The 227083-nt window shown below is 69.8% G+C and carries 212 protein-coding genes and 8 pseudogenes (1 of these 220 running past the window's edge); 121 read left to right on the forward strand and 99 right to left on the reverse strand.

The window, feature by feature from the left end; all coding sequences use genetic code 11:
* The 4 genes from OG496_RS42950 to OG496_RS42965 form a co-directional block, all read right to left on the reverse strand.
* On the reverse strand, positions 1-909 hold the 5' portion of the coding sequence (locus OG496_RS42950) for a methylmalonyl-CoA mutase family protein (RefSeq protein WP_405974711.1). The gene continues 897 nt to the left of window position 1, outside the view; only the first 909 of its 1806 coding nucleotides appear in the window; the start codon lies at positions 907-909; its stop codon lies beyond the left edge, outside the window.
* 115 nt (positions 910-1024) lie between these two features.
* Complete coding sequence (gene lysA, locus OG496_RS42955; protein WP_405974712.1) at positions 1025-2362, reverse strand: diaminopimelate decarboxylase; 1338 nt, start codon at positions 2360-2362, stop codon at positions 1025-1027.
* Positions 2363-2374: 12 nt separating this feature from the next.
* Entirely contained in the window at positions 2375-2818 is a 444-nt protein-coding gene (locus OG496_RS42960) for an SAV_915 family protein (protein ID WP_405974713.1), read from the reverse strand.
* 165 nt (positions 2819-2983) lie between these two features.
* Positions 2984-3517 (reverse strand): universal stress protein, encoded by a 534-nt coding sequence (locus tag OG496_RS42965; RefSeq protein ID WP_405974714.1) that lies wholly within the window; start codon positions 3515-3517, stop codon positions 2984-2986.
* Between the two features lie 346 nt (positions 3518-3863).
* Here OG496_RS42965 and OG496_RS42970 point away from each other — a divergent pair, with 346 nt between their 5' ends.
* On the forward strand, positions 3864-5471 hold the full coding sequence (locus OG496_RS42970; protein WP_366498116.1) for a metallophosphoesterase family protein: 1608 nt from the start codon (positions 3864-3866) through the stop codon (positions 5469-5471).
* A 3-nt stretch (positions 5472-5474) separates the two neighbouring features.
* Here the strand turns inward: OG496_RS42970 and OG496_RS42975 are convergent, their stop codons facing one another.
* Positions 5475-7052 carry a PucR family transcriptional regulator gene (locus OG496_RS42975; protein ID WP_405974715.1) on the reverse strand — a complete coding sequence of 526 codons (1578 nt, stop codon included), beginning with the start codon at positions 7050-7052 and terminating at the stop codon, positions 5475-5477.
* A 159-nt stretch (positions 7053-7211) separates the two neighbouring features.
* Between OG496_RS42975 and OG496_RS42980 the strand changes: the two genes are divergently transcribed.
* Both OG496_RS42980 and OG496_RS42985 read left to right on the forward strand, forming a co-directional pair.
* The gene (locus tag OG496_RS42980; RefSeq protein WP_405974716.1) at positions 7212-8660 is read left to right on the forward strand and encodes a sodium:solute symporter; all 1449 of its coding nucleotides are present in this window, start codon (positions 7212-7214) and stop codon (positions 8658-8660) included.
* Positions 8661-8721: 61 nt separating this feature from the next.
* Positions 8722-9486 (forward strand): class II aldolase/adducin family protein, encoded by a 765-nt coding sequence (locus tag OG496_RS42985; protein WP_405974717.1) that lies wholly within the window; start codon positions 8722-8724, stop codon positions 9484-9486.
* Positions 9487-9489: 3 nt separating this feature from the next.
* Here OG496_RS42985 and OG496_RS42990 read toward each other — a convergent pair whose 3' ends face one another.
* Positions 9490-10020, reverse strand: coding sequence for a hypothetical protein (locus tag OG496_RS42990; protein ID WP_366498112.1), 531 nt, complete (start codon positions 10018-10020; stop codon positions 9490-9492).
* A 229-nt stretch (positions 10021-10249) separates the two neighbouring features.
* On the opposite strand from OG496_RS42990, the gene OG496_RS42995 reads away from it, so the two are divergent.
* From OG496_RS42995 to OG496_RS43010, 4 genes are all read left to right on the forward strand, one after another.
* A complete protein-coding gene (locus OG496_RS42995) occupies positions 10250-10756 on the forward strand; it encodes a SigE family RNA polymerase sigma factor (protein WP_366498111.1) in 507 nt (168 codons plus the stop codon).
* A 10-nt stretch (positions 10757-10766) separates the two neighbouring features.
* A complete protein-coding gene (locus OG496_RS43000; RefSeq protein WP_405974718.1) occupies positions 10767-11297 on the forward strand; it encodes a hypothetical protein in 531 nt (176 codons plus the stop codon).
* Positions 11298-11400: 103 nt separating this feature from the next.
* Complete coding sequence (locus OG496_RS43005) at positions 11401-12693, forward strand: glycosyltransferase (RefSeq protein ID WP_405974719.1); 1293 nt, start codon at positions 11401-11403, stop codon at positions 12691-12693.
* The gene (locus OG496_RS43010) at positions 12690-13958 is read left to right on the forward strand and encodes a hypothetical protein (RefSeq protein ID WP_405974720.1); all 1269 of its coding nucleotides are present in this window, start codon (positions 12690-12692) and stop codon (positions 13956-13958) included. Before OG496_RS43005 ends, OG496_RS43010 begins: the two co-directional genes overlap by 4 nt.
* 375 nt (positions 13959-14333) lie before the next feature.
* Here the strand turns inward: OG496_RS43010 and OG496_RS43015 are convergent, their stop codons facing one another.
* Complete coding sequence (locus OG496_RS43015) at positions 14334-15263, reverse strand: NADP-dependent oxidoreductase (RefSeq protein ID WP_405974721.1); 930 nt, start codon at positions 15261-15263, stop codon at positions 14334-14336.
* A 93-nt stretch (positions 15264-15356) separates the two neighbouring features.
* Between OG496_RS43015 and OG496_RS43020 the strand changes: the two genes are divergently transcribed.
* Positions 15357-15737 (forward strand): winged helix-turn-helix transcriptional regulator, encoded by a 381-nt coding sequence (locus OG496_RS43020; protein WP_405974722.1) that lies wholly within the window; start codon positions 15357-15359, stop codon positions 15735-15737.
* A 119-nt stretch (positions 15738-15856) separates the two neighbouring features.
* On the opposite strand, the pseudogene OG496_RS43025 reads toward OG496_RS43020, so the two are convergent.
* Together OG496_RS43025 and OG496_RS43030 are read right to left on the reverse strand one after the other, a co-directional pair.
* Positions 15857-16054: pseudogene (locus OG496_RS43025) on the reverse strand (CorA family divalent cation transporter); the annotation flags it as partial.
* Between the two features lie 328 nt (positions 16055-16382).
* Entirely contained in the window at positions 16383-16571 is a 189-nt protein-coding gene (locus tag OG496_RS43030) for a hypothetical protein (RefSeq protein WP_329552211.1), read from the reverse strand.
* A 723-nt stretch (positions 16572-17294) separates the two neighbouring features.
* On the opposite strand from OG496_RS43030, the gene OG496_RS43035 reads away from it, so the two are divergent.
* The 3 genes from OG496_RS43035 to OG496_RS43045 all read left to right on the forward strand — a co-directional run bounded on the left by OG496_RS43035 (position 17295) and on the right by OG496_RS43045 (position 20136).
* Positions 17295-18008 (forward strand): sulfotransferase, encoded by a 714-nt coding sequence (locus tag OG496_RS43035; RefSeq protein WP_329552210.1) that lies wholly within the window; start codon positions 17295-17297, stop codon positions 18006-18008.
* 913 nt (positions 18009-18921) lie between these two features.
* Complete coding sequence (locus tag OG496_RS43040) at positions 18922-19554, forward strand: hypothetical protein (RefSeq protein WP_405974723.1); 633 nt, start codon at positions 18922-18924, stop codon at positions 19552-19554.
* A 126-nt stretch (positions 19555-19680) separates the two neighbouring features.
* A complete protein-coding gene (locus OG496_RS43045) occupies positions 19681-20136 on the forward strand; it encodes a tellurite resistance TerB family protein (protein ID WP_365609924.1) in 456 nt (151 codons plus the stop codon).
* 130 nt (positions 20137-20266) lie between these two features.
* Here OG496_RS43045 and OG496_RS43050 read toward each other — a convergent pair whose 3' ends face one another.
* Both OG496_RS43050 and OG496_RS43055 read right to left on the reverse strand, forming a co-directional pair.
* Complete coding sequence (locus OG496_RS43050) at positions 20267-21199, reverse strand: M56 family metallopeptidase (RefSeq protein WP_329552207.1); 933 nt, start codon at positions 21197-21199, stop codon at positions 20267-20269.
* Positions 21200-21205: 6 nt separating this feature from the next.
* Complete coding sequence (locus tag OG496_RS43055) at positions 21206-21595, reverse strand: BlaI/MecI/CopY family transcriptional regulator (RefSeq protein WP_329552206.1); 390 nt, start codon at positions 21593-21595, stop codon at positions 21206-21208.
* A gap of 166 nt (positions 21596-21761) precedes the next feature.
* Between OG496_RS43055 and OG496_RS43060 the strand changes: the two genes are divergently transcribed.
* Both OG496_RS43060 and OG496_RS43065 read left to right on the forward strand, forming a co-directional pair.
* Positions 21762-22337, forward strand: coding sequence for a TerD family protein (locus OG496_RS43060; protein ID WP_329552205.1), 576 nt, complete (start codon positions 21762-21764; stop codon positions 22335-22337).
* Between the two features lie 25 nt (positions 22338-22362).
* On the forward strand, positions 22363-22947 hold the full coding sequence (locus tag OG496_RS43065) for a TerD family protein (protein ID WP_405974724.1): 585 nt from the start codon (positions 22363-22365) through the stop codon (positions 22945-22947).
* Between the two features lie 21 nt (positions 22948-22968).
* On the opposite strand, the gene OG496_RS43070 is transcribed toward OG496_RS43065, so the two are convergent.
* Positions 22969-23235, reverse strand: a complete 267-nt coding sequence (locus tag OG496_RS43070; RefSeq protein WP_329552203.1) for a GlsB/YeaQ/YmgE family stress response membrane protein — start codon at positions 23233-23235, stop codon at positions 22969-22971.
* Between the two features lie 147 nt (positions 23236-23382).
* Here OG496_RS43070 and OG496_RS43075 point away from each other — a divergent pair, with 147 nt between their 5' ends.
* The 4 genes from OG496_RS43075 to OG496_RS43090 all read left to right on the forward strand — a co-directional run bounded on the left by OG496_RS43075 (position 23383) and on the right by OG496_RS43090 (position 27653).
* On the forward strand, positions 23383-23826 hold the full coding sequence (locus OG496_RS43075; RefSeq protein WP_405974725.1) for a hypothetical protein: 444 nt from the start codon (positions 23383-23385) through the stop codon (positions 23824-23826).
* A 49-nt stretch (positions 23827-23875) separates the two neighbouring features.
* On the forward strand, positions 23876-24238 hold the full coding sequence (locus OG496_RS43080) for a metalloregulator ArsR/SmtB family transcription factor (protein WP_329552201.1): 363 nt from the start codon (positions 23876-23878) through the stop codon (positions 24236-24238).
* Entirely contained in the window at positions 24231-26861 is a 2631-nt protein-coding gene (mgtA, locus tag OG496_RS43085; RefSeq protein WP_329552200.1) for a magnesium-translocating P-type ATPase, read from the forward strand. Before OG496_RS43080 ends, mgtA begins: the two co-directional genes overlap by 8 nt.
* Before the next feature lie 129 nt (positions 26862-26990).
* Positions 26991-27653, forward strand: coding sequence for a lytic transglycosylase domain-containing protein (locus OG496_RS43090; protein WP_329552199.1), 663 nt, complete (start codon positions 26991-26993; stop codon positions 27651-27653).
* A 226-nt stretch (positions 27654-27879) separates the two neighbouring features.
* Here the strand turns inward: OG496_RS43090 and OG496_RS43095 are convergent, their stop codons facing one another.
* Entirely contained in the window at positions 27880-28413 is a 534-nt protein-coding gene (locus OG496_RS43095; protein WP_329552198.1) for a TerD family protein, read from the reverse strand.
* A gap of 259 nt (positions 28414-28672) precedes the next feature.
* Here OG496_RS43095 and tatA point away from each other — a divergent pair, with 259 nt between their 5' ends.
* On the forward strand, positions 28673-28963 hold the full coding sequence (gene tatA, locus OG496_RS43100) for a Sec-independent protein translocase subunit TatA (protein ID WP_329552197.1): 291 nt from the start codon (positions 28673-28675) through the stop codon (positions 28961-28963).
* 19 nt (positions 28964-28982) lie between these two features.
* Here the strand turns inward: tatA and OG496_RS43105 are convergent, their stop codons facing one another.
* The gene (locus tag OG496_RS43105; protein ID WP_329552196.1) at positions 28983-29213 is read right to left on the reverse strand and encodes a hypothetical protein; all 231 of its coding nucleotides are present in this window, start codon (positions 29211-29213) and stop codon (positions 28983-28985) included.
* 67 nt (positions 29214-29280) lie between these two features.
* Positions 29281-29721, reverse strand: coding sequence for a sec-independent translocase (locus tag OG496_RS43110; protein WP_329557521.1), 441 nt, complete (start codon positions 29719-29721; stop codon positions 29281-29283).
* A 159-nt stretch (positions 29722-29880) separates the two neighbouring features.
* On the opposite strand from OG496_RS43110, the gene OG496_RS43115 reads away from it, so the two are divergent.
* A complete protein-coding gene (locus OG496_RS43115; protein WP_329552195.1) occupies positions 29881-30456 on the forward strand; it encodes a TerD family protein in 576 nt (191 codons plus the stop codon).
* Positions 30457-30668: 212 nt separating this feature from the next.
* Here the strand turns inward: OG496_RS43115 and OG496_RS43120 are convergent, their stop codons facing one another.
* Complete coding sequence (locus OG496_RS43120) at positions 30669-31580, reverse strand: sulfite exporter TauE/SafE family protein (RefSeq protein ID WP_329552194.1); 912 nt, start codon at positions 31578-31580, stop codon at positions 30669-30671.
* A 252-nt stretch (positions 31581-31832) separates the two neighbouring features.
* Here OG496_RS43120 and OG496_RS43125 point away from each other — a divergent pair, with 252 nt between their 5' ends.
* Both OG496_RS43125 and OG496_RS43130 read left to right on the forward strand, forming a co-directional pair.
* Positions 31833-33170, forward strand: coding sequence for a hemolysin family protein (locus OG496_RS43125; protein WP_329552193.1), 1338 nt, complete (start codon positions 31833-31835; stop codon positions 33168-33170).
* Entirely contained in the window at positions 33167-34186 is a 1020-nt protein-coding gene (locus tag OG496_RS43130) for a hemolysin family protein (RefSeq protein ID WP_405974726.1), read from the forward strand. Before OG496_RS43125 ends, OG496_RS43130 begins: the two co-directional genes overlap by 4 nt.
* 402 nt (positions 34187-34588) lie before the next feature.
* On the opposite strand, the gene OG496_RS43135 is transcribed toward OG496_RS43130, so the two are convergent.
* From OG496_RS43135 to OG496_RS43145, 3 genes are all read right to left on the reverse strand, one after another.
* Positions 34589-34747 carry a twin-arginine translocase TatA/TatE family subunit gene (locus OG496_RS43135; protein WP_329552190.1) on the reverse strand — a complete coding sequence of 53 codons (159 nt, stop codon included), beginning with the start codon at positions 34745-34747 and terminating at the stop codon, positions 34589-34591.
* 164 nt (positions 34748-34911) lie between these two features.
* Positions 34912-35334 (reverse strand): hypothetical protein, encoded by a 423-nt coding sequence (locus OG496_RS43140; RefSeq protein WP_405974727.1) that lies wholly within the window; start codon positions 35332-35334, stop codon positions 34912-34914.
* A complete protein-coding gene (locus tag OG496_RS43145; RefSeq protein ID WP_405974728.1) occupies positions 35331-36161 on the reverse strand; it encodes an IS5 family transposase in 831 nt (276 codons plus the stop codon). The genes OG496_RS43140 and OG496_RS43145 overlap by 4 nt, the downstream gene beginning before the upstream one ends.
* A gap of 302 nt (positions 36162-36463) precedes the next feature.
* On the opposite strand from OG496_RS43145, the gene OG496_RS43150 reads away from it, so the two are divergent.
* From OG496_RS43150 to OG496_RS43170, 5 genes are all read left to right on the forward strand, one after another.
* Positions 36464-37624: an ROK family protein gene (locus tag OG496_RS43150; RefSeq protein ID WP_405974729.1), complete on the forward strand. Its 1161-nt coding sequence runs from the start codon at positions 36464-36466 to the stop codon at positions 37622-37624.
* 140 nt (positions 37625-37764) lie between these two features.
* Positions 37765-39066: an ABC transporter substrate-binding protein gene (locus tag OG496_RS43155; protein WP_405974730.1), complete on the forward strand. Its 1302-nt coding sequence runs from the start codon at positions 37765-37767 to the stop codon at positions 39064-39066.
* Between the two features lie 83 nt (positions 39067-39149).
* Positions 39150-40136, forward strand: coding sequence for a carbohydrate ABC transporter permease (locus tag OG496_RS43160; protein ID WP_405974731.1), 987 nt, complete (start codon positions 39150-39152; stop codon positions 40134-40136).
* Positions 40133-40987, forward strand: a complete 855-nt coding sequence (locus OG496_RS43165; protein WP_405974732.1) for a carbohydrate ABC transporter permease — start codon at positions 40133-40135, stop codon at positions 40985-40987. Before OG496_RS43160 ends, OG496_RS43165 begins: the two co-directional genes overlap by 4 nt.
* Positions 40984-42996: a beta-galactosidase gene (locus OG496_RS43170; RefSeq protein WP_405974733.1), complete on the forward strand. Its 2013-nt coding sequence runs from the start codon at positions 40984-40986 to the stop codon at positions 42994-42996. Before OG496_RS43165 ends, OG496_RS43170 begins: the two co-directional genes overlap by 4 nt.
* Positions 42997-43179: 183 nt before the next feature.
* Here the strand turns inward: OG496_RS43170 and OG496_RS43175 are convergent, their stop codons facing one another.
* Genes OG496_RS43175 through OG496_RS43185 form a run of 3 tightly spaced genes read right to left on the reverse strand, consistent with a single transcriptional unit; the run spans position 43180 to position 45027 of the window.
* Positions 43180-43548, reverse strand: a complete 369-nt coding sequence (locus OG496_RS43175; RefSeq protein ID WP_405974734.1) for an integrase core domain-containing protein — start codon at positions 43546-43548, stop codon at positions 43180-43182.
* Between the two features lie 31 nt (positions 43549-43579).
* Positions 43580-44710, reverse strand: coding sequence for a sugar ABC transporter permease (locus OG496_RS43180; protein ID WP_405974735.1), 1131 nt, complete (start codon positions 44708-44710; stop codon positions 43580-43582).
* Complete coding sequence (locus OG496_RS43185; protein WP_405974736.1) at positions 44707-45027, reverse strand: hypothetical protein; 321 nt, start codon at positions 45025-45027, stop codon at positions 44707-44709. Before OG496_RS43185 ends, OG496_RS43180 begins: the two co-directional genes overlap by 4 nt.
* A 154-nt stretch (positions 45028-45181) precedes the next feature.
* On the opposite strand from OG496_RS43185, the gene OG496_RS43190 reads away from it, so the two are divergent.
* The 4 genes and pseudogenes from OG496_RS43190 to OG496_RS43205 form a co-directional block, all read left to right on the forward strand.
* Positions 45182-46012 carry an IS5 family transposase gene (locus OG496_RS43190; RefSeq protein WP_405974728.1) on the forward strand — a complete coding sequence of 277 codons (831 nt, stop codon included), beginning with the start codon at positions 45182-45184 and terminating at the stop codon, positions 46010-46012.
* On the forward strand, positions 46009-46431 hold the full coding sequence (locus OG496_RS43195; protein WP_405974727.1) for a hypothetical protein: 423 nt from the start codon (positions 46009-46011) through the stop codon (positions 46429-46431). Before OG496_RS43190 ends, OG496_RS43195 begins: the two co-directional genes overlap by 4 nt.
* A 159-nt stretch (positions 46432-46590) precedes the next feature.
* On the forward strand, positions 46591-47562 hold the full coding sequence (locus OG496_RS43200) for an ion transporter (protein WP_405974737.1): 972 nt from the start codon (positions 46591-46593) through the stop codon (positions 47560-47562).
* A gap of 73 nt (positions 47563-47635) precedes the next feature.
* Positions 47636-48469: pseudogene (locus OG496_RS43205) on the forward strand (LCP family protein); the annotation flags it as partial.
* 111 nt (positions 48470-48580) lie between these two features.
* Here OG496_RS43205 and OG496_RS43210 read toward each other — a convergent pair.
* Positions 48581-49162 (reverse strand): hypothetical protein, encoded by a 582-nt coding sequence (locus OG496_RS43210; protein ID WP_405974738.1) that lies wholly within the window; start codon positions 49160-49162, stop codon positions 48581-48583.
* 230 nt (positions 49163-49392) lie between these two features.
* Here OG496_RS43210 and OG496_RS43215 point away from each other — a divergent pair.
* A pseudogene (locus OG496_RS43215) lies at positions 49393-49638 on the forward strand (galactose oxidase); the annotation flags it as partial.
* A gap of 83 nt (positions 49639-49721) precedes the next feature.
* Here the strand turns inward: OG496_RS43215 and OG496_RS43220 are convergent.
* Positions 49722-50780 (reverse strand): PucR family transcriptional regulator, encoded by a 1059-nt coding sequence (locus OG496_RS43220; RefSeq protein WP_405974739.1) that lies wholly within the window; start codon positions 50778-50780, stop codon positions 49722-49724.
* A 238-nt stretch (positions 50781-51018) separates the two neighbouring features.
* On the opposite strand from OG496_RS43220, the gene OG496_RS43225 reads away from it, so the two are divergent.
* The 3 genes from OG496_RS43225 (at position 51019) to OG496_RS43235 (ending at position 52235) form a co-directional block, all read left to right on the forward strand.
* Positions 51019-51423 carry a hypothetical protein gene (locus OG496_RS43225; RefSeq protein WP_405974740.1) on the forward strand — a complete coding sequence of 135 codons (405 nt, stop codon included), beginning with the start codon at positions 51019-51021 and terminating at the stop codon, positions 51421-51423.
* Between the two features lie 129 nt (positions 51424-51552).
* Positions 51553-51756 carry a hypothetical protein gene (locus OG496_RS43230; RefSeq protein ID WP_405951471.1) on the forward strand — a complete coding sequence of 68 codons (204 nt, stop codon included), beginning with the start codon at positions 51553-51555 and terminating at the stop codon, positions 51754-51756.
* Between the two features lie 14 nt (positions 51757-51770).
* The gene (locus tag OG496_RS43235) at positions 51771-52235 is read left to right on the forward strand and encodes a CBS domain-containing protein (protein WP_405951472.1); all 465 of its coding nucleotides are present in this window, start codon (positions 51771-51773) and stop codon (positions 52233-52235) included.
* A gap of 9 nt (positions 52236-52244) precedes the next feature.
* On the opposite strand, the gene OG496_RS43240 is transcribed toward OG496_RS43235, so the two are convergent.
* Complete coding sequence (locus OG496_RS43240) at positions 52245-52658, reverse strand: STAS domain-containing protein (RefSeq protein WP_405951473.1); 414 nt, start codon at positions 52656-52658, stop codon at positions 52245-52247.
* A 296-nt stretch (positions 52659-52954) separates the two neighbouring features.
* On the opposite strand from OG496_RS43240, the gene OG496_RS43245 reads away from it, so the two are divergent.
* From OG496_RS43245 to OG496_RS43270, 6 genes and pseudogenes are all read left to right on the forward strand, one after another.
* Positions 52955-54208, forward strand: a complete 1254-nt coding sequence (locus tag OG496_RS43245; RefSeq protein WP_405974741.1) for a cation:proton antiporter — start codon at positions 52955-52957, stop codon at positions 54206-54208.
* Positions 54205-55503 (forward strand): SLC13 family permease, encoded by a 1299-nt coding sequence (locus OG496_RS43250; protein WP_405974742.1) that lies wholly within the window; start codon positions 54205-54207, stop codon positions 55501-55503. Before OG496_RS43245 ends, OG496_RS43250 begins: the two co-directional genes overlap by 4 nt.
* A gap of 60 nt (positions 55504-55563) precedes the next feature.
* Positions 55564-56049 carry a cation:proton antiporter regulatory subunit gene (locus tag OG496_RS43255; RefSeq protein ID WP_405969972.1) on the forward strand — a complete coding sequence of 162 codons (486 nt, stop codon included), beginning with the start codon at positions 55564-55566 and terminating at the stop codon, positions 56047-56049.
* A 4-nt stretch (positions 56050-56053) separates the two neighbouring features.
* On the forward strand, positions 56054-57289 hold the full coding sequence (locus OG496_RS43260) for a cation:proton antiporter (RefSeq protein WP_405974743.1): 1236 nt from the start codon (positions 56054-56056) through the stop codon (positions 57287-57289).
* A gap of 252 nt (positions 57290-57541) precedes the next feature.
* Positions 57542-57805 carry a hypothetical protein gene (locus tag OG496_RS43265; RefSeq protein WP_405974744.1) on the forward strand — a complete coding sequence of 88 codons (264 nt, stop codon included), beginning with the start codon at positions 57542-57544 and terminating at the stop codon, positions 57803-57805.
* A gap of 164 nt (positions 57806-57969) precedes the next feature.
* Positions 57970-58170: pseudogene (locus tag OG496_RS43270) on the forward strand (transposase family protein); the annotation flags it as partial.
* A gap of 632 nt (positions 58171-58802) precedes the next feature.
* Here the strand turns inward: OG496_RS43270 and OG496_RS43275 are convergent.
* Positions 58803-59045, reverse strand: a pseudogene (locus tag OG496_RS43275) (nitroreductase family deazaflavin-dependent oxidoreductase); the annotation flags it as partial.
* Positions 59046-59169: 124 nt separating this feature from the next.
* Here OG496_RS43275 and OG496_RS43280 point away from each other — a divergent pair.
* A complete protein-coding gene (locus tag OG496_RS43280; protein WP_405974745.1) occupies positions 59170-59706 on the forward strand; it encodes a MarR family winged helix-turn-helix transcriptional regulator in 537 nt (178 codons plus the stop codon).
* Between the two features lie 599 nt (positions 59707-60305).
* Positions 60306-60650, forward strand: coding sequence for a hypothetical protein (locus tag OG496_RS43285; protein ID WP_405974746.1), 345 nt, complete (start codon positions 60306-60308; stop codon positions 60648-60650).
* Here OG496_RS43285 and OG496_RS43290 read toward each other — a convergent pair whose 3' ends face one another.
* From OG496_RS43290 to OG496_RS43300, 3 genes are all read right to left on the reverse strand, one after another.
* On the reverse strand, positions 60651-61391 hold the full coding sequence (locus OG496_RS43290; RefSeq protein WP_405974747.1) for a DUF4142 domain-containing protein: 741 nt from the start codon (positions 61389-61391) through the stop codon (positions 60651-60653). It lies immediately after the preceding gene.
* A 117-nt stretch (positions 61392-61508) separates the two neighbouring features.
* Positions 61509-62282: a DUF4142 domain-containing protein gene (locus OG496_RS43295; protein WP_405974748.1), complete on the reverse strand. Its 774-nt coding sequence runs from the start codon at positions 62280-62282 to the stop codon at positions 61509-61511.
* Between the two features lie 197 nt (positions 62283-62479).
* Positions 62480-64171 (reverse strand): chloride channel protein, encoded by a 1692-nt coding sequence (locus OG496_RS43300; protein WP_405976821.1) that lies wholly within the window; start codon positions 64169-64171, stop codon positions 62480-62482.
* Between the two features lie 574 nt (positions 64172-64745).
* On the opposite strand from OG496_RS43300, the gene OG496_RS43305 reads away from it, so the two are divergent.
* The 4 genes from OG496_RS43305 to OG496_RS43320 all read left to right on the forward strand — a co-directional run bounded on the left by OG496_RS43305 (position 64746) and on the right by OG496_RS43320 (position 67373).
* Positions 64746-65495, forward strand: coding sequence for a DUF4118 domain-containing protein (locus OG496_RS43305; protein WP_405974749.1), 750 nt, complete (start codon positions 64746-64748; stop codon positions 65493-65495).
* An 895-nt stretch (positions 65496-66390) separates the two neighbouring features.
* Positions 66391-66660 carry a hypothetical protein gene (locus OG496_RS43310; protein WP_329552174.1) on the forward strand — a complete coding sequence of 90 codons (270 nt, stop codon included), beginning with the start codon at positions 66391-66393 and terminating at the stop codon, positions 66658-66660.
* 186 nt (positions 66661-66846) lie between these two features.
* Entirely contained in the window at positions 66847-67143 is a 297-nt protein-coding gene (locus OG496_RS43315) for a hypothetical protein (RefSeq protein ID WP_329552173.1), read from the forward strand.
* On the forward strand, positions 67140-67373 hold the full coding sequence (locus OG496_RS43320; protein WP_019070523.1) for a hypothetical protein: 234 nt from the start codon (positions 67140-67142) through the stop codon (positions 67371-67373). Before OG496_RS43315 ends, OG496_RS43320 begins: the two co-directional genes overlap by 4 nt.
* A 173-nt stretch (positions 67374-67546) precedes the next feature.
* On the opposite strand, the gene OG496_RS43325 is transcribed toward OG496_RS43320, so the two are convergent.
* Positions 67547-68965 carry a hypothetical protein gene (locus OG496_RS43325; RefSeq protein ID WP_405974750.1) on the reverse strand — a complete coding sequence of 473 codons (1419 nt, stop codon included), beginning with the start codon at positions 68963-68965 and terminating at the stop codon, positions 67547-67549.
* A 113-nt stretch (positions 68966-69078) separates the two neighbouring features.
* On the opposite strand from OG496_RS43325, the gene OG496_RS43330 reads away from it, so the two are divergent.
* A complete protein-coding gene (locus OG496_RS43330; protein ID WP_405974751.1) occupies positions 69079-70326 on the forward strand; it encodes a molybdopterin-dependent oxidoreductase in 1248 nt (415 codons plus the stop codon).
* A 322-nt stretch (positions 70327-70648) separates the two neighbouring features.
* On the opposite strand, the gene OG496_RS43335 is transcribed toward OG496_RS43330, so the two are convergent.
* From OG496_RS43335 to OG496_RS43345, 3 genes are all read right to left on the reverse strand, one after another.
* Positions 70649-71485 (reverse strand): class I SAM-dependent methyltransferase, encoded by an 837-nt coding sequence (locus OG496_RS43335; protein WP_405974752.1) that lies wholly within the window; start codon positions 71483-71485, stop codon positions 70649-70651.
* 62 nt (positions 71486-71547) lie between these two features.
* Positions 71548-72165 (reverse strand): DUF2064 domain-containing protein, encoded by a 618-nt coding sequence (locus OG496_RS43340; RefSeq protein WP_405974753.1) that lies wholly within the window; start codon positions 72163-72165, stop codon positions 71548-71550.
* The gene (locus tag OG496_RS43345; RefSeq protein WP_405974754.1) at positions 72162-72920 is read right to left on the reverse strand and encodes a glycosyltransferase family 2 protein; all 759 of its coding nucleotides are present in this window, start codon (positions 72918-72920) and stop codon (positions 72162-72164) included. Before OG496_RS43345 ends, OG496_RS43340 begins: the two co-directional genes overlap by 4 nt.
* 104 nt (positions 72921-73024) lie before the next feature.
* On the opposite strand from OG496_RS43345, the gene OG496_RS43350 reads away from it, so the two are divergent.
* On the forward strand, positions 73025-73780 hold the full coding sequence (locus tag OG496_RS43350; protein WP_405974755.1) for a response regulator transcription factor: 756 nt from the start codon (positions 73025-73027) through the stop codon (positions 73778-73780).
* Positions 73781-73782: 2 nt separating this feature from the next.
* Entirely contained in the window at positions 73783-74895 is a 1113-nt protein-coding gene (locus OG496_RS43355) for a HAMP domain-containing sensor histidine kinase (RefSeq protein ID WP_329552168.1), read from the forward strand.
* Positions 74896-74918: 23 nt separating this feature from the next.
* On the opposite strand, the gene OG496_RS43360 is transcribed toward OG496_RS43355, so the two are convergent.
* The 3 genes from OG496_RS43360 to OG496_RS43370 form a co-directional block, all read right to left on the reverse strand.
* On the reverse strand, positions 74919-75917 hold the full coding sequence (locus OG496_RS43360) for an NAD-dependent epimerase/dehydratase family protein (RefSeq protein WP_329552167.1): 999 nt from the start codon (positions 75915-75917) through the stop codon (positions 74919-74921).
* 145 nt (positions 75918-76062) lie between these two features.
* Entirely contained in the window at positions 76063-76392 is a 330-nt protein-coding gene (locus OG496_RS43365; protein ID WP_329552166.1) for a TfoX/Sxy family protein, read from the reverse strand.
* Positions 76393-76401: 9 nt separating this feature from the next.
* The gene (locus OG496_RS43370; protein ID WP_329552165.1) at positions 76402-76842 is read right to left on the reverse strand and encodes an SRPBCC family protein; all 441 of its coding nucleotides are present in this window, start codon (positions 76840-76842) and stop codon (positions 76402-76404) included.
* Between the two features lie 229 nt (positions 76843-77071).
* Here OG496_RS43370 and OG496_RS43375 point away from each other — a divergent pair, with 229 nt between their 5' ends.
* A complete protein-coding gene (locus OG496_RS43375) occupies positions 77072-77815 on the forward strand; it encodes a flavodoxin family protein (RefSeq protein ID WP_329552164.1) in 744 nt (247 codons plus the stop codon).
* On the opposite strand, the gene OG496_RS43380 is transcribed toward OG496_RS43375, so the two are convergent.
* Positions 77806-78321 carry a MaoC family dehydratase gene (locus tag OG496_RS43380; protein ID WP_329552163.1) on the reverse strand — a complete coding sequence of 172 codons (516 nt, stop codon included), beginning with the start codon at positions 78319-78321 and terminating at the stop codon, positions 77806-77808. The genes OG496_RS43375 and OG496_RS43380 overlap by 10 nt on opposite strands.
* Positions 78322-78628: 307 nt before the next feature.
* Between OG496_RS43380 and OG496_RS43385 the strand changes: the two genes are divergently transcribed.
* Positions 78629-79849 carry a beta-propeller fold lactonase family protein gene (locus OG496_RS43385; RefSeq protein ID WP_329552162.1) on the forward strand — a complete coding sequence of 407 codons (1221 nt, stop codon included), beginning with the start codon at positions 78629-78631 and terminating at the stop codon, positions 79847-79849.
* 217 nt (positions 79850-80066) lie between these two features.
* The gene (locus tag OG496_RS43390; RefSeq protein ID WP_405974756.1) at positions 80067-80882 is read left to right on the forward strand and encodes a class I SAM-dependent methyltransferase; all 816 of its coding nucleotides are present in this window, start codon (positions 80067-80069) and stop codon (positions 80880-80882) included.
* Positions 80883-81262: 380 nt separating this feature from the next.
* Here OG496_RS43390 and OG496_RS43395 read toward each other — a convergent pair whose 3' ends face one another.
* The 10 genes from OG496_RS43395 to OG496_RS43440 all read right to left on the reverse strand — a co-directional run bounded on the left by OG496_RS43395 (position 81263) and on the right by OG496_RS43440 (position 87089).
* On the reverse strand, positions 81263-81625 hold the full coding sequence (locus tag OG496_RS43395) for a glutamate ligase domain-containing protein (RefSeq protein ID WP_329552160.1): 363 nt from the start codon (positions 81623-81625) through the stop codon (positions 81263-81265).
* A complete protein-coding gene (locus tag OG496_RS43400) occupies positions 81625-82149 on the reverse strand; it encodes a C39 family peptidase (protein WP_329552159.1) in 525 nt (174 codons plus the stop codon). The genes OG496_RS43395 and OG496_RS43400 overlap by 1 nt, the downstream gene beginning before the upstream one ends.
* A gap of 37 nt (positions 82150-82186) precedes the next feature.
* Complete coding sequence (locus OG496_RS43405) at positions 82187-83278, reverse strand: ATP-grasp domain-containing protein (RefSeq protein ID WP_329552158.1); 1092 nt, start codon at positions 83276-83278, stop codon at positions 82187-82189.
* Entirely contained in the window at positions 83275-84075 is an 801-nt protein-coding gene (gene dapF / locus OG496_RS43410; protein ID WP_329552157.1) for a diaminopimelate epimerase, read from the reverse strand. Before dapF ends, OG496_RS43405 begins: the two co-directional genes overlap by 4 nt.
* 60 nt (positions 84076-84135) lie before the next feature.
* Positions 84136-84279, reverse strand: a complete 144-nt coding sequence (locus tag OG496_RS43415; protein ID WP_329552156.1) for a hypothetical protein — start codon at positions 84277-84279, stop codon at positions 84136-84138.
* 182 nt (positions 84280-84461) lie between these two features.
* Positions 84462-85004: an NUDIX hydrolase gene (locus OG496_RS43420; RefSeq protein ID WP_329552155.1), complete on the reverse strand. Its 543-nt coding sequence runs from the start codon at positions 85002-85004 to the stop codon at positions 84462-84464.
* Complete coding sequence (locus OG496_RS43425) at positions 85001-85276, reverse strand: hypothetical protein (RefSeq protein ID WP_329552154.1); 276 nt, start codon at positions 85274-85276, stop codon at positions 85001-85003. Before OG496_RS43425 ends, OG496_RS43420 begins: the two co-directional genes overlap by 4 nt.
* Positions 85277-85486: 210 nt before the next feature.
* Complete coding sequence (locus tag OG496_RS43430; protein ID WP_329552153.1) at positions 85487-86332, reverse strand: helix-turn-helix transcriptional regulator; 846 nt, start codon at positions 86330-86332, stop codon at positions 85487-85489.
* Positions 86333-86359: 27 nt separating this feature from the next.
* A complete protein-coding gene (locus tag OG496_RS43435) occupies positions 86360-86881 on the reverse strand; it encodes a DUF6879 family protein (RefSeq protein WP_329552152.1) in 522 nt (173 codons plus the stop codon).
* On the reverse strand, positions 86859-87089 hold the full coding sequence (locus OG496_RS43440; protein WP_067022411.1) for a hypothetical protein: 231 nt from the start codon (positions 87087-87089) through the stop codon (positions 86859-86861). Before OG496_RS43440 ends, OG496_RS43435 begins: the two co-directional genes overlap by 23 nt.
* 543 nt (positions 87090-87632) lie before the next feature.
* Here OG496_RS43440 and OG496_RS43445 point away from each other — a divergent pair.
* The 3 genes from OG496_RS43445 (at position 87633) to OG496_RS43455 (ending at position 89671) form a co-directional block, all read left to right on the forward strand.
* Positions 87633-88319 carry a DUF317 domain-containing protein gene (locus OG496_RS43445; protein WP_405976822.1) on the forward strand — a complete coding sequence of 229 codons (687 nt, stop codon included), beginning with the start codon at positions 87633-87635 and terminating at the stop codon, positions 88317-88319.
* 273 nt (positions 88320-88592) lie between these two features.
* The gene (locus tag OG496_RS43450; RefSeq protein WP_405974757.1) at positions 88593-88892 is read left to right on the forward strand and encodes a hypothetical protein; all 300 of its coding nucleotides are present in this window, start codon (positions 88593-88595) and stop codon (positions 88890-88892) included.
* A gap of 107 nt (positions 88893-88999) precedes the next feature.
* Positions 89000-89671, forward strand: coding sequence for a hypothetical protein (locus OG496_RS43455; RefSeq protein ID WP_329552150.1), 672 nt, complete (start codon positions 89000-89002; stop codon positions 89669-89671).
* Between the two features lie 60 nt (positions 89672-89731).
* Here the strand turns inward: OG496_RS43455 and OG496_RS43460 are convergent, their stop codons facing one another.
* Both OG496_RS43460 and OG496_RS43465 read right to left on the reverse strand, forming a co-directional pair.
* Positions 89732-91441: a relaxase/mobilization nuclease domain-containing protein gene (locus tag OG496_RS43460; protein ID WP_329552149.1), complete on the reverse strand. Its 1710-nt coding sequence runs from the start codon at positions 91439-91441 to the stop codon at positions 89732-89734.
* Positions 91438-91929, reverse strand: a complete 492-nt coding sequence (locus OG496_RS43465; protein WP_329552148.1) for a mobilization protein — start codon at positions 91927-91929, stop codon at positions 91438-91440. Before OG496_RS43465 ends, OG496_RS43460 begins: the two co-directional genes overlap by 4 nt.
* 195 nt (positions 91930-92124) lie before the next feature.
* On the opposite strand from OG496_RS43465, the gene OG496_RS43470 reads away from it, so the two are divergent.
* The gene (locus OG496_RS43470; RefSeq protein ID WP_405969167.1) at positions 92125-92652 is read left to right on the forward strand and encodes a hypothetical protein; all 528 of its coding nucleotides are present in this window, start codon (positions 92125-92127) and stop codon (positions 92650-92652) included.
* A 73-nt stretch (positions 92653-92725) separates the two neighbouring features.
* Positions 92726-94264: an ISKra4 family transposase gene (locus OG496_RS43475; RefSeq protein WP_405969166.1), complete on the forward strand. Its 1539-nt coding sequence runs from the start codon at positions 92726-92728 to the stop codon at positions 94262-94264.
* 111 nt (positions 94265-94375) lie between these two features.
* On the opposite strand, the gene OG496_RS43480 is transcribed toward OG496_RS43475, so the two are convergent.
* From OG496_RS43480 to OG496_RS43490, 3 genes are all read right to left on the reverse strand, one after another.
* The gene (locus OG496_RS43480; RefSeq protein ID WP_405974758.1) at positions 94376-95644 is read right to left on the reverse strand and encodes a hypothetical protein; all 1269 of its coding nucleotides are present in this window, start codon (positions 95642-95644) and stop codon (positions 94376-94378) included.
* A 93-nt stretch (positions 95645-95737) separates the two neighbouring features.
* Positions 95738-96433 carry an ATP-binding protein gene (locus OG496_RS43485; protein ID WP_329557517.1) on the reverse strand — a complete coding sequence of 232 codons (696 nt, stop codon included), beginning with the start codon at positions 96431-96433 and terminating at the stop codon, positions 95738-95740.
* Positions 96430-97359 (reverse strand): hypothetical protein, encoded by a 930-nt coding sequence (locus OG496_RS43490; protein WP_405974759.1) that lies wholly within the window; start codon positions 97357-97359, stop codon positions 96430-96432. Before OG496_RS43490 ends, OG496_RS43485 begins: the two co-directional genes overlap by 4 nt.
* 512 nt (positions 97360-97871) lie before the next feature.
* Here OG496_RS43490 and OG496_RS43495 point away from each other — a divergent pair.
* The 3 genes from OG496_RS43495 to OG496_RS43505 all read left to right on the forward strand — a co-directional run bounded on the left by OG496_RS43495 (position 97872) and on the right by OG496_RS43505 (position 99961).
* On the forward strand, positions 97872-98129 hold the full coding sequence (locus OG496_RS43495) for a helix-turn-helix transcriptional regulator (RefSeq protein WP_329552146.1): 258 nt from the start codon (positions 97872-97874) through the stop codon (positions 98127-98129).
* Positions 98130-98362: 233 nt separating this feature from the next.
* Positions 98363-98686 carry an AlpA family transcriptional regulator gene (locus OG496_RS43500; RefSeq protein ID WP_266523560.1) on the forward strand — a complete coding sequence of 108 codons (324 nt, stop codon included), beginning with the start codon at positions 98363-98365 and terminating at the stop codon, positions 98684-98686.
* 48 nt (positions 98687-98734) lie between these two features.
* Positions 98735-99961, forward strand: coding sequence for a site-specific integrase (locus tag OG496_RS43505; RefSeq protein WP_329552144.1), 1227 nt, complete (start codon positions 98735-98737; stop codon positions 99959-99961).
* Between the two features lie 286 nt (positions 99962-100247).
* Here the strand turns inward: OG496_RS43505 and OG496_RS43510 are convergent, their stop codons facing one another.
* Complete coding sequence (locus OG496_RS43510) at positions 100248-101426, reverse strand: magnesium and cobalt transport protein CorA (protein WP_405974760.1); 1179 nt, start codon at positions 101424-101426, stop codon at positions 100248-100250.
* 268 nt (positions 101427-101694) lie between these two features.
* On the opposite strand from OG496_RS43510, the gene OG496_RS43515 reads away from it, so the two are divergent.
* On the forward strand, positions 101695-102795 hold the full coding sequence (locus tag OG496_RS43515; RefSeq protein WP_405976823.1) for a winged helix DNA-binding domain-containing protein: 1101 nt from the start codon (positions 101695-101697) through the stop codon (positions 102793-102795).
* A gap of 29 nt (positions 102796-102824) precedes the next feature.
* Here OG496_RS43515 and OG496_RS43520 read toward each other — a convergent pair whose 3' ends face one another.
* The 4 genes from OG496_RS43520 to OG496_RS43535 form a co-directional block, all read right to left on the reverse strand.
* Positions 102825-103472: a LysE family translocator gene (locus tag OG496_RS43520; protein ID WP_405974761.1), complete on the reverse strand. Its 648-nt coding sequence runs from the start codon at positions 103470-103472 to the stop codon at positions 102825-102827.
* Positions 103473-103633: 161 nt separating this feature from the next.
* Positions 103634-104425, reverse strand: coding sequence for a serine protease (locus OG496_RS43525; protein ID WP_366493857.1), 792 nt, complete (start codon positions 104423-104425; stop codon positions 103634-103636).
* A gap of 201 nt (positions 104426-104626) precedes the next feature.
* Positions 104627-107443 carry an ATP-binding protein gene (locus OG496_RS43530; RefSeq protein WP_405974762.1) on the reverse strand — a complete coding sequence of 939 codons (2817 nt, stop codon included), beginning with the start codon at positions 107441-107443 and terminating at the stop codon, positions 104627-104629.
* 183 nt (positions 107444-107626) lie between these two features.
* Positions 107627-108460, reverse strand: coding sequence for a LuxR C-terminal-related transcriptional regulator (locus OG496_RS43535; protein WP_366493855.1), 834 nt, complete (start codon positions 108458-108460; stop codon positions 107627-107629).
* Between the two features lie 124 nt (positions 108461-108584).
* Between OG496_RS43535 and OG496_RS43540 the strand changes: the two genes are divergently transcribed.
* A complete protein-coding gene (locus tag OG496_RS43540; protein WP_405974763.1) occupies positions 108585-110255 on the forward strand; it encodes an AMP-binding protein in 1671 nt (556 codons plus the stop codon).
* Positions 110252-111913, forward strand: a complete 1662-nt coding sequence (locus OG496_RS43545; RefSeq protein ID WP_405974764.1) for an AMP-binding protein — start codon at positions 110252-110254, stop codon at positions 111911-111913. Before OG496_RS43540 ends, OG496_RS43545 begins: the two co-directional genes overlap by 4 nt.
* Before the next feature lie 876 nt (positions 111914-112789).
* Here OG496_RS43545 and OG496_RS43550 read toward each other — a convergent pair.
* Entirely contained in the window at positions 112790-113500 is a 711-nt protein-coding gene (locus tag OG496_RS43550) for a hypothetical protein (protein ID WP_366493852.1), read from the reverse strand.
* A 187-nt stretch (positions 113501-113687) separates the two neighbouring features.
* On the opposite strand from OG496_RS43550, the gene gcl reads away from it, so the two are divergent.
* The gene (gcl, locus tag OG496_RS43555) at positions 113688-115472 is read left to right on the forward strand and encodes a glyoxylate carboligase (protein WP_405974765.1); all 1785 of its coding nucleotides are present in this window, start codon (positions 113688-113690) and stop codon (positions 115470-115472) included.
* Between the two features lie 176 nt (positions 115473-115648).
* Here the strand turns inward: gcl and OG496_RS43560 are convergent, their stop codons facing one another.
* The 5 genes from OG496_RS43560 to OG496_RS43580 form a co-directional block, all read right to left on the reverse strand.
* Positions 115649-116221, reverse strand: a complete 573-nt coding sequence (locus OG496_RS43560; protein ID WP_405974766.1) for a TIGR04222 domain-containing membrane protein — start codon at positions 116219-116221, stop codon at positions 115649-115651.
* A 117-nt stretch (positions 116222-116338) separates the two neighbouring features.
* Complete coding sequence (locus tag OG496_RS43565) at positions 116339-116575, reverse strand: hypothetical protein (RefSeq protein WP_366493849.1); 237 nt, start codon at positions 116573-116575, stop codon at positions 116339-116341.
* 421 nt (positions 116576-116996) lie between these two features.
* Positions 116997-118454, reverse strand: a complete 1458-nt coding sequence (locus tag OG496_RS43570; protein ID WP_405974767.1) for a catalase — start codon at positions 118452-118454, stop codon at positions 116997-116999.
* 116 nt (positions 118455-118570) lie between these two features.
* A complete protein-coding gene (locus OG496_RS43575; protein ID WP_405974768.1) occupies positions 118571-119461 on the reverse strand; it encodes a 2-hydroxy-3-oxopropionate reductase in 891 nt (296 codons plus the stop codon).
* Positions 119462-119500: 39 nt separating this feature from the next.
* Positions 119501-120331: a TIM barrel protein gene (locus tag OG496_RS43580; RefSeq protein WP_405974769.1), complete on the reverse strand. Its 831-nt coding sequence runs from the start codon at positions 120329-120331 to the stop codon at positions 119501-119503.
* A 147-nt stretch (positions 120332-120478) separates the two neighbouring features.
* On the opposite strand from OG496_RS43580, the gene OG496_RS43585 reads away from it, so the two are divergent.
* The 7 genes from OG496_RS43585 to OG496_RS43615 all read left to right on the forward strand — a co-directional run bounded on the left by OG496_RS43585 (position 120479) and on the right by OG496_RS43615 (position 126144).
* A complete protein-coding gene (locus tag OG496_RS43585; RefSeq protein WP_328677005.1) occupies positions 120479-120730 on the forward strand; it encodes a hypothetical protein in 252 nt (83 codons plus the stop codon).
* A complete protein-coding gene (locus tag OG496_RS43590) occupies positions 120727-121095 on the forward strand; it encodes a helix-turn-helix domain-containing protein (protein ID WP_405974770.1) in 369 nt (122 codons plus the stop codon). The genes OG496_RS43585 and OG496_RS43590 overlap by 4 nt, the downstream gene beginning before the upstream one ends.
* Before the next feature lie 123 nt (positions 121096-121218).
* On the forward strand, positions 121219-121737 hold the full coding sequence (uraD, locus tag OG496_RS43595) for a 2-oxo-4-hydroxy-4-carboxy-5-ureidoimidazoline decarboxylase (protein ID WP_405974771.1): 519 nt from the start codon (positions 121219-121221) through the stop codon (positions 121735-121737).
* Positions 121734-122135 (forward strand): hydroxyisourate hydrolase, encoded by a 402-nt coding sequence (gene uraH, locus OG496_RS43600; protein ID WP_405974772.1) that lies wholly within the window; start codon positions 121734-121736, stop codon positions 122133-122135. The genes uraD and uraH overlap by 4 nt, the downstream gene beginning before the upstream one ends.
* A 7-nt stretch (positions 122136-122142) precedes the next feature.
* Positions 122143-123066 (forward strand): factor-independent urate hydroxylase, encoded by a 924-nt coding sequence (pucL, locus tag OG496_RS43605; RefSeq protein ID WP_405974773.1) that lies wholly within the window; start codon positions 122143-122145, stop codon positions 123064-123066.
* Between the two features lie 104 nt (positions 123067-123170).
* Positions 123171-124550 carry an 8-oxoguanine deaminase gene (locus OG496_RS43610; protein ID WP_405974774.1) on the forward strand — a complete coding sequence of 460 codons (1380 nt, stop codon included), beginning with the start codon at positions 123171-123173 and terminating at the stop codon, positions 124548-124550.
* A gap of 229 nt (positions 124551-124779) precedes the next feature.
* Complete coding sequence (locus OG496_RS43615; RefSeq protein ID WP_405974775.1) at positions 124780-126144, forward strand: nucleobase:cation symporter-2 family protein; 1365 nt, start codon at positions 124780-124782, stop codon at positions 126142-126144.
* On the opposite strand, the gene OG496_RS43620 is transcribed toward OG496_RS43615, so the two are convergent.
* Positions 126129-126947, reverse strand: a complete 819-nt coding sequence (locus OG496_RS43620; RefSeq protein WP_405974776.1) for a chitosanase — start codon at positions 126945-126947, stop codon at positions 126129-126131. The two genes, OG496_RS43615 and OG496_RS43620, sit on opposite strands and share 16 nt — an antisense overlap.
* 181 nt (positions 126948-127128) lie before the next feature.
* Positions 127129-127932, reverse strand: a complete 804-nt coding sequence (locus tag OG496_RS43625; RefSeq protein ID WP_405974777.1) for a helix-turn-helix domain-containing protein — start codon at positions 127930-127932, stop codon at positions 127129-127131.
* Positions 127933-128028: 96 nt separating this feature from the next.
* Between OG496_RS43625 and OG496_RS43630 the strand changes: the two genes are divergently transcribed.
* Complete coding sequence (locus OG496_RS43630) at positions 128029-128883, forward strand: NAD(P)H-binding protein (RefSeq protein WP_405974778.1); 855 nt, start codon at positions 128029-128031, stop codon at positions 128881-128883.
* 362 nt (positions 128884-129245) lie between these two features.
* Here the strand turns inward: OG496_RS43630 and OG496_RS43635 are convergent, their stop codons facing one another.
* On the reverse strand, positions 129246-130706 hold the full coding sequence (locus OG496_RS43635) for an MFS transporter (RefSeq protein ID WP_405974779.1): 1461 nt from the start codon (positions 130704-130706) through the stop codon (positions 129246-129248).
* A 102-nt stretch (positions 130707-130808) separates the two neighbouring features.
* Between OG496_RS43635 and OG496_RS43640 the strand changes: the two genes are divergently transcribed.
* Entirely contained in the window at positions 130809-131198 is a 390-nt protein-coding gene (locus OG496_RS43640) for a winged helix-turn-helix transcriptional regulator (protein ID WP_405974780.1), read from the forward strand.
* A gap of 7 nt (positions 131199-131205) precedes the next feature.
* Here the strand turns inward: OG496_RS43640 and OG496_RS43645 are convergent, their stop codons facing one another.
* The 5 genes from OG496_RS43645 to OG496_RS43665 form a co-directional block, all read right to left on the reverse strand.
* On the reverse strand, positions 131206-131628 hold the full coding sequence (locus tag OG496_RS43645; protein ID WP_405974781.1) for an acyl-CoA thioesterase: 423 nt from the start codon (positions 131626-131628) through the stop codon (positions 131206-131208).
* 75 nt (positions 131629-131703) lie between these two features.
* Positions 131704-132357 (reverse strand): hypothetical protein, encoded by a 654-nt coding sequence (locus OG496_RS43650; RefSeq protein ID WP_405974782.1) that lies wholly within the window; start codon positions 132355-132357, stop codon positions 131704-131706.
* 60 nt (positions 132358-132417) lie between these two features.
* Positions 132418-133017, reverse strand: coding sequence for a histidine phosphatase family protein (locus tag OG496_RS43655; RefSeq protein ID WP_366493832.1), 600 nt, complete (start codon positions 133015-133017; stop codon positions 132418-132420).
* Positions 133018-133020: 3 nt separating this feature from the next.
* Positions 133021-133554, reverse strand: a complete 534-nt coding sequence (locus OG496_RS43660) for an HAD domain-containing protein (protein WP_399389616.1) — start codon at positions 133552-133554, stop codon at positions 133021-133023.
* 48 nt (positions 133555-133602) lie between these two features.
* Positions 133603-134811: a pyridoxal phosphate-dependent aminotransferase gene (locus tag OG496_RS43665; RefSeq protein WP_317887857.1), complete on the reverse strand. Its 1209-nt coding sequence runs from the start codon at positions 134809-134811 to the stop codon at positions 133603-133605.
* Positions 134812-134899: 88 nt separating this feature from the next.
* Here OG496_RS43665 and OG496_RS43670 point away from each other — a divergent pair, with 88 nt between their 5' ends.
* Positions 134900-135529, forward strand: coding sequence for a winged helix-turn-helix transcriptional regulator (locus tag OG496_RS43670; protein ID WP_405974783.1), 630 nt, complete (start codon positions 134900-134902; stop codon positions 135527-135529).
* Positions 135530-135603: 74 nt separating this feature from the next.
* Here the strand turns inward: OG496_RS43670 and OG496_RS43675 are convergent, their stop codons facing one another.
* Genes OG496_RS43675 through OG496_RS43685 form a run of 3 tightly spaced genes read right to left on the reverse strand, consistent with a single transcriptional unit; the run spans position 135604 to position 139202 of the window.
* Positions 135604-136413, reverse strand: coding sequence for a hypothetical protein (locus OG496_RS43675; protein WP_405974784.1), 810 nt, complete (start codon positions 136411-136413; stop codon positions 135604-135606).
* Positions 136413-137678 carry a VWA domain-containing protein gene (locus OG496_RS43680; RefSeq protein WP_405974785.1) on the reverse strand — a complete coding sequence of 422 codons (1266 nt, stop codon included), beginning with the start codon at positions 137676-137678 and terminating at the stop codon, positions 136413-136415. The genes OG496_RS43675 and OG496_RS43680 overlap by 1 nt, the downstream gene beginning before the upstream one ends.
* Before the next feature lie 9 nt (positions 137679-137687).
* The gene (locus tag OG496_RS43685; RefSeq protein ID WP_405974786.1) at positions 137688-139202 is read right to left on the reverse strand and encodes an IucA/IucC family protein; all 1515 of its coding nucleotides are present in this window, start codon (positions 139200-139202) and stop codon (positions 137688-137690) included.
* 151 nt (positions 139203-139353) lie between these two features.
* Between OG496_RS43685 and OG496_RS43690 the strand changes: the two genes are divergently transcribed.
* The 3 genes from OG496_RS43690 (at position 139354) to OG496_RS43700 (ending at position 145343) form a co-directional block, all read left to right on the forward strand.
* The gene (locus OG496_RS43690) at positions 139354-140868 is read left to right on the forward strand and encodes an IucA/IucC family protein (protein WP_405974787.1); all 1515 of its coding nucleotides are present in this window, start codon (positions 139354-139356) and stop codon (positions 140866-140868) included.
* Positions 140869-141010: 142 nt separating this feature from the next.
* Positions 141011-142354, forward strand: a complete 1344-nt coding sequence (locus tag OG496_RS43695; RefSeq protein ID WP_405971617.1) for an IS630 family transposase — start codon at positions 141011-141013, stop codon at positions 142352-142354.
* 148 nt (positions 142355-142502) lie between these two features.
* On the forward strand, positions 142503-145343 hold the full coding sequence (locus OG496_RS43700; RefSeq protein ID WP_405974788.1) for a protein kinase domain-containing protein: 2841 nt from the start codon (positions 142503-142505) through the stop codon (positions 145341-145343).
* Positions 145344-145588: 245 nt separating this feature from the next.
* Here the strand turns inward: OG496_RS43700 and OG496_RS43705 are convergent, their stop codons facing one another.
* From OG496_RS43705 to OG496_RS43715, 3 genes are all read right to left on the reverse strand, one after another.
* Positions 145589-147247: a pyruvate, phosphate dikinase gene (locus OG496_RS43705; RefSeq protein WP_405974789.1), complete on the reverse strand. Its 1659-nt coding sequence runs from the start codon at positions 147245-147247 to the stop codon at positions 145589-145591.
* A gap of 76 nt (positions 147248-147323) precedes the next feature.
* Positions 147324-147956, reverse strand: a complete 633-nt coding sequence (locus OG496_RS43710) for a transcriptional regulator (protein ID WP_405974790.1) — start codon at positions 147954-147956, stop codon at positions 147324-147326.
* Positions 147953-149113 (reverse strand): TetR/AcrR family transcriptional regulator, encoded by a 1161-nt coding sequence (locus tag OG496_RS43715; RefSeq protein ID WP_405974791.1) that lies wholly within the window; start codon positions 149111-149113, stop codon positions 147953-147955. The genes OG496_RS43710 and OG496_RS43715 overlap by 4 nt, the downstream gene beginning before the upstream one ends.
* Before the next feature lie 112 nt (positions 149114-149225).
* Here OG496_RS43715 and OG496_RS43720 point away from each other — a divergent pair.
* Positions 149226-149678: pseudogene (locus OG496_RS43720) on the forward strand (hydroxymethylbilane synthase); the annotation flags it as partial.
* Positions 149679-149711: 33 nt separating this feature from the next.
* Here the strand turns inward: OG496_RS43720 and OG496_RS43725 are convergent.
* A complete protein-coding gene (locus OG496_RS43725; RefSeq protein ID WP_405976824.1) occupies positions 149712-149972 on the reverse strand; it encodes a histidine phosphatase family protein in 261 nt (86 codons plus the stop codon).
* Positions 149863-150279: a histidine phosphatase family protein gene (locus OG496_RS43730; RefSeq protein ID WP_405974792.1), complete on the reverse strand. Its 417-nt coding sequence runs from the start codon at positions 150277-150279 to the stop codon at positions 149863-149865. The genes OG496_RS43725 and OG496_RS43730 overlap by 110 nt, the downstream gene beginning before the upstream one ends.
* Positions 150280-150587: 308 nt before the next feature.
* Between OG496_RS43730 and OG496_RS43735 the strand changes: the two genes are divergently transcribed.
* Together OG496_RS43735 and OG496_RS43740 are read left to right on the forward strand one after the other, a co-directional pair.
* The gene (locus OG496_RS43735) at positions 150588-151502 is read left to right on the forward strand and encodes a HipA family kinase (protein WP_405974793.1); all 915 of its coding nucleotides are present in this window, start codon (positions 150588-150590) and stop codon (positions 151500-151502) included.
* On the forward strand, positions 151499-151801 hold the full coding sequence (locus OG496_RS43740) for a SelT/SelW/SelH family protein (RefSeq protein WP_405974794.1): 303 nt from the start codon (positions 151499-151501) through the stop codon (positions 151799-151801). Before OG496_RS43735 ends, OG496_RS43740 begins: the two co-directional genes overlap by 4 nt.
* Before the next feature lie 24 nt (positions 151802-151825).
* Here OG496_RS43740 and aceB read toward each other — a convergent pair whose 3' ends face one another.
* Both aceB and OG496_RS43750 read right to left on the reverse strand, forming a co-directional pair.
* Positions 151826-153448, reverse strand: coding sequence for a malate synthase A (gene aceB / locus OG496_RS43745; protein WP_405974795.1), 1623 nt, complete (start codon positions 153446-153448; stop codon positions 151826-151828).
* A 183-nt stretch (positions 153449-153631) separates the two neighbouring features.
* Positions 153632-154231, reverse strand: a complete 600-nt coding sequence (locus tag OG496_RS43750; RefSeq protein ID WP_405974796.1) for an NTP transferase domain-containing protein — start codon at positions 154229-154231, stop codon at positions 153632-153634.
* 188 nt (positions 154232-154419) lie between these two features.
* Here OG496_RS43750 and OG496_RS43755 point away from each other — a divergent pair, with 188 nt between their 5' ends.
* Complete coding sequence (locus OG496_RS43755) at positions 154420-154740, forward strand: DUF5955 family protein (protein ID WP_327400281.1); 321 nt, start codon at positions 154420-154422, stop codon at positions 154738-154740.
* A gap of 1 nt (position 154741) precedes the next feature.
* Here the strand turns inward: OG496_RS43755 and OG496_RS43760 are convergent, their stop codons facing one another.
* Together OG496_RS43760 and OG496_RS43765 are read right to left on the reverse strand one after the other, a co-directional pair.
* Entirely contained in the window at positions 154742-155443 is a 702-nt protein-coding gene (locus OG496_RS43760) for a DUF6304 family protein (RefSeq protein WP_405974797.1), read from the reverse strand.
* Positions 155440-156234 (reverse strand): IclR family transcriptional regulator, encoded by a 795-nt coding sequence (locus OG496_RS43765; RefSeq protein ID WP_366493814.1) that lies wholly within the window; start codon positions 156232-156234, stop codon positions 155440-155442. The genes OG496_RS43760 and OG496_RS43765 overlap by 4 nt, the downstream gene beginning before the upstream one ends.
* 283 nt (positions 156235-156517) lie before the next feature.
* Between OG496_RS43765 and allB the strand changes: the two genes are divergently transcribed.
* Both allB and alc read left to right on the forward strand, forming a co-directional pair.
* The gene (gene allB, locus OG496_RS43770) at positions 156518-157855 is read left to right on the forward strand and encodes an allantoinase AllB (protein WP_405974798.1); all 1338 of its coding nucleotides are present in this window, start codon (positions 156518-156520) and stop codon (positions 157853-157855) included.
* 50 nt (positions 157856-157905) lie between these two features.
* Positions 157906-159021: an allantoicase gene (gene alc, locus OG496_RS43775; protein ID WP_405974799.1), complete on the forward strand. Its 1116-nt coding sequence runs from the start codon at positions 157906-157908 to the stop codon at positions 159019-159021.
* A 56-nt stretch (positions 159022-159077) separates the two neighbouring features.
* On the opposite strand, the gene OG496_RS43780 is transcribed toward alc, so the two are convergent.
* Positions 159078-159833, reverse strand: coding sequence for an SDR family oxidoreductase (locus OG496_RS43780; RefSeq protein ID WP_405974800.1), 756 nt, complete (start codon positions 159831-159833; stop codon positions 159078-159080).
* 92 nt (positions 159834-159925) lie between these two features.
* Between OG496_RS43780 and OG496_RS43785 the strand changes: the two genes are divergently transcribed.
* The 5 genes from OG496_RS43785 to OG496_RS43805 all read left to right on the forward strand — a co-directional run bounded on the left by OG496_RS43785 (position 159926) and on the right by OG496_RS43805 (position 164386).
* Positions 159926-160744, forward strand: a complete 819-nt coding sequence (locus OG496_RS43785) for an AIM24 family protein (RefSeq protein WP_366493810.1) — start codon at positions 159926-159928, stop codon at positions 160742-160744.
* 114 nt (positions 160745-160858) lie between these two features.
* Positions 160859-161491 carry a dihydrofolate reductase family protein gene (locus tag OG496_RS43790; protein WP_405974801.1) on the forward strand — a complete coding sequence of 211 codons (633 nt, stop codon included), beginning with the start codon at positions 160859-160861 and terminating at the stop codon, positions 161489-161491.
* A gap of 91 nt (positions 161492-161582) precedes the next feature.
* Positions 161583-162488: a DMT family transporter gene (locus OG496_RS43795; protein WP_405976825.1), complete on the forward strand. Its 906-nt coding sequence runs from the start codon at positions 161583-161585 to the stop codon at positions 162486-162488.
* An 85-nt stretch (positions 162489-162573) separates the two neighbouring features.
* Positions 162574-162969 carry a ribonuclease domain-containing protein gene (locus tag OG496_RS43800; protein ID WP_366493808.1) on the forward strand — a complete coding sequence of 132 codons (396 nt, stop codon included), beginning with the start codon at positions 162574-162576 and terminating at the stop codon, positions 162967-162969.
* 160 nt (positions 162970-163129) lie between these two features.
* Positions 163130-164386 carry a histidine kinase gene (locus tag OG496_RS43805; RefSeq protein WP_405974802.1) on the forward strand — a complete coding sequence of 419 codons (1257 nt, stop codon included), beginning with the start codon at positions 163130-163132 and terminating at the stop codon, positions 164384-164386.
* Between the two features lie 126 nt (positions 164387-164512).
* On the opposite strand, the gene OG496_RS43810 is transcribed toward OG496_RS43805, so the two are convergent.
* Positions 164513-164722: a hypothetical protein gene (locus OG496_RS43810; RefSeq protein ID WP_405974803.1), complete on the reverse strand. Its 210-nt coding sequence runs from the start codon at positions 164720-164722 to the stop codon at positions 164513-164515.
* A gap of 78 nt (positions 164723-164800) precedes the next feature.
* On the opposite strand from OG496_RS43810, the gene OG496_RS43815 reads away from it, so the two are divergent.
* The 3 genes from OG496_RS43815 to OG496_RS43825 all read left to right on the forward strand — a co-directional run bounded on the left by OG496_RS43815 (position 164801) and on the right by OG496_RS43825 (position 167319).
* Positions 164801-165481 (forward strand): response regulator, encoded by a 681-nt coding sequence (locus OG496_RS43815; protein WP_405974804.1) that lies wholly within the window; start codon positions 164801-164803, stop codon positions 165479-165481.
* A gap of 65 nt (positions 165482-165546) precedes the next feature.
* Positions 165547-166731 (forward strand): cytochrome P450, encoded by a 1185-nt coding sequence (locus tag OG496_RS43820; RefSeq protein ID WP_405974805.1) that lies wholly within the window; start codon positions 165547-165549, stop codon positions 166729-166731.
* Positions 166732-166923: 192 nt separating this feature from the next.
* Positions 166924-167319 (forward strand): PaaI family thioesterase, encoded by a 396-nt coding sequence (locus tag OG496_RS43825; protein ID WP_405976826.1) that lies wholly within the window; start codon positions 166924-166926, stop codon positions 167317-167319.
* A gap of 49 nt (positions 167320-167368) precedes the next feature.
* Here OG496_RS43825 and OG496_RS43830 read toward each other — a convergent pair whose 3' ends face one another.
* Positions 167369-168385, reverse strand: coding sequence for a Gfo/Idh/MocA family oxidoreductase (locus tag OG496_RS43830; protein ID WP_366493803.1), 1017 nt, complete (start codon positions 168383-168385; stop codon positions 167369-167371).
* 130 nt (positions 168386-168515) lie between these two features.
* Between OG496_RS43830 and OG496_RS43835 the strand changes: the two genes are divergently transcribed.
* The 8 genes from OG496_RS43835 to OG496_RS43870 all read left to right on the forward strand — a co-directional run bounded on the left by OG496_RS43835 (position 168516) and on the right by OG496_RS43870 (position 179967).
* Complete coding sequence (locus tag OG496_RS43835; protein ID WP_366493928.1) at positions 168516-169253, forward strand: GntR family transcriptional regulator; 738 nt, start codon at positions 168516-168518, stop codon at positions 169251-169253.
* A gap of 222 nt (positions 169254-169475) precedes the next feature.
* Positions 169476-170624 carry an ROK family glucokinase gene (locus OG496_RS43840; RefSeq protein WP_366493802.1) on the forward strand — a complete coding sequence of 383 codons (1149 nt, stop codon included), beginning with the start codon at positions 169476-169478 and terminating at the stop codon, positions 170622-170624.
* Positions 170621-171202, forward strand: coding sequence for a sugar kinase (locus OG496_RS43845; protein ID WP_405974806.1), 582 nt, complete (start codon positions 170621-170623; stop codon positions 171200-171202). The genes OG496_RS43840 and OG496_RS43845 overlap by 4 nt, the downstream gene beginning before the upstream one ends.
* Before the next feature lie 97 nt (positions 171203-171299).
* Positions 171300-174137, forward strand: a complete 2838-nt coding sequence (locus OG496_RS43850) for a DEAD/DEAH box helicase (protein WP_405974807.1) — start codon at positions 171300-171302, stop codon at positions 174135-174137.
* Between the two features lie 476 nt (positions 174138-174613).
* Positions 174614-176920 (forward strand): SWIM zinc finger family protein, encoded by a 2307-nt coding sequence (locus tag OG496_RS43855; protein ID WP_405976827.1) that lies wholly within the window; start codon positions 174614-174616, stop codon positions 176918-176920.
* A gap of 193 nt (positions 176921-177113) precedes the next feature.
* Complete coding sequence (gene pcaC, locus OG496_RS43860; protein ID WP_405974808.1) at positions 177114-178412, forward strand: 4-carboxymuconolactone decarboxylase; 1299 nt, start codon at positions 177114-177116, stop codon at positions 178410-178412.
* Between the two features lie 109 nt (positions 178413-178521).
* Complete coding sequence (locus OG496_RS43865) at positions 178522-179157, forward strand: MBL fold metallo-hydrolase (protein WP_405974809.1); 636 nt, start codon at positions 178522-178524, stop codon at positions 179155-179157.
* A 30-nt stretch (positions 179158-179187) separates the two neighbouring features.
* On the forward strand, positions 179188-179967 hold the full coding sequence (locus OG496_RS43870) for an exodeoxyribonuclease III (protein WP_405974810.1): 780 nt from the start codon (positions 179188-179190) through the stop codon (positions 179965-179967).
* A gap of 43 nt (positions 179968-180010) precedes the next feature.
* On the opposite strand, the gene OG496_RS43875 is transcribed toward OG496_RS43870, so the two are convergent.
* Positions 180011-181276, reverse strand: coding sequence for a lipase (locus OG496_RS43875; RefSeq protein ID WP_405974811.1), 1266 nt, complete (start codon positions 181274-181276; stop codon positions 180011-180013).
* Between the two features lie 147 nt (positions 181277-181423).
* Here OG496_RS43875 and OG496_RS43880 point away from each other — a divergent pair, with 147 nt between their 5' ends.
* The 5 genes from OG496_RS43880 to OG496_RS43900 all read left to right on the forward strand — a co-directional run bounded on the left by OG496_RS43880 (position 181424) and on the right by OG496_RS43900 (position 185126).
* Positions 181424-181831, forward strand: a complete 408-nt coding sequence (locus OG496_RS43880) for a DUF6278 family protein (RefSeq protein WP_366493795.1) — start codon at positions 181424-181426, stop codon at positions 181829-181831.
* 112 nt (positions 181832-181943) lie between these two features.
* Positions 181944-182687 carry an amino acid ABC transporter ATP-binding protein gene (locus OG496_RS43885; protein ID WP_366493794.1) on the forward strand — a complete coding sequence of 248 codons (744 nt, stop codon included), beginning with the start codon at positions 181944-181946 and terminating at the stop codon, positions 182685-182687.
* Between the two features lie 17 nt (positions 182688-182704).
* A complete protein-coding gene (locus OG496_RS43890; RefSeq protein WP_405974812.1) occupies positions 182705-183616 on the forward strand; it encodes a glutamate ABC transporter substrate-binding protein in 912 nt (303 codons plus the stop codon).
* 11 nt (positions 183617-183627) lie between these two features.
* The gene (locus OG496_RS43895) at positions 183628-184272 is read left to right on the forward strand and encodes an amino acid ABC transporter permease (protein ID WP_318019697.1); all 645 of its coding nucleotides are present in this window, start codon (positions 183628-183630) and stop codon (positions 184270-184272) included.
* The gene (locus OG496_RS43900; protein WP_366493791.1) at positions 184269-185126 is read left to right on the forward strand and encodes an amino acid ABC transporter permease; all 858 of its coding nucleotides are present in this window, start codon (positions 184269-184271) and stop codon (positions 185124-185126) included. The genes OG496_RS43895 and OG496_RS43900 overlap by 4 nt, the downstream gene beginning before the upstream one ends.
* A 37-nt stretch (positions 185127-185163) precedes the next feature.
* Here OG496_RS43900 and OG496_RS43905 read toward each other — a convergent pair whose 3' ends face one another.
* Positions 185164-186732 carry an alpha/beta fold hydrolase gene (locus OG496_RS43905; protein WP_405974813.1) on the reverse strand — a complete coding sequence of 523 codons (1569 nt, stop codon included), beginning with the start codon at positions 186730-186732 and terminating at the stop codon, positions 185164-185166.
* Positions 186733-186848: 116 nt separating this feature from the next.
* Positions 186849-187604: a hypothetical protein gene (locus OG496_RS43910; protein ID WP_366493788.1), complete on the reverse strand. Its 756-nt coding sequence runs from the start codon at positions 187602-187604 to the stop codon at positions 186849-186851.
* Positions 187605-187746: 142 nt separating this feature from the next.
* Here OG496_RS43910 and ggt point away from each other — a divergent pair, with 142 nt between their 5' ends.
* The gene (ggt, locus tag OG496_RS43915) at positions 187747-189546 is read left to right on the forward strand and encodes a gamma-glutamyltransferase (protein ID WP_405974814.1); all 1800 of its coding nucleotides are present in this window, start codon (positions 187747-187749) and stop codon (positions 189544-189546) included.
* Here ggt and OG496_RS43920 read toward each other — a convergent pair.
* Together OG496_RS43920 and map are read right to left on the reverse strand one after the other, a co-directional pair.
* A pseudogene (locus OG496_RS43920) lies at positions 189530-192084 on the reverse strand (ATP-dependent Clp protease ATP-binding subunit). The gene ggt and the pseudogene OG496_RS43920 sit on opposite strands and share 17 nt — an antisense overlap.
* A 151-nt stretch (positions 192085-192235) precedes the next feature.
* Positions 192236-193006, reverse strand: a complete 771-nt coding sequence (gene map, locus OG496_RS43925; RefSeq protein WP_366493784.1) for a type I methionyl aminopeptidase — start codon at positions 193004-193006, stop codon at positions 192236-192238.
* 32 nt (positions 193007-193038) lie between these two features.
* On the opposite strand from map, the gene OG496_RS43930 reads away from it, so the two are divergent.
* The 9 genes from OG496_RS43930 (at position 193039) to OG496_RS43970 (ending at position 204554) form a co-directional block, all read left to right on the forward strand.
* Positions 193039-193290, forward strand: a complete 252-nt coding sequence (locus OG496_RS43930) for a helix-turn-helix domain-containing protein (protein ID WP_019062010.1) — start codon at positions 193039-193041, stop codon at positions 193288-193290.
* 336 nt (positions 193291-193626) lie between these two features.
* Entirely contained in the window at positions 193627-195231 is a 1605-nt protein-coding gene (locus tag OG496_RS43935; RefSeq protein WP_405974815.1) for a hypothetical protein, read from the forward strand.
* 179 nt (positions 195232-195410) lie between these two features.
* Positions 195411-196253, forward strand: a complete 843-nt coding sequence (locus OG496_RS43940; RefSeq protein ID WP_033279424.1) for a nitrilase-related carbon-nitrogen hydrolase — start codon at positions 195411-195413, stop codon at positions 196251-196253.
* The gene (locus tag OG496_RS43945) at positions 196250-197536 is read left to right on the forward strand and encodes an aspartate aminotransferase family protein (RefSeq protein WP_405974816.1); all 1287 of its coding nucleotides are present in this window, start codon (positions 196250-196252) and stop codon (positions 197534-197536) included. Before OG496_RS43940 ends, OG496_RS43945 begins: the two co-directional genes overlap by 4 nt.
* A 28-nt stretch (positions 197537-197564) precedes the next feature.
* Positions 197565-199145, forward strand: a complete 1581-nt coding sequence (locus OG496_RS43950) for a PucR family transcriptional regulator (protein WP_405974817.1) — start codon at positions 197565-197567, stop codon at positions 199143-199145.
* A 155-nt stretch (positions 199146-199300) separates the two neighbouring features.
* Entirely contained in the window at positions 199301-200143 is an 843-nt protein-coding gene (locus OG496_RS43955) for a nitrilase-related carbon-nitrogen hydrolase (protein ID WP_019071248.1), read from the forward strand.
* Between the two features lie 134 nt (positions 200144-200277).
* Positions 200278-201681 (forward strand): dihydropyrimidinase, encoded by a 1404-nt coding sequence (gene hydA / locus OG496_RS43960; protein WP_317885525.1) that lies wholly within the window; start codon positions 200278-200280, stop codon positions 201679-201681.
* An 11-nt stretch (positions 201682-201692) separates the two neighbouring features.
* Positions 201693-202712, forward strand: coding sequence for a TIGR03842 family LLM class F420-dependent oxidoreductase (locus OG496_RS43965; RefSeq protein WP_399389553.1), 1020 nt, complete (start codon positions 201693-201695; stop codon positions 202710-202712).
* 285 nt (positions 202713-202997) lie between these two features.
* Positions 202998-204554, forward strand: coding sequence for an NCS1 family nucleobase:cation symporter-1 (locus OG496_RS43970; protein WP_366493777.1), 1557 nt, complete (start codon positions 202998-203000; stop codon positions 204552-204554).
* Between the two features lie 27 nt (positions 204555-204581).
* Here the strand turns inward: OG496_RS43970 and OG496_RS43975 are convergent, their stop codons facing one another.
* Both OG496_RS43975 and OG496_RS43980 read right to left on the reverse strand, forming a co-directional pair.
* A complete protein-coding gene (locus OG496_RS43975) occupies positions 204582-205253 on the reverse strand; it encodes a hypothetical protein (protein ID WP_366493776.1) in 672 nt (223 codons plus the stop codon).
* Between the two features lie 163 nt (positions 205254-205416).
* Positions 205417-206412, reverse strand: a complete 996-nt coding sequence (locus tag OG496_RS43980) for a carboxymuconolactone decarboxylase family protein (protein WP_405974818.1) — start codon at positions 206410-206412, stop codon at positions 205417-205419.
* A gap of 165 nt (positions 206413-206577) precedes the next feature.
* On the opposite strand from OG496_RS43980, the gene OG496_RS43985 reads away from it, so the two are divergent.
* The 4 genes from OG496_RS43985 to OG496_RS44000 all read left to right on the forward strand — a co-directional run bounded on the left by OG496_RS43985 (position 206578) and on the right by OG496_RS44000 (position 211341).
* Positions 206578-207693 (forward strand): sensor histidine kinase, encoded by a 1116-nt coding sequence (locus tag OG496_RS43985; protein WP_366493774.1) that lies wholly within the window; start codon positions 206578-206580, stop codon positions 207691-207693.
* On the forward strand, positions 207690-208397 hold the full coding sequence (locus OG496_RS43990) for a response regulator transcription factor (RefSeq protein WP_366493773.1): 708 nt from the start codon (positions 207690-207692) through the stop codon (positions 208395-208397). The genes OG496_RS43985 and OG496_RS43990 overlap by 4 nt, the downstream gene beginning before the upstream one ends.
* Positions 208394-209221, forward strand: a complete 828-nt coding sequence (locus OG496_RS43995) for a class I SAM-dependent methyltransferase (protein WP_405974819.1) — start codon at positions 208394-208396, stop codon at positions 209219-209221. The genes OG496_RS43990 and OG496_RS43995 overlap by 4 nt, the downstream gene beginning before the upstream one ends.
* Positions 209222-209334: 113 nt before the next feature.
* Positions 209335-211341, forward strand: a complete 2007-nt coding sequence (locus OG496_RS44000; protein WP_405974820.1) for a LamG-like jellyroll fold domain-containing protein — start codon at positions 209335-209337, stop codon at positions 211339-211341.
* A 328-nt stretch (positions 211342-211669) separates the two neighbouring features.
* Here the strand turns inward: OG496_RS44000 and OG496_RS44005 are convergent.
* Positions 211670-212411, reverse strand: a pseudogene (locus OG496_RS44005) (IS5 family transposase); the annotation flags it as partial.
* Positions 212412-212623: 212 nt separating this feature from the next.
* On the opposite strand from OG496_RS44005, the gene OG496_RS44010 reads away from it, so the two are divergent.
* Positions 212624-213238, forward strand: coding sequence for an SMI1/KNR4 family protein (locus OG496_RS44010; RefSeq protein ID WP_405974821.1), 615 nt, complete (start codon positions 212624-212626; stop codon positions 213236-213238).
* Here the strand turns inward: OG496_RS44010 and OG496_RS44015 are convergent.
* The 4 genes from OG496_RS44015 to OG496_RS44030 all read right to left on the reverse strand — a co-directional run bounded on the left by OG496_RS44015 (position 213231) and on the right by OG496_RS44030 (position 219375).
* Positions 213231-217448, reverse strand: a complete 4218-nt coding sequence (locus tag OG496_RS44015) for a Tat pathway signal protein (RefSeq protein ID WP_405974822.1) — start codon at positions 217446-217448, stop codon at positions 213231-213233. The genes OG496_RS44010 and OG496_RS44015 overlap by 8 nt on opposite strands.
* Before the next feature lie 382 nt (positions 217449-217830).
* Complete coding sequence (locus OG496_RS44020) at positions 217831-217977, reverse strand: hypothetical protein (protein WP_405974823.1); 147 nt, start codon at positions 217975-217977, stop codon at positions 217831-217833.
* Between the two features lie 224 nt (positions 217978-218201).
* On the reverse strand, positions 218202-218657 hold the full coding sequence (locus tag OG496_RS44025) for a hypothetical protein (protein WP_405974824.1): 456 nt from the start codon (positions 218655-218657) through the stop codon (positions 218202-218204).
* 148 nt (positions 218658-218805) lie between these two features.
* Entirely contained in the window at positions 218806-219375 is a 570-nt protein-coding gene (locus OG496_RS44030; RefSeq protein WP_405974825.1) for a hypothetical protein, read from the reverse strand.
* A 337-nt stretch (positions 219376-219712) separates the two neighbouring features.
* On the opposite strand from OG496_RS44030, the gene OG496_RS44035 reads away from it, so the two are divergent.
* Both OG496_RS44035 and OG496_RS44040 read left to right on the forward strand, forming a co-directional pair.
* Positions 219713-219907, forward strand: a complete 195-nt coding sequence (locus OG496_RS44035) for a hypothetical protein (protein WP_405974826.1) — start codon at positions 219713-219715, stop codon at positions 219905-219907.
* Positions 219908-220225: 318 nt separating this feature from the next.
* Entirely contained in the window at positions 220226-221608 is a 1383-nt protein-coding gene (locus OG496_RS44040) for a tyrosine-type recombinase/integrase (RefSeq protein ID WP_405974827.1), read from the forward strand.
* Positions 221609-221764: 156 nt separating this feature from the next.
* On the opposite strand, the gene OG496_RS44045 is transcribed toward OG496_RS44040, so the two are convergent.
* Positions 221765-226789, reverse strand: coding sequence for a hypothetical protein (locus OG496_RS44045; RefSeq protein ID WP_405974828.1), 5025 nt, complete (start codon positions 226787-226789; stop codon positions 221765-221767).
* Positions 226790-227083 lie beyond the last annotated feature (294 nt).

Here is a 227083-nt window from a genome sequence, read left to right on the forward strand (position 1 = left end):
CGCGTGCTGCACCTGCCCGCCCGGCGCCCCGCACACCTCGGCCACGCGTGCCCAGAGCCTGCGCGCGGCGCGCAACTTGGCGATGGTGAGGAACTGGTCGGCGGTCGCCGCGTACCTGAACTCCAGCTGTCCTACGGCCTGTTCGACGCTCAGGCCCGCGTCGGTCAGCTCGCGCAGATAAGCGACACCGGTCGCCAGCGAGGCGCCCAGCTCCTGCGCCGCCGAACCGCCGGCCCCGTGGTACGGCAGCGCGTCCACGGTCAGCGCGCGCAGCCCCGGGTACTCCTCGGCGCAGCGCCGGGCGAGCGCGGCGACGGGGGCGAAGGGGAAGCCCTCGTTCCCGGTGCGGGCCGCGAAGCCCAGCGGGTCGGCGCCGAGGGTGCCGCGGGCGGCTTCGGGTGCGACGCCCCGCTCCTCGTACAGCCGTAGCAACTCGGTTGCCGCGGGCTCGACTTCGCTTCCCGCGTCGAGGGCTACGGGCGCCAGGTCGAGATAGACGCCGTCGAGGGTGGCGCCGAGCGACGCGACCGGGATGCCGCGCTCGCCCGTGACCAGCCACAGCGAGGTGACGCCGTTCTCCAGGTCACCGAGGACCGCGGAGTTGTCGGCGGTCGTGTGCTGCTGGCGTACGTCCCAGCCGCCGAGCGTGTTGCCCTCGGCGCGGCCGCCCCGGACGAAGGGGGTGAAACCGGGGAGGCCGGGTTCGGGCGCGGAGTCGTCCGCTGTGTATAGGGGACGGGCACGGAGTCCGTCCTCCAGCGAGGTGGACAGGGCGTCTTCCGCTGCGGCGCCCGAGACTTCCTTGCCCGACTTGCGCAGTACGCCTTCGACCAGGCGTTGCCACTGCTCATGCGTCGCGTCAGGGAACTCGGCGGCCAGCGAGAGCCCGTCGTCGGGCAGGACCGTCATGCTCGGATGCTAGGGCAAATGTGCAGGTGAGCAGCAGAGGACGTGGCTGTGACCTTAACCTCTCCGCGCGGTCTAGACCAGTTCCCCGGCTCCGTCCCGCCCTCCCGGTCAGGGGCTACAGCCCGATGTCCCGGCGGTTCATGTCGTCCAGCGACTCGCGGCGGACGAGGACGCGTGCGATGCCGTCGGCCACCGCGACGACCGGCGGGCGGCCGACGAGGTTGTAACCGGATGCCATGGACAGGTGGTACGCGCCGGCCGCCGGTACGGCGAGGAGGTCGCCGGGGCGTACGTCGCCGGGGAGCGCGACCTCGTCCGCGAGGATGTCGCCCGCCTCGCAGTGCCGGCCCACGACGGTGACCAGGCGGGGCGGCGCGGTCGCGGGGCGGCCGATGAGCCGGGGTGCGTAGCGCACGCCGTAGAGCGCGGGCCTGGGGTTGTCGCTCATGCCGCCGTCGACCGCGACGAACGTGCGGTCGCCGGTGCGCTTCACGGCGAGGACGCGGTACACGGCCACCCCGGCGGGGCCGACGATCGCCCGGCCCGGTTCGAGGGTGAGCCGGGGTATCGGCAGGCCCGCGCGGGCGCAGCCGTCCTCCAGCTCCGCGCGGACCCGGCCGGCGAGGACCGGGATGTCGAGGCGTTCCTCGCCGGGGCGGTAGGCGATGGCATGCCCGCCGCCGATGTCCAACTGCGGGAGCGTGACGCCGTGTTGGTCGCGGATGCGGGCCAACAGCCCGACCATGCGCCGGACGGCGGCCACGTACGGCTTCGTGGTGGCGATCTGCGAGCCGATGTGGCAGTGCAGGCCCACGAGTTCGAGGTGCGGCTGGTCGAGGATGCGGGTCACCGCGTGCTGCGCGGAGCCGTCTGTGATCGACAGGCCGAACTTCTGGTCGTCGGTGCCGGTGCGCACCTTGACGTGGGCGCCGGCCGCCACGCCGGGCACCACCCGCACCATCACCTTCTGGCGGCTGTCGGCGGGCGTGATCGCGGCCAGCCGGGCGATCTCCGAGGTGCTGTCGACGACGATCCGGCCGACCCCGAGGCGGAGCGCGGTGCGCAGGTCCTCCGGGCTCTTGGCGTTGCCGTGCAGCACGATCCGCTCCGGCGGGAAACCGGTGGTGACGGCCAGCGCGAGCTCACCGGCCGAGCAGACGTCGAGGCCGAGCCCCTCCTCCTGTACCCAGTGGGCCATCGCCCGGCACAGGAACGCCTTCGCCGCGTAGACGACATCGGCGTCCGGGAACGCCGTGCGGTACGTACGGCAGCGGTCGCGGACCTCCTGTTCGTCGAGGACGTAGACAGGAGTGCCGAACCGGTCGGCGGCCTCGGCGAGCGAGACACCGCCGACGGTGAGGTCGCCGGTGGGGGAGGGACGGGTGGAGCCGGGCCAGACGGAGAGGTCGTGGCTGTCGGCGACCGGGACAACGGGGGCGTCCAGGATGGACATGGGTGGGTCTCCTCAGCCGATCAGCAGGTTCAGGCACGCGACCACGGCGGCGGCGCCGGTCACGCGCAGGGCACCGACGTGCTGGGGATGCCGGCGGCGCCAGGAGTTCGCCCGCTCCCGCTCGGCGGCCGCCGTACGGTCGGTGGCGGGGGCGGAGAACTGCGGGTCGACGGTGAGCGCGGTGACGCCCAGCGGTGCGGCGAGGGCGCGCAGCGCGGGTTCGGAGAGCCTGATGCTGGCCTGCCCGGCCCCCAGGGTCGCGGCGAGCCGCGCCGCCGAGGTGAAACCGACCGCCGTACGGCCGCCCAGCGGGGTGCGGAAGAACCGGGCCGTGCAGCCCGCGGGTCCCGGCCGGACGGGGACGAACAGCAGCCCGGCCGGGACGGGTTCGGCGGGCTCGGGGTCCTCGGCGGCGGGGTCCGCGGGGGTCTTCTCGGCGGGTTCGACTGGAGACATCGTGCGGCTCCTCGTAACAAGGCGACGTGCGTGGCCGGATCGGTCTGACCTGGCGCTTCCTCGAAGCTATGCCCGCCGGGAGGGGGTACGGGTGCCTCGCTGACGGATGCTTGACGGCTAGCGGCACAGCCATAACGCGGTGCTGACGGAGGCGCGGCCGGCCGGTCAGCCCCCGCCCTCCGTCAGCTCCCGCGCGTCCACCGCCCGCCCCAGTGAGATACGGCGGTGCAGGGCGGCCAGCTCGCTCTCCAGGGGCGACGGCGGCACCGTCAGGACCGGGCACGCGGCGTGGGTGACGCAGTAGCGGGCGACGGACGGGAACAAGCCGCGGAGCGGTCCGCGCGGGCCCGCGCCGATGACCAGGAGGTCGTCCGGGCGGTCGGCGGTCTCCACGAGGGCGCGGCCCGCCGTACCCCGGACGACCAGGCACTGGAAGGGGACCCCGGGGCCCGTCTCGCCGAAGGCCGCGTCGAGAACGGCGAGGAGCCGGTCGGCGGCGTCGCGTCGGAGGTGGGACAGCGGGGGCGCCAACATCGAGCGCCCATGGGCGAGTTCACCGCCGGGCGGCTCCCAGGCGAGGACGGCCAGCAGCTCGGCGCCGGTGCGGCGGGCCTCCCGCACCGCCCCGTGCAGCGCCGCCAGGCTGCCCGGCGAACCGCTCACTCCGACCACGGCACGTGCCCGTCCGTCACTGCTCATCGTCGCTCACTCCTCGGCGTACACAGGCGTCTGCGTGTCCCATCGAAGGGCCGAAGAGAGCGGACGTGTCGCCGTGTTGGCGCTCGTCTGACGCCGAGACGTCGATTCTTGACGCGCCCGTGACGCGCTGCCGACGGTGGCCGGAAATGGTGCCTCGATCCGCGCCCGGCCGCCCGCCCGTGTCAACGAAGGGGCGGTCCCTGGCAAAGCGCGGGGCAAGAATCGCTCCCGGCGCCCGCCCCTCGGTCCGCAATGACCGTCTGGCAACGCACTGTTCACTCGGGGGCCGCCGGGAAGCGCCAATGTGCGGACGTTGTCAGCTCAACTGCTCGCCAGGGAGGGCATCATGACCGCACAGACAGAGACACCGGACGAGTCGACGCAGTCGTCCGAGGGGGTCAGCCGGCGTCACGCGCTGGGTCTCCTCGGTACGGCCGGCGCCGGCGCGGCCGTCACCCCCTTGCTGGGAGCAGGCACGGCGCAGGCCGCCCCGCTCGCCGCCCCGGCCCTTCACCTCACCGCGGACTCCTCCGGTGCGACCCCGGTCCAGGGCCTGCACCTCACCTTCGGCGCGGACCCGCGCACCCAGATGAACGTCTCGTGGATCACCGACAAACCGGTGAACAGACCTGTCGTGCGCTACGGCACGCTGGAGCACGGCTTCGGCTCCAGCGCCAAGGCCCGCACCGTCACCTACGTCGACGGCACCTCCAGCCGCACCGTCTACGTCCACCACGCCGCGCTGAACCGGCTCACTCCGGACACCGACTACCTCTACCTCGCCACCCACGACGGGGCGACCCCCGACAGCGGTACCTTCCGTACCGCGCCGCGCGGACGCAAGCCGCTCACCTTCACCAGCTTCGGCGACCAGTCCGCCCCGCAGGTCACCTGGGCGGCCAACGGCACGGTCGGCCTCGACGCGAACTCCACCCCCGCGACGAAGGACATCGTCACCGGCATCGAGCAGGTCGCCCCGCTCTTCCACCTCCTCAACGGCGACCTCTGCTACGCAAACCTGGACGTCGACCGGGTGCGCACCTGGAACAACTTCTTCACCAACAACACCCGTTCGGCCCGCTTCCGCCCCTGGATGCCGGCGGCCGGCAACCACGAGATCGAGAAGGCCAACGGCCCGATCGGACTCGGCGCCTACCAGACCTACTTCGCCCTCCCGTCCACCGAGACCGACGCCGAACTCGCGGGCCTCTACTACGCGTTCACGGCCGGCTCGGTCCGGGTCATCGTGCTGCAGAACGACGACAACTGCCTCCAGGACGGCGGCGACGTCTACATCAGCGGCTACTCCGGCGGACGCCAACTCGCCTTCCTGGAGAAGGAGTTGAAGGCGGCCCGGGCCTCGCGCGACACCGACTGGATCGTCGTCGCCATGCACCAGGTCATGGTCAGCTCCACCGACGCGAACGGTGCCGACCTCGGCCTGCGCCAGAAGTACGGCCCCCTCTTCGACCGGTACGGCGTCGACCTGGTGCTGTGCGGCCACGAGCACAACTACGAGCGCTCGCTTGCCGTCCGCGGAGTCGTCAGCGGCACCGAGACGCTGACCCCCAACCCGGTCTCCACGGCCACCGACAACATCGACACCGGCCTCGGCACCGTGCACATGATCCTCGGCGGCGGCGGAGTCTCGGGCACCACCAACCAGAGCTTCTTCAAGGACGGCACCGGCAAGGTCATCACGTCCGTCTCGGCGACCCCCGGCTCCAACGGCAAGCGCACCTCCACCTACACCAAGGAGGAGGCGGTCTGGATCGGCGTCCGGGACACCGAACACCCCTACGGCTTCGCCGCGTTCACCGTCGACCCCGGCGCGCACCCCGGCGACACCACCCGTATGCACGTGACCTACTACAACGTGAACAAGCCGAACGGCGACCTGTCGGTGTTCGAGAACTTCACGCTCCACCGCAAGCGCTCCGACGGCCACCGCTGACTCCTAGTCGGAGCTGTCCTGGTCCTCGTCCGGCAACCAGTGCAGGGCGAACCAGAGTTCCATCCGCACGCCGGGGGCCTGCAGGTCCACATCGAGCAGTTCGGCGATCCGTGCCAGACGATGCCGCACGGTGTTCCGGTGGACGTGCAGGGCCGCCGCCGTACGGTCCCAACTGCCGTGCAGGGTAAGCCAGGTCCGCAGGGTGTCGAGGAGGACAAAGGCGCCCGGAGACGCGGCTCCGTCGAGCGGGGCGAAGCGGGTGCGGGCCAACTCCCGGGCTTCGGCGGACGGGACGATCCCGTGGACGGTGAGCGGGTCCCTGGTGTCGACGGCGGCGGGCACCTGCGCCGCGATCGCGCGTTGCAGGGCCCGCCCGGCCCGCACATCGGCGTGCGCCAGGTCCGCGGCGGGCGCGGGTGTGCTGAACCCGAGGACCCAGCCCAAGTCGGCTGCCTGCGCGGGCACGTCGGGACGGGCGTCCGGCGCACCGGCGACCAGGGCCTTCAGCTCGGAGCCGTCGATGTACAGGTAGGGCGTGCCCAACGCCGTGCCCAGGGTGGCGAGTTGGGCCGGATCGTCGCCCTGGGCGGAGCGCGGGGACGTGTGCCGGCCGTGGACCACGACCCAGTGTCCGGCGTCCTCCGTCGTGCCGGCGGGCGCGAGCGAGGCCGCCACGTCGGCCGGGGTGGCCCCCAGCATCAGCCGTACCAACGCGCCCGCGCTGTGCGTGTCGGTGCCCAGGGCGTGCCGGGGGCTGGTGAGCAGGGCCAGCAACACCGCCGCCGTACCGGTGACTTGGCGGTGGACCAGGGTCGGGGCGGTCGTGGCGGCCTGGCCGAGGGCGAGCGCCGTCGCGGTGCCGTCCGCACCGGGCAGGGTGTGCACGGTCAGATGGGTGCCGCCCTGGTGATCGGCGGCCGCGGCCGGAACGGACCGGCCGGCGGCGCCTGTTCGGACCCGGGCGATCGTGCGCACGGCGAGATCGCGAACCCGCCCGGGTGTCGGCGGCGCGGGCCGGGGACCGGCGCTGAACAGCTCGTGGCCCCGCGCGTCGTGCAGGACCGCCCAGGCGCCGGTGTGCCCGCTGAGCTGGGTGAGCACGGCCCGGAGCGCGTCCGGCCGGGCGGCGGCCGCGGTCAGCGCCGACTGGGCCCGGGAGATCTCGCGCAGCTCACGGTTGCGGACCTCGGCGATCGCCGCGTAGGTGGCCTGCCCGACCGCCACGAACGGGGTGGCCGGCGGCAGCCGTAGCAACGGCAGTCCGTGGCGGTCGCAGGCGGCGACCAGTTCGGGCGGCACCTCGTCGTGCACGGGGACGACACCGAAGCCGAGCGCGGTCACCCCGGCCGCGACGACCCGCCGTACATACGTGTCGACGCCCTCGGCGTCGAGCGGCAGCCGCACGCCCGCCGTGAGGAGCAGTTCGCCGCCCACCAGGTACGGCGACGGGTCCTCGATCTCCGTGGTGCCGACCGTGCTGACCCGGTGCTCCCCGACCGGCCCGGCGACCTGGCGCAGGGCGAGGGCGGGGTCGGCGAGCAGCACGCTCAGCGGCACGGACGGCTGGTCGGACTCGGTCATGAGGGGACATCCTCCCGGCCCGGCGGTGTCCTGCGGGACTGTCGGAATCATCCAATGGACGACTCCATAGTGGACAGAGCCGCCACTTCGACGCCAGCGCGAACGCCGATAACGTCATCCCACTCCCAGGGCACCACCCCTCGAATCCGGAGGTCTCCGATGACCGTCGACTACTTCGTCATGGCCGCTTACCTGCTGGGCATCATCGGCGTGGGCTGGTGGGGCAGGAAACGCGCCGCCTCCAAGAGCGACTTCCTGGTCGCCGGACGGCGCCTCGGCCCGCTCATGTACACCGGCACGATGGCCGCCGTCGTCCTCGGCGGCGCCTCCACCATCGGCGGCGTACGGCTGGGCTACACCTACGGCATCTCCGGCGCCGCCATGGTCTTCGCGATCGGCCTCGGACTGCTGGCCCTGTCGGTCTTCTTCTCGGCCCGCATCGCCCGCCTCAAGGTCTACACCGTCGCCGAGATGCTCTCCCTGCGCTACGGCGACACCGCTGCCGTGATCGCCGGCGTGGTGATGTGGATCTATACGCTGATGCTGGTGGTGACCTCGACGATCGCGTACGCCAGTGTCTTCGACGTCCTGTTCGACGTGCCGCGCTGGGTCGCGGTGGTCATCGGCGGCACGATCGTCGTCGGCTACTCGGCGCTCGGCGGCATGTGGTCCATCACCCTCACCGACATGGTGCAGTTCGTGGTCAAGAGCCTCGGTGTGCTCGCCCTGCTGCTGCCCATCGCTGTGGTCAGGGCGGGCGGCTTCGCCGAGATGGCGGACAGGCTCCCGGACGGCTACTTCTCCCCGACCTCCATCGGCGGCCAGACCATCGTCACCTTCGTCCTGATCTACACCTTCGGCATGCTCATCGGACAGGACATCTGGCAGCGGGTGTTCACCGCCCGCTCCGACAAAGTCGCCTCCTGGGGCGGCACGGTCGCCGGCGTCTACTGCCTGGTCTACGCCCTCGCAGGCGCCGTCATCGGCATGGCCACCAAGTCCCTCTACCCCCAACTCGCCAGCGCCGACGACGCGTTCGCGACGATCGTCCGGCACGCCCTGCCGACCGGTGTCCGGGGCCTGGTGCTGGCCGCCGCGCTCTCCGCGATGATGTCGACGGCGAGCGGCGCCCTGATCGCCTCGGCGACCGTCGCCAACAACGACATCTGGGCACGGCTGCGCCATCGCACCGACGCGCGGGACGGTGACGGGATCGGCTCCAACCGGCTCGCGATCGTCGTCCTCGGCGTCGCGGCCATGGGCGTAGCCTGCGCCCTCGGCGACGTCATCGAAGCCCTCACCGTCGCCTACAACCTGCTGGTGGGCGGCCTGTTGGTGCCCATCCTCGGCGGCCTCGTCTGGAAGCGCGGCAACCTCCCCGGCGCCATGGCCTCGATGATCGCGGGCGGCACCACGGTGATCGTCCTCATGGTGACCGACGGCCTGCTCGCCAACGAGCCGATCTACTACGGCCTGTTGGCGGGCCTGGTCGCCTACGTCGCCGTCAGCCTCCTCACCAAGCCGACCGAAGAGGCCGTGGTTCAGGCCTGGCACCGCCGCCTGGCAGGCGAACAGGCCGTCGCCGCGCCGGAGTTGAGCGTGGTCTGACCCGCTGGTCCGGTAGCGCCCACCCGCACCCGCACGTGCCGTATCTCATCGAAGGGTCCCCATGTACGCCACCACTGTCTCCTCGGAAGAACTCCGGCTGCGCCGCGAACTCGCCGCGGTCTACCGGCTTGTGGCGCACTTCCGGATGACCGACCTGATCTTCACGCACATCTCGGTCCGCCTTCCGGGCCCCGAACACCACTTCCTGATCAACCCGTACGGCCTTCTCTTCGAGGAGATCACCGCGTCGAACCTCGTCAGGATCGACCTGTCCGGCCGGGCCGTCGAGGACTCCCCGCACCCGGTCAACCCGGCCGGCTTCGTCATCCACAGCGCCGTCCACGCGGCCCGCCCCGACGCTCAGTGCGTCCTGCACACCCACACCAGGGCGGGCTGCGCGGTCGCCGCCCAGGAACACGGCCTGCTCCCGCTCAACCAGATCTCCATGGAGTTCTACGGCAGGCTCGGCTACCACGACTACGAAGGCGTCGCCCTCAACCTCGCCGAACAGCGGCGCCTGGTCGCCGACCTGGGCCGCCACCCCGCGATGATCCTCCGCAACCACGGCCTGCTCACCGTGGGAGAGACCCCCGCCCAGGCGTTCCTGCGCATGTACTACCTGGACAAGGCCTGCGAGATCCAGACCGCGGCGACCGCGGCGGGCACCCCGCTGGTCGTCCCCAGCCCCGACGTCTGCGAACTGACCGCCCGTCAACTCGCCGGCGAGGACGGCAGTTCGGACCTCCAGGACGACAAGGCGTACGAGTTCGCGTGGGCGGCGCTGCTCCGGCTCGTGGAGCGCGTCGCCCCCGACTACCAGGACTGAGGGTCAGCCCGTCGCGGCGGCCTTCTCTCCGGTCGGGGCCACGGCGTGCCAGGCGCCGTCCTTGCCCTGGCCGTTCGCCTGGCCGGCCGCCGTGTCGCCGATGTACCGGTACAACGGCCAGCCAGCGAGGGTGAGTTGCGGCTCGCCGTCGCGGTGGACCGTGCCGAGGAGGCTCCGCCCCACTCCCGACGTCTGTACGGACTCCGGCACGATCACCGGTATCCACGTCTTGACGCACGCGCCCTTGCACGTCCACTTGGAGGGGTTCGACTCGTCCTTGTCGTAGCGGTAGAGAGTCATCCCGTTGGTGTCGGTGACCACGGTGCCCACCCCCTCGACCGTCCTGGCCGACACGGTGAACGCCGTGGCCGTGGCACCCGGCGTCGAGGCGACCGGCGCGGGGCTCGTGGGAGCCGACGCGGCCACCGTGTCCGCGCCGCCGGAACCAGCGCTGTCCGAGGAATTGCACGCCCCCAGCAACAGCGTGGAGGCGAGGCCTGCGACGAGGCTCAGGACAATGCGTCGCGGGATCAAGGAGGTGCCCTTCGTCGGGAGTCGTACGTACTGCCTGTTCGCCCTCCCCATACGGCTGCCGACCCCGCCCCTCTCAGCCGGGCACCGCACATGACGCACTCTTGACCACCCACGCCCCGGAACGGGGTGTAACCCGGATCACAGCCCCGAAGTGCAGCGCAGTACGGGGTCCACGGCCTTTCTCTCTGTGTAAGGGGCTCGCCCGCGACGGGGACGGTGGACGGTACGGATGGAACAGAGTCGGGCCGACGGGTTCGACGGGTTCGTGGCAGCACGCTGGTCGGCGTTGTTCCATCTGGCCTGTCTGCTCGTGGGAGGCGATCGGCACCGCGCCGAGGACCTCCTCCAGGAGGCCATGGTCAAGCTCTGGTTCGCCTGGCCGAGAATCGCGGAGGAGGCACCGGAGCCGTACGTCCGCAGGATCCTGGCGCGGGCGGCGGCCCGTTCCGCGCGGCGGCGCTGGTGGGGTGAGCGCCCGGTCGAGCAGCTGCCCGACCGCGCCGAGGCCGGGGACGTGTCCGCCGTAGTGGCGGAGCGTTCGCGGCTGGAGGCGGCGCTGGCCCAACTGCCGCCCGCGCAACGGGCCGCCGTGGTCCTGCGCTACTACCAGGACCTGCCCGACCGGCAGGTCGCCGAAGTGCTGGGGTGTCCGGTCGGCACCGCCCGGTCCCATGCGTCACGGGGCGTGGCGCGGCTGCGCCGGATCCTCGGCGATGTCATCGAACCGGTGGGATGAGGGGGAGTTGATGGACCACTTCGAGCGGGAGCTCGCGCGGATGATGCGCGACGCCGAGGAAACGACCCCCCTCGAACCGAGGCACCAGACCCGACTCCGCTCCGGCGTACGGGCCAGGCGCCGCGTCCGCGTGGCACAGAAGGCGGTCGGCTCCGCGCTGGCCGTCGCCGGGATCGGCCTCGGCTTCTTCCTGCTGCCCCACGACCAGGTGGACGACAGACCGCAGGCCCCGCTGCCCGGCCCGGTCGTGACCCCGACGCTCCCGACCGCCACCCCGAGCCGCACACCGGACACGCCCCCGAGCGCCACCACGAGCCCGACACCCACCCGAACCACCCTGCCGCCCACCACACCGACCGCGACCCCGACCGGGAGTTCGACCGCCTCGTCCTCGGACCCGACCATGACGGACACGGCCCCGCCGCCCTCCAGTACGGGGACGGCCAACACGTCCACGGGGCACGGCACTTCGACGAGTACGACCACGACACCGCCGGCGACGGAGTCCTCCGCGACCGTGGGCCCGACCGGCTCCGGCTGACCCGTCCCGCCCGGGACCACCCCAACCCGTAAGCCCCAGCTGCGGCATGGCGCCCGCAGGTGATCCCGCACGCCCTGCGGCAGTCCACAGACCAGGACAGAACATGACGATACTGACGAGCCGGACGGGTTCGACGAGCCGGGCAGGTTCGGCGAGCCAGACGGGTTCGACGAGTCAACTACCGCTCCGCACACCGGTGTCGGCACACCACCGCGAGCCGGTCCTCGACGTGGTCGTCCCCGTGTTCAACGAGGAGAAGGACCTCGAACCGAGCGTACGGCGGCTGCACGCACACCTGTCGGAGACGTTCCCGTACCCGTTCCGCATCACGGTCGCGGACAACGCCAGCACGGACGAGACTCCGCGCATAGCGGCCCGACTGGCCGCCGAACTACCGGAGTTGGAGTGGCTACGGCTCGCCGAGAAGGGCCGGGGCCGGGCCCTGCACGCGGCCTGGTCCGGGTCACGGGCACCCGTGCTCGCCTACGTCGACGTGGACCTGTCGACCGACCTCGCGGCCCTCCTGCCGCTGGTCGCCCCGCTGATCTCCGGCCACTCCGACATCGCGATCGGCACCCGGCTGGCCCGCGGCTCCCGGGTGGTGCGCGGCCCCAAGCGGGAGGCCATCTCCCGTTGCTACAACGCCCTGTTGAGGTCCACCCTCGCGGTCGGCTTCTCCGACGCGCAGTGCGGTTTCAAGGCGGTACGGCGTGATGTCGCCGAGCGGCTGCTGCCCCTGGTGAAGGACTCGGGGTGGTTCTTCGACACCGAGTTGCTGGTGATCGCCGAACGAGCCGGACTGCGCATCCACGAAGTGCCGGTCGACTGGGTGGACGACCCCGACAGCCGGGTCGACATCCTGTCCACGGCACTGGCCGACCTGCGCGGAATCGCCCGCATAGGACGGGAGTTGGCCCGCGGCACGCTCCCGACGGCGGGCCTGCGCCGGGCCGCCGCCGACGGCTCACGCTCGGCCGGCCTGGCCGCCCAACTCCTCCGCTTCGCCGCTGTGGGAGCGGTCAGCTCCGTCGGATACGTCCTGCTGTACGTCGCGTTGCGCCCGGCGGCGGGCGGACAGGCCGCCAACGCGCTGGCGTTGCTGCTCTGCGCCCTCGCGAACACGGCCGCGAACCGCCGTCTGACCTTCGGACTACGCGGCCGAGCCGACGCCCTCCGCCACCAGGCCCAGGGCCTCCTGGTCTTCACGGTCGGCCTGGCCCTCACCAGCGGCTCCCTGGCCCTCCTGCACCACACCACCCCAACTCCCGCGCGCACCACGGAGGTCGGGGTCCTGGTAGCCGCCAACCTGGCGGCAACTCTCGTACGGTTCCTGCTCTTTCGGGCCTGGGTGTTCCCGGCCGGGCGCCGCGGCGAGACGGGGGCGACGACGACATGAGCGATACGACGACGCTGACCCCGCCCGTCTCCGAAACCTCCCTGGAAACCTCAACACCCGTCCCGTACCGGGATGTTGGCACGTATCTGCGCCGCACGGCCCGCCACTACGGCCCGGTGCTCGCGCTGTACGGCGTGCTGAAGCTCATCGGCTTCTCCGTGTTCATGTACCTGCTGGACTCCGACGGCGGCTTCCGGACGAGGAACCCGCGCTTCGGCGGCGGCGCACACGCCTGGGACGTACTCGCGACGTGGGACGGCTGGTGGTACCAGCAGATCGCCGCACACGGCTACCACCCCGCGCTCGTCCAAGTCCCCGGCGCCACCGGCCTGATCACCCTCGAAGGCAACTCGGCGGCCTTCTTCCCCCTTTACCCGGCGACGATGCGACTCGTCTCCGACGCCACGGGCCTGGGGCTGTACGGCTCCGGGATGCTGGTGTCGGTCGTGGCGTCGTTCGCGGCGGCGCTCGGCATCTACGCCGTCACCGCGAGGTTCGGAGGCAGACGAGCCGGGTTGGCTGCGGCCGGCCTATGGGCGGTCTGGCCCGGCTCCGGCATGGAGTGGTCGGCGTATTCGGAGTCGCTCTACATCGCCCTCGCGGTCTGGGCCTGCCACGCCGTCATGACCGACCGCTGGCTCACCGCGGGCGTCCTCACCTTCGCCGCCGGCCTCAACCGTCCGACGGCCGTGGCGCTCATCGCCGCGCTCACCGTCGCCGCGCTGCAGACGCTCCACCGCCGCCGGGAGAACCTCGCGGGCCCATGGATCGCGATGGCGATCGCACCGCTCGGCCTGATCGGCTACCTCCTCTGGGTCGGCAATGAAATGGGCGATCTGGCAGGCTACTTCAAGCTCCAGAGCGGCGCCTGGGCGCACAGCTTCGACTACGGCAAGCACACCGTCGACGTCTTCAGCTCCGTGGCGGTCGGCCACTTCGACTACCTGTCCGCGTTCCCCTTCGAGGACACCATCGGCGTGGCCGTCGTCCTCCTGGCCGCACTCCTGATCCCCCTCCTGATCCGCCTGCGCCCACCGGCCGTCCTGACCGTCTACACCCTGCTCACTCTCGCCCTGGTCCTGGGCAGCCAGCAGATCTTCGGCAACGTCTCCCGCTATCTCCTCCCGTGCTTCCCCCTCTTCATCCCGCTGGCCGTCAAGCTCCGCACCCTCCAACTGCCCATGCTGTGCCTGCTGTTGGGGATCGCGGCGGTCGCGTCGGGATCGTATGCCGGGTACGTGTTGTTCGAGGCGGGGGTGCCGTAGGCGCGCTCTGTCGTGACTGCTCGCCGTTCGCCGGCCGGGGCAGGAGCACCGGCGAGCGCCTGATCGGCCAGGACCGTGACGACGGAGTTGAGCGGGGGCGATCCCATCGACACGCTCCAGGCACTGCCGCGTCACTTCCACCGCGGAGACCTGGTGCGTCCGGATCAGCTCCGCCAACGCGGTCGCGTCCGGCCGGCCGATGCCGACGGAACCCATCCGGTCTCTCCCCCCCCGCCCCCGCCCACGCCACGACCATGCCGGCCGCCGAGCCGCCAGTGAGGGCGACCGCGGATATCCGTCGCTGCATGAAGAGCCGAGCCGCTGCGTCGCGGATCTCCAGTGGGGCCACGCTCGTGCGAGGCGCCCCCGACTGGATCAGACGGTGAGGACGAGCTTTCCCTGGAGGTGACCGGCGTCGAGCAGCCGGTGCGCGTCCGCGACGCGCTCGAACGGGAACGTCTCCTGCACGTGGACCCGGAGCCTGCCCTGTTCGACGAGTTCGACGAGACCTCGCAGGGCGATCGGATCGGGGTCGACCGCGATACCGCTGAAGCGCATGCCGGCCGCCTCGTACCTGGCGATGAGCTCCGGATCGTCCTCGGCGACTGCCGTCACCAGGTGACCGCCGGGGCGGAGCACGTCGAGCGACCGCTCGACGGTGTCGCCGCCGATCGTGTCGAGCACGACGTTGATGTCACGGACGGCGTCGGCGAAGTCGACCGCCGTGTAGTCGATCACCTCATCGGCGCCGAGCCCCTCGACGAACTCCCGCTTGCTCCCGCCCGCGGTCGCGACGACGTACGCGCCGAGCGCTTTCGCGATCTGGATCGCGACATGGCCGACCCCGCCACCACCGCCGTGGACCAGGACGCGGTCGCCCTCGCTCACACGGGCGAGGTCGACGAGACCCTGCCACGCCGTCAGCCCGACGACCGGCAGCGCCGACGCCTCGACGTGCGAGAGCGACGCCGGCTTGCGGGCCAGGTGCAACGCCGGCGCCGACACGACCTCGGCGTACGCGTTCGCCGCCCGCGGGAACAGCGGCATCCCGAACACCTCGTCGCCGGGCCTGAACCGCCAAGTCCCCGGCGCCTGTTCGACCACGCCGCTGATGTCCCAGCCGAGGACGAACGGCGGCCGGCCGATCAGCGGGAACTCGCCGGCGCGCAGCCGCGCCTCCAACGGGTTCAGCCCGATCGCCTTGACGCGGACGAGAACCTCGGTCGGGAGGGGCCGGGGCTCGGGCGCGTCCACGATGGTGAGCACCTCGGGACCGCCGAGCGACTGCTGGGTGATGACGCGCATGACTCTCCTGGCTTTGGATGGGAAACGGGGGAGAACACCCAGGCTAGGTTTCCGACAGGAACCGGCAGGTACCTCAGCGGGTACCTTGGCGCCATGAGCGGTTTCGGTCCCGGCGGTCCCTTTCTCGCCGACTGCCCGGCACGTCTGACGGTCGAGCTGATCGCCGACAAGTGGACGGCGGTCGTGCTCTACGGCCTCAGCGAGGGCCCGGTGCGCCATGGCGAGTTGATCGACCTGATCGGCGGCATCTCCCGCAAGATGCTCACCCAGACCCTCCGCCGCCTCCAGGCGCACGGCCTCGTCCGCCGCCACGCCTACGCCGAGGTGCCACCCCGCGTCGAGTACGAACTCACCCCGCTCGGCGCGACGTTGCTCGACCCGATCCACACGCTGACCGAGTGGGCGAGGGCGAACGGCGACGCGGTACTCGACGCGCTCGACGCCGATCCCGCGCCGGTCACCCCTGACGGCTGAGTCCCCCGCTGGCCGGTATCGACCCGGCCGCGCTCGGTCTGCAGGCTCTGGACGCGTTGGACGACCTGTCACAGGTGGTGGTCCCCGCGACGACCACGAGCGCCTCACGCACCGCCCACTCAGAGCCAGTCCTTCCGCTTGAAGATGACGTACAGACTGGTGCATACGACCGCCATCAGGATGATGGCGAAGGGATACCCGAGCACCCAGTGCAACTCCGGCATCCGATCGAAGTTCATCCCGTAGATCGTCCCGACCAGCGTTGGCGCGAACAGAATCGCCGCCCAAGAAGAAATCTTCTTGAAGTTGTCTACTTGGGGGCGCTGACCTGCGGTGATGTCACTGCATGGGGCTCTGGCCTGGGCCGATTCGGCTTTCTGGGCCTTTCAAGCTCGCATCCAGTTACGCGGTCGATTCTCCCCATGCGCTCCCCAGAGCCGCTCGTACTCCCCAGATTCTCCCCAGGGAACCGCTCCGCGAGTGGCCAGTGGGACGCACTGCGTGGACCCCTTCGATTGGCCTGTTGATCACAGACCGCTACTGCCGACGGCCGATCCAGAAACCGTCGGCAGTCTCTGCTGCATATTTTGCCCGTCCCTCCATGACCTCTGGATTACGGTGGCCCGCTTACCGGCGGACCACTGGTCAGGGCAGCAGGTGAATGGCCAGGACGGAGCCGTCGTGGTGTATCGAGACGGGACCGTCCCACTCCTCGTCCCAGGTGTCCGAAGGCCACGCGGAGCGCAGAGCGTGGACGTCGCTGCGGTATTGCTCCAGGCGGCCGTGGTTCAGGTGATCGAAGAGGTCCGCGTGGACCCCGGAGAATGCCTCCACACGTGTTCCGTTGAGTCGGAAGACATGGTCGGTGCCGACGAACGGGATGCCGAGGAGAGTGCATTTGGCATCCTGGACGCTTCCCGTAGCCGCGTGGGCGATGCCGGCGAAGAAGCGGCGGCTCCCCTGGCGGGTGGTGAGGTGCGGGGCTGTGGAGTTCCCGTCGTCGGCGAAGGCGGTGAGTCCCGCGGCGGATGCGCGTGCCCTCTCTGACAGCCTCAGCCGAGGCTGTCAGAGAGGGCACGCGCCGACCATGCGGATCGCCTGCGGACCTCTGTTGCGCGTCAACCAGGCCGTCTGGGTAGGGGAGTCCCCTCGCATGCGGTGCGCAGAGTGACCATCCCACGTCGTGCGGGATAGAGGTCCTCCAGGAAGCGTTCCTGTGCCCCTGCCGAAAACCGGCCTTAAGGGAGAAGGCGTCGACTGGCCTCGCCGCCGCAGCGCGCTCCGGGCTGGGGCCCACGTACTGACCGACCTGTCATGCCATTTCCGTCATCGCGTTTGTCCCATGGGATTCTCATCGGCTGTCCATGGCTAAACCAGGGGGGTGTATCGGTATGGTCAAGCATTCAACGGGAGGGTAAGGCTCCGCACACCGGGACAGGTCAGGGAGGCACCGCGATGGGCTTGAGCGGTCCGGGGGTGCGCCGTGTTGCAGGCGCGGTACGGCGGCGGATGCGGAAGCCGGCCGAACCTCCGGTGGGCCAGGCGCCAGATCGGCTCGTGTCGGCCCCGGTGTTCGTCCTCTCCTCCGTGCGCTCGGGCTCCACGTTGCTGCGGGTCCTGCTCAACAGTCACCCGCAGATCCGCGCCCCGCACGAGATGCACCTGCGCACCCTGGCGGTCAGCCTCACGAAGCCGTACACCTCGAAGGCCATGGCCCAACTCGGCCTCGATCAGCGGGAGCTGGAGTACCTGCTGTGGGATCGCATCCTGCATCGGGAGCTGGTGCGCAGCGGCAAGCAGGTCATCGTGGACAAGACACCCGGCAACGCGGGGTTCTGGGAGCGGCTGCATGAGGGCTGGCCCAACGCTCGGTACATCTTCCTGCTGCGTCACCCGGCGTCGATGGTGAGCTCGCTGATCAACAACCGTCCGGACCGCGATCTGGAGGCGACCGTACGTGAGGTGCGCATGTACGTCGACGCGGTCGAGGCGGCCCGAGGAGAGCTGGACGGAATCACGGTCCGCTACGAGGAGCTGACCGAGCGGCCGGAAGAGGTCACGCGGGAGATCTGCGCGTATCTCGGTGTGCGGTGGACGGCGGCGATGCTCGATTACAGCAGCGGTGATCACGGGCCGTTCGTACCCTTCATCGGTGACTGGAGCGACAACATCAAGTCGGGAAAGATTCAAACAGCGCGGCAACTGCCGGATGCAGCGAACGTGCCGTCCGGGCTGCGCGACATCACCCGTGCCTGGGGGTATCCGTGTTGAGCGACCTGAAATGCCGATGTACCTGTCCGGGAGTCACGGTGTGGGTGACTGGGCAGCAGGCGGCCGATCGGCTGGCCGCTGCCTACGCTCTGGCTGAGCGGTTGCTGGCCGAGCAGCGCCGGGTAGAGGTGCTTGACCGGTTCGGCGGCCTCGGAGCAGACCTCGAACGTACGGGCGTGATGGCCGAGGTGTTGGCTCGCAACGGCGTTGTGGCGATCGTTCCGTGCGCTGCGGAGGGTGCGGCCGCTGTGCGTACGCGCCACGAGGCGAGCGGTACGCGGTATATCGAGGTTTCCGCGGCGGGGCGGGAAGGTCCGGCGGATTCGGCAACTGCGGTGCACACGCTTCTCGTTGGGCGGGATCGACCAACGCGCAGGGATACGGCTGTTGCGCGGGTCTCGCACCGTCATCTCGCGACCAGCTGAGCGCCAGACCTGCCGACCTGATGGTCCCCGAGCTTCGTGGGTTCCGGCTGCTTGTTGACCGTCGGGCGTGGGAAATCTGAGAACTGCAGATGTTGCAACACCGCTGATCGGTTGGAGGGTTCTCTCACGAACTCAAGGCCAGGGGCGGAACGTCCCACGGCAGATACTCGGTTGCGCCGGTGGCCGGTTGAATATCGGCTGGAACGGCGGGGTTACGTCACTGGGTTGGTGCTGCACCGCAGGCGCACGCCGGCCGCTCTGGCAGTGGGCGAGGAGGCCCTCGCTGCGGCCTTACTCCGACTCGGTGACCAGCACCGCCAGGATGGAACTTCCCCGTTGAGGGTCGGGCCCGACGCCTGCGCCGCCCATCGGCCAGATCCTTTGTAGGTTGCGCAAGCCGAGAACCATTACACTCTCCAACCCCTTACCGCTCGTGCGGATGCGGTCGGTTCCAGCTGCCGCAGGTTTTCGTTCATCGGGGGAGATGCATGCCGGATCCTGCGCCTTCGGGAGCGGACGCCCGCGTCGCCTTCGAGCTGATCCTGGACCGGGCTCTCAACTCCGGACCGGTCGGGGAAGCCCTGGACCGTGCCGGGGAGGCGTTTGATCGCGAGCGCCTGCGTACGCAGGCGCTCCAGGCGCGTGCCGCCATCGGTGACGTTGTCGACGTCAGGTATCGCGATTACCTGGCAGCCGGAGGTGTGCAGGACGGCTGGCGCAGAACCGCTTCCCGGGATGCGGCTGGTATGCGCCGTAGCGGCTGGCTCGTGGCCGTACTCGCTCTGGTGGCTGTCGTCGCAGCGGTGTTGCTGGCGGTCGGCTTCAGTCTGCGTGCTTTTGGCGGGCGGCCCTATGTCGGCGACGGGTTGATCACGGCGGGAATGATCGCCGGGGCCGTTGCTGCCGGTGCGGCAGTGGGTGACTTCGTCTGGTCGCTCATGGCGGCGGCCCGCGACCGCTGCGACGCGGACCACGGGTCGTCCGCCGGTAGGGAACCCGAGGGCGGGTGGACGCGGGAGGAGTGGGAACTGGCCCTGCTGGAGTGGGGAATCGTGCCGTTCCTCCTGGAGCGCATCGAGGAGTCGAGCGTCGTGAAACGGCGCGGTCATCCGGCGCATTGACCCGTGCGGGGGTGGGCCGCGTATCCGTCCTGATATCTTCTACAACGCTGTAGATATAAGAAGTGGGACGGCCGTCCGGTCCTCCTCGTACGCGGCTTGGGCGGCCCCGGAACAATGGGAGACGGCATGGCACTGTGGGACCGCGTCAAGGAGTCCGCGTCGACGATGCAGACCCAGTTGGTGGCGAAGAAGAACGACCTGAAGAGCGGGGCGTTCCGCGACGCGAGCATGGCGATGTGCGCGCTCGTCGCCGCCGCCGACGGGAAGATCGACCCGTCCGAGCGCCAGCGCGTCGCCCAACTCATCTTCAGCAACGAGGTGTTGCAGAACTTCCCGGCCGCCGACCTGCAGCGCCGTTTCGACGACAACCTCAACAAGCTGACCGCCGACTTCGACTTCGGCAAAGTGGGCGTGTTGCAGGAGATCGCCAAGGCGAAGAAGAAGCCGGCCGAGGCGCGTGCCGTCATCCAGATCGGCATCGTCATCGGTGGCGCCGACGGTGACTTCGACGCCACCGAGCGGGCCGTCGTCCGCGACGCCTGCTTCGCGCTGGGGCTGCCGCCGCACGAGTTCGACCTGTGATCCGGTCTCTCTGAGCGGAACAACGCCGTGGTCGACGGGAGATGTCCCCTGTCGGCCACGACTGGGATGCGCCGGACTCCCGGTCCATGCCCCGCTTCCGTGCCGCTTGTCGGCCGTGCGGCCATTGTGCCTAGAGCGGGGTCGCCGCGTGCAGCAGCAGTAGCAGGGTCACGGCCGAGTTCGCGGAGAGCGTCGCGGACAGGGCGGCGCCCGCCGCCGCGCTCCAGAGCGCCAGGCTCACGGCGGTGAAGAGTGGTGGCCAGGTGCGTGCCGGGGGCGGCGGGGCCAGCAGGGCGGCGACCCTGCGGGGGAGCGGGCCCGGCGCCGCGAGGGCCGCGAGCGTCGGTGTCGGCGTGGCGCGGGAGACGAGGGCCGCCTTGCCGATCGCGCGGGCCACGGCCTTGCGGCTGCCGACCGCCCGGGCTGCCTCTTCGTCCGCCCAGCGCTCCGTGACGTAGGAGACCGCCGTACGCAGCGGCAGCAGGAACGGGTTGGCGCGGGCGGCCAGTTGGACGATCAGCAGGTGGCGGTGGTGCCGGGCGGTGAGGTGGGCCCGCTCGTGGGCGAACAGGGCTCGGCGTTCACGGGAGTTGAGGCAGGCGAGCAGGGCGGTGGTCACCACGATGCGGTCGCGTGGGCCGGCGGGGAGGGCGTAGGCGTACGGCTCGTCGTCGGGGAGGATCGCGACCGAGGTGGCCCGCAGGCCGGCGAGTGCCGCGTGGGCCCGGTGCCGAACTCGGCAGTGGCGCAAGAGAGTTCGGGCGCAGCCCATGACCACGGCCAGGAGGACGGGAATCGCGGCCTTCCCCACGATCTCGTCGTGGGGCACGCTCTCCCGCACCTCGGGGTCCGACCAGCCGTCCGGCAGCGGATTGCCCGGCAGTTGGGCGGTGCCGACCACCATCAACAGGCCCAGGCACAGCGTGCTGCACAGGGCCATGACGGCGGCCATGGCGCTCAACAGGCCCGTGGCGGTGCGGGGATGCAGGTGCTGGGTGGCGAGGTGGGCGATCGGCCAGGCCGTCAACGGCAGGACGAGCGGCAGGAAGACGAAGACGCCCACGGGACGTCAGCCCGCCGACTCGTCGGTGGCCTGGTCCAGCAGGTCGCGCAGCAACCGCTCGTCGTCCTCCGGAAGGGCGGTGATGAAACTGGCCAGCACCGCCCGGCGGTCCTGCTCGCGGTCGAGCACCTTGCGCATCTTCAGTGCGGCGAGCCCCGCCTCGTCCGCGGCCGGCGACCAGGCGAACGAGCGGCCCTCGCGTACCCGGGTCACGGCCTGTTTCTCCAGCAGCCGGCTCAGCACGGTCATCACGGTCGTGTACGCGAGCTCGGCGTCCAGGCGCTCCTGCACCCAGGCCGCGGTCACCGGTACGTCGGCCGCGTGCAGGACGGTGAGCACCTGTGTCTCCAACTCGCCCTGCGCCCGGCGCTGAGGGCGCGGATCCGGTCTCGCCACGCTCCGTCTCCCTCCTGTGTGCCACCGCAGGGTCGCGATCGTCCCATCGTATCGACGCGGTGCCATACGGCCGCGCCGTCCCCGTCGATTATTTCTACAGTGTTGTAGATTTTTGGTTGGGTCCGGCCGCGGATCCGGACCGTAGGTATGCGTGGAGGGACGAATCATGGGTGTTTCCCTGTCCAAGGGTGGCAACGTTTCGCTGAGCAAGGAGGCACCGGGGCTTACGGCCGTGCTGGTCGGCCTGGGCTGGGACGTGCGCACCACGACCGGCACCGACTTCGACCTGGACGCCTCGGCGCTGCTGCTCAACGCCTCGGGCAAGGTCATCTCCGACCAGCACTTCGTCTTCTACAACAACCTCAAGAGCCCCGAGGGCTCGGTGGAGCACACCGGCGACAACACCACCGGTGAGGGCGAGGGCGACGACGAGTCCATCAAGGTGGACCTCGCCGCCGTACCGGCCGATGTCGACAAGATCGTCTTCCCCGTCTCGATCCACGACGGCGAGTCCCGCAGCCAGAGCTTCGGCCAGGTCCGCAACGCCTTCATCCGCGTCGTCAACCAGGCCGGCGGCGCCGAACTCGCCCGCTACGACCTGTCCGAGGACGCGTCGACCGAGACCGCGATGGTCTTCGGCGAGCTGTACCGCAACGGGGCGGAGTGGAAGTTCCGTGCCGTCGGCCAGGGGTACGCGTCCGGGCTGGCCGGGATCGCCGCCGACTTCGGCGTCGGTGTCTGAGAACCAGTAGGAGGAGAGGCCACGTATGTCGGTCAACCTGGGCAAGGGCCAGCAGATCAGCCTGAGTAAGTCCGATGGCAGCACGTTGAGTTCCGTACGCATGGGGCTCGGCTGGCAGGCCGCACCACGCAAGGGTTTCCTGGCCAAGCTGGCCGGCCCGCGCGAGATCGATCTGGACGCCTCAGCACTGCTCTTCGCCGGCCGTGAGCCGGTCGAGGTCGTCTTCTTCCAGCATTTGACGAGCGACGACGGATCCGTCCGCCACACCGGGGACAACCTGGTCGGAGGCGCCGGTGCCGGTGGCGACGACGAGTCGATCCTGGTGGACCTCGGTCGCGTCCCCGCGCACATCGACCAGATCGTCTTCACGGTCAACTCGTTCACCGGGCAGACCTTCGCCGAGGTGCAGAACGCCTTCTGTCGTCTGATCGACGAGACCACCGGGCAGGAACTGGCCCGCTACACGCTCAGCGGCGGTGGCACGTACACGGCGCAGATCATGGCGAAGCTGTACCGCGACGGCGGCGGCTGGCAGTTGAAGGCGCTCGGCGAGCCCGCGGCCGGTCGTACGTTCCAGGATCTGTTGCCCGCCGTCGCCGCCCACCTGTGACGGTGACGCCGGACTGCGTGGTCAGTCCCGGGAGTTGCCGAACAGCAGGCGGAAGGCGATGAGCAGTACGAGGGAGCCACCGATCGCCGCACCCCAGGTGTAGAGGTCGAAGAACTGCTTCTCCACCGGGCGGTCGAGGAACCGGGCGGAGATCCAGCCGCCCACGAAGGCGCCCGCGACGCCGATGACGGTCGTACCGATCAGGCCGCCCGGGTCGCGGCCGGGAAGCAGGATCTTGGCGATACCTCCGGCGAGCAGACCGAGGATGATCCAGCCGATGATGCCCACGTCGTTGTCCTCCAGAAGATGTCAGTTGCTCGATTGCGCAACCCTATAGGCGTTGCGGAAGACGCGATTCCGTGTGGCTGCGGTTGCGGAACCGGGCAGACGCCTCTCGCTCCTGGGGTGTTGGGTCATGTGCTTAGGGTGGGCGGCATGCGATGGGGGATGCAGCCGCGCTGGGCGCGATGGGTGGCGGCGGTGTACGTCATCGGCTTCGTGGAGGGGAGTGGGTCGCACGCCTACGACGTGATCAGGGGAGGGCTGCACGCGTATCGCTACTGGCCCTTGCCGAGCCAACTGCTCTTTCACTCCCTGGTCGTGCTCGACCTGCTCGCCGCCGTGGGGGTCGCCTTGGCGCACCCGGTGGGCCCGCCCCTTGGCGCCACCATCATGGCGGCGGACCTGACCGCGAACTGGTGGGAGAACTGGGACGACGTCCTGCGTCACCCGCTCGGCTACCTCCAGCCGGTCGGACTGTCGGCGATCACACTCTTCGGACTCTTCGTCCTTGCGATGGCGGCTCCACTGCACCGGTCGTTTCGCCGGCCGCCCCATCCCGTGGGTGCCCGGACGGGCGCGGCCGGACACCTAGACTGAAGCCGCGCGGGTACGGCGCGTGACGATCAGGGCGGGACGGGAGAGGGCTGTGGCAGCGGACATCGGTGGCTTCGAGGATCCGTCCGCCGAGGTGCTGGCGGAGGCGGCGGCCTCCTTCGGCCTGCTGGCATCGGCCGCACGGCTGCACCTCATGTGGGCGCTGGCCCAGGGCGAGAGCGATGTCACCCACCTCGCGGACCGGGTGGGCGGTGCCCTGCCCGCGGTCAGCCAACACCTGGCGAAGCTGAAGCTCGCCGGCCTCGTACGTTCCCGCAGGGAGGGCCGGCGCCAGATCTACTTCGTCGACAACCCCGACGTGGTGACCGTGGTCCGGGTGATGGTCGGACAGCTGGCCGCGCGTGCCGAGGGTGCGTACGCACCCGTGCGCACCCTGCGCGGGACCGGTGGCTGACACCACCGCGGCCCCGGAACCGGACGCCGGACCACTCGCTCCCGAGCCTGTGCTCAGCGAAGCCGGTCCGGAACCAGGCGTGCCGACCGTGCTGCAGACGCTGCGGCGGCTGGACAGCGGGCCGCGCGGTCTGACGGAGACGGAGGCCGAGGAGCGGCAGGTCCGCTTCGGGGCGAACACGCTGCCGGACCACCGGGGCGCCTCTTGGGCGCGGGTGCTGCTGTGCAGTCTCCGCGATCCGTTCACTGCCGTGCTGCTGTGTCTTGGGCTGGTGTCGGCGGCCGTCGCCTCCTGGGGCACCGCCTGCGTGATCCTGCTGCTCGTAGCGGTGAGCTGCGTGCTGCGCGCCTCGGGGGAGTACCGGGCCGACCGGTCCATGGCCGCGCTGCGCGAGCTGGTCGCCGCCACGGCCACCGTCCTGCGCCGCACAGACGAGGCCGCGCCGCCGGACGTCCGGGAGATTCCCGTGGACGAGCTGGTGCCCGGCGACGTGATCCGTCTCGGCCCGGGCGATCTCGTTCCGGCCGACGTACGGCTGCTGCGTACGCAGGGCCTGACTGTGCAACAGGCCGTGCTCACGGGCGAGTCGGCGCCGGTCGCGAAGGACGCCGCCGATGCGGCGGCCGACGACGGAGGTTTCGACCGGCCCCAACTCTGCTTCCAGGGCAGCAGTGTTGCCTCTGGCAGCGCCACCGCAGTCATCGTGGCGACAGGTGCGCGGACACGGTTTGCCGCCGTCCACGGCCGTAGGGGCGACCGGCGTGAGGCGAGCGCCTTCGACCGCTCGGTGCACGGCATCTCCTGGATCCTCATCCGGTTCATGCTGCTGACCCCGCCGCTGGTCCTCATGGCCAACGCGGCCCTGCGCGACCGGGGCCTGGAGACGCTGCCGTTCGCCGTCGCGGTTGCCGTCGGGCTGACCCCGGAGATGCTGCCGGTCATCGTCACGACCTGCCTGGCGCGCGGCGCCTCACTGCTGGCCCGCACCCATGGCGTGATCGTCAAGCGGCTGCCCGCGCTGCACGACCTGGGCGCGGTCGACGTACTGTGCCTGGACAAGACGGGCACCCTCACCCAGGACCGGCCGGTCCTCCACCGCGCCCTCGGCCCCGACGGGCGCGACGACCCCGAGGTACTCCGCTGGGCCGCGGTGAACGCCTGGTGGACCCTCCAACTCGCCGACCTGCCCACGCCGGACGCCCTCGACGAAGCGGTCCTGGACGCCGTCGACGAGGACGACCCCATGGCGTACGACGGGCTGGCCGCCCTCCCCTTCGATCCGGTACGGCGCCTCGCCACCGCCGTCGTCCGCACACCGGGCCGGCTCGGCACGCACACGCTGGTCGCCAAGGGAGCCGCCGAGGCCGTACTGGAACGCTGTGCGCTGGCGCGGGCGGACCGCGAACGGCTGCTCGCCCTCGCCGCCGAGCTGGCGGACGACGGCCTGCGGGTGCTGACGGTCGCCGTCGCCGAAGCTCCTGCCCGCACCCGTGATTACACACCGGCCGACGAACGCGGCCTGTCCTTCCGGGGGTTCGTCACCTTCGAGGACGCCCTCACGCCCACCGCCGCCGACGCGTTGAAAGTCCTCGCCGACCGGGGCGTCACCGTCAAGATCCTCACCGGCGACCACCCCGGCACAGCCGCCCGGGTCTGCCGCGACCTGGGGATCGCCGCGCCCTCCGACAGCGTCCTGACCGCCGACCGTGTCGACCGTCTCGACGACACCGAACTCGCCGAAGTCGCCGTCCGCACCACCGTCTTCGCCCGCTGCGCCCCCGAACACAAGGCTCGTATCGCCGCCGCCCTGCGCGCGAGCGGCCACACCGTCGGCTACCTCGGCGACGGCGTCAACGACCTGCCCGCCCTGCGCACCGCCGACGTCGGCATCGCCCCGCGCGAGGCCGTTGCCGTCGCCCGGGAGAGCGCCGACGTGGTCCTCGCCGAGAAGGACCTCACCGCGATCGGCCACAGCATCGCGGCGGGACGGTACGCGGGCGGCAACATCACAACGTATCTGCGCATCACGCTCTCCTCGAACCTCGGCAACGTCATCGCGATGCTCGCCGCCGGCCTCCTCCTGCCCTTCCTACCGATGCTCCCGGCCCAGGTGCTCGCGCAGAACCTGTGCTTCGACGCCGCCCAGCTCGCCTTCGCCTACGACCGGCCGCATCCGTCGGTGCTGCACCGGCCGACCGTGCTGCGCCCCCGCGACCTGCTGCGCTTCATCACCGGCTTCGGTGTCCTCAACGCCTGCGCCGACCTGGCCACCTTCGGCGTGCTCGCCCTCGCTCTGCACGGACCCGACGGCCTGGATGACGCGGCGGTGTTCCACTCCGGCTGGTTCACCGAGAACCTGATCACCCAGGCCCTGGTGATGACGCTGCTGCGCTCTGGACGGCACGCGGCCGAGGGCCGTAAACCGGGGCCGATCGGCTGGGCGGCAGCCACGCTGACCGCTGTAGGACTGCTGCTGCCGGTTTCCCCGCTTGGCTCGCTGCTCGGCCTCACACCGTTGCCGGCTCTCTACTACCTGCTGCTGGCCGCGGTTCTCGTCCTCTATACCGCCGGGTTGATGGCGGTCAGGGCGCGGGACGAACGGCGCCTGACCGATCACCGGTGAGAGTCGTGAGCCCGGTCGCTGTGGCCGGGCGTTCGATGCTTCACACGGCCCTTAATCCACCTGCTGTAGAAGGGTTTGCCGGTACTTTCGGGTCCTGGACGTGCAAGCCGTCCTGAGAGAAGGCGGGAGATGGCTGAACTCCGGGCACGGCGGCGGTGGCTCACGCTGGCGGTCTTCGCGGTCGTCGTCTACGTCATCGTGCGTGCGGCCGACACCCCGCAGGCCGCCACGCCACCCTCGGCCGGGGCGTCCAGGTCGGCCTCGTCGACCGGCTCTGCCAGTCCATCGGCTTCAGCGACCGCCTCGTCGTACGATCCCGCCGCCTATGCGTCCCAGGTCCGCACTCGGGCCCAACAGGCCCACGTCAGCGCCCAGTTGGTGATAGCGATCCTCTACAACGAGGCGTATAAGCCGCATGACGCGGCCTTCGAGCGGGCCTGGCAGAAGTACAAGCCGGACGCGGCCTTCGGCATCGCGAACATGCATCGCGCGACCTTCGACGAGGTCAAGAAGGGCAGGGACTTCGCCGGTCGGCGTTGGGACGAACTGCCCGATGACCGTGACCTCGCCATCGAGGCCGAAGCCTGGTACCTGCACGACCTGGCGGAGCAGTTGCCCCCGACCTGGCACGGCTCCCTCAGCAAGGACGAACTGCTGGCACTCGGCTACAACACCGGCGCGAGCAACATGCTCGCCTTCGCGCGCGGTGCGACACCGGGCAGCCAGGCGCAGTCGTACCTGAGCCAGCTGCACACCAACTGGGCCAAGGCGGGGAAAGTAGTCGGCGGGTGAGTCCCTCATCCTTCTCGGACCGATGCCGGAATCATCCCCGCGGTCGGCTTGCAACCCCCGCGCCGAAGGCCGTAAGTCCCCACCAGAGCGCCCATGCAAGCGTCGGATTCCGAAGAATCCCGGAATCCTTGAGAAGGAGTACTGCAAGGCCGCCGCCGACAGAAAATGCCCCGATGGTGGCGATCGCACGAAGACCCACTCTGTGGCTCATCACGCTCCTTCTTGGTCAGAGCTGTCCTGCGCTGCCCATCTCCGCGGTGAACCCCACCGGGTCGCTGTCGGATCCCCGGATCATCGCGTGGAACTCCCACGCACCGGAGGAATCCCTGGTGAACTCCGCGACCGTCGTAGCGGTGGACCCGGCGACCTGAGCGAAGTCGTCCTCCAGCAGCTTCTGGTACCCCTCGACCACCAGCACCCCCGCGTTCACTATGTCGCCGAAGGTCTTGGGGCCGGTGCTCTGGTGGATCGCCACCCCTACGACCACCCGTACGAAGGAAGGCGCCAGGCGGTCGAGGTCCAGGACCATCACCTCCACGTAGCCGAAACCCATCCCGGTCTCGCTGTGCCGGGGCATGTTGATGGTCCCGTCCGGCGAGCGACTGTCGTAGCGGACGACGTACACCGGCTGCCCGTAGGGGGCGTCCGCAGAGTAGGTCGTGGCGATGATGTCGAGATGGTGAGGCGGCCGGCTCCAAGGACTCGGGTCCCACTTGAGCCTCACTTCGGCCTTCCCGAGTCCCTTGCTGACGCTGCTCACCGGCTGCTGCCTCTCCCGAATCGGCCCGCTGGGCGCGGACAAGGTTGTGCCTGATCCCGCAGGTCGATACTCATCTCCACATACACGGAAGGGAGATGTACCCCAGGAGTCAGGCGACGGAACTGTTCATTCTGCGGCGGATCAAGGGGACCGCTGATCCCATCCCATGGTTGTAAAGTTGCGCAAGACAGCAATCATGACTGACGGTGCTTCGTGTCCATGGACCACGCCGTCCGGACAAGAGAATGGGGTGGGCGGGATGCTCCGCAACGGACTGGAACCGTGGCACCTGCTGGTCGTGGCGATCGTCATCATCGTGCTGTTCGGCTCGAAGAAGCTCCCTGAGGCTGCCCGCGGACTGGGCAAGTCCATGCGCATCCTCAAGAGCGAGGCCAAGGCGATGAAGGACGAGGGCGCCTCCCAGCCTCCCGCCGAGCGGTCCGACACCGCTTCCGCGTCCGACACGTCGGCTGCGCGCCTCGTCCAGTCCGCCCCGGGCGATGCCACCTTGGCCCGGCCGGTCTCCGAGAGTGCCACTACTGCTGGCTGAATCGCGCGGCCCGAGTCCGTCAGGGGCTCGCCACATCGAAGCCGTAGCGGAGAGGCTCGCTCGTCACGCCGGGGTCGAGGCGGTAGAGATACAGAGCCTCCGCGCGCACATCGCCTTCCAGGCCGTCCGTGGGGCAGGGGTATGTCACCTGGACCACCCGAGGCCGGTCGATGACGCGTGTCCTCAGTCCGTCGGCGGGACCTCCGTCCAGCACCGCGATTTCCCAGTTCGTCGTGCCGCTGTTTTCCACAGCTAAAGTTTAAAGGTTGCGCAACTGCTTGATCTTCGTGAAGTGGATCACGTGACGGCGAGGTGTCTCAGGTGGCATCGGGGTCGAAGGCGGAGTGCGCGGACTCCTGCGGGCGGTCGGCCTTTTCGAGCGTCACTTGGGGTGCCGCCGCCTGCGGTTCCGTGTCGTGTGCGGCACCTCGTACGGCGTCGGCCACCTCCGTCAGGTCCTTCCTGGGATCCAGGGCGCTGCGGATCTCGTCCAGGCCCAGATCGCGGCCGATGTCGTGGCCGTCCAGGACGTGCTTGCGTACGAACGTCTTCGGGTGCAGGTCCTCGAACTCGAAGTCCTTGAAATCCGGGCCCAGTTCGGAGCGGATGTCCTCCTTGGCGCTGTCGGAGAACGCCCGTACCTTGCGGATGAACTCCGCCGCGTTCTGAATGATCTCCGGCAGTTTGTCCGGGCCGAAGAGCAGGACGACCAGGATCGCGAGTGTGACCAGTTCCGGCAGCCCTACGTCCGGGAACATCCGCCGCTCCTCGCTGTCCGCACCGCCCGGATCGCCTGCTGCCGGGGCCCGTCTGTATGACATTACTTCAACTATTGCGCAAGTGTCGGAACCGTCGTGGTCGGTTCCGCGTTGGAACCCAGTGACGTACGGACGGCCCACAGTCGGGAGGAAAGAGCCGTGGGAGTTTCCCTGGGCAAGGGTGGCAACGTGTCGCTGAGCAAGGAGGTGCCGGGGCTGAGCGCTGTGCTGATCGGGCTGGGCTGGGACGTTCGCACCACGACCGGTGCGGACTACGACCTGGACGCTTCCGCGCTGTTGCTGAACGCGTCGGGCAAGGTCGTCTCCGACCAGCACTTCGTCTTCTACAACAACCTCCGCAGCCCGGACGGCTCGGTGGAGCACACCGGCGACAACCTCACCGGTGAGGGCGAGGGCGACGACGAGAGCATCAAGGTGAACCTCGCCGGCGTACCCGTCGAGATCGACAAGATCGTGTTCCCGGTGTCCATCCACGACGCGGAAGCGCGCGGACAGAGTTTCGGGCAGGTCCGCAACGCCTTCATCCGGGTGGTGAACCAGGCGAACAACGGGGAGATCGCCCGCTACGACCTCTCCGAGGACGCCTCCTCGGAGACGGCGATGGTCTTCGGCGAGCTGTACCGGCACGGCGGCGAGTGGAAGTTCCGCGCGGTCGGCCAGGGTTACGCCTCCGGACTGGCGGGTATCGCGTCCGACTTCGGCGTCAACGTCTGACGCTGCTCCAAGCGCCGTTGTCGCACGGAGACGGAGACGGTGCACAGCGTCGCCCCGATGTCTTCCCCGCGAGGTGGACCGAACACACCCCTGGACCGGGCTCTCTCAGTCCACTCCGCTTCTGTGCCTGCGATGGAACCACGAACTCCTGAGCGTTCCGGCGGGATGCCGATGACCTGGCTCGCGCCGGGAGTCGTGGCGCGGCGTGCGGGTCAGCTGACGGCGTGTTCGCTCTCCGGCTCGTGGACTGTGCTCGGTGCGGTCGGCGTGGAGCGTCGGCCGCGTGCGGTGACGACGATGCCGATCGCCGCCATCCCCAGGCACGCGCACACGATGACGGGGGACGACGCCTTGAGCATGGACAGCCCGGAGCCGGTCAGCAGCACCACGAGGGCCCAGCGCACCGCGGGTCCGGTGACGCGGGTGGAGGCGACGGCGCCCAGGACCACTCCGGGGATCGCGCCGATGAGCAGCGTGGCGGCCAGGCCGAGGTCGGCGTCCCCGATCAGCAGGTGTCCCAGTGCGGCGGCGGCCACCAGGGGGATGGCCTGGACGAGGTCCGTGCCCACGAGGTGGTTGGCCTTCAGGCGGGGGTGGGCCAGCATCAGCATGACGATGATGAGGGAGCCCGAACCCACCGAGGTCATGCCGACGATGACCCCGCCGACCAGGCCGATCAGCAGCGTCGCGACCGGCCGGACGGGCACGTGGGCGTCCTCGTCGGCGGTGGTGCCGCGCCGACGGTCCAGCCACAGACATACGAGCATGCCCGCGACGGCGAGCAGCAGCGCCGTACCGATGACGTACTTGACCCGCTGCTGCAGCGCGTCCCCGTCCCCGAACAACTGGAGCAGGAAGACCCCGCCGAACGCGGCCGGAACGGCGGTGGGCAGCAGCCAGCGCACGATGTCCCAGCGCACGGTGCCGGCCCGCTGGTGCACGAGCGCGCCGAACGGCTTCATGAACACGGAGGCGGCCAGGTCACTGCCGATCGCCGCAGTGGGGTTCACACCGAAGACCATCACCATGATCGGGGTCATCAGCGCCCCGCCGCCCATGCCGGTGAGTCCTACGGCGAACCCGACCAGGGCTCCGGCGACGACGATCGGAGCGGAGACATCCATGTCCACGACCGTAGACACCTTTCCTATGGGAAAGGTGTGGAAAGCGTCGTCCGATCTTCGCTCTCGACGCGTGACCTGCGAAGGTCACCAGTGGCTCTGGGAACCCGGATGTGCCCAGAATCGTTTTACGGATCCCACCATCACCAGAGGAGCACTGATCTTGTCCGCCAGATCGACGGACCCTTCGGGGCACAGTCCCCGACCATCCCGCCAGGTCTTTCCTGAATCCGGCACGCGACGGGATGGTGTTCGATGAGTGCCGCGACTGCTCTCCTGGGTCTGCTGGCCGTGTTCGTGCTGACCGCCGGCACCGGCTACTTCGTCGCCCAGGAGTTCGCCTACGTCTCCGCCAGCCGGCTCGCCCTCGTGCGTGAAGCCGAGGCGGGGGACAAGAAGGCCGCCCGCGCGCTGAAGGTGCTGGAGCGGCTGTCGTTCATGCTGTCCGGCGCGCAGCTCGGTATCACCGTGACCGGTCTGGTCGTCGGGTTCATCGCCGAGCCGAGCGTGTCCGCCCTGCTCAAGCCGGCCCTGTCCGGACTCGGCCTGCCCGACGCGGCCGTCAGCGTCATCTCCGTCGTCCTCGCCTTCGTCGGGGCCACGGTGGTGCAGATGGTGCTGGGCGAGCTGGCCCCGAAGAACCTCGCCATCGCCGTCCCGGAACGGCTGGCCAAGGCGCTGGCGCCCTCCACGCTCGCCTACCTCAAGTTCGTCGGTCCGGTCGTCCGCATCTTCGACGGAGCGGCGAACCGGCTGCTGCGCAAGATCGGCATCGAACCCGTCGAGGAGCTGCACCACGGCGCCACCCTGGAAGAACTCGGTCACCTCATCGGCGAGTCCCACGAACAGGGAGAGCTGCCCAAGGACACAGCCGAACTCCTCGACCATGCCCTGGAGTTCTCCGAGCGCACCCTCGACGAGGTGATGGTGCCGCGCGCCGACGCCGTCTTCGTGCGCAAGGACGCGAGCGCCGCGGAGGCGGTCGACCTCATCGCCAAGCACGGCCACTCCAACTACCCCGTCCTCGGCGACCACCCCGACGACATCACCGGCGTCCTGGGCGTGCGCGAGCTGATGCGACTGCCCGCCGACCGCCTCACGGTCACCACCGCCGGCGCCCTCGCCCGGCAGCCCCTGCTGCTGCCCGACACCCTGCCCCTGCCGGACGCTGTCGAGCAGATGCGCCGGCAGGACGACGAGTACGCCGTCGTCCTGGACGAACACGGCGGGGTGGCGGGCATCGTCACCTACGAGGACATCGCCGAGGAACTGGTCGGCGACATCGCCGACGAGTCAGACACGGTCACCGAACTCGCCGCCGCCGACGAGGACGGCTGGCTGGTGGACGCCGGCCGCCGCCTCGACGAGGTCGCCGAGGCCACCGGTATCGAGCTGCCCGAGGAGGACGACTACGACACCGTGGCCGGCCTGATCGTGGACCGACTCGGCCGCTTCCCGGCCATCGGTGACCAACTCGCCGTCGAGCTGCCCGACGGCGGCCGTGTGGTCATCGACGTACGCACTCTGGACCGTCACGTACCCGAGCGCGTACGGATCGAGCGGTTGGTCAAGCAAGGGGAGGAGCAGGCATGAGTTTCCCGATGGCACTCTTCGTCACCGTCCTGCTGCTGATCGGCAGCGGCTTCTTCGTCGCGGCCGAGTTCGCGCTGGTCGCCGCCAAGCGGCACCGCATGGAGAAGGCGGCGGCCGATGGCCAGCGCGGCGCCAAGGCCGCGCTGGCAGGCATGCGCGAGCTGTCCCTCATGCTGGCCGGCGCCCAACTCGGCATCACCATCTGCACGTTGGGCCTTGGCTCGGTGTCCAAGCCCGCGATCTCGCACGAACTCGACCCGCTGCTGCACAAGCTGGGCCTACCGAGCGGGCTGAGCTACGGCATCTCCTTCGCCGTGGCGATGACCGTCGTGGTGTTCCTGCACATGGTGGTCGGCGAGATGGCCCCCAAGTCCTGGGCCATCGCCCACCCCGAACGCTCCGCGATGCTCCTCTCCCCGCCCTTCCGCGGGGTGGTCAAGGTGGTCCGCCCGTTGCTGGGGGTGCTGAACAGGTTGAGCAATGCGCTGGTACGGCTGTGCCGGGTCACCCCGCGCGACGAGTTGGCCGAGGTCCACAACCGCGAGCAACTCACCCACCTCGTCGAGGAGTCGAAGCGCCTCGGCCTGATCAGCGAGACCGACTCGGAGCTGCTCACCAGCTCGCTCACCGAGCCGCAGAACCCGGTCGGCGCCCTTCAGGTGCCCGCCGGTCAGATCAACTCCGTGCCCGCGGACGCCGGCGTGGACGAGATCCTCGCCCTCGCCGCCGAGTACGACCGCAGCCGCCTGCTGGTGCGCGATGGCACGGGCATCGTCGGTTCCGTGCATGCCCGCGACGCGCTCATCGCCCGTACCCGCGGGCGCACGGTCACCGCCCGGGACCTTGCCCGTCCGATACCGGAGCTGACCGAACAGGACACGATCAGCCACGCCATCGAGCAACTCCGCCAGCGCAGGGCCTCCCTCGCGGTGGTCCGTGACGACACCGGCAACCTCACCGGCATGGTCACTCTCGACGACCTGCTCGCGCGCCTCCTGCATCCCCAGGCGGTATAACGACGGTGGTCCCGTCGGGCGTCTCAACTCTGGGCGTCGGACGGGAAGTTGGGGACAGGTCCTGACGACCGGCGCTAACAGTCCCTCACTACACTCACTCGATGAACAACATACGGTGCACTCAATGCGGTGCGGTGGGACTGGAGCCGGGCTTCGTCGAGGACTCCGGACAGGGCGCCCGCGGGTTCGCGCGGTGGATCGCAGGCCCCCTTCAGCGAGGCCCGCTTGGCAATGCGAAGAGGATGGGTCGACCGCGTTGGCAGATCGACGCCTTTCGTTGTCCGATCTGCGCACACCTTGAACTGTTCGCCGCCCAGCCGGACTAGCTGCGCGGTAGGCGAGTGATCACCAGCAGTCAATTGCCGGGCCGGCATGTCCCGACCTCAGGCATGCACTACGCCGTCAGGGGCGCCGGGAGTCGTCCTCCTTGAGCACCCTGGCCTCGCTCTTGAAGATCCGGGTCGCCTTGCCCGCCGAACGCGTCAGTTCCGGCAGCTTCTTGATGCCGAGGACGACTACGACGACGAGGAGGATCACGGCCAGTTCGTTCAAGCCGAACATCAGGTCTGCTTTCTCCCGGGGAACCAGGCCGCTACGACGGACCGGCCACACGCTGCAATCTACAGTGCTGTAGAAGTCTCTCCTGAGAGTGCGGAACGTGAGCTCTTGTCCGTTTCGTAGTTGAGGTTGGACAAGGGCCGCTGGTCACGGGCGCGGGATGGTCCTCAGGCGTCGGGGCGGGCGAACAAGCCGGTTTCGGGCTCGGTGAGGATGCCGCGGCTGACCAGGCGCTTCAGCTTGGCGCGGATGCCTTCGGTGTTCTTCGGGAGGATCGGCAGGTCGAGGGCCTGGCAGAGGTCGCGGGCGCGCATCGGCCTGCCCGCGTCGGCCAGGGCGGTGAGGATCTGCTGGTAGGCGGGGTGGCCCGGGATGTCGGGCCGGTCCGGCTCGTCGGCAGGTGAGGGCAGCGGGAGCGTGAGGAGGGTCTTGCGGGTGATCCGCAGGTTCTCGCTCTCCACCTCGATCTCGCCGAGCTGTCGGGTGATTTCCTCGATCCGGTCCCTCAACTGCCCCTCCTGCTCGCCCAGTTCGCGCTCGCGCGTCTCGATGTGGTCCAAGATGGCCGCGACCTGCGGGTTCTCGCTCATGCGGTCCTCCAGGAAGTGAGGGTGGCTCCAGTGAGGCGGCGGCTCATGACGGAGGTCATCGCCCAGAAAACGCGGGAGCGGGAGGAGGCGGGCCGGTGTTCGTAGTCGCGTACGAGACGGCGGTAGAACATCAAGATCCCGTTCGTCTGCTCCACGATCCACCGCTTGGCCTGCGGAACGAACCCGCGCTGGTCCGGGTTGCGTTCGACGATCTCGACGTCGATGCCCAGGTTCTTGCCGTGCTCGACGACCTTGTTCTTGAAGCCCTGGTCGACCAGGGCCTTGGTCACCGTGTCGCACTGGGCGGCGACGCCGTCCAGCAGCGCGATGCCGGCGGTGTTCTCGTGCGCGGATGCGGGCAGGACGGCGCAGTCGATGACGAGGCCCGATACAAATACGGCCAGGCATCTCTTCCTGCCCGGCACCCGTTTCGAGGCATCCTTGCCGGTCGTTGCGGCGGGGACGCCGACGGCGGCGTGGATGCTCTGGGTATCCAGGATCACCAGGCTCGGGTCGGCTAACCGCCGGTTCTTCTCCCGAAGTTGCCATCGGAGCAGATCGTGGATGGTCTGGTCGGTGCCGTCATCGCGCCACTTGTAGAAGTAGTACTTCACCGCGCTGGCGGGCGGCAGGTCGTGGGGCAGCAGCCCCCACTGGCAGCCGCTGCGGTTCTGGTACAAGATCGCGTTCACGATTTCCCGCATCTCGTATCCGCCCTGGTGGCCGCTGACCGACGGATGCGCGGCCTTCCACGCTGTGATCACGGGCTCGACCAGGGCCCACTGCTCGTCGGAAACGTCGCTCGAATACGGCTTGCGCATGCTCATGCCACAACCTAAGCGAACCCCGAACGCTTGACCGGCCGCGATACCCCAACCTCACACCATCGAGCGATCACAGACCGGACAGAAGATCACGTTCCGCACTCTCAGCGTGTGAACAGCCCCCTGTTGTCTGGGTGTTGGGCGGGGATGGCAAGTTGCCAGCAGCTTCCGGACTTCTGCCACGGTGAGGGGCGCGAGGGTGCAGTGATCGTTTCTTCGGTCCCTGGAGGGAGAGGTCCGCCGAAACCCGAGTCCGGCCCGCAGGGGAGCATAAGGGGCACCGAGAGATCCTGTTGGATGTGCGTGTGACGAGCACACCTGACGACCTCACCACGCGTTCCGCTGCCGCCGGCGGATGGCCGGGACTGCACCCGACGACGCAGGCGGCGTACAACCGCATTCTGTGGAACGGCGGGCTGTCCAAGAGCGAGGTGGCGAAAGAGCTCGGCCTCTCCCGCGCCCGGATGACGACGATCGCACGTGATCTCGAGGCCGCGGGGCTCGTCGTCGCAGGCGGCAGGGAACAGAGGGCCAGCACGGGACGTCCCGCGGACATGCTGCTTGCCAGGACCGATCTCTTCCACTTCCTCGGCGTACACATCCGTAGCGGCGAGCTCGTCGCCGCAGGGATCGATCTGACGAACAAAGTGGTCTGGGAGCGCCGGCAGCACGTGGGCGAGCTCAGCGCATCAGTGATCGGCGCGCACTGCCGCAACTGGCTGGACGAGGCGAGGGCGGGCGGATTGCGTGTGGCCGCCCTCGCTGTATGCGGTTCCACGGAGCGGCTCGAGGGGGCCGCGGAGGGACTTGGTCTCCACACCGCGGTCCCCGAGACCGCCCGCTCAGCGTGGGAGCGGGAGTTCGGTGTCCCCGTGTGGATCGAGGACGACGTCGTGGCACTCACCGCGTTCGAGCAATGGCCGCGCCTGGCGGAGGGCGAGGACAGCATGGTGCTGATCTCGCTCGGGCGGGAGATCGGGTTCGGCCTGGTGACCGACCGCAAGATCATCCTCGGTGCGCATCGCAGGGCGGGCAGGTTCTCGCATGTCCAGGTCGCATCCGCCGGTGCACGGTGTCCTCGTGGTCACCTCGGTTGCCTCTGGGCGGAGAGCTCCACGACTTCGATCGTGAACGATGTCGATGGCACCCGGACGCTCGGTGAGGTCCTCGATCGCGCCCTCGCGGGCGATGGGCCCGCTCACGAGCGGCTGGCGCGCGCCGCGCGCGGAATCGGTACGGCGACCGGGCACATCCTGAATCTGCTCGACCCGGACAAGGTGATCCTTACGGGCGACGGCCCTTCGATCGTCGACTCGTTCATGGAGGACTTCGAGGAAGGTATGCGCACGGTGTACACCGCGCCGGAGCAGCCGGTCATCGAGGTCACGGTGTTCGGTCTGCCCGCTTGGGCGCGGGCGGCAGCGGGCCTTGCCCTCTACCGACGGCTGGCCGAGTCCGGCCGCTGATCACACGGGCGAGCAGGGTTTGTTATCTCTATTGACAAACTCTTGCGGGGCGGGCGATGCTCATCGCGCCCTCGTTCGGGACGAGAGCGCGATGCGCAGTCTCGCGACGGGCCGATCCCGTTCCGAAACAAGGGAAATTCATGCGCACCAGGAAACCCCGCAACATCCTGGCTGCGGCAACTGTCACAGCCGTTACCGCACTTCTCGTTCCTTCCTGTTCCTTCGGCAGCACCTCCGACGACGGCAGGGTCACCCTCCAGTTCTGGTCGTGGGCGCCCGGGAGCGACAAGGAAGTCGCGGAGTTCAACCGGACGCATCCAGGCATCAAGGTCGTCCACACCGACGCAGGCGGCGGCGACACGTCTGCCGCCAAACTCCTCGCCGCGGTCCGTGCGGGCAATGCGCCCGACCTCGCGACCGTGGAGAACACATCTCTGCCTCGCATGATCGTCAGTGGCGTGGCGAAGGACATCACCGCATACGTCTCGGACGTGAAGAACAAGTACGCGCCCGGCTCATGGGCGCAGACGACCTTCAGCGACAAGACCTACGCACTGCCGCAGGATGTCGGCCCCATGGCGCTGGTCTACCGGAAGGACGTCTTCGACAGGTACGGGGTCGCCGCGCCCCGCACGTGGGCGGACTTCCGTAAGGCGGCCGCCACGATCAAGGCGCAGAACCCCAAGCTCACCATCGCCTCGCTGGCCCCCGACGGATGGGGCTATTACGCCTCCATTGCGGCGCAGGCCGGCGACGACTGGTGGTCGATCGACGGGGACAAGTGGAACGTCGACATCGACGGCGACAACTCCCGCAAGGTGATGGAGTTCTTCGAGGGCATGTACAAGGACGGGCTTATCGCGGCCGATCCCCAACTGACGCCCGCCTACAACCAGAAGCTGAACGACGGCACAATGCTGTCCTGGCCCTCGGCCGTCTGGGCTCCCGGTGTCGTCTACGGTGTGGCACCGAAGACCGCGGGCAAGTGGGCTCTCGCCCCGCTTCCCCGGTGGAACGCGAATGACCCGACCGTCTCCTTCCAGGGCGGTTCCTCGGTCGCGATCACCGCCCACTCCGAACACCCCAAGGAAGCCGCCGAGTTCGCGAAGTGGCTCAACGCCTCGGACGCGGGCGCACGGATGGTGCTCAACGTACAGAACGCCTATCCCGCGGCCCTGTCGGGACAGAGAGCCGCCACGTCGCAGAAGCCCCCGGCACTCATGCCGCAGCAGGCCGACTACTACAAGGTCGCCGCCGGCATCGCCAAGCACACCCGCCCCGTGACCTGGGGGCCGAACACGAACGTCGCGGCCGCCGCATTCACGGACGCGATGAACTCCGCCATCCGCAACGGCACGTCATGGGCGCACGTCCTGACCGTCACGCAGAAGGCCGTTGTGGACGACCTGAAGAAGCAGGGCTTCGACCTCAAGAACGGCTAGGCCCCGTCCGGTCCTTCGATGAGCCCCTGAGTCCCTGAGCCGCGAGCCGGGGTCGAGCGCAAAGCGTCAGAGAGGTGTTCCGCATGACCGACACCGTCACGTCCGAAAGGGCAGCCGGTTCGAAGCTCGGAGGCGCGTCGCCGCCACCGCCCCACCACCGCGGCCGCCTTCGCCCCCGCCGCGGGAGCATCGCGCCGTACCTGTTCAGCGCACCCGCGATGGTGCTGTACGCCGTCTTCACAGTGATCCCCCTGGTGTACGCAATCGGTACCAGCCTCTTCGCCGAGCGACGGATCGGCGGCGGTGCCCTCGGTACTCCGTCCACGGTGTTCGTCTGGTTCGACAACTACACCTCGGTCTTCGACGACTCCCGGCTGCTCGACGGCCTCGGACGCCTCGCGATCTACGGAATGGTCGCCGTGCCGCTGACCCTGGGCCTGGCCCTGCTGCTCGCGCTGCTCCTCGACACCCCGGGCGTGAGACTGCGGAGTCTCGGACGTACGGCGATCTTCATCCCGTACGCCGTGCCCGGTGTGGTGGCCGCGCTGATGTGGGGGTTCATGTATCTGGCAGGCACGAGCCCGTTCTCGTACGCCACCCGGTCGTTCGGCTGGGGTGACATCCAGTTCCTCGGACAGAGCGGGATCTACGCCTCAATGGCCAACATCACCGTCTGGGGCGGCGTCGGGTTCAACATGCTCGTCATCTATACGGCGCTGCGCGGCATCCCCCACGAATTGCTCGAAGCGGCCCGCATGGACGGGGCGAACGAGATCCAGATCGCCCTGCGCATCAAGGTGCCGCTGGTCGGTCCCGCGCTGATACTGACGGCGATCTTCGCGCTCCTCGGATCGCTCCAGCTCTACGGCGAGCCCCTGATGCTCAAGCCGTTGACCAACACCATCTCCGACTCATGGGTTCCGCTGATGTCGATCTACCAGGACGCGTTCGTACTGGGCAATCTCCATGACGCGGCGGCGGCATCGATCGTCCTCGCCCTCGGCACCGCGGTCGTCTCTCTCATGGTCCTCGCCATGGTCCGTGTCTCGACGAAGCGGGGGATGCGATGAGCACCGTCGGTGAAGCGTCGCGCGAGCGGACGAAGATCGTCCCCACGCTCATCATGCTGGCGGGCGCGCTCTATTGCCTCCTCCCCGTGGCCTGGGTGTTCATCGCAGCCAGCAAGGCTCCGGGCGAACTGTTCAACTCCTTCACACTCGCTCCCGGCTCCGGTCTGCTGCACAACCTCGGCGACCTCTTCTCGTACGACGACGGCGCCTACGGCAGATGGGCGTTGAACTCGCTGCTCTACGCGGGCGTCGGCGGTCTCCTGTCGACGCTTGTGTCGGCCTCCGCGGGCTACGCCATGGCCAAGTTCCCGTTCCGCGGGGGGCGGATCTTCTTCGTCGCAATCCTCGCGGGACTGCTCATACCCGGCATCACCCTCGCCGTGCCGCAGTACCTGCTGATGTCCGACCTGAAACTCGCCGGCACGCAGTGGTCGGTGTTGCTTCCGAGCATCATCAGCCCATTCGGTATCTACCTGTGCCGGGTGTACGCCACGGGCACCATCGCGACCGAGATGCTCGAGGCGGCCCGGATCGACGGCGCGAGCGAGTGGCGGATCTTCCGCAGCGTTGTGCTCCCCGTCATGGTGCCCGGGATGGTGACGGTGTTCCTGCTGCAGTTCGTGGGCATCTGGAACAACTTCCTGCTGCCCTACCTCATGCTCTCCGACACCAAGTCCTTCCCCCTCACCGTCGGGCTCAACTCTCTGCTGCAGCGCGGCGCGGGTTCACCTTCCCTCTACACGCTGGCCATCGTCGGCGCCGCGCTCGCGATCATCCCTCTTATTGCCCTGGTGCTGTTCCTGCAACGGTTCTGGCGCCTCGACCTCATCGCTGGAGGAGTCAAAGGATGACCTGGTCCCACGCTGACAACGACTGGCCCACACGCGGGCTGAGCTTCGGAGCCGACTACAACCCCGAACAGTGGGACAAGGAGGTGTGGAAGGACGACGTACGCCTGATGACGCAGGCCGGCGTCAACCTCGTCTCGCTCGGCATCTTCTCCTGGGGGCTTGTCGAAGTGGCTGACGGCGAGTTCGACTGGGAGTGGATGGACGAGATCGTCGACCTCCTCGCGGACAACGGCATCGCGGTCGACCTCGCCACCCCGACAGCAGCACCCCCCGGCTGGCTTCTTGCGGCCCACCCCGAAGTCTCTCCCCTCGACCACGACATGCGGCCGCGCTGGCCCGGTTCCCGGCTCGGCTGGTGCCCGAGTAATCCGGTCTTCCGTACGTACGCGCTCCGTATCGCCCGTGCGTTGGCCGAACGCTACGGTCACCGCGATCATGTGGTGATGTGGCATGTCAGCAACGAGCTGGGAGGCGGCAACGGCCGCTGCTACTGCGACACGTCAGCGGCGGCTTTCCGTACCTGGCTGGAGAACAAGTACGGGACGCTCGATGCCCTCAACAAAGCCTGGGGCACCGCCTTTTGGGGCCATACGTACCGCGACTTCGCATACATCCTGCCGCCGCGCGGCAACGAGTCGAAGAACCCGGCCCTCGTGCTCGACTTCGACCGCTTCTCATCGGACGAACTACTGGCGCACTACCTCGCCGAGCGCGAGGTGCTCAAGTCCGTCACGCCCGACCTCCCCGTCACGACGAACTTCATGGTCGGCGCCGAGCCCGACTGCGTCGACTACCCGCGGTGGGCGCGGCACATGGACATCGTCGCGAACGATCACTACACCCGCTCGTCCGACCCGCTGCCCGAGCAGGACGTCGCTTTCTCCGGTGACCGTATGCGGGCTATGACGACAGAGCGCCGCCCGTGGATGCTCCTGGAACATTCGACCAGTGCCGTGAGTTGGCAACCACGGAACCGCGCCAAGACAGCGGGCGAGTTGATCCGCAACAGCCTCAGCCACGTGGGACACGGCTCCGACGGAATCCTGTTCTTCCAATGGCGTGCCTCCGCCTCCGGCGCGGAGCAGTTCCACTCGGCGATGGTCCCGCACGCCGGGGAGAACACCGATCTCTACCGCGACGTGTGCACGCTGGGCCGGCACCTGCAGACGCTTGCCCCGGTCATGGGGTCGCGTGCTCCCCAGGCGCGTGTCGGCATCCTCTTCGACGACGAGGCCGGATGGGCGATGACCGGGGGCGTCAAACCGAACAACCACCTCTCCTACGGCCGGATTGTCCGGGACTGGCATGCGGCGTTCTGGCGGCTGAACGAGAGCATCGAGGTGCTCCCGCCCTGGTCGGACTTCACCGGGTACGAAGTACTCGTGGTGCCGGGGCTCTTCCTGACCGACGACGAGACGGCGGCACGCGTGAAGGGCTTCGCCGAGGCGGGTGGCACAGTCGTGGTCAGCTACCTCTCGGGGATCGTGGACGAGCACGACCGGGTGCGGCTCGGCGGATACCCCGGCGCGTTCCGGGAGCTCCTGGGCGCGTGGTGCGAGGAGTTCCGGCCACTTCAGGAGGGGGAGACGTTCACCCTCGACAACGGGTGGACCGGAGCGGAGTGGACCGAACTCGTCCACGCGGAGGAAGCCGAGGTGATCGCCCGGTACGTGGGGGGCCACCTCGGTGGACGCCCTGCGATCACCTCGCGTGCACTGGAGGCAGGAGGCCGCGCGGTCTACGTATCGGCCGGCCTCGACAGCGACGCGGTGCTCGCACTGGCGCGCTCGCTGGTCCGGCCCACCAGCATGGCGAACCTGCCGAACGGGGTTGAAGTACTGGTGCGCCGCAACGACGACGAGACCTTCACCTTCTTCGTCAACCACTCCGGCAACGATGCGGTTGTCGAGGCGCACGGCCAGGAAATGCTCACCGACGAACCCGTCAGCGGAGATCTGCACATTCCGGCCGGCGGAGTACGGGTGGTGAGGTCGGGAGCCGTGGGCTGAGCGCGGATTCACCGAGGGGATTGCGGTGAGCGTTTCGAGGGAGGGATCGGGGCGCAGAGGCGGCTGCGGCGCAAGAGCTCCCTGCCGCGGCGACGGTTGCCGGCAGCTGGGGGTCCGTATACGCCTCTACGCCACCGTGCGTGCCGCGTATGCCTGTGAGGCTCGGAAAGTCATCGCTGCAGTTCAAGCGGCATGTCGGTACTCGTTGATTGCTCCGCGGAGGATCCGGGTGCGCAAGAGCTTGCGGGGCTCGAAACCATCCAGGACTACTGGCTGTTCCTGGGCCTCGGGCGGTCGTTGATCGCGGGATCGGTGCGGCCGATGTCTGCTGTAGTGGTCCTGGTACTCGGCGAGGACCTGCCGGGCGTGGGCCTCGTGCAGGAGCAGAACGTGGTCGAGTGCCTCGCGGCGGATCGTGCCGATCACTCGCTCGCAGTGGGCGTTCATGCGCGGTGCCTGGGGTGCGCTGAGCAGTACGTCCATGCCTTCGACTTCGAAGACGGCGTCGAAGGAGCCGGTGTACTTGCTGTCGCGGTCGTGGTCGCGGAGCACGATGCGCAGCGACTCGACGCGGCTGCCCAGGTCAGAGGACCGCGTCGACGACCCTGCCGCGCCCGCCGAACAGACTCGTCCCGCCGATCACCGCAGCGCCGACCGCCAGCAGAAGCACATTGCTGCCACCGGTGTTGGGGTCCACCGAGTTGCCGCGCGAGGCGGCGATGATGCCGCCGACCGCGGCCAGGGACGAGCAGATGACGAACGCGGAGATACGGATGGCCGCCACGTTGATGCCGGCCCGGCGGGCCGCCTCGGCGTTGCCGCCGACTGCATAGATGTGCAGACCGAAAGAGGTGCGCTGGAGCAGGAAGGTACCCGCGACGAGCAGGACGGCGATGACGGGCACGACGATCGGTACACCCTTGAGCGAGTCGACGATGACGTTGCGGCTGCGCTGCTGGTTGAGCAGGTGGACGGCGATTGCGCCGAGCACCGCCAGCCCGCCGATCCTTACGGCGAGCAGGGTGAACGGAGCGGTGACGAGCCCGCGCTGCCGCCGGTTGCGGTTCTGCCGCAACTGTGTCGCGGCGTACACCGCGACAGCGGCAGCGAGCAGCACCCAACCCAGCGCGGGGGAGAGGTTGTTGTTGGCGACGGCCAGGATCGTCCGATCCTGGATGGATATGTTCGTGCCTTCCTTGAGCAGCATCAGCACGGTTCCCTGGAACCCCAGAAAGGCGGCCAGGGTGACCACGAAGGAGGGGATGCCGACCTTCGCCACCAGCAGGCCGAGCAGCAAGCCGATCACCGTGCCGGTGAGAATCGCAGCGGCGGCCGCGCCGTACCAGGGCCATCCGTGATCGGTGAGCAAGATGGCCAGGACGGCGGCGCAGACTCCGCTGGCGTACCCGGCGGACAGGTCGATCTCGCCGAGGAGGAGCACGAAGACGAGCCCCATGGCGATGGCGATGCTGCCCGCGCCCTGGGTGAGCAGGTTGGCGAAGTTCAGCTCGGACAGGAAGACCGGGCGCAGGGCAGCGAAGAACACACACAGGACGATCAGGCCGAGGACAGCGGGAAGGGCGCCCAACTCGCCCCCACGTACGCGTTCGACGTATAGACGGGCGACGGAACGCAGACTCTTGACCCCGGCGGTTCCGTTCTTCTTCGATCCACCGCGGTCGCCCGGCTTTTCGTGCGCGGCGGCGGCGGTCATACGGTGTCTCCGTTGCTGTGTGCGAGGCCGAGGTTCCCGCTGCGGCCTGCGGTGATGAGCTCGACGACCTGGGAGTACGTGACGTTCGACGTGCTGACCTGGGCGGCCATGCGGCCCAGGTAGAGGGCGGCGATCCGGTCGGACACCGCGAAGACGTCGTTCATGTTGTGTGAGATCAGGACCACGGCGAGGCCGTTGTCTGCCAGTCGCCGGACCAGTTCGAGGACCTGCGCCGTCTGGGCGACACCGAGTGCAGCGGTCGGCTCGTCGAGGACGACCACCTTGCTGTTCCACAGAACGGCCTTGGCGATGGCCACGGTCTGCCGCTGGCCGCCGGAGAGACTGGAGACCTGCTGGCGGATGGACTTGAGAGTGCGGAACGTGATCTTCTGTCCGGTCTGTGATCGCTCGATGGTGTGAGGTTGGGGTATCGCGGCCGGTCAAGCGTTCGGGGTTCGCTTAGGTTGTGGCATGAGCATGCGCAAGCCGTATTCGAGCGACGTTTCCGACGAGCAGTGGGCCCTGGTCGAGCCCGTGATCACAGCGTGGAAGGCCGCGCATCCGTCGGTCAGCGGCCACCAGGGCGGATACGAGATGCGGGAAATCGTGAACGCGATCTTGTACCAGAACCGCAGCGGCTGCCAGTGGGGGCTGCTGCCCCACGACCTGCCGCCCGCCAGCGCGGTGAAGTACTACTTCTACAAGTGGCGCGATGACGGCACCGACCAGACCATCCACGATCTGCTCCGATGGCAACTTCGGGAGAAGAACCGGCGGTTAGCCGACCCGAGCCTGGTGATCCTGGATACCCAGAGCATCCACGCCGCCGTCGGCGTCCCCGCCGCAACGACCGGCAAGGATGCCTCGAAACGGGTGCCGGGCAGGAAGAGATGCCTGGCCGTATTTGTATCGGGCCTCGTCATCGACTGCGCCGTCCTGCCCGCATCCGCGCACGAGAACACCGCCGGCATCGCGCTGCTGGACGGCGTCGCCGCCCAGTGCGACACGGTGACCAAGGCCCTGGTCGACCAGGGCTTCAAGAACAAGGTCGTCGAGCACGGCAAGAACCTGGGCATCGACGTCGAGATCGTCGAACGCAACCCGGACCAGCGCGGGTTCGTTCCGCAGGCCAAGCGGTGGATCGTGGAGCAGACGAACGGGATCTTGATGTTCTACCGCCGTCTCGTACGCGACTACGAACACCGGCCCGCCTCCTCCCGCTCCCGCGTTTTCTGGGCGATGACCTCCGTCATGAGCCGCCGCCTCACTGGAGCCACCCTCACTTCCTGGAGGACCGCATGAGCGAGAACCCGCAGGTCGCGGCCATCTTGGACCACATCGAGACGCGCGAGCGCGAACTGGGCGAGCAGGAGGGGCAGTTGAGGGACCGGATCGAGGAAATCACCCGACAGCTCGGCGAGATCGAGGTGGAGAGCGAGAACCTGCGGATCACCCGCAAGACCCTCCTCACGCTCCCGCTGCCCTCACCTGCCGACGAGCCGGACCGGCCCGACATCCCGGGCCACCCCGCCTACCAGCAGATCCTCACCGCCCTGGCCGACGCGGGCAGGCCGATGCGCGCCCGCGACCTCTGCCAGGCCCTCGACCTGCCGATCCTCCCGAAGAACACCGAAGGCATCCGCGCCAAGCTGAAGCGCCTGGTCAGCCGCGGCATCCTCACCGAGCCCGAAACCGGCTTGTTCGCCCGCCCCGACGCCTGAGGACCATCCCGCGCCCGTGACCAGCGGCCCTTGTCCAACCTCAACTACGAAACGGACAAGAGCTCACGTTCCGCACTCTGAAGTGTGATCGCTCAACCACCCAGCCTTCCGGCCCAGTTGGTGGGGCGTGAGCCTGTGCGAGGGAGCGGAGACAGCAGGATGCAAGACCAGCGCAACGACGGAACCGAGGCGACACCCCGACCCGCCCGCGAGGAACTGGCGCGCCGCTGCCGCACCGTCACCGAGGCCCGCTGGTTCGCCCTTGGCGTCTTCGCCGTCATCCTTGCCAACGCCGCGCTGCTGGGCATCGAGACGTACCCGGGGCTGGCCGCCGACTGGCATCACTGGTTACGCCTGGCCGAGCACGCCTGCCTGGCCGCCTTCACCGTCGAGATCCTGCTCCGCCTGGCCGCCCACGCCGACCGCCCCCGGGACTTCGCCAAGGACCCCTGGAACCTCTTCGACCTGGCCGTAGTCCTGTGCGCCTTCCTGCCTGTCGTACGCGAGAACACCACCGTGCTACGACTGTTGCGCCTCGCCCGCGTCCTGCGCACCGCGCGCTTCCTGCCCCAGCTGCGGGTCGTGCTGGTCGCCGTCGCCCGCAGCCTGCCCGGCACGCTGAGCTTTCTGCTCGTCGGTGGGCTGGTGCTGTACGTCTACGCCATGGTCGGCTGGGTCTTCTTCGGCCGCCATGACCCCGAGCACTACGGCTCCATCGGGCGCGCGGTCCTCACCCTGTTCCTGCTGATGACCCTGGACGGCATCGGTGACGCCGTCCACGCCGGCCTGGAGATCTCCCGCTGGAGCCTGGTCTATTACGCCTCATACGTGCTGCTCGCCTCCTTCGTCCTGGTCAACGTCCTGATCGGCGTGGTTCTCACGTCCCTGGACGATGCCCGTGAGACGGAGCGGGACGAGCCGCAGCGACAGGATCCGCCGGCGTCGGAGGACGAGGGCCGCCGACTGCTGCTGGAACGCATTGCCACGGCCCGCCGGGCGCTGGACGACCTCGAACAGGACCTCGTTCAGTCGGCGGTGCGGAATGTGGATGCGGATGTGGGAGAGGTCACCGGCGGAAACGGCGACAGTTGCTATATTGCGCAATCATCCAGCCCGAGAGGTGCGCCCTGACGTACGGGTTGGCTCTCTGCCGTCTCAACGTCGCGCCGGCGGTTGGTGTCGGCGGCAGCGTAGGGCGTGGTGGATGAGCGACCCGTGGGGCGAGACATCCGGCCGTGCGGCCACGCGAGATCGCTCCACCGTGCCGCACCAACGCGGAGCGGACGGAGCGTCGGCCCACCGGCCGCCGGGCGGAAGGGCTGCCGCCCGCCAAGCCGCACGACCCAAGGGGCGCCAGTCGGGCCGCCGGGCGAAACCCGTGGCCCGGCGCAAACGGCTGGCCCGCATAGCCCTGATCACCGTGTCGGCGTTGATCCTGGTCACCGCAGGAGCCGGAGCCTGGCTGTGGCAGCACCTCAACGGCAACATCAAGAGCGTCGCGATCGACGACGGCGCCGGCGGCAAGGAGAAGGCCGACGCCTTCGGCCGCACCCCGATCAACATCCTGGTGATCGGTTCGGACGGGCGGAACAACGCCGCCGACTGCAAACTGGGCGGCGGCTGCGGCTCCGCGAGTTCGACGGTCGGGCACAACGCGGACGTGGAGATGGTGGTGCACGTCTCCGCCGACCGCTCGAACGCCACCGTGATGAGCGTCCCGCGCGACACCATGACCCAGGTCCCCGCCTGCAAGGACCCGGACAGCAGCCAGTCCACGTCCGGCTACTACGGCCAGATCAACAGCGCCCTGCAGTACGGCCCGGCCTGCCAGGTCAAGACCGTGCACGACCTCACCGGCATCACCGTCGACCACTTCGTGATGCTCGACTTCTCCGGCGTGGTCAAGATGTCCGACGCCGTGGGCGGGGTGTCGGTGTGCGTCAGCGACAACGTCTACGACACCTACTCGCACCTCAAGCTCGCCAAGGGCACCCACACCCTCAAGGGCGAGGCCGCGCTGGAGTTCGTGCGCTCCCGGCAACGGTCGGTCAGGCGCACCGAACCGCCCGGCTCCGACCGTGTGCCGCGACCAACGGGCTCCACCCAAGTGGCGTTGAAGAGCTGAGAAGTTGAGAGGTTCTGCGTCGCGTCATCCGGTCCTCCCGCCCCGGCGGGTGTCGACGCGCATCCACTCCTCCTCCCATTGCCTCACGCGTCGCCGCTCCAGCCCGGCGCGGGCGAGATGAGCGCCGCCGAACACGAATCCGGCCGCGCCCGCCGCGGCCAGCGCGCCCGTCCAGTCCGCCTGGAACTCCGCGTCCCCGGGCGTGAGCGGCTTCGACACGAGTTGCCCCTGCCGATCGGTCCAGATCATGACCGGGGTGCCCTTCGGTGTGTCGGGTCGTACCTCCGTGCGGCCGGTGTGTGATGAACCGTCTGGAGCGGTCCAGCGCACGCCGGCCCATACGTGGCTGTCGTCCAGGGCCTGTGCCGACGTGCTGCCGGCTGCCTTCTGGGTCAGGACCGCCGTGATCGGGCGGCGTTCCGTCCGCTGCTGGTCGAGCCCTCGGTTCACCGCGTCCGCTGTCGTCAACCCTGCGAGGAGGCTCCCGGCCAGAGCTATCAGCCATGCCGTGAGCACGATCCAGGCTTCGATGAGGTCGCTGCGGCGCCTGAGCGGACTCCGGCGCCAGCGCCAGGTCCAAAGCCTGCCGACTCGGGTACCTGTCATGGTCGACACCCCCTCGTGCGTACCGCCGCTCCCACCCCCGTTTCCCATCCCAGTGTCCTCCCACGGACGTCCTGGAGCATGCCACGTCTGGGGCGGCTGGTGCGCGAGTGGTCCGCTTATCGCACCTGTTACATGGGTTTGGACTCATCTTTGCATCATGCAAATTGTGATGACGGGGTCGTGCGACTGACGATCTGCCGTCTCTGCGGGCATTCCGGGGGATGCGGGAAATGAGTGATCTTGGTAGGCGTCGACGTGTCCGTCGTTTCACGGTCGGCGCGGTGGCGGTGCTCGCGCTGACCGGTATGAACGGGCCGTGGCTGTACCGCTTCGGGAGCGAGAAGTACCACCAACACGCGATCAACAGACCCGAGTACAAGGCGAAGAACGGGCACTGGGACTTGGTGAACGTCCCGAAGGAGTTCCGGCAGAACACGATCCACGGGGCCCTGCTGCAGACCGGCTGGTACATGCTCTTCGTGACCGACGCCCAGGGCGCCCCGTCCAAGGCACTGGGGTGCGACCGTGAGAACGCCGGTGCCGCCTGCCCGAATCGCCCTCAGAGCTCCTGAGCGGGCCAGTCCAGCAGACGGGCACCGATCACCGCGGTCTGGAGCATGTAGCGGTGGGCGGGGTCGGCCGGGTCGGCACCGGTGAGCTTGTGGATGCGTTCCAGACGGTATGTCAGAGCGCGCACGCTCAGCGTCAGGCGGCGGGCGGCCTCGGCGGCCACACAGCCGGAATCGAAATAGGTGGTGAGAGTGTCGAGGAGCGGTTCGGCGCCGCCGCGGGCCGTGGTGAGTGGTCCGAGGGTGTCGAGGACGAGGTCGGCCATCGCCTGCCGGTCGCGGGTCAGCACCGGGTAGACGAGAAGGTCGGCGGCGCGCAGCACCGGCCCTTCGAGGCCGAGACGCTCGGCCAGGTCGAGGGCGTTCAGTGCCTCCTCGTACGACTGCACGACCCCGCCGGCGCCCGGTTGCGGACGTCCGACGGCGACGCGACAGCCGTCGGTGGCGGCGTACACCTGCTTGGCGAAGTGGGCGAGGACCTCGTCCTGGTGGCCGGGGGCGACACACAGCAGGCGGCCGTCCTTGGTGGTGAGCAGGATGCTGCGGTCGCCGAAGCGGGCCATGAGCGCGCGCTCCACCTGCCGGGGCACCTGGTCGCCCTCGTCGTAGGCGGCCGGCCCCTGGGCGACGGCGACCGCATGGGCGTGGGACAGACGCAGACCGAAGCGCTCGGCGCGTTCAGCGAGGCGGCCCAGGTCGCTGCGGCCGTACAGGAGGTCGTCGATGAACTCCCGCCGGGCCGCCTCCTCCTGTCTTACGGCGAGTCGCTGGGCGCGTTCGTAGCCCTCGGCGAAGGCGTCTATCGCCTGCTCTACGGCGGCGAGTGCGATGTCGGTCGAGCCGGAGGCGCGGGGCCAGGCGAGGCGCGCGGCGGCCAGGTGTGCGCTGACGAGGTCGCGCAGCCCGTGGCCGGCGTCGGCGGCCTGTTCCCCCAGGGTGCGCCGGGACTCGATCTCCTCCCGGGTGAGGCGCCGGCCGGTGGCCGAGACCCCGGTGAGGATCTCGGCGTAGCCGTCCAGGTAGTGGTCGGGAATCCTTCGGTTCGTCATGTGGCCCCCGCGATCTTGATGCATCGGTGATGGTTTCTTAGCGGCTCACCGGCATGCAGACCTTAGTGAATGCTGCCGGGAACCGGCAATGCGAGGGCGGGGCTCGGCCGTGCAGCATGGTGTGCGGGGAGCACTGCGGATGGCTCCGGTGCCAGTCACCGGCAGACGGTGCCGGGCCGGAACCCGGAGGGGAGCGGTGCCCCGTCGGAGTACGAGGCGAGCGGGGGAGGGGCCGGCGATGCGGATCTTCGTGGAAGCCGCCACGGGCCTGCCCATGATCCTGTTCACCGCCGCCCTGCTGGTGGCCGTGTGCTTCTGGCTGCTTCTCGCCGTCGGACTCGTGGCCCTGGACAGCTTCGACGCGGACGCCGATCTGGACGCCTCGGGCATGGGCGGAGTGCCGGTGGCGGTCGTGATCACTCTGCTCACGGTGCTCGCTTGGGTCCTCGGCGTCGGTGCGACCGCTCTCCTGGCCGTCCTCGCGCCGCCGGGAGCGATCGGCTGGGGGCTGCGTCTGGTGGTGGCAGTCGGTGCGCCGCTCATCGCCTGGCGGCTGACCCGCCGGTGCGTGCGGCGGCTGAGCCGTCACTTCCCTGACGAACGCGGGCCGTCCCGGCCGACGGCGCACCACGACGCCGCCTGAGCCATAGCCCACCTGCACCGGGGCCACGTCCGCGTGCCTCGCACGTCAACTCTCCTCATGCCTAAGGACGTATGCCGTGAACGCCACTGACCTGGACGCCTGGGATGCAGCGGGATGGGAGGAGCGGTGATGGCCTACTACCTCGCGCCGCTTGCCGCCGCCCTGGTGATTGTGGCGTTCGGTACGGCCGTGCTGGTTCGCGGGGACCGACGGCGGATGCGGGCTAGTCCGCAGGACGTACGTCCTGAGCCGTCGGTTGTATCGTGCTCGTACGACCAGCCTGCCGTTGCGGTGGACGACCGGACAGGCCGGCTGTCGGTGCATCGAGCGTGAGACAGGAGCCGAGCGTGCGCGCGCGTGACCTGGCGGTGGAGTACGAAACGGTCGGCCTTGACAGCGACGCTCTGGACGCCGCGCGGCTGATGGCCGAACAGCGGCTCCCCGCGCTGCTGGTGGTCGACGAACGGGGAGCGCCGAAGGCGATCCTGCCCGCCTCCCAGATGGTCAAGATCCTGGTGCCGGCCTATGTCGTCGAGGACCCGACCCTCGCGGCGGTGGTCGATGAGCGCCATGCCGACCGGCTGTGCGAGGCACTGGCGGGCCGTAAGGTGCGCGACTGCCTGTCGAAGACCACGCCACCGCCCGCCGTCGCCGCGCCCGACGACACCGCCCTGGAAGTCGCCGCTCAGATGGCCCAGGTGCGCAGCCCGCTGGTGGCCGTCGTGGAGAAGAACGGAGCGGGCGTGCGTCTGCTCGGCGTGATCACCGCTTCCCATCTGCTGGAACGGCTGCTCGCCGCCGCTTCCTGCTGACTTCCGGGGTCAGAGCTCGTCCCGGTCCGAGTCGGTACGGATGTCGATGAGGCGAGCCAGGCCCAATTGGGTGAGCGTGGTCCGGGCGCGGGCATTCGCGTGCGTCACGGTCACCAGGGTGCCGTGTGGGCGTGGCGCCCGCAGTGCCCGGAAGAACGCCGCGCCCCCGTCGTTGCTGAGGTAGGTCACTTGGCCGAGATCGACTTCGAGGACACCGGGACGGGCGTCGAGGGACTCCCGCAGGCGTTCGCCGACTTTTTTCGCGTTGCGGGAGGTGATTTCCCCCGCGAGGCGTAGAACGACGTGGTCCCCGTCGGAGATCACGCTGACGGTCGGGTGCCGCAGGGCGTTCCGTAGGCGGTGTCCGACCTCCCGTAGGCGGTGGCGCTCGTGAGGTCCGTGACCTGCGGGGGAGTGCGGCATGCGGGGCTCCGAGGGCAGAGGAGGGCCGATCGCCGACCAGACTTCCCGGCACACCTGATCGTCAGCATAGGCGTACGTTCCGTGGGCAGCCACGCGGGTGGGGGTGTCCGACAAGAAGGGCGGCACCATCCGGCGCGCCTTGCTCCTTGCCGGAAACCGGCAAGACCGTGCATCCTGCGGTGCCTGGCAACGGCCTGTTAAAGACGCGTCAAGAACCGGTAAGGTTTCCAGCGGTGTGCCGGGAAGTCTGGTCGGCGAGCAGGGGATCGCTCTCTCTTCCGATCGGGGTACTCGGCATGGTACTGGTGGCGGTGTTCGGTGTCGCGTTGCTGGTGGCGGTGCTGTTGTCGGGCCTGGCGGCCCGCACGGTGCTGTCCACGTCCTTCCTCTTCCTGGCCGGAGGCGCGCTTGTCAGCGACGGTTTTCTCGGCCTGATCCACATCACCCCCGACAGCGAGATCGTCTCCGTGACGGCGGATCTCGCCCTGTTCGCGGTGCTGTTCACCGACGGCATGCACGTTTCGCTGCCGAAGCTGCGCGCCCACTGGAGGAACCCGGCGCGAGCTCTCGGGCTGGGCATGCCCCTCGCCTTCGTCTTCATGGCACTGGTCACCCACTTCCTGGTGGGCCTGGACTGGACGACATCGTTCCTGGTGGGCGCCGTGCTGGCGCCGACCGACCCGGTGTTCGCCTCGGCGATCGTCGGGCGCGCCGAAGTCCCTGCCAAGCTGCGGCAGTTGCTGAACGTGGAGAGCGGTGTCAACGACGGGCTCGCCCTCCCGGTCGTCCTCGTCCTGATCGCCGCCGCCGGTCCCACCGCGGGCAGCGCCGAGGCGTCGCCCGGGAAGATCGCGGTCGAGCTGCTGCTCGGCCTGACCTTCGGTGTCGTACTGCCCCTGCTGGTGGGCGGGCTGGTGCGGTTCCGGCTGCTGGGCGCGGAGGCGAAACTCCAGCCGCTGCTCCCGCTGGCGAGCGGCATCATCCTGTACGCGGCCTGCCACCTCACCCACGCCAACCCCTACCTGGCGGCGTTCTCCGCGGGCGCGGTCCTCGCCCACGTCTCACCGGAGGCGAAGGCGTCCTTCGAGCCGCTCGGCGAGGCCCTCGCGGAACTGGCGAAGTTCGCGGCGCTTCTCGTGTTCGGCGCGCTCCTGACTCCGAAGCTGTTCGGTGCCCTGTCGCTCGGCGGGTACGCGGCGGTGATCCTGGCGATCTTCCTGATCCGCCCGGCCTCGCTGCTGCTGTCCCTGCTCGGCACGGGCATCTCCCGGCGGGAGAAGCTGGTGGCGGCCTGGTTCGGCCCGAAGGGCTTCGCCTCGGTCGTCTACGGGCTGCTGGTCCTGCAGTCCGGAATCCCGCAGGCAGAACAGGCGTTCACGCTGGTCGCGGTGTGCATCGCCTTCTCGATCGTCGCCCACAGCTCGACGGACGTGTCCATCGCCCGAGCCTTCGACGTCGAGGACCTGGCAGGCATCCCGGACGGAAATAGCGACACGGACGCCCCCACGAACACCTCACCACAAGCACTCTCGGCAACCGGAGGACCGTGAACGACTGGCACAGCTGGGCGGCGATTGTCGTATTCGTCGGCGCGTACGCCCTGATCATCAGCGAGAAGATCCACCGCGTGGCCGTCGCCCTGGGCGGCGCGGGCCTGATGCTCGGGATCGGGGCCACCGACGACGTCTCGGCGTTCTACTCCGAGGATTCCGGCATCGACTGGAACGTCATCTTCCTGCTCATGGGCATGATGATGATCGTCGGCGTGCTGAAGAAGACCGGCATGTTCGAGTACTTGGCCATCTGGTCCGTGAAGAAGGCCCGCGCCCAACCGTTCCGGGTGATGGCCATGCTCGTCGTCATCACGGCGGTAGCCTCCGCTCTGCTCGACAACGTGACCACGGTGCTGCTGATCGCCCCGGTGACGCTGCTGGTCTGCGAACGCCTTGCCCTGCCCGCGGCCCCGTTCCTGATCGCCGAAGTGTTCGCCTCGAACATCGGCGGCACCGCGACCCTGGTCGGTGATCCGCCCAACATCATCATCGCCAGCCGGGCCGGGATCACCTTCAACGACTTCCTGGTCCACCTCGCCCCGCTGTCCGCGGTCCTGGTGGTGGTCCTCGTCCTGTTGTGCCGGGTGATGTTCCGCAAGACCTTCGTCTACGACGAGGACCGCGCCGCCGAGATCATGGCCCTGGAGGAGCGCGAGGCCATCAAGGACCCGCGGCTGCTGGTCCAGGGCCTGATCGTCTTGGCCCTGGTGGTCGCCGGCTTCGTGCTGCACCCGGTACTGCACTACGAGCCCAGCATCGTCGCGCTCCTCGGCGCCGGGCTGCTCGTCGCCGTCTCCACGGCCGAGACGAGCGAGGTCCTGTCCGAGGTCGAGTGGCCCACGCTCGCTTTCTTCGCGGGCCTGTTCATCATGATCGGCGGCCTGATCGACACCGGTGTGATCGACGAGGTCTCCAAGGCGCTCGCCGACGTGATCGGCACGAACGAACTCGGTGGCTCCCTGACCATGCTGGGTGCCTCCGCCGTGCTGTCCGGGGTTGTGGACAACATCCCGTACGTCGCCACCATGGCGCCCATCACCAGCGACCTGGTCCACAACATGGGCGGCGCCGGTGACCACGTCATGTGGTGGGCCCTCGCCCTCGGCGCGGACCTCGGCGGCAATGCCACCGCCATCGGCGCCTCCGCGAACGTCGTCGTCCTCGGTATCGCCGAACGCAACCGACAGCCCATCACCTTCTGGCAGTTCACCAAGTACGGGCTGATCGTTACCGCCGTCACCGTGGCCATCTCGCTCGGCTACGTGTGGCTGCGCTACTTCGCACTGGCCTGAACAGGGCCACCGCACCGACATCGGACAGAGATGACAGAGACAGAGGACAGGGAGACACACATGGGTACCCCACGCGTGAGCAGTACGCCGTTGCCAGGGATCGGTGTCCGGTACGACCTGACGACGCGTGAGCAGCGTCGTGTCTCGGTGGTCGCGCACCGGGACGGCGAGCGCACGCTGAACGCGTACCGCACGGACGACCCGGACGCCTGCGCCCTGTCGGTGCGGCTGACCGCGGGGGAGACGACGGCGCTCATCGACGCCCTGCTGCCCTCGCACCACAGCCCGAATCTGCTGTCCACGACCGAACTGGGGCTGGTCGCGGAGCGCGTCCAGCTGTCGGCGCTCTCGCACTGGAACGGCCGCGTGCTGGGGGAGACCCGGATGCGCACCGAGACCGGCGTCTCGATCGTGGCCGTACTGCGCCGGGCCGAGGCCGTGCCGTCTCCCACGCCGGACTTCCGGCTGGCCGGCGGGGACACCCTGATCGTGATCGGCACGCGCGAGGGCGTCGAGTCGGCCGCGGCGATACTCGGGCGGGAGTGAACCGGTGCATTCGTCCGCGAGGTTCCTGATCGAGTTCGGCGCGATCATCCTGGCCCTGGGACTGCTGGGCCGGTTCGCCGCGCGCTTCCAGTTCTCCCCGATACCGCTCTATCTGCTGGCCGGGCTGGCCTTCGGCGAGGGCGGGCTGCTGCCGCTGGGCACGAGCGAGGAGTTCGTCGCCATCGGCGCCGAGATCGGCGTCATCCTGCTGCTGTTGATGCTCGGCCTGGAGTACTCGGCCAGCGATCTCGTCTCCAACCTCAAGACCCAGTACACGGCCGGTCTCGTCGACGCCGCCCTCAACGCCCTGCCCGGTGCCGCCATGGCACTGCTGCTCGGCTGGGGACCGGTCGCCGCCGTGGTGCTGGCCGGGGTCACCTGGATCTCCTCCTCCGGGGTCATCGCCAAGGTCCTCGGAGACCTGGGCCGCCTCGGCAACCGCGAGACCCCCGTCATCCTCAGCGTCCTGGTCCTGGAAGACCTCTCCATGGCCGTCTACCTCCCGATCATCACCGCCCTGCTGGCCGGCACGGGCCTCGCGGCCGGCAGCCTCACCCTGGCCGTCGCCCTCGGCGCCGCGGCACTCGTCCTGCTCGTCGCGGTCCGCTACGGCCGCCACATCTCCCGTTTCGTCTCCAGTGACGACCCGGAGAAGCTGCTGCTGGTCGTCCTGGGCCTGACCCTGCTGGTCGCCGGTCTCGCCCAGCAGCTCCAGGTCTCCGCCGCCGTGGGCGCGTTCCTGGTCGGCATCGCCCTGTCCGGAGAGGCCGCGGAGGGCGCGCACAACCTCCTCTCCCCGCTGCGGGACCTGTTCGCCGCCGTGTTCTTCGTCTTCTTCGGCCTGCACACCGACCCGGCGAGCATCCCGCCGGTCCTGCTGCCCGCACTGGCCCTGGCGGTGGTCACCGCGGGCACGAAGATCGCCACGGGGTACTGGGCCGCTCGGCGCGCGGGGATCTCGGCGAAGGGCCGCTGGCGGGCGGGCGGCACGCTGGTCGCCCGGGGCGAGTTCTCCATCGTCATCGCCGGACTCGCCGTCACCTCCGGCATCGAACCCTCCCTGGGCCCCCTGGCCACGGCGTACGTGCTGATCCTGGTCATCGTCGGCCCGCTCACCGCCCGCTACACCGAGCCCCTGGCCACCCGCCTGACCGGGCGCAGGCGCGACAAGACCGCCGTTGCGGCGGACACGGGAGGCACCAGGGAGAGCACTGCCGAGGAGCCGTACGAGGTGGGCTAGGACGCAAGGAGGCCGGCGCCCTGGCCCCGTACGAGTGCGGTCCGGATCTCACTTGGGTCCGCGCGAGAGGGTGTGGCGGAGCCGCGTCTCGGACCGGGTCGGGGAGTCGCCCCGGGTGTCCCGTGCGAAGAAGCCCGCGTGCGGTCCACCAGCATGGACGTAGAAGGCCACAAGACGGAGACCGTCGAGGTCGAGCCATCCGTTCCGCCCGCGCACTGACCTGACGGAGACGCCGGAGAAGAAGGGCACCGTATGAGCAGGCTGCTGGAAGCGGTGTGTGCGCTGACCGTGGGTGTCCTCGTTGCGCTCCTTGTATGGGGTGCTGACCCTGGCGCCGTGCGGGTGGCGTGGCGGGACGGAGAGCTGAACGGTGTGACGGTCGTGTTCGTGGCGGCGTGTGCGCTGTGGCTGGTGCTGCGGCGCAGGCGTACCGGGCGTTGCTGGCCGGCATGGCCGCTTGTGGTGCTGCTGTGCGGTGCGGCTGTTGCGCTGGTCGTGGCGGCCATGGCCGGTTGACCGGCGCAGCAGGCAGGTGGGGCTTCCCGTTCTTGTGGGCGGGGAGCCCCGCTGGCGTTCTCGGGCTCGGGCTACTGTCAAGGATCTTGGTACGAGGGGCAAGGTGTCCCTGCGGCACGGCTGTTGGTCGCCGACCCGGTCCGATTCCGGGGCGCTGTGATGACAAGGCCGTCCGGAACCGGTCCCTGACGCGAGGTCAGAAGCTGTCCAACACGGTACTGGCGGCCGTCCGGGCACCCGTGGAGCACGGCTTCGCCCATCTCAAGAACTGGTGCGTCCTCGGCAAGGTACGCACCGACCCCGCCTGGTCGACTGCCCTGGTCCGGGCCCTGCTGGTCCTCACGAACCGCGAAGTCGCCCGATGACCGACGATCTTCACCAAAGTCACCGGCCGACGACCAGCGCGAGCATCCCGATTCCTACGTACACCAACCCTGTGACCAGCGACTTCAGGCTGCACGGCTCCCCATTGTCGCCCCCACCCTCTGTGATGCCGCATTTCGGTGCTTCATCGGCCGCTGCCCCTCGTCTCCTTCTGGAGGCGGCTCACTGGCTCACCGAGGGCCGGTCGAGGGTTCCGCGGAAGGCGATGTCCACGCCCTGCGCGGCTGCATGGCGGGGCGGCCGACGGCCGGTGTGCCACCCAAACCCCTGACAAATGCCGGTCACTCCTGGGCGCCGGGTGCTTGTCGGCCGTCGGCTCGGCCCCCGATATGAGTCTTGAACAGTGCAAAATCTGTTCGCCAGCGCTTCGGGAAGGTCTCGGCCCGGCCGCGCTGCCGCCACTCTCCTGAAGGTGCCTGCGTCTTACGAGACTCTGACGTGGCGGGCGCATGCTGCCGCCCCGGCCGTGTCATGCGCGACTCTGGTCTTGTTCGGCACCCGAGAGGGTGCCGCCGCGGTATGGGAAGCGGCTGCCGTGGAACAGCGCCCCGGGCCGATCCCGGGGCGCTTGGCCGTGTCCGGTCTCCCGGCACGGCGATGAGCGCACCGTGGGTCAGGCCAGTCGGGGATCGGTGTCGGCGTCCAGGCGCACGAAGGGGATGCTCCCGCCGGCCTCTCGGAAGCCAGCCTCGCTGCCGTCGCTGGGCAACCCCATGAACGTGCACAGGCGTTGGGCGGTTCGGGGGTGCCGTTGCGCGTCGCCAGCCATGATCTCGGCGCCGTCGTCCGGCGTGAGGAAGTGTGCCGTGACGGCGCTGTGGCGGTTGCCGACCTGGATGACGGTCTTCGGCTCAGCGCAGCCGCCGGGCCACTGCACGACGACGCCGCGATGCTCTTGCTGCGCTACCACGGTCATGGGGAAGGAAAATCTGTTCCCATCACGTGAGTGAGCAGCGACTTCGGCACGGTAGAAAGGACACATGCCGGAGCGAGAGACCCCAGCGGGGGCCATGGATGATGTCGACGAGGTCACCCGGGCGGTACTGACCGCATCCCGGCTGCTGGTGGCGGTCTCCGCCCGCTCGCTCGCCGCCGTCGAGGAAGGGGTGACCCTGCCCCAGTTCCGGATGCTGGTCGTGCTTTCCACCCGGGGTGCCACCAAACTGGTCGCGCTCGCCGAACTGCTCCAGGTGGCACCCTCGACCGCCATGCGCATGGTCGACCGGCTGATCGCCGCAGGTCTCGCCGACCGGCAGACCAACCCCGGCAACCGTCGCGAAACGATGTTGCAGCTCACCGAGGAGGGTCGGCGCACGGTCGAGGACGTCACCGCCCGGCGCCGTACCGAGATCGCCGCCGTCGTCGCACGGCTCCGGCCAACAGAGCGGCTGGCGCTCATCGAAGCCCTCAACGCCTTCAATGAGGCGGGCGGAGAGCCCCCTGCACCCGCCGCGGACGACCTGGAGCCGCACCCGCTCGGCTGGGTCGTGGACGGCGCGCTGGCGCACGAGGTGTGACGGTTTGCGGATGAGCCGCTCGTTTTCGAGCGGTCGGCCCTTCTCTGTGCCCGACATTTTTTGCATAACGCAAGGAAATGGCGAGCGAGGCGCTCGGCTGCCGGATTCCGGCAACGGGTGCCGGGCGGATGTGTCCGGTCAGAGGCAGGGCGGTTGCGCCACCGCGGCGGCACCATAGGCGGTCGCTGACGGACCGGGAACGACGCAGGTGGTGCACGGGTATGCGCGGATGGCGCTGGCTCAGGACTCCTGCCGAGTCGCACCTCACGGCGCACCTGCGTACGTCGGTGTGGGGCCCGCGGAGTTTTTCGGGGCGCCGCCCCGCCGGCTGGTCGGCGAAGGGCTCCTTGCGGGAGTCCTCGGTGCCGCTGCGATCACCGGTACGACGCTCTCCGGAGCCTGGACGGGGAGGTCCACCCTTGTCGGCGGTGAGGCGGGCCTCGTATGTGCCCTCGCCCTCGCCCTGTCCGTGGTGGGGGCCGGACGCGCACTGCTCGGCATCGTGGAGCTGCTCGGCATGTGCCTCGCCCTCCAGGCGCCCCAGGCTGCCGCGGGCGTAGTACTGGCGGAACGCGGACGGACGGGTGCAGCCCGCGGTGGTGACGTCGATCGAGAGCAGCCGGGCCGCGGTTGGTGGACGTGGCCGTTACCTCTGCGCGGTGGCTCGCCGGGACGGTTCGCCGCTCACGGTGCGCATCTGGCGCGGGTGCGGGCAGGCGACCCGTCCAGGAGACGCACTCACCGTCGTCTACGACCCCCAGGGGCACGTGGCCCCGCGCGGAATGGAAGCAGGCGCCGGGATGGCGGGAGCGCTGCGTGACCTGGCCCCGTGGGCCGTCTCCCTCGTGGCCGAGAGCGTGATCGCCGTCGTCCGCTCCTACCGGCTCTGCGTGCCTTCCATCGCCTTGGAGTCTCCCGGGCGGGGCGTTACCTCAGATCGTTGATCATCCGGCTGTGGGGCTGGGTATGGGCGAGGTGGTGTTGACGTTCAGGTCGGGGCGGGGGGTGAGGGCGACGAGGGGCGCGCCGGCCTGCGGCGGGGGCGGGGTGACCTGGTCCTTGGGGAGTTTGGGCGGGGTGCTCTGCTGGAAGTTGACCTGGTCGAAGTTGACCACGCCGGTCTTCTCCAGCACGGTGATGTGGTCCAGGACGGTGTCGTTGGCAAGGTCGGCTAGCGCGCGGACCATGGTGTTCGTGGTGGTGGCGCGGATCTTGGCGATGGCCGGGAAGATCTGGCCGTGGGTGACGCGCATGATGTTGGCGGCGGTGGAGTCGAACTGTGTGCCCGACTGGGCCGCCGAGGTTGCCACGAACTGCTGCTGCTGAGGGCTGGCCTGGTTGGGCAGGGTGATGTTCAGTTCGGGCGCGATCTTGCGGCACAGCTCGTCGAGGCCGGAGTGACCGACGATCAGGTGCCGGCCCGCTTCCCGCATCTCCTCCGTGGAACCCTTCTTCAGCGCCAGTTCGCCCAGGGGGTACTCCCACAGCCCGGCGGAGCGGACCTTGACGACGAAGTCGCGGTCGGCCTCGGTGAGCGGACCGTAGCGGGTGTTGGCGATGATGCGTGAGGGGTTGCCTGAGGTGTTCTGCACGCCGAGCATCGCGGGGTAGGCGAGGGCGCTGAGGGGCACGCCCAGGGCGCCGACGACGAAGACGGTTCCTGCCATGTTGCGGGAGAGGGGCATGCGGCCTCCAGGTGTGAGCGGCTCGTATGCCAGGGGGTACGGACAGGCCGGAGCATCCGATCATTGCTCTAGGTAAATTTTGCATGCTGCCGAGTGGTGTGCGTCACATGAGCGGGGTCATCCGGTGGTGGGGGAGGCGGACGGTGAGGGTGTCGCGGCAGGGTCCGCCGGGCCGGTCGGTACTCCGGCGGTCGGCAGTCCGGGAGGCACGGTGAGGGTGACCATGGGTGCCCCCGGTTGCGGCACCGGTGGTGTGACCTGGCTGGCGGGCAGCTTCGGCGGGGTCGTCTCCTGGAAGTTGACCTGGTCGAAGTTGACCAGCCCGGTCTTCTCCATCTGGGTGATGTGGTCCAGCACCACGTCGTTGGCCTGGTCGGCCAGTGCGCGCACGAGGGTGTTCTTGGTGGTGGAACGGATCTTGGCGATGGTGTTGAAGATCGAGCCGTGGGTGATGCGCAGGGTGTTGGCGAAGTCGGTGTCGAACTGCTTGCCCGTGTCCGACTGGAACGTCGCCAGGAAGCCCTGCTGTTGTGGGGTGGGCTGGTTGGGGATGGTGATGTTCAGCTCGGGGGCGATCTTCCGGCAGGAGGCGTCGAGTGCGGCGTGCCCGATGACCAGGTGTCGGCCTGCCTCGCGCACGGCCGCGGTCGTCCCCTTCTTCATGGCCAGGTCCCCGGAGGGGCCCTCCCACAGTCCGGCGGAGCGCACGAAGACCACGAAGTTGCGGTCGGCCTCGGTGAGCGGACCCCACTGGGTGTTGGCGATCACGCGCGCCGGGTTGGTCGACACGTTCTGGACGCCGAGCATGCTCGGGTAGGCCAGGGCGGCGAGCGTGACGCTCAGGGCGCCGCCCACGAAGACGGTTCCGAGCGTGCTGCGCGAGATGGGCATCGTGCCTCCTGGAGCGGACAGCGGGTACGTCGGCAGGTACGGGCCTGCAACGGAAAGAGAACCCTTGCTCCAGGTAAAGGTTGCACTATGCCAAGCTCTTGGTGGGTCCGGGAGCCATGGATGCCCGACGCCGTGACCGAAAGCAATCACCGGAGTGCTGGGGGCGGGCCGGGGAAACGGCAGCCGCGAGCGGTCGGCTACGCGGTGGCCGGGGCTGTCGAGTGCAGGGCGCGCAGCGCGCTCTGGTGGCTGAGCCAGCCGACAGGTTCGCCCTTCTCCCCCTCCAGGACCGGCACGCCCGTGCCGCTCGCGGACACCAGGTGGTGCAGGGCCGTGGCCAACGGCTCTTCGGCCGTGACGGAGGCCGGCGGTTCGGCGAGTTCGCCGACCTGTGTGGGCGCTCCGTCCGGCTGCTCGGCCAACGCCTCGGCGACCGCCTGGGCGGTGACCATGCCGAGGTAGCGTCCCGAGGCGTCCTGCACGGGCAGTGCGCCATGGCCGGAGAAACTCAACAGGTCGGCCGCGTCGCCGAGTTCGATGGTGGCGGGCAGGGCCGAGGGCAGCGGTTCCATGACGTCGGCGACCCGCTGCCCACCGAGCCGGGCGCCGGATGCGGGGCCCTCCAGATCGATGCCGCGACGGCGCAGCTTGAGCGTGTAGATCGTGTCGTGGGACAGCAGCCGGCTGGTGGCGGTGGCCAGCACGATCGCCAGCATCAGCGGCAGGATGATCGAATACTCGCCCGTCAGCTCGAAGAGGATCACCACGGCAGTGATCGGAGCCCGGGCCGCGCCGGCGAACACGGCACCCATGCCGACCAGTGCGTACGCGCCGACCGCGCCGGCGGAGTGGGGCAGCAGGTGGTGGACACCGATGCCGTACGCCGAGCCGAGCATCGCCCCGATGAACAGGCTGGGGGCGAAGACCCCGCCGGAGCCGCCGATCCCGATCGTGAGGCTGGTCGCGAGCATCTTGCCCGTCAGCAACAGGAGCAGGAAGCCGACTGGATAACCGCCCTCGGTCGCCTTCTGCAGCACGGGGTAGCCGACACCGTACATCTGCGGCAGGGCCAGCAGGAGCAGGCCGAGGGCCAGCCCGCCGGCGGCCGGGCGCAGCCATTCCGGGCCGCGCCAGACCCGGTCGCAGGCGTCCTCGATCAGATACAGGAACCGCGAGAAGCCCACCCCCACCACGGCGGCGCCGACGCCGAGCGCGGCGAACAGACCGTACTGGGCGAGGTGGTCGACGTGGAAGTCGGGGAGGCTCAGGAAGGCGGCGTTGCCGAACGCGGCCCGTCCGATGACGCTCGCGGTCACGCTGGCCAGCACGGTGGCACCGAACGCCTCCGCGGTGAAGGTGCCCAGGATCAGCTCCATGGCGAAGAACACGCCGGCCAGCGGTGCGTTGAAGGTGGCCGCGATGCCGGCCGCCGCGCCACATGCGACCAGCAGCTTCATCCGGCCCTCGGTCACGTTCGTCACCCGGCCCAGGGTGGAGCCGAGCGCCGAGCCGATCTGCACGATCGGCCCCTCCCGGCCCACCGAACCACCCGAGCCGATGCACAGAGCGGAGGCGAGAGTCTTGACGACGGCGACCTTGGGGCTGATCCGCCCGCCGCGCTGGGCGACGGCCAGCATCACCTCGGGCACCCCGTGCCCGCGTGCCTCCTTGGCGAACCGGTTCACCAGCGGCCCGTACAGCAGACCACCTACCGCCGGCGCCAGGAGTACGAAGTACGGGCCCAGCCACGGCACGTGCGGATTGCTCGCGCCGGGGGCTGCCGCGTAGTCGGCATGGCCGGAGAACAGGCGGGTGAACGTCTTGATGCACCAGCGGAAGACCACTGAGCCCGCTCCGGCTCCGGCGCCCACCACGACGGCCAGGGCCATCAGACCCCAAGGGGCGGTACGCAGTCCCGCGATCCTCGGTGTTGGCGGGAGACCCCTCGGTGCGGTGCTGGGCACGTGCTGCTCGTCCCTTGCTGCCGGAATGGCACTCATCGCTTCCCCTTCCATACCTTTGCATTATGCAAAACGAGTCAAGGGTGCACGTCACAGGGGTGAGCCGGGTGGTGCTCTGCCGGGGAACGCCGAGCGTGTAGCACCGTCCTCTCTGTGGGCGGTCAGCCCACGTCGGCGCGGGTGGGTCGGACCGTCGACCCGCACCGGAGCTGTCGGCGGCAGCCGTGTGAGGTCGCAGCGCATGGCGCGGCCTCTTCCTGGCACGCCACTCGCGTTGTCACCTCAAAATGCCCGTCGTTCAAGGGGTAGGGGCGCGTCAGGATTCCCGGTCGCCTGATGGCCTCGGGCGAGCGGCGTCAGAAGTCCGTCAAGATCGTGCGCGGCGCTGGCCGGGAGAGAGCGGCAGAGGGATTCTTGCCTCGTCGGCGCAGTGACGCGTCGCGCCCGTATGGGCGGCCTCTTCGGGCATGGGCCGCCCCTCGCTTCCGTGAGGTGGTGGATCATGCGGATCGCCCTGCGCGACCGGATCGCCCTGGCAGCCGCCCTGCTGGCTCCGTTCGTCGTCGCCCTCGCTCTGGCTCCGGTCCGCTCTCGTATGACGTCCGCGAACCTGGCGCTGATCCTCGTGGTGGTCGTCGTCGCGGTCGCCGCGCTGGGCAGCCGGACGGCCGGGGTGGTGACCGCGCTGTCGGCGGCCGCGTGGTTCGACTTCTTCCTCACCCGTCCCTACCAGCGGTTCACCATCTCCGACAGCGACGACATCATCACCACGCTCCTGCTGCTGGCGGTGGGCGTGGCCGTCTCCCAACTGGCCGCCCACGCCCGCACCTTGAAGCTGGTCACCATCACCGACGCGGGTCATCTGGCGCGGATCCACGAGACGGCGAACATGGTCCAGGCCGGAGCCTCGCCGTATGCCGTCGTGGACCAGGTACGACTGCAACTCGTCGAGATCCTGGGACTGCGTGGCTGCCGCTTCGAACACGGGACACTGCTGGGCAGGCACCCCCGTCTGGAACAGGACGGCATGCTGACCGTCGCCCGGGCCCACTGGGACCTGGACAAGGACGGCTGGCCCGGTGAGGAGATCGAACTGCGCGCCTCGGTCGGAGGCCGCTACATCGGCCGGTTCATGATGCAGCCGGAGCCAGGCACGCCGCCGCCACCTCTGCAGGCACGTCTCGTGGCCGTGAGCCTGGCCGACCATGTCGGCGCCGCGCTGGACACCGCAGGACCGGTGCTCGACCGCTGACCACCTGCACGCCCCGGCCGCCGGCAGGGTACGGCCGACGCGAGCCCGCTGTCTGTACATGGTGCTTCATCCTGGGTCTCTCGGGCAGCCTTCGAGCCGTGCTGCGGCGTGACGATCACGACCCGTCAGGCCGTCCGACCGGCGCGAGGCACCTGCCTCATGGTCCCCGTGGGCCCCAGCCCCAGGCTCCCTGTGCCGATACCGCAGAGCGGTCGGTGGCGGGCGCGGGCTGGGCACGAAGGGCTGCCGGCGATAGTGTGCAAAGAACGCGTCAAGTGATGCGAGGTGTGCCGGGAAGTCTGGTCGGCGTGAAGGGGCCGTGTGCCCGATGTCGCCGATGTCCCGGAGGCTTTGCTGCCATGGCCACTGCGCGTTCGTGCCCGCTGTTGCTGGGCGTTGTCGTCTCCCCGCGAGCGGCTGGCCGTCTCTCGCGCCTCGCGTACGGACAGAGCCGGCGGCCTGGTGCTGCCGGTCGCCGTAGCGACGGCTCGGGTACGGGGGGAACAGGTCCTTGCGCAGTGCGGATGAGCCGATACGCGACGTCCGCTTCGGTGTATCGGGCTTCCGGCTCGGCCTGGCTGCGGCCATCGGCTGGCAGGCGGATTGCTGACCGCGTTGTTTCCGGTCGCCGGAGTCGAGTTCAAACGAGAACTCGTCCTCGGGGAACCGGCCTGCCCCAGGCCGCGCGGGGTGAGCACGGCAAGGCCACTGTTCTCCTCGCCTCTCTGGCCTCCGCCCTCCTTTCGGCGCCGCTCCTGCGCGGACACGCCCGCCTCTACCCGTGCGGGCACGAGGAGGAATACACCCACGCGGAAGCTGACGGCATACCGGATGCATACGAGCAGGTACCTCCAACCTCCGCGCGGGCGGACCGGTATGACGGGAGGTCCGGCTGATGGCCGCCGACACCTCCCTCCTGGCACCCGCGATCTTGGCTGCCGCACTGGTGATCAGAGCAGCGCTCGGCGAGCTGCAGCGCCCGGGCAGCGCCCGCGAACAGTGGGCCTTTGTCGCCAACCGCCAGGCTGTGGTCGCCGGAACGACGGTGTTGGGTGCCGTCATCCTGCTCGGTTGGAACCAGGCCGGCCCCGCTTCTCTCGCCTGGGGCCTGCTCATCGGGGCGCTCACCGCTCATCTGGTCCACGGCGGCAGGCGTCGCCCATGACCATGACTAGGACCCTGGTCCTGCGCTGTCGGCACGTGGTGGCCTTGTGGCAGTCCCGACGCGTCGTTCGGACGAGGCGTCGGGTGGCCTGTCCCGGCCACGCCACGTCGGCTGCTGACGCCGTTGTGGCCTGCACCGTACGCCTTGCCTGACCCTGTCCCGCCCACCACAGGAGCCCTCGCACCCATGAATTTGCACTGGACCGGTCTCGTCTTCTTCTCGCTCACGTTGCTCCCGGCCGGGCTGGCCCTGGTCACTGGCCGGATACCCCGTCATCTGCGGTACTGGCTGGCTCCCATGCGCCCGCGTGGCTGGGCCCTTCTCGCTCTTTACTCCGTCGCCCCCCTCAACGCGATCCCGCGCCTGGCCGACGCTCCGTCGTTGATCATCCTGGTCGCTACGGCAGCCGCAGGTGTCGTGGCTGCGGTGGGCTGCACGTACGCAGCCCTTGCCCCACGCCGAACCAGGAACGCCACCACGTGACCGGCCGGCAAAGCCTGCGGCGCCTTGCCGTCTCGCTCGTCGTCTGGTGGATGCTGATCGCCGTAATCCTCTGGTCCCTGGGTGCGATGCTCGACCAACCCGCCTCACTCGCCCAGTGCACGGCCTCGTCCGCCTTTCTCGTCGCCATCGGGGAAGTCGGCGACTGGCTGCGGCGGCGTCGGCGGGCCGACTCAGCGGCATCGCCGCACGACACCAGCCGCCCGACGTGAAGACGCCGACCACGGATCCATGACGACGCCACCCACCAAAGGCGTTACTGCTCGACTCCCAGGGCCCGTACGCCTGCCAGGGGCGGTCGGCTGAGTCACCGGTGACGAGGGGCGGAGTGGTGAAGCGCGCGACGACCGCCCTGCACAGCCTGCCGAGCTTGCCCGGCTCACTGTCACCAGCCCGTCAGCAGCAGGTGATTGATGAGCAGGGCCAGCACGGCCTGTGCGGCGAGCCAGGCGCGGGGCCGGGGAAGGAACGCGCAGGCGGGGAGCAGCCACATCGCGAACGGCAGCCAGATGCGTTCCGTTTCCGCCTTGCTCATGCCGGAGAGGTCGGCGACGAGGAGGGCGAGGAGCACGGCGAACACGAGCAGGGCGAGCCTGGGTTGGGGTGCGGCGGTTCGGAAACCGCCCCGTAGGTCCCGGAGTTCGGGACGTACGGGAGCGGCGCCCGCCCGCCGCAGCCCCGCGACCGTCGCCGGTCCCACAATGAGCGCCGTGCAGGCCAGGTTCGCCCACACCCAGTAGCTGTACGGCCGGGTCCCGCCGACGCCTTCGTAGTAGCGGGTGATCAACAGGTGGTAAGCCTCCCACCAGTTGAAGCCCAGCAGCGTGAACACCAGTGGTACGACGGTGAGGCCGGCGACCACGTAGGGGAGAGGGGCGAGCCGTCGGTGGCCGAGCAGCAGTGCGGCGCCCGCGATGACCGCGAACAGCGTCAAGCCGTAGGAGAGATACGCGGTGAGGCCGAAGAGGAGCCCGGCGGCGAGGCCGGCCGTGCGTGGCCGGTGGCCGGTGACCGCGAGGGCGAGGAAGGCGACGGACCAGGCGGCGACCGCTGCGAAGTAGCCGTCGGCCGAGGTGCCCATCCAGACGGCGGCCGGGGCCAGGACCATGAACGGCGCGGCACGGCGGGCGAGTTGCTCACCGGCGAGCACGCGCACGGTGACGAGGACCGCGGTGGCGGCGGTCGCCCCGACGGTGATGCACCAGATGCCCGCCCAGGCTCCGCCGCCGAGGCCGATCCGGTCGAGGAGGACGAAGGTGACGGTGGCCGCCGGGGGATGCCCGGCGATGTGCGCGGGCCAGGGGGCGGGGGAGTGGCTGAGGATGTGGTGGGTGAAGTCGCGCAGGGTGGCGGGGATGTCGTGGAAGCGGTCGATGACCGTGAGGTATTCGTTCGTGGTCGTCAGCCGACTGGCGATGCCGCGCTGCCAGCCGTCGACCAGGGCCAGGGAGAACGTCCAGGCCATTGCGGTGCCCCAGGCGGTGAGCAGCAGCGCTCGCCAGGGCAGTCGGGCGGCGAGGCCGGGACCGTAGGCGACGACGGCGACCGCGACGGCGAGTGCCGCCGGGGTGCCGGGGCCGACGTGGGGTTCCCACTGGGCGAAGACGGGTGGCCAGGCGACGAAGAGCGAATGGTCACGGTGCTGGATGGCGGTGCCGACCAGGACGGCCACCAGGACGAGCAGGGCTGCGGCGAGGGCTGCGGCCAGGTCGCGGACGAGGTCGCGTCGGCGGTCGCCCGGAACGTCACGGGGACGGTCATCGGGACGGGTACGGGGACGGTCGCGGAGAAGATCGCGGTTCACACCGACACGCTAGGCCGAGGTGTGCCCGCCGGAGCCGCCGCTGGAGTGGACGTCAGGGTTTCGTCATGGTTTGCGAACCCGTTCGGGGGGTGTCCTCGGCCTACGGTCAGGTCATGCCACGCTCTCCCTCCTCACCCGCCTTCTGGCGCAGCCCGTTGCGCGGGCCCTGGTTCACCTCCGTACTGGGCGTCGTGCTGCTCGTCGGGATCACCGTGCTGTTCGTGACGGGTCTGGTGTCGTACGCCGCCTACAACCCGGACCTGTCGCCGGTGAACGACCAGACCCCGGACAAGGGCCTGCTCGGCTTCTACCTCTTCTCCTGGCCGACGCACCCGTCCTGGCTGTACCGCCTCACGCAGGGTGTGCACGTCACCCTCGGCATCGTGCTGATCCCGGTGCTGCTGGCGAAGCTGTGGTCGGTCGTGCCGAAGCTGTTCGCCCTGCCGCCGGCCCGCTCCCTCGCCCACGCGCTGGAACGGCTCTCGCTGCTGCTCCTCGTGGGCGGCGGCCTGTTCGAGTTCACCACCGGCGTCCTCAACGTCCAGCTCGACTACCTCTTCCCCGGCTCCTTCTACCCCCTGCACTTCTACGGCGCCTGGGTCTTCTTCGCCGCCTTCCTCGCGCACGCCGTCCTGAAGACACCCCTGGCCCTGCGCAACCTGCGCCACCTCCGAGACGAAACCCCTGCCGAGACCTCTGTCGAGGAAGGGGAGTTGGTGTCCCCGAACCCCGCCGACCCCACCGTCTCGCGCCGTGGCGCCCTCGGTGTGGTGGGCGGCGGATCGCTGCTCCTGCTCGCCACGACGGCGGGCCGCAGCTTCGACGGACCCTTGCGGGAGACGGCCGTCCTCGCACCGCACGGCGGGCCCGAACCGGGCGGCGGTCCAGGCGGGTTCCAGATCAACAAGACGGCCGCCTACGCGGGCATCAGCCCGACGGAGACCGGAGAGGAAGCGTGGCGGCTGGTCGTGACCGGGCGCGCCGGCCGTAGCGTACGGCTCGCCCGCCCCCAGCTCCTCCAACTCGCCCTCCACAGCTCGGCGTTGCCCATCGCCTGTGTGGAGGGCTGGTCGACCTCGGACCAGTGGTGGCGGGGTGTACGACTGCGGGATCTGGCCGCCCTGGTCGGACACGACGATCCCGTCGACGTGCTCGTGGAGTCGCTGCAACGCCACGGGGCGTTCCGGCGCGCGGCCCTGCGCGCCAACCAGGTCGCCGACCCGCGTTCCCTCCTCGCCCTGTTCGTCAACGGCGAGGACCTCACCCCCGACCACGGCTACCCGGCGCGCGTCATCGTCCCTGCGGCGCCCGGCGTGCTCAACACCAAGTGGGTGGCCCGGATGACGTTCGGAGACCTGTGATGCGCATTCCGTTCAGGCGGCCGGTCCTCGGCAGCCCGCTGCAGATCCTTCTGCTCGCCTGCTCGTTCGCGCTCGCCGGGTATGCGGGGGTGCGGTTGCTCGCGGACGACTGGTTCGGGGTGGCGCTGTGGTTCGTGGGCGCGGCGCTGGTGCACGACCTGGTGCTGGTGCCGTTGTACGCGGGGGCCGACCGGGCCCTGGCAGGAGCGCTGGGCGCGGCCGGCCGCCGGAAGTGGACGCTCTACGTCCGGGTCCCGGCGATGCTCTCCGGCCTCCTGCTGCTGGTGTGGTTCCCGTTGATCAGCGGGCAGGTCGCGGACCACTACAGGTCCGCCACCGGCCTGTCCGGCGACGGGTTCCTGGCCCGCTGGCTGCTGGTCACGGCGGTGCTGTTCGGGGCCTCGGCCGCGCTGCTCGTCCTGCGGTTGCGCAAGGCGAGGAAGGAGCGACTGCCCGCCATCCACTGACCGTCCGGGCGCCACCCCGCCCGGCGGGCGTGGCGCAGCAGGGCAGGGGTGCCCAGACGGGCCCACGGGAAGTCCGTGCCGGAGGCGCCACGCCCGTCGGCGACGTGCACCTGCACGCGCTCGTCGACATCGACCGGCGCGGTCTCGGCGATCAACAGCCCCTCCCAGGTGAGGAGTTGGGACATTCGGAGCAGCAGGGCGTGGGGGTTGCCACCGATGCCGACGTTGCCGTCGATGAGGAGGGCGGTGTCCCAGCGGCCCTCGCCCGGGACGGGCTCGAAGACGGACCGGCGCAGTGCCTGTCCGCCGAGGCGGACGGTGTGTGCGACGGCGGCCTCGCTGACGTCGATACCCAGCGCTCGCCGCCCCTGTGCGGCGAGCGCCGTCACCAGCCGCCCGGGTCCGCATCCCACGTCGAGTACGGCCCCCTCGCACCGCCCCAGCACCTCCCGGTCCGCCGCACCGGCCTCGGCGCACCAGCGCTCGACCTCCAGGGGCAGCAGCCAGCCGTCGCTGCGGCGGAGGTAGAGGGGGCCGCGGCCGGTGCGCAGCGCATCGGTGTACGGGTCGGCGGACCAGGGGCGTGCCGTGACGTCGAGCGACGCGGAGGACAGCCGCCCGGCGGCCGGCGCCGACCACTCGCCGAGGTCGCCCTTCGGGTGACTCGTGACGCTCGACGGATGGGGGTTCATGAGGGCGGTTGCCGGGCTCCCCTTCGCTGTTGGCGCGGGGCGCTCCGGCTCGTGCGCCGCGCTCACCGGGCGACTGCCGTTTTCAGCCGCGCGAGTTCCCCGGCGAATCGCCCCTCCGGAACCTCGGCGGCGACGAGTTCGGCGTCGTAGGCCGTGTCGACGTCGCGCAGACTCGGCAGGTCGTGGACGCGCAGTCCCGCGGTGGTCAGCCGGGCGCGTTGCACGGCGCCGGTGGTGGGCGTCGACATCGGTACGCCGCGCAGGAGTGCCGGGTCGGGGTCGGCGAGGCCCAGGGCCCAGAAGCCGCCGTCCTCGGCTGGCCCGAAGTACGCGTCGCAGTCGGCGAAGTCCACGGTGAGGAGCTCGGGCGTCACCTGCGGGGTGTCCATGCCGATGAGCAGTGCGGGCCCGTCGCAGCCGGCGAAGGCGGCGGCCAGCCGCTCGTCGAGTCCGCCGCCGCACTGCGGCACGACATCGAAGCCCGGCGGCAGCCAGGGACCGGGCGTTCCGTCGAGCACCAGCACCCGCCGCCGTGCGGGCGTCGCCAGCACCACGTGCAGGGTGTCGACGAGCGACGCCTCGGCGAGCGCGGCGGCCTCCTCGGGCGTGAACGGCGGAGTCAGCCGGGTCTTCACCCGTCCCGGCAGCGGTTCCTTGGCGATGACAAGAAGAGTGGTCACAGGGAGTTCGCTCCTTGCGGTGCGGAGAAGGAGCCGGTGGCCGACACGCCCCCGGGGGCCGGGGGTTCGGCAAGGACACGGCGCATGTCCCGCACCGCCTGCCAGGTGCCGCGCCAGGTCCCGGTGACCTTGGAGGCGCCGGTGCGCGGCAGATACGGCACGTCGTGCTCGGCGACGCGCAGACCGGCGTCCGCAGCGCGGACGACCATCTGGAGCGGGTAGCCGCTGCGACGGTCCGTCAGGCCGAGGGCGAGCAGATCCGCGCGGCGGGCGGCACGGAGCGGCCCGAGGTCATGCAGGCGCAGTCCGGTACGGCGGCGCAACATCCCCGCGAGCGCGAGGTTGCCCACCCGGGCGTGCGCGGGCCAGGCGCCTCGCCCCTGCGGCCGGCGCCGCCCGAGCACCAGGTCGGCCTCGCCGTCCCGTACTTGGCGTACGAAGGGCACCAGCAGGGACGGGTCGAGCGAGGCGTCGCAGTCGCAGAAGCACACGATGTCCGCGCTGGCGGCCATCAGCCCGGCGTGGCAGGCGGCACCGAAACCGCGCCGCTCCTCGTGCACGACGGTGGCGCCGAGGCTGCGGGCCAGTTCCGCCGAACCGTCCGTGGATCCGTTGTCCACGACGAGCGCGCGCCAGCCGGCCGGGATGCGGGCCAGGACCCAGGGCAGGGCCTTGGCCTCGTTCAGACAGGGGAGGATCACGTCGACGGGCGCCGTGTCCGGTTCCGTTGCGGGGGAGGTCGTCACGGCTTTCACCCTACGGGCGGGAATCGGTCATATCGGGCTTCGGGTCCTTACGAAACGCGGACGTCGAGGCAGGAAAACGGGTGGCGGGCGCGGCTGGTGGGACGCTGGACGACATGCAGCAGCCGAACGAATCGCCAGGAGTCGTACGCGTCCTGAGCAGGCCCCGGGACACGATGCGCGTCCTCGTCGTGGACGACGATCCGACCGTCGCCGAGGTCGTCTCCGGGTATCTCGACCGTGCCGGATACGTCGTGGACCGCGCCGAGGATGGGCCGGAGGCTCTCGCCCGGGCCGCCGCACACTGGCCCGACCTGGTGGTGCTCGACCTGATGCTGCCGGGTATCGACGGCCTTGAAGTGTGCCGCCGGTTGCGCGGGCACGGGCCCGTGCCGGTCATCATGCTCACCGCGCGCGGCGACGAGGACGACCGGATCCTGGGCCTGGAGGTCGGCGCCGACGACTACGTCACCAAGCCGTTCAGCCCCCGGGAACTGGTCCTGCGCGTCGAGTCGGTGCTACGGCGCACTCGGCCCGCGACCGCCGCACGCACCCTGCGATCGGCCGGACTCACCGCCGACCCGGCCGGCCGCCGCGCCACCAAGAACGGTTCTGAACTCTCCCTAACGGTAAGGGAGTTCGACCTTCTCACCTTCTTCCTGCGGCACCCTGGGCGGGTGTTCAGCCGGGAGGACTTGATGCGGGAGGTGTGGGGGTGGGACTTCGGTGATCTGTCGACTGTCACCGTGCATGTGCGGCGGCTACGCGCCAAGGTCGAGGACGATCCCGGGCGGCCACGGCTCATCCACACGGTGTGGGGCGTCGGATACCGCTTCGAGTCCACCGGCACAGTCGGCACCGGGGAGGGCTGATCATGCGCGACATAGTGCTCATCGCCCTGTTCGCCTTTCTCGGTGCTGCTGGGGCCGGGGTGCTGGGTGCGGGCGCGTTGTGGCTGTTGCGCCGGCGTTCGCTCACCGCGTCCGTGTCCGTGGTCGCCGCGGTCGCGGTGACGGCGATGCTCGCCGGCACACTGGCCGTGGCAGAGGCGATGTTCCTGTCCGCGCATGATCTGACGGTCGTCACCACCGTCGTCGCCATGGCGGCCGTGGTCTCCCTGGCCACGGCCCTGCTGCTGGGCCGCTGGGTCGTCGCCCGCAGCCGTGAACTCGCCCTCGCCGCCCGTGACTTCGGCGACGGCGGCGACTTCTTCGCCCCGGGCCGTCCGGCCACCGCCGAACTCGCCGACGTCAGCCGTGAGTTGGCCGCCACCAGCGCCAAGCTCGCCGAATCCCGCGACCGCGAGCGGGCGTTGGAGTCGTCACGGCGTGAACTCGTCGCCTGGATCTCGCACGACCTGCGCACCCCGCTGGCCGGCCTGCGCGCGATGTCCGAGGCCCTGGAGGACGGCGTCGCCGCCGACCCCGCCCGCTATCTGCGCCAGATCCGTACCGAGGTCGAGCGCCTCAACGGCATGGTCGGCGACCTCTTCGAACTCTCCCGCATCCACGCCGGGACGCTCACTCTCTCCCCTTCGCGGATGTCCCTGTACGACCTGATCGGCGATGCCCTCGCGGGAGCCGATCCGCTCGCGCGGGAGCACGGTGTATGGCTGGTCGGCGACTGGATCGAGCCGGTGCCGGTCGAGGTGGACGGCAAGGAGATGAGCCGGGTACTGGGGAACCTGCTGGTCAATGCCATCCGCCGGACACCGGCCGACGGCACGGTGGCCGTCGCCGCCGAACGGTGCGCCGAGGGTGTCGTGCTGTCCGTGACGGACGGCTGCGGCGGTATCCCGGAGGAGGATCTGCCGCGTGTCTTCGACACCGGGTGGCGCGGCACGCACGCGCGGACCCCGCCGGCCGGGGCCGGGCTGGGCCTCGCCATCGTGCGCGGCATCGTGGAGGCGCATCAAGGGCGGGCCGCCGTACGGAACGTGTCCGGCGGCTGCCGCTTCGAGGTGACCCTGCCCATGGCCGAGGCGTGAACGCCGGAGGCGTCCTCGGCCGGCTACTGCTCCCCGCGCAGCTTCGACGTCGCGAACTCGCGCATCCCCTCTGCGAATTCGACCTCGGCCTTCCATCCCAGCTCGGCCCGCAGCCGTGACGAGTCCGCCGTGATGTGGCGGACATCCCCCAGCCGGTACTCCCCGGTCACCACAGGGGCGGGCCCGCCGTACGCGGCGGCCAGCGCCCGCGCCATCTCGCCGACCGTGTGCGGGTCCCCGCTGCCGGTGTTGTACGCGGTCAGTGCCCCCTCCCGGGGCTCGGACTCCAGCGCCGCCACGTTGGCCGCGGCCACATCCCGTACGTGCACGAAGTCCCGCCGCTGTCCGCCGTCCTCGAAGACGCGCGGCGATTCACCACGCGCGAGCGCGGAACGGAAGAAGGAGGCGACCCCCGCGTACGGGGTGTCGCGCGGCATCCGCGGGCCGTACACGTTGTGGTAGCGCAGCGACACGGCCGAACCGCCGGTGGAGCGCGCCCAAGCCGCCGCCAGATGTTCCTGGGCCAGCTTGGTGGTCGCGTACACGTTCCGGGGGTCGACGGGCGCGTCCTCGCTCACCAGCCCTGGCGCCAACTCCGCACCGCAGCGCGGACACCGGGGCTCGAAACGCCCCGCGTCCAGATCGGCCACGGACCGGGGCCCGGGCCGCACCGGGCCGTGCTCCTCGCAGGCGTAGGCGCCCTCGCCGTAGACGACCATCGACCCGGCGAGCACGAGCCGCCGCACCCCCGCGTCGGCCATGGCGGTGAGCAGCACCGCCGTACCGAGGTCGTTGTGCGACACGTAGTCGGCCGCGTCGCCGAACCTCGTCCCCAGTCCCACCATCGCCGCCTGATGACACACCGCGTCCACATCCGGCAGCGCGGACGCGACCGCCTGGGGATTGCGCACGTCGTGGCCGTCGCGCAGGTCGAAGACGACCGCTTCGTGGCCGCGTGCGGTCAGTGCCTCGACGACATGGGACCCGATGAACCCGGCACCGCCGGTGACCAGTACTCGCATGCGCCCGACGCTAGGACCGTAGACCCGCCACGCGGCATCACCACGCCCGTCATGTCACCGGTCCGTAAGACCTGATCAGAACCTCGGTAGTGCCGCCCGAGACGCCATGGTCCCTCAGCCGGGCACAGGCGCGGCCCAGTTCTGCTCACTTGGGCGGCAGACCGGCGGCGAAGGCGTGTCCCTCGTCGACCCACCGGCCGAGCGCGTCGTCCTCGGCCAGGACCGAGGAGTCGACCAGGATCCAGCCGCGCATCGGGCGGCCCGTCATGTCGAAAACGCGGGTGCCGGGCCGGGCCAGAGCCGTGTCGGTGTGCTCGGGCCCGACGCGAACCATGAGGTCGTCACCGCTGATGCCCACCGCCATGTTCCCCCGGTACAGGAAGGCGATCCCGCCGAACATCCGCTTCTCGGTGACGCCCGGACGCACGCCCAGCCGTTCGCGTACGCGCTCGGCCAGCCCTTCGTCGTATGCCATGGGTCTCTCTCATTCCGTGCCGGTGAGCCTGAGTTCCAGGTCGCGCAGGTCCTTGCCGAGTGACGTGCGGACCTGGCGGGCCATGAGGGGAGCGGCCATCTGGTAGAAGCCGCCCTGGACGCGGATACGGGCCGTCGTCCCGGCGGGGTGCGGGTCGAAGGTGTAGGTGACGTGCATGGGCATCGGCCCGGCCACCGACACCATGTCCAGCAGCCGAGGCGGTTCCTGTGCGGCGACGCGCAGGACATAGTCGATGCATCGGCCCAGAAAGTACGCCGTACGGGTGATCTCGGCCCCCACACCGAAACCACCACTGTCGGCTTCCTTCGTCAGCTCCGCGCTACGGATGCCCTGCGTCCATTCGTCGTCGTGGCGCCAGTCCATGGCGTACGTCGCCATCTGCTCCGGCGGAACGGGAATCACCCGCTGCGCGGACACGTCGATGGCCATCGCACCGCCGCCTTGTCGTCCTGCCCGGTGCCCGTCGCGCCCTGGGCCGAGTTCAGGATGCTCGCGATGGACGGCGGGCGCACGGTGTACGACCGGGCGCCGTGCGCAGGCGTCGGGTGCCGGTGCGTCGCAGAGGGACGGGCTGGGATCCGTGCGAGACGCTGTCGCCGAGCTGCGGCTCGGACCGGATGGGGGACTCGCCCCGGCGGTCCCGCGTGAAGGAGCCTCCATGACCCAGTCACCGCCCGCCCCCGACCAGCTCGACGACCCGTACCGTTTCGACGACCTGCGCGCCCTGTTCGTCAACTGCACACTCAAGCCGTCGCCGCAGCAGAGCCACACCGAGGGACTGATCGACAAGAGCCGGGCGATCATGGACGCGCACGGCGTCACCACGGACGTCGTGCGCGCCGTCGACCACGACATCGCGCCGGGCGTCTACCCGGACATGACCGAGCACGGTTTCGCCACCGACGCGTGGCCGACGTTGTACGAGCAGGTGATGGCCGCCGACATCCTGGTGCTGGCCGGGCCGATCTGGCTGGGCGACAACAGCTCGGTCATGAAGAAGGTCATCGAGCGGCTCTACGGCGGCTCGGGACTGCTCAACTCGGCGGGCCAGTACGCCTATTACGGGCGGGTCGGCGGCTGCCTGATCACCGGCAACGAGGACGGCGTGAAGCACTGCGCGATGAACATCCTCTACAGCCTCCAGCACCTCGGCTACACCATCCCGCCGCAGGCCGACGCGGGCTGGATCGGCCCGGCGGGACCCGGACCCTCGTACCTCGACCCCGGCTCCGGCGGTCCGGAGAACGACTTCACCAACCGCAACACCACGTTCATGGCCTGGAACCTGATGCACCTGGCCGCCATGCTCAAACGCGCAGGGGGCATCCCGGCGCACGGCAACCAGCGCTCCGAATGGGACGCCGGCTGCCGCCTCGACGCGGCCAACCCCGACTATCGCTGAGGTGTGCGCCGCAGCAGGATGTTCATCGCCGTCAAGGTGAGCACGGGCTCGTCCCGCTGGTTGATCACCTCGATGGCGGTGTGCACGATGCCGCGGTCCGGCTTGGTCCGCGAGGCACGGGCCTCCTGGATCGTCGTACGGATCGAGAGGCTGTCGCCGGGCTTGACCGGGCGGACCCAGCGCAGTTCGTCGATGCCGGGAGAGGCGAGGCTCGCGACCTTGCTGACGTAGTGGTCGGCGTACAGGCGCATCATGACGGCGCAGGTGTGCCAGCCGCTGGCGATCAGCCCCCTGAAGGGACCCTGTTCGGCGGCCTCGGGGTCGGTGTGGATGCTCTGCGGATCGAACTCGCCGGCGAACCGCAGGATGTCCTGCTCGGTCATGGTGATGCTGCCGTAGACGTACACCGAGCCCGGGATGTAGTCCTCGAAAAAGCGGTCCTCGATCGGGGCGCCGAAGTCCGCGTCGCTCAGCGTCGTGGTGGCAGTGGTCGTTATGGGCGGCACGATAGCCGCGGGCGATGGCCGGCGGGTACGGCCGACTGCCGCTCGGAGGCCCGGACCCCGAACCGGGCCCCACGAAATGAAGTAGGCGAAGCGATCCTCCTGGAGTGATCGTGAGACATACCCGCCGGTAGCCGGCACGGTCGGTGCGTGCCGCAGGATCTCCCTGCAACTCCTGCCCACGCGCGCGGAGTTGTTACGGGAAACTGACGTGACGGCCGAATCCCTAAGGCTCACGCACCCCATCGGCAACTCTGGTCCCCGTTCTCCACCGACCCCGCGGTGGCGGCGAAGGCCCGAGGAGCGGCGTATGAGCAGGCACATCAGGCGAAGGTCACCGTTACAGATCAGGCTGACGATCGCCGGAGCGGGCATTCTCGCCGCCGCGGCGGCCGTGACGGCGGTGACCGTCGCCTCGGCGGGGGAGCCCTCGCGCGGGCACGACGTCGTGAAGAAGGCCGAGGCCGGGGCCGACCACGTGGTCTTCGTGCAGGGCAACGAACTCAAGGGCAACACGATCCACGTCTTCAAGCGCGCCCAGGACGGCACGTTGAGCGCCGCCGGGACCTACGCGACCGGCGGCAAGGGCGGCGACCAGGTCGACGCGCCCACCGACTCGCTCGCCTCCCAGGGCTCACTCGTCTACGACGACCGGTCCCGGCTGCTCCTCGCGGTCAACGCGGGCAGCAACACCGTGACGTCGTTCCGGGTCGAGGGTCAGAAACTGACGGGCCGTCAAGTGATGGGCTCCGGCGGTGACTTCCCCGCCTCGATCGCGGTCTCGGGGCGCATCGCCTACGTCATGAACGCGGGCGGCGCGGGCAGCGTCCAGGGGTTCCGCCTCACGGCCAAGGGACTGGCACCGCTGAGTGACACACACCGTTCGCTCGGGCTGGACAACAAGAAGGTGCCGCTGTTCAGCAGTTCACCCGGTCAGGTCGCGTTCACCCCCGGCGGCCGTGAGCTGGTCGTCACCACCAAGTCCGCCAACACCCTTGAGGTCTTCCCGATGTCCCGCGCCGGACGGCCCGCGCGGAAGGCGAAGGTCAACGACTCGGCCGGCGCCGTGCCGTTCGCGATCACCTTCGACAAGGCCGGCCGGATGCTGGTGGCCGAGGCCAAGGACTCGACGGTCAGCACGTACAAGGTGCGCGCCGACGGCACCCTCAAGGTCGTCCAGAAGAGTCTGCCCAATGGCCAGGACACGCTGTGCTGGCTGGAGGGCGCGGGCGACTTCTTCTTCGGCGGCAACACCGGCAACTCGACCGTCACCGGCTACCGCACGGACCGCCACGGCAAGTTGGCGCTCACCAACGACGTCGGCGTCGCCACCCCGCCGTCCGCCAAGTCCCAGGGCGTCATCGACCTGGCGGTGACCAAGGACCAGAAGTTCCTGTACGTGCAAAACGCGACGTCCGGCACCGTCGACGGCTTCCGCATCGGCCGCGACGGCTCCCTGACCAAGGTCGGCACGACCTCCGGACTGCCTCCCTTCGCCGAGTCCGGCATGGAGGGCATCGCCGCGGTGTAAAGAAGCGGCCACCGCGGCCAGGGCGCCCCGGACATCACATGTCCGGGGCCGCCGGGCTTTGGCGGTGGCAACTGGGCTCATACGAGACCTTCGTAGGCGTTGATACGGACCGCGGAGGTTGATGTCTGGAGCAAGCGGGCGGCTCCTGAAGAGGTGGCTTGCGGCCGGTCAGGTCGGTAGGGTTCCCGCCTGCCGATCAAGAAGCCGAGGGACGCTCATGACCTCAGAGGGACACGTCAACGCAGCCCGTAGCAAGGTCTTTGGTGAGGTGGCCGAGCTCTACGATGCGGCCCGCCCTGGCTACGCAGACACGATGGTCACCGAGGTGCTGGCGTACGCGGCTCTCGGGGACCGTGCGGCTGTGGAGATCGGCGCGGGTACCGGGAAGGCCACGGTGCCGTTCGCCGTGCTGGGGATTCCGTTGGTGTGCGTCGAGCCGGATACGCGCATGGCCGAGGTGCTGCGACGCAACACCGCCGGATATCCGAACGTCCGGGTCGAGGTCGGCGGCTTCGAGCAGTGGCAACCGGGCGGGCGGCAGTACGGGTTGCTGTTCGCCGCCTCCGCCTGGAATTTCCTGGACCATGGCCGGCGCTGGGACCTGGTCCGCGCCGCGCTCGCCCCCGGCGGTGCCATGGCGCTGGTCAGGAACCCGCACGGGATCCATGACGCTGGATTGCGCGCCGAACTCGCCGGCATCGCAGACCGCCACGGGGTCACCGGGTCTCCGCACCGCTTCCTGGCCTGCGACCTCTCCGGCGACGAGCCCGGGAACTGGGACCAGGTCTGGCCAGATATGGAGTGCCGCCGGGACGGCCGCTTCACTGATCTGCGTTCGGTCCGGTTCCCGCAGAATCTGCGATACGACACCGACCGCTACCTCGGCTATCTCACTTCGCTGTCCGCCTACCGCATCCTGTCCGACGACCGCCGTGAGCGGGCACTCGCCGAGGTCGGGCGCCTGCTCGACGCCCACGGAGGAGGAATCGACGTACTCCAGGTCACCGACGTCTTCCTCGCCCGCGCTCTCTGAGCGACCGATGCGGCACCTACGGGGAAAGAGTCCCCTGGGGTCGTCATCTGGCGACGGCCTGCTGTTCGGCGCCAACGCGACCGCGCGCCGACCTAGTGAATACTTCAGCGCCAGCGCGGGGCCGGTTCACTGGATCCGCTCGATGGCACTTGCCCACGATCCACCCGGCGAGTTCAACAGAGCCACGGCCAAGACCAACGGTTCCCTATTCCGGTTCCCTGTACCCCGGCTTACGGTCCGACTTCTCAGCCTTCTGGGGTTCTGGCCATGTCGAACGGCCACACTGGAAGACCCAGTCCTGCACACCTCGATAGACGTCCACCACGTCCGGCACCTCTAGCCGATGGAGGTAGCGGTCGACTCTCCGGGCGGATGGCTGTTCACAGGCCGGTGACGGGCTGCCCGATGAGGGCTTGGGCGATCTGCCAGAGCTGTCCGCCGCGGGACGCCTTCACGAGGACGACGTCGCCGGGGCGGAGGACGGACGCCAAGTAGGCGGCGGCAGTGCCGTTGTCGCCGACCATGGCGATGTCCGGCACGCCCGCCGCACCCGCCGCGAGGGCGAGTTGCTTGGCGAGTGCGTCGCCGACCGCCACGATGAGATCGACGCCGTTCTCCGCTGCCATGCGCCCGACCTCGCGGTGAGCTTCCACCGCTTCGTCGCCCAGCTCCAGCATCTCTCCGAGTACGGCGATCCTCCGGCCGCCTGGGGCCTCGGTCGTGTCGCCTTCTGCCTCGGTCATCAAGACTCTCCGTTGTGAATGAGGGGCGCGAAGGTGATCGCGCGGCCGGTATAGGAAGCGGATACGCGGCTGAGGGGGACTCGATCGTGTGTCTGACCCCAGGCCGACGGGTCTCGGAACTCGATCGTTGGGTCGGAGCCGTCCTCGTAGCCACGAAGGATGACGAGGTGCCCGCCTGCCCGGCCGTCGTCGGGGAACTGCTCGGTCACAGAGACGATAAGCGGGGCGTCGTCGAGCCGCCTCGTCAGGTCTTCGGCCGGGACCGGTTCGGCGGTCGAGGGGACCCCGAGGTCGGTGGCCAGGCTCGCGATCCCCGCGTGGAGCGCCCCATGCGGGGTCAGGACCTCGTGCTTGACCGCGAGTCTCAGCAGTTCCGTGACCGTGGGTGCCGCGCGCCCGTAGGCGAGCAGGATCATTCTCAGCGACGCCAGGCCGCACGCCCGGTTGGACCATTCCACCCTGTCCCCGAGTGCCCAGCCTCCATGTAGATCCCATTCCGCGGGGGCGATGAGCTGTCGGCACATGGGGACATCGTGGACGCGCGACACAGCGGGCGGGCTCCTACGGTGAGACGGCAGCCTCCCGAGTCAGCGTGGTGCTGGAGAACGCGGGAGTGGGCAGGGGAACATCGTATGGCGGGCGGGCCAACGCCTCGTGCAGCATGGCCACTACGACGTCCGTGTGCGTGAGTCCGACCATCGCGGCGCCCACCACGAAGTTGCTGTCGCGGGACATGCCCGGCGTGCTGTTGACCTCCAGCACGTACGGCTGGTCGTCCTCGGTGAGGATGAAGTCGACGCGCGCCGAACCGCGTAGCCCGAGTCCGTCCCACAGCGTCGTGGCGTGTTCGGTGACCTTGGCCAGTACCTCGGGCGGCAGGTCGGCGGCCCGAACGGCTACGGCGCTCTTGGAGTCCACGTCGAGCTTCGTGTCGGCGTCGTAGAACTCCGCCTCGGTGGCTTCGATGGCCAGCGGCGGGAGCACGACGACAGCGCCTCTGGGCAGTTCCAGGAGCCCCACGGTCAGCGGTATGCCGGTCAGGTAGTCCTCGACCAGTACGGCATCGCCTTCTTCGTCGGCAGCGTCCGCCAGCGCCTGGGGAAGCTCTGCCTGTTCGCGGACCAGGGTCATGCCCACGCTGGAGCCGCCGAACGGCGGTTTGACCATCGCCGCCCGTCCGTTCCAGTGCATCGGCCCGCCGGACCACACCCACCACCCGGGGGTGGGGACGCCGAGGCTCAGCATCACCCGCTTGCAGAGGATCTTGTCGGCGGCGACCGCGGACGCTGCGACTCCGCTGCCGCAGTACGGCACGCGCAGGTAGTCGAGCAGACCCTGCAGCCTCCCGTCCTCCCCGTACGGACCGTGAAGGTTGGAGAGGGCCACGTCGTACCCGGCCAACTCCGTGATGAAGTCCGGCTCGCACGGGTTCAGTACTTTCCAGCGGGCACCGATGTCGTCGAGAGCCTCGGACAGGGCGGTCACGGAACGCTGGTCCACGGGGCACTTCGAGTGGTAGAGCCGGTCCTCGGCTGATACCGGCCCGTAGACGAGGGCGACACCGAGCCCCTCTCGGTCGCGCTGCCAGTCGCGAAGGTTCTGGGTGGCCTCGCGCACCGCGAGGTCAGAGCTGGAGGTGAGGAACTGAGTCATGCGAGGACCCCTTCGAAGGTGTTGGTGACCGGTCCGCCGACCCAGTGCGTTCGCTTTGGTCGGTCGGGATGTGGTCGGACCGTGAGCGGTTCCCCGGCGCGGTTGTGGATGGTGACGGTTCGCGGCGACACGAGTCCGCGCAGGGTGGCGATGACGACGGCCGCGACGGCTCCGCTTCCGCACGAGAGGGTTTCCGCCTCGACGCCGCGCTCGTAGGTGCGGATCTTCAGCGCCTGGCGGCCCGCGGCCTGTACGAAGTTGACGTTCGTCCCCAGCGGGGCGAGGTCGGCGTGGTGGCGGATGAGGCGTCCGACGAGTACTGCGTCGATGGCATCCACGTCGTCTACGACGGCGACGACGTGTTCGGTGCCGGTGTGGGCGCTGTCGAACCAGGTCGGCTTGCCGTTGAGGACGGTCTGAACCCGTCGGGGATGGACCGCGCCGACCTCGGCCGTGACCCACACGGAGTCATCGCTCACGATCGCCTCGTGCATCACCCCCGCCATGCGCAGACTCATCTCGCGGAAGCCGTGGTCGTGGTGCGCGGCCCAGGCGGTACACCGCAGAGCGTTGCCGCACATCGTCGCGATCGAGCCGTCGGCGTTGAAGCAGCGGACTTCGAGGACGACCGGGCTGATGCTGATCAGGCTGCTGACGACAAGGCCGTCCGCGCCTATGCCGGTTCGCCTGGCGCAGAGGCGCTCGGCCTCCTTTGGCCAGTCCTTCTCGCTATTCGGTGAGGGGTCGGATAACAGGACGAAGTCGTTCCCCGCTCCGTGGATCTTGCGGAAGCGCATGGCGAAGCTCCTCGCTGGCGTGAGGTGACAGTTCTCGTGATGGCTGAATGAGGCTTCGGGTCAGAGGAGTTCGACGGGCCGATACGTCGTCGCCGACTCGTTCATGACCCATGGGCAGTGCCCGTCGAAGATCAGAACCCGGCGCCCCGCGGTGCCGGCGGACCTCATGTCGCGGACCCGCAGGTACAACCCGTCGAGGAACACGAAATCGCCTACGTGGACATCGCTTGGTTGCCTGTAACCGGGGATAGTGCCGAGGGGAGGAGGCACAGGGGTTGGTTCGGTGGTGCGGCGCTCGTACATTCAGCCTCTCCAGATGGCCAGGAGGATCGAACCGCCGAGTGCCAAGAGGCTTGCCACGTAAGCGAGTTGTTGGTTCCGGGGGCTCACGGGGCACCAACCAGGTGGCCGTGAAGGCGGTCGCGGACTGACGGGATACCGATCTCCCCAAGGGGCATCCAGGCCGCCGCGCCGGCTTCGATCACCATCGGAGCGATGGCGCCGGAGTGGGCCCGGAAGAGGTATCTGAAGCCGATCCGGAGGCGGGGACCGTACCTGTGTTGCCCCGCCCTGGTCACGTCGATCAGGAAGGGGCCATCGCTGTTGGGTTCCGTCCACACGTCCCGGATGCCGACCGCCTCGGCCAGCAGGCGCAGCGCCGCCCCTCTGAGCGAGTCGTCCTGCTCCTCCGGCTCCGCTTCCGCCAGGGCGAAGGCACGGTTGTGCCGCAGGGACAGGACGCGATTGTGTTCGTCGACGATGACCGCGCCCGTCGTCACGAGGGGGCAGCGCCGGCTGTGGGTGCAGGTCCCGCGCTGTGCGTGGTCGCGGGCGGCGTCGTACACCGGCATCAGCGCCATCTGCTCGTCAGGGTGCGCGTAGATGTAGTGGGACAGCTCCCGGACGATCTGGTCCTCCCGGACACTCACGGGGCACCGAGCCCGTGGCGCTGTGTGTAGATCCACAAGAGCCTTCGCGTGACGTCGGCGGCATCCCGGAGGTAGATGAAGGCGCCGAACGACGGGGTCTCCGCGGTCGGACGGTTCTGCAGGTCGAGGAGCCGATATCCCTTACGGAACAGCTCTCGTACGTCGTCGTCCTCGTCCGCCCCCAGGTCCTCACCGAGCAGGAGGTTGAGGTGCCCGACGATCTCCGGCAGGGAGGTGTCCATGTCCTTGCGGGTGGAGGTGGCCATCTGCATGGAGAGGGCTGCCTCGGTGCTTTCCGAAATCGTCTCGACGTCGACTGGGAGAACTTCGTTTCCCGCGCTGTCGGTTGCTCTCGATGCCTTGCCACTACTTGCCACAGTGATCACCGTCTCGCCCCTTCAGTACGCGTTTCCGGCCGTGCCAGTAACGCTAAGAAGGGCGACAGGAGGGGCTCTACGAGTGTGCCGGAACTTGCCCGGCATTCACCCCAGGGATTCGATGGCCGCCGTGATGATTTCGCGCGCCGCCGAGCCGTAGACAGCAAGCTCGGCCAGATCCGTGAACGTCTGGGCATACATGGCAAGTTCGTGCTTTTGCGTGACGGCGAGATGGGCCGAGACGAGTTCGACGTGGACCGTGTGGTCGTCGTACAGGAAGAAGCCTTCGACCGGCCAGAGGCCGGAACGGTCGGCGTCCTCAGGAATGATGCCGATGCTCACCGACGGCAGCGCCATAACGCTGAGCAGATAGCCGAGTTGGCCGGCCATCACCTCCGTCCCGCCGATGCGCTTTCGGAGTGCTCCTTCTTCCAGGAGGATCGCGAACGTGTGGTTGCCGTAGACGATCTGCTGCTTTTCCACGCGCACCTTGACGGCGGCTGGCACGTCATCAATGAGGCCGCGGCGGTTGCGAATTGAGGTGAGCAGTGCGGTGATGTACGAGGCCGTTTGCACGGGGCCGGGAATGAGCCACGGGGAGTAGAAGCGGAAGCGCTGGGTGCGTTCCCACAGGGGGAGAACGGACTCCTGGGCCTGCTTCAGGCCGGTGCGCTCCAACCTGCGCCACTCGACATACATCCCCTCGATGCCGCGGGCTGTCGAGACGAGATCCTCGGCCGCGCTCTCCGCACCGCAGGCAGCGGCCCAGGCACGAAGGTCGCGCTCCGAGGGCGGACGTGTGCCGCTCTCGAAGCGCGAGCACTTCGACTCGTGCCAGCCGAGGCTGCTGGCCAACGCTCGTTTGGTGAGCCCGGCTTCGAGCCGGATTTCGCTCAGGCGCTTACCAAGAGCCCTGCGGGCTTCCTGAACGCTCGAAGATGGCGATGTCATGTCGCTGCGACGGTGCTGTTCGAGCTATCAGGCCGACTCGGCCGGCTGGAACTCTGCGTGCGGTGTTGCCCGCGCCCACACGGCCTCGAAGGCCGACTCGCAGAGCTTCGCCACCTCCGGGTCGTCCGTGAGTTCCACTTCCATGTTCTCGCCTTCGCCGTCGAAGTGGTTGACGAGGACAAGGCTGGAGTCGAAGAGCCAGAAGTCGTTGCCCGGGAGCGCGAGGCCCGTTGCGTTTCGCCGGGAGAGCCAGCGCACGTCTTCGCCGGCGGCGATGTTGAGTCCGTCCGTCACGTCGTACTCGAAGCGGATGTACTCGCTGACAGGAGTCGAGACGACTCGGGCCCGGCGGATTTCGACGCCTCGCGAGGTGGCCTCTGTGACGATGCCGTGCCAGTCGCCCCAGCGCGCGGCCGGGTCGAGTGTGATGCCGGTTTTCCAGTCGATGAAGGCCGGGTCCGACTTCATGTAGGCGTCGCGCATCTCCAGATGGAGGGCCGTCCGCTGGCAGTCACGGAAAAGTTCCTCAAACGTCGGGGTCCTCGTCAACCTTCTTCACCTCCAGGAAGAACTGCACCATGCGCCGGGGGATCTCCACCACCGACTCATGGCCGGGGATGTCCATCTGCCCGAGGCGCTCGATGTCCTCCACCTTCAGCCCCTGCACGAGGTAGCTGTCCTTCTCCTCGTCGAGGTAGATGGTGGGGGAGCCGCCACTGGGACTCTCCGGGTCCTTACCGAGCTTACGCAGGGCCATGATGTCCTCCTCGGATGCCGGTAACGATCTCTGTGCCAGAGCTTGCCCGCGGCTGGGCCTTGAAGCGAGGAACTTGCCGAAACTTGCCAGGCGCGTATGGAAGTTGACCTTACGCGGCCGAGTCGGGGCAACGAAGAGCGGACGGGCCGCAGCACCCCCAGGGACGGCCGGATTCGATTGCTGTCCGCCCTTCCCTGGCAACGGACGTCGTTCCTTTAGGGAACGCACCGTCCGTTCCCTGGGGGAACGTTCGGTCTGTTCCGTCGGGGAACACCTTTGACGCACCTACGCCCCCAGCTCGGGTCCCTCACACGGCTAGGTTCGCTGTCAATCACCTCGATTGGATGGCGACGGACGCCAGTTCGCCGGAGGCAGACAGGGAAGATCCCGAAACCACTGGTGCTCTGCGGATTGGCATGTCAACGTGGACGACCGTCCGAAACGCCAGGTCAACGACGGTCAGTAACCCATCCCGAGGGCACGGAGGCGCCCCTGTATCCGCACCATCCCAGTGATTCCTCCCGTACCGACTTGCCGGACCCGGTGTACTGGGTGACCCCGCGTCACCTGGCGGGTGATGACGGCGTGCTCGCCGAGCGGATCGGCGACGCCTTGGTCAGTCTTGGCTGGAGCATGTGGCCCACCTCGCGCCACACCCTGCTGTATGTGAGCCCGGACAACCTGCGTGGCGCCGAGTGGATCCTCGCGGCCTACCCGTTCGAGCTGGGTGGACTGCCTGTTGCTTGGCAGTTGAGCGCCCGTCCGCACGCCACTTCTGCGATGACGGAGTGGAACGCGTACTTCACCACCGGCGTCCCGTACGAGGCGCTCGCCGATCTCCTCGTGGCGCTCGACGCCCGCGAGGCACCCGACACCGACTTCGGCGGGGCCGAGACGGTGCTGAACTCGCTCACTGCCCAAGGCTGGCTCCGCGACGTGGATCGCCCCCACACCACCGCCACGGACCCCGGGCTCTCCGGCTGCGTCTCCCTGGAGCTGATGCCACCGCTCATCCAGGACGCCGACCCGCGCCCTGACCTGTCGGGATGGCAGGCGTGGGCGGAGCCTGTTCTCGGCGCCCCGTACCTGTGGTGTGCCAGCTTCAGCGCCAGCGTTCCGAACGGCCTGGTCGCCGCGTTCACGTCATCGCTTACCTCACCGGTCCCGGTGCCCCGCCACAGCGTGCCCAAGAGCGCCGAGGGACGACTCACAGTCGTCCACCGCAGCTGACGACCCGCGCACTGACGGAACCGCAGGTGTGCTGCTCGTCGGAGATTTCCCGGCGCAGCAGCAGGTCAGACGTATGAGGCACGTTCCCTGCGCTCGCCCGATGACAGAGAGGAAGAGAGCTTGTTCTTTCGACGCGCTCGCGAGGACCGCGCATTCCGCGAGGCCCAGCGTGCCAGCCACGCGCTGCTCCTGCAGTTGCAGGCCACACAACCGTGGGGCGACTTCCCCGAGTCGACTCAACTGTTTCCAGCACCGGCAGCGGAGGGACCGGCGATGAGTGACCTCCCGCCGCCGGAGTTGCGGGTGCCGTCCCGCCAGGAGGTGGCTGGGCTGATGATGCGCTGGGAGCAGCCGCTCGTCATCGGCGGCGAGGTTCGTACGTGCCCCGAGTGCGGCGTGTATCGGGACTGGATCGTCTTCTGCATGCGCGACGACTCGATATGGCTGCGTTGCCGGGCCGGCCACGAGGCGAAGGAGCCCGGCCTGGATGCGGCCTGGTACAACCGCAACTCCGGTCCGGTCGACCGGTTCCACCCCACCCTCGAAGAGGGCCTGCGCCACCTCGGCCACTGAACCCCCGAATCCCTTGCGTCCCTTCTCGCTGCCGGTGCTCGGAGGCCCGGCTTGGTCAACCTGTCCGTTTCGCAGGCCACTTAGGGGTTCACTTGCGCCTTCACACCATGACCGTCCTCAGCCTGAGCGTCCTCGCCGTCCTGGCCCTGGAGGGCTGCTCGATCGGCAGCACCTCCTCCACCGACCCGGCGTCCGCCGCGACCGCCCCGTCCGAGAACGCCTCGGTGCCAGCCCCGCTGTCTTCGGCAGAGCTGGCCAAGCGGCTCCTGGAGGAAGGCGACTTGGGCGAGGGCTACGCCCGCACGCCGCAGCGCCCCGCTGCGCACGACGACGTGAGCGTGATCGGCTGCCCGGCGCTGGAGAAGCTCGGCGCTGACGCGGCGACCGGTGCCGGCCTCGACTTCTCCCGCAAGGCGAAGGCGTCCTTCGCCTACGCCGGCGGCAGCGACTCCGCGGTTTCCGAGGAGTTGTACAGCGACAGCGCCGCGAAGCTGTCGAAGGGCATCGGGCAGATCTTCGATGCGATGGTCTCCTGCCGGACGTACCAGGTGATGTCGGGCAGCACCGTCATTGACATGGGCACCCGGGTGACGGCCGCGCCTGATCTGGGTGACGAGCAGTGGAGCCAACTGCTCAGCTATTCGATCGGCGAGCAACGCACCGTCGTCAAGCAGACGGCGATACGTGTAAGCAACGTGTTGGTGATCGTCTCCGGCTTGCCGGGACTTGTGGACGCCAACCTGGAGAAGGCGGTTACCAAGGTCCAAGTCGCCTTCTGATTACTCGGCTTGCCGGTGCCTTTTGTCTTTTTGGCAGAGGGCACCGGCGTATGTGCTGAATCACCGTGTCTGGCTGGACCGGTTGTCCCGGCTTGGGGCGGGCGGGACAGCGCGCCTGCTGCGCTTGGCGGCATAGGGGGTGTGGTCGGGCATTGTGGTGGCGTCGGCGGGCAGGTCGGCCATGCGGCGCAGCCGCCACACCAGCACATCGCTGATCGAGTCTGCGGTGCCCAACTCCCGTCGTCCGGCAGCTTCCGTGAGCAGCGTGGCCGGGTCGTGGCCGGCGCTCTCGGTGTCGGCGAGGGTGGCTGCGAGGGCGTGCCAGCCAGGCTCGGCCAGGATCTGTTCGGCCAACTCGGGTACCGCCGCTCGGAGATGGGCGGCTTGCTTGTGTCGCAGGGGCTGAGACAGGCGCCGGCCTCGCTGGTACAGCACGCTCAACGGGACGTCGGCGGCGGCCCGGTAGGCGGTGCGCAGATGTTCTGCGGCCTGGCGGGCTGCGGCTGCCTGTTGGGCGTGCTCCTTCTTGGCGTGCCAGTGGGCGGCAGCGGTGACGAGGAAGAACAGCATGTCGATCGCCATTGCGGTGGTGGCTCCGTCTTCCCCGCGGCCAAGCGCGGGGCCGCTGTAGATGAGATCGCGGGCGGCCTGGCGCAGGGCACGGTCGTGCCCGTGTTCGGCCCTTACGTGGGAGCGGGTGGCCCGCTCGAATACGGCGGCGGCCTGACGCAGTTCGGTGCGGGTGTGGGCGGCGGAGGTCTTGGCGAGCGCGTCCAGGATCTCCCCGGCCGCCGAGATGCGCGCGGCCACCTGGCCGTCCTCACCATTGTCGATGACCAGCACCGCCTGCCACGCAGCCGTGGCTGTCCGACGCCGCGCGGTCGCGGGGCCATTCGGGGCTTCGGCGAAGGGTGCGTCCGTGCCCCGGTTCGGGGTGTCGACGGTGAACCGTTTGCGGATGCGGGGCAGGGACAGGTCGGGGGAGAGCGTGGAGCCCGCGTAGAACACTGGCTCCTTGTCACCGTTGCGGTTGTCCGGGAGGGCGACCTTGTAGCCGAGCAGGTCGCCGGAGGGCGCGGCGCGCTTCCGGATCAGCAGGCCGGCGGCAGCCAGCCGGTCGAAGAACTCCCCCTCGCTCGTGGCTCCTGCCACTGCCCGCCGTACGGTCTCGCGCAGTTCGTCGCGTGCCGGTTGCTGCCTGCCTTCGCGTTCGGCCTTGTGGCGTTCGGCGCTGGTGGTCCGCTTGGCGGCCGTGCCGTCACCGGGCGAGACCTGGTGCAGACCCAACTCCTTTTCGATGAGGCGGCATTCGGCCTGGGCGCGTTTGCCGGAGCGGTGGTGGTCGGGGCGGCGGCCGTCTTCGCGGACGAGGGTGGCGATGATGTGGATGTGGTCGTCGGCGTGGCGGACGGCGGCCCAGCGGCAGCCGGCGCCGTCGCCGGGGTCGATGCCGGTGGCGGCGACCACGCGGCGGGCGATGTCGCCCCACTGCTCGTCGCTGAGGATCGGGTCGTCGGGAGCGGCGCGCACGGAGCAGTGCCAGACGTGCTCGTCGGGACGTTGGTCTGGTTCGAGGAGTGCCAGGGGCTGGTCGAGGAGGTGCTGGAGGTCTTCCTTCGTCACTGAGGGGTCGCGGCCGGGGTCGGGGGCCATGCCGTCGAAGGAAGCGACCAGGTGTGGGTCGATGTGTTCCTCGTGGGTGCCCTTGCCGTAGAGGTAGTTGAGGAGTCCGAGGGTTTTGCTTCCCTGCTGGTGGATCCGGGGGATCAAGCTGCCTGCTCCTCCTGCCCGTTGGTGATCCTGTCGGCCGCCCGCTGGACGGCCTGTGCGGCGCGCTGTAGATCTGCGAGGGTCGCGGCGAAGTGAGGTGCGTCGGCACCGGAGTTGAGGGCCTTGGAGGCTTGGTTGACGTTGCTGCCGGCCCAGCCGAGCTGACGGCGTACACCGAACAGGGCGGTCAGGATGTCCCGTTCGGTGGCGATGGCTGCCGCGGTGCGGGACTGGTCGCGGGCGGAGGCCAGGGCGGAATGGGCGAGGAATCCGGCCACGCTCATGCCGACGTGGTCGGCGCCGGACTGGATGATGGCGAGTTCTTGTTCGTTGAGGCGGACGCTGTGGGCGGGGCGCTGCTTCTTGTCGCGCGGGCGGGATTTCCCCTTCCTGGCCCTGCCCTTGCGGCTGGCCCTGCCTGGCTGCGGTCCGCCCTCGGTCGCAGCCTTCCCGTCCGGCGCCCCTTGGTGCTGGACGGACCCCGTCACCCCTGGGGCGGGGTCGGGTTCGGGCGCTCCCCCTGCGGGGGAGTGTCCGAACCTCCAACTTGCTCCCGATGGCGCTGAGATGGTCATCTCCCTTGGGTGCGGATCCTTTCGAGGGACAGCTGAGCTGGGAAGACGCTGATTGACGTGTGAGCGGTGCCGTCGTACTCCTACCGTGGCGAGGTGGAGGTGGGCGCCATGGTGTCGTTGCCGGAAGAGCTCCAGGCGCGGGAGGCCGCGGCTCGACAGCGGGTGGAAGAACTCCAGGCCGAAGCTGCGGAGTTGGCCGTGCGGCTGGAGAGGGCCCGGGTGGATCTGTCGCGGTTGGAGATCACGCGGGAGACCGTCGCGCAGGTGCTGGCGGAGTTGTCGGCCGCCCAGGCAGCGCCGGAAGTAGAGGCGGCCGATGGGCCGGAGCCCAAGGAAGCGCCGGCGCCTCACGGCATCGGGGTGATGGCGGTGCCGCCGTGGCGGGAGGGCCTGGTCGTTCAAGTGCTGCCGGACGTGTACCGGGACATCGTGGAGATCGTCGCTGATGCTCCAGGTCCGTTGCAGGCCAAGCAGATCGTGCCGCGGATCGGGCTGGAGGCCACGACGGCGAAGATCGAGGGGACCCGGGGGAAGCTGAAGCGTCTGGTGGAGCGGGGCTGGCTGGACGAGGACGCGCCGGGACGGTTCACCCTCGCCCGCCATGACGGGGACGCCGGCCGGGTCAACTCCCGGTGACCAAGGGGCTCTTCTCCGTAGATTCGAAGGTGCCAACCAAACGAATCGCAGAAGAGCCGAAGAAGAGCCCCAGATGGAACCCTATGACGCCTTATCCGGGCCTGACGCGTATGCCGCCTCCCGTGGTGCCTTCGAACGCCTCGTCTCGACGCTGGCCGGCGCCCCGGCGCGGGGTATGGCCCATGACGAGCTGGAGGAACTGCTCGAACAGCAAGGACGCGAGTTGCTGCGGCAGTTGATGCAGGATCACCTCGACCTGCGGGCGAGGACGGAAGAAGCCGCGGCCCGCATCAACGCAGGGCAACCGGCGGTGCGCGGGCCGGAAGGACAGCCGCGGACCTGGCGGGAGAGCAACCACCCCCGCTGGCTGACCTGCGTGTTCGGGCCGGTCCGGGTGAACAGGATCGCCTATCGCGGCCGGGGCGTGTCCAACGTGCACCCGGCGGATGCGGACCTGTCGCTCCCCGCCGGCCGGCACTCCCGCGGGCTTGCCCGCCTCGCGGTTCTGGAGGCGGTTCGCGGCTCGTTCGACCAGGCCCAGGCCGCGATCGAGCGACGGTGCGGAAGAGTGCTCGGCAAGCGCCGTCTCAAAGAGCTGGTGGTCGCTGCCGCCGTCGACATCGCCGCCTACTACACGGTGAGGATCCCCACCCCGTGCACCCGCGAGATGCCGCTGGTCATCCAGGTCGACGGCAAGGGTGTGGTGATGCGGCCCGAAGCACTACGCGAAGCCACCCGCCGGGCCGCGGCCAAGACCGCGGCGGCCGGACGGCGCGGACGCCTGGCTCCGGGGGAGAAACCCAACCGCAAGCGCATGGCGACCGTGGCCTGCATCTTCGACATCGCGCCCGCCCCGCGTCGGCCGCACGACATCGTTCATCCGCCCGGCGGCCGCAGCCAGGCCCGGCCCGCACGGCCGGGCCCGACAGCACAGCACAAATGGTGCACCGCCTCAGTGATCCGTCCCCCAGAACGGGTCGTCGCCGACGCCTTCGACCAGGCCGAGGCCCGCGATCCGCAGCATCTGCGGGACTGGATCGTGCTCGTTGACGGCGCCCGCCACCAACTCGACCTGATCCAAGCCGAAGCCGCCCGCCGCGGCATCCGCCTCAACGTCCTGCTCGACTTCGTCCATGTCGCGGAGTACTGCTGGACAGCGGCGCATGCTTTCCATCCGCCCGGCAGCCGCGAGGCCGAGACCTGGGCCGCGGACAAACTCACCGCGATCCTCGCCGGACACGCCGAGCGCGCCGCCACCGAGATGACCGCCCAGGCTGCAGCCGAACGGCTTCCTGCCGCCCGCCGCGAGGCAGTTACCATCTGCCACCGTTACCTCGCCGGCCACCTCGATCAGCTTCACTACGACACCGCCCTCGCGGCCGGCTGGCCGATCGCCACCGGCGCCGTCGAAGGCGCATGCCGCCACCTGATCGGCGACCGCCTCGACATCACCGGCGCCCGCTGGGGCCTTGACGGTGCCGAAGCCGTCCTCCGACTCCGCGCACTGATCACGAACGGCGACTTCGAGAGCTACTGGGTCTTCCACACGGCCCGTGAACACCAACGCCTCTACCCCAGCCCCGACCAGCACAAGTACAGCCTCACGGCTTGATCCCGACCGTCACTTCAGAGGATCCGCACCCATCTCCCTTTGGACTGTGGGCAGTTCGTGGTTCGAGCCGTGCATTGAGTGTTCTTCCTTGGGTGTTGAGGTCGGAGCGGGTCAGTGGGGATGGTCGGCGTGAGCGGCCCTCAGCTCGGCCTTGACGGTGCGGACGACCTCCCCGGCGGTGTCGCTGGCGACGCTGTAACCGTCCTCGCGCACGGTGTCCTCCAGCAGATCGCGGGAGAGACGTCCGGTCTCGCCGTGGATTCGGTGGGCGTAGGAGGTGAGGACTTCCCGTGTCGCGCGCGGTCTGGGGCCCGGGCGGTTCGGCTTCGCCCGCGTGGCCTTGCCCGGATCGGCATCCGACGGTTCCTTGCCCGGATTTGGTTCTCGGCTCGTGGTGGTGCGGGCGGGCTGGTGCGGGCGAATTTCGGGCTCCCGGCGGGCGGTGTCATCGCCCGCGTCGCTCTCGGACGGGCGGCCCGGATTCTCGGCCCGCTTCGTCGCTACGGCGCGCGGGCGGGCAGTCGTAGAGCTGACCGTCCTGCCCGTGACGAGGGCGGGCCAACGCCGGGGCAGCGGAATGGAGGCCAGGGTGAGGGCCTGTTGGCGGGTGGCGAGCTTGCGCAGCAGCAACTCGTCCTGGCGCTCGTCGCGGTCGACATCGGCCTGTTCTAGGGCCTGGTGCAGGCGGCGGGTGAGGCGCCGGCCTCGCCAATTGGTGCGCTGATTGGGCGTCATTGTCTCTGCCCGGAGGATCAGGGTGACGGCTTGGTCGAGGGCGCGGTCGCGGATGATCCGGGCGGCGTCCGCATCCCGGTCGGCGATCCCGAGGCGTGCCAGAAGGCGTTCGCGTGCCTGTCGGGCGATGACGGCCGTCAGGCTGCGGGAGTCGGCGTCAGGGGTGCGGTGGCGCAGTTCGATGCCCATGGCCAGGTGCCACAGTAGGGCTGCCAGGACCGGGCCGACGAAGGCCCGCACGGTTCCGCCGACCAGCCCGGACTCGGCGTAGGCGGGCACGATCTGCACGCCGGTGATCACCCAGGTGAGGGTGCCGGGCATACCGGGTGCTTGCTTCGGGCCGTTGAGGTTCGCCCGGGCGAGCAGGGCGGTGGAGAACAGCGCGAGTTCGGCGGCGGCGAACCGCCAGCTGGTGTCCGCGCTGTAGGCGGTACAGCCGATCGCGGCGATGGCGGCGACCCGGACCGCGGCGGTGCTACGGCGCTGCTCGGGGTCCCGATTCTGTAGGCGCCGCCGTATGGACCATGCGACGGACAGGGCGACGGCGACCAGGACCGCGACGGGCACAGGCGCAGGGATCCAGTGCGGCCAGGCGGGTATGCCGGTGCCGTTGGCGCTGATGAGTGCGGTGGTGCCAGGGGTCATGCAGAGGCTCTCCAAGGGTCCACGCGAGCGAGTGCATGCCTCTTGCGTGGGCGGCGGGGTGAGGTGAGGGCGAGGGGGAGACGCGGGCTGCCGTCAGGCGGTGGGCGCGGTGCGGCGTCGGTCGGGTCCGGTGAGGATGACGCGTTCGGTCATCTCGGCGAGGCGGGAGGCGACGCGGTCGCCGAGTGCGGTGCGCAGCTCGGGGATCGGCAGGTTCGTGGTGATGAGGGTGGGGAGCATGTGCTCGTAGCGGTGGTTGATGAGCCGGTAGGTCAACTCCTCGGTCCACTCGCTGGTCTTGGCCGCGCCGAGGTCGTCCAGGAGCAGCAGGGGGCAGCGGGCCAGCGTCTGAAGCTCCCGCTCGCCGTCGTGCCCGGCGCGAGGGCGGAGGCGCGCGTGCAGGTCGGCGCTGGTGGTGGCTTCCCAGCGCAGGCGCACCCCTCGCGAGAGGAGGGCACGGACCGCGCCGTATCCCTGGTAGGTCTTGCCGGTGCCGGTGGGGCCGGCGATCAGCAGCGACGGTCCCTCGGCGATGCCCGGTCCGCCGGGTCCGGGGCGCCCGGCGCGGGCGATCCGGTCGGCCCAGGCGGTGATCTGCGGGTGGTCGGCCAGGGCACGACGGTAGCGGGCGGGGATGCGGGCGTCAGCAAGCTCCAGGGCGGTGACCGGTTCGGCGGGTGGTTCCTGGGCCGTGACCGCGGGGTCGATGCCGCGCGTGGCCAGGATGCCGTTGAGCCGGTCGGCGATCGGGCCGACCCGGTGGGGCTCGCGGGTGAGGATGGCGGTCAGAGGTCACCTCCGTAGGCGGCGTCGACATCGGCGGGATTCGTCCATGCCTTGTGGGTGGCTGGTACGGGCGCGGCGTTCATGACCTCGTGGACGAGACTCGGCAGGACGCTCGGGGACAGGCCCTTGAGCCGATGGAGTCTCAGAGCGGCCCGGAGGTAGTCGGTGGCGATGCCCTCGTCGAGCAGCTTGCGCACCTGTCCGCCGAGACGCTTCAGGACGTCGTCCGGTGGGCGGTGGTTGCACGCGCTGACGTACTCGGCAAGGAGCTCCCTGGCCGAGAGGGTGTCGGGCGTGTGGGCGCTTGCGCCCCCCGAAGGGGTATTTCCTAGATCCATGGTCCTAGGTCCTAGATCCGGACGGTGAGGCGTCACCGCCGATGCGGGGAGGGTTCCTGACTCCCTCACGGAGGGCTCCGTGAAATCGTTCTGACCTGCCGGTTTCCTATCAGATCCCGAATGCGGTGCAGGCTCGCGCGCTTCGCAGGAGGTCTCACGGAGGGTTCCGTGAGGCAACGGTGCGGACTCCGTGACGCTCGCCTCCGCCACCGGTGCGGCGGCAATCGGCCGGGTGCCGGACGGCCCGTTGTGGCGAGGGCAGCCGGGCAGACGGCTCACGCTCGGCCGGTTGATCTTCTGATGCCGGTGCCATGTGACGACGTGCAGGTACCGCTTGTCGTCCGGGCTTGTGTATCGGCAGATCAGTCCGGCGTCGGCGAGCTGGGCGAGGTCCGTCTCGACGTCGGAGGGTGTGTGGTCGGGGCGCAGGACCCACAGCTGCCCGGCGATGATGGCGGCGTGGTCGCGATGACGGCCCTGGTCGTCGGCCTGGGTGAGCAGGCCGAAGAAGGTGCGCTCGGCGGTCAGCGAGACAGCAGCCAGGGACTCGGAGACGAAAGCTTCGGGCTTGATGGTGCGGATTCGTGCCAAGAGGGGCGGGTCCTCACTCGGTTGCAGGTGGGCAGGTGCCCACGGCTCACCGTCGATCGGCGGTACGGGCGTACGGGGTGGGGGAGTTGGCCGGCCCGGCGGCGCGGGGCGCGCTGATGGCCGCTCGCGCTTTCCGGGGGTGTCGTCAACATAGCCACACCCAGGTCGCACAAGTCCAGCCCCATCCCGCGCAATCTCTTACGGCAGAAAGGCAGCCGTAAAAGCAGGCGGTAGGGGGCGGTGGCAAAACGGTAAGGCACGATCGCCGGTTGACCAAATAGTTGTGCCGGTTTCCAAGCCAGAAGCATCACATCGGGAAGCCGTTGACGTGCCGGCGACGGGCAAGCTACAACACAACACCCCATGTCGCAGCAGTCGCTGAGCGGCGATCAGCGCGGCGGCTCTCGGGTCATGTCAGCGCGGGGAACCGCTCCGCATGCGGACAACGCGGGGGAACATAGACCACGATCGCCGGTTAACCAAACCGGCGAATGGACGCTACAACTGGAGCCATGCCCGCACGCTCATTGGAAATCGGCCCCGCAGGAATACGGGTGGCCCGCACCATCGAAATCCTCCGCACCGAACGAGGCTTGTCGCAACGCCAACTCGCTCGCCGCGTCACCGCACTTGGCCACCCGATGTCCAACACCATGTTGTCTCGCATCGAACGCGTTCAGCGCCGGTGCGACATCGACGACCTCGTGGCTCTCGCCGAGGCACTGCGCGTCGCACCCCCAGTGCTCCTCGGAGACCCCACACTCGTCTGACCTGCCCCCGGAGCTGGATTCACAGTCCGGGTCCGTCGGCGAGTGCTTGCCCCGGGCCGTACGGCTCGTACTCGCTGGGGCGTATAGCACGAGATCCCCGGTTACCGAAACCGCGGATGCTCCGCACCATTGAGGGTGTTCGCCAACCGCGCTCGGCAGAGAGCGTCCCTTTCCAATGTCGCGCCGCCTGGCAGACCACACCCACCCCCGCGCCACGCCCACGGAGGCCACCCATGCCTGCACGTCCGCCTTCTGCTCCGAAGCCGAGTTCTATCCAAGTTCCGGATTCCACCCCCACAACGCGCCAGGCATTCCTGAGCGTGAAAGACGCTGCCGAATACCTCGGCCTGTCCCCGCACACCCTCTACGTCTGGCGGCATCGCCGAAACGGCCCGCCCAGTTTCCGGATGGGGTCGCGTGGTCGCGTCATGTACCGGATAGAAGCGCTCGACGCCTGGATCCGCGAACAGGAGCAAGCCGACTCACGTTCCAATACAACCCTGAGCCCATTGGGCGCCGCACCGCAGAAACGCTCGGACTACGCCACGGGCGCCTGACCAGCGGGCTGACTCCTACCGCACGCAACCTGCCATCGAGGGAAGTATTTGGCCGGCTACATAGAAGACCGTTGGATCAAGAAGAAGAAGGACCCCGACACCGGCAAGCGGGAACGCACCACCCGCTACGGCAAGGGCTCCCGGTACCGAGTTGCCGGTATCCCCGGTGTCCGGGACAAGTCGTTCGACGTGCTCGAAGACGCCAAAACGTGGCTGCGAACGGCTGGCACCGACAGTGAACGCGGCGAGTTCGTCGATCCCCGGGACGGCTCCATCACGCTGGACGACTACGTAACACGCTTCTGGCAGGCAGGAGTTCGTGGAGCGCCCGGCACGGTCAAACGCATCGACGAACGAGTCCGCCTCCACATCCAGCCTCAGCTGGGCACCGTCGCGCTGCGGGACATCAGCCCGGCGGTACTGCGCGGATACATCGCCGCGCTGGAGAAGGAACTCTCGCCGCGATACGCCCGGCAGATCCTCGGCACGCTCTCGAACATCTTCGAGACCGCCATCGACGACAAGCGCCTGGTGCGCAACCCGATGCGGGCCAAGTCCGTACGGTGGCCCAGGGCGCCGGAGGATCAGAGGGAAGCCTGGCCGCTGGAGACCGCGCAGCGCGTACGGGACGCGATCAACGCGCGCTACCGCATCGCCGTCGTGCTCGCGCTTGGCTGCGGGCTGCGCCAGGGTGAGGTCTTCGGGTTGTCGCCGGAGGACGTCGACTTCGCCCGTGGAGTCCTGCGTATCCGCCGTCAGGTCCAACTCCTCGGCGGACGGCTGTACTTCACCTTGCCGAAGGGCGGCAAGACCCGTGTCGTCGATATGCCTCCGTCGGTCGCTGCGGCCCTGGCCCAGTACTTCATGGAGTACCCGGCGGTCGAGGTGGAGCTGCCGTGGGGCGGCCCGGAGCCCGAACGGGAGACGAAGAAGTTCCCGCTCGTCATCACCACAACGTACGGCAACGCCCTGCGCGCGAACATCTTCAACGTCGAGGTGTGGAAGCCGGCCCTGGCCGCCGCCGGCGTCATCCCCCTGCGCAAGAAAGGTGAGCGGTGGAAGGCGTCGCGCAAGGACGGCTTCCACGTGCTCCGGCACACGTACGCCTCGGTCATCCTCGAAGCGGGCGAGTCCGTCGTCACCCTGGCCCGCTGGCTCGGCCATTCGAGCCCGACGATCACCCTGGACTACTACGCCCACTTCATGCCGGAGGCCGGCGGCAAGGGGCGCGGCGCCATCGACGCTCTGCTCGGCCAGCCTGCACTGGCCGCGTAGACATCCTCTCCACACAACCCACGAAACGGGTGGGCACAGCGATCTGCTGTGCCCACCCGTTTCGGCGTTCCACAAGGGAGGCTCGCTACTCTCCGTGCCCATCAGGTCTCCGAGCCTGCGCTTCAGCGGCGAGGCGTCCGCGGGTCAACGCCCGCGATCGCAGGAGACTGACCGCATCGGAGCGCGGCTCATTCTCCCCAGATTCTCCCCAGCGGCCTCGGAGGCGCCGTCGGAGCCCGCGATCCGGGCCGCAGTCACTCCCGGGAGCGCCTCCGAGGGCGATTACTCAGAGCCAGTCTTTCCGCTTGAAAATGACGTACAAACTGGTGCATACCACCGCCATCAGTAGGATTGCGAACGGGTATCCAAGTACCCAGTGCAACTCCGGCATCCGGTCGAAGTTCATCCCGTAGATCGTCCCCACCAGCGTCGGCGCGAACAGAATCGCCGCCCAGGAAGAAATCTTCTTGATCTCCTCGTTCTGTTCGAACCCCGCCTCCGCCAACGCCCGCATCTCCGCGTTCTGTTGCTGGGTGACCAGGGTCGCGTTCACTGTGAGGATGTCCGTGAGGGCCTGGCGGAAGCCGTCGACTTGTTCGCTGGTGTGGGTGACGTGGTCGGCCACATCGCGGAGGTAGCGCTGGAGTTCCTCGTCGGTGCCGTACTTCGCGAAGCCCGCCATCAGGCTGTGCAGCATGCCCACCAGGGGGCGGGTGGCGCGCTGGAACTCGACCATTTCGCGGGAGAGTTCGTAGATGCGGCGGGAGACCTGAGGTTCGCTGCGGAAGACCTCCGTCTCGATCTCGTCGATGTCGATCTGGACGCCGGCGACGACGGGCGCGTAGCCGTCGACGACCGCGTCGAGGATGGCGTACAGCACCGCCTCGGGGCCGAGTTTCAGCAACTCCGGGGATTCCTCCATGCGTTGGCGGACCGCGGACAGGTCGGGGGCCGCGCCGTGCCGGACCGTGATCACGAAGTCCGGGCCGACGAAGACGTGGAGTTCGCCGAAGTCGACCTCCTCTGTCGTGTCCAAGTAGCGGGCCGCGCTCAGGACCACGAACAGCGTCTCGCCGTAGCGCTCCAGTTTCGGGCGCTGGTGGGCCTCCATCGCGTCCTCGACCGCCAGCGGGTGGAGGTCGAACTCCGCTGCCAGGGACAGGAGTTCACCTTCGGTGGGGCGGGCCAGGCCGATCCAGGCCATGCCGGACGGCTGCTCGCGCAGCTCGCGGAACGTGTCGGCGAGGGTGTCCGGTGCCGAGACGCGCACGCCGTCCCGGTACAGGGCGGCCTGGACGACGCTGCCCGCGTCGGACGGTTCCGAGGGGGACGCGTCGGCGGTGGACACCCGGGGCTCGGGTGCGGGCGCCGGAGGCGGGGCCGGTGTGCGGCGCCAGCCGGACGTCCTGTCGGGCCTGCCGTTTCTGCCGTTGTTCGAGGTGGGGCGGGCGCGTCGCTGGGGCATCGCGGTGCCTCTCGATCGGGCCTACGTCTGCGTGATCACGGAGCACGAGCAGGATATACGGGGCAAAGGGTAAACGACCTGGGTGTGAGATCGAGGTCCGGGGTTCGGTGAGAGTTGCGGACAGAAGGTGTCCGCAATCACCGTTAGCGTGCGGAGCGTGACGACCAAGGCAACCAAGGCGACTGTGGCGACCAAAACGACTGTGACGACCAAGGCACCGAAGACGGCCACGGCAGCGAAGACGACCAAGGCGACGAAGGCGGCGACCATGACGAAGGCCCCCGTACTCGACCCTCGCTCCCTCAACCGCGCCACCCTCCACCGGCAACTCCTCCTCCGCCGCTCCCCGCTCTCCGCCGGCGCCGCCGTCGAGCATCTCCTCGGCCTCCAGGCGCAGAACGTCAAGCCGCCGTACTACGCCCTCGCCGCCCGCCTCGACGGATTCGCGCCCGAGGAACTGTCCGGGCTGATGGCGGAGCGCGAGGTCGTCCGGATCGTCACCATGCGTTCCACCATCCACACCCACACCGCCGCCGACTGCCTCAGCCTCCGCCCGCTCGTGCAGGCCGCCCGTGACCGTGAGCTCGGCAATTTCCGCAAGGGGCTCGTCGGCGTCGACCTGGACCGGCTCGCCGTACTCGCCCGTGAACTCGTCGAGGCCGAGCCGCGCACCATGAAGGAGTTGCGCGAGGCGCTCCTCGTCGAGTGGCCCGACGCCGACCCGCAGGCCCTCGGGATCGCCGCCCGCTGCAAGCTCCCGCTCGTCCAGGTCACCCCGCGCGGGCTGTGGGGCCGTAGCGGACAGGTGGCCCTGACCACCGCCGAGCACTGGCTGGGCCGCCCCGCCGAACCCGCACCCACCCCCGACGCGACCGTCCTGCGCTATCTCGCCGCCTTCGGCCCGGCCTCCGTCAAGGACATGCAGACCTGGGCGGGTCTGACGCGGCTGCGCGAGGCCTTCGAGCGACTGCGTCCGCAGCTCGTCACCTTCTACGATCCGAACGGCGTCGAACTCTTCGACCTCCCGGACGCGCCCCGGCCCGACGCGGACACCCCGGCCCCGCCGCGTTTCCTGCCCGAGTTCGACAACCTGCTCCTCTCCCACGCCGACCGCACCCGGGTCGTACCGCCCGAGTACTGGGGCCGCGCCTGGTGGGGCAACGTCGCCCACCGCACGTTCCTCGTCGACGGGTTCCTCGCCGGGGTCTGGAAAATCGACGACGGCGACGGCCACCTCGTCATCGAGCCCTTCGGCAAGCTGACCAAGGCCCAGCGGGACGAGGTGAGCGCCGAGGGGGCGCGGATGCTCGACACGCTGCACGAGGGGACGTCGTACGACATCCGGTTCGGGACGGTCGTACAGCCGTAGAACCCAAGAGCCCTTGAACCCTGGAAGGCTCAGTCCGCTCGGCCCGTCACCGCGACCGTCACGCCCAGGCCGATCATCGTGAAGCCGCCCGCTCCGCCGATCAGGGAGAGGCGGCGGTCGGAGCCGGCGAACCACGTGCGGGCCGCCGAGGCGGTCAGGCCCCAGAGGGTGTCCGTGACCAGGCCGATCGAGATCGGGATGAGGCCCAGCAGGAGCATCTGGAGCGGGACGTGGCCCGCGGAGTGGTTGACGAACTGGGGGAGTACGGCGGCGAAGAACACCACGCCCTTGGGGTTGGTGACGCCGACCAGGGCTCCGTCGAGGACCGTGCGGAGGTCGCCTCGGGGCTCCTGCCCAGGAGCTGCTTGCATCGCGGACGCCTTCAGGTCCTTGCGGTGGCGGAATGCCTGGACCCCGAGGTACACGAGGTAGGCCGCGCCTGCCAGTTTCACTGTCAGGTAGATCGTGACCGACCGCTCCACCAGCGCGCCTATGCCGAACGCCACCGCCGTCACCAGCAGGTACGAGCCGATGACGTTGCCGACCGCCGTCGCCACCGCCGTGCGGCGGCCGTGGGCGAGGGCGCGGCCGATGACGAACAGGACACTCGGGCCCGGGATCACGATCACCAGCAACGACATCGCGGCGAAGGCGAGGAAACGGTCTGTGGACACCATGCGATCACTCCCATCCGGCGCTCATTGAAACAGGCGGGAAGCGGTCCGCTCTAGGGGCCGGTTGGTGGCCCGCACATGGATAGGGTGCGTTGCGGGCTGCTCGTGGAAGCCCGCAACGCACCCTGGTATTTCCCTGAGGGGTGCTCAGGAGTTCTTCTGGGCTACGAGTTGACCTGTGTGGTCACCAGGCTGGAGAACGCGGTCAGCCGGGAGTAGACCCCCGGGTAACCCGCCTCGGCACAGCCCTCGCCCCAAGAAGTGATCCCTGCCAGGACGCCCCCGATGAGCAGGGGACCGCCGCTGTCGCCCTGGCAGGTGTCTACGCCGCCGGATGTGTATCCGGCGCAAACCATGTCGGACGCGATGAAGTCCGAACCGTAGGAGCTCTTGCAGCTGGAGTCGGACACGATCGGGACGGTCGCGGTCCGCAGCTGGTTGGAGGAGCTGCCGTTCTCCGAGGTGGTGCCCCAGCCGAGGATGCGGGCCGTGGTGCCGGCCGCGTACACCGAGGTGTCCGTGGAGGCGACGTACTTCGCCGTGGTGTACGGCATCGACGTCGACAGTGTCAGGACGGCCACGTCGTCACCGTTGGTGGCGTCCGTGTAGCTGGGGTTGATCCAGATCTTGCTGACCTTGCTGACGGTGCCGTTCGTACCGTTGAGGTACGTGCGGCCGCCGACCACGCGGACGCTGCTGGTGGTCTCGCCGACCATACAGTGGGCGGCGGTGACCACCTTGGTCGCGGAGACGAGCGTGCCGCCGCAGAACTGGTTCTGCGAGGCGTCCGTGATCTGCATGACGAACGGGTACGTCGTCGTCGTGGTCGTGGAACCGCCGACGATGGGCTGGGGGGCTGCCACAGCGGTGGGGGCGCTGAGCAGTGCGGTCGCTGCTGCCGCAGCGGCTGCTGCGACGACGGCGGTGGTTCTCTTGGCGCGGTTGAGCCCGAACATGAGTCTCCTCATTGGGTTGCCGGTGGGGGTCGCGCGGGTGTGGGGGGTGCAACGGGGGTCGCGGGACCGACCCCCGTATGCCCGGGCGAGCGGCACACCCATAAGCTAGAACCCGGAACACCCTGCTCCCAATGAGGGAACCCCCTAGGGGAGTTGGGCAGGGAAAACCCTCGGTCGCCGCACAGTAAACCCGTAGGGTCCTCAGTTCGGACGGCGCCCCGCCGCCAGTCGGACGATATCCACCCGCGAGCGGATCCCCAGCTTGCGGTAGACGCGGGTCAGGGTCGCCTCGACCGTCTTGACGCTGATGAACAGGCGGGCGGCGATCTCCCGGTTGGTGGCGCCCTCCATGACGAGCGCGGCGACCTGACGCTCCATCGAGGCCAGCCCGTCGAGCCCTTCGAGGGTGGGCGCGGGCGTGGGCACGGGCGCCGGCTCCGGCGCCCTGGTGACGGCCGCCTCGTCCACCTGCCGCAGCCAGGGCAGCGCCCGGCAGCGGCGGAACAGCCGGGTCGCCTCGTCGTACGACGTGGGTCCGGGCTGTCCGGTGCGCAGTGACGCCAGCGCGAAGGCGGCGCGGGCCTCCTCCAGGCCGTAGCCGAGTTTGGCGAGGCGGTCCTGGACGGACGTCAGTTGGGCGACGGCCTCGTCGTGTTCGCCGCGTGCCGCCCGGACGAGTGCCTCGGCGCGGTCGAGTACGGCGAGGACGCTCTCGCGGCCGAGGCGCAGCGCGCGTTCACGGGTCACGTCGATGACGTCCTGGGCCTCGGCGGTCTCGCCGATGCGGACGAGGGCCTCGGCGAGGTCGCCGTGCCAGCGGCCGCGGGCCGGGTCGGTCACCCCGAGGGCCTGCTCCAGTTCGCGGACCCGGCGCAGCGAGCGGACGGTCCCGTGCGCGTCCCCGGCGACCAACTGGGCGTATCCCAGGGCCCCGAGGGCACGGGAGAGATACATCTGGTCGCCGTCCTCCTCGGCGTGCTCGACCGCCTCCCGGGCCAGCGCCAGCCCCTCCTCGACGTCACCGCCGGAGGCCTCGGCGAGCGCGGTGAGCATCGCGGACGCCGTCTGGCCGATCCCGGAGTCGCGGGCCAGCCGGAGACCCTCCCGGGCCAGGTCGAGGGCGCGGCCGCAGTGCCCGGAGCGCAGTTCGGTCTCGGCGAAGCCGCGCAGGAAGTGCACCTCGCTCTCCACCGACCCGCGCCGCCGCACCTCGCGCAGGAGCGCGGTGATGGTGGCGCGTGCCTCGGGCAGCTGATCGCTCATCACCAGCCAGCGGAACCGGGCCGAGCCCGCGCCGTTGTGATGGCACGCCACCCTCGGGTCCTGGGGCTCCTTCAGCGCGCGCTTGATCGTGAGCGGGGCGTCCGGATGGCCCATCAGGGTCTCCGTCTGTGCCTGGAAGGAGAGCGCGAGGAGTTCGGTGCGCCGGTCACCGGCGCGCGCGGCCAGCTCGGCCGAGCGCGCGGTCTCCGCGCGGGCCTCGGCGAAGTCGCCCTCCACGAGCAGGGCGCGCCAGGCCAGTTGGTAGCGGACCAGGGCGAGCAGCCGGGCGTCGTCGCCCGCGTCGGCGAGTGCCTGCGGGAAGACGGCGTCGACGTCCGCCATCGAGTGTCCGGCCGTGTCGATCACGATGATCCAGGCCCGCACCCGCTCGGCGGGCACCGAGGTCCGGGTCAGCACCTCACGCGCGATGTCCCGGGCGAGGTCCAGCTCGCCGGCGGTGATCGCGTCCTCCGAGGCCTGCAACCGCCGCTCGTCCGGGCCCGGCACGCTGTCGCCCGGGGTGTGCCGGGCGGCGAGCAGTCCGAGCGACGCGGCGACCGAGGGTGCCCCGCGGTCGCGGGCCAGGGTCGCGGCCTCGGCGAGCCGGGCGGCGACCTCCGGGTCGGTGCCGGTGGTGGCCAGGGCGAGGTGCCGGGCGCGCTCGATGGGGTCGGAGGCGGCGGTCGACAGCGCCGCGTGCGCGGCCCGCCGTTCCTGCGCGGGGGCCTCCGCGTACAGCGCGGCCGAGATCAGCGGATGCGCGAACCGTACGGCGGGACCCTCGGGTTCCGTTGCCAGCAGGCCGAGTTCGGCCGCCTGGGCGGTCTCCGCCTCCGCGTTCTCCCGGCCCGCGGTCTGCAGCAGGGCCACCGTGGGCCGGGCGCCCGCGCTCGCGACCAGCAGCGTGCGGCGCGCCTCGGCGGGCAGCATGTCGAGCCGGCTCAGCACCAACGCGCGTAGTGAAGTGGGCACGGGCAGCGGCTCGCCCGGTCTCGGCGGCGTCGGGTTCTCGGCCAGCGCGCGCCCCAACTCCAGCGCGAACAACGGGTTTCCGCCACTCGTACGGTGGATCTCCCGGACCGTCGAACGCGGCAGCCCGGTGTACCCGCGGTGGTCGAGCAGCGCCGACACCTGCGTCCGGGACAGCGGACTGAGCCGGAACGCCAGCGTGTCCGGCGGCGACGCGCTCAGATACCGGTCGTACTCCTGACCCTCGGTCCGCACCGCGAACACCATCTGCACCTGGGTGTCCCCGAGCCGCCGCGCGGCGAACCCGAGCAGCTCCGCGCTGGCCGGGTCCAGCCACTGCAGATCGTCCGCTACGACGAGCACGGGACCGTCGGCCGCCAGGGCGCGCAGCGCGGACAGGACGGCGAGACGCAGGGCGAGGCCGTCGCGCTGGAGGGAGGACTCGCCGCGGCCGGTGAGCGCGGATTCCAGCGCGGTGCGCTGCGCGGCGGGCAGTCGCTCGGACACCTCGTCCAGGACCAGACCAAGGAGGTCGGCGAGGGCCAGGAAGGGGAGATGGGATTCGGACTCCGTGGCCGAGCAGCGCAACACGGTCCGCGCCGTCTCGCCGTATTCCGCGGCCAACGCCCGCAGGACGGTCGACTTTCCTATTCCGGCGGGGCCGTGGAGCAGCACACTGCCGCCCTCGGCGAGCTGGTCACGGGCGGCGTTGAACATCTCCTCCCGGCCGATGACCAGGTCGGGGTGCGTTCTGGCAGGCTCCTTGAAGTCCCGTCGCACGGTCACCGCTCCCCTCGTGTGTCGTGTCCGGGCCAATATTAGGCAATCAATCCTTGAAATTCGGATGGACGGGGTCGTGAGGGAAATAACAACCGTGCGGCATGAGGAAATTCAAAGCTCCGATGAATGAATAGCCAGTCATCGTGGGAGCCGCCTCAGGGGCCACCGACGCGGGTACCACCACCCCTCTCACGGCAGTACCCCCGCCCGTCGCGCCGCCACCACGGCCTCCCCGCGGGTGTGCGCCCCGAGCCTCCGCATCGCCGAGCGCAGATACCCCTTCACCGTCTCCGGCCGCAGCCCCAGCCGCTCCGCCGCCACCGCGTTCGTCGCCCCCGCCGCCACACACGCCAGCACGTCCAGCTCCCGGGGCGCGAGCTCCACCTCCCCGGTGGCCGCCTCGCCCGTCAACAGGCCGCAGGCGTCGAGCAGTTCGGCCCGCAGCGCCGGGTCGGGGATGCGCGGGGCCAGCGCCCGCAGCGCCGCGTGCGCCTCCCGCACCTGCTCCCACACCGCGCTCGCCGCCGGATCGGGGGCGGGTGCCGGGCGCGCCGCGCTCAGCAGCTCCCGCACCTCCTCGCGTACCACCAGCGCCTGTTCCACGTCCCGCGCGGCCTCCATCGCGGCGCTCAGCATGCGGTCGCCGAGCGGCTGGGCGGTGCGCAGCGCGCCGTAGAGGACACCGCGCACGCGGCGGCGTACGACGACCGGGACCGCGAGGATCGCGCGCAGGCCCTCGGCGGCCACCGGGGCGTCGTACTCGTGGCTGATCTGGCGCGAGGCGGAGTAGTCCAGGACGGCGCACGGGCGGGCGAGGGCGACTGCCTTGCCGCCCAGACCGTTGCCCGAGGACACCGCGAGGGCGCGCAGGGACAGGGTCAACGTGCCGCTCAGTTCGCTGATGCGCATCTGCTGCCGGCCGGTCTCCACGAGACCGCCGAAGGCGACGGGCAGCCCCGTACCCCGCCGGAGCCGTACCAGCGCCGACTGAATCTCCACCATCCCTGCCGCGTCCGTCGCCACCCGCTTGCCCCTTCATTGCGGCCACCCTGCTGCACACACCCCCGTAAGGGGGTAGTGAGACCCACATCACGGATTACACGATGTCAGAGAGCCGCCCGGAATGGTCCGGTACTTAGGAGGACAGATGACGACGGCGAGTGAGTCGTTCCGTAGTGCGCGGGACTTTCTGCTGGCGCACCGTACGGACTATGCCACGGCCTACGAGGGTTTCTCCTGGCCCAGGCCCGAGCACTTCAACTGGGCGCTCGACTGGTTCGACGTCATCGCGGCCGGCAACGACCGCACCGCGCTGCACATCGTCGAGGAGGACGGCACCGAGGCCGCCCTGTCCTTCGCGGAGATGTCCGAGCGCTCCAACCGGGTCGCCAACTGGCTGCGCGCCCAGGGCGTCCGCGCCGAGGACCGGATCCTCGTCATGCTCGGCAACCAGACCGAGCTGTGGGAGACGGCGCTGGCCGCGATGAAGCTGGGCGCCGTCGTCATCCCGGCCACCCCGCTGCTGGGCCCCGCCGACCTGCGCGACCGCGTCGAACGCGGCCGGGTCCGGCAGGCGATCGTGCGCTCCGGGGACGTCGCCAAGTTCGACGAGGTGCCCGGGACGTACACGCGGATCACGGTCGGCGGGGCGGTCGAGGGCTGGCGGACGTACGAGGACGCGTACGCCGCTTCCGCGGAGTTCACGGCGGACGGCCCGACCCTGGCCGACGACCCGCTGATGCTGTACTTCACCTCGGGCACGACCGCCCACCCCAAGCTGGTCGAGCACACCCACACGTCGTACCCGATCGGGCACTTGGCGACGATGTACTGGATCGGTCTGCGCCCCGGCGACGTGCACCTCAACATCTCCTCGCCCGGCTGGGCCAAGCACGCCTGGTCCAACCTCTTCGCGCCCTGGAACGCGGAGGCGACCGTGTTCATCCACAACTACACGCGCTTCGACGCGGCCCGGCTGATGGCCGAGATGGACCGGGCGGGCGTGACGACGTTCTGCGCCCCGCCGACCGTCTGGCGCATGCTCATCCAGGCCGACCTGACCCAGCTGCGCACCCCGCCCCGCGAGGCGCTGGCGGCGGGGGAGCCCTTGAACCCCGAGGTCATCGAGCAGGTCCGGCGCGCCTGGGGCGTCACCATCCGGGACGGCTTCGGACAGACGGAGACGGCCGTGCAGGTGTCCAACAGTCCCGGTCAGCCGTTGAAGACGGGCTCCATGGGGCGGCCGAGCCCCGGCTACCGCGTCGAACTCCTCGACCCGGTGTCGGGTGCGCCGGGTGCGGCCGAGGGCGAGATCGCGCTCGACCTGTCCGACCCGCCGGTCGGCCTGATGACCGGCTACCACGGCGACCCGGACCGTACGGCGGAGGCGATGGCCGGCGGCTACTACCGCACCGGCGACATCGGCTCCCGCGACGAGGACGGCTACATCACCTACGTCGGCCGGTCCGACGACGTTTTCAAGGCATCCGACTACAAGATCTCCCCGTTCGAGCTGGAGAGCGCCCTGCTGGAGCACGCGGCGGTGGCCGAGGCCGCCGTGGTGCCCGCGCCGGACGAGCTGCGGCTCGCCGTACCGAAGGCGTACGTCGTGCTCGCGGCGGGCTGGGAGCCGGGGCCTGACACCGCGAAGGTGCTGTTCGAGCACTCGCGTGACGTCCTCGCTCCGTACAAGCGCATCCGGCGGCTGGAGTTCGCCGAGCTGCCCAAGACCGTCTCCGGCAAGATCCGCCGGATCGAACTGCGGGAGGCGACGGCCGCGGGGTCGGACGCCGAGTACCGCGAGGAGGACTTCCGATGAACTCGCGGACGAAGCAGGTGAACTCGTCGATGAAGCCGGTGAACTCGCCGACGACCTCGTACAGCCATGGAACCAGCGGGACTTCACTCCTCGGCGACACCATTGGTGCCAACCTCGACCGGGCGGTCGCCGCGTGGCCCGACCGTGAGGCGCTCGTCGACGTGCCGTCCGGGCGGCGCTGGACGTACGGCCAATTCGCCGCGGACATCGAGCAGTTGGCGTACGCGCTGCTCGCGAGCGGGGTCGCCAAGGGTGACCGGGTGGGGATCTGGGCGATCAACTGCCCCGAGTGGGTGCTCGTCCAGTACGCCACCGCCCGCATCGGCGCGATCATGGTGAACATCAACCCGGCGTACCGGACCCACGAGGTCGAGTTCGTCCTCAACCAGGCGGGGATCTCGGTCCTGTTCGCGTCGGCCGGCCACAAGGGCAGCGACTACCGGGCGATGGTCGAGCAAGTCCGGCCCAGGTGCCCGCAGTTGCGGGAGACGGTGTACGTCGGCGACCCGAGCTGGGAGGCGATGGTCGCCCGGGGCGCGGCCGACCGTTCGGAGGAACTCCGGTCCCGTGAGGCCGAGTTGTCCTGCGACGACCCGATCAACATCCAGTACACCTCGGGCACGACGGGCTTCCCCAAGGGGGCGACCCTCTCCCACCACAACATCCTCAACAACGGTTATTTCGTGGGCGAGTTGATCGCGTACACCGAGCAGGACCGGGTCTGTATCCCGGTGCCCTTCTACCACTGCTTCGGCATGGTCATGGGCAACCTCGCGGCCACCTCGCACGGCGCGTGCATCGTGATCCCGGCCCCGTCCTTCGACCCGGCGGCGACCCTGAAGGCGGTCCAGCAGGAGCGCTGCACGTCCCTCTACGGCGTCCCCACCATGTTCATCGCGGAGTTGAACCTCACCGACTTCGCGTCCTACGACCTCTCTTCACTCCGCACCGGCATCATGGCGGGCTCGCCGTGCCCGGTCGAGGTGATGAAACGGGTGGTCGCCGAGATGCACATGGCGGAGGTGTCCATCTGCTATGGCATGACGGAGACGTCCCCGGTGTCGCTGCAGACGCGGATGGACGACGACCTCGAACACCGCACCGGCACGGTCGGCCGGGTCCTCCCGCACCTGGAGGTCAAGGTCGTCGACCCGGCGACGGGTGTGACCCAACCCCGGGGCGCGGCGGGCGAGTTGTGCACCCGCGGCTACAGCGTGATGCTCGGCTACTGGAACGAGCCCGAGAAGACCGCCGAGGCGATCGACGCGGGGCGCTGGATGCACACGGGTGACCTCGCGATGATGCGCGAGGACGGCTACGTCGAGATCGTCGGCCGCATCAAGGACATGATCATCCGGGGCGGCGAGAACATCTACCCGCGTGAGATCGAGGAGTTCCTCTACACCCACCCGAAGATCGCGGACGTCCAGGTGGTGGGGGTGCCGCATGAGCGCTACGGGGAGGAGGTCCTGGCCTGCGTGATCCCGCGCGACCCGGCGGATCCGCTGACGCTGGAGGAGCTGCGGGGCTTCTGCGAGGGCAGGTTGGCGCACTACAAGATTCCGAGTCTGCTCCAGATCATGGACGCCTTTCCGATGACGGTGTCGGGGAAGGTACGGAAGATCGAGCTGCGGGAGCGGGCTGTTCGGGGGCGGTGAGGTGGGGGAGTGTGGGTGGGGGGCGGTGAGTGCGGTGAGTGGCGTGAGCGCCGGTGTGTGTTGGTGGGCGTTCGCGGGTGTTGTGGTGGGCGGGGGTGCCGGGGTGATGGGTTGCTGGGGTGTGGGGTGACTTGGGTGCCCGGTCAGCCGGTGGGGTGTACGGGGCGCTCGGCAGCGGGGCGTTGGAGCTCGGCCGAGCTGCTGTGACTCGGCGCGTACGGCGGTGGTTTGGGATGCGTCTGATGTGACGGTCCGCGGCGAGTCCGGGGAATCTGGCGACTTGCGGCGCGGCCTTGTGGCGACGTCCCGCAGCCGCATGACGTCGTCGGTGGACGGCCTTCGTGGGCCCACGTCTTCGTCGCACGGTCCGGTTGTCGCCCGCTGCCCGCTGCCCGTCGTCCGGCGTCTGCCGTCACGAACAGGCCGCGACCGCCCAACTAAATCCTCGCCGCGTCGAGTTGGTCGGCCAAGTCGCCCATTGCCCGCTGCCCGGCGTCTGTCGTCACGAACACGCCCTGATCGCCATGAACCAACCGCGACCACTCAACTAACCTCCCGCCGCGCCGAGTTGGCCGGGGAGGCCGTTCGTCGGCCGGGGCGTGCCCGTGAGGCCGAGTGGGGTGGTCTGCGGCGAGGTCGGCGACTTGTGGTGCGTCCTTGCCGTACCGCCAGGCAGTCGCCGGCCGCAGCCACCCGGCGCCCGTACCTCGGCGTCCGCCGTCACGAACCGGCTGTGGTCGCCGTGCACCGGCCGCGAGCGCTCGACTAACTCCCCGCTGCGTCGAGTTGGTCGGCCAAGTCGCCCGCTGCCCGCCGCCCGGCGACCGCCGTCACGAACCGGCCGGTGGTCGCCGCGAATCAACCCCGACCGCCCAACTAACTCCCCGCCGCGTCGAGTTGATCGGCCAGCTCGTTCACCGGCTGCGGTGTGCCCGTGAGGTCGAGGACGAACAGGGGGATGCGGAGGGCGTCCGCGCGGGCGCGGGCGTCGTCGGCGTAGCCGGCGAGGGAGAAGTAGACGCACTCGGTGGACTCCGTCATGGCTGTCAGCCACAGGCACTCCACGTCGCGCAGTGAGGCCGGCCGTACGGTCGGGTCGACCTGCGCGAGGATGCCGCGGGCGGCGAGGCCGATGCCGGACGGGGGCCGCTGGTCGGCGCGGCGGATGTCCCGGTAGCCGAGCCAGCGCAGATACAGCGCGGCGGCGGTGACCGCGTCGCGCGCGGTGCGGATCGTGACGGGCTGGAACGCGGGGCGGCCCTCGACCTCGGCGCCGCCGACCTTGGGGGTCCTCGCGGCGGGTTCCGACGTGGGTTCCGCGCCCGCGACCGGTATCCGCAGCAGGGTCCCGCACGGGCAGCCCAGCTCCGGGTACGGCCACTCGTCGAGTCGGCCGCAGGCCGCGCAGCGGACCGCGATCCAGTCCTCGTCCCACACGCGGTGGTTCACGACCGTGGCCACGCCACGTTGGTCCAGCGGCGGAGCGACGGGGGCCCCGCACACACAGGGATACGACGGCGCGGCGTAGACGTGTTCTCGTCGGCACGCCGGACAGCGCACCGGCACGCTCTCGGACATGAGCCCCATAGTCCTCCTGAAAACCCCTGCTTGTCCGTCTCTTGACGGCCTTGGTCACCCCACTTACATTACTTCCAGATAGTAGAAGTTAGATTCCGCAATACGGAAACTGATGCGGAAGTCAGAAGCTCGCAAGGAGTTTTCACCGCGGGGCGCGCCGGTGATGTGATTCCGACAGCCGAAGCAGGAGTACTCCATGGCCCGTATGACCGCTGCCCGCGCGGCAGTCGAGATCCTCAAGCGCGAGGGCGTCAGCGACGCGTTCGGTGTCCCGGGCGCGGCGATCAACCCCTTCTACGCCGCGCTCAAGGCCTCCGGCGGCATCCACCACACCCTCGCCCGCCATGTCGAGGGCGCCTCGCACATGGCCGAGGGCTACACCCGTACCAGCCCGGGCAACATCGGTGTCTGCATCGGCACCTCGGGCCCGGCCGGCACCGACATGATCACCGGTCTCTACTCCGCGATCGGCGACTCGATCCCGATCCTGTGCATCACGGGCCAGGCCCCGACCGCCGTGATCCACAAAGAGGACTTCCAAGCCGTGGACATCGCGTCGATCGCGGCCCCGGTGACGAAGATGGCGATCACGGTCCTGGAGGCGGCCCAGGTCCCGGGCGTCTTCCAGCTGGCCTTCCACCTGATGCGCTCCGGCCGCCCCGGCCCGGTCCTGATCGACCTCCCGATCGACGTGCAGCTCACGGAGATCGAGTTCGACCCCGAGACGTACGAGCCGCTCCAGGCCTACAAGCCCGCCGCGACCCGCCCCCAGATCGAGAAGGCGATCGCGCTCCTCAACGCCTCCGAACGGCCGCTGATCGTCGCCGGCGGTGGTGTCATCAACGCCGACGCGGCCGAACTCCTCGTCGAGTTCGCCGAGTTGACCGGCACCCCCGTCGTCCCGACCCTGATGGGCTGGGGCGTCCTGCCCGACGACCACGAGCTGAACGCCGGCATGGTCGGCCTCCAGACCTCGCACCGCTACGGCAACGCGACCTTCCTGGAGTCCGACTTCGTCCTCGGCATCGGCAACCGCTGGGCCAACCGCCACACCGGCAAGCTGGACGTCTACACGGCGGGCCGGAAGTTCGTCCACGTCGACATCGAGCCGACCCAGATCGGCAAGATCTTCGCCCCCGACTACGGCATCGCGTCCGACGCGAAGGCGGCGCTGGAGCTGTTCGTGGAGGTGGCAAGGGAGTTGAAGGCGGCGGGCACCCTCCCCGACCGTTCGGCCTGGGCGGCATCGGCCCAGGAGCGGAAGTCAACTCTCCAGCGCCGCACGCACTTCGACGACATCCCGATCAAACCGCAGCGCGTCTACGAGGAGATGAACAAGGCCTTCGGCCCGGAGACCCGGTACGTCTCCACCATCGGCCTCTCCCAGATCGCCGGCGCCCAGATGCTCCACGTCTACCGCCCCCGCCACTGGATCAACTGCGGCCAGGCCGGCCCCCTCGGCTGGACGATCCCGGCCGCACTGGGCGTCGCCAAGGCCGACCCCGACGCGTCCGTGGTCGCCCTCTCCGGCGACTACGACTTCCAGTTCATGATCGAGGAACTGGCGGTCGGAGCACAGCACCGCATCCCGTACGTCCATGTCCTCGTGAACAACGCCTACTTGGGCCTGATCCGGCAGGCGCAGATCGGCCTGGACATCAACTTCCAGGTCAACCTGGAATTTGAGAACATCAACTCGCCCGAGCTGGGCGTCTACGGCGTCGACCACATCAAGGTCGTCGAAGGCCTCGGCTGCAAGGCCATCCGCGTCACCGACCCCACCGAACTGGGCACGGCCTTCGAGCAGGCCAAGAAGCTCGCGGCGGAGTTCAGGGTCCCGGTCGTCGTGGAAGCAATCCTCGAACGAGTCACCAACATCGCGATGAGCAAGACGAACGACATCAGCAACGTGGTGGAGTTCGAGGAGATCGCGACGGAACCGGGTCATGCACCGACATCGATCAGGACGCTGAAGGTCTAAGCGGCGAGGAGAGGGTAGGGGGCGGCTCATCCGGGAGATGGGCCGCCCCTACTTGTTGGGAGGCGCGAAGCGCCGACCAAAAGGGGCGCGGGGCTGTGTCAATGTGCGGCTCCGCCGCGTGGGCGCGACCAGCCACATTCGACCCGCACTCCGCAATGAACAGTCCCACGCAGTACCTACACGGCCCCGCACGTGAACCCGCCCCCAGACCCTCCACCCCAGGATTGCGGCAACCCTTGGTCAGCGGTCCCACCCCGCCCAACCAACCCCGCCGCGTCAGCGAAACGCGGCACGAGCGAGCCCAACGCCTTGTCGCCGTACAGGGCGACCGCAAGCAGAACGTCATCCCACGACAGCCCCTCCCGCCCCGCGGGGAAAGGGTGTTGGGCACGGAGGGATTTCAACAGCACGCGCGCAGCGCGAGTACGCCGAGGCGGAACCCTGCGCAGCAACCCCGCCGCCACAAGATCCCCGCGCAACTCCCCGAGTGCCTCATCCACGCTCCGCCGACCAAGCAACTCCCGCATACCCGCCGGACGGTACAGCGCAGAGTGCACAGCCTTCGTAAGACGAGGAAGCGCCCCCGCCCCCGCGGCCACCCCCGACGCCCGCATCGTCCCGGCCCGCCCGGCCCGCACCTCACCCCGCAGATGCAAGGCAACCACCGCCACAGTCACGGCCGCACGGGAACCACCCCGCAGCAACGCGACCTCGTGAGGCTGGAGTCGGATCGTCGGAGCACCGCTCATGACACCCCCTGACACGAGGCCCGCCGCCCCCGTGCCGGCGGGCCTCGTGCGACGAATGTGCCCGTGTGCAGGGGTGGTTGAAGCCTCGCGAGGGGGGTTCAGAGGTTTATTTGAGGTTCACTGATCGTGGTGCTCCGACAGGCCGGGCCAGTCCTCGGGCCCGCCGCCCTGCCAGTCGATCAGGTCGCTCTCCTCGACCTCGATCCGGTCCAGATCGGCGAGGCGCAGGATCTCGACGACGTCGTCGAGGTGGGACGCGACACCGAGGGTCTCGTCACCGGTGGTGACCCGGCGGGAGCCGTCCAGCGCCGGGGGATGGACCACGATGTGCGGGTGTTCCGATGGGTGTGCCATGCCTTCAGGCTGCTGTGCCTACGGCGGATCCGCACCCGGAAACGCCGAAGAGCGCCGGATACGGAACTGTCCGTATCCGGCGCTCGTCGTGGTGGCCGTCCGACGGCGCGAGGCTGGGCGCGACAGGACGTTCGCGCCGCCGGACGGAGTCTGGGGAGTGGGGAGGGGAGCCCCTCTGTGAAAAGGGGGAGCCCCAGGGAGCCCTGTGTAGAAGCCTTCGGCTGGGACCGCGGCGGTCGCGACGGGACCGGGTGCTTCTTCCCTCAGGTCGAGAAGCAGCCCCTGGAACCTTCACCACCGCACTGGCTCGCATTCCGCCGCGGTCCTGGCCCTGCCCGCGTGGTGCCGGTGACCACCCCTCATCCGGGTCGTCCGGCACACACGGGCCGTCTGTTGAGTCTTCCGGTTCTTCGGCCCCGGTTCAGTCCTCGCGCAGGGCGTGGACCGCCTCCTCCACGCGTCGGCCGTACTCCGGGTCGGCGGCGTGGAAGTGGGCGAGGTTCTTCTCGATCACGTCGTCGCGGGAGACCTGGGCGAGGCCGCCGGCGATGTTCGCGACGAGGCGGGACCGCTCCTCGGGCGACATCAGGCGGTACAACTCGCCCGCCTGGTAGAAGTCGTCGTCCTTGGTGTGCTGCGGAGCCTCGTGCGTGCCCGTGTAGCCGGTGACCGACAGGGGGGCGGACAGCGCACGGCCGGTCTCGGTCGGGCCGTCGTAGGAGTTCGGCTCGTAGTTCTTCGCTGCCCGGCCCTGGGAGTTGGACGCCATGAAGCCGTCCCGGCCGTAGTTCTGCGCCGTCGTCGCCTTCGGGGCGTTCACCGCGAGCAGGGTGTGGTTGACGCCCAGGCGGTAGCGGTGCGCGTCCGCGTAGGCGAACAGGCGGCCCTGGAGCATCTTGTCGGGCGAAGGGCCGATGCCCGGCACGAAGTTGTTCGGGGAGAACGCGGCCTGCTCGACCTCGGCGAACACGTTGTCCGGGTTGCGGTCCAGGACCAGGCGGCCCACGCGCTGGAGCGGGTAGTCCCGGTGCGGCCACACCTTGGTGACGTCGAACGGGTTGAAGCGGTACTCCGCCGCGTCGGCCGCCGGCATGAGCTGGACGTGCAGGGTCCAGGACGGGTTCACGCCCCGCTCGATGGCCTGAAGCAGGTCCGTCTGGTGGGAGTTGGGGTTCTTGCCCGCGAGCTCCGCCGCCTGGTCGGAAGACAGGCTGCGCACGCCCTGGTTCGTCTTGAAGTGGTACTTGACGAAGAAGGCCTCGCCCGCCGCGTTCGTCCACTGATAGGTGTGCGAGCCGTAGCCGTTCATGTGGCGGTACGACGCCGGGATGCCGCGGTCGCCCATCAGCCAGGTCACCTGGTGCGTGGCCTCGGGGCTGTGCGCCCAGAAGTCCCATACGTTGTCCGGCTCTTGACGGCCCGTGAAGGGGTCGCGCTTCTGCGAGTGGATGAAGTCCGGGAACTTTATGGGGTCCTTGACGAAGAACACCGGGGTGTTGTTCCCGACGAGGTCGTAATTCCCCTGCTCCGTATAGAACTTGACCGCGAAGCCGCGCGGGTCGCGCACCGCGTCCGCGCCACCGAGCGAGTCGGCGACCGTGGAGAAGCGCAGGAACACCTCGGTGCGCTTGCCCACCGTGTTCAGGAAGTCGGCGTGGGTGAAGCCGGTGACGTCGTCGGTGACCTCGAAGTAGCCGTACGCGCCGGAGCCCCGGGCGTGCACCACGCGCTCCGGGATGCGCTCGCGGTTGAACCGGGCGAGCTTCTCCAGCAGGTGCTGGTCCTGGAGGAGGAGCGGGCCGCCGATGCCGGCGGAGGCGGAGTTCTGGTTGTCGGCGACCGGGGCGCCGGACTCGGTCGTGAGCACGCGCTTCGACATGGAGAGCATTCCTCGACAATTTGTTGAACTGGTGGGCATGGTTCCGGGCGGCGCCAACGCCTGGGCGCGACAGGACAGTTGTCAGCGACGGCGCCGCCCGGGGTCTGGGGGGGGTGCTAGAGCTGCGCGCCCGACAGGCGTTCTACGGCGCGCAGCAGCGCCGAGTGGTCGAGGCCGCCGTCGCCCTGGGCGCGCAGCGACGCGACCAGCTGGGCCACCACGGCGCCCACGGGCAGCGCCGCGCCGACGTTGCGCGCCGCGTCCGTGACGATGCCCATGTCCTTGTGGTGCAGGTCGATCCGGAAGCCCGGCTTGAAGTCGCGGTTGAGGAAGTTGTCCTTCTTCCGCGTCAGCACGGTGGAGCCCGCGAGCCCGCCGTTGAGGACGTCGAGGGCGGCCGCCAGGTCCACGCCCGACTTCTCCAGGAAGACCACGGCCTCCGCGCACGCCTGGATGTTGACGGCGACGATCAGCTGGTTGGCGGCCTTCACGGTCTGGCCCGAACCGTGCGGACCGCACAGCACGATGGTCCGGCCGAGCGCGTCGAAGATCGGCTCGGCCTCCTCGAAGTCGGACTGTCCGCCGCCGACCATGATGGACAGGACGGCCTCGATCGCACCGGCCTCACCGCCGGAGACGGGGGCGTCCAGGACCCGAACTCCCTTGTCCACGGCGGCCTTTGCCAGGTCCACCGAAGTCTGCGGGGTGATCGACGACATGTCGATCAGGAGGGTGCCGGCGCGGGCGTTCTCCAGGATGCCGTCCGGGCCGTAGGCGATGGCCTCGACCTGCGGGGACGCGGGGACCATGGTGATCACCACGTCGGCGTCCCGCACGGCCTCGGCGATAGAGCCGGCCGCGGTGCCGCCGGCGGCGGTCAGGCGGTCCAACTTGTCCTGTTCCAGAGTGAATCCGGTGACGTCGTAGCCCGCCTTGATCAGGTTCTCGGACATGGGGGAGCCCATGATGCCGAGGCCTATCCACGCGATCCTGGGGAGACTGCTCATGAAGGGACCTCTCTAACTGCTCAGCAAAGTCGGGGGAGTTCAGCGCGCCGCGCGCGGGAGCCAGTCGAAGGCCTCGGCGCTCGGGCGGTCGCCGGGCTTGTACTCCAGGCCCACCCAGCCGTCGTAACCGGCCTTCCTCAACTGGTCGAGGAGGTCTTCCAGTTGGAGCGTGCCGGTGCCGGGGGCGCCGCGGCCCGGGTTGTCCGCGATCTGCACATGGCCGGTCTTCGCCGTGAACTGCTCGATCACGGACGGGAGTTCCTCGCCGTTCATGGACAGGTGGTAGAGATCCATGAGGAAGCGCGCGTTGCCGAGGCCGGACGCGGCGTTGACCTTGTCGACGACTCCCACGGCGGCGGGTGCGCTGACGAGCGGGTACAGCGGCGACTCGGGCTTGTTCAGGGCCTCGACCAGCAGGACCGCGCCGATCCGGTCGGCGGCGCGGGCCGCGAGCACCAGGTTCTCCAGTGCGAGCGCGTCCTGCTCGGCCGGGTCCACGCCGGCGACGCGGTTGCCGTAGAGCGCGTTGAGGGCCGTGGCGCCGAGCGAGTGGGCGAAGCCGGCGGCCACGTCGATGTTCGCGCGGAACCTCTCCGACTCCTCGCCGGGGATCGACAGGGCGCCTCGGTCGGGGCCGGGGAGCTGTCCTGCGTAGAAGTTCAGGCCGGTGAGCTGGACGCCCGCGTCCTCCAACGCCCGCCTGAGCGCGTCCAGTTGGGACTGCTCGGGGGTGGGGGAGTCGACCCAGGGCCACCACAGCTCGACCGCGGTGAAGCCGGCCGCGGCGGCGGCCGCGGGGCGCTCCAGGAGCGGGAGTTCGGTGAAGAGGATCGACAGGTTGACGTTGAAGCGCTGGTCTGCGAATCCCATCGGGGTCGCGCTCCCTTCCGTGTCGGATGCCGTCTCCATATTCCGTATCGCGGAATATGGTTTCTGCTTAATGGAAGATTGCCGTCGGGTGTCGGAGCTTGTCAAGGGGGCTCGGCGGAAAACGGCACCGCGCGTTAGGTTGTGCGCGTGCGATTGCGAGTGGAGTTCACGACAGAGCCCTTCGATCTCGACGAGGCGCCCGCGCATGCGCTGGTGGCCCGGGAGGTCATCGAGGCTGCGGAGCTGGACGCCGTGGACGTCGGGCCGTTCGGCAACACGGCCGAGGGCGGCGCCGACGCGGTGCTCACCGCCGTCGACGCGCTGCTGCGCAGGACCCTGGAGGCCGGTGCCACCCGGGTCTCGCTCCAGCTCAACGTGATCGGCGAGGGCGACCGGTGACCGGTATCGCGGACGGGCCGTTCATCGCGGCCGTGAAGCCGCTGATCGACGCCATGGGCGGCGAGATGCTCCCGCCCGACGAGGCCGGCCCCGACGACGTCGTGCTCGCCTGGGAGGGCGCCGACGTGGTCGCCGTACGCCTGCCGCAGCTCGCGGACTCGCTGGACCACATCCTGGCCGCCATGGAACGCAAGAAGGGCAAGCCCCTCGCGGACCTCGACCGCAAGGCCAAGCAGGAGGTCGTACGGATACTGGAGGCGCGCGGCGCCTTCTCCGTGCGGCACGGGGTGGAGACCGTGGCGAGCGCCCTCGGGGTCAGCCGGTTCACCGTGTACAACTACCTCAATCGGGAGAAAGAGGCCTGAGCGGGCCCTTCGGGAGACTCCGGGGGGTTTGTTACCCGGAATTTTCAACAAAGTGTTGACGTGGTGTTCCGCGGGGCGTTAGCTACTGGGCAGCCCGTTCAGCACAAGGCCACGGAGGCCCCCGTGACTTCGACATCCATGCCGCCGGGGCTCGTCCGGTTCAACGTCCTGGAGGAGCACGCGGCGTTCGCCGCGCTCCTCGACGCGTGCGCCTCCACGGCGTGGGCGCGGCGGCTGCTCGCCGCCCGTCCGTATGCCGGCCCCGAGGACCTGTACGCCGCGAGCGACTCCGCGATGGCGGAGCTGACCGCCGACGACCTGGCCGAGGCGATGGCCGGTCACCCGCCGATCGGCCGGCCCAAGCCCGGCGACCCCACCTCCGCCCGCGAGCAGCGCGGCATGGCGGGCGCCTCCGAGGACCTCAGGGCGGAGATGCTCGACCTCAACCTGGCGTACCAGGAGAAGTTCGGCCATGTCTTCCTGATCTGCGCCACCGGCCGCACCGGCGAGCAGATGCGCGACGCGGTCAGGGAACGGATCGGCAACGCGCCGGAGCGGGAACGCGAGATCGTCCGCACCGAGTTGGGCAAGATCAACCGCATCCGGCTCGCCCGCATCGTCGAAGAGGAAGCCCGCGCATGAGCACCAGCACCACCGCCTCGGTGTCCACGCACATCCTGGACACCAGCGTCGGCCGCCCCGCCGAGGGCGTCGCCGTCCAACTCGCCGCCCGGAGCGGCCCGTTGGAGGAGTGGCAGCCGCTCGGAGGCTCGGCCACCGACGCGGACGGCCGGTGCAAGGACCTTCCCGCGCTGCCGGAGGGCACCACACACGTACGGCTTGAGTTCGCCGTAGAGCCGTATTTCGAAAAGAAGCAAGCCGATGCGCAGCAGGACGCCCCCGCGAATCGGGACAGCGGTGCGACGACCGGAGTGTTCTTCCCGGAAGTGGCGATCACCTTCGCCGTGAAGCCCGGCGAGCACTACCACGTACCGCTGCTGCTCAACCCGTTCGGCTACTCCGTATACCGAGGGAGCTAGCAGACACATGCCTACGATCCTGGGCCAGAACCAGTACGGCAAGGCCGAGAACCGAGTCGTCAAGATCACGCGGGACGGCGCCACCCACCACATCAAGGACCTCAACGTGTCCGTGTCGCTGAGCGGCGACATGGACGAGGTCCACTATTCCGGCTCGAACGCCAACGTGCTGCCGACCGACACCACCAAGAACACGGTGTACGCGTTTGCCAAGGAGCACGGCATCGAGTCCGCCGAGCAGTTCGGCATCCACCTCGCCCGGCACTTCGTGACCAGCCAGGAGCCGATCAAGACCGCGCGCATCCGCATCGAGGAGTACTCCTGGGAGCGGATCGACACCTCCGACGCCAACTCCCAGTTCATCGGCGCCGACGAGGTCAAGCACTCCTTCGTCCGCAAGGGCCAGGAGACCCGGGTCACGCAGATCACCTACGACGGCGAGAGCTGGGAGGTCATATCCGGCCTCAAGGACCTCGTCGTGATGAACTCGACCAACTCCGAGTTCTGGGGCTACGTCAAGGACAAGTACACGACCCTCCCCGAGGCCTACGACCGCATCCTGGCTACCCAGGTCTCCGCCCGCTGGCGCTTCAACTGGTCCGACGACGAGCAGAAGATGCCGAGTTGGGAGAAGTCCTACGAGCAGGTGCGCAAGCACATGCTCCAGGCCTTCGCGGAGACGTACTCGCTGTCGCTCCAGCAGACCCTGTACCAAATGGGTTCGCGGATCATCAACAACCGCAGCGAGATAGACGAGGTGCGCTTCTCCCTCCCCAACAAGCACCATTTCCTTGTGGACTTGGAGCCGTTCGGGCTGAAGAACGAGAACGAGGTGTACTTCGCCGCGGACCGGCCGTACGGCCTGATCGAGGCGACGATCCTGCGGGACGGCTGCGAGCCGAAGATCCCGGTGGATCTCACCAACCTCTGAGCAACTCCCTTTGCGGCACCCGTGGTCCGCCCTCCAGCGCGGGCCGCGGTACTCAAATCCCAGGGTCCTGCCGTGCCCATTCCACACAGTGAATAGGACGAACCATGGCAGCAACTCAGCGCATCGTCATCGAGAACTGTTCGATCGCGACCGTCGACGCCGCCGACACCGAGTACGCGAACGGGTATGTGGTCGTCGCCGGCAACCGCATCGAGTCCCTCGGCGCGGGCCGGGCCCCCGAGGGCCTGGAGAACGTCGTACGACGGATCGACGCGTCCGGTCACCTGGTGACCCCCGGCCTGGTCAACACCCACCACCACTTCTACCAGTGGATCACCCGGGGCCTGGCCACCGACCACAACCTCTTCGACTGGCTCGTCGCGCTGTACCCGACCTGGGCGCGCATCGACGAGCCGATGGTCCGCGCCGCCGCGCAGGGTTCCCTCGCGATGATGGCCCGCGGCGGTGTCACCACCGCGATGGACCACCACTACGTCTTCCCGAAGGGCTCCGGCGACCTCTCCGGCGCGATCATCGGCGCCGCCCGCGAGATGGGCGTCCGCTTCACGTTGGCCCGCGGCTCCATGGACCGCAGCGAGAAGGACGGCGGCCTGCCCCCGGACTTCGCCGTCGAGACCCTGGAGGGCGCCCTCGCCGCGACCGAGGCGACGGTACGGGAGCACCACGACGCCTCCTTCGACGCGATGACCCAGGTGGCCGTGGCCCCCTGCTCGCCGTTCTCCGTCTCGACCGAACTCCTCAAGCAGGGCGCCGAGTTGGCCCGCCGGCTCGGCGTACGGCTGCACACGCACGGCTCGGAGACGGTCGAGGAGGAGCAGTTCTGCAAGGAGCTGTTCGGCATGGGCCCGACCGACTACTTCGAGTCCACCGGCTGGCTCGGTGAGGACGTGTGGATGGCGCACTGCGTCCACATGAACGACTCCGACATCGCCGCCTTCGCCCGCACGAAGACCGGTGTCGCCCACTGTCCTTCCTCCAACGCCCGCCTCGCGGCCGGTATCGCCCGCGTCCCCGACATGCTCGCCGCCGGCGTCCCGGTCGGCCTCGGCGTCGACGGCACCGCGTCCAACGAGTCCGGCGAACTCCACACCGAGCTGCGCAACGCCCTCCTCATCAACCGCCTCGGCGCCCACCGCGAAGCAGCCCTCAACGCCCGCCAGGCACTGCGCCTCGGAACGTACGGCGGCGCCCAAGTCCTGGGCCGCGCAAGCGAGATCGGTTCCCTGGAGCCGGGCAAGCTCGCCGACCTCGTGCTGTGGAACCTGGACACCCTCGCCCACGCCTCGATCGCCGACCCGGTGACCGCGCTGGTCTTCGGCGCGGCGGCCCCGGTCACCGCGTCGTTCGTGAACGGCCGTCAGATCGTCGAGGACAACCGGCTGTTGCACGTCGACGAGGACACGATCGCCCGCTCCACGCGGGAAGAGGCTCAGCGCCTGGCGCGGATCGCCGCGCAGGGCTGACCACGCTCAGCATGAATCGCCGTACGGCATCGCTGAGTTGAAGATCTCCGGTTGAGGGGGACGGCCCTCGACCGGTGGCCGTGGCCGGGGCGTGCATGGATGTGTGCGCCCCGGAACGGCCTTATGTGCCCCTTTTGTTGGGTTCCGTCCCTCGGTCCCGCACGACCGCGCACCACCTCCATGAAACCCACGTCAGAGCCGACGTGTTAGCTGACCCGGAGGAACCGCCGTGAACGCCCACCCCGTCGACGAAAAACTCCCCGCACTCAAGATGGCCACCACGGGACTGCAGCACGTGGCCGCCATGTACGCGGGAGTCGTCGCCCCGCCGCTGATCGTCGGGGCGGCCGTCGGCCTCTCCGGCACCGAACTCACCTTCCTCACCGGCGCCTGCCTCTTCACCGCGGGCCTCGCCACCTTCCTGCAGACCATCGGTATCTGGAAGATCGGCGCCCGGCTGCCCTTCGTCAACGGCGTCACCTTCGCCGGAGTCGCCCCGATGACCGCGATCGTCGCCTCCACCAAGGACAAGTCCGACGCGCTGCCCGTCATCTTCGGCGCGGTGATCGTCGCCGGCCTCCTCGGCTTCCTCGCCGCCCCCTTCTTCAGCAAGGCGGTGCGCTTCTTCCCGCCGGTCGTCACCGGCACCGTCATCACGCTGATAGGCGTGTCCCTGCTGCCCGTTGCCTTCGGCTGGGCACAGGGACCGAACCCCTCGGCACACGACTACGGTTCGCGGACGTACCTGGGCCTCGCCGCCGCGACGCTCGTCATCGTCCTGGTCCTCCGCCGCTTCACCCGCGGCTTCGTCAAGCAAATAGCCGTCCTGCTAGGCCTGTTGATCGGCACGCTCCTCGCGATCCCCTTCGGGGCAACGGACTTCAGCCCGGTCGCGGACGCCGACGTCATCGGGTTCCCGAGCCCGTTCCACTTCGGCGCACCGCAGTTCCAGGTCGCCGCGATCATCTCGATGTGCGTCGTGATGGTGGTCTCGATGACCGAATCCACCGCGGACATGCTGGCGTTGGGCGAGATCGTCGACCGCCCCGCCGACGAACGGACCATCGCAGCGGGCCTGCGCGCCGACACCCTCGGCTCGGCCCTCAGCCCCCTCTTCAACGGCTTCATGTGCAGCGCCTTCGCCCAGAACATCGGCCTGGTCGCCATGACCCGCATCCGCAGCCGATACGTCGTCGCCACCGGCGGCGGCTTCCTGGTGCTGATGGGCCTGTGCCCGATGGCAGCCTCGCTCATCGCCGTCGTACCGCGCCCGGTCCTGGGCGGAGCGGGCGTCGTCCTGTTCGGCTCGGTCGCCGCCAGCGGCATCCAGACCCTCGTCAAGGCGGGTCTGGACCGGGACGACAACATCCTGATCGTGGCGGTCTCGCTGGCCGTCGGCATCATCCCGATCACGGCGCCGGACTTCTACCACGCCTTCCCGCAGACCGTACGGATCGTCCTCGACTCGGGCATCTCCACGGGCTGCGTCGCCGCGGTGGCCCTGAACCTGGTCTTCCACCACCTCGGCCGGGCCCGCGCACAAGCTGGGGGTACGACCGGAGCCGTACCCCTCGCCCGTCAGCCGATCTCGTAACTGTCCCCGTACACCTTCCACTTGAGCGGTGTGTCCAGGTCGAGGTTGCCCTTCTTCAGGAACACCCGTTGGGCCGTCTCGACCCGGGTCACGTCGCTGTGCGCCTCCTCCTGCCTCATCGCCCAGACCCGGGCGTCGAGGAAGGCGTTGAGATACGTCGTCTCGCCGCCGCCGTCGGTGGGAGTGGCCGCGTGCTTGCGGGCCCGGGCGCGGATGCCGCCGAAGCAGAGGGGGTCCGTGCCCGGGCCGTGCATCACCATCGCGTCGTAGTAGACGAACTGCCCGAGCGTGCCCACCCCGTCCTTCTTGGCGCGCGCCACGGCCGGGTCGAAGTAGCCGCGGTCCCGCTCGTCGCGCTGCGCCCTGCGGAACGCGGCGGACGTGTGCGCGGCCTTCCGCCAGGCGGAGGGGAAGTCGGAGGCCAACCCGCTGTGCGAGGCAGTGCCGTTGATGGCGCGCAGCGCGGGCAGATAGCCGGCGAGGACATTGCCCGGGGCCCGCTTCGTGTACAGCTCGACGAGCGCCAGCATGTCGCTGGTACCGGAGCAGAAACCGATGATCCCGCCGGTGTAACCGCGCCCGTCGCTGATGTCCTCGATGTACGCGTACTGCGCCTCCCAGTCCAGGGAGGAGTTCTCCGCGCTCGACACCAGCCGCATCGCGATGTCCTTCTTCGCCGGGGCGTCGAGCCCCGCCCCACCCGAAGTCGAGGCGTCCGCGGACGGCCACTGGCTCGCGATCGCCGCCGTTCCGAAGGCTGCGAGCAGGGTGCGGCGGGCGGCTTTTCTTCGGAAGAACGGCACGTCATCTCCAAGGCGGGCGCGGTACACGGCAACGGTGAAAGGCAGCTGAGACTCGCGCGTGAACTTGGGAGAGTTGTGGGGTGGTGTTAGCAAGTCACTGTGAATTCCCCTGCCGAGCCAGGAGGTTGGCGTACCGCGTCCTCATGTCGGGACACCCGGGGTGCCCGAACCGCATCCGCGTTCAGCCGCGCCGGACGGACTGGCAGGGCATGGCCGCCGGCAGCCGTCCCGTGAAGTACGACCGGGGCGGGACGCCCATCAGAGCGCGGAAGTCGGACGTCATGTGGGACTGGTCGTAGTAGCCGGTGACGGCGGCGAGCTGGGCCCAGGAGAGCTCGGCCGCGTGGGCCAGTACGGCGCGGACGCGGTTGATGCGGGCGTAGTGCTTGGGGGAGAGACCGACCCCCTCGGCGAACAGGTTCCGCAACTGCCGCTCGCTGACGGCGAGTTCACGGGCCACGTCGGGCACCGGGCCGGGCAGGTGACCGGTGCGGATCGACATCGCGTCGACGCCGGCCCGGACGAGTTCGGTGCGTGAGGAGTCCGCGACGGCGGTGAGCCGCGCGGGGAGCACCTCCGCGAGCCGTTCCACCGTGCGCTCGGGATCGGCGTCCAACCAGCGCAGCTCGTCGGAGAGTTGGCGGGCCTTCTGGCCGGGCAGGTCACCCAGGAACACGGCATGGCCGACGAGGTCGACCGCCGGAACACCCAGCAGCGGCAGCGTGGTGCCCGGCGCCAGCCGCACCTCCACGCAGGACACCAGCGGCTTGCCCGCGTGGTAGGTGGCCCGGACGCGCGGTCCGACGACCAGGACGCTGCGCCGGCCGTTCCCCTCGACCCGTACGACCACCTTCGTGTCCGCGTCCGGGAGATGCACGAACGGCTCCTTCGGCACGGCGTCGAGCCGCAGGGCACCGACCCGCGCGATCCAGGGGCGCAGTTCGTCGGGCAGGGGCACGGCCCACTGCGACAGGGCGTTCGTCACCCCTCCACGGTAAGCGCGCCACCGGTCCGAACACGGCCCCCGAACGTGCCGGAATCTCCTAGAACCAAGGCCGCCTCCCCGCCCACTGTGGTGGTCATGATCCTCGTTACGGGTGCCACGGGCACCATCGGCAGTGAAGTCGTACGACAGCTCGCGGCGCGCGGTGAGAAGGTGCGCGCCCTGACCCGGGACCTCGCAAAGGCCCAGTTCCCGGAGGGAGTTGAGACGGCGCGGGGCCACCACGCCGACCGGGCCTCGGTGGAGGCGGCGATGACCGGCGCCGAAGTCGCCTTCCTGGTAGGGGTGTTCGGGCCGGACGACGCCGAGCACGACCGGGGTCTCGTTGAGGCGGCACGGGCGGCGGGCGTACGCCGCATCGTGAAACTCTCCGGAATCGGCGCAGGCGACCCCGCCGTCGGACCGGTCGGCACCTGGCACGTACCCGGTGAACAGGCCGTGCGGGACAGCGAGTTGGAGTGGACGATCCTGCGCCCCTCGGCCTTCGCCTCGAACACGCTCGGCTGGGCGGCGTCCGTGCGCTCGGGCAGCCCGATCCCGAACACGAGCGGCACCGGTGGCCAGGGGGTGGTCGACCCGCGTGACGTGTCCGAGGTGGCGGTGGCCGCCCTGCTCGACCCGGCCCACTCGGGGCGGACGTACACGCTGACCGGCCCCGAGGTGCTCAGCGTCCCGGACCAGGCCGCCGTCCTCGCCGGGGTCCTCGGGCGCCCGGTCGAGGTGCGGGACCTGTCCTCGGCCGAGGCGCGCGAGTATCTGCTCGGGTTGGGCTTCAGCGACACGTTCATCGATGCCTCCGAGATCAGCAGGGGGTTCGTCCGGGAGGGCGGCAACGAGGTCGTGACCGGTGACGTACGGGAGGTGCTGGGGCGGTCGGCGCGGACTTATCGGGAGTGGGTCCAGGACCACCGGGCGGCGTTCGGGGAGGGGTGATCCGGGTGGGGTGGGGGTGAAGGGCGGAGCGTGTGGTCGGCCCGAGCGAGCGAGGGTGAGGGCCGGTGGCGTGCGGCGCGTCGGGTGAGCGGAGGCGCGGGTGCGGGGCGGGGTGACGGGCGGAGCGTGCGGTCGGCCCGAGCGAGAGTGAAGGCCCGCGGCCCGCGGCCCGCGGTGTGCGGTGTGCGGCGTGAGCGGAGGCGCGGGCGCAGGGCGGGCGGGGCAGGGGCGCGAGGCGGACGCTCGGGGCCGGCCGGGGCGTGACTCGGGCGGAGGCGTGAGGCGCGCTGGCGTGGGGCGGTCAGAGGCACTGGCGGAGGCGCTGGCCGAGGTTGAAGCGCGGGCGCACGGCCGTGGGGATGTCAGCCCCGCTCCCGCCCCCGGTCCCTCCCCGCTCGCAGCACCGCCGCCGCCAGCACCAGAGCTGCCACCGCGATCAACGCGCCCGTCCGAAAAGCCAGTTGGTACCCCTCCGCAGTCGCCGGAATCAACTCCGCACCCCTGGCGAGCAGTCCGTCGGTCCGTCCCGCCGCCAGCGTCGACAGCACCGCCAGCCCGAGCGAACCACCCACCACCTGCGTGGTGTTGAAGAGCCCGGAGGCCAGTCCCGCGTCCTCCTCCCGCACCCCCGACATCGCGAGCCCGGTGAGCGCGGGCATCGCGGCGGCGAACCCGGCGGCCAGCAGGAGCAGCGCCGGCAGGACGTCCGTGACGTAGGAGCCGTCGGCGGGGGCGCGGCCCAGCAGGGCCATTCCGGCGACGATGAGGACGAGTCCGGCCAGCAGTACCCGGTACGCGCCGAAGCGGCCGATGGTCCGTGCCGACAGGCCGAGCATCAGCACGCCGATCGCGACCGGCGCCGGCAGGAAGGCCGTCCCGGTGAGCAACTCGCTGTAGCCGAGCACCCGTTGGACGTACAACGCGCCGATGAACTGGAAGCCGAACATCGTGCCGATCATCAGGATCTGCACGGCGTTCGCCCCGGTCAGGAGCCGGGAGCGGAACAGACGGAGGCGGAGCAGCGGGCGGGCGGTCCGGGCCTGGCGGACGGTGAACGCCACGAAGAGGGCCAGGGCGAGGGCGGCCAGGAGGAGGGTCGCGGTGAGGGAGCGGTCGCCGGTGCCGATGATGACGTACACCGTGAGCATCAGCGCGCCGGTGACCAGCGCGGCTCCCGGATAGTCCGCGCCTTTGCCGAGTCCGGCGCCCTGTTCCGGGGCGAGGACGCGGACGGCCGCGAGCCATGCCACGATGCCGATCGGCAGGTTGATGAGGAAGATCCAGTGCCAGTTCAGGGCCTGGGTCAGCGCCCCGCCGAGGAACGTGCCGAGCGCCCCGCCGCCGGCGCCGACCGCGCTGAACACCGCGATGGCGCGGGCCTGTTCACGCGGTTCGGGGAAGAGCGCGACCAGCATCCCGAGGACCACGGCCGAGGCCATCGCCCCGCCGACGCCCTGCACGGCCCGGGCCGCGATCAGCATGCCCTGGCTGGTCGCGACCCCGCACAGCACGGACGCCGCGGTGAACACGGCGAGCCCCGCCGTGAACATCCGCTTGCGGCCCACCAGATCGCCCAACCGCCCGACGAGCAGGAGCAGTCCGCCGAACGGGATCAGATACGCGTTGACGACCCAGGCGAGCCCCGGCCCCGAGAAACCGAGGTCGTTCTGGATCGCGGGCATGGCGACCGTGACGATGTTGCCGTCGAGGATCGTCATCAACGTCCCGGCGCACAGGACGACGAGGGACACCCAGCGGGAGTACGTTCGGGGCGACGGGCGCGTCCGTGATGTCTTCGACTCGGACCCGGTGAGTGCCGTCATGACGGTCTGACCTCCGTGGCTATCCATAGGAACCATAGGTGCACGACTTGTAACGGGGTACATCGTGAGGAACCATGGAGGTCGTCGTAAGGAGGCACTTCAATGTCCCAAGGGAACACCGGTGTTACCGTCCAGGTCGTGAACGCGCACGCCTGTCCGGTGCGTGAAGTTCTTGACAGGGTCTCCGGCAAATGGAGCGTGCAGATCCTGGTGGCGGCGGCTCATGGACCCATCCGCTTCACCGAGTTGGAGCGCAGCATCGAGGGCATCAGCCGCCGCATGCTGACCCTCACCCTGCGCAACCTGGAGCGCGACGGACTCGTCACCCGCACCGTGCACCCGACGGTGCCACCAAAGGTCGAGTACGAACTCACCCCGGTGGCCCGTGAGTTGCACGAGACCCTGCTACGGCTGACGGACTGGGCGGAGCGCAACCGCGTCTACATCGCGGAGTCCCGTGCGGCCTACGACACCGAGCGCGAGTCGGAGTAGTACCGGCTCAGAGCCCGAACAGGCCCGGATTCGTGGTCAACTTCCGGAAGAACTCCTGCGGTTGGGCGACCAGCCTGCGCTTCTGGAGGTCCAGCAGTCCGACGGTCGACACGATCTCCGCGGAGACCGTACCGTCCGCCTTGGTGATCGTCTGCAGCACGCGGAACGTCTTGCCCTCGCCCCACTCGAAGCCGCAGCTCACCGTCACCTCCTCGTCCACGCGCAGCTCGCGCAGATAGCGGATGGTGGTCTCCAGGACGACCGGCCCGATCCTCTGGGCGATCAACTCGGGCTGGCCCGCCCCCGCGGCGGTCAGCGCCGACCAGCGGGCGTGCTCCGCGTACTGCAGGTACACGCTCTGATTGAGGTGGCCCAGGCTGTCGGTCTCGTATCCGCGGACGGTCACCGGGACGGAAAACGGCTCGCTCACTGCGTTCCCTTCTCGCACTGACGGACGATCTGCCCAACCGATCTTGGCATGCCCCTCAGGCCCGGTCGGGTCCGTTCACGTCCGCCGCGGTGAGGCAAGTAGATAACTCGCCCCGGAACGCGGCTCCTTGTGCTCGCTCACCTGCCAGCCCGCCCGCTCCAGCGTCCCCGCGCAGGCGCGCAGCGCCTCCCCGTCCGGGTCGCGCACGGCGACGGCCTCGGGCTGCGGGGTCACACGCACCCGGTAGCCCTCCGTGTCCCGTCCGGCGGGCCGGTGCCCGGCGGCCTCCAGGGCGAGCGCGGCGGCCTGCACCAGATGGGTCCGCTCCCAGCCACAGGGCCGCTCCACGGAACCGTCCGGATTGGTCATCCGGCGCAGCTCCAGCAGCCCCTGCCAGGCGCTGTGCACTTCACGGGTGCGGGCGGCAGGGGCGACGCCCGTCTCCTCCTCGCCACCGATGCGCGCGGCGAACACCCCGGCGGTAGTGGTGGAGTTGGGGGTCGCGGAGGCTTCGGCGGCGGCGCCGGGCTCGGCGACCTCCGGTTCGGACTCCCGTATGCGATGCCCCGCCGGCGTCAGAAAGTGGTCGTGCGGCGGACGCGGGTGCCGGAACGCCAGCTCCCGCCTCACCAGCGCGGCGAGCTGCGCCTCCGTACCCCGCAGCCGCCCGGTGACGGGATCGGCGGCGTCGATGACACGCCGTTGCGCGGCGGTCGGCGGTCGTGTCACGGCGTGCTCCTTCCCGTCCGGCGGCCTGCCTTGGGGACGCCCCCGCGTCCCATTTGAAGATTACGACGGGGGTCTGACATTCCAGGCGGCGATGACCGGCCGCCCATGTTCCGTGCTCAGCCGGCACAGCGTCCCGGTCGCGAGCTGGAACAACGCGCCTTTCGACGGCGGCAGCCCGAGCCACCGCGCGGTGAGCACCCGTAGGAAGTGGCCGTGTGCCACCAGGACGACCACGCCCTCGGTGTTGGCGAGGGCCGCGTCCACCTTGGCCAGGGCGCGGTCGGCGCGCTGGCCCACCTGTTCGGGGCTCTCCCCGGGATGGTCCGGCGGCCCGGGCGTGACCCCGTCCGTGAACAGGAACCAGTCCGGCCGGGTGCGCTGGATCTCGACGGTCGTGATGCCCTCGTAGCCGCCGTAGTCCCACTCCCGCAGATCCACGTCGATGCGGACGTCCGTCAGCCCGATCAGCTCGGCGGTCTCCCGGGCGCGCTGCATGGGGCTGACGAACGCGGCGCCGACCCGGTGCGAACGGATCAGCGGCACCAGCCCGCGCGCCTCCTCCCGCCCCTTCGCGGTGAGCGGGACATCGGTCGAGCTGGTGTGCCGCCCCGACCGGGACCATTCGGTCTCTCCGTGCCGTACGAGGAAAAGATCGCCCATAGCTCACAGGCTATGGGCCCACCGCTCCAACGTCGCGAAATCGCCCTCCCGTAGACCCCTGCGCGGGTCCACCTTGAGGAGGAGCGCCGGCCCGTCGTGGTGGGCCTCGACATGCCGTACGTCCAGGTCGGTGACCAGGTCGTCGACCCAGACGAAGGGGCGGCCTGCGGCCCAGGCCACGATCTGGCGGGTCTTCCAGTAGAGGCCGTCCGGGTCCTCGGCGAACAGGTCGGTGAACTCGATCACCGGGAGGTCGCCGGGGAGCCCGACAGCCGGCGCGATCATCTCGTTGGCCTGGTGCATCCAGGTGGTGGCCCAGGCGGGTTCGTACGGCAGCGCGAGTATTCGCTCACCGTGCCCGGGGTGCAGGCGCACCCGCAGCCCGCGCCGCAGCCGCCGGGAGCCCGGCGGCTGCCGGGCCGACCAGTTCGTCGGCCACAGCCGGTGGGTGACATAGCCGCGGTGGCGCAGGATCCGGGCGCCGTACGGGTTGAGGGGGCCGTCGACGTCGAGGAGCAGCAGGGGGCGGTCGGTCATGGGGAGGGGTTACCCAGGGCGGCGCGCCCGTAGCTGTCCGCCTGGCCGTTACTGCCGATACCCGCCCAGGAACCGCCCGATCCGGCCGATCGCCGCCTCCAGGTCGTCGGCGTACGGCAGGGTGAGGATGCGGAAGTGGTCGGGGGTGGGCCAGTTGAAGCCGGTGCCCTGGACGACCTGGATCTTCTCGCGGAGCAGGAGGTCCAGGACGAACTTCTCGTCGTCGTGGATCTTGTGGACCTTGGGGTCGAGGCGGGGGAACGCGTACAGGGCGCCCTTGGGCTTCACGCAGGAGACCCCCGGGATCTCGTTCAGCTTTTCCCACACCACGTTGCGCTGTTCGTGCAGCCGGCCGCCCGGCACGGTCAGGTCGCGGATGGACTGGCGGCCGCCGAGCGCGGCCTGGATGGCGTACTGCGCGGGCGCGTTGGGGCACAGCCGCATGGAGGCCAGCATCGTCAGGCCCTCCAGGTAGTTCTTGGCGTGCTGCTTCGGGCCCGTGACCACCAGCCAGCCCGAGCGGAAGCCGGCCACGCGGTACGTCTTCGACAGGCCGCAGAAGGTGAGGACGACGAGGTCGGGGGCGAGCGCCGCGGCCGAGTGGTGGACGGCGTCGTCATAGAGGATCTGGTCGTAGATCTCGTCGGCGAAGACCATCAGGCCGTGGCGGCGGGCGAGGTCGAGGATGCCCTCGACGATCTCCTTGGGGTAGACGGCGCCGGTGGGGTTGTTCGGGTTGATGATGACGACGGCCTTGGTGCGGTCCGTGATCTTCGCAGCCATGTCGTCCAGGTCCGGGTACCAGTCGGCCTGTTCGTCGCAGAGGTAGTGCACCGCCTTGCCGCCGGAGAGGGTCGTCACCGCCGTCCAGAGCGGGAAGTCCGGGGCGGGGATGAGGATTTCGTCGCCGTCCTCCAGCAGTGCCTGTACGGCCATGGAGACCAGCTCGGAGACGCCGTTGCCCAAGAACACGTCGTCCACGTCGACTTCGAGACCCAGGGTCTGGTAGCGCTGGGCGACCGCGCGGCGGGCGGAGAGGATGCCGCGGGAGTCCGTATAGCCGTGCGCCTGGGGGAGCATCCGGATCATGTCCTGGATGATCTCCTCGGGCGCCTCGAAGCCGAAGAGCGCGGGGTTGCCGGTGTTCAGGCGCAGAACGCTGTGGCCTGCCTCCTCCAGTGCGTTGGCGTGCTCGATCACCGGACCGCGGATCTCGTAACAGACCTCACTGAGCTTGCTCGACTGCCGGAACTCCATTGCGCCCTCGCCCCATCGGCTTCGTGTGTTGCTTGGTTTTACCAAGTGTGAGCTTGGAAAGTCCAACAACATGTCTAGACTGCGTCGCATGTCACCTCGCCGAAGCTACGACCAGTACTGTTCCGCGGCCCGGGCCCTCGACCTCGTCGGCGACCGCTGGACCCTGCTGATCGTCCGCGAACTCCTCGCCGGCCCGCGCCGCTACACGGACCTGCACGCCGATCTGCCGGGTGTCAGCACGGACGTACTCGCCTCACGGCTGAAGGACATGGAGCGGGACGGGCTGGCGACCCGTAGGCGACTGCCGCCTCCCGGTGCCGCCTTCGTCTACGAACTCACCGGTCGCGGGCGGGAGTTGCTGCCCGTGCTGCAAGCCCTCGGCGCCTGGGGTGCGCCCGAGCTGGGGGAGCGGCGGCCCACCGACGCGGTGCGTGCGCACTGGTTCGCGCTGCCGTTGCTGCGGGCTCTGGAGGGGGAGGGGCTGATCGAAGTCCGGCTGGAGGAGGGGGAGTTCCACGTCTACGCGGGGGTGGAGGAGGACGGGCCCGTCTATGGCGAAGGGGCCGCTCCCCGGGAGCCCGATGCCCGTCTCGCGCTGGACGTCGACACGTGTACGGCCCTCGCGCAGGGGGAGTTGAGCCTTCCCGACGCGGTGCGCGCCGGACGTGTCGAGGTGAGCGGCGACGGCATGCTCGCGAAGGCGCTGCGGGAGGCCTGAGAACAGGCCTGAGAACGGGCCTGACATGACAGAAGGCCCGCTGCGGGCGGGCCTTCTGACGGGGCGTCACGGAGTTACATGCCGGGCGGCGGAACCCGTCTCGGTCGCCCCGAACCCCGGGTCAGCGCATATCCGCCGATCCCCGCGAGCGCGGCCAGCACGCCGCCCACGCCGGTCCACACCCAGCGGTCGGACCACCAGCCGGAGGACCAGCCGCCGTCGGGCTCGATACTCGACAGCGCCGCCGACGTCGACGACGAACTGTCCTCATCGGACGCCGACTTGGCCGCGATCCCCGGCGTCAGCGGCTGCGCCAGCGAACCGTCCACCGCCGCCGAACCGCCGATGTCCTTGGAGTCCACGCGGATCTCGGTGCTCACCGGGAGACCCAGGTCCGAGGACTTCAGATCCACGACCGTGAGCCGGACGTAGTACGTGCCCGGCAGCGGGTCGTTGGCCCAAGTCTCCGACCAGGCACGGACGGTACGCAGCGTGCACGCCAGGTCCAGGGAGGTCGCGTCCTGCGCGGCGGTGCGCGTCGCGGCCCCGTACTGGCAGGCCTGGCGGCGCCGCAGCCCGTCGTAGACGTCGAGCTGCCAGGTCTCGCCCGCGTGGGTGTCGGGCAGCTTCACCGTCGCCTTGACGGTGGGGCGTTGGCCGGCGTCCGCGGCGAACGACCAGTACAGGTAGTCGCCGGTGGAGCCGCTCGCGGTGGCCTGCTGGCCCTGGTCGAGCTCCGTCGCCGTACGGAAGGAGGTGCCCGCCTGCGTGGGCGCCGAGCTGTCGTCGGAGGGGCTCGCGGAGGGCGAGGAGTCGGCCGCAGCCGGTGCCGCCGCCAGTCCCGCCAGCAGCAGGGCCGTGCTCAACACACGTGTGATCCGCATCAGTTGGTCCTCCAGACCGCGAGCCGCCAGCGTGACAGCCAGCCCCACAGCAGACCCGCGACGAAGCCGGTCAGCACGAGGGCGCCGAGGAGCCACCAGCCGCGGCCGAGGCCGAAGGAGGCCACGTCGCTCGCCTTGCTGGGCCCGTCCACGACGTCCACGGTGAGTTCGAGGGGCAGACCGGGGGTGGTCTTCACCCCGGTGGCCGCCGAGAAGGAGTTGGTGACCTGCAGACAGACGGTCTCGGCCGGGGCGTTGTCGTCGTCGCTCTCCGCCTTCGGGTAGCGCAGGCCGGTGGAGATGACGTCCGTACGGCCGTTGCCGGTGCCCTCGCCGCGTACGATCTCGCGGCCGTGCACGGTGATGGCCCGCAGCAACACCCCGTAGTCCGGGTTGACTTCACGGTCGGCACCCACGCTCACCGAAGCACGCAGCTCCTGGCCCGGGTTGACGTCCACGCGGTAGAAGCGCTGCTTGCCGAACTCCTCGCGGTCCGTGTAGAGACCGGACTTGAGGGTCGGGGCGCTGGAGCACTGGGCGGTGCCCTCGGTGGCGACCGGGGTCACCACCGGGTCGGCGGCGCGGTCCACCAACTGGCCCACGCGGTCGGAGAGTTCCTCCTTGTGCTGCACGGAGGTATAGGTGCCGCCGGTCGCGTCCGCGATGCAGCTGAGCTGGTCGCGGGTCTTGGCGTCCGGCACCAGACCCAGCGTGTCGATGGTCAGGCCGATGCCCTTGGCCGCGATCTCACGGGCCACCTCGCACGGGTCCAGCGGCTGGCAGGTGTCCTCGCCGTCGCTGATCAGGACGATACGGCGGGTGCCGTCACCGCCGTTCAGGTCGTCCGCCGCCTTCAGCAGGGCGGGACCGATCGGGGTCCAGCCGGTGGGCTGGAGCGTCGCCACCGCGGCCTTGGCCTCGGTGCGGTTCAGGGAGCCCACCGGGTACAGCTGCGCGGTGTCCTTGCAGCCCGTCTTGCGGTCGTTGCCGTGGTAGTTGGCGCCCAACGTGCGGATGCCGAGCTGCACTTCCTCGGGTGTCGCGTCGAGCACCTCGTTGAACGCCTGCTTCGCCGCTGCCATGCGCGAGCCGCCGTCCATGTCCTTGGCGCTCATGGAACCGCTGACGTCCAGCACGAGTTCGACCTTGGGGGAGGCCGCGGAGTCCGTCTCGTCGGCGACCGCTCCGGCAGGGAAGGCGACCCCGGCCGTGAGGGTGGCGAGCAGGGCACAGATCCCCGCCGCCAGCCGTTGTCTTGTGATCATCGCCGGATCCTATTGATCAGATGGACCGGGCTCCAAAACGAGCGGGTTCGGCAGCCCCGTCCACTGGTCCCCGGGCAGCTCCGGCGACAGCCGCATCAGCGTCAACGCCTTGGACGGCAGCGGCTGTTCGAGCAGTGTCCGGAGGTCCGGTGTGCGCGGCAGATCCGGTACGACGGCCGCCAGCGCCGTCCTGAGCGCGGTACCGGAACCCGCCGTACCCGCGAGCGCTCCCGCGACGAGAGATCCGAACAGCTTGCGGCGCAGGGTGAGTTCGTCGTCGGTGACGATGCGTCCGCTCAGTTCGGGGATCGGAATCCCTTGCTCGGCAAGGCGCTTGGGGCTGACGCGGATGTCGGCGAGATCGCGGTAGACCAGGCGCAGCGGGGCACCCGTGCGGGACAGCACCACCAGCAGGTTCTGACCGTGCGCCTCAAGGGCCACGCCGGACTCCAGCAGCCGCAGACAGACGACGAGGGCGAGACGCGTGAACTCGGCCAGCCAGGCGGGCGATCGGGGCAGGTCGGTGACCGCGAGGGCGGCCACCGGCAGAACCCGCTCGCCCGCTTCCGTGTCCGCGTACGTCTGCGGCGACTCGCGCAACACGGCAGCGAGATCGGGGGAGTTGGCCGTGGCCGCGCCCAGTGTGCGGGTGACGTGCAACAGGCCGTCCGAGCGCGCCGCCAGCGTCTCCCCGAACGCGGACAACGTCGCCGACAGCCCGATCGAGTAGACCGAGATGTCCCGCACCGAGGAGGTCAGCCGGGCGCTCAGCGCGGTCTTGACGTGCGGTCCGTCCGACAGGGCGAGGGTGCGCAGGGACATCAGCGGATGCGCGTCGAGCGGAGCGTCGCCTGTCCGCTTCAGCACATGTGCCGCCTGCCACGGGTGCACCGGGATCAACAGCCGCCCCGCAGACCGCAGTTCGTCCGGCCACACCCCCGTCACCAGACACTCCTCCGCCCTCACCGGCACCGACCCCAGGGCCACCACCGGCCGGTGCTCGGGGCCGTAGGCGAGCTGCTCGGCCACCGAGAAGCCGGGCCGGGAGCGGCAGCTGGGGTGGAAGGGGTGCCCGTCGACGATCCGCTGCTCCCACCCCCAGTCGTGCACCGGCCAATCCTCGGAGCGGGCGGGCTGGTTGGCCCGGGACAGCGCCAACGAGGCGACGCTGTGCCCGAGTTCGGCCGCGAAGGCGGTCCCGTGCGGCACGGCGAGGTCCGTCATCAGGCGTGCCGGATCGTCGTAGGCGATGTCGTCGAGGTGGACGACGGTGACGTCGGCGTCGGTCGCGTACGGGTCCGCGTGCGGGCCGCGCAGCCGCCGGCCGTCGGAGAGCCGTAGGACGAGGCCAGGCGTCCGGCCGACGATCCACGGCAGGGGTTCATAGGCCAGCGCTCGCCACAGCCGGGTGAGTACCGCCGCACGGGCGCCGGGGAGTTCGGCCGCGTACCGTTGGACGAGGTCGGGCCGTACGTCGGCGAGTTCCTCGGCGACCTCGGCCTCGGGAAGCGGGGGACGGTCCACGGTCGACTCCTCGGGTGCGGACGGGGCGTCATGATCGGTGACGACGGGAGACAGGGCGGGGAGAGGCGGAGCGGGCAGAGACGGGGCGGCGGGACACTGTGCGACGAGAGACATACTGATCGCGATCGCAGGACACGGACTTAGGGAACGAATGGATCGCGTCGACTTCACACCCCCGGGCGACGACGTGGCGGAGCGCGCCGACGCGTACGCGGCCGCGCCCCTGCTCAACTGTCTGCTGCGGGAGGTGGCCCGGCCGCTCCCGGACCCGGGGGAGCGACACGTGTACCGGCTGCCGGGGAGCGGCCGGCTGCTGCGGGTGCGCGGCGAGCGGCGGCCCGCCGAGCCCGAGGTGTACGCGGACGGCGACTGGCGGCGCGTCGACCACACCGAACTCGTGAAACTCGTCGCCGAGGAACTGACCCGGCACACCGGCGTCTCCAACCACGAACTGCCCGCCGAGATGACGGACAGCCGTGACGCGGTCGCCACGCTGCTCACCGCGCGCGACCGGGCGACGGCGCCGGACGACCCGTATCTCCGCTCCGAACAGTCCTTGATCACCGGCCATCCCTACCATCCCGCGCCCAAGGCCCGCGGCGGCGGCCCCGTCGCGGGCTGGCTGCCCTACGCCCCGGAGGCGTACGCCCGTTTCCCGCTGGTGCTGCTAGGGCTGCGCGAGGACGCGGTCGTGGAGGAGGGGGATGTCTCGGCGCTGGACGCGCTCGGGGAGGCCCCGCCCGGTTATCGGCTGCTGCCCGCACACCCGTGGCAGCTGGACCTTGTGGGCACCGGACTCGCGGACGCCTTCGCGGACGGCCGGCTGATCCGGCTCGGTACGACCGCGACCGAGGCGTGGCCGACGGCGGCGATCCGCACGGTGTACAGCCCCGGGTCTGCGGAACGCGGCGAGGATCTGTTCCTGAAGTTCAGCCTCGATGTGCGCATCACCAATGACGTACGCCGGTTGTGGCGCCACGACCTCCAGAAACTCCAGCGCACGGATACGGCCGTCCGGGACGCCTTCGCCGCGATGGACGGCCCGGCGGCCTGGCTCAGCGACCGCGGTTACCGCACCGCCGACTTCGCCTTCGAGGAACTCGCCGTCCTGGTCCGCGACGGCCTGCGCGAGCATCTTCTGCCCGGCACGACTCCGTTGCTCGCCGCGGGGTTGGTGGAGGGCTTCGAGGGCAGCCCGCTCGACGGTACGGCCGACCCGGGGGCCTGGTGGGAGGCGTATCTGCGGCAGGTCGTACCGCCCGCGATCACGGCGTTCGCCGACTACGGCGTCGTACTCGAAGCGCATCTGCAGAACACGCTGGTCGCCGTCGACGCGGACGGGGTGCCCGCGCAGGCGTTGTACCGGGACGCGGAGGGTGTGAAGCTGCTGACGGACGTGGACCGGGCGGCTGGGTGGGAGCGGTTGGTGTACTGCCTGGTCGTCAACAACCTCGTCGAGATCGCCGGGGTCCTCGCCGAGCGCCACCCGAAGCTGGATCCCTGGCCGGCGGTTCGTGCGGAACTGGTCCGCCACGACGTCCCAGAGGTCGCCGCGCTCCTCGCCTCGCCCACGCTGCCCGGGAAGACGAACCTGCTGTTGCGCTGGACCGGGGCCGATGGTGCGGACGCGCGGTATCTGCCGTTGCGGAATCCGCTGGCGGGGTGAGGGGGAGCGGGCGGGGCGGAGGGGAACCGTTTCGAGTGAAGGGCGGGGCGGAAGGGAACCGTTCCGAACCCGATGACGTCATGAGCGGAGCACCTAGTGTGCTGCGCCAGAAATCCTGATGGTTAGTTACTACCCTGTTGGCATGTCGCATCCCGGGCCTTCTGCTGTGGAGATCACGCTGTCCGAGGCCGAGCGTGCCGAGTTGGTGCGCCGGACGGAATTGCCGCACCGGCGCTCGGCCGAGAAGGCCCGCATCATCCTGGCGTGCGCTGACGGCATGTCAAACGCGGGGGTGGCGCGGGTCGTCGGTGTCCAGGCCAAGACGGTGGGCAAGTGGCGGCGGGCTTTCGCCGCGGAGCGGATGGCCGGGCTTGAGGACGCCGGCTGGATCGGCCGGCCGAAGGCCGACCTGGTCCTGGACGAGGCTGAGCGCAGGCAGCTGACGCAGTGGGCGCGGCAGGCGAAGACCGCCCAGTTCCTCGCGCTGCGGGCCAAGATCGTGCTGCGCTGCGCGGAGGGCGGGACGAACCAGCAGGCCGCGGCCGACCTCGGCATCGACAGGTCGACCGTGGACCGCTGGCGGGCCCGGTTCGTTGCCGAACGCCTCGACGGTCTGCACGACGAGCCCCGCTCGGGCCGGCCGCCCTCGGTCCTCCTCGACCGGGTCGAGGAAGTCATCGTGGCCACCCTGGAGTCCACTCCGGGCAGGGACACGCACTGGTCACGGGCCTCGATGGCGCAGCGCACCGGCCTGTCGAAGTCGACCATCGGCCGGATCTGGAAGCGGTTCGACCTCAAGCCCCACCTGCAGGACTCCTTCAAGCTGTCCACCGATCCGCGGTTCGTCGCCAAGGTCGTCGACGTCGTGGGCCTGTACCACCACCCGCCAGAGAAGGCGGTGGTGCTCTGTGTGGACGAGAAGTCCCAGATCCAGGCACTGGACCGCTCGCAGCCGGTCCTGCCGATGATGCCGGGCATGCCCGAACGCCGGACCCACGACTATCTGCGGCACGGCATCACCAGCCTGTTCGCCGCCTTCAACATCACTGACGGCACCGTCATATCCCAACTCCACCGCCGTCATCGTGCGATTGAGTTCAAGAAGTTCCTGGTCCGGATCGACAAGGCGGTGCCCACCGGACTCGACGTCCACATCGTCTGCGACAACTACGCCACCCACAACACTGCCGAGATCAAGACGTGGCTGAGCAGACACCCGCGCTTCCACATCCACTTCACCCCCACCGGCTCCTCCTGGATGAACCAGGTCGAGCGGTGGTTCGGCCTGCTGACCGACAAGCTCATCCGCCGCGGCGTCCACACCTCCGTGAAGGCCCTGGAGAACGACATCACCGCATGGATCGACACCTGGAACGAGAACCCACGGCCCTTCACCTGGACCAAGACCGCCGACGAGATCCTCAACTCCCTCGCCGACTACCTCACCAAGGTCGGAACCGTCAGCCAGAAAACCGAGCAGAACTAACCATCAGGATTTCTGGCGCAGCACACTAGAATGGTGGCCGGTATGGGGGAGCCTCGTGTGGCTGATTACCGCCGCTGGACGGGGATGGGGACGGGGGTCCGGGAGATGAGTTCCAACAGCCTTGCCGGACAGGCGAGATGGGGGAGTCATGAAACCGCTCCAAGCGGGTGATCCCGCCTCTGTCGGGGAGGGCAGATACCGGCTGGTCGGACGGCTCGGCCAGGGCGGGATGGGCGTCGTGTACTTCGGCCGGTCGCGGTCGGGCCGGGCGGTGGCCGTCAAGGTCGTACGGCCCGAACTGAGCACGGAACCGGGTTTCCGGCGCAGGTTCGCCGACGAGGTGGCCGCCGCCCGCCGCGTCGGCGGCTTCCATACGGCGTCGGTCGTCGACGCCGACCCGCACGGCGACCCGGCCTGGCTGGTGACGGCGTACGTCCCCGGCCCGACCTTGCAAGCCGTCCTCGACCGGGTCGGCCCCTTGCCCGCGGACACGCTCACCGTGCTGGCCGCCGGCCTCGCCGAGGCGCTGGCGGCGATCCACCAGGCCGGGGTCATCCACCGCGACCTGAAACCAGCCAACATCATCGTCGCGGAGGACGGCCCCCGGGTCATCGACTTCGGCATCGCACGGGCCCTCGACGGTACGGCCCTCACGCAGACCGGCTTCCAGATCGGCACGCTCGGGTTTCTCGCGCCGGAGCAGCTGACCGGGGGCACGCTCACGCCCGCCGTGGACATGTTCGCCCTGGGTGTGGTGCTCGGGCAGGCGGCTGGGCGCGCGCCTTTCGGGGACGGGGTGGCGGCCGCGTGGCCCTACCGGGTCGTCCACGAACAGCCCGAACTCACGGACGTCCCCGGCCAGTTGCGCCACCTGGTCGCGGCCTGCCTCGCCAAGGACCCACGGGACCGGCCCAGTCCATCGGAGTTCCTCGACCGGCTGACGATCCAGCATCCGCCGGACGTGTGGCTGCCTGCGGAGGCGACCGCGTTGGTGCGGAGTCAGGATCCGGCGGGGTATTTCGCGGGGGTGGACGGGCCGGGGGGCGGGCCTGCGGGTCGTGCGTCGGGTGGGCCCGCGGATCGGTGGTCGGGCGCGCCCACCGACCGTCCGTCGGGTGCGCCAACGGGTCGTGCGTCGGGTGCGCCCGATGATCGCCGGGTGGGCGCGGGCGCTGATCCGCGTACGGCGATGTCATCTTCGCCGGGGGGCGGTGAGGGGGTGGGTGGCCCGGCGGGGGTTGGTGAAGGCTCGGGTTTTCCGCCGGGGGGTGATGGAAGTTCGGGGTTCCCGCCGGGGGTTGATGAGGGGCGGCAGAGCCCCGCGTCGGGGGTTGATGGGGGCTCAGGATTTCGTCAGGTCGTCGACGAGGGGCCGGGTGTCTCGCCGGTGGGTGCCGAAGGGGGTGTCGGCTCGTCGGCGTTTGGCGAGGGGGTGCCCGTCGCGCCGGAGATCGCCGGGAGGCCGACTGGTCCGTCGTCGGGAGGTGAGGGGGCGCGCGGTTCATCGCCGGTTGGCGAGAGGGCGCCTGGTTCGTGGCCGGCCGGTGAGAGGCCGTCTGGTTCGTCGTCGGTTGGTGAGGGGTGGCCGGGTCCGTCGCCGGTTGCCGAGATGCCGGCTGGCCCGGCTCCGGCAAGTGAGGGGCCGTCCGGTTCGTCGTCGGTCGCCGAAATGCCGACCGGCTCGGGTCCGGTTGGTGAGAGGGCGCCCGGTTCGTGGCCGGTTGCGGATAGGCCGACTGGTCCGTCGTCGGTTCGTGAGGGGGCGCCTGGTTCGTGGCCGGTTGCCGGGAGGCCGACTGGTCCGGCTCCGGTTGGTGAGAGGCCGTCCGGTTCGTCGTCGGTCGGCGAGATGCCGACCAGCCCGGCTCAGTCCGAGGAGAGGTCGTCCGGGGCCTCTCACCCCCTGACCGTCCAGTCGTCGCCCGGCCCCGGCCCCGGTTTCGGGCCCGCGCCGGTTTTCGCGCCCGCGCCCGTCCCGCCCGGCGGTGCCGGACCGGTGGGCGGTGCCGGGGTGCCGTCAGGCCGCCGTAGGACAGTCGTCGTAGCGGCGATGCTGGTCGCTGTGGTCACCGCGGGGCTGCTCGTGTGGCATCCATGGGGCGGTTCCGATCAGAAGGGCGACGCCGGTGCTGGGGGAGCCTCGACGTCGCCCCTGCGCTCGACCCCCGCCGTCTTCCCCGATGCCCCGTTGTTGGTTCGGATGGACACGGATCCCGGGTCGTCGACGTGTCACAGCGTGATCGGGCGGCGTGACTCCACCAAGGACGATCCGAAGCAGCTGATCGACGGGACGTGTGACGCGCTGCCGCAGTGGGCCCCCGGTCACAAGTCGTTCGCGTTCACCCGCAACACCGGGCAGGAGTCGGCCGTTTGGACGGCGAACGCGGACGGTACCGACGTCCGCCGGGTCGCCGCGATCTCGGGTGGGCGGGTGTCGTGGTCGCCGGACGGGAAGCGGCTGGCCGTGCTGCGGCGGCAGGACGGGGTGCAGCAGCTGTTCGTCGTGACCGTCGCGGACGGCTCCGCGCGGCAACTGACCACCGGTACCGCGAAGGTGGAGGACCCGGCGTGGTCCCCCGACGGCAAGCACATCGCCATCTGCCTTCAGAAGACGTCGGGTTGGCAGATCCACGTCGTCGATCCGGCGCGGCCGGGCGCCGAACCCCGGCAGGTCACCCATCAAGCTCGGCGCGCGCTCGACCCCGTCTGGTCCCCGGACGGCCGGTACTTCGCCTACACCGCCGGGGCGCCGAACGTGGGGACCGGGGGAGACATCCACGTCGTCAAGGCGGACGGCACGGACGACCGGACGCTGGTGCAGACAGCCGCTCAGGAGATGGACCCGGTCTGGTCGCCCGACGGCAAGTGGGTGGCCTTCGTCCGGGGTCCCTTCGACCAGCCGGCGATCTGGGCCGTCCGCGCGGACGGCACGGGCGAACGCAGGCTCACCACCGGCAGCACGCCGGAGGGCCACCCTTCGTGGCGCTGACCTGCCACTCTGCTCGTTTCGTCGCCGGACACGCCGAGAGAGCCGGTCCGACTCTCCAACGGCAACACTGAGCAGGTGCCCCGCGGTGCCCACGGCCTCGAACGCCACATGGCCGGACTCCAGGAGCCCCGTCATCCTCCGAGCAGGTCACTCACCGTGCCTGGGGCCGCGTGTGGTTGGGCGGTGCGGCGTGTTCGAGGCCGAGCCACGACCGGAGTTCGGCGGACACGTCGTCGGCGTCGTGATCAGCCGGGCGCCCCCTGTCCGACACCACGCAGGACGGCCTGCGCCGAGGACAGGCGTTCCATCTCGTCACGGTCACGGTCACGGTCGCCGTCGGCGTTGCTCGCGACGTCGTCCGCCCAGCCGAGCAACTGGTGCAGATGAGGGTCGGTCGTGGCCGCGACGATGCGAGGCTCACCCACGACGACCTCGCCGCTCGTTCCGTCGACAGCGATGAGCGTGCCCTCGGGCAGGGTGCGCCCGCCCGCCCGGACACAGCCGTCGGCGGCATCGACGGTGAGGCCCGCGGCCCCCACGACGGCGGGCTTTCCCATCGACCGCGCCACCACGGCCGCGTGGCTGGTCGGCCCGCCGCGTGCGGTGACGACCCCGGTCGCGGCGGCCAGGCCGTGCATGTCGAGCGGTGAGGTCTCCGGGCGCAGCAGGACGACCGGTCCGCCCGCCGCCAGCCGCGCCGCGCTGTCGGCGGTGGTAGCAACCCGGCCGACGGCGACTCCCGGAGATGCTCCGAGCCCCCGGGTGAAGAAGTCCCGGGGGTCGATCGCCGTGATCCGTGGCGTCCGCACCTGGGCGAGATGCTGCGGTGAGACGCGCAACAGCGCCTCGTCGCGCCCGATCGTCCCCGCCTCGGCGAGGTCGACGGCGACCCGTACCGCGGCCCGCCCGACGAATCGCCCGGGACGCACCTGGAGGATCCACAACTCGCCTGCCTCGAAGGTGAATTCGACATAGCACGCGTCGTGGTAGTGCTCCTCCAGCTGGTCCAGGGCGGTCAACAGGCGCGTCCACACGGCGGGTTCCCGGTCGGCCAGCTCGCGCAGTGGGCCGGTCAGCGAGGTGCCGGAGACCACGTCCTCGCCCTGGCGGCCGAACAGGACCTCGCCGAACGGGACGTGCTCACCGGTGTTGGGATCGCGGCTGAAGGCGACACCCGTACCGCTGTGCTCGTCGCGGTTGCCGAACACCATCGCCTGGATGGTCACGGCCGTGCCGAGGTCGCCAGGGATGTCGTGCAGGGCGCGGTAGGTCTTGGCGCGTGGGGTGTCCCAGGACGAGAACACCGCCTCGACGGCGAGCTCCAACTGCCGGGCCGCGTCCTCGGGAACGGGCTCGCCGCTCCGTTCGCGGATGAGCCGCTCGACCTCGCGGATCGCCGTCTCGAAGGCGCTCGGGTCGTCCTCGCGCCCGGCGGTCGCCCGGTCCACGCTCGCCAGGCTCTCCTGGCCCACGCCGACGACCTGGGAGGCGAAGCTGGTCAGGAACCGCAGCCGCGAGTCCACCGCGAAACGCGGGTCACCCGTCTCCTCGGCCAGCGCGGCCGTCGCCCCGGAGGTGAGCCCGAGGTTGAGGACGGTGCTCATCATGCCGGGCATCGACACCTTGCCGCCGGAGCGGACCGACACCGCCAGCGGACGCTCCGAGCCGCCGAGTTCGCGGTGCGTGGCGGCCTCCAACTCGGTTACGGCGGCCGTGAGTTCGGCGGCGAGGCCGGGGGGCAGCCGCCCGGTACGGAGGTAGGCACGGCATGCCTCCGTACCGATGACGAACCCCGGTGGCACGGGCAGCCCCAGACGCCGGAGCACGATGAGCCCGTGCGCTTTGCCGCCGAGGACATCCACTGTCTCCTCGACCTCTGCCGAGAGCGGGCGAATCCAGGTCATCGCGTTGCCATCTCTGCGTCGCCTCTGCTGCTTCGGCTGTGGGGGAGAACGGGTGCCACGGCCGGCGGCCGGTGGGTCAGTGGCGTGGGATGCCGAGCGTGGCCAGCAAGTCCTCGTGCAGCTGGAACCACACGGTGTGGTACGAGGTGGTGCTGTCCGTCACGTACTCCAGGGCGCCGGACCTCGCGCGGGCGAGCGCGTCGGCGAGCCGGACGGGATAGCGCCGAAACCGGAGCAGGGCCGCGGACAGCTCCGCGCACAGGGGCTCGGCACGCTGGTGGAACTCCGTGAACCGGTCGAGGACACGGGCGTCGTAGGCGGAGTCGCTGTGGTCGTTCATCCTCATCGCGCCGTTGAGGGTGCGGGTCTGCCATGCCGTGCAGAGGTCGAGGAGTTCGGGGTTGAGGACGAGGAACCGGTCGAAGACCGCGGTCAGAGCGGGTCGCACACCGGCCGTCGCCACCTCGTCGGCGATCCGCTCGGCGTCCGCGGCGCGGCCGGCGTCGGTGAGACCCCAGCCGCCGAAGTCGCCCGCGGCGCGCGTGACGAGTCCGGCGACGGCGAGGTCGATCAGTTCCGACTCGACGTCGGACTCGGGCAGTCCGGTCGCCCCGGCCACTGCGGACAGGCCCGAGAAGCCGATGCAGCGAAGGGAGTGGAGCACCAGCAGATCGGTGCTGGTGGCGTGGGACGAAACGGGCTGGGTCATGGCGCGGCCCCATCGGGTGTGGTGTGGGAAACGTCTGTGGTGGCGAGGTCGTGGGTGGCCGCGGCATACGCGGCACCCGGTCCCTGGGCTCTGGTGACGATCGTGTCGTGTCGTATGCGGACCGCGTACTCGGTGGTGTCGTCGGCGTCCGGTACGCCGACGGCCGATGCCAGCAGGCCGTGCTCGTCGAGGACGAGGCGCAGACGCGGACGGGTGTCGGGGCCGAACGCGCGCCACAGGCAGCGGGCGAAGTCGCCGATTCTCAGCTGGACGAGGCGTCCGATCTCGGCGGGGTCGGCCGTGGTGACGACCACGGTGATCAGATCACCGGCCCGCGCGCTGCGGACGGCCTCCTCCGCGGCTCCGAGACGGTGGGTGCCGAGGACCGTGATCACACCGTCCCCGGTGAATCCGACCATGCGCCCACTGAGCAGATCCCGCAGCTCACGCGGTGGGTCCCATCGATCCTGGCAGGCTCGCGCGGGCGGGACGTAGGGCAGATGCGGGGGGTTCCAGGTGTCGGCGAGGGCGAGCCCGCCCAGGTGTGCGCAGGCCTGCGCGATGTCGAAGGGGTCGCCGAATCCCAGGGCCGGATCCACCGAGGTGCCCGAACCGTCCAGCAGTCGCAGGACCAGCTGAGCCCGCCGTACCTGTCGCGCGGGCGCTGCGTCGGTCAAGGCGCGTGAGTCCGGTGACTCCAGCGCGAGCGCCAGCAACAACGCCTCCAGGCAGGTCACTTGGCCGAACGCGGCACGGATCGGTTCGTCGTCGAGCACCTCGGTCAGTGAGCCCAGGTGCGCCCGGCCGGCGGAGGGGCTGTGCCCGGTCAGCGGCAGCCGTTCGAGCCAGATGCGGGCGAAGGCGCCCAGTGCCTCGGCGAGGGAGGTCCGGGCGGGCGCTGCCGAGGGAGGGATCGCGTCGGCGGTGCCGTGCTCCGCGGCGGCGGCGCGCGCGACCATGTCGATCAGCACGGCCAGATAGAGGGCGCGTTTGCTCGGGAAGTTCGAGTACACCGCGCCACGCGTCAGTTCGGCCCGCTCGGCGATCCGGTCCACCTTCGCCGTGGCGTATCCACGCTCGGCGAACTCGGCCTTCGCCGCGGTCAGCACGGCGGCGCGGGTGCGCTCCTGCTGTTGAGCCCGGGTCAACCGGACCATCCGCGCCCCCTTCCGTTCGTACGGCGCCGTCGCGGGCGCCGTTCGGTCCAGTTGTGCAAACGTCTCCGCTCACGGCACAAGATACACAGAACATCCCGATGGTGAGACCATCGGAGAAGCGGATGCCCTGCTGCTCGCGGTGGCCGGCCTGGAGCGGATCGGCCGCCGGGACGCCATCAGTGAAGTCATCGACCCCGAGGTGATGGTGCCGGCCCTGGGTGCGGGAGCGCTGGCTCTGCAGTGCCGCGAGGGCGACACCGAGCTGATCGCGGCGGTCGGCGCACTCGACGACGAGAACACGCACCGGGAGGTGACCGCCGAGCGCAAGCTGCTGCACGTGCTCCAGGGCCACTGCGACAGCCCGATCGCCGGGTTCGCCAGGGCGTTCCGGGACGGCGAACTCTCCCTGCGGGCCCGCGTCTTCAGCGCCGACGGCAAGAAGAGCCTCCACGCTCACGAGTGGGCTGGGCCCCTCGACCCCGAGACCCTGGGTACGTCGGTCGGGGTGGCGCTGCTCCGCCAGGGGGCCCGCGACCTGATCGACGGCACCGGAGCCGGTGGTTGAGCGGGGCGCCCTGAGGGCGCCCCGCTTGCCCGCTCAGGGCCGGGCGCCGGGCCCGAAGCCCGTCCAGCGCAGGTCCGCGGGGAGATGGCTCATGTCGTTGTAGACCACCAGTGACGGAGCCGCGCCGGTGTAGTACTCGATCGCCGTCACCGCCGTGTTCCCGCAGTTCAGCCCCAGCCACCGGTCACGTGGCGCGCCAAGGGCGTGCCGCAGGAGCCAGGCCACCTGGTAGGCGTGGGTGACCAGGACCTCGTGCGTCTCGGTGTCGGCGGGACGGGCGAACCGGTCGGTCAGCGCGTTCGCGAGGCGTTCCCCCTTTGGTCGCTTCGGCGGGGTCGTAGCCGTCGAAGACCCCGGCCCATGCCGCCGTCGGCGTGTCCGGTACGTGCGGGATGTGGTCGGTCAGCTCGGCCGCCTCCCGCACGGGGACCCCGTTCAGACGCTCGCCGATGAGCTGCGCCGAGCGCACCGCCCGTGGCAGCGGCGAGTGCCACACCGTGTCGATCGGCAGGCGGGCCAGGCGCTCCGCGAGCAACTCCGTCTGGCGCCGTCCGACTTCGGTGAGCGTCCCGAAGGCGTCCGCCGCGCCGTGCCTGACCATGAACAGACGCCGAGTCGCCCTGTCAGCCCTTCCGGGGGAGCTGGGTATGAAGATGTTCGGAAAATCCGGATGGTATGAACATTTCGATGCGGGGCTGGCTGACCGTGCGGAACGGAGGGCTGGTACGTGGGTGGTTCCGGCATACCGGCGTGCTTGGCCTGGCAGCGGGAGGCGTCGCCGATCACCCTCGGTTACTATGCTCACTTCTGCCGGAGGCCGGAAGCAAGGGGCGGACGGCCGTTGGCGCCCCGGGGTCGGCCGTGGATCGCAAGGCTGAAGAGGGCTGAAGAGGATGGTGGCCTGAGTAGATGCTGAGAGAGGTCGTCGCAACCCGCTACGTCGAACCCCTGCGGTCCGGCGGTTCCGTCCCCGGACTCGTCGAGGCCGACGACCTCGGTACGTACGTCGTGAAGTTCACCGGCTCCGCGCAGGGCCGCAAGGCGCTGGTCGCCGAGGTGATCGTCGGGGAGCTGGCCCGCGCCCTCGGCCTGCGCTTCCCCGAGCTGGTGCTCGTGCACTTCGACCCGGCGATCGCCGACGAGGAACCCCACCAGGAGGTACGGGACCTGCACGGCGCGAGCGCCGGCCTGAACCTCGGCATGGACTTCCTGCCGGGTGCCCAGGACTTCACCCCGGAGGTCGCCGCGCGCTGCACGGTCGACCCGCTGGAGGCCGGGAAGATCGTCTGGCTCGACGCGTTGACGGTCAACGTCGACCGTACGGTGCACAGTTCGAACCTGATGATCTGGCCCACGCTCGGCATCGCACCCCCGCGCCTGTGGCTCATCGACCACGGCGCAGCCCTCGTCTTCCACCACCGCTGGGACGGCGCCGACCCCGCCAAGTCCTACGACTTCCGCCATCACGCCCTCGGCCACTACGGCCCCGACACCCGTGCCGCCGACGCCGAGTTGGCCCCCAAGGTGACCGAGGAACTGCTGCGCCGCATCGCGGCCGAGGTGCCGGACGCCTGGCTGGCCGGTGAACCGGGCTTCGCGACACCCGACGCCGTACGGGAGGCGTACGTCGCCTACCTCCACGCGAGCGTGGAGGCCTCCGCGGCCTGGCTTCCCACCGACTTCCCCAGCCGGGAGGAACGCGCCGCAGAGGAGGCCCTCCGTGCGGCGAAGACACAGCAGGGCCGCCCGAGTTGGCTCAAGCGGGTCCCCGACCTGCACGGCAAACCGGCGGCGGAAAAGGATTGGTCGGTACACCTCGGATGACAGACACCCCGATCGACAACCCCGTACGGCCCAAGTACCGCGTCCAGATCGAGTACTGCACCCAGTGCCGCTGGCTGCCCCGCGCGGCCTGGCTGGCGCAGGAGCTGTTGACCACCTTCGAGGCCGAGTTGACGGAACTGTCCCTGAAGCCCGGCACCGGCGGCGTCTTCGTCGTCCGCGTCAACGACGAGGTGGTGTGGGACCGCCGTACGCAGGGCTTCCCGGAGCCCACGGCCGTGAAGAAGCTCGTACGCGACCGAGTGGCCCCGGGAAAGTCCCTGGGCCACTCGGACAAGTGAGCTTCTCCTGACGCCTGTTGGAGGTCAGCCCTTGAGCTGCTCGTACGCGGGCAGCGTCAGGAAGTCCGCGTAGTCGTCGTCGAGCGCGACCTCCAGGAGGAGGTCGTGGGCCTGCTGCCAGTGGCCCGCGGTGAAGGCGTCCGCGCCGATCTCGGCGCGGATGTTCTCCAGCTCCTCGGCGGCAATCCTGCGCGCCAGCTCGGGAGTTGCCTTCTCGCCGTTCTCGAACTCGACGCCCGCGTTGATCCACTGCCAGATCTGCGAGCGGGAGATCTCGGCGGTGGCCGCGTCCTCCATCAGGTTGAAGATGGCGACGGCACCGAGTCCGCGCAGCCACGCCTCGATGTAACGGATGCCCACCTGAACGGCGTTGACGAGTCCGGGGTACGTCGGCTTCGCGTGCAGCGAGTCGACGGCGATCAGGTCGGCGGCCTTGACGTCGACGTCCTCGCGCAGCCGGTCCTTCTGGTTCGGCTTCTCGCCGAGCACCGCGTCGAAGGAGGCCATGGCGATCGGCACCAGGTCCGGGTGGGCCACCCAGGACCCGTCGAAACCGTCCCCGGCCTCACGGTCCTTGTCCGCCTTGACCTTCTCGAACGCGACCTTGTTGACCGCCTCGTCACGACGGGACGGGATGAACGCCGCCATGCCGCCGATCGCGTGCGCCCCGCGCTTGTGGCAGGTGCGGACGAGGAGTTCGGTGTACGCCCGCATGAACGGGGCCGTCATCGTCACCGCGTTGCGGTCCGGGAGGACGAACTTGGGCCCGCCGTCACGGAAGTTCTTCACGATGGAGAACAGGTAGTCCCAGCGGCCCGCGTTCAACCCCGAGGCGTGGTCGCGGAGTTCGTAGAGGATCTCCTCCATCTCGTACGCCGCGGTGATCGTCTCGATCAGCACGGTCGCGCGGACGGTGCCCTGCGGGATGCCGACGTAGTCCTGCGCGAAGACGAACACGTCGTTCCACAGGCGGGCTTCGAGGTGCGACTCGGTCTTCGGGAGGTAGAAGTACGGGCCCTTGCCGAGGTCCAGCAGGCGCTGCGCGTTGTGGAAGAAGTACAGCCCGAAGTCCACGAAGGCGCCCGGGACTTGCTCACCATCCACCAGGAGGTGACGCTCGTTGAGGTGCCAGCCGCGCGGGCGCATGACCACGGTCGCCAGCTCGTCCTCGGCCTTCAGGGAGTACGACTTACCGGAGTTGGGGTCGGTGAAGTCGATCGCGCGGGTGTAGGCGTCGATCAGGTTGAGCTGGCCCGTGACGACGTTCTCCCACGTCGGCGCGGAGGCGTCCTCGAAGTCCGCGAGCCAGATCTTCGCGCCCGAGTTGAGGGCGTTGATCGTCATCTTGCGGTCGGTGGGGCCGGTGATCTCGACGCGCCGGTCGTTCAGGGCGGCGGGGGAGGGGGCCACCTTCCAGGAGTCGTCCGCGCGGATCGCGGCGGTCTCCGGGAGGAAGTCGAGGGTGGAGGTGCGGGCGATCTCCGCGCGGCGCTCGGCCCGGCGGGCGAGGAGTCCGGCCCGGCGGGGCGTGAACCGGCGGTGCAGCTCGGCGATGAAGGCGAGGGCCTCGACCGTGAGGACCTCGTCCTGCCGGGGCAGGGGTTCGGCGTCGACGACGACCGGCGAGGACGGCGCTGGTGCGGACATGAACTGTCACTTCCTTCAGCGTGGCACCGGGTGCCAGGTGACCCGGGTAGGGCTGGGAGCACCCGAGGGGCCGTCGGGCGCTTCTGAACAGTGGATACTAGTTTCCTCATCGTGGAAGTTCAATGGTTTGTTGACGTCGAGATTCTCCGGATCGAGCCAAAGTGGCGCTCAGTGCCACTCCGCTCACTCAAGGTGGACGAGATCCGCCTCAGTGTCGATGTCGTACGGCTCGGCCGCATCCCCGCACTCGACGAGCGTGACCGCGTCCGCGTGCGCCTTGAGGTACGCCCGCGCCCCCCGGTCCCCGGTCGCGCTCTCGGCGATCCCGGCCCAGTGCGCGGCCCCGAACAGCACCGGATGGCCGCGTACCCCGTCGTAGGCGGCCGAGACGAGCGAGTCCGCGTCCGTGAACCCGGCCAGCACCCGCGCCACCGCCTCCGCGCCGATCCCGGGCTGGTCGACGAGCGACACGAGCGCGGCCCGCGCCCCCGTACCCGCGAGCGAGTCGAGCCCCGCCCGCAGCGAGGACCCCATCCCCTGCTCCCACTCCGGGTTCTCCACGACCACGCACCCGGTCAGCTCCGCCTGCTCCCGTACGGCGTCGGCGCGCGCCCCCAGGACCACGTGCACGCGGGTGAGGCCGGCCGCGCGCAGGACCCCGACCGCGTGCTCCACCAGGGGCCGCCCCCGGTGCCGTAGGAGCGCCTTGGGCCGCCCGCCGAGCCGTCGGCCGCCGCCCGCGGCGAGCAGCAGCCCGGCGACCTGGTCTTCGTTTCGCGTCATGCCTCCTGCATACCTGACGCGGCGGCGACCGGACGGAATCCTCCTACTTAATTTCGGTCCATGGAGTGGCGCGCCCCGCACCGGGTGGCGTTTACTTGCCCGCGTCCCTCGGCGCCCGACCAGTGTTGCGGGGTGCGCGGCGGGACCACAAAGTTCTTGCGCACGAAGACGTGCGAGGGGGGAGAGCTGTGTTGCGGAGCTTGGGGCAGAGGTCAGTGACCGGCAGCGACGAGGATCCGAGGGTGGCGGAACTGCGGACCGCGGTGTCCCGGTTGCGCCGCGAACTGGCCGCGCACCCGGCCGAGTTCCCCGACCGTGTCATCGCCGAGGACGAACTCGCGGCGCTGGCCGCGATGACCATCGACGGCACCCCCGAAATCCCGCGCCTGCGCCGCTCGTTGCTCCTCATCGCCGGTGCGATCGGCTCGGTGAGCGCGCTCGCGAGGGGCCTGACGGACGTACGCAACGCGGTGGACCTGTTCGGTCAACCCCGGCGCGGGCAGGGCTAGTTCACCACCAGCGGCGTGACGGGAATGGTCCCCGGTACCCCGTGTGTGTGGTGGTCCGGTGCTCGAACTCGCCGCAGAGCCAGGTCTCCTGGACGAATTCGGTGCGCGAGTCCCAGGCGTCGAAGATGTTGTCAGGGCCGCGCTTGCCCTCGACGAGCCGGTAGATGTCCTTGGCTGTACGGAAGCAGGCAAGCCCACTCATCAACCCGTGACCCAATGGGTGGTAGTCGGACCAGACGCACGCGACGCAGGCCCGCAGCCGCGCCCCGTCCGGCAGTTGGCGCTGGATCTCGTTCAGCGCGTCCTCGAAGTCGTCATCGCCCTCCGAGTTGCGGTACTCGCGCCCGTCCAGGCGAAGGGTCGTGGTCAGCGTCTCCGCGTCAAGCCCGCGCCCGGGACCGGCCGGACCTCCGAGCCGCAACGCGCAGTCCAGCACCGCCGTACGCACGCCCTGCCCCTCGACCGCGACGGACATCGGCACCTCCCACTCCAGGAGGCAGGAGCACAGCGCCCCGTCGAAGAAGGCGAACGGGGCCTCCGGCGGCTCGCCGCCGAGCGCGCCGAGGTCGTCCATGGTGTCGCCCTCGAAGCGGACGCCCCGGATCGTCGTGCGGATCGACTCCCGGCCGTCCGACTCGAAGACGACGACCTCGGTGCCGTGCCGGTCGGTGTACCGGCCCGGCCAGAACCGCCCGGCGCTCACGCGGGGTTCTGGCTGGCCAGTGCCTCCGAGAGTTCGCCGGCCACCTGCTGGAGCACCGGCACGATCTTGTCGGTCGCCGACTCGGTGACCCGGCCCGCCGGGCCCGAGATCGAAATCGCGGCGGCGGTGGGGGAGTTGGGCACGGAGACGGCGAGGCAGCGCACGCCGATCTCCTGCTCGTTGTCGTCGATCGCGTAGCCGAGGCGGCGCACGTCCTCCAGCGCCGCGAGGAAACCGTCGGGCGTGGTGATCGTCTTCTCGGTGGCCGCGGGCATGCCGGTACGGGCGAGCAGCGCGCGCACCTCGTTGTCCGGGGTGTTGGCGAGCAGGGCCTTGCCGACGCCGGTGGAGTGCGGCAGGACGCGCCGGCCGACCTCGGTGAACATGCGCATCGAGTGCTTGGACGGCACCTGCGCGACGTACACGATCTCGTCGCCGTCGAGCAGCGCCATGTTCGCCGTCTCGCCGGTCTCCTCGACCAGCCGGGCCAGATAGGGGCGGGCCCAGGTGCCGAGCAGCCGGGACGCGGACTCGCCGAGGCGGATCAGGCGCGGGCCGAGCGCGTACCGGCGGTTCGTCTGCTGACGGACGTAACCGCAGACCACGAGCGTGCGCATCAGACGGTGGATGGTGGGGAGCGGCAGGCCGCTGCTCGCGGAGAGCTCGCTCAGGCCGACCTCACCACCCGCGTCGGCCATCCGCTCCAGCAGGTCGAAGGCGCGCTCCAGGGACTGGACACCGCCCGTGGTGGACTTGGTGGAGTCGGTGCTGCTGACGCTGGACGGCGGCACGGCGCGTTCCTTTCGGCACGGGCGGGAAGGGCTGAAGCCTACCCGGGGGTCGGTTGACTCCCCGCCTGTGCGTAGCTACGTTCTGCTTGCCGGAAGTTTAATTCCGCTTTGTGGAAACGTCCAGAGTGTGCGCATGAGGCGCATCGTGGAGAAGTGTGCCCTTGACGGTACGGGAGCGGGAGTGAAGACTCCTTCAACAGAACGTTGAATTCCGTTACGTGGAAGTAAATCCCGTTTCCCGGAAGTAACGGAAGTGACGACGGCGGCAGAGAGAGGGGTCCGGGTGTCCGACGCTGAACTGGTGGTGCGCTCCACACGTGTCATCACTCCCGAGGGGACACGCGCGGCGGCGGTCGCGGTCGCCGGGGGAAAGATCACGGCCGTCCTCCCGTACGACGCCCAAGTCCCGCCCGGGGCACGGTTCGAGGACTTCGGCGACGACGTCCTGCTGCCCGGTCTGGTCGACACCCATGTGCATGTGAACGACCCCGGCCGCACCCACTGGGAGGGCTTCTGGACCGCCACGCGCGCGGCGGCGGCCGGCGGCATCACCACCCTGATCGACATGCCGCTCAACTCCCTCCCGCCGACGACGACGGTCGACAACCTCCGTACGAAGCAGCAAGTCGCCGCGGAGAAGGCCCACATGGACGTCGGTTTCTGGGGCGGCGCCCTGCCCGACAACGTCAAGGACCTGCGCCCGCTGCACGACGCCGGCGTCTTCGGCTTCAAGGCGTTCCTGTCCCCGTCCGGCGTGGACGAGTTCCCGCACCTGGACCAGGACCAACTCGCCCTGTCCCTGGCCGAGATCGCCGGTTTCGACGGCCTGCTCATCGTGCACGCGGAGGACCCGCATCACCTCGAAGCGGCCCCGCAGCAGGGCGGCCCCAAGTACGCCGATTTCCTCGCGAGCCGCCCGCGCGACGCCGAGGACACGGCCATCGCGGGGCTGATCGCGCAGGCGAAGCGCCTCAACGCGCGCGTACACGTCCTGCACCTGTCCTCGTCCGACGCGCTCCCACTCATCGCCGCCGCCAAGGCCGAGGGCGTCCGCATCACGGTGGAGACGTGCCCCCACTACTTGACCCTCACGGCGGAGGAAGTCCCGGACGGCGCAAGCGAGTTCAAGTGCTGCCCGCCGATCCGTGAGTCCGCCAACCAGGACCTGCTGTGGCAGGCGCTGGCCGACGGCACGATCGACTGCGTCGTCACGGACCACTCCCCATCGACGGCCGACCTGAAGACCGACGACTTCGCCACCGCGTGGGGCGGCATCTCCGGCCTCCAGTTGAGCCTCGCGGCAGTGTGGACGGAGGCACGCAAGCGGGGCCACGACCTGGCGGACGTGGTCCGCTGGATGTCCTCAAGTACAGCCGAGCTGGCGGGACTTGACCAGAAGGGCGCCATCGAGGCGGGCCGCGACGCCGACTTCGCGGTCCTCGCCCCCGACGAGACGTTCACCGTGGACCCGGCGGCCCTCCAGCACCGCAACCGCGTCACGGCGTACGCCGGAAAGACCCTCAGCGGCGTCGTGAAGTCGACCTGGCTGCGTGGCGAACGCATCGTGCTGGACGGCGAGTTCACCGACCCGAAGGGACAACTCCTGGTCCGTACCCCCTGATTCACCCCCCCGCACCCGCAGCGGCCCACTCCTGAAAGGCAGACACAGCAGTGACGGCGATTCCGAGTTTCACCGGCGACGCGAACCCCTACGGAGGCGGTGACCCGTACGCGGACTACCGCACGGCCGACTTCCCCTTCACCCAGTACGCCAACCTCGCCGACCGGCAGCTCGGCGCCGGTGTCATCGCCGCCAACGACGAGTTCTTCGCCGAGCGCGAGAACCTCCTCGTGCCCGGGCCCGCCGAGTTCGACCCCGAGCACTTCGGCCACAAGGGCAAGATCATGGACGGCTGGGAGACCCGCCGCCGTCGCGGCGCCTCGGCGGACCACCCCTGGCCGACGGCGGAGGACCACGACTGGGCCCTTGTCCGCCTGGGCGCACCGGGAGTCATCAGGGGCATCGTGGTCGACACGGCCCACTTCCGTGGCAACTACCCGCAGGCGGTGTCGGTGGAGGGCACCTCGCTCCCGGGCTCCCCGTCCCCCGAGGACCTGCTCGCCGACGACGTGAAGTGGACGCCCTTGGTCCCGCGCACGCCGGTGGGCGGCCACGCGGCGAACGGCTTCGCCATATCCACCGAACAACGCTTCACCCACCTCCGCGTCAACCAGCACCCCGACGGGGGCATCGCGCGCCTCCGGGTCTACGGCGAGGTCGTCCCCGACCCCAACTGGCTCGCGGCGCTGGGCACGTTCGACGTGGTCGCCCTGGAGAACGGCGGCTCCGCCGAGGACGCCTCCAACCTCTTCTACTCACCCGCGAGCAACACCATCCAGCCCGGCCGCTCCCGCAAGATGGACGACGGCTGGGAAACCCGCCGCCGCCGCGACCAGGGCAACGACTGGATCAGCTACCGCCTGGCCGCCCAGTCCCAGATCCGCGCCGTGGAGATCGACACGGCGTACCTGAAGGGCAACAGCGCGGGCTGGGCATCGGTATCGGTACGGGACGGCGAGACCGGCGACTGGACGGAGATCCTCCCGCGCACCCGCCTCCAGCCCGACACGAACCACCGCTTCGTCCTCCCGACCCCGGCGATCGCCGCGCACGCACGCGTGGACATCTATCCCGATGGTGGGATCTCGCGCTTGCGGCTGTTCGGCTCGCTCACGGAGCAGGGGGCGGCGACGCTGGCGGCGAGGCACCAGGAGCTGGGCGGCTGACGCACACGCGCGTGAGGCGCACCGGCTCGACGACACCGGTGCGCCTCACGCGTTCCTCAGGCCGAATGTCCGCCGTCCACCGCGAACTCCGCCCCCGTGACGTAGTCCGCCCCCACCAGATACGCGACCATCGACGCCACCTCGTCCGCCGTCCCGAACCGTCCCAACGCCGTCATGGCCGCCTGGCCCGCCGCGTACGGCCCGTCCGCCGGGTTCATGTCGGTGTCCGTCGGACCCGGGTGCACGATGTTCGCCGTGATCCCGCGTTCGCCCAGCTCACGGGCGAGCGCCTTCGTCAGCCCGATCAGCGCTGACTTGCTCGTCGCGTAGAGGGTTCCGCCAGGACCCGGCACCCGCTGTGTCATACAGGTGCCGACCGTGATGATCCGGCCGCCGGACGCCATCCGCGCGGCAGCCGCCTGCGAGGTCAGAAACACCCCGCGGACGTTCACCGCCAGGACCCGGTCCACGTCGGCGAGGGACAGCCCGTCCAGCGGGCCGAGCAGCCCCACCCCCACGTTGTTCACCAGCACGTCGAGCCCGCCCAGCGCCTCCGCTGTACGGTCCACCGCCCCTGCCGCCTCGGCGGCGTCCGCGGAGTCGGCCCGCAGGGCCACGGCCCGCCGTCCCAGCGCCTCGATCCGCCCCACGACGTCCTCGGCCGCCTCCTTGCCGTCCACGTAGGTGACGGCCACGTCCGCGCCGTCCCGCGCCAGCCGCAGCGCCGTCGCCGCACCGATGCCGCGGCTGCCGCCGGTGACCAGGGCGACCTTGCCGTTCAGGGTTCCGTATGTCGTTGTCATGGGTCCCATCCCAGCGGTCGCCGCACAGGCGTGCTGGCGGCGAACGGACGCCGACCTCGCGCGGCCGGAACTGATTCCGCCACCTCCGGCGTTCTCCCCTCGTGACCCTTCAGCAAGAGATCGTCGGCAACGCCATGCAGATGGCGGTCGTCAACCTGAACCCCGGCCAGACCGTGTACTGCGAGGCCGGCAAGTTCCTCTTCAAGACGACGAACGTGACCATGGAGACCCGCCTCGGCGGACCGTCGAGCGGCGGCCAGCAACAGGGCGGCGGCTCGGGCGGTGGCGGTATGGGCGGCATGCTCCGGCAGGCCATGGGGACGGCCATGCAGGTCGGCCAGCGCGCGCTCGCGGGTGAGTCGCTGGCGTTCCAGTACTTCACCTCCCAGGGCGGCGAGGGCACCGTCGGCTTCGCGGGCGTGCTCCCCGGGGAGATGCGCGCCCTGGAGCTCGACGGCACGCGCGCGTGGTTCGCGGAGAAGGACGCCTTCGTGGCCGCCGAGTCCACCGTCCAGTTCGGCATCGCCTTCCAGGGCGGCCGCACCGGCATGAGCGGCGGCGAGGGCTTCGTCCTGGAGAAGTTCACCGGCCAGGGCACGGTGATCATCGCCGGCGCGGGCAACTTCATCGACCTGAACCCGGCCGACTTCGGCGGCCGCATCGAGGTCGACACCGGCTGCCTCGTCGCCTTCGAGGAGGGCGTCCAGTACGGCGTCCAGCGCATCGGCGGCCTCAACCGCCAGGGCCTGATGAACGCCGTGTTCGGCGGCGAGGGCCTGTCCCTGGCCACCCTGGAGGGCAACGGCAGGGTCATCCTGCAGTCCCTCACCATCGAGAGCCTCGCCAACGCCCTGAAGAAGGCCCAGGGCGGCGACAAGCAGGGCCCGACGGGCGGCATGTTCTCGACCCACGCCGGGTGAGAAGCCGTAGCGGAAACCGGGAGATGCCGTAGCGAGGACCGATGAGTTGCGGGGGCCCGCGGGGTCTGAGCTGATGACACCATCCGCTCCCGCAGCAGGAAGCAGGCACCCGACATGGGCAAGCTCGTCTCCACTCTCTTCGTCACCCTCGACGGCGTCTACCAGGGCCCGGGCGGCCCCGAGGAGGACACCCGCGGCGGCTTCGAGCACGGCGGCTGGAGTTTCGTCTACGGCGACGACGACTTCGGCCGGTTCGTGGTCGAGGTCTTCGACCGCTCCGGCGCCTATCTGCTCGGCCGTCGTACGTACGACATCTTCGCCGGGTACTGGCCGGACAAGACCGACCCCGCCGACCCGATCGCCTCCAAGCTGAACGCGCTGCCGAAGTACGTCGCCTCGTCGACCGTCACCGACCCCTCCTGGGCCGGCACGACTGTCCTCAGTGGCGATCTCGCCAAGGAGGTCACCGACCTCAAGGAGCGCACCGAGGGCGAACTCCAGGTGCACGGCAGCGGCGCCCTCGTCCGGTCCCTCCTCGCGCTCGGCCTCGTCGACACGCTCCACCTGGTGACCTTCCCGGTCGTGCTCGGCAGCGGCCTGCGCCTGTTCCCCGAGGGCACCGAGCCCATGGCCTTCCGGCACACGGGCGGGCGCATCACCAGCACCGGCGTCTCCATCCAGTCGTACGACCTGGCGGGCCGCCCGGCCTACGGCTCGTACGCGGACGCCGATGCGGAAAGCGCCTAGTCAGCCGGGGGCCGCGCCGGTACGGTGATCGTTCCGTGTGGCAGCCGCCGATGTCTCCACCCCTTCGCTGGAGACCGGGAGAGCCGCCCCCATGTCCTCGATCGCCGTACCGCGCACCGCCCTGTCCCGCCGGGCCTGGCTCACCGACCTGCCCGTCCTGCTGGTCGCGGTGGTCTGGGGCGCCAGCTATCTCGCGTCCAAGGACATCACCACGGCCCGCACGGTCCTCGCCGTCCTGGTCCTGCGCTTCGCCCTGGTGCTGCCCGTCCTGGCGGTCGTGGGCCACCGCTCGCTGGGCGCTCTCACGGCCGCCCAGTGGCGCGGCGCGGGGCTGCTCGGGCTGATCCTCGCCGGGATCTTCCTCCTGGAGACCTACGGCGTCGTCCACACCTCGGCGACCAACGCGGGCCTGATCATCAGCCTCACCATGATCTTCACCCCGCTCGCCGAGGCCGCCGTGACCCGCGTCCGGCCCTCCCGCGCCTTCCTCGGCGCGGCAGCCCTCTCCGTGCTCGGCGTGCTGCTGCTGACCCAGGGCGCCGGCCTCTCCCGCCCCTCCCTCGGTGACCTCCTCATGCTGCTCGCGGCGCTGGCCCGCACCCTGCACGTCCTCGCCATGTCCCGCACCAGGTCGGTCCAGGGCGCCGACGCGCTGCCCCTGACCACCGTCCAACTCGCCACCGCCGTCGCGGTGTTCGCGATCCTGTCGACCGGCGCCGACACCACACCGTGGGAAACGGCCGCCGACTTCGGGCCACGCGAGTGGGCCGGGCTGCTGTTCCTGTCCGTGTTCTGCACCCTGTTCGCCTTCTTCGTACAGATGTGGGCCGTACGCCGGACCTCCCCCTCCCGTGTCAGCCTGCTGCTCGGCACCGAGCCGCTGTGGGCCGCCGCGGCCGGCATTGTTCTCGGCGGCGAACGGCTCGGCGCGTTCGGGCTGGCAGGCGGCGTGCTCGTACTTGTGGGGACCGCGTGGGGGCGCGGGGCCGCACGTTAACTCCCGGAAAACTCATCGGACTTGACGGGAAAATCTGCAGAGTTGTCATTGACATGCCACTGTCTACGCGCGTCATCATGGAGCCATGAGATTCCCCCCACGCGTCACTCGCATCGGAGCCGCAGCCGCTCTCCTGTCCGCCCTCGTCGTGGGCGGCACCGTCTCCGCCACCACGGCGGACGCCGCTGCCAGCTCGGTCGGCAGCATCTGCTACAGCGACCTGCCCTCGCAGGCCTACGACACGCTCGACCTGATCGCGTCGAACGGCCCCTTCCCCTACTCGCAGGACGGCACCGTCTTCCGCAACCAGGAAGGCATCCTGCCGAGCCAGTCGACCGGCTACTACCACGAGTACACGGTCAAGACGCCGGGTTCGTCTACGCGCGGAGCGCGTCGGATCATCACCGGTGAGGAGACCCAGGAGGACTACTACACCGCGGACCACTACGTCACGTTCGACCTGATCGACTTCGACTGCTGAGTCGACGACCAGCTGCACCACTGCTCGCCCCTCGCCCCGCGGCTCCCCCCACGAACATGGGCCGCGGGGCGAGGCATGTCCGCCGAAAGTCTGTGATGGCGCGACTTTGGTCGCCGTTCCCCCGCACGGGGTGGGTGACCGGGCCCGGTGCCGCATAGATTTGTCGACCGTGACCGGAGACAGGACCGCGCAGGTACCGCAGGCGTTCGCGGGGCGCCGATGGCTGCTGCCGTCCGCCCTTGCCCACGAACTCGATCCCGACGCCGCACGGCGCGGACGGCCCCGCCGTACCGCACGCGACTGGGTCGTCGACACCTGCTGCTTCCTGCTGGCCGTGGGCATCGGACTCGCCGCCGCGCAGACCCTCGACAGCGACACCGCGACCCCGCACTCCCTCGCCGTCGTGGACCAGTTCTTCGGGGTCCTCGCCTGCGGCGCGGTGTGGCTGCGCCGCCGTTGGCCGCTCGGTCTCGCGGTCGCGATGATCCCCGTCGGCTTCGTGTCGAACACGGCGGGCGGCGCCGCCATGGTCGCCGTGTTCACACTCGCCGTGCACCGCCCCTTCCGCTACGTCGCCTGGATCGGCGGCGTCCAACTCGCCCTGGCCCCGCTGTTCTTCTGGCTGCGCCCGGACCCCGACCTGCCGTACGCCGGCGCGGTCGTGTTCACCGAACTGCTCACCCTCACCGTCATCGGCTGGGGCATGTTCGTCCGCTCCAAGCGGCAGCTCATGCTGAGCCTGCGCGACCGTGCCCGGCGCGCCGAGACGGAGGCGGAGCTGCGGGCCGAGCAGGCCCAGCGGCTCGCCCGCGAGGCCATCGCGCGCGAGATGCACGACGTGCTCGCGCACCGGCTGACCCTGCTGAGCGTGCACGCGGGCGCGCTGGAGTTCCGCCCGGACGCGCCCCGCGAGGAGGTCGCGCGGGCGGCCGGTGTCATCCGGGAGAGCGCCCACGAGGCCCTCCAGGACCTGCGGGAGATCATCGGCGTCCTGCGCGCGGGCGAGCCCGACGACACGGGCCGCCCGCAGCCCACGCTCGGCGCCCTGGACGCGCTGGTCACGGAGTCCCGCGAGGCCGGCATGAAGGTCACCCTCGCCAACCGGGTCACCGACCCCGCCGCGGTCCCCGCCTCGGTCGGCCGCACCGCCTACCGCATCGCCCAGGAAGCCCTCACCAACGCCCGCAAACACGCCCCGGGCACGGAGGTCACGGTGACGGTCACCGGCACCCCGGGCGACGGCCTGGTGATCGCCGTGCACAACCCGCCCCCGGAGGGTGAGGTGCCCCATGTCCCCGGCTCCGGCCAGGGGTTGATCGGCCTGACCGAGCGGGCGACGCTGGCGGGCGGACGACTGGAACACGGGCCGGAGGAGAGCGGCGGATTCCGGGTGCGGGCGTGGCTGCCCTGGGGGTGAGTCCCGTTCGGTGCCACGGGTAACTCCCGTACTGGGCAAGGAGGATGGGGGTCGCTCAGGGAGCGCGGTGGGGGAGTGCGCGCCGCGCGGCCCGGTCCGCTCCGGCACCGCTCACCCGGACCCTGGTCAACTCGTAGGCTCCGCCGACGTGTTGGCGCGGGACAGCAGCCGGACCAGGGTGTCCGGGGCGTTGCCGTGGAGCACCGGTCGCACGGCCGTCCCGCCGCCCCGGAGCCGTTCCCCGAGGATCATCCCGCTCGCGCCGCCGCGGTGGCCGCTCGCGGTGTCGACGGCATGGCCGCCCGCCTCGGCGTAGGCGCCCAAGAACGCGCGCACGTCTCCTTGGGCGCCCCACCCGGACCGGCACCGCAGACCGCGCGACCGCCCGCCGCGGAGCCGTGGTTACGTAGCCCCATGACTGCGATCAGACTGCTCCTTGTCGACGACGACCCGCTGGTGCGGGCCGGGCTGTCCTTCATGATGGGCGGCGCCGCCGACATCGAGATCGTCGGCGAGGCCGCCGACGGCAGTGAGGTCGAGGAACTCGTCGACCGTGTCCACCCGGACGTCGTCCTCATGGACATCCGTATGCCGTCGGTCGACGGGCTGACGGCGACGGAGCGGTTGCGTGCCCGCGGCGACGCGCCCCAGATCGTCGTCCTCACCACCTTCCATGCCGACGAACAGGTGCTACGGGCCCTCCGCGCGGGCGCCGCCGGCTTCGTCCTCAAGGACACCCCGCCCGCCGAGATCCTCGACGCCGTACGCCGGGTCGCGGCCGGCGATCCCGTGCTGTCGCCCGCGGTCACCCGCCAGTTGATGGACCACGCGGCCGGCACCGCCACCGACACCCGTCGGGCACGCGCGCGTGCACGCATCGCCGCCCTGGGGGACCGCGAACGCGAGGTCGCCGTGGCCGTCGGCCAGGGCCTCGCCAACGCCGAGATCGCCACCGGCCTCTTCATGAGCGTCGCCACCGTCAAGACCCACGTCTCCCGCATCCTGGCCAAGCTGGACCTCAACAACCGTGTGCAGATCGCCCTGTTGGCGTATGACGCGGGTCTGCTCGAAGAGGACGGGGAGAGCGGGCACTAGCGGCTGCCGTCGTCCGTTCCCACTGCACTGGGAGATCTCGGGGGATCGACCCGGAGGGGACAGGCATGACCGAAGTGATCGATCTGGGGGAGTTCGGCGAGGCGTTCCGGCGGGACCCGCATCGGGTGTACGCCATGCTGCGGAAGTCGGGTCCGGTGCACCGCGTACGGCTGCCGGCGCCGGACGCGCACCACGTGACCTGGCTGGTCGTGGGGTACGAGGAGGCGCGCTCGGCGCTCACGGACCCGCGGCTGGCCAAGGACGGCGGCAAGATCGGGGTGACGTTCCTCGACGAGGAGCTGATCGGCAAGTACCTCCTGGCCGCCGACCCGCCGCAGCACACCCGCCTGCGCGGGCTGATCAGCCGCACGTTCACCATGCGCCGGGTCGAGGAACTGCGCCCGCGCGTCCAGCGGATCACCGACGACCTGCTCGACGCGATGCTGCCGTCCGGCCGCGCGGACCTCGTCGAGTCGCTCTCCTACCCGCTGCCGATCACCGTGATCGGCGAGCTTCTGGGCGTGCCCGAGATGGACCGCGCGGAGTTCCGCAAGCTGTCCACGGAGGCGGTCGCGCCCACCAGTTCGGGCACCGAGTACGACGCGTTCGTACGGCTCGCCGAGTATCTCGCCGACCTGATCGAGGACAAGCGGTGCGCGGGCCCGAGCGACGACCTGCTCAGCGACCTGATCCGCACCACGGCCGAGGACGGCGACCGGCTCTCCCCGCAGGAACTGCGGGGCATGGCCTTCATCCTGCTCGTCGCCGGCCACGAGACGACCGTCAACCTCCTCACCAGCGGCATCCACGCCCTGCTCACCCACCCGGACCAACTCGCCGCCCTGCGCGCCGACCTGACCCTGCTCGACGGCGCGATCGAGGAGATGCTGCGCTACGAGGGCCCGGTGGAGAACGGCACGTTCCGGTTCGCCGCGGAGCACCTGGAGATCGCCGGCACCTCGGTGGAGCGGGGCGATCCGGTCATGGTCGGCCTGACCGCCGCCGACCGCGACGGGCACCGTTTCCCCGCCCCGGACCGTTTCGACATCCGCCGCGACACCCGCGGCCACCTCGCCTTCGGCCACGGCATCCACTACTGCCTCGGCGCCCCCTTGGCCCGCCTCGAAGCCCGCACGGCGATACGCACCCTGCTGGAGCGCGCCCCCGCCCTCACCCTGGACGGCCCGCCCGGCGACTGGCTCCCGGGCATGCTGATGCGCGGGATGCGCGCCCTGCCGATGCGCTGGTAGAACGGCTGCACGGGGCGGCCGTGGCAACGGCGGAGCCCTGAAGGCCGTAGCAGCAGCAACCTCGGCAGCAACTGCCGTAGCCGCAGCGGTCGTTGAAGTCGCGGCAGTCGTAACTGCCGTGAAAGTCATGGATCCCGTAGGAGGACCGCCCTCGTGACCGCAAGCGCCGAGTTCGCCGAATTCGATCTGACCATGGCTCGGAAGGCGCTGGAGAGTCAGCCGTTCAGCAGGCTGATCGGCGCGCGGCTGAGTGCCTTCGGGGACGGTGTCGCGACGCTGGAGATCGACATCAGGGAGGACCTCCGCCAGCAGAACGGCTTCGTGCACGGCGGAGTCCTCGCCTACGCCGCCGACAACGCGCTCACCTTCGCCGGCGGCACGGCACTCGGCCCCGCGGTCCTCACCGGCGGCCTGTCCATCCAGTACGTCCGCCCGGCCACCGGCCGCACCCTGCGCGCCCACGCGGAGGTCGTCCAGGCCGGCCGCCGCCAGGCCGTGGTCCGCTGCGACGTCCTCGCGGTCGCCGACGACGGCACGGAGTCCCTCTGCGCGGTGGCCCAGGGGACGGTGCTGGCGGTCCGTACGTGAGCGTCCTCTGAAGGGGCTGAGGAGGTATCACCGACTACGACACGACGGCTCAGCTGTAGGGGAAGCTGCCCGCGATCTCCGCGAGGCGGACCGGTCTGTGTTCGCGTCTGGACACTTCGCAGGCCTCGGCGATCCGCAGCGCCTGCAGGGCCTCGCGGCCGTCGCACGGGTTGGTGCGCTGGCCGACGACGACCTCCACGAAGGCGATCAACTCGGCCTCGTAGGCGGGCCCGAAGCGCTCCAGGAAGCCGGTCCACGGCTTGGTCGCGGCCGGCGGGCCGGTCGGCTCGGTGGACGCGATCGGCGTGCGGTCGTCCAGGCCGACGACGACCTGGTCGAGTTCTCCGGCCAACTCCATCCGGACGTCGTAGCCCGCCCCGTTCAGGCGCGCCGCCGTCGTCGTGGCCAGCGTGCCGTCGTCCAGGGTGAGGACCGCCGCGGCCGTGTCGATGTCACCGGCCTCGCGGAACATCGCGGGACCGGCGTCCGAACCGGTCGCGTACACGTCGACGACCTCGTGCCCGGTCACCCAGCGCAGCATGTCGAAGTCGTGGATCAGGGTGTCCCGGTACAGCCCGCCGGAGATCGGCAGATAGGCGGCCGGGGGAGGCGTCTGGTCGGAGGTCGTCGCGCGGACCGTGTGCAGCCGTCCCAGCCGCCCCGAGCGCACCGCCTCCCGGGCGCCCGTGTAGCCCGCGTCGAACCGGCGCTGGAACCCCATCTGAAGGATCGTTCCCGCCGTCTCGACCTCGGCGATCGCCTGCAGCGAACCCGGCAGATCGAGCGCGATGGGCTTCTCGCAGAACACCGGGAGCCCGGATCGCGCCGCCCTGCCGATCAACTCGGCGTGCGCCGATGTCGCCGTAGTGATCACCACGGCGTCCACGCCCCACTTGAAGATCTCCTCCGTGCTCGGTGCCGCCGTTTCCCCCAGCCGGTTCGCCAGCTCCTGGGCCCGTGCCGGGTCCACGTCCGTGAGGATCAGCGAACCGACCTCACGATGACGGCTGAGGGTCCTGGCATGGATGGTCCCGATGCGGCCCGTACCGATGACTCCGATGCGCATGGGAACAAACTGGGGGCCGACCAGCCACGCTGTCAATGCGTATGTCCGGACAATCGAACTACATCACTTCCCGTCAACCATTCACACAGCTACGCTCGGCCCCGTGCCGAAACCAGATGTGGACCCGACAGTGCCGCTCGAACTCAGCGTGGACCGGAGCAGCCCGGTGCCGTTGTACTTCCAGCTGTCCCAGCAGCTGGAGGCCGCGATCGAACACGGCTCGCTCACCCCCGGCAGTCTGCTGGGCAACGAGATCGAACTGGCGGCCCGGCTCGGCCTGTCCCGGCCCACGGTCCGCCAGGCCATCCAGTCACTGGTCGACAAGGGCCTCCTGGTGCGCCGCCGGGGCGTCGGCACGCAGGTCGTGCACAGCCAGGTGAAACGCCCGCTGGAACTCAGCAGCCTCTTCGACGACCTGGAGGCGGCCGGGCAGCGCCCCGCCACGAAGGTCCTCGTCAACACCGTCGTGACGGCCTCCGCCGAGGTCGCGGCGGCACTTGGTGTCGCCGAGGACAGCGACGTGCACCGCATCGACCGGCTGCGCCTGGCGCACGGCGAGCCGATGGCCTACCTGTCCAACCACCTCCCGCTCGGCCTCCTCGACCTGGACACCGCGCAGCTGGAGGCCACCGGCCTGTACCGGATGATGCGCACCGCCGGCATCACCCTGCACAGCGCCCGCCAGTCCATCGGCGCCCGCGGCGCCACGGCGGAGGAGGCCGAGCGGCTCGCCGAGCCCGAGGGCGCCCCACTGCTCACCATGCAACGCACGACGTTCGACGACACGGGGCGCGCGGTGGAGTTCGGCAGCCACACGTATCGCCCGACCCGCTATTCGTTCGAGTTCCAGCTCCTGGTGCGTCCCTGAGTGCACCCGTTTCACCCGCGATGTTCGTCATAATGTCCGGACAATTAGAATGGGCTGGCACTCACCATCACGCTCCTTCTTAAGAGGTGCGGGGCTGTGTCGATTTGCCGCTCCGCCGCAGGGCGCGACCAGCCACGACGCACCCGCACTGAACAACGATCCGAACCCCCTTCACGCCCCCGCACAGCACCCCCGGTCACGGTGAGGCAGAATCGGGCCTTGATGAGCACCTACGGCAACTTCAGCGCCCCCATAGGCTCCCGGCGTGCCCCCGCACTCAGGACGGTCGGCACAAGGGAGCGCCGCTCGCACCTGACGGCCCCCCGCGTGCCCACGGTCGGCATCGACATCGGTGGCACCAAGGTCATGGCGGGCGTCGTGGACGCCGACGGCAACATCCTGGAGAAGCTCCGCACGGAGACCCCGGACAAGTCCAAGAGCCCCAAGGTCGTCGAGGACACCATCGTCGAACTGGTCCTGGACCTGTCCGACCGGCACGACGTGCACGCGGTCGGCATCGGCGCGGCCGGCTGGGTCGACGCCGAGCGCAACCGGGTCCTGTTCGCGCCCCACCTGTCGTGGCGGAACGAGCCCCTCAGGGACCGCATCACGAGCAGGCTCTCCGTGCCGGTCCTGGTGGACAACGACGCGAACACCGCCGCCTGGGCCGAGTGGCGCTTCGGCGCGGGACGCGGCGAGGACCACCTCGTCATGATCACGCTCGGCACCGGCATCGGCGGCGCGATCCTGGAGGACGGCCAGGTCAAGCGCGGCAAGTACGGCGTCGCCGGCGAGTTCGGCCATATGCAGGTCGTGCCCGGCGGCCACCGCTGCGCGTGCGGCAACCGCGGCTGCTGGGAGCAGTACAGCTCGGGCAACGCGCTGGTCAGGGAGGCCAAGGAGCTGGCCCTCGCCGACTCGCCGGTGGCCTACGGGATCATCGAGCACGTCAAGGGACAGATCGGTGACATCACCGGCCCGATGATCACCGAGCTGGCCCGCGAGGGCGACGCGATGTGCATCGAGCTGCTCCAGGACATCGGCCAGTGGCTCGGCGTCGGCATCGCCAACCTCGCCGCCGCCCTCGACCCGTCCTGCTTCGTGATCGGCGGCGGTGTCTCGGCCGCCGACGACCTGCTGATCGGCCCCGCGCGGGACGCGTTCAAGCGCCAGCTCACCGGCCGCGGCTACCGCCCCGAGGCCCGCATAGTGCGCGCCCAGCTCGGCCCCGAGGCCGGCATGGTCGGCGCCGCCGACCTCGCCCGGCTGGTCGCCCGCCGCTTCCGCCGCGCCAAGCGCCGCCGGGTCGAGCGGTACGAACGCTACGAGCGGTTCGCGGAGTTCCGCCGAGGCAGCCAGGACACGGCATGACCGCATCGCTGCCCCGCCAGGCTGTACCCCGGGACGAGCCGCCCCGACCACCCGAGGACCCCCGCCACAAGGCCCGCCGCCGGGCGATCACCCTGCTCATCATCGTGCTGCTCATCGGCGTCCCGGCCGTCTATCTGGCGATCTCCGCCAACCAGAGCCGCAACAGCGGCAAGGACAAGGAGTACAAGTACTCGGCGACCGGGCTCACCGTGGGCTGGCCCTCGAAGGTCCAGCGGCGCCTCTACCAGGTACCGGTCCCGCACCCGGCGGAGAAGGTCGCCTTCTACGAGACCAACAACTGGAAGACCAGCCGCCTCTACGTCCAGTTCGAGACCACCGACGCGGGCCTGGACACCTTCCTCGCCGGGATAAACGTCGACCGGGGCACGCTGAAGAAGAAGGACATCACCATCAGCGCCCGCGACCAGAAGATCACCGGCTGGAAGTTCACCCGCCCCGGCCCCTGGTGGGGCGTCGTCAACAAACAGAAGGACCCGGCCCCCACCCAGGACATCGTGGTGAACCTGTCCGACCCCAAGCTCCCCATGGTCTACGTCGTCTCCCGCACGGTTCCCTAGCAGGTGGCCCCGGCCGGTCGCCGGGGCCGATTGTCAGACCCCGCCCGTAGAGTCGAAGACAGCTGACACGACTGACGGGCGGGAGGTGACAGGACGTATGACGGACACGGAGCCGACGGAGCAGATCTCCGTACGACTGGCCGCGGTCTTCCTGCCGTCCCCCGTCGTCCCGCGCGAGGGCCGCATCGCCTTCTGGGACCCCGACGGCGAGCGCGCACTCCCTGAAGCGGAAGTGGGCGTGGAACAGACCGAGTTGACCGTCGTACGACGACAGGGCACCGTAGTCCGCCGCAGGTCCGCCCCCGCACTGACCCTGCCGATCGAAGCGGCCCTGCCGCTGCTCGTGCGCGCCCGCCGCGACCCCGCCGCCCATCCCGCGACGGCCTGCTGGGGCGCCGCCGCCCTGCACGCGCTACGGCTCGCGGCCAGGGGTCGGCTGCTCCCCGGCCTCACGGCGACGGGCCACGACGCGTGGCGTGCGGGCCCGCTGGAGCCGGAGGACATCGCGCACGTCCGCGCGGTGGCGGCGGCCCTTCCGTACGAGGGCCACGCGGTCCCGCTGCCCGGCCCGGGCCCGCTGCGGCTGCCCGAGCCGGAAGCGCTGATGCGGTCCTTCCTGGACGCGGTCGCGGACACCCTGCCCCGCACCCCGGCGGCGCCGTACACCTCCGGGATGCCCTTCGCGGCGCGCCCGCCGCAGCGCCTGCGCGACGCCCAGGACTGGGCCGCTGAGGTCGCCGCCGGCATGGACGCGGGCGTGCGGATCTCGCTCCGCCTGGACCTGGCGGCGTACGACCTGTTCGACGACGACGGCGGTCGGGTGCGCAGCGCGGGCGCGGCGATCGTCCAGGTCCACAGCCTCGCCGACCCGACCCTCGTGGTCGACGCGGCGGCCCTGTGGGCGGGCACGGCGGACACCGCCTTCGGCCCTCGCGCACGCGTGGACGCCGCGCTGGCGGTACGCCGGGCCGCGCGTGTCTGGCCCCCGCTGGACCGTCTCTCCGAGCTGGACGTGCCCGACGTACTGGCCCTGTCCGAGGAGGAGTTGGGCGACCTGCTCGGCATGGCGGCCACGCGGCTCGCGGCGGCCGGGGTCGCCGTCCACTGGCCCCGGGACCTGGCCCAGGACCTGACGGCGGCGGCTGTGGTGCGGTCGGCGCCGGGCTCCGCGACCGACGGCACCGGCTTCTTCGAGAGCGAGGAACTGCTCCAGTTCCGCTGGCAGTTGGCGCTCGGCGGCGACCCGCTCACCGAGGCCGAGATGGACCTGCTGGCCGAGGCCCACCGCCCGGTCGTACGGCTGCGGGACCAGTGGGTCCTGGTCGACCCGGCCCTCGTCCGCAAGGCCCGCAAACGCGAACTGGGCCTGCTCGACCCGGTGGACGCGCTGTCCGTCGCGCTCACCGGCACCGCGGAGGTCGACGGTGAGACGGTGGAGGCCGTCCCGGTCGGCGCGTTGGCCACCCTGCGCGACCGCTTGACGGCAGGCATCCACCCCGCCGAGCCACCCCAGGGTCTGGACGCCACCCTCCGGGACTACCAACTCCGGGGCCTGGCCTGGCTCGACCTCATGACCTCCCTCGGCCTGGGCGGCTGCCTGGCCGACGACATGGGCCTCGGCAAGACGATCACCCTCATCGCCCTCCACCTGCGCCGGGCACACCACGCCCCCACCCTCGTGGTCTGCCCCGCCTCACTCCTGGGCAACTGGCAGCGGGAGATCATCCGCTTCGCCCCCGGAGTCCCCGTCCGCCGTTTCCACGGCACGGACCGCACCCTGGAGGACCTGACCGGCGGCTTCGTCCTCACGACGTACGGCACGATGCGCTCGGCGGCACCCACCCTCGCCCAACAGCCGTGGGGCATGGTTGTCGCGGACGAGGCACAGCACGTCAAGAACCCGTACTCGGCGACCGCGAAGGCCCTGCGCACGATCCCGACCCCCGCGCGCGTGGCCCTGACCGGCACCCCGGTCGAGAACAACCTCTCCGAACTCTGGGCCCTGCTGGACTGGACGACCCCCGGACTCCTCGGCCCCCTGAAGTCCTTCCGCGCCCGGCACGCGCGCGCGGTGGAGAACGGCGAGGACGAGGAGGCCGTGACCCGGCTCGCCCGCCTGGTCCGGCCGTTCCTGCTACGCCGCAAGAAGTCCGACCCGGGCATCGTCCCCGAACTGCCGCCGAAGACGGAGACGGACCACCCGGTCCCGCTCACCCGCGAACAGGCCTCGCTGTACGAGGCGGTGGTACGGGAGTCGATGCTGGCCATCGAGACGACGGAGGGCATCGCCCGCCGCGGCCTCGTCCTGAAGCTCCTCACCTCCCTCAAACAGATCTGCGACCACCCGGCGCTGTACCTGAAGGAGGACCACGCGGCAGCCCAGGCCACCGGAGACCGCCTCACCGCCCGCTCCGGCAAACTCGCCCTGCTGGACGAGCTGTTGGACACGCTGCTGTCCGAGGACGGCTCCGCGATCGTCTTCACCCAGTACGTCGGCATGGCCCGCCTCATCACCGCCCACCTGTCGGCCCGCGCGATCCCGGTCGAACTGCTCCACGGCGGCACACCGGTCCCGGAGCGGGAGCGCATGGTGGACCGCTTCCAGGCGGGCACGACCCCGGTCCTGATCCTCTCCCTGAAGGCGGCGGGCACCGGCCTCAACCTCACCCGGGCGGGCCACGTCGTCCACTTCGACCGCTGGTGGAACCCGGCCGTCGAGGAACAGGCCACCGACCGCGCCTACCGCATCGGCCAGACCCAGCCCGTCCAGGTCCACCGCCTCATCACCGAGGGCACGGTCGAGGACCGCATCGCCGAAATGCTCGAAGCCAAGCGGGCGCTGGCGGACGCGATCCTCGGCTCCGGAGAGTCGTCGTTGACCGAGCTGTCGGACCGGGACCTGTCCGACCTGGTGTCGTTGCGGAGGCCGGGGTGACGGGGGGTGTGGGGCGGGGCGAGGGGGCGGTTCACGGTGCCGAGGAGCGTCGTCGGGGGGCTGAGGCCGCGGAGGGGGCCGAGGTGACGCCGGAGTTGGAGGACGAGCGGGGGTCGGACGTGGCGTCGGCGGGAGGAGCGCCGGAGGTGCTGCGGGGCTCGGCGGATGAAACGCCGGAGGCGGAGCCGCACTTGGCGGTGGAGGGGCCGCGGGGCCTTGCGGAAGACATGGCCGAGGTGCTGCGGGGCCTGGCGATGAAGGGGGCACGGGGCCAGGCGTCCGAAGCGTCGGCGGCAGAAGTGGCGGACGTGGAGCGGCACTTGGCGGCGGAGAGGCTGCGGGGCCTGCCGGGCGAATCAGCTGAGTCGCAGCGGCACCCGGCAGCGGAGGCGTCACAGGGCCCGGCGGATGAAATGCCGGACGCGCAGCCGCACTTGGCGGTGGAGGAGCGCCCCGCGGACGTAGTACGGCGGGCGATGCAGGCGGCCCGTGAACGCGGGGGCCAAGCGGTGGACGCGGAAGTCGCCGGGCCCCCGGAGTCTTCTCGCACACCGGGGTCTCCGCACGCACCGGGCGCGGACCGTACGGCAGTTGACAAGGCGTCCGAGCCCCAGGCCCGGCCGGGGGACGCGGCACGCGCGGCGCTGCGACGGGCCGTCGCCGAGCGGCGCGCTGCTGGCACCTCGGGGGAAGACGCCCACGCGTCGGGTGACGGTCCGGCCCAGGACGCGGGAGCGAGCGGCCCGGGAGGCAGCGCCGGAGAAGGAACAGCGGACCGGCTGCGAGACCCGGTGCGGTCCGGGGCGGCCGTTCCGGACGCGGGAGTTGGTGAAACCGGTGGAGCAGGGCGGTCCGGGGACGCAACGGGGGACGAGTCGGCCGGCCTTCCGAACTCGACCACCCTTCAGGACTCAGAGACCGTTCAGGAACCGGCGACCGTCGCGGACCGCGGTTCGACGCGGCCCGCGGATGCCGCGCGTGAGGCGTTGCGGGCGGCACGTGGTGCGGCGCGGAAGGCTCGTGAGGACGTAGGAGCCGGGGGAGTGGAGCCGGTACCTCGGCCGGTGTCTCGGGCGAGCGGCGGTTCCAGGGCCGAGGGGCGAAGCGGTGTGCGTGGGCGTGCCGGTGAGGTCGGGGCCCGTGACCTACGGGACTTCCTCGCGGGAGCCTTTCGGTTGCCGGCCGATGTGGATCTGCCGGCCGGCGAGACACCGCCCGCCGACGAGACCGCACTGGACAACGACCGCTCGACACCGGAAAGTTCGCACCCCGAGACAGTCACCTCGACGTCCGCCCGCGCATCCGGAACGTCAGCACGCACACCCGACCGGACCGAACACCCGTCACCCTCGTCGGCCGCCGCACCCGAGCCGGCCCCCATCGACCCGACCTCTGTCCCAGACTCCACCCCCCTTCCCGCCCCTGACCCCGACCCCACCCCCGCACTTCCCCGAACCCCCACCACCATGGCCTCCCCCTCCCGCGACAGCGACCTCCGCCGTACCTTCCCCGCCTTCTCACCCCGCCCCTCGGACAGAGACAGAGACAGAGACAGAGACGGAGACGGCGGCGGAGCCGCCAACACCCGCTTCGCCGACACCTGGTGGGGCAACGCATGGGTCACCGCGTTGGAGGAAGGCGCCCTGGATCCCAAGCGGCTGCTGCGGGGGCGGAACTACGCGGAGAAGGGGCACGTCGACGCGATCACCGTGACGCCGGGGCTCGTGCTCGGGTACGTGCAGGGCAGCCGCGCGCGGCCGTACCGCGTGCAGGTGCGGTTGCGGACGCTGGACGACGCCGACTGGGAGCGGTTCCTCGACGCCGCCGCGGACCGGCCCGGGCACATCGCCGCGCTGCTCGACAAGGAGATGCCCAAGTCCCTTGCGGAGTGCGGGGTTTCGTTGCTGCCGGGGCCCGGCGACCTCGCCCCGCAGTGCAGTTGCCCCGACTCCGGTCACCCCTGCAAGCACGCCGCCGCGCTCTGCTACCAGACCGCTCGCCTCCTCGACGCCGACCCCTTCGTCCTGCTCCTCCTCCGCGGCCGGGGCGAACGCCCGCTGCTCGACGCCCTGTCCCGCCGTAACGCGGCCCGTGCGGCCCGCGCCGCCCAGGAGCAGGAACCGGCGCCCCTCCCCGGCGTAAGAGCCACGGACGTCCTCGCGGAGCAGGGGCAGCGCCGACTTCCTCCGCTCCCACCCCCGTTGCCCACGCCCCCGCACCCCGAGCAGCCTCCCGTGTACCCGGCTGCGCCCGGCGGCCCGGACCCCTTCGCGCTCGACCAGTTGGCGACCGACGCCGCCGCCCGCGCGCACGCGCTGCTCAGCACCGGCCGGGACCCGGTGGGGGGCCTGACGCTGTGGCAGGACGCGGTGCGCCTCGCCGCGGCGCGCCCCGGATCGGGGCTGACCGTCACCACCCGCTCCCTCTACGCCTCCCTCGCCAAGGCCACCGGACGCACCACGGCCGAGCTGGCGCGCGCGGTCGCCGCCTGGCGGCAGGGCGGCATCGAAGGGCTCGCGGTGCTCGAAGAACCCTGGGACCCGCCGGCCGGCCGCTTCGACCGGGCCCGCCCCCTCCTCCTCGCCGCCGACCTCCCGGCCTTCCGCCCCTGGCACAACCACCTCACCCACCCCCACGGTCACGTCCAACTCCGCCTGGGCCGCGACGGCCTGTGGTACGCCTACGAATCGGAACCGGGCGACGAGGACTGGTGGCCCAGAGGCACCCCCGACCTCGACCCGGTCGGCGCACTCACGGGCCTGGGCGCACCGAGCGAACTCTGAGCCGTCGAACACCCCGGAGTGGCCTTCGACACAGCCCCACCGGGGTCACCGTTCGCACCGGTCCACAACTCTCCCGCTCCCACCCCTGTCCGGTGAAGGCGATGTGAGGGTTCCCCACTGATGTGTGGGAGCCGAGTGGGGAGACCGGGGGCCCCACAGTCGGACCGTAAGAAACGGCGGTTACGTTGGAGCGGTGAGCGACTTGAAGACCCCTGCCCTCCAGTACCGCTTCGACGGCCCCGAAGACGCGCCCGTTCTCATCCTGGGCCCGTCCCTCGGGACGACGTGGCACATGTGGGATCGCCAGGTGCCCGAGCTGATGAAGCAGTGGCGGGTCTTCCGGTTCGACCTGCCGGGCCACGGCGGCTCGCCCGCGCACCCGACCGGTTCGGTCGCCGACCTGGCCGACCGGCTGCTGGCCACGCTCGACTCCCTCGGCGTCCAGCGCTTCGGCTACGCGGGCTGCGCGCTCGGCGGCGCTGTCGGCCTCGAACTGGTCCTGCGCCACCCGGAGCGCGTGGCCTCGCTGGCGCTTATCGCCGCCTCGCCCCGCTTCGGCACGGCGGACGAGTTCCGCCAGCGCGGTGTGATCGTACGTACGAACGGGCTCGACCCCATCGCCCGCACCTCGCCCGACCGCTGGTTCACCAGCGGGTTCGCCGCGTCGCAGCCCGCGATCACCGAGTGGGCCGTCCAGATGGTGCGCACCACCGACCCCGGCTGCTACATCGCCGCGTGCGAGGCGCTGGCCGCGTTCGAGGTGCGGTCCGAACTCGCCCGCATCGGCGTGCCGACCCTCGTCCTCGTCGGCTCCGACGACCAGGTCACCGGCCCCGCCGAGGCCCGCACGCTGGTCGCCGGCATCCCGGACGCCCGCCTCGCCGTCGTACCCGGCGCCTCGCACCTGGTCCCGGTCGAGCAGCCCGCCGCCGTCACGGACCTCCTCGTCCGGCACTTCTCCACCGCCTGGCAGCCCGCCTACGAGCACTCGACCGGGCAGTTCGCCATCGCGGCGACCCCGGTCAAACCGGTCCTCGCCCCGCCGCCGCAGCTCGTGCCCATCGCCGAGATCGCGCCGCCGCCCCCCGCACCGCCGCAGGTCATGGGCCGTCCGGATCCCTACGACGCGGGGATCAAGGTCCGCCGTGAGGTGCTCGGCGACGCGCATGTCGACCGGGCGCTGGCGCAGGCGGACGAGTTCTCCGGGGACTTCCAGGACTTCATCACCCGCTATGCCTGGGGCGAGATCTGGGACCGGCCCGGCCTCGACCGGCGCTCGCGCAGCTGTGTCACCCTCACCGCGCTGGTCGCGGGCGGCCACCTGGACGAGCTGGCCTTCCACACCCGGGCGGCGCTGCGCAACGGCCTCACCCCGGCCGAGATCAAGGAAGTGCTGATGCAGGCGGCCGTGTACTGCGGGGTACCGGCGGCGAACAGCGCCTTCAAGGTCGCCCAGCAGGTCATCCGCGAGGAGACGACCCCAACCGAGTGACCCCACCGAGTGACCCCGCCGAGTGACCCCACGGAGTGATCTTCAGACGGGCACCGAAAGCACCAGCCTCACCCGCCCGTCCGCCGTTCCGGCGCGGCAGGATGGACCTATGAAGCTGACGAAGAATTCGCACGCCTGCATCCGTCTGGAGAAGGACGGCCGGTCGCTCGTCATCGACCCGGGCATCTTCAACGAGGAGGACGCCGCGGTCGGCGCGGACGCCATCCTGGTCACCCACGAGCACCTCGACCACTTCAACGAGGACCGGCTGCGGGCCGGCCTGGAGGCCAACCCGGCGGCCGAGATCTGGACGCTGAAATCGGTCGCGGACCAGCTCTCCGCCGCGTTCCCGGGCCGCGTGCACACGGTCGGCCACGGCGACACCTTCACGGCGGCGGGCTTCGATGTCCAGGTGCACGGCGAACTGCACGCCGTGATCCACCCGGACATCCCGCGCATCACCAACATCGGCTTCCTCGTCGACGGCGGCCGCGTCTTCCACCCCGGCGACGCCCTCACCGTCCCCGACCACACCGTCGAGACGCTGATGCTCCCGGTCATGGCCCCCTGGAGCAAGATCTCCGAGGTCATCGACTACGTCCGCGAGGTCAAGCCGCAGCGCGCCTACGACATCCACGACGCCCTGCTCACCGACCTCGCCCGCCCGATCTACGACATGCAGATCGGCGCGCTCGGCGGCGCGGAGCACCTGCGGCTGGCGCCCGGTGAGGCGGCGGACCTGTGAGTGTCAGACCCGCCCGGTAGGTTGTGGGGCATGCGCATCGCGACCTGGAACGTGAACTCGATCACCGCCCGTCTGCCGAGGCTCCTGGCCTGGCTGGAGAGCAGCGGCACCGACGTGCTGTGCCTCCAGGAGGCCAAGCTGGCCGAGGCGCAGTTCCCGTTCGACGCGCTGCGCGAGGCGGGCTACGAGGCGGCGGTCAACGCGACCGGGCGGTGGAACGGCGTGGCGGTGCTCTCCCGGGTCGGGCTCGACGACGTGGTCAAGGGCCTTCCCGGGGACCCCGGTTACGACGGCGTCCAGGAGCCCCGCGCCGTCGCGGCGACCTGCGGCCCGGTCCGCGTCTGGTCGGTGTACGTGCCGAACGGCCGCGAGGTGGACCACCCCCACTACGCGTACAAGCTCCAGTGGTTCGAGGCCCTCAGGGCGGCCGTCGCCGACGACGCGCAGGGCAGCCGCCCGTTCGCGGTGCTCGGCGACTACAACGTGGCGCCCACGGACGACGACGTCTTCGACGTGGCCGCCTTCGAGGGCCTCACCCACGTCACCCCCGCCGAGCGCGCCGCCCTCACCGCCCTGCGCGACGCGGGCCTGTCCGACGTGGTCCCGCGCCCCCTCAAGTACGACCACCCGTACACCTATTGGGACTACCGCCAGCTCGCCTTCCCGAAGAACCGCGGCATGCGCATCGACCTGGTCTACGGCAACGAACCGTTCGCGAAGGCCGTCACCGACTCCTACGTCGACCGCGAGGAGCGCAAGGGCAAGGGCGCCTCGGACCACGCGCCCGTGGTCGTCGACCTGGACGTCTGACCCGAAGCACCTCCGAGACACCCTCAAGGCACCGGCCCACCGCTCAGCTCAGGGACGCGAACCATCGCACGACGGCCGCCGTCGCCGCCCGCTGGGAGCCCAGGTGGCGGGAGCCGCCGTAGTCCGGAGTGCCGAGGTCGACCAGCGGCGCCTCGACACCTCTGGCGCGGAACGACGCCTGGCAGTGCTCGCTGTTCCCGTTCACGGCCTGCTCGTCGCCCTCGGCGTAGTACAGCCGCACCGGAGCCTGGGGCGTCCAGCCCGTGCACACCCCGTCGGTGACGCGCAGCGCGGCGGCCAGCCCGCCCGTCGGGTACGCGAGCAGCGCCCGCCCGTGCGCCGTGAGCAACTCGTCCACGGCGTCCGGTGTCCGCGCCACGACCTCCTGCCCTGTGTGCGTGCCGTCCAACAGGCCCTCGATCGTGCGGGAGTACGGCGCCCGGAAGACCTCGCCGGGGCTGTCGTAGACGTGATGGAGCCGGTTGAAGGAGACGAGGGCCAGCGCGGTGTAGATGACGCCGTCCTTGGGGTCCGCGCGCCCGTCCAGCAGGGCGGGCAACGCTACGTCCCGGAAGGCGTACGCGCCGCTGACCGGTGCCAGCGCCGCCGCCCGGAAGCGGGGATCGGCCCCCTCCTGCAGGGCCCGGGCCAGTCCGAGCGCCGCCGAAGCCCCTTGCGAGAAGCCGGTGATGAGCACGTTCCGCCCCAACTGCCGCCCGGTCGTGGGCGCGTAGGAGTCCGCGGCCCGCAGCAGGTCCAGTGCGGTGGTCGTCTCGGAGGGCACGTCCATCCACTGCTGCCGTCCGGGGCCGAGGCCCAGGCCCAGGTAGTCCGGGAGGACGACGGCGAAGCCCGCCGACGCGTAGGTCAGGGCGGGTGCCTGGCTCCACACTTCGGACGACACCGAGGCGACGTCACCCTTGAAGAGTTCGGTGCCGTGCGTGAACGAGACGGTGCGCAGCCGCCGTTCACCATTGCGCGGGAACGCCAGCAGCCCGCTGGCGGTGGTGGGCCGGCCCTTCGGATCCACCGTGCGGTACACCACCCGGTAGGTGTCGACGCCGTAGCGCACGGCCCCGGTGTCCCAGGCCCCGTCCTCGTCGCTCCTCAACTCGGTGGCCACCTGCGGCGCGGACAGCGTCCGCAGACGCACCACCGACACCAGCCGCCCCCGCGCCGTATCGGGCGTTCCATGCACGGACGCGGCCGGAACGGCCCCCGCCACCACGGCACCCGCGGACACCGAACCGCTCACCACCAGGGCGACGGTCACCGACGACAGCAGCATCAACTTGCCTGTCCGATTCATACTGCGACCGTACGAAGCGGGCATCGCGCCCACCATCCGGCCAACCCGCCCTCGGCAGAGGGGGGTTCCCCCTCTGGGGCCGGGGGCTGACACGCCACCCGCGACGCCCTGTGGTGCGTAAGGCGGTGCGAATGTCACGCTGGGAGTATGAACATCCCTTTCCTGGGCAACCGGGGCGAGAAGCATGCCGCGCACGACCCCGAGGGCATCGCCGAACCGCTGTCCGAGTGTGAACTGCTCCGCACCCACGCGGCCCGGGAGGGCGTCCAACTCGACGACTCTGTCGGCTCGTTGGAGGCGCTCGACCAACTGGTGCCCCGCTGGCGGGACGACGAGGAGACCTTGTCCTGGCTCGGCAACGACGCCGGTCTGTATCTCGGGACGGTGATCGTGCGCACGGTCCCGGGCGCCGCCTGGGCGATCTGGCCGAACGGCCAGCCCGTCGTACGGCTCGACTCCGGGCGCGAGTTCGACGTCGTGGCCTCCGGTCATGAGTGGGCCGCCAGCGGTGTGCCGGAGCTCTCGCAGCTGTACGCGGAAGTCGCCGAAGAGTAAGAGCGGCGTAAATACGGCTAATGCCCGAAAAGTGCGTGTCGTGCCTTAACTCCACTCTTGTGTCGATAGTTTGCGGCGACCACGACACAGCTGAGAGTGAGTAGGGCTGGGCATGGCCGTCGATCCGTTGATCGAACTGCGTGACGTCAACAAGTACTACGGGGAGCTGCATGTCCTCCAGGACATCAACCTCACCGTCGGCAAGGGGGAGGTGGTCGTGGTCATCGGCCCGTCGGGGTCGGGAAAGTCGACGCTGTGCCGGGCGATCAACCGGCTGGAGACCATCGAGTCCGGGACGATCGAGCTCGACGGGCAGCCGCTGCCCGAGGAGGGCAAGGCCCTCGCGAAGCTCCGCGCCGAGGTCGGCATGGTCTTCCAGTCCTTCAACCTGTTCGCCCACAAGACGGTCCTGCAGAACGTCTCGCTGGCCCAGGTGAAGGTCCGCAAGCGCAAGCGCGAGGACGCCGACAAGCGGTCGTTGGAGCTCCTGGACCGCGTGGGACTCGCCTCCCAGGCGCCCAAGTTCCCCGCGCAGCTCTCCGGCGGCCAGCAGCAGCGCGTGGCCATCGCCCGCGCTCTCGCCATGGAACCCAAGGCGCTCCTCTTCGACGAGCCGACCTCGGCCCTCGACCCGGAGATGATCAACGAGGTCCTTGAGGTCATGCGCCAACTCGCCCACGACGGCATGACGATGGTCGTCGTCACCCACGAGATGGGCTTCGCCCGCTCCGCCGCCAACCGCGTCGTGTTCATGGCCGACGGCCGCATCGTCGAGGACCGCACCCCCGAGGAGTTCTTCACCAACCCGCGCAGCGACCGGGCCAAGGACTTCCTGTCCAAGATCCTCAAGCACTGAGCGGGGGAGTGCGATCCATGTCCCGTACCACCCGTGCGTCCCTCGCCGTCGCCGTGCTCGCCGTGCTGTGCGCGAGCGCCTGCGGCAAGGAGGGCAGCCCGCCCGTCAAGGGTCCGGCCGCCGAGAAACTCCCCAACTACCAAGTGGCGCAAGGTTTTCAGCTGCCCGGGTCCAAGACCTGGAAGCGGGCGAAGAAGCGCGGCTACTTCAATGTAGGCGCCAAGGAGGACCAGCCCTACCTCGGCGAGAAGGACCCGGCGACGGGCACCTACTCCGGCTTCGACATCGAGATCGCCAAGATGATGTCGGCCTCCCTCGGCTTCGCGCCGAAGACGATCCACTTCAGGACGATCGCCTCCGCCAACCGCGAAACCGCCCTGCAGAACGGCCAGATCGACTACTACGTCGGCACCTACACCATCAACGACATGCGCAAGAAACTCGTCGGCTTCGCGGGCCCCTACTACATGGCCGGCCAGTCGCTCCTCGTCCGCACCGACGAGCACGACATCCACGGCCCGCAGGACCTCGTCGGCAAACGCGTCTGCTCGGCGGCCGGCTCCACGCCGTACCAGCGCATCAAGGACGACTATCCGAAGGCCCAACTCGTCGCCTACGACACGTACTCGGTCTGTGTCGACAACCTGCTCACCTATCAGGTCGACGCCGTCACCACCGACGACGCGATCCTCATCGGCTACGCGGCGAAGGTCCCCGACCAGCTCAAGGTCGTCGGCAAGCCCTTCTCGAAGGAGCCGTACGGCATCGGAGTCCCGCACGGCGACAACGCCCTGCGGTTCGCCCTCGACGACGCGTTGGAGGCCCGTGAGAAGAACGGCGACTGGAAGAAGGCGTACGAGGCGACGCTCGGCCTGTCCGGAGTGCCCGCGCCCACCCCGCCCGCGATCGACCGCTATCCGGCGAGCTGAGGGAGGCAGACGTGAACGTACTGACAGACAACTTCTCGACCTTCGGCGACGGCTTCCTCGGCACCGTCGAACTGACCGTCTACGCCTCGGTGTTGGCGCTCGTCCTCGGCTTCCTCATGGCGTCCTTCCGGGTCGCTCCGGTCGGTTCGCTGCGGGTCTTCGGGACGGTGTGGGTGACCGTGCTGCGCAACACCCCGCTCACCCTGCTGTTCTTCGCGGTGCTGCTCGGCCTGCCGCGCTTCGGACTCGTGCTGCCCTTCAAGGTGTTCGCGGTCCTGGCGCTCGGCTGCTACACCTCGGCGTTCATCTGCGAGGCACTGCGCTCCGGCATCAACACCGTGCCCAGGGGCCAAGGGGAGGCGGCCCGCAGTCTCGGCATGTCCTTCGGGCAGAGCCTGAGCCTGGTCGTCCTGCCGCAGGCGTTCCGCTCGGTGATCCCGCCGGTCGGCTCCACCCTCATCGCCCTCGCCAAGAACTCGGCGATCGCCGGCGCGTTCAGCGTCACCGAACTCCTCGGCACCTACCGGACGTTGAGCGAACTCGGTTACAACATCGTCTGGACGTTCGTCTGGATCGCCGTCGGCTACCTGATCATCACCCTCGCCATCAGCGCGCTGTTCAACGTGCTGGAGAGGAAGTGGGGAGTCGCCCGATGACCACCGCCAACGCCCTCTACGACGTCCCCGGCCCCAAGACCCGTAAACGGCACCGCCTTTACGGCATCGCGTCCACGGTCGTCATCCTCGCGCTGCTCGGCTGGATCCTCTATCTCCTGTTCGACACCGACCAGTTCACGTACACGAAGTGGATGCCCTTCGAGTACAAGGGAATCCAGGAACTGCTGCTGCGCGGCCTCGGCAACACGCTCAAGGCCTTCGGCCTTGCGGCCGTGCTTTCGCTGGCACTTGGCACCCTGCTCGCCGTGGGACGCCTCTCGGACCACCGGCCCGTGCGCTGGCTGTCCACGGTCGTCGTGGAGTTCTTCCGCGCCATGCCCGTCCTCGTGATGATCTTCTTCATCTTCGTGGCGCTCAAGGTGCAGCCGCTGCCCGCACTGGTCGCGGGCCTCACCCTCTACAACGGCTCGGTGCTCGCCGAGGTCTTCCGCTCCGGCGTCAACAGCGTCGAACGCGGCCAGCGGGAGGCCGCGTTCGCGCTCGGCATGCGCAAGATCCACGTCATGTCGTACGTCCTCGTGCCGCAGGCCGTACGGGCCATGCTGCCCGCGATCATCAGCCAGTTGGTGGTCGCGCTGAAGGACACCTCGCTGGGCTATCTGATCACCTATGAGGAGTTTCTCCATGCCGGGAAGCTGATCGCGTCGAACCTCGACTACGATTTGCCGTTCATCCCGGTGGTGATGGTGATCTCGCCGATCTACATCGGGATGTGCATGCTGCTCTCCTGGTTCGCCGGATGGGTGTCCCGCCGGGAGCAGCGCAGTCCCAAGACCGGGGCCGTGGACATGGCCCCGGCCGAACCAGGGACGCTGCTGCCGCGGGTGCAGTAGTCGAGAGGGCACTTGCCCGTCCGGCAGCAGCCGGAGATCACTGCTCGCGCAGCGGGATCGACACGTACGACGGGTCGTTCGCGGGCGAGGAGAAGGTCAGCTGCGCGCCGGTCGGGTTGTGCTCGATGTAGAGCGGGTCGACCGTGTCGACGACCAGGGCGAGATGATGCCCTGCCGGGACGTCGTAGGCCGTGGAGAACAACTCCAGGTCCACACCGAACGGCTGGCCGGGCTGCTGCCCGTGCCAGGTGTACGGCGCGTTGCTGACCAGCTTGCCGAGGCCGAGCGGGCCCACGTCGTAGAGGTACGCGACGAGGGTGCCGCTCTCCTTGGTGTCCGTGACCGTGGTGTGCAACTTGACGGTCCCACGCACCTGTTGGGCGCTCGCGTACTTCCCCGACTGCCATACGGCGGCCCAACGGCGCGGGAGCAGCGGGACGTACGCGACCGGGGGCACCTGGGCGACCTGGTCGAGGATGCTGGACAGGAAGACGATCCCGCCGTCGGCGCCCGAGTCGACGTTGGTGTGGATGGTGGTCGTGCCCGCGAGGTCGATCTTCTTCCGGGTCGCGCCGACCGACTTCCAGTCCGGATAGCCCTCGTAGCCGCCCGCGGAACGGGACTTGAGCTCCAGGGGGTCCTCGCGGTTGATGCCGTTGTCCGCGCCCTTGAGGTAGTGGTCGAACCAGCGCTCGGTGTCCGTCCACACGTCGTTGGGCAGCCCGAACAGTCCGGTCAGCTCGGCGGTGGCGTGGTCGCCGGGGCGGAGTTCGAGCCGCTTGGGGACGCTCAACTTCCCGTAGAAGTCGGCGATTTGGTTGGGCGGGAAGATGGTGTCGCCCCAGGCGTTGGCGAGCATGATCGCCGCGCCGTTCTTGTTGATCTGGTCGACGTAGGTCGCGGCGGAACGCTCCTTGCCCCAGTCGATCAACTCCTGTTCCTTGGACAGGTCGGAGGCGAAGAAGTCCTTGAACACCTGGCTCGTCTCCGCGCTCGGGCGGCCGGTGACGAGGCCCACGCCGTCCAGTAGGGCGGTCGCCTGGGAGTGTTCGGTGCGGCCCGAGTAGATCGAGTCGATCAGGTCCGCCCAGCCGCTCAGTGAGGCAACTGCCTTGATCCGCTTGTCGTGTGCGGCCGCGAGGAGACTGATGCCGGCGCCGTACGACACGCCTGCCATCCCGATGTGGCCCGCGTCGGACGGGGTGTTGGCGAGCGCCCAGTCGATCACCTTGGACGCGTCGGCCACGTCCTTCGGGCCCGCCACCTCTATCCCGCCGCCGGACTGCCAGAAGCCGCGGACGTTGTAACTCACCACGACATAGCCGGAGTTCGCGAGCTTCTCGGCCTGGGCCAGGTACTGGACCTGGGGGAATCCCCAGCTCGTGGGCAGGACGAGGAGCGGGTAGTCGTGCGAGCCGTCGGCGCCCGCGGGCGTGACGACGTTCGCCGCGAGCGTCGTGCCGCCGTCGCCGGTGATGTCGACGAAGCGGACGCCGTTCGTGGCGGCCTGGGCCGCGGGGGCGAACCCGAGGACGCCTCCGGCGATCAGGGTCGCGGAGACGGTGCCCGCGGCGGTCGTACGCAGGGCCTGGCGACGGTTTCGCACGGGTCACTCCTCACACGTGTCAATGCAAAGTGACCCGACGGTAACCGGGACTCCCTACCTCAGGTAACCCGTCAGTAAGTTACGTGCCAGTAAAGATTGTTGACGTGTGTGCGACCTCAGGAGGCACGGTGCGAACTGCGTGGAGCCGGAGCGGGGAGAGGGGTCTCCGCGGCCCGTGTGACGTCCGCGACCAGCTCCACCACATCCGGGCCGTACGCCTGCGAGTTGACCACCTTCAGCAGCAGGACGAAGGTGTTGCCGCCGTGTTTGCGGGCCAACTTCTCATGGTTGCGGGCGAGATAGCGGGACGCTGCCTGGTTGGTGATCGCGCGCTGGCCGCAGAAGAGGAACACCGGCCGCGCGCCGCCCAGTTGACCGGCGGTGAGACGGGCGAGGAGCACGTACTCGCCCTTGCCGGGCTCAAGTCGGTAGCGCTCACTGCCTATTTGGAACGCGCCCCGGTCCGGTCCAGGATCGGGGTCGACGTTGACGCGGATGCCGGGGAGCAGGGACGCCAGATGCGCGGCCATCCGGCGGTTGGAGGCCGGGCCGCCCACGCAGAACTCGGTGCGTTCGCCGAAGCCCTGCTGGGCCGCGTCGTGCGCGACGACCTGGGCGTGCGCGTTGCAGTCCTTGATCAGGGCGGCGAGTTCGAGGAGCGCGAACACGTCGTGCCGCATCACCGTGAGTTCGGGGCCGCCCGCCTCGCGGTTCACCACGAGCAGCGACTCGGAGTTGTCGGGCAGCCCGAAGAACGCCTGCTTGCGCCGGAGTTTGCGCCGCCACAGATAGGTGCGGGCGAGCCAGCCGAGCGCGGCGCTGATGCCGGCGGCGGCCACGCCCAGAACGATGTTGCGCACGTCGTCATTCATGGGCGCGCATGTTAGCGGCCCAGCATGGCTGGTACGTACCGGTGTTCGACGTGTGGCACTCGTGTGACAGTGGCGCGAGGTGGTCTGTTGGGGTCATGGCAATGTGGCTACGCTGCGCGGACGGTCCTGACTGGAGGTACGGATGCGTCGCCCTGTCGCACGGAAACTGTCGGTCCTGGCGGTCTCGGCCGCCGTCGTGTCGGTCGGGGCCGCGGCCCCACCGGCCGCAACGAGCAGCACACCGACGAAGGTTCCGGTGGCGGTCGGCTACGGCGGCGCGGTCGCGAGCGTCGACGCGGACGCCACCGCCGCCGGCATCGAGGTCCTGAAGAAGGGCGGCAACGCGGTCGACGCGGCCGTAGCCACCGCCGCCGCGCTCGGCGTCACCGAGCCCTACTCCTCCGGTATCGGCGGAGGCGGCTACTTTGTCTACTACGACGCCAAGTCCCGTACGGTGCACACCATCGACGGCCGCGAGACCGCGCCGCTGACCGCCGACTCCAACCTCTTCGTGGAGAACGGCAAGACCCTAGCCTTCGCCGACGCCGTCAGCAGCGGCCTCAGCGTCGGCACCCCGGGCACGCCGGCCACCTGGCAGACGGCGCTCGACAAGTGGGGCAGCAGGAAGCTCGGTACGGTCCTCAGGCCCGCCGAGCGGATCGCGAGCGACGGCTTCACGGTCGACGACACCTTCCGCACCCAGACGGCGGCCAACGAGACCCGCTTCCGCTACTTCCCGGACACCGCCAAGCTGTTCCTGCCGGGCGGCGTGCTGCCTGTCGTCGGCTCCACCTTCAAGAACCCCGAACTCGCCAAGACCTACAAGGAGTTGGGCAAGAAGGGGATCGGCACGATCTACCGCGGCGACCTCGGCAAGGACATCCTCGCCACGGTCAACACCCCCAAGGTGGACACGAGTTCGGGCTGGAACGCCCGACCCGGCAAGCTGGCCGCCGAGGACCTCGCGGCCTATCGCGCCAAGCTCCAGGCGCCCACGAAGACGTCGTACCGCGGACTCGGTGTCTACTCGATCGCGCCCTCCTCCTCCGGCGGCACGACCGTCGGCGAGGCCCTCAACATCCTTGAGAAGACGGACCTTTCGAAGGCCAGCGAGGTCCAGTACCTGCACCACTACATCGAGGCCAGCCGGATCGCGTTCGCGGACCGGGGGCGCTGGGTCGGCGACCCCGCCTTCGAGGACGTACCGACGAAGGAACTCCTCTCGCAGAAGTTCGCCGACTCGCGCGCCTGCCTCATCAAGGACGACGCGGTGCTCACCAGCCCGCTTGCGCCCGCCGACCCGCGCAACCCGACGGCCTGCACCGCCGCCGGAACGGCCGCTCCGACGACGTACGAGGGCGAGAACACCACCCACCTCACCGTCGCCGACAAGTGGGGCAACGTCGTCTCCTACACGCTCACCATCGAGCAGACCGGCGGCAGCGCGATGACCGTGCCCGGCCGGGGTTTCCTGCTCAACAACGAGCTGACCGACTTCTCCTTCACCCCGGCCAACCCGGCCGTCCACGACCCGAACCTGCCAGGCCCGGGCAAGCGCCCGCGCTCGTCGATCTCGCCGACGATCGTCCTCGACAAGCACAACAAGCCGGTCGTGGCGCTCGGTTCACCCGGTGGCGCGACCATCATCACGACCGTGCTCCAGACCCTCACCGAGTTCCTCGACCGCGGGCTGCCGCTCGTGGACGCGATCGCCGCGCCCCGCGCCAGCCAGCGGAACGCCGCCAACACGGAGCTCGAACCCGCGCTCTACAACAGCGACTTGAAGACCCAGCTCCAAGCCATCGGGCATTCGTTCACCCTCAACCCGGAGATCGGCGCGGCGACCGGTGTGCAACGGCTGCCCAACGGGGAGTGGTTGGCCGCCGCCGAGAAGGTACGGCGTGGAGGCGGGTCGGCGGCGGTCGTCAACCCGGCGCCGTAGCAAGTCGGTCGGGGTCGGGCGGTGTCGCATCCGTTGTGAACGCGAGCCGCCCGCCCTCCACGTCCACCGTCACCCGGCCGCCCTCCGCGATCCTGCCGTCGAGGAGCAGCCGGGAGAGCTGGTTGTCGACCTCGCGCTGGATGGTGCGGCGGAGCGGGCGGGCGCCGTACTCGGGCTGGTAACCCTGGCGGGAGAGCCAGTCGACGGCGGGGTCCGTGAACGCGACCGTGATGCCCTGCGCGTGCAGGAGACGGCGGGTGTGTTCCAGCAACAGCCCGGTGATCAGCCGGAGTTGCTCGGCGGTGAGCTGGCGGAACACGACGATCTCGTCGATGCGGTTGAGGAACTCGGGGCGGAAGTGCTCGCGCAGCGGGCGCAGGATCTGCTCGCGCCGGGCCTCCTCGTCCGCGTCGGCGCCGCCCGGGCCGAAGCCGATACCGGCGCCACGCCGGGTGATCGCCTCGGAGCCGAGGTTGCTGGTCATCACGATCACCGTGTTGGTGAAGTCGACCGTGCGGCCCTGCGCGTCGGTCAACCGGCCGTCGTCCAGGACCTGGAGCAGGATGTTGAACACGTCCGGGTGCGCCTTCTCGACCTCGTCGAGCAGGAGCAGCGAGTACGGGTGGCGGCGCACGACCTCGGTGAGCTGACCGGCCTCCTCGTGGCCGACATAGCCGGGCGGGGCACCGACGAGACGGCTGACCGTGTGCCGTTCCTGGTACTCGCTCATGTCCAGGCGGACCATCCGGTCCTCGCTGCCGAACAGGGCCTCGGCGAGCGCGCGGGCAAGTTCCGTCTTGCCGACGCCGGTCGGTCCCAGGAACAGGAAACTGCCGATCGGCCGGTCGGGCTCGCCAGTCCGGCGCGGGAGCGCAGCACCGCGTCCGACACGACCCGCACGGCCTCCTCCTGGCCGACGACCCGCCGGTGCAGATGCTCCTCCAGGCCGAGCAGCCGGTCCTTCTCCTCCGCCGTGAGACTGCTCACCGGGATACCGGTCTGGCGTGACACCACCTCGGCGATCGCCTCACCGGTGACCTCCAGGTTCTGTCCCTCGTCGCCCTGGTCCTCACCGCCGGCCTCGGCCAGGCGCACCTTCAACTCGGCGATACGGTCCCGCAGTTGGGTGGCCTTCTCGTAGTCCTCGTCGGCCGCCGCCTGGTCCTTGTCCCGGGCGAGCTGCTCCATCTCGCGCTCCAGGGCCCGTACGTCCGTGCCCTTCGTGCGCGCCCGCAGCCGTACCCGCGCACCCGCCTGGTCGATGAGGTCGATCGCCTTGTCGGGGAGCCGACGGTCGGTGAGATAGCGGTCCGAGAGTTCTACGGCGGCCACCAACGCCTCGTCGGTGTACCGGACTTGGTGGTGCGCCTCGTAGCGGTCGCGCAGCCCGCGCAGGATCTCGATCGCGTCCGGGACGGTCGGTTCCGGCACCAGGATCGGCTGGAACCTGCGGGCCAGCGCCGAGTCCTTCTCGATCCGGCGGTACTCCTCCAGCGTCGTAGCGCCAACGATGTGCAACTCGCCCCGGGCCAGGGCCGGTTTGAGGATGTTGCCGGCGTCCATCGAGCCACCCTCGCCGCCACCGCCCGCGCCGACCACGGTGTGCAACTCGTCGATGAACACGATCAGTTCGTCCGAGTGGGCGCGGATCTCGCCGACGATGTTCGTCAGCCGCTCCTCGAAGTCGCCCCGGAAGCGGGTGCCCGCGACGACGCCGGTGAGGTCGAGTGCGACGACTCGCCGCTCGACCAGCACGTCCGGCACGTCGCCGTCGGTGATGCGCTGCGCGAGGCCCTCCACGATCGCGGTCTTGCCGACGCCCGCGTCGCCGATCAGCACCGGGTTGTTCTTGCCGCGCCGGGACAGCACCTCGATGGTCTGCTCGATCTCCTCGTCGCGGCCGATCACCGGGTCGATACGGCCGTGGCGGGCCAGGTCGATGAGGTCGCGGCTGTACTTGTCGAGGGTGGGGGTGCCGGTGGGGCGGGGCTGGTCCGTGCCGGGCTGCGTGCCGTCCATGGCCTCGGGCGGCAGGCCTGTGGGGGCGTAGCGGGCCGCGTTCAGGATGTGTCCGGCGGCGGAGTCCGGGTTCGCGGCGAGCGCGCCGAGGACGTGTTCGGGGCCGATGTATCCGGTGCCGCCCGCTCTGGCCAGGTCGTGGGCGTCCAGGAGGGCTCGTTTGACGGCCGGGGTGAGGGAGAGGGAGGTGCTTTCCGGGGGTTGGGTGGGTCCTGAGCGCTCGTCGATCTCTGCGGCGAGGGAATCCGGGTCCGCGCCTGCCCGCGTGAGAAGGCCGCGGGTGGGCTCCGCGGAGAGGGCGGCGCGGAGTAGGTGCTGGGTGTCCAGGTCGTGGCTGCCGTGTTCCGCGGCGTACTGGGCCGCGCCTCGGACGAGGTCCCTGGCTGGTTGGCTCAGTAGGCGGCCGATGTCTATCTGACGTGGATCGGGGCGGGCGACTCCGCCCGTGGCTCCGCCGAAGAACCGGGCCAGGAACTCGCCGAGGGGGTCGTCATCGGGGTCTGTGTAGCCGCTGGTCATCAATCCACCATGGCACGGGCCACCGCGTGCGGCATGTGCGGGTTTGGGAGGATTGCGGATGAATTTCGTCTACGGGTGCGTCGTGGCTGGTCGCGCCCACGCGGCGGAGCCGCGAATCGACACAGCCCCGCGCCACTGAAGGGCGCCTCCCTTACCGGCGCTCGGTCAGCACCCTTGGGCCCGCCTCCGTGATCGCCACCGTGTGTTCCACGTGGGCCGCTCTTGAGCCGTCGTTCGTCTTGAGGGTCCAGCCGTCCTTCGCCGCGTGGTAGTCGTCCCGGCCGCTCGCGATCAGCATGGGCTCGATCGCGATGACCATGCCGTGGCGGAGGGGGAGGCCGCGGCCGGGGCGGCCCTCGTTCGGGACTCCGGGGTCCTCGTGCATCTGGCGGCCGATGCCGTGGCCGCCGAAGTCCTCCATGATGCCGTAGCCCGCCGTACGGCACACCGTGCCGATCGCGTGCGCGATGTCGCCGATGCGGTTGCCGACTACGGCCGCGTCGATGCCCGCCGCGAGGGCGCGCTCGGCGGTGTCGATCAGGCGGACGTCGGCGGGGCGCGGCTCGCCGACGATGAAGCTGATCGCCGAGTCGCCGGCCCAGCCGCCCAGCTTGGCGCCGAAGTCGATCGAGACCAGGTCGCCGTCGCGCAGCCGGTAGCCGTCCGGGATGCCGTGCACGATCGCGTCGTTCACGGAGGCGCAGATGACCGCGGGGAACGCGGTGGGCGCGAAGGCGGGGCGGTAGCCGAGGAAGGGCGAACTCGCGCCGGCCGCGCGCAGCACGTCGTGCGCCAACTCGTCCAGCTCCAGGAGGGATACGCCCACGTCGGCGGCCTCCCGCACGGCCGTGAGGGCGCGGGCCACGACCTGGCCCGCCTCGTACATCGCATCGATAGACGTGTCCGTCTTCAGTTCCACCATGCCAATTACTATACCGGTATTAGAATGACGGCATGGTACGCACCCCTCTCACCCCCGAAGAGCGCGAACGCGGCGAACGGCTCGGCCGGCTGCTCCGCGAGGCCCGCGGTGGCCGCAGCATGACGGACGTGGCCGCGCACGCGGGCATCTCGGCGGAGACCCTCCGCAAGATTGAGACGGGCCGGGCACCGACGCCGGCCTTCTTCACCGTGTCCGCCCTCGCCGAGGCACTCGGGCTGTCCATGGATGAACTCGTGGTCAGGTGCGCGCCGTTGGCGGCGTGAGGCGGAGAGCGTGATCGCGTTTTGGCGGGGGCGCGTGCCGGAATGGCCGGCGCGTGCCGGCCTGTGATGCTCGTCCCGGGATCCGTCGGTGCTTGTCTGGTGGCCCGCCGCCGGATCGGCCGCGCCGGGGCTGCCCCTCGCCCTCCCCGGAGTTCGCTCGTCCTCCCCCTTCCCGCCCGGGAGTTGCCAGATCGCCCATCAACCAGGCGGGCGCACGGTCGGGAGGCGTAGGCTCCGAGACCTCTGCGCCCGGCTCGAAAAGCTTCCGTAGCCGCGTCGTAACACAAATGGTGTTTTCTACGGATCGGAGCATTCCGGTCTGGCGGGAGTTGGGGCATGGCTGTGGATCAACTCCCCGGACAGGTGCGGGAGTTCGCGAACTATCTCGACGGAATGCTGGCACGCCTGGACCAGGGTGGCGGCTGGTGCGGGGTGTTCTGGCAGCGCGATCCCGATGGCATGCAGGCTTGTCTGAGCGGGCGTGAAGTACCGCCCTGGGACGTCGTGGAGGCGCTCCTCCAGGACCTCGCCGCGGAGTACGGCCACGGTGTCGCGAGCCAGGAGAAGGAGCGGGCCCGTGCCCTGCACGCCGCCGCGCTCGCCGCGTTCGACGCCCGGCCCGGCAGCCGGGACGCCCTGAGCGACCGGCTCGACGTGATGCTCCGTGAGCAGAAGTACGCGGCCGAGACGCAGGCGAAGCTGGGGCGGTTGCTCAACACCGCCACCACTCAGGAAGCGGCCGACGCCCTGCGCCTCGACCTCGCCTGGGCCCGTGACGACCTCGATCGCGCCACCGCCCGCTGTGCCGAACTCCGCGCCCGCATCGAGCAGTTCGACAACCGCGTCCACTTCCAGGGCGGTCAGGCCGTCCACCGCGACCGGCACGGCAACGTGTTCCGCGTCGACGACACCTTCCAGGACCAGAACAGCGCCACGTACGACCGGAACCAGGCCCCGCACCGACTGCCCCGCCAGCGCGACGCCGAGCAGATGCCGGTTGCTGGTCCGCAGGGCGGATACGGCAGCTCCGACGGTGTCGACGGCCGGACCCCGGACGCCCGCCGCGGCTACGAGGAGTTCGAGCGCGCGAACCCCGGCTACGGCGATCCGGACCCCACGTGGGACGACCTCGCGAGCCCCGAGGCGACCGCCCCGGCGACCGAGACCCCCGACCAGCCCGACGCCGAGGTCGAGGCCCCCGCGCCCAAGCAGCGCAAGCGCCGCCGAGGCAGCGCCCGCTTCGCAGGCCTGGCCGAGGACGACGCCGCCGCCCCGGCCCCGGGCCCCGCAGCCGTCGTACCGGAACTCCCCGCTCCATCGCCCGCCGGCCGCCGGAGCCCGCGCGGAGCCCGTTTCGCCGGGGCCGCCCGGCCGGTCGAGCGGACGCAGCCGAAGCGGGAGCCGTTGGACGCGGACGCGCGGCAGAGCACCGTGGAGGCCGTGCAGCGGCTCGTGGGGCTGCGGCGCGAGGGCCGTAGCGGCGAGGCGCACGCGCTGCTCGTCGAGGCCGCGTACTGGCCCGCCGCGCGCTTCCCGCTGCTCGCGGCCGAACTGCAGCGCGCCGGGCTCGGCGCGGACTGGGCGACGCTGCTCTGGGAGGCCGCCTCGCTGCCCGCCGACCGGCTGGTCGGCGCGGCGGACGCGCTCGTCGCGGCGGGCCGTACGGCGGACGGCGAGCAGATCCTGCGGCAGGGCGTGGCCCGCCCCGCCGGCGAGATAGGCGAGGCCGTTCTCGCGCTGGCCGCGGAGGGGCGCCGCCGGGAGATCCACGCGCTTCTCGACGCCTACGTCAGGGTCCGCACCCCGGAGGAGGCGGCCCGCAGCGTCGCGGCCGACCCCCAGCAGCTCGTACCGCTCCTCCTGGAGGCCGCCCAGGGCGCCTCGGACGAATGCCACTGGGATCTGGTCCACGCTCTACGGGTAGCGGGCTTCAGCGCCTAGCGCGCGGTCGGACCCCGGCTACCCGGCGCAGCGGCTCACCCACCGGAGGGTGAAACACGATCGACTCCGCGGGTTAACGACGATGGTCTTGGCAAGGCTCCTCCGGAGGCTTACGTTCATCCCTCTACGGCCTTGTCTACGGGCGTAGAGGCTCTGGCGTCCCGTCGAAGGAGCAGCTCATGGCCAACGTCGTACGCGCCGCTCTGGTCCAGGCCACCTGGACCGGCGACACCGAGTCCATGGTGGCGAAACACGAGGAACACGCCCGCGAGGCGGCCCGCCAGGGCGCCCAGATCATCGGGTTCCAGGAGGTGTTCAACGCCCCCTACTTCTGTCAGGTCCAGGAACCCGAGCACTACAGCTGGGCCGAGCCGGTGCCCGACGGGCCGACCGTGCGTCGTATGCAACAGCTCGCGCGCGAGACCGGCATGGTGATCGTCGTCCCCGTCTTCGAGATCGAGCAGGACGGCTTCTACTACAACACCGCGGCCGTGATCGACGCCGACGGCACCTTCCTCGGCAAGTACCGCAAGCACCACATCCCGCAGGTCAAGGGCTTCTGGGAGAAGTACTACTTCAGGCCGGGCAACGCGGGCTGGCCGGTCTTCGACACCGCCGTCGGCAAGGTCGGCGTCTACATCTGCTACGACCGCCACTTCCCGGAAGGCTGGCGTCAACTCGGGCTCAACGGCGCCCAGTTGGTCTACAACCCGTCCGCCACCTCGCGCGGCCTCTCCGCCTACCTCTGGCAGCTGGAGCAGCCCGCCGCCGCCGTCGCCAACGAGTACTTCATCGCCGCGATCAACCGTGTGGGACAGGAGGAGTACGGGGACAACGACTTTTACGGGACGTCGTACTTCGTCAACCCGCGAGGCCAGTTCGTCGGCGAGGCCGCCAGCGACAAGGACGAGGAACTCGTCGTGCGCGACCTGGACTTCGGGCTGATCGAGGAAGTTCGCCAACAGTGGGCGTTCTACCGCGACCGGCGTCCCGACGCCTACGAAGGGTTGGTGCAGCCGTGACCAAGGACCTGCTGGGACGCCACCGGGACGTACTCCCCGACTGGCTCGCCCTGTACTACCAAGACCCGTTGGAGATCACGCACGGCGAGGGCCGGCACGTCTGGGACGCCGAGGGCAACAAGTACCTCGACTTCTTCGGCGGCATCCTCACCACCATGACCGCGCACGCACTCCCCGAAGTCACCAAGGCCGTGAGCGAGCAGGCCGGGCGGATCATCCACTCGTCCACGCTCTACCTCAACCGGCCGATGGTCGAACTCGCCGAGCGCGTCGCCCAGTTGTCCGGCATCCCCGACGCCCGCGTCTTCTTCACCACCTCGGGCACCGAGGCCAACGACACCGCCCTGATGCTGGCGACGTCGTACCGCAAGAGCAACCAGATCCTGGCCATGCGCAACAGCTACCACGGCCGCTCCTTCAGCTCGGTCGGCATCACCGGCAACCGCGGCTGGTCCCCGACCTCCCTGTCCCCGCTCCAGACGCTCTACGTCCACGGGGGTGTTCGGACGCGCGGTCCCTACGCCGACCTGAACGACGCCGAGTTCATCGCGGCCTGCGTCGAGGACCTGAAGGATCTGCTCGGTCACGTCCGGCCGCCCGCCGCCCTGATCGCCGAACCGGTGCAGGGCGTGGGCGGGTTCACCTCCCCGCCCGACGGTCTCTACGCCGCCTTCCGTGAAGTCCTCGCCGAGCGCGGGGTGTTGTGGATCGCCGACGAGGTGCAGACCGGCTGGGGGCGCACCGGCGACAACTTCTGGGGCTGGCAGGCGCACGCGGAGAACGGCCCGCCGGACATCCTCACCTTCGCCAAGGGCATCGGCAACGGCATGTCCATCGGCGGTGTCGTCGCCCGCGCCGACATCATGAACTGCCTCGACTCCAACAGCATTTCGACCTTCGGCGGCACCCAGATCACCATGGCGGCGGGCCTCGCCAACCTCACCTATCTGCTGGAGCACGACCTCCAGGGCAACGCCCGCCGCGTCGGCGGCCTCCTCATCGAGCGGCTGCGGGCCGTCGTCGCACAGCATCCCGGCGTACGGGAAGTACGCGGGCGCGGACTGATGATCGGCATCGAGCTGGTCAGGCCCGGCACCGACGAGGCCGACCCGGACGCGGCGTCCGCCGTACTCGAAGCGGCCCGCGAGGGCGGCCTGTTGATCGGCAAGGGCGGCGGACACAACACCAGCGCCCTGCGCATCGCCCCACCGCTGTCCCTGACCGTCGCGGAGGCCGAGGAGGGCGCCGCGATCCTCGAACAGGCTCTGAGGAGCACGCAGTAGCGCACACGCTGAACAAGGGAAGACCGTCATGACCGCCACCTTGGGAACCCTCGGAACCCTGGACGACCTGGAGCCCGCCCTGTCGGTGCGCCAGGTCCTCGGCCTGGAACGGGTCCTCGCCGGGGAACCCGAGGTGGTGGCAGGCGCGAGCCAACTCGACCGGCTCGTGCGCTGGGTGCACGTCGCCGAGGCCGCCGACGTCGGCGTGATGCTCACCGGCGGCGAGATGGTCCTCACCACCGGGGTGCTCCTCGCCGGTGACGAGGCCGCGCAGGCCGAGTACATCCAGTCCCTGCACCGCGCGGAGGCCTCGGCCGTCGTCCTGGGGCTCGGTCGCGCGTTCCCCGCCCCGCCGGACGTGATGCGCCGCGCGGCCGAACGGTGCGGGCTGCCCATGGTGGTGCTCCACCGGCCCTTCCCCTTCGCGGAGTTGACGGAAGAGGTCCAATCCCGGCTGGTACGGCGGAAGTTCGCCGCCGTCAGCCTCTCCGAGGCCGTACGGACCGCGCTCACCGGACTCATCACCGGCGGCGCCCCGCTGCAGAGCCTGCTCGACGAGGTCGCCGCGCACAGCGCCTGCCCGGTCGTCGTCACCAACCTCGCGCACCGCGTCCTCGCCACGGCGGGGGAGCGGTCGGCCGTGGACGACGTGCTGCGCGACTGGGAGCGCATCTCCCGGCAGGCCGGCGGCAGCGAGGGCGACGGCTGGATCCGTGCCGAACTGGGCGGACGCGGCGAGCGCTGGGGCCAGATCATGCTGTGCGGCTACCGCGGCGACACCGCCACCGGCCGCCTCCTCGCCGACCGAGCCGCCGAGGCCCTCGTCCTGCACCGCATGCTCGGCGGCTCCGCCCACACCTGGGAGGAACAGTCCGCCCAGAGCCTGATGACCGACCTTGCGAGCGGCGTCGTACCGGCGCGCCAACTCCTGCCCCGCGCCCGCGCGGCCGGACTCCCGGTCAACCGGCGCACGTTCGTCCCGATGGTCGTGCGTGACGGAGACGCGGCCCAACTTGACCGCGTTCTGAGGCTGTTGGGGCTCCCCGGACTCGTCGCCGAACTGGCCGAGGGAGTCACCGCCGTACTGCTCAGCCTGCCCCGCGACCAGGACGCGGACGCCCTCGCCGCGCACTTCGCGAGCCGGCTGCGCACCGAGTCGGGGGCGTTGAAGGCGGTCGTGGCCGCCGCCGGTCAGCGCACCGTCTGGGACGACGTCCCCGCCGGGCTGCGCGAGGCACAGCACGTCGCCGACGCCGTGGCCGACTCCAGCGACGCCCTCGACCTCCCGGCCGTCGTACGCCTCAAGGACGTTCATCTGCGCGGCCTGATCCGGCTGTTGAGGGACGACCCGCAGGTGCAGTCGTTCGCCGAGCGGGAGTTGGACGGGCTGCTGTGCGCGGCCGACGAGGACCTGCTGGCCGTACTGCGGACGTATCTGGCCACCGGCCGCAACAAGTCGCGCACCGCGCAGCTCCACCATGTCTCGCGGCCCGCGCTGTACCGCCGGCTGGAGGCCATAGAGGGGCGGCTCGGGGTCGACCTCGACGACTTCGAACAGGCCGCCTCGGTGCACATCGCGCTCCTCGCGCACGACGCGCAACAGGGGTGAAACATGGGACTACCTGCGAAAACGGCGGTGAAACATGCGGCCACGACAGGGTGACACCGTGGAACGCCACGCGCTCGCAGACGTGACACCGTGCAACTCAGACCGGACATCAGGACTTCCTAGGCTCCTCACACACCTAGCGACCGGAGGTCCCGATGAGCACAGTGATTCGTGCCGCTCTCTTCCAGACAGCCTGGACGGGCGACAAGGAGTCCATGATCCAGGTACACGAGCAGGCGGTCCGCGACGCGGCCGCGCAGGGTGCTCAAGTCCTGTGCTTCCAGGAGCTGTTCTACGGACCGTACTTCTGCCAGGTCCAGGACAAGGCGTTCTACGAGTACGCCGAGGCGATCCCGGACGGCCCGATCGTCAAGCGTTTCCAGGCGCTGGCCAAGGAGCACGGCATCGTCCTGGTCCTGCCGATGTACGAGGAGGAGCAGCCCGGCGTCCTCTACAACACGGCCGCCGTGATCGACGCGGACGGCTCCTACCTGGGCAAGTACCGCAAGCACCACATCCCCCAAGTACCGGGATTCTGGGAGAAGTTCTACTTCCGCCCGGGCAACAGTGGCTGGCCGATCTTCGACACCAAGGTCGGCAAGATCGGCGTCTACATCTGCTACGACCGGCACTTCCCGGAGGGCTGGCGCGCCCTGGGCCTCGCCGGTGCGGAGATCGTCTTCAACCCGTCGGCGACCTCGCGCGGCCTGTCCGCCTACCTGTGGCAGCTGGAGCAGCCCGCGGCTGCCGCCGCCAACGAGTACTTCGTCGGCGCCATCAACCGGGTCGGCGTGGAGGAGTTGGGCGACAACGACTTCTACGGCACGACGTACTTCGTCGACCCGGAGGCCCAGTTCGTGGGCGAGGTGGCCAGCGACAAGGAGCCCGAACTCGTCGTCCGGGACCTGGACTTGGCGAAACTCCGCGAGGTCCGCGACCGCTGGCAGTTCTACCGCGACCGCCGCCCGGACGCGTACGGCCCGCTGACCGCACCGTAACCCGGATAGTTTCCGCGCCCCTCGGAGGGCGAAGCCCGCTTGAGGGGCGCGGGGCAGCGTCCATCAGCGGCCTCGCCGCAGGGCGCGCCCAGCCCCACAGACCCGCACCCGACCACAATCCAGCGGAGTCAAAGATGAGCACCCGTACCGTCATCCGCGGCGGCCTAGTCATCACCGCGTCCGACGAACTCCACGCCGACGTCCTGATCGAGGACGGCCGCATCGCGGCACTGGCCACCTCCGGTACGCCGACGGCCGACGCCTGGACCGCCGAGCGGGTCATCGACGCCACCGGGAAGTACGTCATCCCGGGCGGGGTCGACGCCCACACCCACATGGAGATGCCGTTCGGCGGCACCAAGGCGGCCGACACCTTCGAGACCGGCACCCGGGCCGCCGCCTGGGGCGGTACGACGACCATCGTCGACTTCGCCATCCAGAGCGTCGGCGGAGCCCTCCGCGAGGGCCTCGACGCCTGGCACGCCAAGGCCGAGGGCAACTGCGCCATCGACTACGGCTTCCACATGATCGTCTCCGACGTCAACGAGGACACCCTCAAGGAGATGGACCTGCTGGTGCAGGAGGGCGTCACCTCCTTCAAGCAGTTCATGGCCTACCCGGGTGTCTTCTACAGCGACGACGGCCAGATCCTGCGCGCCATGCAACGCGCCGCCGACAACGGCGGGTTGATCATGATGCACGCCGAGAACGGCATCGCGATCGACGTCCTCGTCGAGCAGGCGCTGGCCCGCGGCGAGCGGGACCCCCGCTACCACGGCGAGGTCCGCAAGGCCCTCCTCGAAGCCGAGGCCACCCACCGCGCCATCAAGCTCGCCCAGGTCGCCGGCGCCCCGCTCTACGTCGTCCACGTCTCCGCGATGGAGGCGGTCGCCGAGCTGGCCAAGGCGCGCGACGAAGGCCTCCCCGTCTTCGGCGAGACCTGTCCGCAGTACCTGTTCCTGTCGACGGACAACCTCGCCGAGCCCGACTTCGAGGGCGCGAAGTACGTGTGCAGCACGCCCCTCCGGCCGAAGGAGCACCAGGCCAAGCTCTGGCAGGGCCTGCGCACCAACGACCTCCAGGTGGTCTCCACCGACCACTGCCCCTTCTGCTTCGTGGGCCAGAAGGAGCTGGGACGCGGGGACTTCTCGAAGATCCCCAACGGCATGCCGGGCGTCGAGAACCGTATGGACCTGCTCCACCAGGGCGTCGTCGACGGGCACATCAGCCGCCGCCGCTGGATCGAGATCGCCTGCGCCTCCCCGGCGCGGATGTTCGGCCTCTACCCGAAGAAGGGCACCATCGCCCCGGGCGCCGACGCCGACGTCGTCATCTACGACCCGCACGCCGAGCAGACCGTCTCCGCCGAGACGCACCACATGAACGTCGACTACTCGGCGTACGAGGGCAAGCGCCTCACCGGCCGCGTCGAGACCGTCCTCTCGCGTGGCGAACTCGTCATCACCGAGCGGGAGTACACCGGGCACGCGGGCCACGGCGTCTACACCCCGCGCTCCACCAGTCAGTACCTCAACTAGGAGTGGCGCACATGGACTTCGGACTCGTCCTGCAGACCGACCCGCCGGCCTCGCGGGTCATCAGCCTGATGAAGCGCGCCGAGCGCAACGGCTTCACCTACGGCTGGACCTTCGACTCCGCCGTGCTGTGGCAGGAGCCGTTCGTGATCTACAGTCAGATCCTGGCCAACACCACGAAGTTGACGGTCGGCCCGATGGTCACCAACCCGGGCACCCGCACCTGGGAGGTCACCGCCTCCACCTTCGCCACCCTGAACGACATGTTCGGCAACCGCACGGTCTGCGGCATCGGCCGCGGCGACTCCGCGATGCGGGTGGCGGGCCGGACTCCCAACACCCTGGCCCGGATCAGCGAGGCCATGAAGGTCATCAGGGCGCTCGGCTCCGGCCAGGAGGCGGACCTCGGCGGCACGGTCATCAAGTTCCCCTGGGCCAAGGAGGACGCCCAACTCCCGGTCTGGATGGCCGCGTACGGCCCCAAGGCCCTGAAGATGACCGGCGAGGAGGCCGACGGCTTCATCCTCCAGCTCTCGGACCTCTACCTCACCGAGTACATGGTGAAGGCGGTCAAGGACGCGGCCGTTGCCGCCGGGCGCGACCCGTCCGAGGTGAAGATCTGCGTCGCCGCCCCGGCCTACGTCACCGAGGACGACTCGCCCGAGGCGCTCGCCCACGCGCGCGACCAGTGCCGCTGGTTCGGCGGCATGGTCGGCAACCACGTCGCCGACCTCGTCGCCAAGTACGGCGAGCACTCCGCCGCCGTACCCGAGGAACTCACGGACTACATCAAGGCCCGTGAGGGGTACGACTATTCGCACCACGGCCGTTCCGACAACCCCGACACGGCCTTCGTGCCCGACGAGATCGTCGACCGGTTCTGCATCATCGGATCGGCCGAGAAGCAGATCGAAAAGCTCAACGCCCTGCGCGAGTTGGGCGTCGACCAGTTCGCCGTCTACGACATGCACGACGCGCAGGAGGCCACGATCGACGCCTACGGGTCGAAGATCATCCCGGCCGTCAACGCCTGAGCCGTACAAGAGAACCGCTCAACTCCCCGTCCCCCCACTCCAGTTCTCCCCCTCCCCGCCGTCCCGGGGAGGGGGTGGCGGGGCCGGGGAAGGTCGAGCACGCCCCCACGCCGCCCGGCACGCACTCTCGCCGCACCGGCCAAAGGCCCAAGTAGCTCCGCTACGAGGGCCTTCGTCCGGCACGCCGAGAGCACGCACCGAACGACGCGGGAACGCACCCGACCTTCCCCGGCCCCGCCGGCCCCGCACGGCCTCTCCGGACCCACCTCATCGATTGGCCTGCCCATGACCGACATCGCCCCCTCGGCCATACCGCCGACCGCTCAAGTCACCCTCTCCGACGGGCGGGTGGAACTCGCCCCGGGGTCCCCGCTGCCCAGCGGGCCGTACGCCAACGACGACCTGCTGCCGGTTCCCGTCGAGAAGCGCACCTGGACCACGTACAACTTCTCCGCGCTGTGGGTCGGCATGGCCCACAACACGGCTTCCTGGACGCTCGCTTCGGGTCTCATCGCCGTCGGCATGGACTGGAAGCAGGCGGTGTTCACCATCGCCCTGGCCAACCTGATCGTGCTCGTGCCGATGCTGCTCACCGGGCACGCGGGACCGAAGTACGGCATCCCCTTCCCGGTCTTCGCGCGTGCCTCGTTCGGCGTGCGCGGCGCCAACCTCCCTGCCGTAGTACGGGCGTTGGTGGCCTGCGGCTGGTTCGGCATCCAGACCTGGATCGGCGGTGAGGCGATCTACTTCCTCGCCGGCAAGCTGATCGGCGACAGTTGGGCCAACGCCTCGCACATCGGCGGGTACGCCTGGACGATGTGGCTGTCGTTCGCGCTGTTCTGGGTGCTCCAAGTGGCCATCATCTACCGGGGTATGGAGACGATCCGCCGCTTCGAGAACTGGGCGGCGCCCTTCGTGCTCGTCGGCGCGTTCGTGATGCTGTGGTGGATGAGCGACAAGGCCGGCGGCTTCGGCCCGCTCTTCGACCAGCCGTCGAAGCTCGGTTGGGGCGGCAGCTTCTGGAAGCTGTTCTGGCCCTCGCTCATGGGCATGATCGGCTTCTGGTCCACACTGTCGCTGAACATCCCGGACTTCACCCGCTACGGCAAGAGCCAGAAGGCCCAGACATGGGGCCAGGCGCTCGGCCTGCCGACCACGATGACCCTGTTCGCGTTCCTGTCGGTGATGGTCACCTCCGGCTCGCAGGCGGTCTACGGCACGGCGATCTGGGACCCGGTACAGCTGGCGGCGAAGACGGACAACGTCGTAGGCCTGCTGTACGCGTTGGTGACCGTGCTGGTGGCGACCCTGTCCGTAAACATCGCGGCCAACCTGGTCTCGCCCGCCTTCGACTTCTCCAACATCGCGCCCCGGAAGATCAGCTTCCGCACCGGCGCCCTCGTGACCAGCGTCCTCGCGGTGCTGATCTTCCCGTGGAAGCTGTACTCCGACCCGCAGGGCTACATCTTCACCTGGCTCGGTCTGGTCGGCGGTCTGCTCGGCACGGTCGCCGGCATCCTCATCGCCGACTACTGGGTCCTGCGCCGCGGCAAGCTCGACCTCGCCGACCTGTACCGCAAGGGCGGCCGCTACTGGTACGACGGCGGCTGGAACTGGCGGGCCGTCGTCGCCTTCGTGGTGGGCGGCGTACTCGCTGTCGGCGGCGCGGACTTCCACCCGCTGATCGACGGCCGGCCCATCCCGGCCCTGTCCTCGCTCGCCGACTACGGCTGGGCCGTGGGCCTGGGCACGTCGATGGTGCTCTACGTAGTGCTCACATTGCTGACCGGGAAGCAGACGGAACCGGTGACGGAAGCGGCACCGGAGACCGTCGAGGCATAGAACCTGCGCACCTGGGGGCGGTCGAGGCTAGCTGGCCTTGCCGCCCTCCAGCGCGGTCACCGCCTCCTTGGCGGCCTTGATCGCACCCTTGTTGATGACGTCCGTACTCGGCGCCTTCTTGTTCTCGAAGTCGCTGCCGTTGTACGTGATCGTCACCAGCGCGTTGCCCGCGCGGACGACGACCGTGCCCTCACGCGTCTGCTGCTTGTCCTCCGTGGTGAGGTTCACGATGGAGTAGGCCGAGTCCCCGAGCCCGGGGACGGCCCCGCCGCCGCTCTTCTCCGTAGTCGTCTCGGTGTACGACTTCTGTGCCGCCGCGTCCGATTCCGTGATCTCGTACGACACGTCGAGCCAGCGGTAGTCGTACCCCTTGAGCGCGTTCCACGAGCAGGTGCGGCGCACCTTCGTGTCCGTCGACGGGATCTCCTTGCCGGCCGTCTTCGCGCCCGGCACCAGCGACTTGATCGTCGCCACCGCCACACTTCCGCACGGGGCGGGGGAGGTGGCGTACTCCTTGGCCGCGGTCGTCGCCGACGGGGCCGAGGCATCGGGCGAGGCGCCGGACTCGGGCGTCGACTTGTGGTCGGCGGTCGTCGTCGCGGCGAACGGACCGGACGTCAGGGCCCAGCCCATCGCGGCGAGCACGACGACCGGCGACAGACGCGCGGTGAGAGCGAGCGGCAGAGGAAGAGAACGCAAGTCGCACTTCTCGTGGGGGAAGGGTGCGGAGCGGGTCCGCACTGCGGACGGGGACGTCAGTCTCACATGACTCCCTGTGTGGCGGAAGTGAGAACTCGCTCCGTGCCTGTGCGGTGACACAGCCCTACTGTCGACGCTCTGTGTGTCCCTTTATGTCCACTCCCTACGGCTGAGCGGCGGGCACGCGCATCGTCGTCTCGATCCGTTCGACGGCCGAGAACGCCCCGTACGCGATCAGCCGCACCAGGCTCGCGTCACTGTGCCGCGCCCCGCGCCAGGCGGCCACATCCTCCTCCGTGATCCGGTACGGGGCGAGCGCGGCCAGCACCGCGAGCCGCGCCGCGGGCCGCTCCCGCCGGTTCGGGAAGCCACGCAGCACGACCGGCGGATGCGAACCGTCCCAGGCCCACAGCGTCTCCCGTACGAGCGTCCGGTCGTCGGCGTCGAGCAGCTCGGCGCCCGCGCGCGCGGCCGTACGCAGCGCGTCGTAGGCCGGGCCCACCGGGGTTCCGGCCGCCCAGTCCGGGCCGGGTCCCGGGTCGTCGAGCAGGGGGAGTGCCGCTCCTGGTACGGCGGTCCGGCGCACGGTGCGGGCGACGCTGCGGCCGGCGAGGCTCCGTACCGCCCGGAAGCGCTGGGCGTTGCCCGGGAGGAGCTGTTCGGTCAGCAGGGCCGACACGATGCGGTTGATGAAGTGGAAGGCGAGGGCGGTGCCCAGATAGGCGGGCGCCTGTTCACGCGGGAACGGGTACGGCGTCAGGGCCGCGCCCGGCACACGCGTCCTGCGGCCCCAGTCGAGCACGCGCGCGTGGTCCTCGTTCTGCGGGGTGCCACCCCGGGCCAGGTGCTCGGCGAGGGCGTGGTCGCCGGTGGCGTGCAGCAGGACGGTGTGCGCGTCCGCGCAGAACGGGCACTTGTTGGCGAGCGAGACACCGAGGGCGGCCAGCTCCTTGCCGGTGCGGCTGCCGGCGCCCGCGATCAGCGACTCCCGCATCAACGCCCAGGCGGGCGCGAGGAGTTCGGGCGCGGAGGACAGGACCACGAAGGTCGGGGGCCGTTCGATCCCGAAGTCGACGGCGATCTGCTCGAAGACCTCGGCGCTGCGGCCGGTGGCGGACTTGGGCGACGGTGGCCGGGTGTGCCGGAAGGGTGTGGGCATGGCAGCAGCGTGCGCGGCCGGGGTGGTCCGGGTCGTCGTACGGGCGGAGGCAGTTGGGGCTACGACGGAGAGGTCCGGGGCGTGGCCGACTACTACGGGGGGAGTAGTCCGGGAGTTGTCCACAGGGCTGACGCCCGTGTCGGCGCGGCGGTCTAGTGTGCGGACATGAGCGGGTATCCGGTCGATGTGACCCCACGCAGGCGCCTCGCCGACGCGTCCCTCGCGGTCGTGATCGGTGCCCTTGTCGTGGCCGTCGCGGCCTTCGACGCGGACACGACCGCCCTCGACTACGTGCTGATGGCCCTCGCGTCGGCGGCCCTGGCGTTCTACCAGACGGCTCCGCGGGCGGTCCTCGCGGTGACCACGGCGGCGGAGGCGGCCTACGTCCTGCACGCCCACCCGGGGCCGGTGGCCGGTCTCCCCGTCTTCGCGGCCATGCACACGGCGGCCCGCGCGGGACATCGCGGTACGGCGGCCGTGGGCGGCGGAGTGTTCCTGGTGGCGTACTTCGCGACCGGGCCGACGACCCAGCAGGTGGTCGAGCGGACCGCGCTCCTGGCCGGCTGGTTCCTGTGCGCGGTGGTCACCGGCCTCGCCGACCGCAACTGGCAGGCGTATCTGCGCCAGACCGAACAGCGCGCCCTGGAGGCCGAACGCACCCGTGAGGAGGCCGCGTTGCGGCGCGCGGGCGAGGAACGCCTGCGCATAGCACGGGAGTTGCACGACTCCCTCACCCACAGCATCTCGATCGTCAAGCTCCAGGCGGGAGTTGCGGTCCACCTCGCCCGCAAGCGCGGCGAGGAGGTGCCGCCCGCGCTGCTCGCCATCCAGGAGGCGGGCGGCGAGGCGATGCGCGAACTGCGGGCCACCCTGGAGATCCTGCGCACCACCGAGGAGCCCACCGGCACCCCCGCGCTGCTCGTCGAGCGGGCCTGCGCGGCGGGCCTCGCCGTCGAACTCGCGGTGACCGGCGAGGAACGCCCTCTCGCCGCGACGGTCGACCGCGCGGTGTACCGCATCGTCCAGGAGGCGCTCACCAACGCGGCCCGGCACGCGGGCCCGGCGAAGGTCAACGTCCAACTCGACTACGGCGAGGAGGACTTGACGATACGGGTGGAGGACGACGGAGCGGCCGACCCCGACTGCCCGCCGAAGCCGGGCATCGGTCTCACCGGCATGCGCGAGCGCGTCGCCGCCCTCGGGGGCACCCTGCACACCGCCCCGCGCGCGGAGGGCGGCTTCTCGGTACGGGCCGAACTGCCGCTGGGGGAGACGGGATGATCCGGGTCGCGGTCGTCGACGACCAGGCGCTGATGCGCGCGGGCTTCCGCGCCCTCCTCGACGCAGAAGAGGGCATCGAGGTCGTCGGCGAGGCGGCCGACGGCGAGCAGGGTGTGGCCCTCGTCCGCGCCCAACTCCCGGACATCGCGCTGATCGACGTACAGATGCCGGTGATGACGGGCATCGAGGCCACGCGCCGTATCGCGGCGGACCCCAGCCTCTCTGCCGTCCGGGTCGTCATCCTCACCAACTACGGCCTGGACGAGTACGTCTTCGAGGCGCTGCGCGCGGGTGCCAGCGGCTTCCTCCTCAAGGACACCGACCCGGCGGACCTGCTCCAGGCGATCGATATCGTGGCCGGCGGCGAGGCCCTCCTGTCCCCGGCCGTCACCCGCACGCTCATCGGCGAGTTCGTCTCCCGGCCCCCGGACCGCTCCACCCCCTCCGGCCTGGAACACCTCACCCGCCGCGAACGGGAGGTCACCGCCCTCGCCGCCCGCGGCCTCACCAACGAGGAGATCGCCGCCCACATGGTCATCAGCCCGTTCACGGCGAAGACCCACATCAGCCGGGCGATGACGAAGCTCGGCGCACGGGACCGGGCCCAACTCGTCGTGTTCGCCTACGAGTCGGGGCTGGTGACGGCCCGCACGCCGGAATCCCGTTGCGAGCCGGACACGCCGGATCGCACCCTGGGGCGATGACCGAGACGACACGCGCGCAAGACCCCGCCGTCGGTGTTCGCGAGGAGATCCTCGCCTACTACGCCCAGGGCAAGGAGGACGGCCGCCTCAGACAGGGTTCCGAGCGGCTGGAGTTCTGGCGTACCCAGGACGTGCTGCGGCGGCTGTTGCCGACGGCTCCCGCGAAGTTGCTGGACGTCGGCGGAGGCAGCGGCATCCACGCCGAGTGGCTCGCGCGGGATGGTTACGAGGTCCAACTCATCGACCCTGTGCCGCTGCATGTGGAGCAGGCGGGCCGGTTGCCCGGGGTCGACGCACGCGCCGGGGACGCCAGGGAACTGCCCGCCGAAGACGCCTCGTACGACGTGGTGTTGCTGCTGGGGCCGCTGTACCACCTGCCCGAACGGACCGACCGGGTACGGGCGTTGAGCGAGGCGCGTCGGGTGGTGCGGCCGGGTGGGCTGGTGGTCGCGGTGACGATCAACCGGTTCGCGGGCCTGCACGACCTGCTCAAGCACGAGCTGTACTTCACCGCCCCGCACCGCGCGCGGGTCGACCGAGAGACGGAAGAGGGACGCCACGACTCCGAGGACGGCGGCCTCTTCACGACCGCCTACTTCGCCCAACCCCACGAAGCCCCCGAGGAGTTCACGGACGCGGCACTCACCGTCGAGGGCCAGTACGGCCTCGAAGGCGTCGCCTGGCTGATGGGCGGCATCGAGGACTGGCTGGACGACCCGGACCGCCGCGAGGCCGTCCTGGCGGCCACCCGCCACATCGAGTCCGAGCCCACGCTGCTCGGCACCAGCGGCCATCTCCTCACGGCGGGCAGGCGCCGGGACTAGCGGGGCGAGTGGTGTTGGGGGAGCGTTCGGAAGCTGGTACCCGGTGCGCAAGCCCGCCGTACCGCAGCCGTCCGTAGCGTGACGCCGTTCTTCTACTCGGCATTGGAGCGGACATGGACAGCTCGCCCGCGGGTGACAGAGGCCTCGACGACCACGACGACCAGCACGCTGCGGGCTGCGACTGCCCCCGCACCGCGGACCTCGACGGCGACGGCGTCGCCGCGTCGAGCCGCCGTACGTTCCTGCACCGGGCCGGTGCGCTCGGTGCGGGGACGGCCACCGCGGGGCTGCTGGGCGCGGCTCCCGCGTACGCGAACGGCGGTGGCCGGGACGACGATCCGTACGGTCAGACAACGATGTCACCTGCCCCGCGCGGGAGTTGGGACCCCGATCCGGACAACCCCCGGTTCACCGTCGTCGTGATGCCCGACACGCAGTACATGTTCGACCAGGACCGGATCCACCCGGTGCCGATGGAGGCGTCGTTCCGCTACGTCCTCGATCCGGCGGGGCGCGCGGGCGGCAACGACGAGAACATCGTCTTCCTCGCGCACCTCGGTGACGTGACGCAGAACGGTCTCGCCGGGGAGTACGCGGCGGTCACCAAGGTCTTCGACATGCTGGACCGCGCGGGCGCCTCGTACGGCGTGCTGGCCGGCAATCACGACGTGTCCGCCGACGACCAGCGGGGCCGTACCCCCTACCTGGACACCTTCAGCCCGGCGCGGGCCAGGAAGACGCCCGGGTACCACTCCTCCAGCCCCGACGGCTACAACACCGCGCACATCTACCGCGCGGGCGGCCGGAGTTGGCTGCTGCTGTCGCTCGACTGGCGGCTGTCGGCGAAGGGTTTCACGTGGGCGAATGCCGTCATCGCCGCGAACCCGACGCTGCCGGTGATCGTCACCACGCACGAGATCGTCGGCTCGGACGAGGACGGCGTCGCCGAACTCTCCGGCTACGGACAGCAGTTGTGGGACGGCCTGATCAAGGACAACGACCAGATCTTCCTCACCCTCAACGGCCACTACTGGCCGCCCGGCAGCACGGTGCTGAAGAACAGTGCGGGGAACGACGTCCACCTGCACATCACCAACTACCAGGACCGCTACTACGGCGGCGCGGGCATGATCCGCTCCTACCGCTTCGACCTCGACCGGGGCATGATCGACGTCGCGACCTTCTCGCCGTGGATCCGGGAGCTGGCGGAGCAGGGCGAGTTGAACGCCCTCGCGGCGAAGGAGCTCGAACTCACGTCGAAGGTCGACTACTTCTCGATGGAGATCGACTTCGAGAAGCGCTTCGCCGGGTTCGCGCCGGTGCCGCCGCGCAAGTCCCGCCCCGCGCGCCGGATACTGCTGCCGGGCACGCTGGCCTACTGGCGCTTCGACGAGGGCGGCACGGCGGGCAGCGATGTCGCCTCCGGCACGGTCGTCAAGGACCAGGCGGGCCACGGCAACGACCTCGTCCTGAAGACCGTCCCGGGCACCCCGGCGCACGCGCTCACCTGGACCGCCGACCACCACCCGGACCAACCCGCCCACGCGGGGCTGGTGTTCGCGGGCCAGGGCAACCCGGTCAGCGGCGCGTACCTCCAGACCGTCGACCGGGCGCCGCTCAACCGCGAGACCTTCGCCCGCGGTTTCACCTTCGAGGTCTTCTTCAAGGTCCCCGCCGACTGGGACGGCGGCCGCAACGGCTGGTCCTCGATGCTCAGCCGCGCGGGCACGGCGGCCCAGGCGGGCAAGAACGGCCCCTCCGCCACCGCCGACGAACCCGTCCTGACCATCAGCCTGTCCAGCTCCGTCGAACTCCAGTGGAACGCCTACCCGCTCAACCAGAACGGCGCCACGACCGCCTGGAGCCACCTCCTCCAGCAGGAGGAGTGGTGGCACGTCGCCGTAGCCAACGACGGCCGCGTCAGCAAGCTCTACGTCAACGGCTGCGAGGAGGGCCGCAACCCGACCAGCACGGCCGTCGGCCTGACCACCCTCGACATGCCGTTCCTGCTGGGCGGTTACCAGTGGGCGGGCGCGGTCAGCCAGGTCTTCCACGGGACCATCGGCGATGTCCGGATCACCGATCGGGCGTTGAGGCCGAGCCAGTTCATGAACGCCTAGGTTCCGCCGACTCCCCGGGTCGGTAGATTTTCCGTATGTTCACCACCCGACCCACGCTCCAGGGCACCTTCGGCATGGAGGCCCCGTGGGTGGGGCGCTGACCTGCGGATTCAGAGCCCATTGAGTCGCTGACCTGCGGGAACGTGTCTTTCGGCGTCTTTCACAGGGGTGCCGGTTTGTGTCGCTCAAACTCCCCAGAGCCTCCCCGAGCGACGAGAAACTCCCCAGCCGCTCCCCAGGGCGAGCGGCTGGGGGAGGGCCCGGCACAGTGCCGCCTGCCCGTGATTATGGCCTGCACGGTGGCGGTTTCACGGTCGGCTCCGCGGCGACTGCAGACCAGGGAAACGAAGGCTTCGTGGAGTTCGGTTCGGCGTTCCCAGCGGACGGCGAGACGTCTGAACTGATGGAGCAGGGCGAAAGTCTGCTCCGCGACGCAGCGGAGCTTGCCCATGCCCTTGATGTTCGGTGATCCCTTGCGTGAGATGACAGGCAGGATCCGCCGTTGTCGCAGGTCGTTGCGGTGGGCATTGGAGTCGTAGCCCTTGTCACCGAGCAGGGCGTCGGGCCTGCGACGGGGGCTCGCAACGGGCGGGATGGCGTCGACCAGGGCGAGGGTCTGGGTGACGTCGTTGACGTTGGCCGCAGTCGTAATGACCTTGAACGGGGTGCCGCGTCCGTCGCAGATCAAGTGGTGCTTGCTGCCGGTTTTCCGCCGGTCGACCGGTGACGGACCGGTGTCGGCACCCCCTCTGTTCTGCCCGGACATGGGAACCATCCACGCACGCCCGTGACCAGTCGAGTTCACCGGCCGCGTTCAACTTCGCGAGCAGGACCCGGTGGAGTTGGTCGAAGACCCCGGCCCTCTGCCACCGGTCCAGACGCCGCCAGCAGGTCTGACCCGATCCGAACCCCAGCTTCAGCGGCAGCAGTTGCCAGGCGATGTCGTTGCGCAGCACGTACAGGATGCCCTGCAGGCACAGCCGGTCCGGAACCGGCCGCAGACCGGGAGCTTTCTCCGGCCAGGGCGGCAGCAACGGCTCGATCAGCGCCCGCAAGTCGTCGTCCACGATCCACGGCCGAGTACTCACACCATCGCGGACGGCCGAATCCTCACACCGGTCACGGCCAGCCAGGACGTTGCAGCAAGATCGTGTGACGAGCTCTACGGATCCAGGAATCCGCGCGGTCCAACGGGCCCGTGCCGCAGGCAGCGTGGATTTGCCATGATGGCCAGTCAGAGCGTCCAGAGTCGATTTAACCTCCACGTGATAGGGAAGTCCTCATGACTACCGGAGTACCTGGTCTCACCGAGTTGTGGTCCCGCTTCGAGAACTGGCTGGCCGAGCATGCCCCCGGAGACTACGGGTCCTTGAGGCAGGGTTGTCCGGGTGGCGATATCAAGCGCCTGGAAGACGGCCTGGGCTTCTCTCTCCATGAGGACGTGCGTACAACTCTCGAACTGCACAACGGCGTCACCATACGGAGGGCCAGTACGGAGCCGGGAGCCTTTCTCCTCGGCTACAGCCTTCTTGACGTCGACGGAATCCTGGAAGCTCACCGAGATCTCGTCTCGATGGTGGAAGATGCCCGCGAGGAGGGCGAGGAGGACCTGGTCGTCGGCTGCATCGCCGACACACAATGGGTTCCCCTCGCTCAGAATATCTCCGGCGATCTGCTGTTCGTCGACCACCGGCATCATTACTCGGGAGAAATCGGGGAGATATCGTTCGGCGATTCCGCGTACCGAATGCTGTGGCCGCGCATGGATCTTATGCTCGTGGACCTGTGCGACTCGGTGGAGACCGGCGCTCCGGTGACCTCCGTACCGCGAGTTCCCGCTCTGTATGAGGGGCGGATGCTTGAGTGGCACATCCGCCCCCCACAGCAGGTCAGCTGAAGTCGCAGACCTCGCTGAGATCGCAGGACTCGTAACCGGTCTGGACGTAGTACGCGTCTCTATCCAGCAGCCTCACATTCGTCGTGAACCGGCCCAACGCACCGCCGGCTGCTTTGTTTTGGCTGGCCGTGATGGCGGCACGTCCGCAGACCTCGTTCCAGGTCGGGTAGGCGTAGTTGGGGTCGAGCTTGAGCGTGTAGGTGTCGTCGGCGTTTTGCACCGCGTACATCTGTGCACACGATTTACCCGAGGCCAGGGTCATTCCGCCGCTTTCACGTGACCTGGCGAAGGGGTATTCGTCGCAGCTCGGCCCGATCGCGTTCGGGTTAGGGTTCCACTCGGCCACCGCAAGTTCGCACATCTTGTTCCGGTTGTCCGTCACCGTTGCACTGTCCACAAGGCGATGAAGTGGCGAGTTGTACTTCTTGCTCCCCGGGTGGGAGGCCAGCTTCTCCATCAGGATCCAGTAATAAGCCGCGGCGGCCGGGTACTTGGCTCTGGTGAGCTGCAGGGTCGGGGTGGCCTTGGGGAAGACACACCCGGTGTTGCCGCCGACCTTGTTGTCGCAGCGGATGGCGAAGGCCGTGTCTTTCCATTGGTTGTTCGCTGTGGTGGTGGTCCCGGGAGAGCTCCAGCTGGTGTTCCAGTCCAGGCCGAGCGTGGCTTCGCCGCCGGCGACCTTGTTCCAGCTGTAGGTGTCGGTCCGGGTGGCGGTGTGCTGGTCCCCCTTTGTCCAGGTGGTGCTCCCGTCCCAGGCGCCTGGCGCGTCCGCAGTGCAGTCGCTCATTGCCCAGCAGTCCTCGAAGTAGTTGTCCAGGGTCGCGGTGGCCACGCCGGTCAGGTCCGGCAGGGAGAATTCCGTCCAGGTCGTGAACTGCTGCGAGTTCGTTTCGAGCTTGATCTCCTGGACGATCTTGACGTTTCCGCCGCCGATGACGTCGCCGTTGCTGTCTCTGACGTAGAGGGCGTACCCGCCTCGCAGACATCCCTGGGTGCGGGTGTACTGGAAGTCGGATCCTGGAGCGGTCTTGCACCAGGGGACCGGCTGGGAGCTTGCCGCGAGGCTGCCGACGGATTTCGGTGAGGCGGCTGTGGCTGAGCTCTTCGACAACTGGCTCCACGGCTTGTAGGGGCCCGCGCAGAGCTGGTCTCCGTCACCGGTCGTGGTGCAACCACCAGAGTCACCGGCTGTGTCGGTAGTCTGTGCGGTGTTCTTGGCGATGGCGGCGGAGATGCCTTCGTCTGTGGGCGCCGGGGCGGCCTCGGGTTCCTGGACGGCGACGTCGTCGGGGTCAGGGGCGTCCGGGTTCTCCGCCCCGAAGTCGACCTCCGGCATGCCGCTGAAGTCGCCGGGAAGGACCGCGATGGCGTCCCAGGCGATGTCGTCGTCCCCGGTGCCGTCGCTGGTGGCGTTGGACAGCCGCACCTCCGGTGGCGTGTCACCGAACCGGTAACCGCCCAGGGACACCCAGGTGTTCGACTCGTTGGCGTCCTGCGAGACCGTCCTGTCGAACGTGCCGTACTTCGTGACGACCTGATAAGTGGCTTTCGTGGTGTTCGCTCCGGTGTCGGGGATGTGCACGTAGACCTTGCCCTGGCCACCCTCGATCGCGCTGCTGAGCTTCCAGTCACCGAGGATGGTCATGCGTCCACCGTCACCGCCCAGGTGGTCGGCATCGCGTGTGTGGGTGTACCAGAAGTGGCCGTCGTAGCCGCCGCCGATCTGGTGCAGGTCGGCCTTGGCGTCGTACTGGCCCAGGCCCGGTCCGGTGGCGTTCGGGTCGGGGTAGAAGGTGAACTGGAACGAGCCGTCTGTCGCGGTCGTTCCGCAATCGCTCCAGGTGTTGGTTCCTGCCGGTACGGACTCGATGACCTTTGCGCCCGAGGGTGCTCCGGAGCAGACGGGCGTGCCGTACTGGAGGCGGGTGCCGCGTCCGGGCTCACTGATCACGGTCTGGTACTTGATATTCTCGAAGCCGCAACTGGTGGAGCAGTCGGACTTCCAGGTGGTGTTGGTTTCGTGCCACCAGTACTGCGTATAACAGCCCGCGTCGGGGCAGTCGGGCGGGTTGGCTGTGTCGCAGTTGTTCTTGGTGTTGCAGAACGCGTCGAGCGGCGGCGTGGCGTGGGCCCGGCGGTATTTCGCGCTGGCCGGGTCTATGACGGTTCCGGTGGTGCCGTTCCAGTACGCGGGGCGGAAGCCGGCGGAGGAGAAGCCGGACTCGCCCGGCCAGTCCTGCCGGCCGGAGGTGGCGTAGGAGTGGCCGGTGTCCTGGGACCAGGAGGCCCAGCCCATCACCTTCTCCTCGTACGGCCAGTTCTGGGGGTGAGCGGCGTCCTTGTTGGCCAGCGGGTCGAGGTCGGTGTTCATGAAGGCCAGTCGGGATGCGGGGTAGACGGGGTTGGCGGGGTTGTTGTACCAGCCAAGGCCCCAGTTGCCGTTGGTTGCCTCGTCCGCTTTCGTGTTGAAGCCGAGGTTGTAGTTCCATACGGCCGTGAACCAGTTCTCGGGCTTGGCCGAGTCGTCGTTGTTCACGGCGATCGTCTGGCCTGACTCGTGCACCTCGTTCCACTTGTCGGCGAGGATGTAGAGCGACGCGGCGATGTTGGTGGCGTAGTCGATGGCGACCGCGCGCTGCGTGCTGACCGGGAGGGAAGTCTCGCCCTCCTTCTCGTGGCCCGCCAGGCGCATGCCGTCGGTGACCTGGCCGACGCCGTAACCGCAGTCGGACTTGTCCCAGTGGATGGTCCAGAAGTCGTCGAGGGTACCGCCGGTCTGGTGGCCGTAGAAGCCGTCGACGGCTGCGAGCGGACTGCCCATCTGGCCGGGGATGGCCCCGGATTCGGCCTGCCACAGGTTGGACTCCTGGGCCAGGATGCCCAGTTGGACCTGCGCGGGAATGCTTCCGCCACCGGTCAGTGCGGGCTTCGGGAACAAGCCCTGCGGGTCGATCGTGGAGATCCCGGTCTGTGACCGCCAGCCGCCCTGCGTGAGGTAGTTGGAGCGCAGCTTTCCCTGGACGGCCATGTCCACAGCCCACTCGACTTGGTTCGGCGTCGGCTGGAGGGCCTGGGTGGCGACGTCGTTGCGGGGCACGGAACACCAACGGTCGCTGTCGACAGGGTCGTTGGCCCGGGAGTCGTCGGCCGTGGTCGCCATGCTCGTCGTCGATATCTGCGGTTTTGGGGAACCGGTCAGCGCCGGCGATGGCTTGCCGCCGGCGGTGGTGCCGGGCTCGGCGGCCTTCTGGTTTGTGTGCTTGCCCGTGCCCGGCACCGAGCCGGTGATGGTCAGGGCATGGCTGGTGCGGCCAGTGGTCGTCGCCGCCGCCGGTTCTTTGGTCTCGGTACCGGTGAAGCCGCGGCCGGCGTTCTTGATGTTGGCGATGCCTGACTGCACCGCTGGCGAGACGGCCGGGTCGACGGCCAGGCGGCCACGGGTGGAGAGGTCCGCGTCGGGGGAGACGGCCAGCGCCTTGATGCCGCTGGCTGCGAAGCCCTTGCTGTGGCTGGCGTTTCCGGTGAGGTAGACGGTGCCGTCGGTGCCTTGGCGCAGGTTCATCGCGGTGAGCTTGCCGCTCGCGACGGTGGTTTTCCTGCCGTGCGTGTAGGTCTGCACGGTGGCGTCGGTGTCGCCGGTGCGGTCGATGTAGCTGATCGTGCCGTCACTGGTCACATGGATGCCGTACGGGGCGTGTTTCGTGGCGGCGAGCTTGGTTGTCCTGCCCTTGTGGTCGACGTGGACGAGCCGGTTTCCGGCGGCACCGATCACACCGTCCTTGGTGGGGACGGCCGAGGTGATCTCACCCTCGGCGGTGGTGTCGGCGACCGTGGTGCCCTTGATGTCCACCGTGACCAGGCGCGTCTTGGTATCGCGCAGCGCGGTGAAGACGGCGGTGTGCGTGGCCGGGCTGCACGTGGGGTCGAAGTAGGCCAGGGACGCGGTGAACGGCAGTTTGGTGACGCTTCCGTCGTCCAGGTTCACGATCGCGGTGAACGCGCCGCCCATCATCAGGTCGGGCTTGTTGGTGAAAGTGCGGGGAGCGTAGACGACGGCTGCGTGATGGTCGTCCATGACGCAGCTGTTGCCGATCCAGGTGTCGGCCGGAAGCTGAGGCTCACTCAGGACGGCAGCCGTCCGCCAGGCGTAGCCGTTCTTGCTGTCCGCGACCAGGAGATGAAAGCCGTCGCTGTCGGCTGCCGCCGTCACGGCCCGGTCGGCAGAGGTCTTCCAGCCTTTCCCGAGAACCGTGTCACGATCCTTCAGCGGGACCGCCGACGCGGACTTCTTCTCCGATGTGACGGACCGCTTCTGTGCCGTCCCCTTCGGCGGGTTCGGTATCGCTGCTTGCGCGGTGCTCGTGGTGAAGGTGGAAGCGATCAGCGCGGTTGCTGCGGTGATAACCAGTGCGGATGACTGTCTCCTCCTTCTTCCCCGTGATGGATTGCGCATGATGTGTCGGTTGTCCTTCCAGTAAGTGGCCTGCCCGCCGGGACAGTTGCCGACTTCTACGGAATGGGTCAGCAGTCACCGCACTGTGCGTCGACTGTCCTGGTGCGGATCCGGACCGCCGAAGCTTTTGCCCGCGTCTTCAGTGGGTTTCCAGCGCGGCGATGTAGATCTTCGGTTGCTGCGGAATGGGTCCGAGCTGCGGTCCGTCTACGGTGCCGGCCTGGCTCTTGACGCCGTGGGCGGGCACGCCTTCGATGCGGAACTTGTTCGAGGCGGCCCAGTCCACACCGTCACCGACACTGACATCGATGTCGCAGTTGACGGGCTTGCCGGTGGTGGTGCCGAGGGCCGCACAGACGATGGCCTCAGGGGTCTCCGACCGGGCACGAGTGGGGCCGCCCGCCCCGGCCGTAAACGGCCTGAAGGGCGGACGGGAACTTAGGAGTTGAGCCGGTGGCACGACGCACGACGTGCGAGGCGTGGGTGACGTCGAGAGGTGGGAGTGACAGGTCAGTGGGTGTCTGCGAACGGGTCGTACTGGACGACTTTCAAGCTGATCTTCGCGTCGCTCGTCCCCGCCGTGGCGCCTGAGACCGTGATGTCTGCCTGGGTCGGCCACGTGGTGCCCGGCCAGACGTTGCCGGCCTTCTCGACGACCGAGAACGGGGACTTCTGCTTGCCGCCCACGACCGTCACGGTGACGGTGTAGGCCAGACGTTTGTCGCTGCTGTTGTGGAAGGTCAGCGGTACCACGACCCGTCCCGACACCAGGCGAGGTGTGTACGCGACGACCTCACCGTGCGCTGCCGTGGCCGCGGCCTTCCCGAATCCGTAGTCCTTGGGATCGGGGACAGCGGTGTTCGTCGGCTGGACGGGATCTCCACTGGGGGCGGCGGCCGCGCGTTGAGCGGCCGCGTTCTGTGCTGCCTTGTTGGGGGCGCCAGCCGTGCCTGACGGCGTGGCCACGGCCGCGGCAGTTGCCGACGAGTGCGGTTTGGACGACGTGTCGGCCTGGTGGCTTCCCTGGTTGCCGCAGGCGGTCAGAGCAAGCGGCCCTGCGGCTATCGCCACTAACAGGAAGCGCGCGGAGGCCCGGGTTCTGCCGGGCAGGTTCTCAGTCACAGGGGAACATGTACTCGGTCGTGTAGTTGATGTACAAGCTGCTGGAAGTCGCGCCCATCTTCGCGGTCACGGGTGCGCAGACATCGCTGGCTACGTAGAGAGGGCCGGCGTATTCGCTGAAGTTCCCCGAGTCCGTGGAGCAGCCGGTGTTGTCTACCTTGCATACATGCAAGTACATATACTGCGATTTTCCGACATTATTGTCGAGGATGGCGCAGCCCTTGCCGTTGTTCTCGTAGGAGAACAACGTCGCGAACCGCTGGTTGGGGTCCGTCCCCTCCGGAAGCGGGACGGCATGGAACAGGCTGTACCCGGTCCCGCACACCGTGGCCGCGGCTGCTGCGGCTTGCGGGTCGGCCTTGGCGATGGCCCGGGTGGCCGCATCAGCCGCCTTTGCGATCGGTACGGCAGGCTGTCCGGCGGCCACCGCCTGTGGCACGGCCACCACACCTAAGGCCAGCGTCGCGGCAACGGTGACGGCACGCAGACTTGCTCCGAGCTTCAACATGGCTACTGACTCCCCCTCGAAGCAAGGCGAATACAGATTGATGGCGCTGGTCAAGTACCTCCAGGGGGAGCCCCCCGAGCCCCACTCGATCCGCACAAACGTTTGAAACGCTGATGGCAACTTAGGTGTGGAGTGGAACCCCCGACAGGGATTGACGCGTGCATGGCTGAAAGCCGCCAATCAAAGGAATCACCAAGAAAGTGCCAAAAGGTGGCCGAGAGCTGAAGATCATCCATCTCTGGTCCTCGAAGCGGAACCGAGCCTCCTGGAACGGAACGACTGAAACAGGAGCCCCATAAGCGCCAGGGCTGACGCGTCCTCACGCTTCAAGGCCGGGTAGTCGGAAGGACCGTCGAGGGCAGGGGATGGTCCCACTCGGGAAGTACCCCTGATGGGGCTTTCGGGTGCTCCCGGCGCCCGTGTGGACGGTCCCCCTACGACGACGGCACCGGCCTGCTCCGCTGGAAGTGCTCCTCGCACCCGCGGGGATGTGCTCGAACTGCGCCGGACCCGTCCCCTCGCCGAGATCGCCGCAAAGTTCGGCCTGTCCACCGCCCGCATCGACCAGATCGTGAAGGGCAAGTAGCCACGACGGAGCACGACGAGACGGACCGGGTGCATCCGGACTCCACACCGGAGCTGCCGCCCCGAACACGCCCCCGGGCACGGTGCGGGTGGCCGCCGGCTCCGTGGCCCGACGCCTGACGACGCGCTGAGGGTCACGCAGCCAAGGACCACAACCGGCCACACCGGGACCAGGCGTGACCAGTGGCGACGCAAGCCGTGCCGAAGGTCTGACAATCCGCGCTGGTCAACCGGATGCCGTCCGAGTGCCCTCTCGCAGGGGGATGTTGGAGTGGATGTGCCGGGCAGTGATGCTCCCGCCGATCAGAAGGAGGCGGGCATGGACTTGAAAGAGCGTCACGATGGTGTTGTACCGGACCCCGGCGAGCTGCTGTGTCTGTCCCCGGCGCAGCCGCAGGGTGGTGGACGGCCGGACGGTGGCAGCGCGGTCGCGGGCTTGGCGGGTGAGTTCGGTGCGGAGCTGGTGCGGGCTATCCGCGTGGGCCTGGCCGAGGTGAGCAGCTCTGGTCATGGGGCCCGGGGGCCGTCGCAGTTGAGCTGGTATGAGTTCGCGGCCGAGTACGCGCGGGCTCACTGGTCCGGGCGGGCGGCGAAGACCCGGGACGAGGTCAGCGACGCGTTGACTACCGTCACGCAGGCGATGCTGTGGGATCTTCCGGGGCGGCCGAGCGGGCAGCTGTTGCGCCGTGCTTTGCGGCACTGGGCGTTCGTGGTGCCCAGGCCGGGGCAGGGGGAGATGCCGGCGGAGGACCGGTTGGTGCTGCAGTGGGTGGCGAAGGCGTCCCGTCCCCTGGTGGATTTGAGTGATCCGGTCCTGGCGCGTGATGTGCTGGAGTCGCTGCGCCGGAAGCTGGACGGGGGTGAGGCGGCGGTGGAGACGATGCGCCGCAAGCGCAAGGTGCTGGTGCACGCGCTCCACTACGCAGTGGAGCGTGGTGAGTTGGGCAGTCACCCGCTCAAGAGGGTCCGCTGGCGGGTGCCCAAGCCGGCGGTCACGGTGGACCCGCGGGTGGTGGCCAACCCGTACCAGGCCCGGGATCTGCTGGACGCCGTCTCCTACGTGGGCGGCTACCGGCGAGCTCGCGGTCGTCGGCTGGTCGGGTTCTTCGCGGGCATGTACTACGCGGGCCTGCGTCCGGAGGAGGCGGTCGCGGTGGCGTTGCCGGACTGCCGGCTGCCCAGCACCGGTTGGGGGCGGTTGATCCTGCACCGCACTCGGCCGCAGGCGGGCAAACGCTGGACCGACAGCGGCGAGTTCCACGACGAGCGCGGGCTGAAGAACCGTCCTCCGGGGGAGACGCGGGTGGTGCCGCTGCCTCCGCATCTGGTGGCCATGTGGCGCGAGCACGTTGCGACGTTCGGCACGGCCGATGACGGCCGGCTGTTCTTCACCGAACAGGGGCGGGTCATCAGCTACGGCACCTACCACCGGGTCTGGCACGAGAGCCGCGACCTTGCCCTGCCGCCCGCTCTCACCGGCACTCCGCTCGCGAAGCGGCCCTACGACCTGCGGCACTCGGCGCTGTCCACGTGGCTGTGCGCGGGCGCGGACCCGGCCGAGGTCGCCCAGCGGGCCGGCAACAGCGTCGAGGTCCTGCTGACCCGGTACGCGAAGTGCCTGTACGACCGGCAGTCCATCAACAACCAGCGCATCGAGGGGCTGTTGAGCTCCTATGACCGGCCGCCCGGCCCGGATCAGTAGCGGCTGGGCTGAGGGGGCTGTTGATTGTGAACGGCCGGGGCGGCGAGAAATGATCACATGGAGCGAGATCAGTGACGGCTCTTCGCCCTAGGCGCAGTTTGCTCTGAGCTTGTCGTTGATTCGGCAGAGCTCCACCTGCTGAACCGGCACGCCACGTCAGTGGTGGTTGTTTCTGATCGTGCTGATTCTTGGCTTGATCGTGGTTCGGCCGTCGGTGCGCAGCCCGGCTACCTGGCTGAACTCCTGCCAGGTGCGCGGTTCGGTGGTGACGGGCTGGCGTTCTCCGAGGAGCCCCTGGACGAGGCCAGTTCCGAGGGCGGAAAGGCGGGCAAGGAGCCAGTCCTGGGCCACGAGCAGGCTACGGACCCTGCCGGTGGGCCGGTTGTGGGTCCGGTACTGGATTTGAAGGGTGTTGTTGGTGTCGTACCAGTACGGTCTGCTCGGATGCTGGCGCAGACCGCAACTGTCCATGAGCCGCTGGTTCAGCAGGGTGACGCTGACCGATCCATCGATGGAGCAGTCGTAGCCTGAATGGGACCAGTCGTAGTCCTGGGTGGCAGGCCAGGCACTCACGGGCTTTCCTCGTGGGCCCAGTGCCTCGTCGGGATCGGCGTGGACCATCGGCAACCGGAAGAAGGACGCGTCCGAGGTAGGCCCTGTATGCCACTGTTCAGCGAGCTGGTGGAGGCGTTTGGTACGCGTTTCTTCCTGCCGGCGGCGCCACTTGGTGACGGAGTTGTCCGTGTCGGGTGCGCCGCCTTCGATCCAGGCGTACAGATTGTCGTCCGGGGTTGCGGTCTCAGTCCTGGTGGCTGCCAGCTCCACGGGGTTGTCCTTGCTCGTCGCGGTTGGTGACGGCTCGTCCGTCTTCCAGGTGCGCACGTGCCAGTGGTCGTCGTGAGGGTCGAAGTCTGCGGACGGCTCATGCAGGAGCTCGGCCAGGTAGACGCCGTGGCTCTCACGAGCCTGCGGCATCCAGCGGCCCATCAGAGACCGGTCTTTGAGGAAACGCAGAAGCGCTGGGCATTGCCCATCGGGAACGAGCCAGCTGTCGATGAGATGCCATTGCTGGCTCTGGCCCTCTGCCGCCTCCCATCCCTGGCCGCCCCAGTCGTCGGTGACATGTTCGTGGAGCACGACCCAGCGGCGGCCGTGCTCGTCGGTGCGCACGCTGAGTTCGGCGAGGTCGGGCACGTTTTCCTGGCTCTCGATCCACGTGTCCTGGCGGTCGTCCGGTCCGGGCAGCCACGGGGCGGCAGGCACCCAGAAGCCGGCGGGCTCCGCAGAGAAGGTGGCATGCGCGTCGGTGTCTTCGACGGCGTCGTCCTCCTCATCCAGCGGGTGAACGGCTGGAGGGAGACTCGGATCGATGTCGAGCAGCAACGGGTCGATGCGGTCGTAGACGGGGGGCTCGTGCGGGAATGACTGGCGTACGTGGTGATGGTTGGTGAGGCGCTCCGTCAGTTCGTGGAGGGCGAGCCACTGGTACTTCTTGCCGAAGCGCTCGGCCTTGTGGGCCTGGCGGGATGAGGGGATCGATCTGCGGAAGCCGTCGAATTCGTAGAAGAGTTCGGGGGACCAGCCCAGCTCGTCCACGCGGGCGGTGATCCATCGGGCGGCCCAGTCGGCATCGACTGAGGTGTCGGCGAGCTGCTCGTCGGGAGCGGGCGGTACGAGGCAGTCTCTGAGCAGTGCGTGCTGAGCGTCATCGAGAACCCTGCGTGCCGTGGCGGCTTGTGTGAGGAGGGCGAGCACGGCTTCGGGTGACCCCAGTGCTGGCCGCACTGTTTCGGGCAGGCTCGCGGCGAACGCGGGGAGGTGTTCGGGCCGTAGACGGGGCGGATCGTCGCGACGTTCCCAAGCGGGGCGGGGGCGCGGGGACGAGCGGGGCAGCATGCTGAAGCGGTCCACGGCTGGCTGTACTCGGTAGCGGGCGAAGTCTCCGAAGTCGGACAGGGAGGACAGGATCGTTCCCCAGGACTGGCCTGCTGGTTGGCGGCCTCGTGGGTAACGCTCCTTGATCTGCTCTTCCGTAGGGGCTTGCCCCACCGGCGGGCATGCGTGGGGGTGTGCGGCAGCAGCTGCTTGATCAGCGGTGATTACACCGGCGTCTGCCGCCATGGTGATGATCCGCGTTGCCGCGTCGCACAGGAGGGCGTTCCGGGAGGCGTGGGCCGGGCTGTCGGGGTCGGCGTAGACGTGGGCCAGCAGTAGTTCTGCCAGCTGCCGCAGGAGCTGCGGGCTCACGTCACCGGTGCGGGCGAGGACGCCATAGGCGGCCAGGATCAGACGTTCGAACAGGTAGGGGTCGTTCACCTGTGCCACGTTCTGGCGCAGGAACCGGTCAACCAGATCCAGCAGGGTGTCCGGGTATCCCAGAAGTAGCTGCACGAGGGCCTTGGTCGCCCGGTCGCGCAGGAATCGGTTCGGGGATGTCAGGGTCCAGATCAAGGTGGTCGCCGACAGGCGGACCACCTCCGCATCCGCTGGACGCGGTGTGTTCTCCCTGGTCGGCACGCCGGTTCGGGGCCGTGGCCGAAGCGTGCGGCGGGGCATGCTGCCTTCGCCGAGTCGGAGATGTGCGGGTAGCGGGAACTGCTCCGCCCACCGCAGGAGCCGGTGCAGAGCTGTGGGCTCGGTGTGCATGTAGTAGATCTGCCGGCCCCACGAGGCGTCCCGGCCGGGCCGGTCCTGGCGGAGAAGGATGCCGTGCAGACGGTCGGCGTTCAAGCGGTGCTCGGGTTCGGCGGTTACAGCGATGACCGATTCCAGAAGCTCTTCACCTTGGCCGTGCGTGCTGGCGGCTTCCTGGAGCAGAGTGACGGTTCGGTCGGTGATGCTCCGTGCACTGCGCATCGGCACGGTGCTGACGATGCTGCGGGCCATGGCCGCACGTCGGCCTTCTGCCTCAAGGGCGTCCGTGGCATCCGTGGCGAGGACGTCTGACAGTTCCCGTCCAGTGGTCTCGGGCAGGAGGACGGTAGCGGCTTCCAGGTGATTCCAGGACGCCTGCTCAAGCCAGGCGCGCAGCCGGGAGTCGCCGGGCAGTGATGCGTCGGGCGCGATGGCGTCCAACTCGCCGTGGTGCAGATCCAAGACGGCGCGCACTACGCGGTCGTCGCCGAATGCCTGGTAGGGGAAGCCGATACCCACCTGGGGCGGGATGCCGTAGATGCGTTCGCTGGAGACGAGTCCGTGGTCCAGGAGCTGTCCGAGCATGGTGTCGGGCCAGGCGGTGGCATGAGGAGCGAAAGAGTCCACCAAGGTGCGGGCCTCAGCACGGGGCAGGACCGGGTGCTCGCTCTCAGCCATCCGCGACGCCAGTGCCTCCAGGGCCCGGTGGACTGGCTGTTCGGCAGGGTCCAGACGGAGGTGCTGGCAGATCTGGCGGGCGCGCAGGTCCACGAAGGCGTCGAAGACGGCCGTGCGATCCCTCAGAACGCGGATGGTTCCCCCGTCGAGATGCTGGCGGACTGCCTCCCGCAGACTCTCGGCGTAGAGCTTGACGAAGAGGGGGTTGCCGAAGGCCGGCGCCAGCATGGGGACTTGAGGCAACGCCGACGGGAGGTCGCGCAGATAGGACTCAAGGCCCTCCATCTCGCGACCGCGGAAACCCGGGTGGGTGCTCTGCGGCCCGTCGAAGCGCTCCGGCAGAACGAGGTCTTTGAGGGTGCTGCGGCAGGAGACGACGAGAGCGATGTGCGGATATGCCTCCAACAGGCCGAGCAGACGGGGGAGTTCACTCTGCCAGCCGGTGGGGTCGTCGGCGTCGTTGAGCGCGTCGATGATCAGCAGGAAGCGCGAATCGCTGGCCTCCCCGGCCGCGTCCATGGCCTGCAGAAGATCACGGTGAGCCATTCCGCCGAGGCCGCAGTGGCGCGCGATCTCCGTCAGCACATCCCGGCCGCTCAGCTGCTGTCCGAACAGCACCAGGGCCGGACGCTTGTCACGCACCGCGCGTTGAGCGGCGTCGACGAGCAGGTGGGTCTTGCCCTGTCCGGCCTCGCCCAGCAGAAGCCACGCTCCAGACTCCGCGGCGCAGGCCGCATCGCCCAGCAGCTCCTCCCTGAGAGCGCGTAGGACACGGGCCGCCCGGCCCACGGGTCCGTGGCCGTCGGCCAGATTCCGAAGCCGCTCGCTGGCCGGGGCCGGAACCTGAACCGTCTCGTCGTCGACAGGGAGAGTGAGCTTCTCCGCCGCTTCCAGGACCTGTGCGGCCTGCAGGACCTGGTTAGTGACCTGATCGAGTTTCGCGGCCAGGTCCCCTGCGAGGTCACTGCCGTCGTTGGCGGGCAACCCCTCACGGACCGTGTCGCCGACCAGATCCCGGGCCAGCGTGTCCGCATCGTCCTGGACTTGTGACAGCAAACCGTCGATGGAAGAAGAGTCCACGTCACCGGTATGCGACTGCTCGACCAGCAAGGGCCGCAGAAAGGCCCAGTCATCTCCAACACGGGCGACGGCCTTGTACACGTCCTGCGATTTGCGGGCGAGGCGTGCACGGTACTGCGGGGTCAGGGCACACGCGTCCACGATCCCGCTCAGAGGGAGAGACACATGGTTCAAGGGCGTGTACCGCGATTCCGCCGCCCGCTCCGCAGCCGTCATCTGCTCACGGAACCAGCCCGCTCCCAGAGCGCGCTGCTCGAACCAGAACCATCGCCGACCCTCGTTGCCGGGTCGGCTCAGACGCTCCAGCAGCTCACCCCCGCCGACGAACTTGATCGTCACATCGGCCAGCCCCGGAAGGTCTGTCTGCCACTGGGCGACGTTTGTGTTCCAGCGGTCACGGGCACCCTGCCGGGGCTTGCCCGCGGGAGTTACCGGCGTTGGGTCAGGGAGATCGAAAGGAACCAGAAAGGTCAGCTCGACGATGTTGCGGTGCTGCCGGTTCGACCCGACAGTTTTGGCGCTCTCCCGAGCCACCGAAACCAGCGCGTCCACATCACGGACGAACTTCACCTGGAAGCCGTGCGCCGTCCCGTCGGGAGCAAGGTCGTACCACTCGACTCCACCGTCGGGAGCCGCGGTCTTGATGGTCTGCCATCCTGGCCGAGCCTCTTCGCGCAGTTGGAAGCACAGCTCCTCAAAGGCTCGATGCTGGCTGCCTTCCCACTCCCGAATGCCCCACCAGGTCCGTACCGATTGGGTCGGCGCCGCGGCGGAATCCTCTTGTGCCACTACGTCCCCTAGGTCTTCTGCTCGGCGTGATCGGGCAAGGCTATTCCACGCCGTATGCGAGGTGGTTCCGGCGGCGAGGCCGGGCGAGAGGAAGAGCCCGGCTGCGGAGTTGTAGACCTGGAATCCCGTGACCAGCAGGCCATTGAGGGCGTCGTACACCTGCCTTGGAGCATCACGGCTGAAGGGTGTGCGCCTCCTTGAGTGCGGAGGCTCCGGCGGCTACGGCTCGCCGTTGTTGCCCGCAGGTGTGACGTTCGCACGGCTGCTGACGCCCCACTGGTGTCGTAGCGCGGG

The organism is Streptomyces sp. NBC_00988, assembly GCF_045162645.1.
Lineage (GTDB): Bacteria > Actinomycetota > Actinomycetes > Streptomycetales > Streptomycetaceae > Streptomyces.

What these genes read in the sequence shown, in the direction of transcription:
- OG496_RS43675 (WP_405974784.1), bottom strand. Translation starts at nt 136,413, where the DNA reads ATGCGGATCACACGTGTGTTGAGCACGGCCCTGCTGCTGGCGGGACTG.
- OG496_RS43395 (WP_329552160.1), bottom strand. Translation starts at nt 81,625, where the DNA reads ATGACCGAGGCAGAAGGCGACACGACCGAGGCCCCAGGCGGCCGGAGG.
- OG496_RS43135 (WP_329552190.1), bottom strand. Translation starts at nt 34,747, where the DNA reads ATGTTCGGCTTGAACGAACTGGCCGTGATCCTCCTCGTCGTCGTAGTC.
- OG496_RS43440 (WP_067022411.1), bottom strand. Translation starts at nt 87,089, where the DNA reads ATGGCCCTGCGTAAGCTCGGTAAGGACCCGGAGAGTCCCAGTGGCGGC.
- OG496_RS43165 (WP_405974732.1), top strand. Translation starts at nt 40,133, where the DNA reads ATGAGCACCGTCGGTGAAGCGTCGCGCGAGCGGACGAAGATCGTCCCC.
- OG496_RS43970 (WP_366493777.1), top strand. Translation starts at nt 202,998, where the DNA reads ATGACCGACATCGCCCCCTCGGCCATACCGCCGACCGCTCAAGTCACC.
- OG496_RS43890 (WP_405974812.1), top strand. Translation starts at nt 182,705, where the DNA reads ATGTCCCGTACCACCCGTGCGTCCCTCGCCGTCGCCGTGCTCGCCGTG.
- OG496_RS43140 (WP_405974727.1), bottom strand. Translation starts at nt 35,334, where the DNA reads ATGAGCGAGAACCCGCAGGTCGCGGCCATCTTGGACCACATCGAGACG.
- OG496_RS42960 (WP_405974713.1), bottom strand. Translation starts at nt 2,818, where the DNA reads ATGTCTCCAGTCGAACCCGCCGAGAAGACCCCCGCGGACCCCGCCGCC.
- OG496_RS43845 (WP_405974806.1), top strand. Translation starts at nt 170,621, where the DNA reads ATGACCGCATCGCTGCCCCGCCAGGCTGTACCCCGGGACGAGCCGCCC.
- OG496_RS43155 (WP_405974730.1), top strand. Translation starts at nt 37,765, where the DNA reads ATGCGCACCAGGAAACCCCGCAACATCCTGGCTGCGGCAACTGTCACA.
- OG496_RS43705 (WP_405974789.1), bottom strand. Translation starts at nt 147,247, where the DNA reads ATGACCTGGATTCGCCCGCTCTCGGCAGAGGTCGAGGAGACAGTGGAT.
- OG496_RS43220 (WP_405974739.1), bottom strand. Translation starts at nt 50,780, where the DNA reads ATGACGAACCGAAGGATTCCCGACCACTACCTGGACGGCTACGCCGAG.
- OG496_RS43950 (WP_405974817.1), top strand. Translation starts at nt 197,565, where the DNA reads ATGACCGCCACCTTGGGAACCCTCGGAACCCTGGACGACCTGGAGCCC.
- OG496_RS43240 (WP_405951473.1), bottom strand. Translation starts at nt 52,658, where the DNA reads ATGCCGCACTCCCCCGCAGGTCACGGACCTCACGAGCGCCACCGCCTA.
- OG496_RS43330 (WP_405974751.1), top strand. Translation starts at nt 69,079, where the DNA reads ATGCCACGCTCTCCCTCCTCACCCGCCTTCTGGCGCAGCCCGTTGCGC.
- OG496_RS43830 (WP_366493803.1), bottom strand. Translation starts at nt 168,385, where the DNA reads ATGCGCATCGGAGTCATCGGTACGGGCCGCATCGGGACCATCCATGCC.
- OG496_RS43865 (WP_405974809.1), top strand. Translation starts at nt 178,522, where the DNA reads ATGAAGCTGACGAAGAATTCGCACGCCTGCATCCGTCTGGAGAAGGAC.
- OG496_RS43750 (WP_405974796.1), bottom strand. Translation starts at nt 154,231, where the DNA reads ATGACGCGAAACGAAGACCAGGTCGCCGGGCTGCTGCTCGCCGCGGGC.
- OG496_RS43980 (WP_405974818.1), bottom strand. Translation starts at nt 206,412, where the DNA reads ATGCCCACACCCTTCCGGCACACCCGGCCACCGTCGCCCAAGTCCGCC.
- OG496_RS43695 (WP_405971617.1), top strand. Translation starts at nt 141,011, where the DNA reads ATGTCGCATCCCGGGCCTTCTGCTGTGGAGATCACGCTGTCCGAGGCC.
- OG496_RS43935 (WP_405974815.1), top strand. Translation starts at nt 193,627, where the DNA reads ATGGCTGTGGATCAACTCCCCGGACAGGTGCGGGAGTTCGCGAACTAT.
- OG496_RS43425 (WP_329552154.1), bottom strand. Translation starts at nt 85,276, where the DNA reads ATGCAGATGGCCACCTCCACCCGCAAGGACATGGACACCTCCCTGCCG.
- OG496_RS43200 (WP_405974737.1), top strand. Translation starts at nt 46,591, where the DNA reads ATGCAAGACCAGCGCAACGACGGAACCGAGGCGACACCCCGACCCGCC.
- aceB (WP_405974795.1), bottom strand. Translation starts at nt 153,448, where the DNA reads ATGTCCGCACCAGCGCCGTCCTCGCCGGTCGTCGTCGACGCCGAACCC.
- OG496_RS43255 (WP_405969972.1), top strand. Translation starts at nt 55,564, where the DNA reads ATGGGTACCCCACGCGTGAGCAGTACGCCGTTGCCAGGGATCGGTGTC.
- OG496_RS43855 (WP_405976827.1), top strand. Translation starts at nt 174,614, where the DNA reads ATGCAGGCGGCCCGTGAACGCGGGGGCCAAGCGGTGGACGCGGAAGTC.
- OG496_RS43045 (WP_365609924.1), top strand. Translation starts at nt 19,681, where the DNA reads ATGGCACTGTGGGACCGCGTCAAGGAGTCCGCGTCGACGATGCAGACC.
- hydA (WP_317885525.1), top strand. Translation starts at nt 200,278, where the DNA reads ATGAGCACCCGTACCGTCATCCGCGGCGGCCTAGTCATCACCGCGTCC.
- OG496_RS43850 (WP_405974807.1), top strand. Translation starts at nt 171,300, where the DNA reads ATGACGGACACGGAGCCGACGGAGCAGATCTCCGTACGACTGGCCGCG.
- OG496_RS43075 (WP_405974725.1), top strand. Translation starts at nt 23,383, where the DNA reads ATGCGATGGGGGATGCAGCCGCGCTGGGCGCGATGGGTGGCGGCGGTG.
- OG496_RS43010 (WP_405974720.1), top strand. Translation starts at nt 12,690, where the DNA reads ATGAGCGATACGACGACGCTGACCCCGCCCGTCTCCGAAACCTCCCTG.
- OG496_RS43660 (WP_399389616.1), bottom strand. Translation starts at nt 133,554, where the DNA reads ATGACCGACCGCCCCCTGCTGCTCCTCGACGTCGACGGCCCCCTCAAC.
- OG496_RS43520 (WP_405974761.1), bottom strand. Translation starts at nt 103,472, where the DNA reads ATGGTGTCCACAGACCGTTTCCTCGCCTTCGCCGCGATGTCGTTGCTG.
- OG496_RS43900 (WP_366493791.1), top strand. Translation starts at nt 184,269, where the DNA reads ATGACCACCGCCAACGCCCTCTACGACGTCCCCGGCCCCAAGACCCGT.
- OG496_RS43500 (WP_266523560.1), top strand. Translation starts at nt 98,363, where the DNA reads ATGCCTGCACGTCCGCCTTCTGCTCCGAAGCCGAGTTCTATCCAAGTT.
- OG496_RS43480 (WP_405974758.1), bottom strand. Translation starts at nt 95,644, where the DNA reads ATGACCCCTGGCACCACCGCACTCATCAGCGCCAACGGCACCGGCATA.
- OG496_RS44035 (WP_405974826.1), top strand. Translation starts at nt 219,713, where the DNA reads ATGGGGCTTTCGGGTGCTCCCGGCGCCCGTGTGGACGGTCCCCCTACG.
- uraH (WP_405974772.1), top strand. Translation starts at nt 121,734, where the DNA reads ATGAGCACCAGCACCACCGCCTCGGTGTCCACGCACATCCTGGACACC.
- OG496_RS43245 (WP_405974741.1), top strand. Translation starts at nt 52,955, where the DNA reads ATGGTACTGGTGGCGGTGTTCGGTGTCGCGTTGCTGGTGGCGGTGCTG.
- OG496_RS43040 (WP_405974723.1), top strand. Translation starts at nt 18,922, where the DNA reads ATGCCGGATCCTGCGCCTTCGGGAGCGGACGCCCGCGTCGCCTTCGAG.
- OG496_RS43130 (WP_405974726.1), top strand. Translation starts at nt 33,167, where the DNA reads ATGAGTTTCCCGATGGCACTCTTCGTCACCGTCCTGCTGCTGATCGGC.
- OG496_RS43310 (WP_329552174.1), top strand. Translation starts at nt 66,391, where the DNA reads ATGGCCGCCGACACCTCCCTCCTGGCACCCGCGATCTTGGCTGCCGCA.
- OG496_RS42980 (WP_405974716.1), top strand. Translation starts at nt 7,212, where the DNA reads ATGACCGTCGACTACTTCGTCATGGCCGCTTACCTGCTGGGCATCATC.
- OG496_RS43735 (WP_405974793.1), top strand. Translation starts at nt 150,588, where the DNA reads ATGCTGAGAGAGGTCGTCGCAACCCGCTACGTCGAACCCCTGCGGTCC.
- OG496_RS43560 (WP_405974766.1), bottom strand. Translation starts at nt 116,221, where the DNA reads ATGAGCGGTGCTCCGACGATCCGACTCCAGCCTCACGAGGTCGCGTTG.
- OG496_RS43015 (WP_405974721.1), bottom strand. Translation starts at nt 15,263, where the DNA reads ATGCGCGTCATCACCCAGCAGTCGCTCGGCGGTCCCGAGGTGCTCACC.
- OG496_RS43640 (WP_405974780.1), top strand. Translation starts at nt 130,809, where the DNA reads ATGTCCCAAGGGAACACCGGTGTTACCGTCCAGGTCGTGAACGCGCAC.
- OG496_RS43225 (WP_405974740.1), top strand. Translation starts at nt 51,019, where the DNA reads ATGCGGATCTTCGTGGAAGCCGCCACGGGCCTGCCCATGATCCTGTTC.
- map (WP_366493784.1), bottom strand. Translation starts at nt 193,006, where the DNA reads ATGGTGGAACTGAAGACGGACACGTCTATCGATGCGATGTACGAGGCG.
- OG496_RS43825 (WP_405976826.1), top strand. Translation starts at nt 166,924, where the DNA reads ATGGCTCGGAAGGCGCTGGAGAGTCAGCCGTTCAGCAGGCTGATCGGC.
- OG496_RS43990 (WP_366493773.1), top strand. Translation starts at nt 207,690, where the DNA reads ATGATCCGGGTCGCGGTCGTCGACGACCAGGCGCTGATGCGCGCGGGC.
- OG496_RS43290 (WP_405974747.1), bottom strand. Translation starts at nt 61,391, where the DNA reads ATGCCCCTCTCCCGCAACATGGCAGGAACCGTCTTCGTCGTCGGCGCC.
- OG496_RS43875 (WP_405974811.1), bottom strand. Translation starts at nt 181,276, where the DNA reads ATGAATCGGACAGGCAAGTTGATGCTGCTGTCGTCGGTGACCGTCGCC.
- OG496_RS43740 (WP_405974794.1), top strand. Translation starts at nt 151,499, where the DNA reads ATGACAGACACCCCGATCGACAACCCCGTACGGCCCAAGTACCGCGTC.
- pucL (WP_405974773.1), top strand. Translation starts at nt 122,143, where the DNA reads ATGCCTACGATCCTGGGCCAGAACCAGTACGGCAAGGCCGAGAACCGA.
- OG496_RS43955 (WP_019071248.1), top strand. Translation starts at nt 199,301, where the DNA reads ATGAGCACAGTGATTCGTGCCGCTCTCTTCCAGACAGCCTGGACGGGC.
- OG496_RS43160 (WP_405974731.1), top strand. Translation starts at nt 39,150, where the DNA reads ATGACCGACACCGTCACGTCCGAAAGGGCAGCCGGTTCGAAGCTCGGA.
- OG496_RS43300 (WP_405976821.1), bottom strand. Translation starts at nt 64,171, where the DNA reads ATGGCCCTGGCCGTCGTGGTGGGCGCCGGAGCCGGAGCGGGCTCAGTG.
- OG496_RS43005 (WP_405974719.1), top strand. Translation starts at nt 11,401, where the DNA reads ATGACGATACTGACGAGCCGGACGGGTTCGACGAGCCGGGCAGGTTCG.
- OG496_RS42970 (WP_366498116.1), top strand. Translation starts at nt 3,864, where the DNA reads ATGACCGCACAGACAGAGACACCGGACGAGTCGACGCAGTCGTCCGAG.
- OG496_RS42975 (WP_405974715.1), bottom strand. Translation starts at nt 7,052, where the DNA reads ATGACCGAGTCCGACCAGCCGTCCGTGCCGCTGAGCGTGCTGCTCGCC.
- OG496_RS43610 (WP_405974774.1), top strand. Translation starts at nt 123,171, where the DNA reads ATGGCAGCAACTCAGCGCATCGTCATCGAGAACTGTTCGATCGCGACC.
- OG496_RS43145 (WP_405974728.1), bottom strand. Translation starts at nt 36,161, where the DNA reads ATGAGCATGCGCAAGCCGTATTCGAGCGACGTTTCCGACGAGCAGTGG.
- OG496_RS43195 (WP_405974727.1), top strand. Translation starts at nt 46,009, where the DNA reads ATGAGCGAGAACCCGCAGGTCGCGGCCATCTTGGACCACATCGAGACG.
- OG496_RS43710 (WP_405974790.1), bottom strand. Translation starts at nt 147,956, where the DNA reads ATGACCCAGCCCGTTTCGTCCCACGCCACCAGCACCGATCTGCTGGTG.
- OG496_RS43190 (WP_405974728.1), top strand. Translation starts at nt 45,182, where the DNA reads ATGAGCATGCGCAAGCCGTATTCGAGCGACGTTTCCGACGAGCAGTGG.
- OG496_RS43400 (WP_329552159.1), bottom strand. Translation starts at nt 82,149, where the DNA reads ATGTGCCGACAGCTCATCGCCCCCGCGGAATGGGATCTACATGGAGGC.
- OG496_RS43630 (WP_405974778.1), top strand. Translation starts at nt 128,029, where the DNA reads ATGATCCTCGTTACGGGTGCCACGGGCACCATCGGCAGTGAAGTCGTA.
- OG496_RS43795 (WP_405976825.1), top strand. Translation starts at nt 161,583, where the DNA reads ATGTCCTCGATCGCCGTACCGCGCACCGCCCTGTCCCGCCGGGCCTGG.
- OG496_RS43495 (WP_329552146.1), top strand. Translation starts at nt 97,872, where the DNA reads ATGCCCGCACGCTCATTGGAAATCGGCCCCGCAGGAATACGGGTGGCC.
- OG496_RS43120 (WP_329552194.1), bottom strand. Translation starts at nt 31,580, where the DNA reads ATGGATGTCTCCGCTCCGATCGTCGTCGCCGGAGCCCTGGTCGGGTTC.
- OG496_RS43565 (WP_366493849.1), bottom strand. Translation starts at nt 116,575, where the DNA reads ATGGCACACCCATCGGAACACCCGCACATCGTGGTCCATCCCCCGGCG.
- OG496_RS43335 (WP_405974752.1), bottom strand. Translation starts at nt 71,485, where the DNA reads ATGAACCCCCATCCGTCGAGCGTCACGAGTCACCCGAAGGGCGACCTC.
- OG496_RS43800 (WP_366493808.1), top strand. Translation starts at nt 162,574, where the DNA reads ATGAGATTCCCCCCACGCGTCACTCGCATCGGAGCCGCAGCCGCTCTC.
- OG496_RS43525 (WP_366493857.1), bottom strand. Translation starts at nt 104,425, where the DNA reads ATGTTCGGGCTCAACCGCGCCAAGAGAACCACCGCCGTCGTCGCAGCA.
- OG496_RS43385 (WP_329552162.1), top strand. Translation starts at nt 78,629, where the DNA reads ATGAGCAGGCACATCAGGCGAAGGTCACCGTTACAGATCAGGCTGACG.
- OG496_RS43700 (WP_405974788.1), top strand. Translation starts at nt 142,503, where the DNA reads ATGAAACCGCTCCAAGCGGGTGATCCCGCCTCTGTCGGGGAGGGCAGA.
- OG496_RS43550 (WP_366493852.1), bottom strand. Translation starts at nt 113,500, where the DNA reads ATGGGGCTCATGTCCGAGAGCGTGCCGGTGCGCTGTCCGGCGTGCCGA.
- OG496_RS42965 (WP_405974714.1), bottom strand. Translation starts at nt 3,517, where the DNA reads ATGAGCAGTGACGGACGGGCACGTGCCGTGGTCGGAGTGAGCGGTTCG.
- OG496_RS43455 (WP_329552150.1), top strand. Translation starts at nt 89,000, where the DNA reads ATGACCGTCCTCAGCCTGAGCGTCCTCGCCGTCCTGGCCCTGGAGGGC.
- OG496_RS43730 (WP_405974792.1), bottom strand. Translation starts at nt 150,279, where the DNA reads ATGGTCAGGCACGGCGCGGCGGACGCCTTCGGGACGCTCACCGAAGTC.
- OG496_RS43350 (WP_405974755.1), top strand. Translation starts at nt 73,025, where the DNA reads ATGCAGCAGCCGAACGAATCGCCAGGAGTCGTACGCGTCCTGAGCAGG.
- OG496_RS43210 (WP_405974738.1), bottom strand. Translation starts at nt 49,162, where the DNA reads ATGACAGGTACCCGAGTCGGCAGGCTTTGGACCTGGCGCTGGCGCCGG.
- lysA (WP_405974712.1), bottom strand. Translation starts at nt 2,362, where the DNA reads ATGTCCATCCTGGACGCCCCCGTTGTCCCGGTCGCCGACAGCCACGAC.
- OG496_RS43715 (WP_405974791.1), bottom strand. Translation starts at nt 149,113, where the DNA reads ATGGTCCGGTTGACCCGGGCTCAACAGCAGGAGCGCACCCGCGCCGCC.
- OG496_RS42995 (WP_366498111.1), top strand. Translation starts at nt 10,250, where the DNA reads ATGGAACAGAGTCGGGCCGACGGGTTCGACGGGTTCGTGGCAGCACGC.
- OG496_RS43840 (WP_366493802.1), top strand. Translation starts at nt 169,476, where the DNA reads ATGAGCACCTACGGCAACTTCAGCGCCCCCATAGGCTCCCGGCGTGCC.
- OG496_RS43820 (WP_405974805.1), top strand. Translation starts at nt 165,547, where the DNA reads ATGACCGAAGTGATCGATCTGGGGGAGTTCGGCGAGGCGTTCCGGCGG.
- OG496_RS43450 (WP_405974757.1), top strand. Translation starts at nt 88,593, where the DNA reads ATGAGTGACCTCCCGCCGCCGGAGTTGCGGGTGCCGTCCCGCCAGGAG.
- OG496_RS43885 (WP_366493794.1), top strand. Translation starts at nt 181,944, where the DNA reads ATGGCCGTCGATCCGTTGATCGAACTGCGTGACGTCAACAAGTACTAC.
- OG496_RS43090 (WP_329552199.1), top strand. Translation starts at nt 26,991, where the DNA reads ATGGCTGAACTCCGGGCACGGCGGCGGTGGCTCACGCTGGCGGTCTTC.
- OG496_RS43375 (WP_329552164.1), top strand. Translation starts at nt 77,072, where the DNA reads ATGACCCAGTCACCGCCCGCCCCCGACCAGCTCGACGACCCGTACCGT.
- OG496_RS42985 (WP_405974717.1), top strand. Translation starts at nt 8,722, where the DNA reads ATGTACGCCACCACTGTCTCCTCGGAAGAACTCCGGCTGCGCCGCGAA.
- OG496_RS43665 (WP_317887857.1), bottom strand. Translation starts at nt 134,811, where the DNA reads ATGGAGTTCCGGCAGTCGAGCAAGCTCAGTGAGGTCTGTTACGAGATC.
- OG496_RS43065 (WP_405974724.1), top strand. Translation starts at nt 22,363, where the DNA reads ATGTCGGTCAACCTGGGCAAGGGCCAGCAGATCAGCCTGAGTAAGTCC.
- OG496_RS44010 (WP_405974821.1), top strand. Translation starts at nt 212,624, where the DNA reads ATGACTACCGGAGTACCTGGTCTCACCGAGTTGTGGTCCCGCTTCGAG.
- OG496_RS43405 (WP_329552158.1), bottom strand. Translation starts at nt 83,278, where the DNA reads ATGACTCAGTTCCTCACCTCCAGCTCTGACCTCGCGGTGCGCGAGGCC.
- OG496_RS43265 (WP_405974744.1), top strand. Translation starts at nt 57,542, where the DNA reads ATGAGCAGGCTGCTGGAAGCGGTGTGTGCGCTGACCGTGGGTGTCCTC.
- OG496_RS43305 (WP_405974749.1), top strand. Translation starts at nt 64,746, where the DNA reads ATGCGGATCGCCCTGCGCGACCGGATCGCCCTGGCAGCCGCCCTGCTG.
- OG496_RS43670 (WP_405974783.1), top strand. Translation starts at nt 134,900, where the DNA reads ATGTCACCTCGCCGAAGCTACGACCAGTACTGTTCCGCGGCCCGGGCC.
- OG496_RS43280 (WP_405974745.1), top strand. Translation starts at nt 59,170, where the DNA reads ATGCCGGAGCGAGAGACCCCAGCGGGGGCCATGGATGATGTCGACGAG.
- OG496_RS43545 (WP_405974764.1), top strand. Translation starts at nt 110,252, where the DNA reads ATGAACTCGCGGACGAAGCAGGTGAACTCGTCGATGAAGCCGGTGAAC.
- dapF (WP_329552157.1), bottom strand. Translation starts at nt 84,075, where the DNA reads ATGCGCTTCCGCAAGATCCACGGAGCGGGGAACGACTTCGTCCTGTTA.
- OG496_RS43475 (WP_405969166.1), top strand. Translation starts at nt 92,726, where the DNA reads ATGGAACCCTATGACGCCTTATCCGGGCCTGACGCGTATGCCGCCTCC.
- OG496_RS43360 (WP_329552167.1), bottom strand. Translation starts at nt 75,917, where the DNA reads ATGCGAGTACTGGTCACCGGCGGTGCCGGGTTCATCGGGTCCCATGTC.
- OG496_RS43295 (WP_405974748.1), bottom strand. Translation starts at nt 62,282, where the DNA reads ATGCCCATCTCGCGCAGCACGCTCGGAACCGTCTTCGTGGGCGGCGCC.
- OG496_RS43910 (WP_366493788.1), bottom strand. Translation starts at nt 187,604, where the DNA reads ATGAATGACGACGTGCGCAACATCGTTCTGGGCGTGGCCGCCGCCGGC.
- OG496_RS43180 (WP_405974735.1), bottom strand. Translation starts at nt 44,710, where the DNA reads ATGACCGCCGCCGCCGCGCACGAAAAGCCGGGCGACCGCGGTGGATCG.
- OG496_RS43355 (WP_329552168.1), top strand. Translation starts at nt 73,783, where the DNA reads ATGCGCGACATAGTGCTCATCGCCCTGTTCGCCTTTCTCGGTGCTGCT.
- ggt (WP_405974814.1), top strand. Translation starts at nt 187,747, where the DNA reads ATGCGTCGCCCTGTCGCACGGAAACTGTCGGTCCTGGCGGTCTCGGCC.
- OG496_RS43635 (WP_405974779.1), bottom strand. Translation starts at nt 130,706, where the DNA reads ATGACGGCACTCACCGGGTCCGAGTCGAAGACATCACGGACGCGCCCG.
- OG496_RS43315 (WP_329552173.1), top strand. Translation starts at nt 66,847, where the DNA reads ATGAATTTGCACTGGACCGGTCTCGTCTTCTTCTCGCTCACGTTGCTC.
- OG496_RS43815 (WP_405974804.1), top strand. Translation starts at nt 164,801, where the DNA reads ATGACTGCGATCAGACTGCTCCTTGTCGACGACGACCCGCTGGTGCGG.
- OG496_RS43540 (WP_405974763.1), top strand. Translation starts at nt 108,585, where the DNA reads ATGACGACGGCGAGTGAGTCGTTCCGTAGTGCGCGGGACTTTCTGCTG.
- OG496_RS43125 (WP_329552193.1), top strand. Translation starts at nt 31,833, where the DNA reads ATGAGTGCCGCGACTGCTCTCCTGGGTCTGCTGGCCGTGTTCGTGCTG.
- OG496_RS43365 (WP_329552166.1), bottom strand. Translation starts at nt 76,392, where the DNA reads ATGGCATACGACGAAGGGCTGGCCGAGCGCGTACGCGAACGGCTGGGC.
- OG496_RS43995 (WP_405974819.1), top strand. Translation starts at nt 208,394, where the DNA reads ATGACCGAGACGACACGCGCGCAAGACCCCGCCGTCGGTGTTCGCGAG.
- OG496_RS43430 (WP_329552153.1), bottom strand. Translation starts at nt 86,332, where the DNA reads ATGACATCGCCATCTTCGAGCGTTCAGGAAGCCCGCAGGGCTCTTGGT.
- OG496_RS43680 (WP_405974785.1), bottom strand. Translation starts at nt 137,678, where the DNA reads ATGATCACAAGACAACGGCTGGCGGCGGGGATCTGTGCCCTGCTCGCC.
- OG496_RS43515 (WP_405976823.1), top strand. Translation starts at nt 101,695, where the DNA reads ATGACGAAGGCCCCCGTACTCGACCCTCGCTCCCTCAACCGCGCCACC.
- OG496_RS43020 (WP_405974722.1), top strand. Translation starts at nt 15,357, where the DNA reads ATGAGCGGTTTCGGTCCCGGCGGTCCCTTTCTCGCCGACTGCCCGGCA.
- OG496_RS43110 (WP_329557521.1), bottom strand. Translation starts at nt 29,721, where the DNA reads ATGTTCCCGGACGTAGGGCTGCCGGAACTGGTCACACTCGCGATCCTG.
- OG496_RS43370 (WP_329552165.1), bottom strand. Translation starts at nt 76,842, where the DNA reads ATGGCCATCGACGTGTCCGCGCAGCGGGTGATTCCCGTTCCGCCGGAG.
- OG496_RS43930 (WP_019062010.1), top strand. Translation starts at nt 193,039, where the DNA reads ATGGTACGCACCCCTCTCACCCCCGAAGAGCGCGAACGCGGCGAACGG.
- OG496_RS43580 (WP_405974769.1), bottom strand. Translation starts at nt 120,331, where the DNA reads ATGGGATTCGCAGACCAGCGCTTCAACGTCAACCTGTCGATCCTCTTC.
- gcl (WP_405974765.1), top strand. Translation starts at nt 113,688, where the DNA reads ATGGCCCGTATGACCGCTGCCCGCGCGGCAGTCGAGATCCTCAAGCGC.
- OG496_RS43570 (WP_405974767.1), bottom strand. Translation starts at nt 118,454, where the DNA reads ATGTCGAAGCGCGTGCTCACGACCGAGTCCGGCGCCCCGGTCGCCGAC.
- tatA (WP_329552197.1), top strand. Translation starts at nt 28,673, where the DNA reads ATGCTCCGCAACGGACTGGAACCGTGGCACCTGCTGGTCGTGGCGATC.
- OG496_RS44000 (WP_405974820.1), top strand. Translation starts at nt 209,335, where the DNA reads ATGGACAGCTCGCCCGCGGGTGACAGAGGCCTCGACGACCACGACGAC.
- OG496_RS43000 (WP_405974718.1), top strand. Translation starts at nt 10,767, where the DNA reads ATGGACCACTTCGAGCGGGAGCTCGCGCGGATGATGCGCGACGCCGAG.
- OG496_RS44040 (WP_405974827.1), top strand. Translation starts at nt 220,226, where the DNA reads ATGGACTTGAAAGAGCGTCACGATGGTGTTGTACCGGACCCCGGCGAG.
- OG496_RS43690 (WP_405974787.1), top strand. Translation starts at nt 139,354, where the DNA reads ATGGATCGCGTCGACTTCACACCCCCGGGCGACGACGTGGCGGAGCGC.
- OG496_RS43470 (WP_405969167.1), top strand. Translation starts at nt 92,125, where the DNA reads ATGGTGTCGTTGCCGGAAGAGCTCCAGGCGCGGGAGGCCGCGGCTCGA.
- OG496_RS43655 (WP_366493832.1), bottom strand. Translation starts at nt 133,017, where the DNA reads ATGGGCGATCTTTTCCTCGTACGGCACGGAGAGACCGAATGGTCCCGG.
- OG496_RS43985 (WP_366493774.1), top strand. Translation starts at nt 206,578, where the DNA reads ATGAGCGGGTATCCGGTCGATGTGACCCCACGCAGGCGCCTCGCCGAC.
- OG496_RS43575 (WP_405974768.1), bottom strand. Translation starts at nt 119,461, where the DNA reads ATGAGCAGTCTCCCCAGGATCGCGTGGATAGGCCTCGGCATCATGGGC.
- OG496_RS43965 (WP_399389553.1), top strand. Translation starts at nt 201,693, where the DNA reads ATGGACTTCGGACTCGTCCTGCAGACCGACCCGCCGGCCTCGCGGGTC.
- OG496_RS43510 (WP_405974760.1), bottom strand. Translation starts at nt 101,426, where the DNA reads ATGCCCCAGCGACGCGCCCGCCCCACCTCGAACAACGGCAGAAACGGC.
- OG496_RS43170 (WP_405974733.1), top strand. Translation starts at nt 40,984, where the DNA reads ATGACCTGGTCCCACGCTGACAACGACTGGCCCACACGCGGGCTGAGC.
- OG496_RS43780 (WP_405974800.1), bottom strand. Translation starts at nt 159,833, where the DNA reads ATGGGACCCATGACAACGACATACGGAACCCTGAACGGCAAGGTCGCC.
- OG496_RS43390 (WP_405974756.1), top strand. Translation starts at nt 80,067, where the DNA reads ATGACCTCAGAGGGACACGTCAACGCAGCCCGTAGCAAGGTCTTTGGT.
- OG496_RS43880 (WP_366493795.1), top strand. Translation starts at nt 181,424, where the DNA reads ATGAACATCCCTTTCCTGGGCAACCGGGGCGAGAAGCATGCCGCGCAC.
- OG496_RS43870 (WP_405974810.1), top strand. Translation starts at nt 179,188, where the DNA reads ATGCGCATCGCGACCTGGAACGTGAACTCGATCACCGCCCGTCTGCCG.
- OG496_RS43060 (WP_329552205.1), top strand. Translation starts at nt 21,762, where the DNA reads ATGGGTGTTTCCCTGTCCAAGGGTGGCAACGTTTCGCTGAGCAAGGAG.
- OG496_RS43230 (WP_405951471.1), top strand. Translation starts at nt 51,553, where the DNA reads ATGGCCTACTACCTCGCGCCGCTTGCCGCCGCCCTGGTGATTGTGGCG.
- OG496_RS43940 (WP_033279424.1), top strand. Translation starts at nt 195,411, where the DNA reads ATGGCCAACGTCGTACGCGCCGCTCTGGTCCAGGCCACCTGGACCGGC.
- OG496_RS43790 (WP_405974801.1), top strand. Translation starts at nt 160,859, where the DNA reads ATGGGCAAGCTCGTCTCCACTCTCTTCGTCACCCTCGACGGCGTCTAC.